This is a genomic window from Streptomyces sp. NPDC034085 (genome assembly GCF_055575555.1).
Genome location: NZ_JBVISL010000001.1, coordinates 167,158 through 395,538, shown reverse-complemented (window position 1 = coordinate 395,538; position 228,381 = coordinate 167,158). Strand labels below are relative to the sequence as shown.

The following is a 228,381-nucleotide window of genomic DNA, read 5'->3' as shown; positions in this document are numbered from 1 at the left end:
GTACGGGGTGTAGAAGTCGGCGGTGTTGTGCCGGCGCAGGTCCTGCCCGAGCGAAAGCCACACCGCGCTGAGGAAGTTCACGAAGGTGACGGCCCGCAGGTACCAGACCGCGAAGGCGGCACTGTGCCGCGACCTGGGAGTGCCCCTGCGGCTCTCCGGCTTCGCGGCCGCTTCCCCTCCCTGCTCCTTCTCCTTCTTGTTGTTGGAACCCTTGCCGGAAGCCTGATCGAGGCTCCGGTCGGTGTCTACGCTGGTCAAGCGGACCTCTCCCATGAAAAGCGATGATATGGGGCGTCGCCGGTCCGCAGCGCAGTGCGAGCACTGCGGACTGGCCAGGCCCGTAGTGCCCGTTGTCTCAGTCCGTCGGCTGTTGCGCGGCAGCCCTCTCCGGGAGTTCCGCCGCGAGCGCGGCGGCCGCCTGGACCAGGGGGAGCGCCAGCAGGGCCCCGGTTCCCTCTCCTACGGTGACGCCGTGGTCGAGCACCGGGTTGAGTGCCATCCGGTCCAGGGCCTTGGCCTGGCCCGGCTCCCCGCTGGACTGCCCGGCCAGCCACCAGTCGGGGGCGCGGAAGGCGGCCCGCTGGGCCACCAGTCCGCAGGCCGCCGAGACGACCCCGTCGAGGATGACCGGCGTACGGCGCACCGCGCTCTGGAGCAGGAAACCGGTGATCGCGGCGACGTCCGCGCCGCCCACCGCCGCCAGCAGCGCCATCTGGTCCCCGAGCACCGGGCGGGCCCGGCGCAGGGAGTCGCGGATGGCGGCGCACTTGCGCATCCAGGCCAGGTCGTCGATGGGCAGCCCGCCGCGGCCGGTGACCACGGACGCGTCCGTCCCGCAGAGCGCGGCCACCAGCGTGGCCGCCACCGTGGTGCCGCCCACGCTCAGATCGCCGAGGACGACGAGGTCCGTACCGGAGTCGGCCTCCTCGTCGGCGACCTGGATGCCGAGCCGCAGCGCGTCCTCGGCCTCCTCGGCCGTCAGCGCGTCCTCCACGTCGATCCGGCCGCTGCCCCGCCGTACGCGGGTGCGCACCACGTCCTCGGGCAGCAGCTCCGGTTCGCAGTCCAGGCCCGCGTCCACGACGCGTACGCCCGCCCCGAACCGGCCCGCCAGCACCGCCACCGGGCTGGTCCCGTCCAGTACCGCGCGCACCAGCTCGTGGGCGCTGCCCGCGGGCCGGGCGGAGACGCCCTGGGAGGCGATCCCGTGGTCGGCGGCGAACAGCACGACCCGCGGCCGCTCGATCGGCCTGACCGGTACCCGGCCCTGCGCGGCGGCCAGCCATTCGGCGAGCTCGTCGAGCCGGCCCAGGGCGCCGGGCGGCACGGCCAGCCGCTCACGGCGCTCCTCGGCGTCACGTCGCACGCCCCCGTCGGGGCGTTCGATCAGATCGGAGAAGTCGTCGAGATTCAGCGTGGTCATCTGCCAGAGATTACAGCCGTCCCGACACTCCCTCAGGGGGTGTGCCGGGTCCGCTTCACCGCGGTGGTGCCTTGAGGACGAGCGCCTGCCCCGCGACCACCAGGAGCACGTGCTCGCACTCGCCCGCCACCGCGTTGTTGAGGCGGCCCAGCTCGTCGCGGAACCGCCGCCCGGACGCGGTCGCCGGGACCACCCCGGAGCCCACCTCGTTGCTGACGAGGACCACGGTGCGGCGCGCGGCGCGGACCGCCGCGCCCAGTTCCGCGGTCCGCTCCCGCAGGGCCTTGCGGCCGGTGGCCGCCCACACCGCGTCGTCCCACGCCCCGGCCCGGTCCATGGCGTCGGTGAGCCACAGCGCGAGGCAGTCGATCAGCAGGGGCGGCCCCGACTGCTCCAGCAGCGGCACCAGTTCGCAGGTCTCCACCGTCCGCCAGGTGGCCGGGCGCCGCTCCCGGTGCAGGCCGACGCGCTGGGCCCATTCGGCGTCGCCGTCGCGGGTGCCGCCGGTGGCGACGTAGACGACCTCGGGGAAGGCGGCCAGGCGCCGTTCCGCCTCGAAGGACTTGCCGGAGCGGGCCCCGCCCAGCACCAGGGTGCGGCGCGGCACGTCCGGTGCCGCGTCGTGGTCGCCGGCCACCACGGTGGTGCCGTCCGGCACGGCCCGCGCCCCGGCCGCCGCGCACCGGCGCTCCAGCTCCGGGCCCGGCGGGGTGTCGTGGTCCAGGTGTACGGCGATCACGTCGGTGGCGGGGCCGACGGCGCCGCTCGCGCGCAGCCGGGCCAGCGCCTCGGGCCGGCCGAGGACGTCCGCGAGGACCAGGTCGTACGGGCGCTGCGCGGTGCCGCCGTTGGTTCCGGCCGGCGCCCCGCCCGGGGGCAGGTATAGCAGCCGGCTCCCGTCGGGGCCCGTGACCTCGTACCCGGTCCCCGGCGCGTCCATCGGCACCGCCCGCACCCGGTGACCGCTGATCACCGCGAGCTCCCGCCCGTCCGGGACCCGCCCGGCGGCGGGCAGCCCCGGCGGCAGCTCGACGGCCGGCCCGTCGTGGGGGTGCGTCAGCAGCACCTGCCGTACGCCGGCCAGCGAATGCCCCGCGCGGGCACCGGCCAGCACCGCCCCGGGGGTCAGGTCGAGCAGCAGCGCCCCGTCCACCAGGACGGAGGTCGCCGCGCGGGCCCGGGTGCCCACGGAGACCGCGCAGGCGGCGCAGGGACAGCCGGGGCGGGGCAGTCCTTCAGGGGTACCGGTGCCGAGCAGAGTGAGTTCCACACGGAGATCCTCCCGCGTCGCCGGTAGTGGTGCGCGCCCGGCTACTCTGCGGGCACACTCAAGGCGAGAAGCGTGAGATCGCGGACGAACAACGGAGGCGGACATGGCGTGGACGTGGCGGTTCGAAGCGGCCGACGGCAGCGAGGTGGCCCCGGCGGTGGAGCCGGAGGAGTTCCCCACGCAGGGGGACGCCGAGACCTGGCTCGGCGAGGTCTGGAAGGAGCTCCTGGACGGCGGCGCGGAGCGGGTGACCCTCTTCGAGGACGGCACGGAGATCTACCCGATGAGCCTGAGCGCGGCCACGGAGGCCTGACCCCTGGCCGGGGGGTGTGCCCTGCGGTGCCGGGCCGTGCCGGTGGGCCGGGTGCGGGTGGTGGGCCGCTGCGCGGAGCGGGGTCCCCTCCCCGCCCTTCGCCCGTTCCCCGGGCTGCGCCCGGACCCCCTGGGGGCTCCGCCCCCAGACCCCCGCGCCTCAAACGCCGGCGGGGCTGTTCAACAGCCCCGCCGGCGTTTGAGCGCAACGGGGCAGGGGCGGAGCCCCTGGGAACGGTGGAAGGGCGGGTGGGGGACACGGCCCCGCGCAGCGGTGCCCCCGGCCCGCGACGGGGTCGAGCGGTGCTCGGAACACGCCGGAGCCCCGGGGGAGTGGTCCCCCGGGGCTCTGCAATCCAGGCGGGCTATCCCCGCACTCCGCACAGGTGCAGCAGCGCCGCGACCCCCCGGTAGGGGTCGGTGCGGCCGGCCCGCTCCTCGGCGGCCAGCAGCCGCTCCAGTTCGTCGTCCGGCGGCAGCTCCGCCGCCGCCTCGGTCCCGTCCGTGAAGACCCGTACCCCGTACCAGGTGTGCAGCGGCGCGCCGATCCCCGACAGCGTCGCCGTCAGGTCGGCGAGCCGGTCGGCCCGTACGTCCAGGCCCAGCCGGTTCGTGTAGTCGACGGTGTCGAAGGCGGCCAGCGCCCCCGCCCAGTCCCCGGAGAGCCCCGGCCGCAGCGCGAGCGCGTCGCCGTTGCGCACCAGCAGGGACAGCAGCCCGCCCGGGGCGAGCATCCTGGCCAGCCCCGCGAGCATGGCGTCGGGTTCCGACACGTACATCAGCACTCCGTGGCACAGCACCACGTCGAAGCTGCCCGGTTCGAAGTGCGCGCCGGTCTCCCGGCCGTCGCCCTCCACCAGCTCGACCCGGTCGCGGATCCCGGCCGGTTCCGCGGCCAGCGCCGCGTGCGCGACCGCCAGCATGGCGGCGTCCTGCTCAAGGCCGGTGACCCGGTGTCCCGCCCGGGCCAGGCGCAGCGCCTGGGTGCCCTGGCCCATGCCGACGTCGAGGACCCGCAGCCGCTGCCCGACCGGGAAGCGGTGCGTGATCTGTTCCTCGACCTGCCGGCCCACGAGTTCCTGGCGGACGGCGTTGCGCAGTCCGCCCAGGCCCTCCAGCCACAGCCGGGCTCCTCCTGAGAAGCCCTCCCCCCGCGATGCCCCCGGTGCTCCGGGCGCCGCTCCGGTCAGGGCCGCTCTCCGCGCTTGACCTGCGGCTTGGGCAGGCGCAGGCGGCGCATCTGGAGGGTGCGCATCAGGCCGTACGCGACGGCGCCGCGGCGCGGCTCGTCCGCGAAGCGCTCGTTCAGCGCCTTGCGCAGCCGGAACCACAGGCCGACGGAGTCGAGGATGATCAGGACGATCACGCCGAGCCACAGCATCAGCGCGACGTTCTGGATCGAGGGGACCCGGATCATGCTCAGCACCAGGATGATCACGGCCAGCGGCAGGAACATCTCGGCGACCGAGAAGCGGGAGTCCACGAAGTCACGGACGAACCGGCGCACCGGGCCCTTGTCACGGGCGGGCAGATAGCGCTCGTCGCCGTTGGCCAGCGCCTCGCGCTGCCTGGCCATCTCTTCGCGGCGGCGCTCGCGGGCTCGCTTGGCGTCCTCCTTGCGGTTGCCGGTCGAGGCCACCACGGCCTTGCGCTGCGACTGGGCCACAGCACGCTTCGGCGTCGGGCGGCCCTTCGGGGCCTGCGGGTCACGGGGCTGCGAAGGGCCGGCGCTCACCTTGTCGGTGGCGGAGGCCTTCTCTTCCTTGGAGGAGCGGCTACCAAACACAAAACCCAAGCCTACGTGGTCGGGGCCACCCGCCCCACCCCGGCGGGGAACGATCCGGCAACGGCGGGCGTCTACCCAGTGCGCACCTCCCGCGTCCCGGCGTTCGCGGGCCCGTGGGGTCTCGGGGACCACCTACTCCTCACGCCTGACACGGCGGCGGGGGTACTCGTCCTCGAGGAGGAGCGCATCCGTACTCGAACAGTGCGGTAATGGAGACAGGGCCCGTACTGTGGGTCCTGTCGGTGACCTGGAACACAGTCCGTCCAGAAGGGGGCGCGCGAAGCCCATGAGCGGTGTCATGAAGCGTATGGGGATGATCTTCCGCGCGAAGGCGAACAAGGCCCTTGACCGGGCCGAGGACCCGCGCGAGACCCTCGACTACTCGTACCAGAAGCAGCTCGAGCTGCTGCAGAAGGTGCGCCGCGGCGTCGCCGACGTGGCGACCTCCCGCAAGCGCCTGGAGCTCCAGCTGAACCAGCTCCAGAGCCAGTCCGCCAAACTGGAGGACCAGGGCCGCAAGGCCCTCGCCCTGGGCCGCGAGGACCTGGCCCGCGAGGCCCTGTCCCGCCGTGCCTCCCTCCAGCAGCAGGTCAGCGACCTGGAGGTGCAGCACCAGACCCTCCAGGGCGAGGAGGAGAAGCTGACGCTGGCCTCGCAGCGCCTCCAGGCCAAGGTGGACGCCTTCCGTACGAAGAAGGAGACCATCAAGGCCACGTACACGGCCGCCCAGGCGCAGACCCGCATCGCGGAGTCCTTCTCCGGCATCTCCGAGGAGATGAGCGACGTCGGCCTGGCCATCCAGCGGGCCGAGGACAAGACGGCCCAGCTCCAGGCCCGGGCGGGCGCGATCGACGAGCTGCTGGCCTCCGGGGCCCTGGACGACCAGAGTGGTCTCGGCTCCAAGGACGACATCCAGGCCGAGCTCGACCGCCTCTCCGGCGGCAGCGACGTCGAGCTGGAGCTCCAGCGGATGAAGGCCGAGCTGGCCGGCGGCCCGTCCGCCCAGCAGCAGGCCCTCGAGGGCGGCGCCCCGGGCACCGCCCAGCCGCAGCAGACCCAGCACCGGTTCGACAAGCAGTAGGACAGGGGCCCGACATGATTGTCCGCATCATGGGGGAAGGGCAGGTCAGGCTCGGGGACGAGCACCTGGCCGAGCTCAACAAGCTGGACGACGAGCTGCTCGCGGAGATGGAGAGCGGCGAACAGGACGCCTTCCGGCGCACGCTGGGCGCGCTGCTCGACGCCGTACGGCGGCTCGGCAGCCCGCTGCCGGACGACGCGCTGGAGCCGTCCGAGCTGATCCTGCCCGGACCGGACGCCACGCTCGACGAGGTGCGGGCGATGCTCAGGGACGACGGCCTGATCCCGGGCTGACGCGGCCCCGGGTACACCGACGGCGAAGGGCCCGCCCCCGTACGCGGGGGCGGGCCCTTCGTGCCGTCCGCCCCGCCCCCGGCGTCACTCGCCCTTCCCGGCGCCGGCCCCGTGCTTCTCCGCCGAGGCCTTCTCCGGGTCGGAGAGCCCGCTGATGAAGTTCTCGAACTTGCGCCGGGGCCGCGCCCAGCGCCGGTCGTGGTGGAAGGCCCGCAGCCCCGCCTTGGCCCGGGCGCGCGGCCGCTTCGCGTAGAAGCGCCTGGCGTACGGGGAACCGGGCCGCGCCAGGCGCACCGCGCCGATCAGCGCCACGAAGGGGATCACCAGGCCGAATATCGCGGTGCGCGGCTTGCCCTTCCACAGGGCGATCAGGGCCAGGAAGAAGTTGGTGGCGGTGTTCATGACGACGAGCCCGCGGCTGTGCCGTTCCTCCGGTGACAGCTCGTTGACCCCGAGGGGCAGGAAGCCGCCCAGGACCAGCGCCACCAGCGCGGCCGTCAGCACCACGACCTCGACGCTCTTGCGTCCCTGTTCGCTCCAGTAGACGTCGTCCAGGTGCAGGATCAGCGCGAACTCGTCCAGCACCAGGCCCGCCCCCAGTCCGAAGAGGACCGCCGACAGGCACGCGCCGAAGCTGTGCCCGCCGCTGCCGATCGCGCCGAACCCGCCGACGATCACCAGCACCACGCCGGGGACGACGTGGTGGACGTGCAGCCCGCCCGGGGTGATGTTCTTGAAGGGGCCGCGGCCGGCCCGGATCAGCCGCGTGATCACGCGTGTGACCAGGAACGACAGCACGAAGGACACCAGGGCGAGCAACAGCGGGAGCTTGCCCGGCTCGACGATGTTCCGTTCCCACCAGTGACCCACGACACCCGCTCCCGATATGGCACGTATTGAGCAATTTACCGTCCACCGTAAGCGGGTAGCGTTCCCGCCGATGACAGATTCGACCGATGATCCACTGCCGCCGCCTCCCCAGGGGCGCGCCTCGCTGCCCGACGGGATCCGCTTCGCCTTCGGCACCCTGACCGTGCTGCCCGCCCGCATCACGCGCTGGGACCGCCCCGCCGCCCGCACCGGCATGGCCTGCGCCCCGCTCGCCGGCCTCGTCGTCGGACTGCTCGCCGCCGTGCCCGGAACGCTCCTGCTGCTCCTCGGCGGCGGCCCCCTGCTCGCCGCCGCCGTCACCGTCGCCGTCCCGGCGGCGCTGACCCGCGGGCTCCACCTGGACGGCCTGGCCGACACGGCCGACGGCCTGGGCAGCGCCAAGCCCGCCGAGGAGGCCCTGCGGATCATGAAGCAGTCCGACATCGGCCCCTTCGGCGTCATCTCCCTGCTGGTCGTCTTCCTGGTGCAGGTGGCGGCCCTCGCCAACGCGTACGCCGACAGCTGGATCCGGGGCGCGCTGGCCGCCGTACTCGCCGCCGTCACCGCCCGCCTCGTGATGACGCTCGCCTCCCGCGAAGGGGTCCCCGCCGCACGGCCCGAGGGGCTCGGCGCGGCGGTGGCCGGCGTGGTCCCGCGCAGCGCGGCCGCCGCGGTGGCCACCGCCGTCGCCGTGGCGGCCGCCCTGGCCGCCCTCCCGGCGGGCCCGCTCGCCGCCGCCCAGCACGCCGCGGCGGTCCTCGCCGCCGTGGCCGCCGCCGAACTCCTGCTGCGCCGCTGCACGCACCGCTTCGGCGGGGTCACCGGGGACGTCTTCGGCGCCCTGAGCGAGGTCGGCGCGACCACGGTGCTGCTGGTCCTCGCCCTCGGCTGAACCCCGGCCGAGGGGCGGGGCGGACGCCACCGCCCCGGGCCGCCCCCCCCCGCGGCCCCGCCTCGTCGGCCGGCGCGCGGGAGCGGCCGCCTACCCTGACCCGTATGACCGACCCCGCCGACGCCGGCCCCGCCCGCATCCGAGTCCTGCTCGCCGACGACCAGGCGTTGCTGCGCAGCGCGTTCAAGGTGCTCGTCGACTCCGAGCCCGACATGGAGGTCGTCGGGGAGGCCATCGACGGCGCCCAGGCCTACGCCCTCGCCCGCGAGCGGCGGGCCGACGTGGTCCTGATGGACATTCGGATGCCGGGCACCGACGGGCTCGCCGCCACCCGCATGATCAGCGCCGACCCGGAGCTGTCGGGCGTCCGCGTCGTCATGCTCACCACCTTCGAGGTGGACGAGTACGTGGCCGCGGCCCTGCGCGCCGGAGCCTCCGGCTTCCTCGGCAAGGGCGCCGAGCCGGAGGAACTCCTCACCGCCATCCGCGTCGCCGCCGCCGGCGAGGCGCTGCTCTCCCCGGCCGCCACCAAGGGGCTCATCGCCAGCTTCCTCGCCCAGGGCGGCCGCGCCGACGCCCCCGCCCCCGGTTCGGCCCACGCCGAACGGCTCGCCGCGCTGACCGGCCGCGAGCGCGAGGTCCTCGTACAGGTCGCCGGCGGCCTCTCCAACGACGGCATTGCCGCCCGGCTCGAGGTCAGCCCGCTCACCGTGAAGACCCACGTCAACCGGGCCATGGCCAAGCTCGGGGCGCGGGACAGGGCGCAATTGGTGGTCATCGCGTACCAATCGGGACTGGTCCGGCCGCGCGCCGAATGACCGGCGGCGGGCCGCAGTAGGACGGAGTACTGCGGACGCGGTATGCCGCACACGAGGACGGCACCTGGGAGCGACGCACCGGCGCCCCGGCGTGCGAAAGGCTGGGGGGCCCTCGCGAACGACACTGCAGAGAGATCCCACACCATGTCCTGGCTGTCCCGCTTCAGCCTCGCCCAGAGAGCGCTGGTCGGCCTCGTGTCGATCGTCGCGCTCGTCTTCGGGGCCATAGCCATCCCGCAGCTCAAGCAGCAGCTGCTGCCGTCCATCGAACTCCCGATGGTCTCCGTGCTCGCCCCGTACCAGGGCGCCTCGCCCGACGTGGTCGAGAAGCAGGTCGTCGAACCGATCGAGAACACCCTCAAGGGCGTTGACGGCATCACCGGCATCACCTCGACCGCCAGCGAGGGCAACGCCCTCATCCGCGCCACCTTCGACTACGGCGACGAGGGCACCAAGCAGCTCGTCGCCGACGTCCAGCAGGCCGTCAACCGGGCCCGCGTCCGGCTGCCCGCCGAGGTGGACCCGCAGGTGGTGGCCGGCTCCACCGACGACATCCCCACCGTCGTCCTCGCCGTCACCTCGGACAAGGACCAGCAGGCGCTCGCCGACCAGCTGAACCGTTCCGTCGTCCCCGTCCTGGAGGACGTCGAGGGCGTCGGCCAGGTCAGCGTGGACGGTGTGCGCGACCTCCAGGTCACCGTCACCCCCGACAACGCCAGGCTCGCCGCGGCCGGCCTGGACGGGGCCGCGCTCGCCGAAGGCCTCAAGGCGGGCGGTACGACCGTTCCCGCCGGCTCCTTCGACGAGGGGGGCAAGAACCGCACCGTCCGCGTGGGCTCCGGCTACACCTCCCTCGCCCAGCTGGAGGACCTCCGCCTGACCGCGGGCCCCGGCAAGCCCGCCGTCCGCCTCGGCGACGTGGCCGCCGTCAGGCAGGAGCCGGCCCGCGCCGACTCCCTCACCCGCACCAACGGCAAGCCCAGCCTGGCCCTGGTCCTCACCATGGACAAGGACGGCAGCGCCGTCGCCATCTCCGACGCCGTCAAGGACAAGCTCCCCGAGCTTCGTTCGGCCCTCGGCCCCGGCGCGGAGCTGACCGTCGTCAGCGACCAGGGCCCGGCCGTCGCCCGCTCCATCTCGGGCCTCACCACCGAAGGCCTGCTCGGTCTCGCCTTCGCCGTCGTCGTGATCCTGGTCTTCCTGGCCTCGATCCGCTCGACGCTGGTCACCGCGGTCTCCATCCCGCTGTCCGTGGTCCTCGCCCTGATCGTGCTGTGGACCCGCGACCTGTCCCTCAACATGCTGACGCTGGGCGCCCTCACCATCGCCATCGGCCGGGTCGTCGACGACTCGATCGTGGTCCTGGAGAACATCAAGCGCCACCTCGGCTACGGCGAGGAGCGCGAGGCCGCGATCACCACCGCCGTCAAGGAGGTGGCCGGCGCGGTCACCTCGTCCACGCTCACCACCGTCGCCGTCTTCCTGCCGATCGGCCTCGTCGGCGGCATGATCGGCGAGCTGTTCGGCTCCTTCTCGCTCACCGTCACCGCCGCCCTGCTGGCATCGCTGCTGGTGTCCCTGACGGTCGTCCCGGTCCTGTCGTTCTGGTTCCTGCGCGCCCCCAAGGGCACCTCGCAGGACCCCGGGGAGGCGCGCCGCGCGGCCGAGGAGAAGGAGGCCAACAGCCGCCTCCAGCGCTTCTACGTACGGGTCCTGGGCTTCGCCACCCGCCGCCGCCTGACCAGCGTGGCGATCGCGGTCCTCGTCCTCGTCGTCACCTTCGGGATGACCCCGCTGCTGAAGACGAACTTCTTCGACCAGGGCGACCAGGACGTCCTGACGGTCAAGCAGCAACTGCCCGCCGGTACCTCGCTGGCCGCCTCCGACGAGGCGAGCCGCAAGGTGGAGAAGGCGCTCGCCTCCATCGAGGGCGTCAAGGACCAGCAGGTCACCGTCGGCTCCTCCGGCTTCCTCGCGGCCTTCGGCGGCGGCACCGGAACCAACCAGGCCTCTTTCCAGGTCACCCTGGACGACGCCGGCCAGTCCGACGCCGTCAAGCAGCGCATCCAGGACGCCCTCGGCAAGCTCCAGGGCATCGGCGACACCTCCGTCTCGGCGGGCGGCGGCTTCGGCAGCCAGAACCTGAGCGTGGTCGTCAAGGCCGGCGACGGCGCCGTCCTCGCCAAGGCCGCCGAACAGGTCCGCGCCGAGGTGGCCACCCTCGAGGACGTCACCGACGTACAGAGCGACCTGGCCCAGTCCGTTCCCCGCATCTCGGTCACCGCCACCCCGAAGACCGCCGAGGCGGGCCTGAACCAGGCCGCCCTGGGCGCACTCGTCGCGCAGGCCGTCCGCGGCAACCCGGTGGGCAAGGCCGTCCTGGACGACACCGAGCGGGACATCGTCGTCCGCTCCGCGCAGCCGGCCACCACCCTCGCCGAACTCCAGGCCCTGCCGGTCGGCCCGGCCAGGCTCGGCGACATCGCCGAGGTGAAGGTCGTCCCCGGCCCGGTCGCCATGACCCGGATCGACGGCGCCCGCGCCGCCACCATCACCGCCAAGCCGGTCGGCGACAACACGGGCGCGGTCAGCGCCGCGCTCCAGAGCAAGCTCAAGGGCCTGGACCTGCCCGAGGGGGCCACGGCCACCATCGGCGGCGTCTCCGAGGACCAGGACGAGGCTTTCGCCTCGCTGGGCCTGGCCATGTTCGCGGCCGTCGCGATCGTGTTCATGCTGCTGGTCGCGACGTTCCGCTCGCTGGTCCAGCCGCTGATCCTGCTGGTCTCCATCCCCTTCGCCGCCACCGGCGCGCTGGGCCTGCTCATCGCCACCGACACCCCCATGGGCGTCCCGGCGATGATCGGCATGCTGATGCTCATCGGCATCGTCGTGACCAACGCGATCGTCCTCATCGACCTGGTCAACCAGTACCGGGCGCAGGGCCTCGGCGTCGTCGAGGCGGTCGTCGAGGGCGGCCGCCACCGCCTGCGGCCGATCCTGATGACCGCCCTGGCGACGATCTTCGCCCTGCTGCCGATGGCGCTGGGCGTCACCGGCGAGGGCGGCTTCATCTCACAGCCGCTCGCGGTGGTCGTCATCGGCGGCCTGGTCAGCTCCACCCTGCTGACCCTGCTCCTGGTGCCGACCCTCTACACGATGGTCGAGCTGCGCCGGGAACGCCGCCGCGCGAAGAGGCGCGCCCGCCTGACGGTGGTCCCGCCCCGCCCGACGCCCGACACCCCGGCCAAGGCCTGACCCTCCGCCCCGAGGCCCCGGCAGCCACCGCCGCCGGGGGCCTGCTGGGGCTGGGTCTGCGTCACGGTGAAGGGCGCGGGGTCGCCTGCGCCGCACGGTGACGCGGCGCCCGCCCGCATGGGCCGGCCGGAGGAGGAAACGCCGAGGGCGCCCGGCGTGAGCCGGGCGCCCTCGGTGCGCAGGGGAGGAGCCGCTACGGGAGCGCCAGCATCCGTTCCAGGGCGAGCTTGGCGAAGCTCTCCGTCTCCTTGTCGACCTCGATCCGGTTGACGAGGTTGCCCTCGGCCAGGGACTCCAGGGTCCACACCAGGTGGGGGAGGTCGATGCGGTTCATGGTCGAGCAGAAGCAGACCGTCTTGTCGAGGAAGACGACCTCCTTGTCCTCCGCGGCGAATCGATTCGCCAGGCGGCGGACCAGGTTCAGCTCGGTGCCGATGGCCCACTTGGAGCCGGCCGGGGCCGCCTCCAGCGTCTTGATGATGTACTCCGTGGAGCCGACGTAGTCCGCGGCGGCCACGACCTCGTGCTTGCACTCGGGGTGCACCAGCACGTTCACGCCGGGGATGCGCGCGCGGACGTCGTTGACCGAGTCCACCGAGAACCGGCCGTGCACCGAGCAGTGGCCGCGCCACAGGATCATCTTGGCGTCGCGCAGCTGCTCGGCGGTCAGGCCGCCGTTCGGCTTGTGCGGGTTGTAGAGCACGCAGTCGTCCAGCGACATGCCCATGTCGCGGACGGCGGTGTTGCGGCCCAGGTGCTGGTCCGGGAGGAAGAGCACCTTCTCGCCCTGCTCGAAGGCCCACTCCAGGGCCTTCTTCGCGTTGGACGAGGTGCAGATCGTGCCGCCGTGCTTGCCGGTGAAGGCCTTGATGTCGGCGGAGGAGTTCATGTACGACACGGGGACCGTCGTCCCGGCGATCCCGGCCTCGGTCAGTACGTCCCAGCACTCGGCGACCTGCTCGGCGGTGGCCATGTCGGCCATCGAGCAGCCGGCCGCGAGGTCGGGCAGGACGACCTTCTGGTCGTCCGACGTCAGGATGTCCGCGGACTCGGCCATGAAGTGCACGCCGCAGAAGACGATGTACTCGGCCTCCGGCTTGGCAGCGGCGTCCTTGGCGAGCTTGAAGGAGTCGCCGGTGACGTCCGCGAACTCGATGACCTCGTCACGCTGGTAGTGGTGGCCGAGGATGAAGACCTTGTCGCCGAGCTTCTCCTTGGCGGCGCGGGCGCGGTCCACCAGGTCCGGGTCGGACGGCGAGGGCAGGTCGCCGGGGCACTCCACCCCGCGCTCGCTCTTGGGGTCGGCCTCACGGCCGAGCAGCAGCAGGGCAAGGGGCGTCGGCTGGACGTCCAAAGGCTGGGCGGTGGTCACGACACGCACCCTTTCTGTTCTGCGACAAGGATTTCCGGGACTGCGGGGGTGTGGCCCGCCACTTCTCGTCTATTTGACGCTATCTATCATAACTGCTTCACGTCACTTTGACGATGCCGATAGTGTCGATGTGACGCATTCGCCCCGTCCGGGACGCGCCGCTCCACCGGTCCTCGTCGCGGGGTCCACCCGCCCGCCCGGGTGTGCGAGCATGAATTGAGAAACAAGGCGCCGGACCCCGGAATGAAACCGCGGTCCCGCTGGTTGCCACCGACGGCAAGAGTCCGACGTTTCCCCAGCCATCGCCGGGGAGCCGCCCACTTCGGGAGTGAATGCAGATGTCCGTACAGGACGACAAGACCACTGTGAGCGACGGCATCCTCCTGTCCGACGCCGCCGCCGAGAAGGTCAGGACCCTGCTGGAGCAGGAAGGCCGCGATGACCTCGCGCTGCGCGTCGCCGTCCAGCCCGGCGGCTGCTCCGGCCTGCGCTACCAGCTCTTCTTCGACGAGCGCTCCCTCGACGGCGACGTCGTCAAGGACTTCGACGGTGTCAAGGTCGTCACCGACCGCATGAGCGCCCCGTACCTGGGCGGCGCCTCCATCGACTTCGTCGACACCATCGAGAAGCAGGGCTTCACGATCGACAACCCGAACGCCACCGGCTCCTGCGCCTGCGGCGACTCGTTCAGCTAAGCCGTACGGCGAAGGGCCCGGGCCCCGGTCGGAAACGACCGGGGCCCGGGCCCTTCGTGTCTCTGGCCGCCGCCACCGCCTACTGGCGGGGCAGCGGCTTGCCCGAGGTCGCGTCGACGACCTTGCGGTCACCGAGCGGCTGCTGGAGCGTCGCCGTCAGGGACATCTCCTGCGCGATCATGATGCAGGCCTGGTCCGGCTTGTTCGGGGTGTCCGTGATCTTCACCAGGACCGAAGCGCCCTCCTCCCGCGCCTCCAGGGTGTAGGTGCTGCACACCCCGCCCCAGAAGTTCACGGTCAGCGTCCGGTCGGCCTGCGCGTACGAGAACCCGGGCACGGTGTGCGACTTCGGGGGCGCCGGGGTGCCCGCGTCACCGGCCGCGGCCGGCTGGACCACCGTGCGGCCCGGCTTGCCCTGCGCGCCCGCCACCTCGAACAGCCAGGCCGGTACGAGACCCCGCCCGCCGTCCACCGACCCCGCGACCAGCCCCAGCGCGGCCCCCCGCACGCTCTCGGTCCGCGGCGGCTTCATCGGGCGCGGCTCCGGGTTGCACGGCAGGGTGTCCGTCGCCCCCGTCGGGGTGTCCGGGGTCAGCGGCACCGTGGTGGCGCAGCCGCCGGGCCCCGGACCGGTGCCGTCGCCGCCGCCCTTGGCCGCCGCGTTGAGCCGCTCCAGGGCCTCGGCGGCCCCGACCACCGGCTGCTCGGCCGCGCGGACCGGCGGCTTCAGCTCGCCGCTGCCCGCCACCACCGCCGCGTCCGCCCCGACGCTGATCCTGCTGGACCAGCCCTGGGTCGGGAGCCCGCCCACCACCGGGTCGGCGCTCACCACCCGGACCGCGCCCTGGGTGAGGTGGGCGTCGGCCTTGGCGTCGCCCTGCCCGGCGGCCGCCAGCACCGGGGCCGCGGCGGCCTTGGCGGCCTGCTCGGAGACCGGCTTCGCGGTGCCGTCGCCCTCCTGGGGGAGGGTGGCCGGGCCGCAGGTGTCCTTGCCGCGCACGCAGTCGTCCCCGCTGCCGCCGGGGCCGCCCGCCTGGAAGCGGGAGAAGCTCCAGGTGCCGGGCGCCTTGAGGGCCACCGTCAGCCGGGGCCCGGAACCGTCGGCGACCTCACCGGCCTGCCAGGCGTCGCCGACCAGCCGGGGCGCGCCGGTGATGCCGAGGGCCTTCGCGAGCCGGGCCACCTCGTCGGAGGTGACCTCCCCGGCCGCGGCGAAGGAAGGGGCGGTGGCCGGGCCCTCGGGCAGCTTCACGTCGGCCCGGTAGACCACCGGCCCGCCGTGCGGGTCCGGCTCCCCGGGGGCGATCCCGGGGCCCGAGGGGGACCCGGCCGCGCGCGGCGCGACGGCCGCGCTGTCACTCGTACGGGCGCGGCCGCCCGAGGCGTCGCCGTACGCCGTCGACGCCCAGTACGCCGTACCACCGCCGGCCAGCAGGACGGCGGCCGCGATCGAGCCGATGGCCCAGGCGGGCCGCCGTCGTGTGGCGCGTGATGTGTCGGGTTGTTCGCTGGTCACCGCATCGCTCCTTAGCGTGTCCCGCCGTACGTGATGCGGGTGTGACGCAGCGGCCGCGAAACCGGTTCCCCTGCCGTCCCGGCTAGTCGCCGTACGCGGCGGTGGCGGCGATCAGCCGGGCCGAGGCGGGCGGGACGCTCACGCCGTGGATCTGCGAGGGACCCACCCGGACCGGCCGGGACTCCCGCTCCACCGCCCAGTGCGGGGCCATGCGGGCGCAGTCGCCGAGCAGCCGTGCGAAGCCGGGCCGCGCGTCCGCGGCGTGGTCCGTGTACCCGAAACCATCGGTATAGGTCATGGGGGCACCGTATGGTGGCCATCCTGGGCGAAGGAAGTCCTACTACGGGGTAGTTTCTCCGGGTCGGAGCGGGTGCGCGGACCGGGTAGTTTTGAATGTCCCCCTCGCCGTCCTCCGCAGGAGCGTCCACGCCGTGCGCATCGCAGTCACCGGCTCCATCGCCACCGACCACCTCATGACCTTCCCGGGCCGCTTCGCCGACCAGCTCGTCGCCGACCAGCTCCACACGGTCTCCCTCTCCTTCCTCGTCGACAACCTCGACGTCCGACGGGGCGGCGTCGGCCCGAACATCTGCTTCGGCATGGGACAGCTCGGCACCCGTCCGATCCTCGTCGGCGCGGCCGGCTCGGACTTCGACGAGTACCGCGCGTGGCTGGACCGGCACGGGGTCGACACCGAGTCCGTCCGGATCTCCGAGGTGCTGCACACCGCGCGCTTCGTGTGCACCACGGACGCCGACCACAACCAGATCGGCTCCTTCTACACGGGCGCGATGAGCGAGGCCCGGCAGATCGAGCTGAAGGCCGTCGCCGACCGGGTGGGCGGCCTGGACCTCGTCCTCATCGGCGCCGACGACCCCGAGGCGATGCTCCGCCACACGGAGGAGTGCCGCACGCGCGGCATCCCCTTCGCGGCGGACTTCTCGCAGCAGATCGCCCGGATGGACGGCGAGAACATCCGCACCCTGATGGAGGGCGCGACCTACCTCTTCTCGAACGAGTACGAGAAGGGCCTCATCGAGTCGAAGTCCGGCTGGACGGACGAGGAGATCCTCGCCAAGGTCGGCACCCGCGTCACCACCCTCGGCGCGCAGGGCGTGCGCATCGAGCGGGTCGGCCAGGAGCCGATCCAGGTCGGCTGCCCTGAGGAGACGGCGAAGGTCGACCCGACGGGCGTCGGCGACGCGTTCCGCGCGGGCTTCCTGACGGGTCTCGGCTGGGGCGTCGGCCTGGAGCGGGCCGCCCAGGTCGGCTGCATGCTGGCCACCCTCGTGATCGAGACGCTGGGCACCCAGGAGTACACCCTGGCCCGCGCCCACTTCATGGAGCGCTTCACCAAGGCGTACGGCGAAGAGGCCGCCGCGGAGGTCCGCGCGCACCTTTCCGCGGCCTGATCGCCGAACGGTTCCCGACGCGGCCCCCGCACCCTCCGGTGCGGGGGCCGCGCCCGTGGGTCAGGCCTCGCGCCGGACCCGGTAGGCCGTGCCGGCGGAGCGCGGGGTCTCGCCGAGGTAGGTGTGGCCGCGCATCGCGCACCACGCCGGGACGTCCAGGCGGGCCACCTCGTCGTCGGAGACGACGGTGACGGTTCCGCCGACCGGGACCGTGGTGATGGCCCGGGCCAGTTCGATCACCGGCTGCGGGCAGCGCAGCCCGAGCGCGTCGACCTCGACCGCGTCGGCCACCGGCGCCGCCGCGGCCGGCTCCGGGGCGCCGAGCTTCGCCCGGACCCCCGCGACCGTGCCCGGCAGTACCTCCAGGAAGCCGTTGACCTCGTCGGCGGAGGTCCCCCGAGGCAGGGAGACCCGTACGTTCCCCTCCGACAGCACCCCCATCGCCCGCAGCACGTGACTGGGGGTCAGCGTGGAGCTTGTGCAGGAGGAGCCCGAGGAGACGGAGTACCCCGCCCGGTCCAGCTCGTGCAGCAGGGTCTCGCCGTCGGCGTACAGGCAGGAGAAGGTGACCAGGTGCGGCAGGCGCCGGTCGGCGTCCCCCACCACCTCCACGTCCGGGACCAGCCGCACCACCCGCCGCCGCAGCCGGTCCACCAGGATCCGCAGCCGGGCCGCCTCCGCGTCCGCGTCCGCCCGCACGGCGCGCAGCGAGGCCGCCGCCGCGACGATGGCGGGCAGGTTGGCGAAGCCGGCGGAGCGGCCCGACTCCCGTTCGTCGGCGGGGCCTTGGGCGGAGAAGCGGACCCCCTTGCGGACGGCGAGCAGGCCCACCCCCGGCGGCCCGCCCCACTTGTGGGCGCTGGCCGCGAGGACGGACCACGAGCCCTCCACCCGCCCCCAGCCCAGCGACTGGGCGGCGTCCACCAGCAGCGGCACCCCGGCGGCCCGGCAGACCTCGGCCACCTCGGCCACCGGCTGGACCGTGCCCACCTCGTGGTTGGCCGACTGGAGGCAGGCCAGAGCCGTGTCGGAGCCCAGCGCGGCCTCGTAACCGGCGGGCGTCACCGCGCCGAGCCGGTCCACCGCGACCTGCGTCACGGTGCCCCCGGCCGCCGCGTGCGCGTCCGCCGCGTGGAGTACGGAACTGTGCTCCACCGCCGACACGACCAGACGGCTCCCTACGCGCCGGCGCCCCGCGAGCACCCCCGCCATGCCCGAGTGAACCGCGTGCGTCCCCGAAGGAGTGAACACGAGCTCGTCGGCGCGGCATCCCACCGCCTCGGCCGCCGCCTCGCGCGCCGCGTCCAGCAGAAGCCGGGCGCGCCGCCCCTCCCGGTACAGCCGCGCGGGGTCCGCCCACCCCTCGTCGAGGGCGGCCTGCAGTGCCTGCCGGGCCACGGGGTGGAGGGGAGCGGCGGACGCGGTGTCGAAGTAGGGCATCCGGCCACGGTAGAGGGTGCCCCCGCGAGCGGCCGGGCCCCGCCCCGCCGCAGCCGCTTCAGGGGCCGTCAGATGCCGCCCCGAGCCCGTCGTTCAGGGCCGGGCGGGCCGTCCCCCGGACGGCGGATCCATCCCTTCGGGGGCAGTAGCGGCGCGTTGGGCACCCTCCCCGCGCGACCCCAAATAGCGTCCAGTAGGGTTTGGTCCGCATAAACATCCAAACCCCTGCCTGCGTCAGGGCCGGCGACCGACCCGAACACGGCCGCGGCCGGCCGCGCGGGCCGAGACTCTCGGGAAGGCGCTACGTGAGTCCCTACGGCTCCGACCGCTCGCCGCGGCGCCCGATGCGGCGGAAGCTGCTGCAGGCGCTGACTGCGGGCGTGGTCCTGGCGACCGCCACTGGTTGCTCGTACACCTGGAAAGACTTCCCCCGCCTCGGAATGCCCACCCCGGTCACGGAGGAGGCGCCTCGCATCCTCTCCCTGTGGCAGGGATCCTGGGCGGCCGCTCTCATCACGGGCATCCTGGTGTGGGGCCTGATCATGTGGAGCGTCATCTTCCACCGGCGTAGCCGGACGAAGATCGAGGTCCCCGCGCAGACCCGGTACAACATGCCCATCGAGGCGCTGTACACCGTGGTCCCGCTGATCATCGTCTCCGTGCTCTTCTACTTCACCGCGCGTGACGAGTCGAAGCTGCTCTCCCTCTCCGCCAAGCCGGCGCACACGGTCAACGTGATCGGCTTCCAGTGGAGCTGGGGCTTCAACTACGTGGAGAACGTCGACGGCGACGGCGCGACCCCGAAGGCGGGTGCGGCTCCGAAGGAGCTCGCCTCCCTGCCGGACCGCTTCGTCAAGGACTTCCCCGCGGGCGCCGAAGGCGTCTACGACAAGGGCGTCCCCGGCGACCGGAACCCGGACAACAACAACCCGGGGCCGACCCTCTACCTGCCCAAGGGCGAGAAGGTCCGCTTCATCCTGTCGTCGAACGACGTCATCCACTCCTTCTGGGTGGTGCCCTTCCTGTTCAAGCAGGACGTGATCCCCGGCCACACCAATGTCTTCGAGGTCACCCCGACCCAGGAAGGCACCTTCAAGGGCAAGTGTGCCGAGCTCTGCGGTGTCGACCACTCCCGCATGCTCTTCAACGTGAAGGTCGTCTCCCCGGCGGAGTACAAGGCGCACCTCAAGGAGCTGGCGGAGAAGGGTCAGACCGGCTTCCTGCCGGCCGGCATCAAGCAGACTGACCCGGCCCGGAATGCGGAAGTGAACAAACTGTGAGCATCCTCAACGAATCCCAGGGTGCCGCCGCAGCCGACTCGTACGAGAACGAGCTGCCGGTACGGCGCAAGCAGCCGGGCAACGTGGTCGTGAAGTGGCTCACCACCACCGACCACAAGACCATCGGCACGATGTACCTGGTCACGTCGTTCGTGTTCTTCCTGATCGGCGGTCTCCTGGCGCTCTTCATGCGCGCCGAGCTGGCCCGTCCGGGCACGCAGATCATGTCGAACGAGCAGTTCAACCAGGCGTTCACCATGCATGGCACGATCATGCTGCTGATGTTCGCGACGCCGCTGTTCGCGGGCTTCGCGAACTGGATCATGCCGCTGCAGATCGGCGCGCCCGACGTGGCGTTCCCGCGGCTGAACATGTTCGCGTACTGGCTGTACCTCTTCGGCTCGACCATCGCGGTGGCCGGCTTCGTCACCCCCTCGGGTGCCGCCGACTTCGGCTGGTTCGCCTACTCCCCGCTGTCGGACGCCGTCCGCTCGCCGGGCATCGGCGCCGACATGTGGATCATGGGTCTGGCCTTCTCCGGCTTCGGCACGATCCTCGGCTCGGTCAACTTCATCACCACGATCATCTGCATGCGCGCTCCGGGCATGACGATGTTCCGCATGCCGATCTTCACCTGGAACGTGCTGCTGACCGGTGTCCTGGTCCTGCTCGCCTTCCCGGTCCTGGCCGCCGCGCTCTTCGCGCTGGAGGCCGACCGCAAGTTCGGTGCGCACGTCTTCGACGCGGCCAACGGCGGCGCCCTGCTGTGGCAACACCTCTTCTGGTTCTTCGGACACCCAGAGGTGTACATCATCGCGCTGCCGTTCTTCGGAATCGTCTCCGAGATCATCCCGGTCTTCTCGCGCAAGCCGATGTTCGGTTACATCGGCCTGATCGCCGCGACGATCGCGATCGCCGGCCTCTCGGTGACCGTGTGGGCCCACCACATGTACGTCACCGGCGGTGTGCTCCTGCCGTTCTTCTCCTTCATGACCTTCCTGATCGCGGTACCGACCGGTGTGAAGTTCTTCAACTGGATCGGCACCATGTGGAAGGGCTCGCTGTCCTTCGAGACCCCGATGCTCTGGACGATCGGCTTCCTGGTCACCTTCACCTTCGGTGGTCTGACCGGCGTCATCCTGGCCTCGCCCCCGATGGACTTCCACGTCTCCGACTCGTACTTCGTCGTCGCGCACTTCCACTACGTCGTCTTCGGCACCGTGGTGTTCGCGATGTTCGCCGGCTTCCACTTCTGGTGGCCGAAGTTCACGGGCAAGATGCTGGACGAGCGCCTCGGCAAGATCACCTTCTGGACGCTGTTCATCGGCTTCCACGGCACGTTCCTCGTGCAGCACTGGCTGGGTGCCGAGGGCATGCCGCGCCGTTACGCGGACTACCTCGCGGCCGACGGCTTCACCGCGCTGAACACGGTCTCCACGATCAGCTCGTTCCTGCTCGGCATGTCGATGCTGCCCTTCATGTACAACGTCTGGAAGACGGCGAAGTACGGCAAGAAGATCGAGGTCGACGACCCGTGGGGCTACGGCCGTTCGCTCGAGTGGGCGACGTCCTGCCCGCCGCCGCGGCACAACTTCCTCACCCTGCCGCGCATCCGCAGTGAATCGCCGGCGTTCGACCTGCACCACCCGGAGATCGCGGCCCTCGACCACCTCGAGGACCACACCGCCGGCGGCACCAAGGCGCTCACCGGCGACAAGGAGGCCGGCAAGTGAAGATCCAGGGCAAGATGTTCCTCTGGCTCTCCTTCTTCATCCTGATCATGACCGTCGTGTACGGCGTGTGGTCGAAGGAGCCCGTCGGAACCACCGCTCTCGCGCTGGCCTTCGGCCTGAGCGCCATGATCGGCTACTACCTGGCCTTCACGGCCAAGCGCGTGGACGAGATGGCCCAGGACAACCTGGAGGCCGACGTCGCCGACGAGGCGGGCGAGCTGGGGTTCTTCTCCCCGCACAGCTGGCAGCCGCTCTCGCTGGCGATCGGTGGCGCGCTCGCGTTCATGGGCGTCGTCTTCGGCTGGTGGCTCATGTACTTCTCCGCCCCCATCATCCTGATCGGCCTGTGGGGCTGGGTGTACGAGTACTACCGCGGTGAGAACCAGAACCAGTAGCAGTAGGCACCACACCGCGGCCCGCCGCGGTGCCTGAGGGGCCCGGACACCTTTTCGGAGGAGTCCGGGCCCCTCGTTTGCAGTCACCCCGCGCGCCGGATTTGTCATATCTTCATAGCGTTGGGCGCATGAAACAGTCACCGCGTCTTTGGACGGTACTCAGCTGCTCCCTGCTGGTCGCGTCCCTCGGGGCCGGCGCCACCGCATGCGGGTCCGGCGACAAGAACCCGCTGTCCGCCCGCCCGTACGACGCGGGCGATCAGGTCGCCTTCAACCAGGCCACCGGCGGACGCCCCGCCGACCCCGACAAGCCGCTCGAGATCACCGCCAAGGGAGCCGAGGCGCGGATCACCGACGTGGCGGCCGTGGACACCCACGGACGGCGCCTGGCGGGCGAACTCTCCGCCAAGGGCGACCGCTGGCACAGCACCGCCCCGATGGCCGCCGGCGTGCACTACACGGTCACCGTCAGCACGGAGGACCAGCGCGGGGCCCCGGGGCAGCGCACGCTGACCTTCGAGACCACCCCGGCCAAGAAGGTCCTCAAGGTCGAGTTCGGCCCGGACGAGGGCAAGTACGGCGTCGGACAGCCCCTCACGGCCGAACTCAACGAACCCGTCAAGGACAAGGCCGCCCGCGCCGTCGTCGAACGGGGCCTCGTCGTCGACGCGCCGCCCGGAGTCGAGGGCGCCTGGCACTGGGTCGACGACAAGAACCTGCACTACCGCCCGAAGGACTACTGGCCCGCCCACACCACCGTCTCCGTACGGAGCAACCTGGAGGGCATCAGGATCTCCGACGAGCTCCACGGCGCCGCGTCCAAGCCGCTGAAGCTGGAGATCGGCGACCGGGTCGAGGTCACCACCGACGCCGCCGCGCACTACCTCACGTTCGAGCGCAACGGGGAAGTGATCAACACCATCCCGGTGACCACCGGCAAGCCCGGCTTCTCCACCCGCAACGGGGTCAAGGTGGTGCTCGGCAAGCAGTACTTCGTCCAGATGCGCGGCGACACCGTCGGCATCGGCGGCAGCGAGTACTACAACCTGCCCGTCTACTACGCCACCCGGGTGACGTGGAGCGGCGAGTACGTGCACGCCGCGCCGTGGTCGGTCGGCTCCCAGGGCTACGAGAACGTCAGCCACGGCTGCACCGGCATGAGCACCGGCAACGCCGCCTGGTTCTACGAGAACATCACCGAGGGCGACATCGTCAAGGTGATCAACAGCATCGGCGACGACATGGACACCTTCGGCAACGGCTTCGGCGACTGGAACATGGAGTGGAAGGAGTGGCGCGAGGGCAGCGCCCTCCTGAAGGGCACCCAGGAGGGCCGCAGCGCCATCGACCAGGCGCGGCTGCGCCCCACCGTCTGAGAGCCCCGCAGAAGGCCGTACGGGCCCGCGGGCGGCCCCTGGGCCGGCCCGCGGGCCCCCGCGCACACCCCGGGCGCCCCGGGCGCCCCCGCGCCTCAGGCGTCCAGCGACAGCCGCGCGCGCAGCAGCCCCGCCAGGGCCCCGGGGAACTCCACCGGGTCCACCGGAAGGGTGACCGCCGCGTCCGCGCGGCTCCACGTGGCCAGCCACGCGTCCTGGGGCCGTCCCATCAGCAGCAGCACCGGCGGACACCGGAAGATCTCGTCCTTGATCTGCCGGCACACGCCCATGCCCCCGGCCGGGACCGCCTCGCCGTCCAGCACGCACACGTCGATGCCGCCCGCGTCCAGTTCCTTGAGGACCGCCGGAAGCGTGGCGCACTCCAGGAACTCCACCGGGGGCAGGTCAGCTGCGGGCCTGCGCCCGGCTGCCAGCCGCACCTGCTCCCGGGTGCCCGCGTCGTCGCTGTAGACCAGAACCCGCGCAGTCGCCCGCATTTCGTCCTCCACGTGGCCGTGAATCACGCTGATGATGCGCGGGATGCTACTCCGTCCGACCGGCTGTCAACATCGGTTCCGCCGCCCTCGCGACCGGTCCTCTGATGGGCCGTTCGGGCCTTGCACACCCCCCTGACACTCCGAACGGCACCCCCCGGGGTGAGGGCGGGATAAGCGACCGACATAATGTCGGTCGTGGCGACAGCAACGACAGTAGATACCGGGCACGCGCACCCGACGGTCAACCGGCCGAACCTCGTCAGCGTCGGAACCATCATCTGGTTGAGTTCCGAGCTGATGTTCTTCGCGGCCCTCTTCGCGATGTACTTCACCCTGCGATCCGTGACGGGCGCCGAGTTCTGGGCGGAGAAGGCCTCGGCCTTGAACCTGCCCTTCTCGGCGACGAACACCACGATCCTGGTGCTCTCCTCGCTCACCTGCCAGCTCGGCGTATTCGCCGCCGAGCGCGGTGACGTGAAGAAGCTCAGGTCGTGGTTCATCATCACGTTCGTCATGGGTGCGATCTTCATTGGCGGCCAGGTGTTCGAGTACACCGAGCTGGTCAAGCACGAGGGTCTGAGCCTCTCGTCCGACCCGTACGGCACGGTGTTCTACCTGACCACCGGCTTCCACGGTCTGCACGTGACGGGCGGTCTCATCGCCTTCCTGCTGGTCCTCGGCCGGACGTACGCGGCCAAGAGGTTCACCCACGAACAGGCCACGTCGGCCATCGTCGTGTCCTACTACTGGCACTTCGTCGATGTCGTCTGGATCGGCCTCTTCGCGACGATCTACCTGATCAAGTAGCGAACACGTCGCCGGGCCCCGCCCGGCACCATCCAGAAACACCGACGCAGAAGATCCTGACACCGGGGTAATCCGTGAAAAAGCTCTCCGCACGACGACGCCATCCGCTGGCGGCGGTCGTCGTTCTACTCTTCGCGCTGGCGGTCACGGGGGGGCTGTACGCTGCCTTCGCGCCCGCTGGCAAGGCGCAGGCCGATGAAACCGCCCAGTCCCTCGCCATCGAGGAGGGCAAGAAGCTGTACGCCGTGGGCTGCGCAAGCTGCCACGGTACCGGCGGTCAGGGTTCCACTGACGGCCCCAGCCTGGTCGGCGTCGGCTCCGCGGCCGTCGACTTCCAGGTGAGCACGGGCCGCATGCCCGCCCAGCAGCCCGGCGCCCAGGTGCCGAAGAAGCCGAGGATCTACTCGCAGGCCCAGATCGACCAGCTGGCGGCGTACATCGCGTCGCTCGGCGCCGGTCCGATCACGCCGGCCGAGAAGCAGTACGACCCGGCTGGTGCCGACATCGCCGCCGGTGGTGAGCTGTTCCGCAACAACTGCGCGCAGTGCCACAACTTCACCGGCGAGGGCGGCGCGCTGACGCTCGGCAAGTACGCCCCGAACCTCGAGGACGTCGAGCCGAAGCACATCTACGAGGCCATGCTCACCGGCCCGCAGAACATGCCCTCCTTCCCCGACAGCACCATGCCGGAGAAGCAGAAGAAGGACATCATCGCGTACCTCCAGAACGTGAACGGCGAGAAGTCGGTCAGCCCTGGCGGCCTGAAGCTCGGTGGCCTCGGCCCCGTCTCCGAGGGTCTGTTCGGCTGGATCTTCGGTCTGGGTGCGCTGATCGCTGTCGCCGTCTGGGTCGCGGCCCACACCGCTAAGGCCAAGAAGTCATGAGTAGCCAAGACATTCCCGAAGACAAGCACCTGCCGAGCGAGCAGGGCGACGCGCACCACGGTGCCGTAGCGGTCGCGGACGACCCGTTCGCCGACCCCGGCCTCCCGGTCCACAAGCCGCGCATCCAGGACATCGACGAGCGGGCCGCCAGGCGGTCCGAGCGCACGGTGGCGATGCTGTTCACGCTGTCGATGCTGGCCACGATCGGCTTCATCGCCGCGTACGTGGCCATCCCGGTGGAGAAGATCGTCTACATCTTCCCCGTCGGGAAGGTCAGCGCGCTGAACTTCTCGCTCGGCCTGACGCTCGGCCTGGCCCTGTTCTGCATCGGCGCCGGCGCGGTCCACTGGGCCCGCACGCTGATGTCGGACGTCGAGGTCGCCGATGAGCGCCACGAGATCGCCGCCTCCCCGGAGGTCAAGGCGAAGGTCATGCAGGACTTCGCCGACGGTGCGAACGAGTCCGGCATCGCCCGCCGTCCGCTGATCCGCAACACGATGCTCGGCGCGCTGGCCCTGGTGCCGCTCGCCGGAGTGGTGCTGCTGCGCGACCTGGGCCCCCTGCCCGAGGACAAGCTGCGCAAGACCCTGTGGTCCAAGGGCAAGCTGCTCATCAACCAGAACACGATGGAGCCGCTGCGTCCCGAGGACGTCCTGGTCGGTTCGCTGACCTTCGCCATGCCGGAAGGCCTGGAGGAGGACCAGCACGACTTCCAGGTCCAGATCGCCAAGGCCGCCCTGATGATCGTCCGCATCCAGCCGGAGGACATCAAGGACAAGCGGGAGCTGGAGTGGTCCCACGACGGCATCGTGGCCTTCTCCAAGATCTGCACCCACGTCGGCTGCCCGATCAGCCTGTACGAGCAGCAGACGCACCACGTGCTCTGCCCGTGCCACCAGTCCACCTTCGACCTCTCCGACGGCGCCCGTGTCATCTTCGGCCCGGCCGGTCACGCGCTTCCGCAGCTGCGGATCGGCGTGAATGACGAAGGCTTCCTCGAGGCGCACGGCGACTTCGAAGAGCCCGTCGGTCCTGCATTCTGGGAGCGCGGATGAGCACCTCCACGAACACCTCGGCCACCGGGGCGTCGCGCAACGCGTCGCGCGGTGAGCGCGTAGCCGACTGGGCGGACGGCCGCCTGGGCATCTACGGCCTCGCCAAGGCGAACATGCGCAAGATCTTCCCGGACCACTGGTCCTTCATGCTGGGCGAGATCTGCCTCTACAGCTTCATCATCATCATCCTCACGGGTGTGTACCTGACGCTGTTCTTCCACCCGAGCATGAACGAGGTCGTGTACCACGGCTCGTACGTGCCGATGCAGGGCGTCATGATGTCCGAGGCCTTCGCCTCGACCCTGGACATCAGCTTCGACGTCCGCGGCGGTCTGCTGATCCGCCAGATCCACCACTGGGCCGCGCTGATCTTCGTCGCGGCGATGGTCGTGCACATGATGCGCGTCTTCTTCACCGGCGCGTTCCGCAAGCCGCGTGAGATCAACTGGATCTTCGGCTTCCTGCTGCTGGTCCTCGGCATGTTCACCGGCTTCACCGGTTACTCGCTGCCGGACGACCTGCTCTCGGGCACCGGTGTCCGCTTCATGCAGGGCGCCATCCTCTCCGTCCCGGTCGTCGGCACCTACCTGTCGATGTTCCTCTTCGGCGGGGAGTTCCCGGGCGGCGACTTCGTCGCGCGGTTCTACTCGGTGCACATCCTGCTGCTGCCCGGCATCATGATGGGCCTGCTGGTCGCGCACCTGATCCTGGTGTTCTTCCACAAGCACACCCAGTTCGCCGGCCCCGGCAAGACGAACAACAACGTCGTCGGCATGCCGCTGCTGCCCGTCTACATGGCCAAGGCCGGAGGCTTCTTCTTCCTGGTCTTCGGCGTCATCGCGGCCGTCGCGGCGATCGCCTCGATCAACCCGATCTGGGCGCTCGGCCCGTACCGCCCGGACCACGTGTCCACCGGTGCGCAGCCCGACTGGTACATGGGTATGCCGGAAGGCCTCATCCGTGCCATGCCCGGCTGGGAGATCAACCTGTGGGGCCACACGCTCGTCCTGGGCGTGTTCATCCCGCTGCTGCTCTTCCCGCTGGTCCTCGGCGCGATCGCCGTCTGGCCGTTCATCGAGTCCTGGGTCACCGGCGACAAGCGCGAGCACCACATCCTGGACCGCCCGCGCAACGTCCCGACCCGTACGGCCTTCGGTGTCGCCTGGATCGCGGAGTACATCGTGCTCCTCATCGGCGGCGGCAACGACATGTTCGCCCAGTACTTCCACCTGTCGATCAACTCGATCACGTGGTTCGTCCGGATCGGCTTCTTCGTCGTCCCGGTCCTGGCCTTCATCGCCACCAAGCGGATCTGCCTCGGCCTCCAGCGCCGGGACCACGACAAGGTGCTGCACGGTCGCGAGACCGGCATCATCAAGCGCCTGCCGCACGGTGAGTTCGTCGAGGTCCACGAGCCGCTGTCGCAGGCCAAGCTGCACACGCTCACCGCGCACGAGCAGTACCGGCCCGTCGAGATCGGCCCCACGGTCGACGAGAACGGTGTCGAGCGCAAGGTGACGCGCGGCGAGAAGCTGCGCGCGAAGCTCAGCAAGGGCTTCTACGCGGAGAACAACCAGATTCCGAAGCCCACGGTGGAGGAGTACAAGGAGATCCAGGCCGGCCACGGCCACCACTGATCTCCGGTCCGACCGCTTGAGGGACCGGCTCCGGCCGGTCCCCGTGTCGCCACGGCAAGAGCCCCGTCCAGTGTCTGGACGGGGCTCTTTGCCGCCTCCGGGGCTGGATAGGCTGTGATCGTCCCCATGGGACGTGCGACCCCGACGAAGCAGCAGGAGCTGACCATGAACGTTGCGACCCCGGCAGGCGGCGACAGCGTGGCGGCCCGCGGCTGGCCGGGCATCCTGGAGGCCCTGCTCAACCGCCAGGACCTCGCCACCGACGACACCGCCTGGGCGATGGAGCGGATCATGCGCGGCGAGGCCACCGACGCGCAGATCGCGGGCTTCGCGGTGGCCCTCCGGGCCAAGGGCGAGACCGTGGAGGAGTACACGGGCCTGGTCCGCACGATGTACGCCCACGCCAACCTGATCGAGGTGCCCGGACGGACCCTGGACATCGTCGGCACCGGCGGTGACGGCGCCAAGACGGTCAACATCTCGACCATGTCCGCCGTCGTGGCGGCCGGCGCGGGCGCCAAGGTCGTCAAGCACGGCAACCGGGCCGCGTCCTCCGCCAGCGGCTCCTCCGACGTCCTGGAGAAGCTCGGCGTCAACCTCGGCCTGACCCCGGAGCGGGTGGCGCAGGTCGCGGAGGAGGCCGGCATCACCTTCTGCGCCGCGGTGGTCTTCCACCCGGCCCTGCGGTACGCCGCCTCCGCGCGACGGGACCTCGGGGTGCGCACCGCGTTCAACGGCCTCGGCCCGCTCACCAACCCCGCCCGGGTCACGGCCCAGGCGGTCGGGGTGGCGGACGCGCGGCTGGCCCCGATCATGGCGGGGGTGCTCGCCGAGCGGAACACCTCCGCGCTGGTCTTCCGCGGCGACGACGGCCTGGACGAGCTGACCACCACCGGGACCTCCCGGGTGTGGTGGGTGCGCGAGGGCCGGATCACGGAGCATGCCTTCGACCCGCGTGACGTGGGCATCGCGACGGTCGACATCTCGGCCCTGCGCGGCGGGGACCCGTCGTACAACGCCGACGTCGCCCGCCGCCTGCTGGCCGGCGAGACCGGCCCGGTGCGCGACGCGGTGCTGCTGAACTCCGCGGCCGCCCTGGTGGCCCTGGACCCGGGCACCGGCTCGCTGGAGGAGCAGCTGACGGCGGGCATCGCCCGCGCGGCGGACGCGATCGACTCGGGTGCGGCCCGGGCCGCGCTGGAGCGCTGGGTGGCGGCCACCAACGCCTGACCCTTCCGCACCGAGACCCCGGTCCACATCGTGGACCGGGGTCTTGCGCGCGGAGGATCATGTGGCAGGATGCTCCCCAAGGTCACGAGTGACAGCGTTTTGGCCCCGGCTTGCTGTCCGGCAACCCTCCTTCCGTGGCGGGGTGCCCCGGGTGATGACCAGGTCGTAGGCAGAAAGGCCTACGGCAAGCGCGGATCCCTCGACACCAGGGGTCCTGGTCTCTCGAGGAGCGTTTTCCGTGAGCAAGCGAATGCGATAGGGCGACTCCGCCCCTTCTTCACCCCCCGGACCAGGGCCACTTCCGTGCACCCCCGTTCGTTCCGGGGCCCTCCCGTACCCCTCCGGTCGGCCGCCGAGCCGTACCCGCGTACGGGCACACCGAAGCCATTCAGCCCTGCCTGCCGGGAGATACCGCCATGTCCGCATCCCTGAACGCCACCGCTGCCGCCACCGCCCCCGTCACCGACCCCGCCTGTGACGCCCCTCTGCCGGTCCTCGGCCGCGACGTCACCGTGCCGCTCGTCACCGGCGGCGAGGTCACCTACGCCGCCCTCGACTACGCGGCCAGCGCCCCCGCGCTCCAGCGGGTCTGGGACGACGTCGCCGCGTACGCCCCGTACTACGGCAGCGTCCACCGCGGCGCCGGCTACCTCTCGCAGCTGTCCACCGACCTCTTCGAGCAGAGCCGGACCACCGTCGCCGACTTCCTCGACTGCCGCCCCGACGACCAGGTGGTCTTCACCCGGTCCACCACCGACTCCCTCAACCTGCTCGCCGCCGCGCTCCCCGCCGACTGCCAGGTCTTCGTCTTCGAGACCGAGCACCACGCCTCGCTGCTGCCCTGGACGAACGCGCAGGTCACCTACCTCAACGCCCCCCGCACGCCCGGCGAGGCCGTCGCCACCCTGGAGCGGGCCCTGGCCGACCGCGACCCGTACGGGCCGGCGCTGGTCTGCGTCACCGGCGCCTCCAACGTCACCGGCGAGCTGTGGCCGGTCCGGGAGCTGGCCGCCGCCGCGCACGCCCACGGCGCACGTATCGTGCTGGACGCCGCCCAGCTGGCCCCCCACCACCCCGTCTCCGTACGGGAGCTGGACGTGGACTGGGTCGCCTTCTCCGGGCACAAGCTGTACGCGCCCTTCGGCTCGGGCGTGCTCGCCGGCCGCGCCGACTGGCTCCAGGAGGCGGAGCCGTACCTCGCCGGCGGCGGCGCCTCCCGCAAGGTCGCCCGCCGCGAGGACGGCGGCGTGGACGTCGAGTGGCACACCACCGCCGCCCGCCACGAGGCCGGATCCCCGAACGTCATCGGGGCCTACTCCATCGCCTCCGCCTGCCGCGCCCTGACCGAGGCCGGCTTCGACGCCCTCGTCGCCCGCGAGCGCCACCTCATCGCCAAGGTCCGCGAGGGCCTGGCCGGGGTCCCCGCCGTGCGCGTGCTGTCCCTGTTCGGGGACGACGCCCCGCGCGTCGGCGTCATCTCCTTCGTCGTCGACGGCTGGAACAGCTCGCACTTCGCGGCCGCGCTGTCCGCCGAGTACGGGATCGGCGTGCGCGACGGACTGTTCTGCGCCCACCCGCTGGTGCGGACCCTGCTCGGCAGCGAGCCGCAGGCCCAGGGGGAGTGCGGGGCGCCGGAGGCGGCGCCGGGGGAGCGGTCGCTGAACGCGATCCGGGTCAGCTTCGGGGCCGGCACCCCGGACGAGCACGTGGAGCGCTTCGTGCGCGCGGTACGGGAACTCGTCGCGGACGGCGCCAAGTGGCAGTACCGCACGGAGGAGGGCCGCTGCGTCCCGGCGGTGTAGCGCGGGCGCGGGCGCGGCGGCCGCCCCGCACCGCCGTGCGGGGCACGGGCCGGTCCCGGAGCGGGGCTACGCGTCGAGGCCGATGGCGAAGGCGGCTTCCAGGTCGTGCTGGGAGTACGTGCGGAACGCCACGTGGGTGTCCGTCGCCTCGACGCCCGGGATCTTGCTGATGCGGCCCGGGATGATGTCCGCGAGGTTCTCGTGGCGGGCGACGCGGACCAGGGCGATCAGGTCGTACGTGCCGGTGACGGAGTAGACCTCGCTGACGCTGTCCAGCTGGGCGATGGACTCGGCGATCTCGGGGATGCGGTCCACGCTGGTCTTGATGAGCACGATCGCGGTGATCACGGTTGGCTGTCTCCCTCGCCGGCAGTCACTGGTCTCCTCACTCTAGTCGCCCGGCGATAGCGCCCCCAGGCGTAGAGGAAGCCCAGCGAGAAGCCCACCACATGGGCCAGGTAGGCCACTCCGGGACCGCTTCCCGCCCGGTGCGCCGCCAGCCACTGGAGGCCGAACCAGAACACCAGCACGATCCAGGCCGGGAAGCGCAGCGGCAGGAAGAACAGGAACGGGAACAGGCTCGTCACCCGGGCGCGCGGGAAGAGGCACAAGAAGGCCCCGAGCGCCGCCGAGATCGCCCCCGACGCCCCGACCAGGGTCTGGTCCGAGGCCGCGTTGGCCGCCGCGTAGGCCGCGAGCGCCAGGTATCCCGTACAGACGTAGAAGACGAGGAAGGGCGCCCGGCCCATGCGTTCCTCCGTCATCGTGCCGAAGACGTAGAGGAACAGCATGTTCCCGAGCAGGTGCAGCCAGCTGCCGTGCACGAAGAGCGCCGTGAGCGGCGTCAGCAGCGGGCGCACCGCGCCAGAGAACAGCTCGTCCGGGACGACGCCCCAGTGCCGGAAGTACGCCGTGCCCGTCGAGACCAGCCGCTCGCCCGTCCCGTAGTCCGGGTTCAGGCCGGAAGCCGGGCCGATGACGAACACCACGCAGCAGCCGGCGATCAGCGCGTACGTCACCACGGGGCCCCGGGCGGCCTCGCACAGGGTCCGCCACTTTACGATCATGCGACAGAGCATGACGCAGACGCACCCGCCTGAGGGTGGTGCCAGGCCGTAGGGTTACGTGCTGCGGTCCGCCGACCGCGCCGTACCGCTTTAATTGAATGAGCTACGAAGGAGAGAGCGGCCTGATGACGGTTCCCCTGCCGACCGACACCACCCGGTGGCGCTGCACCCTGTGCGGCAACCTCACGCGGTTCGATGTCACCCGATCGTCGAAGGTCGTGGAGTACGTCCACCTCGATCTCGCCGGGGAGCCCAAGGTCGAGGAGCGCGAGGTGGTCAGTGAGACCATCGAGTCGGTCCGCTGCCGCTGGTGCAACGCGGTGGACCAGATCGAGCTCGTGGACAGGCCGGGCACCGACTCCTGACGGAGCCGGGCCCACAGTAGATCACGGTAGGGGTGACGGAGAGTGGAGCCAGCAAGCGGCGCGAGGCCGGCCGACGCGGCCGGTGACGCCGCGGAGGTCCTCGACCGCCCGCTGCCTGAAGGCGTGCGGCGCCGGGTCGTCGCGATCGTCTCGGACGCCTTCGGCGGTCTGACGGTCGCGGACCTCCCGGCGCAGCTGCGCCAGTACGCCCGTTTCACCCCGACCCGGCGCGCCAAGTTCGCGGGCACCGCGATGGCCGCCGCGGTGGAGACCGACGGGGTCTTCCGCAGCCGGATCGCGGAGAAGCTGCGCGAGGCGCAGCCGGAGCTGGCCGGGGCCCTGGAGGCCGGGGCCCCTCCCGCCGCCGCCGACCCGCTGGACGTCGCCGCGGCGGCGTACGTGCTGCGCCCGGCCGGCTGGGTGAAGCTGGTGGCCGCCGCCGGCGAGGAGGCGCAGCGCGCCGACGCCGAGCGGGTCGGTGACGAGACCCGGCGGGAGCTGGAACGGCTGCGCGAGGAGCTGGCGCAGCTGAAGGAGGCCCAGCGGACCGGCGGCGACCAGGTGCGCGCCGAGCTGGAGGCCGCCCGCAAGGAAGCGGAATCGCTTCAGCGCAAGCTGCGCAGCGCCTTGAGCGACGTCAAGCGGGGTGAGGCGGCGCTGCGCAAGGTGGGCGCCGAGATCGACGGGATCCGCGGTGAGGCGGCCGCACAGGTGGCCGCCGCCGAGACCGAGACCCGGCGCCTCAAGGCCCGTCTCGCGGAGGTGGAGTCGGCGCTGGAGACCTCGCGCCGGGCCGCCCGGGAGGGGCGCAGCACCGAGGACATGCGGCTGCGGCTGCTGCTGGACACCGTGCTGGACGCGGCGGCGGGGCTGCGGCGCGAGCTGGCGCTGCCGCCGGTCTCGACCCGGCCGGCCGACACGGTGGAGGCGGTGGAGCCGGGCCGGATGACCCCGAAGGACATCGCGGCGCGCGCCCTTTCGGAGACCGATCCGGCCCTGCTGGACCAGCTGTTGGCGCTTCCCCAGGCGCACCTGGTGGTCGACGGCTACAACGTGACGAAGACCGGCTATCCGACGATGCCGCTGGAGAAGCAGCGGCTGCGGCTGCTGGGCGGGCTGTCGATGCTGGCCGCGCAGACGGGCGCCGAGATGACGTGCGTCTTCGACGGCGCGGAGCTGGCGGCGCCGGTGCTGCTGGCACCGCCGCGCGGGGTGCGGGTGCTGTTCTCCAAGGCGGGCGTGACGGCCGACGAGTTGATCCGCCAGCTGGTGCGGGCCGAGCCGCCCGGCCGGCCGGTGGTCGTGGTCTCCACCGACCGCGAGGTGGCCGACGGGGTCGCGAAGGCCGGAGCCCGGCCGGTGGCGTCCGCATTGCTGCTCAAGCGGCTTTCGCGCGTTTCGTAACTACTGGGCCCGATGCCGGGATTGACGGTGCAAGCGGAAGACGCACCGTCAGCCCCTCGGCACGCAGCGTGGGCCGACGGTAAAAGAAGCGGAACGGCTGCGGATTTTTGCTGCCGGGGATTTGAAGTGATCAGAGGCGGGTCACTAGGGTCTGCTCAAACCTTCGTGCGGTAGGTCACCCATTCGGGTACGGGCGGAGGTGCCGCCGAATGCGCCCGTTCGTCTTCGGCGGCTCTAGGAAGAAGGAGCTCGCCCCCGTGGCGTCCCACCGTCGACCCAAGCAGCCGACCCGCACGCGCGTGACCGTGCTCACCGCCACCGCCGCCGCGGCGGTCGCCCTCTCCTCGCAGTCCGCCGTGGCCGCACCGGACAAGCCGAACAAGGACGAGGTCAAGGCCAAGGTCGACGCCCTCTACGAGGAGGCCGAGCAGGCCACCGAGAAGTTCAACGGGGCCCGCGAGCACCAGGAGAAGCTCGAGAAGGAGATCGCCCAGCTCCAAGACGCGGTGGCCCGTGACCAAGGCGGGCTCAACGACCTGCGCAACACCCTCGGTTCGATGGCCACCGCCCAGTACCGCGGCGGCGGCATCGACCCGTCCGTGGCGCTGCTGCTCTCCGGGGACCCGGAGACCTACCTCGACAAGGCCTCCACCCTCCAGCAGCTGAGCGGCAGGCAGCTCCAGGCGATAGCCGAGATCCAGGCCAAGCAGCGCGCCCTCGCGCAGCAGCGCCAGGAGGCCACCGGCAAGCTCGCCGACCTCGACGCCACCCGCAAGGAACTCGGCGAGAAGAAGAAGGCCGCCCAGGACAAGCTCGCCGAGGCCCAGGCACTCCTCAACACGCTGACGGCGCAGGAGCGCAGCCAGCTCAAGGACGAGGAGGCGCAGCAGAGCAAGGCCGGCCGCACCGCCGGTGAGGGCGCCGCCCCCGCCGCGAGCGCCTCCGGCCGGGCCGGGGCGGCGCTGGCCGCCGCGAAGACCAAGCTGGGCAGCGCGTACATCATGGGCGCCACCGGCCCCAGCGCCTACGACTGTTCGGGGCTGACGCAGTGGGCCTACGGGCAGGCCGGCGTCAGCATCAGCCGTACCACCTACACCCAGGCCAACGACGGCACGCGCATCGGGCGCAGCCAGCTCCAGCCCGGTGACCTGGTCTTCTTCTACGACGACCTGCACCACGTCGGCCTGTACGCCGGCAACAACATGACCCTGCACGCGTCCAACCCGCGCGGCGGGGTCAAGTACGAGTCGATGGACAACATGCCCTTCCAGTTCGGCGTCCGCGTCGGCTGACCGCCCTCCCGGCCCGCGGCAGCCCCGTACACCGCCCATCCGGGCGAATTGCACGGACCGGCTCTGACCTCCCGCCCCGCCGATGACCTGCGTCTGAGGCGGCCCGCCGCCCCGGGTGCCCGCCGACGGCCGTTGGCCGGTGCGTGGCCGCGCCGCTACTGTCTGCCAGCGCGGACCCGGCACACGACCGCCCACGGGGGGCGGACCCGGGCCCCGCGCAGCGGAAGGGAGCGGTTCCCCATGGCGTCCCACCGACGGCCCGGGCCCAGCGGCCTCGACCGGAACACCAAGGTCACCGCCTTCACCGCCGCCGCGGCCGGCGCCGCCGTGGCCATCGCGGGAGCCCCCGCGCTCGCCTCACCGGGCCTCCCCCAGGAGCCCGCCGGCTCCCGCACCCAGGTCGACCGGCTCTTCGAAGAGGCCGAGCAGGCCACCGAGCGGTTCAACGAGGCGGGCGAGAAGGCCGACGCCCTGCGGGCCGAGATCAGCCGCGCCCAGGACGCCGTCGCCCGCGGCCAGGACCGCATCAACACCATGCGCGGGATCCTCGGCACCTTCGCCGGGGCCCAGTACCGCTCCGGCGGCCTCGACCCCACCGTCGAGCTGATGCTCTCCGACGACCCCGGCGCCTACCTCGACAAGGCCGCCGTCCTGGGCCGGCTCAGCGGCCGCCAGGCCCAGCAGCTGGGCGAACTCCGCGAGGAGCAGCGGCGGATCGGCCGGCAGCGCCAGGAGGCCTCCCGCAAGCTCGCCGAACTCGAAGCGCTGCGCACGGAGGTGGCCACCCACAAGCGCGCCGTCACGGCGAAGCTCGCCGCCGCGCGCAGGCTGCTCAACGCGATGCCCTCCGAGGAGCGGGCCGACTTCGAGCGCGCCTCCCGCTCCGGCGGCCGCGGCAGCGTCGACGGCCCGTCGGAGCTGCCCGCCGGCGGCGGCCGCGCCTCGGGCCGCGCCATGGCCGCGGTCATGGCGGCCCGGGCGGCGGTCGGGCGGCCGTACGTATGGGGCTCCACGGGCCCCACGGGCTTCGACTGCTCCGGCCTGATGGTGTGGTCGTACCGCCAGGCCGGGGTCTCCCTGCCCCGCACCTCGCAGGCCCAGCGGTACGCGGGCCGGCAGGTACCGCTCTCGCAGGCGCAGCCCGGGGACCTGGTGACGTACCGCTCCGACGCGAGCCACGTCGGCATGTACGTCGGCAACGGCCAGGTGGTGCACGCCCCGTACCCGGGCGCGCGGGTGCGCTACGACCCCGTCGGGATGATGCCGGTGTCCTCGGTGACCCGGCCCTGAGGCGGGCCCTGCGTACGATCGGCGGATGACCCCGGTCCGCCGCCGCGCCGCCCTGCGCCTGCTCGTGCTCGCGCTCTGCCCGCTCCCCGCGGCCGGCTGCGCGGACCCGGCCCCGCGCGCCCCCGCCGACGACGGGGCGGTACGGCGGGCCGTGGCCGACTGGTCCGCCGCCCCGCCCGCGCGGCTCGCCGGGATCCCCCTGGAGGGCTGGTCCTACGAGGTCACCTCCGTCCGGCAGTCCGGCGTACGGGCCTTCGCGCGCGCGGAGGTGCGCTACCGGCTCGCCGGCTACGACGGAGCCCCCGCCTCCTCGGCCCGTGAGGTGGAGCTCGTCCGGGACGGAACGGCCTGGCGGGTCACCGCCGACCGGCCCGCCCCCGGCGCGGTGGCGCAGCTGTGGGACCAGGGAGAGGTGGCCGCCGTACGGGGCGCGCACTGCCTCGTCCTCGGCGCCGGCCAGACCCCGCAGGCGCTGGCCGCCCTCGCCGCCGAGGCCGACCGGGCGGTGCCGGCGGTGACCGCCGCCTGGCCCCGGCCGTGGGCGCGGCGGGTGGTGGTCCTGGCCCCCGCCACGCTGGAGGCGATGGCCGCGCTGCTGGGGCGTCCGGCCGACACCTACCGGGGGCTGGGGGCCGTCACCACCGGCAGCACCGGGGGCGGACCGGCCCCGGCCGACCGGGTGGTGGTCAACCCGGAGGGGTATCCGGGGCTGTCGGAGGCCGGGCGGCGCACCGTGCTGACCCACGAGGTCACCCACGTCGCGACCCGCGCCGCCACCTCGGCCTCCACGCCGCTGTGGCTGTCCGAGGGCTTCGCGGACTGGGCGGCGTACCGGCAGACCCCCACCGCACCGGCCGACGGCGCGCCCGAGCTGGCGCGCGCCGTGCGGCGCGGCGAACTGCCGGGCGCGCTCCCGGCCGACGGGGCGTTCACCTTCGGCGGCGACCCGCAGGCGACGGCCCGCGCGTACGGGGGCGCCTGGCTGGCCTGCCGGCTCGTCGCCGCCCGCTGGGGCCAGCCGGCGCTGGTACGCCTCTACGAGCTGGCGGCCCGCGAACCGCTGCCGGCCGCACTGGGGGAGGCCCTGGGAGTGGACCTGCCCGGACTGACGGCGGCCTGGCGGCAGACGCTGCGGGAGGAGCTCGGATAGCCGTCGGGTACGTTGGCGGGGATGCACAAGACGCTGATCGTGACCAACGACTTCCCGCCCCGCCCCGGCGGCATCCAGGCCTTCCTGCACAACATGGCGCTGCGCCTGGACCCTGAGCGGGTCGTTGTCTACGCCTCCACCTGGAAGCACGGGGCGGAGGGCCGCGAGGCCACCGCCGCCTTCGACGCGGAACAGCCGTTCCCGGTGGTGCGCGACCGTACGACGATGCTGCTGCCGACGCCCCGGGTGACCCGCCGGGCGGTGTCCCTGCTGCGCGAGCACGGCTGCGAGTCGGTGTGGTTCGGAGCGGCCGCCCCGCTCGGGCTGATGGGCCCGGCCCTGCGCCGGGCGGGCGCGCGGCGGATCGTCGCCACCACTCACGGGCACGAGGCGGGCTGGGCGCAGCTGCCGGCAGCGCGGCAGCTGCTGCGGCGGATCGGCGAGGGTACGGACACGCTGACCTACCTCGGGGAGTACACGCGCTCGCGGATCGCCTCGGCGGTGACGGAGCGGGCGGCGGCGCGGATGGTCCGACTCCCGCCCGGGGTCGACGAGAAGACCTTCCACCCCGGGTCGGGCGGCCCGGAGGTCCGCGCCCGGCTGGGGCTGACCGACCGGCCGGTGGTCGTGTGCGTCTCCCGGCTGGTCCCGCGCAAGGGGCAGGACACCCTGATCGAGGCGATGCCGCGGATCCTGGCGGCGGTGCCGGACGCGGTGCTGCTGATCGTGGGCGGCGGACCGTACGAGGCGGACCTGCGCGCGCTGGCCGCCTCGACGGGGGTCGCGGACTCGGTCGTCTTCACGGGCGCGGTCCCGTGGGCCGAACTGCCCGCCCACTACGGCGCCGGCGACGTCTTCGCGATGCCGTGCCGGACCCGGCGGGGCGGGCTGGACGTCGAAGGGCTCGGCATCGTCTACCTGGAGGCGTCGGCGACGGGCCTGCCGGTGGTCGCGGGCGACTCGGGCGGGGCGCCGGACGCGGTGCGGGACGGGGAGACCGGCTGGGTGGTCCGGGGCGGCGCTCCGGAGGACGCGGCGGACCGCATCGTGGCGCTGCTGCTCGACCCGGAGCTGCGCGCGCGGATGGGCGCGGCGGGGCGAGCGTGGGTCGAGCGCCAGTGGCGCTGGGACCACCTGGCCGAGGGCCTCCGCGAGCTACTCTGAAGTTTTTTACCCGGCGCTCGCGCGGCTCGGCCGCGGGCGGCCTTACCGGCTTCGCCCCGCTGCGCCGGACTCCGTCCGGCGGGCCGGGGGCCGGGGTCACTTGGCGGGCTGGGTCCGGTGCTCCCCTGCGGGCGGTGGGTCGCTGCGCGGGGCCGGCCCCTCCCCGCCCTTCCACCGTTCCCAGGGGCTCTGCCCCTGACCCCGGTACGGGCGCTGCGCGCCCGTCGCCTCAAACGCCGGCGGGGCTGTTCAACAGCCCCGCCGGCGTTTGAGGCGCGGGGGTCTGGGGGCGGAGCCCCCAGGAGGGGTCCGGGCGCAGCCCTGGGAACGGTGGAAGGGCGGGGAGGGGACCAGCCCCGCGCAGCGGCCCACGCACCCACGCCCCACTGGCCCCCGCCCCGGGTCCGACGGCTGGCGCGTCAAGAAGGGGCAGAAGACGGCATTGCCGGTCCGGCAAGGACAATCCCGGGCGGAATCGTGCAGACCGGAGGCCGTCCGCCGCCACCCGGCTACGGTCCGAACATGTCTGACTGTTACTCACATGCATGGCAGTGCGCGTTATGGCCGGTTGAGCGGAACCCGCTCATGATGCGCCCATGACACACAATCTGACGCGCCGTCAACTCGGCCGCAACGCCCTCCGTACCGCCGCCGCCCTCGGGCTCACCCGGATCGGCCTCGGCAGCGCCACCGCGGCCGAGCCCCCCGCCGCGCACTACGCCCCCGCCGTCGTCGTCGGCTCCGGCTACGGATCCGCCGTCGCCGCGCTGCGCCTCGGGCAGGCGGGCGTCCGTACCGTCGTCCTCGAGATGGGGCGGCTGTGGGACACCCCCGGCCCCGACGGCAAGGTCTTCCCCTCGACCTCCGCGCCCGACCACCGCTCCATGTGGTTCCGCAACCGCACCGAGGCCCCGCTCGCGCAGTTCCTCTGGCTCGACGTGGTCAACCGCGACATCAGCCCCTACCCCGGGGTCCTCGACCGCGTGCACCACGGGGACATGTCCGTCTACGTGGGGCGGGGGGTGGGCGGCGGCTCCCTCGTCAACGGCGGCATGGCGCCGACCCCCAGACGCTCGTACTTCACCGAGGTGTTCCCGGGCGTGGACGCCGAGGAGATGTACGGCACGTACTACCCCCGCGCCCGCGCCATGCTCGGCGTCAACGACATCGACCCCGCCTGGTTCGAGTCCACGGAGTGGTACCGCTTCGCCCGCACCTCCCGCAAACACGCCCACAACACCGGCCTGAAGACCACCTTCGTGCCCAACGTCTACGACTTCGACCACATGAAGCGCGAGGCCGCCGGCACCGCCCCCCGCTCCGCGCTCGCGGGCGAGGTCATCTACGGCAACAACCACGGCAAGAAGAGCGTCGACAAGACCTACCTCGCCGCCGCCCTCGGCACCGGCAACGTCACCATCGAGACCATGCAGCACGTGGTCGGCGTACGGCAGGACCCGGCCGGCGGCTACGTGCTGACCGTACGGACCAGCGACGTCGCCGGCCGCGTCACCCAGGTCCGCGAACTCGGCTGCGGGCAGCTGTTCCTGGGGGCGGGAAGTCTGGGGACCACCGAGATCCTGCTGCGCGCCCGCGAGACCGGCACGCTGCCCGCGCTCAGCGAGAAGGTCGGGCTCGGCTGGGGCCCCAACGGCAACGTCATGACCGCCCGGGCCAACCACCTCTGGGACACGGTCGGCTGCAACCAGGCCACCATGCCCGCGCTGGGCATCGACGACTGGGACAACGCGGCCAACCCCGTCTTCGCGGAGATCGCCCCGCTCCCCATGGGCATCGAGCACTGGATCTCGATGTACCTGGCCATCACCAGGAACCCCGAGCGCGGCCGCTTCACCTACGACGCCGCGAGCGACTCGGCACGGCTCGACTGGAGGCGGGAGCAGAACGCCCCGGCGGTCGCGGCGGCCAAGAACCTCTTCGACCGCATCAACCGCCGCAACGTCACGGTCTACCGCCACGACCTCTTCGGCGACAACCGGGCCTTCGCCGACGACTTCACCTACCACCCGCTCGGCGGCTGCGTCCTCGGCGAGGCCACCGACGCCTACGGGCGGGTCAAGGGGTACCAGGGGCTGTACGTGCTCGACGGCTCACTGGTGCCCGGCTCGCTCGGCGTGAACCCGTTCGTGACGATCACGGCCCTCGCCGAGCGGAACATGGACCGGATCCTCGCCCGGCCGTAGCCCGGGCCGTAGCCCCTGGTCCCAGCCGCGGGTCTCAGCCCCGGTAGAGCGCGTCGATCTCGTCCGCGAAGTCCTTCGCCACCACGTTCCGCTTGAGCTTCAGCGACGGCGTGATGTGGCCGGACTCCTCCGTGAACTGCGAGCCGAGGATGCGGAACTTCCGCACCGATTCCGCCTTGGACACCGCCGCGTTGCCGTCGTCGACGGCCTTCTGGACGGCGGCGACCAGCTCCGCGTCCTCGCGCAGCTCCGCCGCCGTCACCCCGGCCGGCTTGCCGTTCTCCGCGGCCCACCGGCCGAGGAACTCCTCGTCGATGGTGACGAGCGCGGCCACGAACGGCCGCCCGTCGCCGACCACCATGCACTCCGCGACCAGCGCGTGCGCCCGGATCCGGTCCTCGATCACCGCGGGGGCGACGTTCTTGCCGCCCGCCGTGACGATGAGCTCCTTCTTGCGCCCGGTGATCTTGAGGTAGCCGTCCTCGTCGAGGGTGCCGACGTCACCGGTGTGGAACCAGCCGTCCGTCATCGCCTCGGCGGTGGCCGCCTCGTTCTTCCAGTACTCCTTGAAGACGTGCTCGCCGTGCACCAGCACCTCGCCGTCGTCGGCGATGCGCAGCACGGAGCCGGGCAGCGGCTGGCCCACCGTACCGATCTTCTGCTTGTCCCACGGGAGGAAGGCGGTGGCCGCGCAGGTCTCCGTCAGGCCGTAGCCCTCCAGGACCGTGAAGCCGATGCCGCGGAAGAAGTGGCCGAGCCGCTCGCCCAGCGGGGCGCCGCCGGAGATCGCGTACTCGCCGCGCCCGCCGAGGACCGTGTGCAGCTTGGAGTAGACCAGCTTGGAGAACAGCTTGTGCTTGAGCTTCAGGCCGAAGGACGGGCCCGAGGGGGTGTCCAGCGCCCGGCTGTACGCGATCGCCGTCTCGGCGGCCGCGTCGAAGATCTTGCCCTTGCCGTCCGCCTGGGCCTTGGCGCGCGCCGAGTTGTAGACCTTCTCGAAGACGCGCGGCACGCCGAGGATCAGCGTGGGCCGGAAGGACTGCAGCTCGTCGGTGAGGTTCTTGATGTCCGGTACGCAGCCCAGCCGGATCGGCGCCAGCACCGCCGCCACCTCCACCAGGCGCCCGAAGACGTGCGCGGCCGGCAGGAACAGCAGCACTGAGCACTCGCCGGTGCGGAAGAGCGGCTTCAGCCGCTCCACCACGTTGCCGCACTCGGCGAAGAAGTTGCGGTGGGTCAGCACGCAGCCCTTGGGGCGGCCGGTGGTGCCCGAGGTGTAGACGATCGTGGCCGGGTCGTCGGCGACCGCGAGGGCGCTGCGCGCGTCCACCTCGGCGTCGGTGACCTTGGCACCGGCGGCCGCCAGCACGCCCTGGGCGTCCTGGTCGACCTCCCAGACCTCGCGCAGCTCCGGCAGCCGGTCGCGCAGCGAGGCCACGGTCGCGCTGTGCGCGGGGCTCTCCACGATGACCGCGACGGCCCCGGAGTCGCCCAGGATCCACTGGACCTGCTCGGGGGAGCTGGTCTCGTACACGGGGACGGTGACGCCGCCCGCGGTCCAGATCGCGAAGTCGAACAGCACCCACTCGTAGCGGGTGCGGGAGATCAAGGCGACCCGGTCGCCGGGCTCGATGCCCGCCGCGATCAGGCCCTTGGCAGCGGCCCGCACCTCGGCGAGGAACTCCGTCGCCGTCACGTCCTGCCACCGGCCGTCGACCTTGCGGGCGATGACGGCGGTGTCGGGATGCTGCGTGGCGTTGCGGCGGACGAGATCCGTCAGGTTCCCGTCCGACGGGACCTCGTACAGGGCCGGAAGGCTGAACTCGCGCAAGACTGCTGCTCCTCTGGGCGCCATCGCCACCGTGTGGACCGACCGGACGTTACCCACCGGTAGTGGGTTCCCGATAGAGGGAACCGGCCAGATGTTCCGTGCGTCACATTCTGTACATCGCGATGCGCCGCAAGACCCGCCAATACGCTGCCGACAGTAGTCGACCGTGTTCGAGACTCGGAAGTAACCGCAGGTCCGGCCGCCTGCGACCCGCCCTCTACCCGGCCGGAGCCGGGCCGCCCTAGGGTGGCAGCCATGGGTGGCAGGAAGAGTCGTACGCGGGTCCACGTCGTCAGTGACGTCCACGGCAACACCGAGGCGCTCGCGCGGGCCGGCGACGGCGCCGACGCGCTCGTCTGCCTCGGCGACCTGGTGCTCTTCCTCGACTACGCCGACCACTCGCGCGGCATCTTCCCCGACCTCTTCGGCGTCGAGAACGCCCACCGCATCGTCGAGCTGCGCACGGCGCGGCGCTTCGCGGAAGCGCGCGAATTCGGCCGCAGCCTGTGGGACGGGCTCGACAGGGAGCGGCTGATCGAGGAAGCGGTGCGCCGGCAGTACGCGCAGATGTTCGCGGCCTTCCCCAGCCCGACGTACGCCACGTACGGCAACGTGGACGTCCCCGGGCTGTGGCAGGAGTACGCCGCCCCCGGCACCACCGTGCTCGACGGGCAGCGGGTCGAGATCGGCGGCCGCGTCTTCGGCTTCGTCGGCGGCGGCCTGCCGTCGCCGATGCGCACGCCCTACGAGGTCGACGAGGAGGAGTACGCGGCCAAGGTGGAGGCCCTGGGCGAGGTGGACGTGCTCTGCTCGCACATCCCGCCGGAGGTCCCCGAGCTCTGCTACGACACCGTCGCGCGCCGGTTCGAGCGCGGGAGCGAGGCCCTGCTGGCCGCGATCCGCCGCACCCGGCCCCGGTACGCGCTCTTCGGGCACGTCCACCAGCCGCTGGCGCGGCGGGCCAGGATCGCCGGCACCGAGTGCGTGAACGTCGGGCACTTCGCCGCCACGGGAAGGCCGTGGGCCCTGGAGTGGTGACCTCCGCACGCACGGTAGCCTGCACGCGGCGGCCGCAGGCCGCACACTTCCTCGACATTCCCCCAGCTACCGCTGGGAGGTGCCCCCAACCCGGAGGAGCCACCGCGATGGCGGAACACACCAGCTCAAGCATCACGATCGACGCCTCCCCGGCGGACGTGATGGCCGTGATCGCCGACTTCGCCCGCTACCCGGAGTGGACCGGCGAGGTGAAGGAGGCCGAGGTGCTGGCCACCGACGCCGAGGGCCGCGCCGAGAAGGTCCGCCTGCTGCTGGACGCCGGAGCGATCAAGGACGACCACACGCTGGCGTACAGCTGGAAGGGCGCGGACGAGGTCAGCTGGACGCTGGACAAGTCCCAGATGCTGCGGCAGCTGGACGGCTCCTACCGGCTGGCCCCGCTGGACGGCGGCCGCACGGAGGTCACGTACCAGCTGACGGTGGACGTCAAGATCCCGATGCTGGGCATGATCAAGCGCAAGGCGGAGAAGGTCATCATCGACCGGGCGCTGGCCGGCCTGAAGAAGCGCGTGGAAGCCCGCGCCTGAGGCCCGCCCTTTTCCGGCGCGCCGCCCGCGCCTGAGGGCCGGCCTTTTCCGCCGCGCCGCCCGCACCGCCGCGCCGGACCCCGTCCGCCGGCCGGGAGCGGGGCCCGGCCCGGCCGCCGGGACGGTCCGTCGTCCGCGGGCGGCCGCCGCTGCGCGGAGCACAACGAGCGGAGCACAACGAGAGGCACAGCCATGCACACCCTGCTCGTCACCGGCCCCGGAGGGGCAGGACGGAGCACCGTCGCCGCCGCGACCGCGCTCGCCGCCGCCCGGGCCGGGCAGCGGGTGCTGCTGCTCTCCGGCGGCGACGGCGCGCCCCTCGGGGAGACGAGCCCCGACCCCCGGCTCCGGCTCGCCCCCATCGACTCCGGCGAGGAGTTCCGCACCGAACTCGCCGCCCTCCAGGACCGCGGCGCCACCCTCCTCGGCATGCTCGGCGGCCGCCCCCTCGGCGCCGAGGAGCTGACCGAGCTGCCCGGCGCCGAACAGTTCGCCCTGCTCCGCGGCCTGCGCAGGGCCGCCGCCGCGCCCGGCACCGACCTCGTCGTCGTGGACATGCCCCCGCTGCACCAGGCCGTGGCCACCCTCGCCCTGCCGGCCCAGCTGCGCCGCTACCTCGCCCGGCTGCTGCCCGCCGAGCGCCAGGCGGCCCGCGCCCTGCGGCCCGTACTGGCCCAGCTGGCCGGGGTGCCGATGCCGGCCCAGTGGCTGTACGAGACCGCCGCCCGCTGGGACGAGGAGCTGGCCGCCGTCCAGGCCGTCGTGGAGGCCGGCACCACCCGCGTCCGCCTGATCGCCGAACCCGGCCCCGCCGCCGCCGACGCCCTGCGCACCGGGATGCTCGGCCTGGCCCTGCACGAGCTGCGCGTCGAGGCCCTGGTGGCCAACCGGCTCGTGCCGCCCGGCTCCGCCGCCGCCGACCCCTGGGCGGCGGGCATCGCCGCCCAGCAGCGGCAGTTCCTGGCCGAGTGGGGCCGCGACCTCCCCGTCGTCGAGCTGGCCCACCTCGGCCGGGACCCCCGGGGCACCGACGACCTGGAGGTCCTCGGCGCCGCCCGCGGCATCGCCCCCGCCGCCGTCGCCGCCGTCCCCGCACCGGGCCCCGGCTGGAGCGTCGAGGACCGCCTCGCCGAGGACGGGGTGCTCGTCTGGGCGATCCCGCTGCCGCGCGCCCGCAAGAGCGAGCTCGACCTGATCCGGCGCGGGGACGAGCTCCTGATCGCGGTGGGCCCGCACCGCAGGATCGTTCCGCTGCCCTCGGCCCTGCGCCGCTGCACCGTCTCCGGAGCCGCCCTCGCCGACGGCTCCCTCCGCGTCCGCTTCACCCCCGACCCGCGGCTGTGGCCCCGGGAGCGCTGAGATCCGTACCGCCGTTCGGGTAACGTCGAAGGGAGACCTACCGCAGCTGCCGCCAGGAGAGTCCGCCATGAGCGAGGCCACCGACCGCCCCACCGACGACGACGCCTGGGCGCGGGCCTGCGCCGAGGACCTCGCCGCCGAGAAGGAGCGCCGCCACCGCAGGGAACAGGGCTCCGGCACGGGTACCGGGCCCGGCACCGGAACGGCCGCCGAGGAGCTGTACAAGCTCTTCGAGGCCGTCGCCGACAAGGTCTCCTCCCTGAACAACCCGCTCCTCGGCGCCGCAGCCCAGGACGCCGTACGCCAGTTCGTCAACCAGGCCAAGACCGCCGCCAAGCCCGTGGTCGAGCGCAACCCGGAGGTTTTCGGCCACCTCGCGGCGGCCGGGTCCGAGCTGCTCGCGGCCTACCGCTCGGCCGTCGAGGGCCACGAGCGCCGCTGGACCCGCGACGAGGCGCCCGCCCCCCGCACGTCCTCCGACGAGGGCGACGAGGGCCCCGGTACGGGCCCGGCCGAGCGGATCGATCTCGACTGAACCTCCGCCGGCCTCGGGTACGGTTGGCCGTGGCGGGGCTTGACCGGAAACCGAGGGACTAATGGGACTCACCATCGGCGTCGACATCGGCGGCACGAAGATCGCGGCCGGCGTGGTCGACGAAGAGGGCACCATCCTTGAGACGTACAAGGTGCCCACCCCGCCGACCGCGGACGGCGTGACGGAGGCGATCTGCACCGCCGTCTCCGAGGTCAGCAGCAACCACACCATCGACGCCGTCGGCATCGGCGCCGCCGGATACGTCGACGACAAGCGCGCCACGGTGCTCTTCGCGCCGAACATCAACTGGCGGCACGAACCCCTCAAGGACAAGGTCGAGCAGCGCATCGGCCTGCCGGTCGTCGTCGAGAACGACGCGAACTGCGCCGCCTGGGGCGAGTACCGCTTCGGCGCCGGCCAGGGCCACGAGGACGTCATCTGCATCACCCTCGGCACCGGCCTCGGCGGCGGCATCATCATCGGCAACAAGCTGCGGCGCGGCCGCTTCGGCGTGGCCGCGGAGTTCGGCCATATCCGGGTCGTCCCCGACGGCCTGCTGTGCGGCTGCGGCAGCCAGGGCTGCTGGGAGCAGTACGCCTCCGGGCGCGCCCTCGTCCGGTACGCGAAGCAGCGCGCCAACGCCACCCCCGAGAACGCGGCCGTCCTGCTGGGCCTGGGTGACGGCACCGCCGAGGGCATCGAGGGCAAGCACATCAGCGAGGCCGCCCGGGCCGGGGACCTCGTGGCCATCGACGCCTTCCGCGAGCTGGCCCGCTGGGCCGGCGCGGGCCTGGCCGACCTGGCCTCGCTCTTCGACCCGTCGGCGTTCATCGTCGGCGGCGGCGTCTCCGACGAGGGCGACCTCGTCCTCGACCCCATCCGCAAGTCCTTCAAGCGCTGGCTGGTCGGCGGCGCGTGGCGCCCGCACGCGCAGGTGCTGGCCGCGCAGCTCGGCGGCAAGGCCGGGCTCGTGGGCGCGGCGGACCTGGCCCGCCAGGGCTGACGCCCCCGCTTTTCGGCCGTGACTGCCCGCCGTGCCCCCTGGGGGAGCGGCGGGCAGCTGCGTATGTTGCCTCACATGCTGCCTCCCATGCTGCACATGCCGCCGAAGTCCGTGACCGAGCCCGACGGTTCAGCCGTGATCCGGGCGCTCAGCTATAACATCCGCTCGCTGCGCGACGACGAGGACGCGCTCGCGCGGGTCATCCGCGCCTGCGCGCCGGACCTGGTACTCGTCCAGGAGGCGCCGCGGTTCTTCCGCTGGCGCAAGCACGCGGCCAGGCTGGCCGCGAAGACCGACCTGGTGGTGCTGGGCGGGGGTGCGACGGCGGCCGGGCCGCTGCTGCTGTGCTCGCTGCGCGCCTTCGTGGAGCGGACCGAGGACGTCCTTCTGCCGCGCACCCCCGGCCTGCACCAGCGGGGCTTCGCGACCGCGGTGGTCCGCTTCGGGGCGGCCCGGGTCGGAGTGGTCAGCGCGCACCTGTCGCTGGACGCGGGGGAGCGGCGGGCGCAGGCGGACCTGCTCCTGGAGCGCGTCGCGGGGCTGGGCGCGCCGCACGTGATCGCGGCCGCGGACGTGAACGAGGCGGCGGGCGGCCCGGCCTTCGGCCGCCTGTCGGGGGCCTTGCAGGACTGCTGGACGGTGTCCCCGTGGGGCGGGGGCGACACGTTCCCGTCGGCGGCGCCGGACCGGCGGATCGACGCGGTGTTCGCCTCGCGGGGGGTGGAGGTGCTGACCTGCGGGGTTCCCGCGGGGCTGGCGGGGGTGACGCAGCGCGACCTCCGCTCGGCCACCGACCACCTCCCGGTCCTGGCGACCCTCCGGGTGCCGGCGGTGTGAGGCGGGGCGCGGGCCCGCTCCGGCTACCGGCGGTGTGATGCCGGTGCGGGCCCGCTATCTCCCCCTCGAGGCGGTGGGGGCGGGTCGGTGGCTGCCCACCGCCCCCGGGTGCAGGTGAGTGGCCGGGGAGCGGAAGCCCGTGGGGTGGTCTCACAGCCGGTTTGGGGGTTTCCCGTCAGTCCCATCGTCGTTCCGTGTCGTGTCGGCCTGTCAAGGGCGCTCGCTGCGCTCGCGTCACTGCGTGATCGCCTTCGGCGACCCTTGACAGCCCGCCCCGCCCCGGAAAGCCGAAAGACTGCCGTGAAGCCCCCAAAAGAACGGTCATGGGGCAGGAGAAGCGGAGCGGCTCCCTCAGCGATGAGGCGAGGGACCGGGCCATGGCCTGCCGGGGGCCGGGCCCGCCCACGGCCTGGCCCACCGCCGGGGGCCCGGCTACCTGCACGAAACGCCGACCACGCCCCCTGCGGTGCCCCCAAGCGCGTCAGATCGCTACGCGCTCCTCCCGGCTTGGCGTCCGGCGGCCGTCTTGGGCTGATACCCGCACCAAACGTTGATCAGGGAGAGGTGGGAAGTGGTCAGGTGCCTCGGCTGCTCAGGAGGTGATGAGACGGCTGGTGAAGCCGTCGTGGATGAGGGATTCGTATGCGGTACGTACGTCCTCTGGTACGTCCTGGAAGATGGCGAAGCCCTGCCGGGGGTACTCGATCACTCTCTGGAGGTCGCCGACGAGCATGTCGATCACGAGCTTCTCGTCGCCGATGCTCTTGACGTAGTCGTCCAGCTCCAGCGGTTCGGATGCGCAAATGATCTCGACGTCGGGCCACAGTTTGCGGGCGGTGGCGAAGGAGCGCCTCTCCATGTAGGGCTTGGCGATCAGCATCACCGTTGTGGGGACGATGCCGGCCGAGGCCAGAAGGTCGCGGGTGAGGGTGATGTTCTGGCCCGTGTTCGCGGCGTTCGGCTCGACCAGGATCGCCTCGTCCGGAACGCCGAGTTCGAGGGCGTGCTCGCGGAAGTGGACGGCCTCGCCACGAGGGAAACGGTTCCTCGTGGTGGGGCTGTTGCCGCCGGTGAAGACCACGGTCGGGAACAGTCCTCGGTGGTAGAGGTCGGCAGTGGCCTGGGCGACGCCCAGGTCATGGCTACCGAGGCCGATTGCCACGTCGACCGGACGGAGCTGGTGGCCCATGAGGTGGTAGTCCCAGACCAGCTTGGTCCTGCGCCACTGATCCTCGGTGATGGTCTGCTGCTTGTCGCCCACGCGTGCTCGCTCCTTGGTCACCGGCTGAAAGGTCTGGACGGCCCCGTGCTCATGGCCTTGATGTTCCCGATGCTGGCCAATTGGTGCGACAGCCCGAAACGAGCGGCCATGGAGCCACCGACCAGTCCTCCGGCTCGGTCAAGTCCTCAAGTCGGCCGGCCGCACCGGTGCCCTCAACGCGTCATCGCTCTCAAGCGAGGCTGTCCGTGCGTTCGGCGAGGGCGCGCAGTTCGTCGGATGCGGTGCGGCCTGCGCTGAGCATGAGGTCCCTGACGGCCGTCCGGGCTGCGAGGTGGGTGCGGATCATCTCAGGTGCCAGTTCCTCGGCGCGCAGCAGGCAGTCCAGGGAGTCCGCGTGCTGGCGGCGCTGTGCGTGGGCCCGGCCCATGTCCATCAGCAGGCGCGCCTGCCGCTCGGTGGACAAGCCGTCCGCTTGAAGTCCCTTGGACAGGTCGAGGGCCTCGCCGGCGTCTCCGAGGTCGACTGCGGTCGAAACGGCTTGGATCTCCACGTTCGTGGGGCCGAACTCGAGGTTGAAGTCGTTGCGGTCCTCACCCAGCCGTCGGGCGACGCTTCGAGCGGCCTCGATCTGCTGCCGCGCGGAAGACCTTTCACCTGCGCGGGCGTGCACGAGCGCCAGCACCAGGTGCAGCGATCCCAGGACGGAGAGGTGCTGGGGCTCGTCGGCTCGAGTGCTTTCGAGGGCGCTGATGGCCCTGGTCGCGGCGCGCTCCGCCTGGTCGAGGTGCTTAAGGCGTACGAAGGCGTGGCACAGGCGGTAGATCCCGGCGAACACGCTCAGCGGGTCGCCTGAAAGCTCGGCCGCTCGGATCGCCCGATCCGCCGCGACCCACGCTGCATCTGCCTCGTGCTGGCGCACGAAGGCTGCAGCCAGGGCTTGATAGGTCCTGGCCAGCAGATCGTGCAGTTCGGGTGTGTGATCAGGCGACGCCGTACGGCAGGCCAGCTCCAGCTTCGGGACCAACGCACTTATGTCCGCACTCAATTCTGCGAACCGAGCGCTGTGGGTGAGTGTCCAGATCCTGTCCACCGACGAACGGAGGTCCAGGAGGTCGTCCGGCTGGAAGTCCTGGCACGGATGGAGGAGGACATCGAGCGCGGGATGTCCGGACAGCACCAGACGGGCCTGATCGAGGTCGTTCGTCTCCGGTGCAGGCGAAGGAGACACCGCGGCCAGAGGCGGCGCGTCGGGCTGGAGGACCTGGAGCGGCACGCCAAGGCCGTCAGCGAGAAGCCGCAGCACGTCCAGCCGGTTGACCGGCTGGATACCCCGCTCGACCTGCGACAGCCAGCTCGCCGTGCGACCGATGGCCGCAGCGAGTTCTCCCTGCGTCATGCCTTTCTGCTTGCGTAGATCGGCCACGCGCGCCCCGAAGACGCGCCGCTCCTCTGAACTCACTGCCGTGTCGCCACCTTTCCAGCGATCGCGTCGAGGAACGTGACCTCGACACCGGCAAGGTACTGGTCCCGCTGGGCGAGGAAGTGCTTGGTGTGTGGCTGCGCCTCGTGGACGTGGAAAGCCGCACGGTCCGCGTACAGCTCGTAGAAGACGCGCACCAGAGGCTCACCCTCCGGCACGTGCACCACATAGGTCAGCGTTCCGGGCTCCGAACTCCTGATGCCCTCCAGGGTGATCGCACACAGTTCGTCGAATGCCTCCGCGGCTTCCTGATCGCGCAGTGAGAAGCGCACAACCAGACCGAACCCCTCGCTCATACGTGCTCCTTCCGAGTCGCAGACAGTCTCGCAGGCACGCACACTTCCTGCGACTAGTAATTTTTCTTGATTCACAGAAACGCTGCGAGTAGGCTCGTAGTTGCTCTGCTACTGAGCGTCAGCAAGGAGGAGCGCGCATGTCTCAGATCCCCGTGGACAGCAGCGGTGACGGCCAACCGAAGACCATGGCCGAGACCATCGCACCGAGTACTGATCTGCTCGGCCGGGCTCAGGCCGGCTGGGAGCGTTTCCTCGGCACCTTCGAGGCGGCGTGCGATGAGTGAGTGCTACGAGTACGTGCCCCACCGCCTCCTCCGCCGGCGCGTTCGCGACATCGCTTCGGGTGTCGAGGGCGTCCTCATGGCCGTGATCAACGAGAACGTCTCCGACACCGGCATCGAGCGCTGGATGGAGCTCGCCTACATCCGAGGCGCCTCAGGCCGCGAGTTCACCACTGCCATCGCCAACGTCGTACCCGCCCACGACCAGCCCCGGACGGCCAGCAGTCGCCGAGACCGGAGAGGCGTGTAGCGATCTGCTGCGCCTGGGGGCTCCGCAGGGGGGTGTGGTCAGCGTTTCGTGCAGGCAGTCGGGCCCCCGGCGGTGGGCCAGGCCATGGGCGGGTCCGGATGCCCGGGAGGCCATGCCCCCGGCCCCTCGCCTCGTCCCTGAGAGACCCGCTCCTCGGACCTCTCCCTGGTGACCGTTCTTTTGGGGGGTTCCCGGCAGTCTTTCGGCTTTCCGGGGCGGGGCGGTCGGTCAAGGGTTGAGCGCAGCGAAATCGCGAAGCGACGCGACCGAAGGGAGCGCCCTTGAGGGACCGGCCCGAACCGGAATGACGATGGGACTGACGGGAACCCCCCAAACCAGCCCTGAGACGGTCCAGGCAGGACGCCGCTCCCAGGCCCCCGGCCCGCACACAGAGAGCGGGTGGGGTTGGCGGGCCGCGCTCCCCGGCGTCCCCCTACACCACCGCGCCCCGCCCCGGGTCGTCGTCATCGTCGTCGTCGCCGCCCGACATGCGGGCGACCAGGGTGGCGAAGCCGCCCAGGAAGCCGCCGATGCCCAGGGTGGTCAGCCACCACGTCATGTCCCACTGGAGCAGCACCGCCAGCAGCAGGAGCACCGGCCCGCCGACCACCGCCAGCCACGCGAACTTCGTCGTCGTGTCCGCGTGCGGCAGCTCCGGTTCCGGCGGGACGAAGTGCTCCTCGTCCGCCGGCTCTTCGGGGGAGTGGTCGCGCGGGCCGGGGGTCGGCAGCGGCACGCTGACGCCCACGCCCGGGGCGAACGTCACCGAGCTGCCCAGTCCCGGCTTCGGCCCCGGCTTCGCCCCCGGATCCGGCTCCGGGTCAGCCGCCGCGGGCTCCGGCTTCACGTCCTCCTCCGGCAGCATCAGGTTCTCGATCGGCCGGAACGGTCTCGCCCCCGGCGGGTCCGGCGGTTCCAGCCCGTACCCGGCGACGATCGCCGCCCACGCCGCCTCCTCGTCCAGTGGGGGCACGCCCCCGGAGGACTCCTCGTGCTCAGCCACCGCTGGCCGCCCCCTCCCTGCCGACACTCTTCGCGAGCCGCCCGATGAACGCGTGGCTGTCCGCGAAGATCCGCTCCGCGTCGTGGTCCAACGTCGCCACGTGGTAGCTCTGTTCCAGCAGGGTCTCGGTGACGTCCGTCGACGACACCCGCGCCAGGATCCGGGCGGAGTCCACCGGCGGGACCACGTGGTCCTGGGGGCTGTGCAGCAGCAGCAGCGGCTGCGTCACCTGCGGCAGCTCGGTGTCCACCAGCTGGAAGAACTTCCGCAGCGAGTGCGCGGCCCGGGTCGGGACCCGGTCGTAGCCGACCTCCACCGAACCGGGCTTCGCGATGTCGCTCGCGATGCCCGCCGTGGACCGGACGAAGTGCCGGGCCACCGGAAGGGCGAAGGCCAGCGGGTCGTGCACCTTGTTCGCGGGGTTGACGAGGACGATCCCGCTGATCGCGTCCCCGTGCCGGGCCGCCAGCCGCAGCGTCAGCGCGCCGCCCATCGAGAGCCCGAAGACGAACACCTGCGTGCACCGCTCCAGCAGCTCGCGCAGCGCGCGGTCGACCTCCGCGTACCAGTCCTGCCAGCCGGTGAGCTGCATGTCCTGCCAGCGCGTCCCGTGCCCGGGCAGCAGCGGCAGGGACACCGTGAGCCCGCGCTCGGCCAGGTACTCGGCCCAGGGGCGCAGCGACTGCGGCGAACCGGTGAAGCCGTGGCAGAGAAGCACGCCCACCTCTCCGCCCTCGTGGCGGAACGGCTCTGCTCCAGGGAGGACGGGCACCAGGGTCTCCTTCGAAGGGTGGGGGGTGCGTTGCGCTGTGTGACTTCACCGTACGCGACCGGGATGACACCGACCAGGGCCGTCGGGCGCTCCCGCGCGGAGGCAGGGGATAAGGTCTGTTCGACAGACACAGGAAGGCTTTCGAGTTGATCTACGGCGCAATGAAGTTCTCCATCGGGGGGTCCCTGAAGCTCGCCTTCAGGCCGTGGGTGGAGGGCCTCGAGAACATTCCCGCCGAGGGGCCGGCGATCCTCGCGAGCAACCACCTGTCCTTCTCCGACTCCTTCTTCCTGCCGGCCGTACTGGACCGGAAGGTGACCTTCATCGCGAAGGCCGAGTACTTCACCTCCCCCGGGGTCAAGGGCAGGCTGACGGCGGCCTTCTTCAAGGGCGTCGGGCAGCTCCCCGTGGACCGTTCCGGCGCCCGCGGCGCCGGCGAGGCCGCCGTCAGGAGCGGCATCGAGGTCATCGAGCGCGGGGAGCTGTTCGGCATCTATCCCGAGGGGACGCGTTCGCCCGACGGCCGTCTCTACCGGGGCAAGCCCGGCGGCCTGGCCCGGGTGGCGCTCGCCACCGGCGCTCCGGTGATCCCGGTGGCGATGATCGACACCGAGAAGATCCAGCCCCCCGGCAAGGTGGTCCCCAAGCTGATGCGCCCGGGCATCCGCATCGGCAAGCCGCTGGACTTCAGCCGCTACCAGGGCATGGACGGGGACCGCTTCATCCTCCGCTCGGTGACCGACGAGGTCATGTACGAGATCATGAAGCTCTCCGGCCAGGAGTACGTGGACATCTACGCGACGGCCGCCAAGCGGCAGATCGCGGACGCGGAGAAGGCCGCCAAGGAGAGCGGCAGGGCGGCCGAGAAGGCGGCCAAGGCGGAGAAGGACGCCGAGGGGGATTCGGGCCCCGCATAGGGCGGGGCGCGACGGGCGCGCCCGCGGGAACGGGGTGGGGGAAATGGCGAAGCGCGAGCGCGTCGTACGGATGTCGGTCGAGCAGCCGCTGTGGCGCGCGCTGACGGCGTACCGGCTGCTCACCATGGTCTACGCGGTCCTGCTGTTCGCGGCGGCCTACCGCACCTTCGACCACCCCGGGACCGCGGCCGGCTACCTCGCCTGCCTCGCCGTCTGGACGCTGGCCACCCACCGCCGGGTGGCGAACGCGGCCAGCTGCACCAAGGGCTTCCTCGTCGCCGATCTGGCCGTCGCGCTGGCCGGCATCCTGCTCACCCCCATCGCCGACACCCACGAGCGGATCACGGGGGGCGGCCCCACCCTCCCCAGCATCTGGACCGCCGGCTCGGTCCTCGCCTTCGCCCTCAAGGGCGGCTGGCGCTGGGCGGGCTTCGCCTCGACCTTCGTGGCCGCCGCCAACCTCGTCATCCACGGCGGAGACCCCACCCGGGACACCCTGCACAACGTCCTGCTGGTCTGGGTCGCCTCCATCGCCATCGGGTACGTCGTCGAGGTGGCCCGGGCCAGTGAGGCCACCCTCGCCCGCGCGCTGGAGATCGAGGCCGCCACCCGCGAGCGCGAGCGCCTCGCCCGCGACATCCACGACGGGGTCCTCCAGGTCCTCGCCATGGTCCAGCGGCGCGGCACCGAACTGGGCGGCGAGGCCGCCGAACTCGGCCGGATGGCGGGCGAGCAGGAGGTGGCGCTGCGCACGCTGGTCTCCAGCGGGCTGGTCCGCCCCTCCCGGGTCTCGCGCGACGGGTCGCTGGGCGCGCTGGTGGACACGTACGAGGTGGACGAGCCCGGCGCCGACGAGGGCGAGCTGGACCTGCGCTCCCTGCTCGCCCCGCACGCGGGCTCCCGGGTCAGCTTCGCCGAGCCGGGCACCCCGGTGCCGCTGCCGGCGCCCGCCGCGCGGGAGCTGGCGGCGGCGGTCGGCGCGGCCCTCGACAACGTGCGCAGGCACGCCGGGGACGGGGCCAGCGCCTGGATCCTGGTCGAGGACTGGGGCGACGAGGTGATCGTGACCGTACGGGACGACGGCCCGGGCATCCCGGCCGGCCGGCTCGACCAGGCGGAGGGCGAGGGGCGCATGGGCGTGGCCCTGTCCATCCGGGGACGCCTGCGCGACCTCGGCGGCAGCGCCGAGCTGGTGTCCGTCCCCGGCCAGGGCACGGAAGTGGAACTGAAAGTACCGAGGGGGAGGACCCAGTGAACGACGACCGCAGCGAACTCCAGGACATCAAGGTGATGGTCGTGGACGACCATCCGATGTGGCGGGACGCGGTGGCCCGCGACCTGGCCGCCGCCGGGTTCGACGTCGTCGCGACGGCCGGCGACGGGCCGGAGGCGGTACGCCGGGCCCGCGCGGCCGGCCCGCAGGTCCTGGTCCTCGACCTGAACCTCCCCGGCATGCCCGGGGTCCAGGTCTGCAAGGAGCTGGTCGGCGCCGATCCCGCGCTGCGCGTGCTCGTCCTGTCGGCGAGCGGCGAGCACGCCGACGTCCTGGAAGCGGTGAAGTCCGGCGCGACCGGCTACCTGCTGAAGTCGGCCGGGGCCCAGGAGCTGATCGACGCGGTCCGCCGCACGGCGGCCGGCGACCCGGTGTTCACCCCGGGGCTGGCCGGCCTCGTCCTCGGCGAGTACCGGCGCCTGGCCACCGACCCGGCGCCGGCCGCCCCGGACGTGCCCAAGGCCCCGCAGCTGACCGACCGGGAGACCGAGGTGCTGCGGCTGGTGGCCAAGGGGCTCTCGTACAAGCAGATCGCGGAGCGGCTGGTCATCTCGCACCGCACGGTGCAGAACCACGTCCAGAACACCCTGGGCAAGCTCCAGTTGCACAACCGGGTGGAGCTCGTCCGGTACGCGATAGAGCGCGGGCTCGACGACGCGTAACCCGTCCGTACGTCGTACTTACTTCCACCCCGCTTCCCCGTACGAGTGAACGGGCGTACGCAACGCCCCGTAGTTCCACCGGGATTGTCTCTTCCAGGCCCCTCGCTGTGACCTGGGTCACCACTAGCGTGGCCGTCATGGCGAAGGGAGATTCCATGAAGGTCGGAGTGCTCACCGGCGGCGGCGACTGCCCCGGGCTCAACGCGGTGATCAGGGGCGTCGTCCGCAAGGGCACGCAGGAGTACGGATACGGGTTCGTCGGCTTCAAGGACGGCTGGCGCGGGCCGGTCGAGGGGGACACCGTCCCGCTGGACATCCCCGCCGTCCGTGGCATCCTGCCGCGCGGCGGCACCATCCTCGGCTCCTCGCGCACCAACCCGTTCAAGACAGAGAACGGCGTCCGCCGCATCAAGGAGAACCTCGCGAAGTTCGAGGTCGACGCACTCGTCGCGATCGGCGGCGAGGACACCCTCGGCGTGGCCGCCCGGCTGTACGAGGAGTACGGCGTCCCTTGCGTCGGCGTGCCGAAGACCATCGACAACGACCTCTCGGCCACCGACTACACCTTCGGCTTCGACACGGCCGTCGGCATCGCCACCGAGGCCATCGACCGGCTGCACACCACGGCCGAGTCCCACATGCGGGTCCTGGTCGTCGAGGTGATGGGCCGGCACGCCGGCTGGATCGCCCTCCACTCGGGCCTGGCCGGCGGGGCCAACGTCATCCTCATCCCCGAGCAGCGCTTCGACGTGGAGCAGGTCTGCGCGTGGGTGACCTCGCGGTTCAAGGCCAGCTACGCCCCCATCGTGGTGGTCGCGGAGGGGGCCATGCCCAAGGACGGCGACCTGGTCCTCAAGGACGCCGTCTCCCGCGACTCCTTCGGGCACGTGCGGCTGTCGGGCGTGGGCGAGTGGCTCGCCAAGGAGATCGAGGCGCGGACCGGCAAGGAGGCCCGTACGACGGTCCTCGGGCACATCCAGCGCGGCGGCACTCCGAGCGCCTTCGACCGCTGGCTGGCGACCCGCTTCGGACTGCACGCGATCGACGCGGTGCGCGACGGGGATTTCGGCAAGATGGTCGCGCTGAAGGGGACGGACATCGTCCGGGTCCCGATCGCGGAGGCCACCGCGAAGCTCAAGACGGTCGACCCCGCGCTGTACGAGGAGGTCGGGGTCTTCTTCGGCTGAACGCGCCGGGGCGGGCGACGGGTCGTATCGTGACGAACGACCCGTGGTCCGACCAGCTGTGGGAGCGAGTGTGGAGATCCTGGCCTTCGGAGTGACCGCCGACGAGAAGCCGCTCCTGGAGCGCGCCTTCGAGCGCCACTTCGAGGGCCGGCACGCGGTCCGCTGCCTCGACGTGTTCCTGAGCGAGGACACCGCGCCCATCGCCGCCGGGTACGAGGTCGTCTCCTCCAGTGTCAACGCCGACCTGCACGGCCGGGTCCTGCGCACCCTCGCGGCCGGCGGCACCCGGATGATCGCGCAGCGCTCCACCGGCTTCAACAACATCGACCTGGACGCGGCCCGGGAGCTCGGCATGACCGTCGGCCGGGTCTCGTACTACTCCCCCTACTCGGTGGCGGAGTTCGCCTGGACCCTGGCCATGGCCGTGAACCGGCGCGTCGTCCGCGCCTCCAACCGCACCCGGGACTTCGACTTCCGCCTGAACGGGCTGATGGGCCGCGACATGCGGGGCCGCACGGCGGGCGTCCTGGGCACCGGAAAGATCGGCGAGGCCTTCACCCGGATCGCCCACGGCTTCGGCATGGAGCTGCTGGGCTGGGACCTGGCGCCGAACCCGGCGTGCGAGGAGCTGGGCATGAGGTACGTGGACAGGGACGAGCTGTTCGCGGCCGCCGACCTGATCAGCCTGCACGTGCCCCTGGTGGAGTCCACGCACCACATCGTCGACGCGGCCGCGCTGAAGGCGATGCGGGACGACGCGATCCTGGTGAACTCCAGCCGCGGCGGGCTGATCGACACGGACGCCCTGGTCACGGAGCTGCGGGCGGGGCGCTTCAGGGGGGTGGGGCTGGACGTGTACGAGGCGGAGGCCGGGGTCTTCTTCACGGACCGGTCCCTGGAGGCGGTCGAGGACGACACCCTGGCCCGGCTGGTCACCTTCCCGAACGTGGTCGTCACGTCCCACCAGGCGTACTACACGCTGGACGCGGTGGAGCAGATCGTGGACGCCACTGTCCGGAACGTGGGGGACTACCTGGCGGGGCGCCGCTCCGAGAACACCCTTGTTCCTCCCGGGGGCTGATCTGTGCCGGGTGCCGGGTGCCGGGTGCCGGGTGCCGGGTGCCGGGTGCGGGGCGTCGGGGCGCCTGCGGCGGGCCGTCCCCTACCCGCCCTTCCACCGTTCCCCGGGCGCTGCCCGGACCCGCGCCTCAAACGCCGGCGGGGCTGGAATTCGCGCAGCGAATTTCCAGCCCGCGCGGCGTTTGAGCGCACCGGGCGCGCAGCGCCCGTACGGGGTCCGGGGCGGAGCCCCGGGGAACGGTGGAAGGGCGGGTAGGGGACCGGCCCCGCAGGGCTACGGGCCGCACCCGCCCCCGGCGTCGCCCCCCCCCGCACTACATCGGCTCGGCGGTGGCGCTCGCCACCGAGCGGACCAGGGCCGCCAGGACCTCCGCCCCCCGCAGGGTCAGCACCGACTCCGGGTGGAACTGCACCCCCGCGAACCCCCGCGCCGCGCAGCGGAGCGCGTGCACCTCCCCCGTGACGGCGTCCCGGGACACCTCGACCCCGTGCGCCGCGAGCTCCGCCTCCGCCTCCGCGTCACAGGCCGCCGCGTACGTGTTGTAGAAGCCCACCACCTCCGGCGTGCCGAAGAGGTCGACCGGCACCTGCGCCCCCTGGGCCGGCGCGGCCTTCCGTACCAGCGGCAGCCCGAGCTCCGCCGCGATCAGCTCGTGCCCCAGGCACACCCCCAGCAGCCCCCCGCGGTGCGAGGCGAGCAGTTCCCGCGTGAGCGCGCGCAGCATCCGCATCCTGGGGTCGGCCGCGTCCGCCGGATTGCCCGGGCCCGGCCCGAGGACGACCGGGCCGTCCCAGTCCAGGGCGAGGGCCCGCAGCCGCGGATCGTCGTAGCGGCGTACGGTCACCTCCAGCCCGGCCACCCGCAGCACGTGGGCCAGCATCGCGGTGAAGGTGTCCTCCGCGTCGATCACCAGGGCGCGGCCCTCCACCGCGGAGGGCCGCTCCTGCATGCGGAGCCAGAACGGCGCCAGGTCCGCCCGCCGGGCGGCGAGCGCCGCCCGGACCCGTGGGTCACCGGCCAGCCCGGCCCCGTCGAAGGCCGGCCGGGGCGCGGCCGCCCGTACGCCCAGCGCCGCCAGCACCCCGGCGGCCTTGGCATGGGTCTCGGCGACCTCGGTCAGCGGGTCCGAGTGCCGGACCAGGGTGGCCCCGACCGGTACCCGCAGCCTCCCGTCCGGGGCGATGTCGGCGGTGCGGATCAGGATGGGGGAGTCCAGGGTCTGGGCGCCGGCCTCGTCCCGGCCGAGCAGCGCCAGCGCGCCCGCGTAGTAGCCGCGGCCGCCGCTCTCGTACCGCTCGATCACCCGGCAGGCGTTCTGCACGGGCGATCCCGTCACCGTCGCCGCGAACATGGTCTCCCGCAGCACCTCCCGCACGTCCAGCGAGGAGCGTCCGCGCAGCTCGTACTCGGTGTGCGCGAGGTGGGACATCTCCTTCAGCCGGGGTCCGACGACCACCCCGCCCATGTCGCCGACGGTGCACATCATCTTCAGTTCCTCGTCGACGACCATCGACAGCTCCTCGGTCTCCTTCCGGTCGGCGAGGAAGGCGAGGAGGGACTCGGCGGTCGGGCCGGAGGCCGGGTAGCGGTACGTGCCGCTGATCGGGTTCATCACGACCGTCCCGCCGGACATGCGGACGTGCACCTCGGGGCTGGCCCCGACCAGGGTCCGGTCCGGAGTGTGGACGACGTACGTCCAGTACGCGCCGCGCTCGCCCTCCAGCAGGCGGCGGAACAGCGCGAGCGCGTCGGCCCGGCCGAAGCCCCCGATCCGGCCCTCGTAGGTGCGCCGGATCACGAAGTTCGCGCCCTCCCCGCGGCCGATCTCCTCGCGGATCACCTGCTCGACGGTGGCCGCGTAGTCCTCGTCGGGGACGTCGAAGCCGCCGCCGGCGACCCGTACGTCATGGGCCGGCAGCCCGGCCAGTGCCGCGGCGAGCGGGATCTCGTACGCCTCCTCGGCGGTCAGCACGGCCAGCGGCGTGCCGTCGTCGCGTACGTCGAAGCCGCGCTCGCGGATCTGCCGGAACGGTACGAGCGCGAGGGTGGGCAGCTCCCGTACGGGCAGGTCGGCGAGCCGGCGGGCCTCGTGGACCGGCCCGAGGAGCACCTCGACCGTGTCGTGGTCGCGGCCCGGGGTGCGGCGGCGCAGCAGTGCGAAGGGCGGGGCCGAGTCGTCGAGGAGCCGGCCGAGGTCGAAAACGGACTGGGGCATGGGGCGGGTGTCCTTCCGGGGAGTGCCGGAGGGAGGGACGGCCCGTGTCGCCACATGGAAAAGGCCGCCCTCCGGGGGCGGCCTTCGCTGTCAGTGGGTACGCGAGAGGGGTGGGCCGCCGGGAGCGGGCCACCACCAGTTCAGGTTGGCGTGCGCGTACATGGGGGGCACCCTAGCCCACGGCGGCGCCGTACCGCAGCATCTGGCCTTTCCGGACATATGAACCTTGCATTCCGCTCATTCGCGCGGTCCCGGACCTTCGAAGGGAGCCGTCTCATCAGGTGGGCGTCCGGCCGGACACGGCGCATGACGCCGTAATGTGTACGAGGTGACCGTGAACGCTGAAAACCATGCCCTCGCCGCCAAGGCGACCTGGCGACACCTTCCCGCGGCGCAGCAGCCTTCGTACCCCGATGCCGAGGCCCTGCGCGCTGTCGTCGCGGACCTCGAGTCGTATCCTCCCCTCGTTTTCGCGGGTGAGTGCGATCAGCTGCGCGCCCGTCTGGGAGCCGTCGCCAAGGGCGAGGCGTTCCTGCTCCAGGGCGGCGACTGTGCCGAGGCCTTCGACGCCGTGTCCGCCGACCACATCCGCGCCAAGCTGAAGACGCTGCTCCAGATGAGCGCCGTCCTGACGTACGCGGCCTCCGTGCCCGTCGTGAAGGTCGGCCGCATCGCCGGGCAGTACTCCAAGCCGCGCTCCAAGGACACCGAGACCCGCGACGGCGTCACCCTGCCGACCTACCGCGGCGACTCCGTCAACGGCTTCCCCTTCACCGAAGAGGCCCGCGTCCCGGACCCGGAGCGGCTGAAGCGCATGTACCACGCGTCGGCCTCGACGCTGAACCTGGTGCGCGCCTTCACCACGGGTGGCTACGCCGACCTGCGCCAGGTGCACGCCTGGAACCAGGACTTCGTGAAGTCCTCCCCGTCGGGGCAGCGCTACGAGCAGCTCGCGCGGGAGATCGACAACGCGCTGAACTTCATGAAGGCCTGCGGCACCGACCCGGCCGAGTTCAAGGCGGTCGAGTTCTACGCCTCGCACGAGGCACTGCTGCTCGACTACGAGGGCGCGCTGACCCGCACGGACTCGCGGACCGGCAAGCTGTACGACACCTCCGGCCACATGGTCTGGATCGGTGAGCGCACCCGCCAGCTGGACCACGCGCACATCGAGTTCTGCTCGCAGATCGCCAACCCGATCGGCATCAAGCTCGGCCCGACCACCACGGTGGACGAGGCGCTGACGTACATCGACCGCCTGGACCCCGAGCGCGAGCCGGGCCGGCTGACCTTCGTCGTCCGCATGGGCGCCGACAAGGTCCGCGACAAGCTCCCCGAGCTGGTGGAGAAGGTCACCGCGTCCGGTGCGACCGTCGCCTGGGTCACCGACCCGATGCACGGCAACACCTTCGAGGCGGCCTCCGGCCACAAGACGCGCCGTTTCGACGACGTCCTGGACGAGGTCAAGGGATTCTTCGAGGTCCACAAGGCGCTCGGCACCCACCCGGGCGGCATCCACGTCGAGCTCACCGGTGACGACGTCACCGAGTGCGTGGGCGGCGGCGACGAGATCTTCGTCGACGACCTGCACCAGCGCTACGAGACGGCCTGCGACCCGCGGCTCAACCGCAGCCAGTCCCTGGACCTGGCCTTCCTGGTCGCCGAGATGTACCGCGACCAGTAAGCGATGTCGTACGACGATGGGGCGCGGATCGATGTGATCCGCGCCCCATCGGCGTATCCGGGTCTTTCAGGCGACCCTCGCTTTGGGTACGGTTAGGTAAGCCTCACCGAACAGGGGATGGCCCGAACCGTTCCGCACCAGGGAGGTGAACCGCGTGTACGTCTGCTCTTGCTTCGGGATCACCGACCAGCAGGTCAAGGAACACGCGGCCGCCGGGGCCTGCACCCCCCGCCAGATCGCCTCGGCCACCAAGGCCGGCACCGACTGCGGCTCCTGCGTGCGCACCATCCAGGGCATCCTCGGCCGTGGGGCGTGCCCCCGCCGGGAGCTGCTGGACAAGGGCGACGCCGCGGCCGTCCTGGCCGCCGCCCCGGGGCCGGCGCCCGCGCCGGAGCTGGCGGAAGCCGCCTAGGACGTCCGGCCGAAGGGGTACTAGCTCGGCTGCTCGATGAGCTGGGCGATGTACAGCGCCTCGCCGAGGGACTCGATGAGCTCCAGCTGGGTGTCGAGGTAGTCGATGTGGTGCTCCTCGTCCTCCAGGATCTCCTCGAAGAGGCGGGCGGAGGTGACGTCGCCCTTGCCGCGCATGACCTCGATGCCGCGCTTGAGGCGGTCGATCGCCTCGACCTCGACCTGCCGGTCCGCCTGGAACATCTCCGTGATCGTCTGGCCGACCCGCACGTGGAAGAGGCGCTGGTAGTTCGGCAGACCGTCGAGCATCAGGATGCGCTCGGTGATCTTGTCCGCGTGCTTCATCTCGTCGATGGACTCTTCACGCGTGTACTTGGCGAGCTTCGTCCAGCCCTTGTTGTCCTGGATGCGGTAGTGCAGCCAGTACTGGTTGATGGCCGTGAGCTCGCCGGTCAGCTGCTCGTTGAGGAATTCGAGGACCTCGGGGTCGCCCTGCATCGCAGAGGCTCCTTCCAGGCAATGTCAGCTAGGTGACTGGGCAGTGCGCGCATCCTTGCACTGCCGCCCTGGGGCGTCCAGTAAGTGCCTCCTTAGTGGGAGTTGCCGTGACTTGCCCGAATCGGGTCGTACCTGGTCGTGACCACCCCGCCACGTCTGTCACCATGGAGGCATGGGTCAGCCGGAAAGCCGGGAATCTCCGGGAGCAGAGCAGCTCGAGCTCCCTCCGGGGCAGCGGTTGCAGAGGGGTTGGCCCGTCACCCATTACGGTCCCGTGCCCAAGTTCAAGCCGGACCGCTGGGAGTTCCGCGTCTTCGGCGCGACCGCCGACGGCGAGAAGCACTGCTGGAACCACGAGGAGTTCGCGGCGCTGCCCTTCGACTCGGTCGTGGCGGACCTGCACTGCGTCACCAAGTTCAGCATGCCGGGTGCCGAATGGGGCGGTGTGCTGGCCCGTACGGTTCTGGCCCTGGCCCCGCCTGCGCCGCAGGTCACGCACGTCATGGTGTGGGCCGAGTACGGCTTCAGCTCCAACATGAGACTGGCCGATTTCGCCTCCGAGCGGACCGTCTTCGCCACCCACATGGGAGGCGAACTGCTGACGGCCGAACACGGCTTCCCGCTGCGGCTGGTGGTCCCGCACCTGTACGCGTGGAAGGGCCCCAAGTGGGTCCGCGGCGTCGAGTACATGACCGCCGACCGCCGGGGCTTCTGGGAGGAGCGCGGCTACCACAACATCGGCGACCCCTGGCGCGAGCAGCGCTACTCGTACCAGGAGGAGCCGGGCGACGGTCCGGAGCTGTAGCCGGGCTGCCAGGGCTAGTGGTGGTACTGGTGGACGACCGCGTGTCCCTTGCCGCGGCCGATCATCCACTTGTTGACCGGCGTCGTCACGACGAAGGCGATGGCGAGCGAGAGTGCCAGCACCGTCCAGAACAGCGGCTCCGACAGGTGGGCGTCCATGGCGCCCGGCCACAGGGCGATCACCCCGTTGTCGATCAGCTCCATCACGGCGATCGACAGGGTGTCCGCGGCCAGCGCCACCCGGACGGCCGAACGGAAGTCCACGCCGGCGGCGAGGATCCCGCGCAGGGTGAGCGCGTAGCCGAAGAAGAACGCGAGGGCGATCGCCAGGATCATCGTCGGGACGTTCCCCCAGCCCAGCGCGGTACCGATGATCATGCCGAGCACCTCGCCGATGGCGCAGCCGGTGAGGCAGTGCAGGGTGGCCTTGGCGGCCATGGCCCAGCTGACCTTGCCGCCGTGGCCGTGGCCGTGGCCGTGGCCGTGGTTCCCGTGGTCGGCGTGTGCGTGCTCCATGACAACCCCCTGAAGGTCCCAGGAAACGCCTGGCAGCGGTCCCGTCGATGACCAGAACCGTATACCCCCCCTGGGTATTCCTCAACGCATGGTGAGCCCGTCAGTGGAGGTCGCGCAGCTCCTTCAGCAGCGCCACGTCCGCCGCGTGCCCCTCCTTGCCGCCCGGCGTCTCGATGACCAGCGGTACGCCGTCCGTCTCCGGGTGCGAGAACAGCTCGGCGAAGGCCTCCCGGCCGATGTGGCCCTGGCCGATGTTGGCGTGCCGGTCCTTGTGGGCGCCGACGCCCTCCTTGGAGTCGTTGGCGTGGACCAGCTTCAGCCGGCCCGGGCCGACGGTGTCCACCAGCAGGTCCAGCGTCTGCTTCGTGCCGCCGGGCTCGGCGAGGTCGTGCCCGGCCGCGAAGATGTGGCAGGTGTCCAGACAGATGCCGAGCTTCTCGTGCCGGTCGAGGGCCTCGAAGTACGGGCCGAAGTCCCAGGTGCGCGAGCACAGCGAGGAGCCCTGCCCCGCCGTGGACTCCAGCAGCAGGAAGGGGTCGTCGTCGTGCGTCAGCTCGTCCAGCAGCGGCAGCATGTGCTCCCTGACCTGCGCGTACGCGGCCTCGCGGGGGCGGCCCCCGGTGGCGGAGCCGGTGTGCACGACCACGCCGAGCGCGCCGATCTCACGGGCCCGGCGCAGCGAGTGCCGCAGGGACTCCACCGACTTCTCGACGGTCGCCTCGGTGTGCGAGCCGAAGTTGATCAGGTAGGGGGCGTGCACGTACGCCGGGATCGACTCCTCGGCGCACCGGGCGCGGAACAGCTCGTCCTGCGCCGGGTTGCCGGTCGGGGTGGCCCAGCCGCGCGGGTTGGCGACGAAGACCTGTACGGCCTCGGCGCCCAGCTCCCGGGCGTAGCCGAGGCCGACCGAAGCCAGCCCGCCGGCGACGGGGACGTGCCCGCCCACGGGATTGCGTATCACTGCTCTGTCACAGTCCCTTGGTCTTGACGGTGATCGTGCTGCCCTCGGGGGCGCTCTGCCCCGCGGGCACCGACTGCGTGTCCACCGTGCTGCTGAAGGAGAGGAAGGGGCGGTCCACCTTCACCTTGAACCCGAGGGCCTCCAGGGCCTTGCGGGCGGCGTCCACGTCCTGGCCGGTGACGTCCGGAACCGGGACCTGGCGCGGGCCCTTGGACAGGGTCAGCGTGACCGTGTCGCCCGCGGCTGCCTGGGTGCCCGCGGCGGCCGACTGGTTGGCCACCGTACCGGCCGGCGAGGGGGAGCTGACCTGGTCGGCGGCCGTCGCCACCTTCAGGCCGACGGCCTCCAGCGCGGCCCGGGCCTGCTCCACGGGCTTGCCGGTGACGCTCGGGACCGGCACGGGGCGGCCCTTGCTGACGAGGAGCGCGACCGCGGTGTCGGGGGCCCGCTTCTGGCCGCCCGCCGGGTCGGTGCCGATCACCGAGCCCTGGGCGACGTCCTGGCTGAAGGCCTGGGTGACGATGCCGGGCGCCAGCCCCGCCTTCGTCAGCTCCCCCTTGGCCTCCTCCAGCGGCCGGCCCTTCAGGTCGGGCACGCTGACCATCTCGGGGCCGCGCGAGACCGTGAGGGTGACCGCGTCGTTGCCGCGGATCCGCCTGCCGCCGCCGGGGCTGGTCTCCATCACCGTCCCGCGGTCGAAGGCCTCGCTGAACTTCCGGTCGACCTTCTTGACGCCCAGGCCGGCGGCGGAGAGCTCCGAGCGGGCCTGGGCCTCCGTCTTGCCGAGGAGGTTGGGGACCTTGGTGAACTGCCCGGAGTTGATGTACCAGACTCCGCTGCCGACGCCGAGGGCCAGCAGGATCCCCGCGATGACCAGGAACAACCCGCGCCGGGGCGGCCGCCGCCGGACGGGACCCGGCTCGTGGGCCTCGGTGACGGTGTGCGGGCGCTCCAGGCGGGAGGTGTGGTGCACCGGCGTGCCCTGGCCGACCGGCCGCGGGATCACGCTGGTGCGGTCCTCGGCGGCGGACCGCTCCGCGGCGCGCGCCTGCGGCGGTACGGCGTCCAGTTCGGCCTCGCTGAGCCGCGCACGGGCCTCCAGCACCAGGCCCAGCAGGGCGGCGGCGTCGAAGGGGCGCAGCTCGGGGCTGCGGGCGGCGGCGTGCGCGACCAGCTCGTCGAGGGCGGCGGGCAGGCCGGGCACGGCGGCCGACGGGGGCGGGACGTCCTCGTTGAGGTGCTGGTAGAGCACCTGCGCGGGGGTGCCGCCGGGGTGCGGCTTGGAGCCGGTGAGCATCTCGTACAGGACGACACCGCAGGCGTAGACGTCCACGCGGGTGTCGGTGACCCCGTCCTCGATCTGCTCGGGCGCGAGGTAGGAGACGGTGCCGAGGACGGAGTCGGTGGTGTGGGTGGCCGAGTCCACGGAGCGGACCAGGCCGAAGTCGGCGACCTTGACCCTGCCGTCGTCGCCGATCAGGACGTTCTCGGGCTTCATGTCCCGGTGCACGAACCCGGCGCGGTGGGCGGTGCCGAGGGCGGCGAGGACCGGTTCGAGGATGTCGAGCGCGGCCCGGGGCTGGAGCGCGCCGCGCTCGCGCAGGACGTCGCGCAGGGTGCAGCCGGAGACGTACTCCATGGCGAGGTAGGTGAACGGTCCGTCGGTGCCCTGGTCGAAGACGGCGACGACGTTGGGGTGGGCGAGGCGGGCAACGGACTTCGCCTCGCGGATGAAGCGGTCGACGAAGGCGGCGTCGGCGGCGAGCGCCGGGTGCATGATCTTGAGCGCGAGTACCCGGTCGAGGCGGGTGTCGACGGCCCGGTAGACCGTCGCCATGCCGCCGGCCGCGATGCGGGCTTCTACGCGGTAGCGGCCGTCGAGCACGCGCCCGACGAGGGGGTCATCCAGGGTCGTATCCACCCGGCGATTCTACGAGCCGACGCGCACGACCCGTCCGGGGCGTCCACGCTTGCAGCGCAGCCGTGACATGAGGGCTCGCGGGGCGGAGGCGGGGCGGGGGTGAGGGGGCCGGGGTTTCGGTGGGGCGGTGTCAGGAAGGGTTTGGGGGTTTCCCGTCAGTCCCATCGTCATTCCGGTTCGGGCCGGTCCCTCAAGGGCGCTCCTTCGTCGCGTCGCTTCGCGATTTCGCTGCGCTCAACCCTTGACCGACCGTCCCGCCCCGGAAAGCCGAAAGACTGCCGGGAAGCCCCCAAAAGAACGGTCACCAGGGAGAGGTCCCAGGAGCGGCCCCGTCAGGGACGAGGCGAGGGGCCAGGGGCATGCCCAACGAGTGGCTGTGGCCCCCGGCCGTCATACGGCGGGATCCACATTCCACGTCTGCGGCAGATCGCCACCGCAGAAGACGCAGACAAAGTCGTCCTCGCGCACGATGTTGTGCTCCTGGCAGTCGGGGCACCGCCGGAACACCACCTCATGGGTGAAGCCGGAGGGCCGTCCAAGTTCTACGTCGTCCAGAGCACGAGCGACTGCCGACCAGGAGGTGACATCCGGGCAGTATCCGGTGGACTGGTTACTGACCTCGTTCACGGTCCACCGGTCTGCCTCGCGCATGAAGCCGATCTCGCCGGCGCTCAGAACCATGCCCCCGCCGGCGCAGGCCACGTGCTCACTCTGGCGCGGCGCCAGCCGCAGCACACCGTCCATGCCGACCACGAAGGTGAACGGTTCAGTCAGTTCTGCCGCCGATCGCCCAGCGATCCAGCCGTCGAAGTCAGCCGCCGAACCGATCCGGCACCCGCCGCTGCCAGGCCGGACCGCAGCCTTCAGCTCAACCGGTCCGACGTATCGGTAACTCTGCTCCCGCGCACTCACGTCAGCCAACCTAAAGCACCCTAGGGGCGTGTACGCCAGGGCCTTGGAACGGGTCACTGGCCGTCCGGTCGAGGCGTTGAGGTTCGCCCTGCCGGTGCCCATGGCGCGAGTTCACGCAGACGGGAAGGGAGGACATGACATGGAGGCCGGTGCCACAACTGGTGTGTCACGCCTGCCGTTGGAGGCGCGCAGACGGGTCAGGAGACGTTCTCGGGGGTGTGGCTCAGCCGCTACGAGTTCTTCTCTTCGAGCCGGGACGCCTCGTACGAGGGGCCGCTTCCCGCGCTGCTCCCCTCACCAAGTGGTGCAGAGAGCAGCCCAAGACGGCCGTCGGACGCAAAGCCGAGAAGAGCGCGTAGCGGTCTGCTGCGTCCGGGGGGCTCCGCAGGGGGGTGTGGTCAGCATTTCGTGCCGGTAGCCGGGCCCCCGGCACTGGGCTGGGCCATGGGCGGGCCCGGATGCCCGGGAGGCCATGCCCCCGGCCCCTCGCCTCGTCCCTGAGGGACCCGCTCCTCGGACGTGTCCCTGGTGACCGTTCTTTTGGGGGGTTCCCGGCAGTCTTTCGGCTTTCCGGGGCGGGTCGGTCGGTCAAGGGTTGAGCGCAGCGAAATCGCGTAGCGACGCGACGAAGGAGCGCCCTTGACGGGCCGGCACGACACGGAATGACGATGGGACTGACGGGAAACCCCCGAACCGGCTGTGATGCCGCCCGAGGGGCTCCCGCTCCCCGGCACACCCACCCGCACCCGGGGGCGGGTGGGCAGCCACCGACCGGCCCCCACCCCCTCGAGGGGGAGAGAGCGGGCCCGCGCCGCAAGCTTCGTACCCCCGCCCCTCAGAACGCCGGACGTTCCGGGTCCAGCGCAGCCCGCCCCTCCGCCGGGGACGAGGCTTCGGCGAAGCGGCGTTGGGGGATGCGGCCCGCGCGGTGGGCCAGGCGGCCCGCCGAGACGGCGTCCCGCATCGCCGCCGCCATCAGGACCGGCTGCTGCGCGCGCGTCACCGCCGAGGCCAGCATCACCCCAGCGCAGCCCAGCTCCATCGCCAGGGCCGCGTCCGACGCCGTGCCCGCGCCCGCGTCGAGGATCACCGGGACCCCGGCGCGCTCGACGATCAGCTCGAAGTTGTGCGGGTTCCGGATGCCCATGCCCGAGCCGATCGGCGACCCCAGCGGCATGATCGCCGCGCAGCCCACGTCTTCCAGCTTCCGGGCGAGGACCGGGTCGTCGTTCGTGTACGGCAGCACCGTGAAGCCCTCGTCGACCAGGACCTCGGCGGCGTCCAGCAGCTCGACGCCGTCGGGCAGCAGGGTGCGCTCGTCCGCGACGACCTCCAGCTTGATCCAGTCCGTGCCGAGCGCCTCCCGCGCCAGCCGGGCCGTGAGCACGGCCTCGCCGGCCGTGAAGCAGCCCGCCGTGTTGGGCAGGACGGCGATGCCCAGCTTGGACAGGACGGACAGGACCGAGCCCTGCACCGTCGGGTCCAGGCGGCGCATGGCGACCGTGGTCAGCTCGGTGCCGGAGGCGACCAGGGCGCGTTCCAGGACGTCCAGGCTCGGGGCCCCGCCGGTGCCCATGATCAGCCGGGAGGAGAAGGTCCGGCCGCCCAGGGTGAAGACGTCGTCAGCCATCGCGCTCAGCCTCCCTGGACCGCGGTGAGGATCTCGATCCGGTCGCCCTCGTCCACCGGCGTCGTCGGCCACTGGCCGCGCGGGACGACGGTCTCGTTGAGCGCGGCGGCGACGCCGGAGGGCGCGGTGGTGAGGGTGGCGACCACCGCGTCGAGGGTGGTGCCGGCCGCGACCTCGCGCGGCTCGCCGTTGACGGAGATGGTCATGCGAAAGACTCCTGACGCGTGGGGGAGAACCGGCGCGGGGTGAAGGGGCGGGCGATCTCCGGCACGGCGCCGGTGGCCAGCAGCTCCGCCATCACGTCGCCGGTGAGCGGGGTCAGCAGCACCCCGTTGCGGTAGTGCCCGGTGGCCAGGTGCAGGCCGGGCAGCTCGGTCGGGCCGAGCAGCGGGGCGTTGTCGGGGGAGCCGGGGCGCAGGCCCGCCCGGGTCTCGACCAGCGGGAGCTCGGTGATGCCGGGTACCAGCTCGTGGGCGTCGCGCAGCAGCTCGTACACGCCGCCGGCGGTGACCGTGGTGTCCCAGCCGAGTTCCTCGCTGGTGGCTCCGACGACGAGTTCGCCGTTCTCGCGCGGCACGAGGTAGACGTGGCTGCCGCGCACGACGGCCCGTACCGTCCGGGACAGGAACGGAGCGTACGCGGCGGGCACCGCGAGCCGCAGCACCTGCCCCTTCACCGGCCGTACGGGCGGGCGGGCCTCGTCCGGTACGCCGGCCAGCCGGCCGCTGAGCGAGCCCGCGGCCAGCACCACCTGGTCGGCGCGCAGCCGCGTGCCGTCGTCGAGCAGCGCCCCGGCCGCCCGGTCGGCGGTGACGAGGAGCCGCTCCGCGCGCGCCCGGTGGATCGCGACGCCCGCCCGCTCGCAGGCGGCCAGCAGCGCCGCCGCGAGCCGGCGCGGATCGACCTGGTGGTCCCCGTCGACGCGCAGCCCGCCGCGTACTCCGGGGGCCAGCATCGGCTCCAGGCGGCGGCACTCGCGGCCGGTGAGCCACTGCGACTCCAGGCCGCAGCGGCGCTGGAGGGCGTGCAGTTCCCGCAGGTGGAGGCGGTCGTCGGCGTCGAGGGCGACGGCGAGGGTGCCGCAGGCCCGGTAGCCGAGGTCCATGCCGCCGCTGGCTTCGGTGAGCTCGGCGGCGAACTCGGGGTAGCGGTCGGCGGAGGCGACGTTGAGGCCGAGCAGGGTCTCCTCGCCGTAGTGCAGCTCGGTGACGGCGGCCAGCATGCCGGCCGCGACGCGGGCGGCTCCGCCGCCGGGGTCCGGGTCGGCCAGGGCGGTGCGCAGCCCGCGCCGGGCCGCCCGCCAGGCCGTGACCAGGCCGATGATGCCGCCCCCGATGACGAGGACGTCGGATCCCCCGCCGGATCCGTTACGGGATGAGTGCATGGGCGTCCAGCCCCTCCCTTCGCCGGCATGACCCGGATCAGGTTCGTACGGTCGGAGGCCGGCCAGCCTCCCTCTCAGCCCGGTCCGCCCGGGCTCCCGCGATAGGTACGGTGGCCAGACTAAACCCCGGGGCCGCAGCCGGGTAAGGCTGCCTCCCCGGCGCCGGCGCCCCGCTTCGGCGCCCCCTGTTCCTGACGGGCCGTCAGTTCACTAGGGTGGGCACGTGAGTGAGCAGACGGAACAGACGAAGCCCGGCGTCGTGATCACCGGCGCCGGAATGGCCGGCGTGCAGACCGCCGTGGCCCTGCGGGAACAGGGCTACGAAGGCCCCGTGACCCTGCTGGGCGCCGAACCCCACCAGCCCTACGACCGGCCCCCGCTGTCCAAGGCGGTGCTGCTCGGCAAGGCCGAGGACTCCGCGTTCGAGGTGGACTTCGAGGGGCTGCGCATCGACCTGCGCCTCGGTACCGAGGTCACCGGGCTGCGGGCGGCGGACCGCGAGGTCGACACCGAGTCCGGCCCGGTCCCGTACGAGGCCCTCGTGCTGGCCACCGGCGCGCGGCCGCTGACCCTGCCGGGCACCGAGGGGGTCCCGGGGGTCCACCTGCTGCGCACCCTCGACGACGCCGCCCGGCTGCGCCCCGTGCTGGCGGCGGCCCCGGCGACCGTGGTCGTCGGCGCCGGCTGGATCGGCGCCGAGTTCGCCACGGCGGCCCGCGAGGCCGGCTGCGCCGTGACGGTGGTCGAGGCCGCGGACCGGGTGCTGCCGGGCGCCCTGCCCGCCGAGGTCGCCGCCCCGATGGCCCGGTGGTACGCCGAGGCCGGCGCCGCCCTGCTCACCGGGGCCAGGGTCGCCGGGATCGAGGAGGGCCGGGTCCTGCTGGCGGACGGCCGCGAGCTGCCCGCCGGGGCCGTCGTCGTCGGCATCGGCGCCCGGCCCGCCACCGACTGGCTCGCCGGCACCGGCGTCGAGCTCGGCCCCGACGGCTCCGTCACCGCGGACGCCCACCTGCGCACCTCCCTGCCGGACGTCTACGCGGTCGGCGACTGCTCCTCCTTCCCCTCGGCCCGCTACGGGACGAGGCTGCTGGTCCACCACTGGGACAACGCCCTCCAGGGGCCCCGGACCGTCGCGGCGAACATCCTCGCCGGGGAGCCCGTCCAGGCCTACGACCCGGTGCCGTACTTCTGGTCCGAGCAGTTCGGCCGCTTCGTCCAGTACGCCGGCCACCACGGCGGGTCCGACACGCTGCTGTGGCGCGGCGACCCGGCCGGTCCCGCCTGGTCGGTGTGCTGGCTGCGCGGGGGAGCGCTGACCGCCGTCCTGGCCGTGGGCCGCCCCCGGGACCTGGCCCAGGGCCGCCGGCTGATCGAGACCGCCGCGCCCCTCGATCCGGCCAAGGTCGCGGACCCGGCCGTTCCGCTGAAATCGGCCCTGGCCTGACGGCTGCCAGGGCCCGGCCCGACGGCTGCCCGGCCCCGGACGGACGCCTCCCGGACCCGGACGGACGGGGCCGGGTACCGGCTGCCCGTCCGAAGTGGCAGGCTTGTGCCCGTGACCGAGATTGACGCAAAGATCGATGCCCTAGTCCCCTCCTGGCTGTACCTCCCCGACATCGCGGAGATGCTCGACATCGAGGTGACCCGGGTCCGCCAGATGGTCAAGGAAGGGCAGCTGATCGCCGTACGCCGGGGCGAGAACCGCGCCCTGCAGGTTCCGGCGCAGTTCATCGACGGAGACAAGGTCGTCAAGGGGCTCGTCGGACTGCTGACCGTGCTGCGCGACGACCGCTTCTCCGACGAGGAGATGCTGGAGTGGCTGTTCACCGAGGATCCGACCCTGCCCGGCACCCCCGTGCAGGCGCTGCGCGAGAATCGCGGCACGGAGGTCAAGCGCCGCGCCCAGGCGCTCGCCCTCTGACCGGCTGATCCACAGGTGTGCGGGCCGACCCCGTCGGCCCGCACACCGCCACGACCACGGGGGTACTCCCATGCAGCAGCTGTCCGACGCCCGGCTCTACCTGTGCACGGACGCGCGCAAGCGGCAGGGCGACCTCCCCGAGTTCCTCGACGCCGTCCTGGCCGGCGGGGTAGACATCGTCCAGCTCCGCGACAAGGGCATGGAGGCGGGCGAGGAACTCGAACACCTCCAGGTCTTCGCCGAGGCCGCCCGCCGCCACGGCAAGCTCCTCGCCGTCAACGACCGCGCCGACGTCGCGCACGCCATCGGCTCCGACGTCCTGCACCTCGGCCAGGGGGACATACCCGTCCCCGCGGCCCGCGCCATCCTCGGCGACCGGGTCCTGGTGGGCCGCTCCTGCCACGCCGAGTCCGAGGTCGACGCCGCCGTCGCCGAGGCCGGCGTCGACTACTTCTGCACCGGCCCCTGCTGGCCCACCCCCACCAAGCCCGGCCGGCACGCCCCCGGCCTCGACCTCGTCCGGTACGCGGCCTCCCTCGCCCAGGACCGCCCGTGGTTCGCGATCGGCGGCATCGACGGCTCCAACCTGGACGAGGTCCTGGACGCCGGCGCCACCCGCGTGGTCGTCGTCCGCGCCCTCACCGAGGCCGCCGACCCCGGCGCCGCGGCCGCCGAACTCGCCAAGCGGGTCCGCGCCCGTCTCGCCTGACGGCGGAGCGCGCCCGGGAGTCCGGGCGGGCGCGTCCGCGTCTCAGGGTGTCCAAAAATCTGTCCAAGGGATGGACATCGCTTCGGCGCCCGCCGGGGCCCGTCTAACCTGCCGGTATGGCCCTTGGTACCGCTTCCACCTGGTCGGATCGTGCGCACACGGTCCGCGACCTCCTCGCGTCCGGAGCCTCGTATTCCTTCGAGTTCTGGGCTCCCAAGACCGAGAAGGGCGAGCGCAACCTCTGGAACGCGCTCCGCCGGATCGAGGCGGTCTCCCCGAGCTTCGTCTCCGTGACGTACGGAGCCGGCGGCTCCACCCGGGGCGGCACCGTCCGCGCCACCCAGCAGATCGCCGCCGACACCACCCTGACGCCCGTCGCGCACCTGACCGCGGTGGACCACTCCGTCGCCGAGCTGCGGCACGTCATCGGCCAGTTCGCCGACGCCGGCATCCGCAACATGCTCGCGCTGCGCGGCGACCCGCCGGGCGACCCCATGGGCCCCTGGGTCAGGCACCCCGAGGGCGTGGACTACGCGGCCGACCTGGTCCGGCTGCTGAAGGAGTCCGGCGACTTCTGCGTCGGCGTCGCCGCCTTCCCCGAGATGCACCCGCGCTCGGCGGACTGGGACTCGGACATCCGGCACTTCGTGGACAAGTGCCGCGCCGGCGCGGACTACGCCATCACCCAGATGTTCTTCGACCCGGAGAATTATCTGCGGCTGCGCGACAGCGTCGCGAAGGCGGGCTGCGAGACCCCGATCATCCCCGAGGTCATGCCTGTTGTGGGCATCAAGCAGCTCGACCGGCTGCCCCAGCTGAGCACCGCGGTCTTCCCCGACGCGGTCAAAGAACGCATGCTCGCCGTCAAGGACGATCCGGCCGCTGTACGCTCCATTGGCATCGAGTTCGCCACGGAGTTCTGCGCGCGGCTGCTGTCCGAGGGTGTCCCGGGGCTGCACTTCATCACGCTGAACAATTCCACGGCGACCCTCGAGATCTACGAGAACCTGGGCCTGCACCAGCGGGCCTGACCGGCCGTCTCCTCTTCCCGCGCGGCGGCCGTACCGAGAGGGGCCTTGCATGGGAATGACGGTCCTCTACATCGCGTTCGGCATCGTCGCGCTGTGGCTGCTTGCCGAGGTCCTGATGCAGTACAAGGCCCGGCTGCGCTGGCGCCTGCTCGCCTTCACCGGCTTCGTCGGCGTGGTGGCCGGGGTGGTGCTGCCGTCGGTGCTCGTGATCGCCGTCGGCGCGACCGCGTTCGCCGTCGGCCAGACCCTGGTCACGCTCTCCTTCCGCAAGGGCTTCGTGGCCGGATGGTCGCTGCGCCGCGGGCGGCCCGCACCGCCGGAGCCGCAGGGCAGACGCCGCCGCTCCGGGGGCGCGCCGCGCCCGGAGCCCGCGCTGGAGGTCACCTCGCTGGAGTACGGCTCCGAGGCCACGGGCCCCGCCGGGGACACGGGCGCCGAGGACGCGGTGTTCACCCCGCAGCCGGTGCCCGAGGAGACCGGCTCGTACGGGATACAGAGCTTCGTCCCCCAGCAGCCCCAGCAGCCTCCGGCGCCCCAGCAGCCCGGCGCCGAGACGCCCTTCGCCTCGCCGTTCACCACGGCCGAGCAGGACGCCCACCAGTACGCGGCCTACTACGACCAGCAACAGGGCCAGGGCGGCTACGACTACTCCGGCACCTACCCCGCGGGCGGCCAGCAGGTCTACGCCGCCTACTCGGACCCGTACATCGGCACCGGCGGCGAGGTCTCCCCGGCCCCGCCCTACGACGGCGCGGCCTACCCGCCGTACGGTGACCCGGCCCAGCAGCAGTACTCCATGGACACCCCGCCCGGCGGGGTCTGGGTCCCGCAGCAGCGCGCCACCGACGCCGCCCCGCAGCCCTACCCGGAGCAGGACCCCCAGCAGCCGCAGGAGTACCCGTACCCCTACCCGGGCAACGGGGAGTACGGCCAGTACCGCAACTGACGCGGCGGCCGTTCCCGGCCCGGGCCCGGCGGGCCGGGGCTCACTGCGAGCCCCGGAACCCCGCCCCCTCCACGATCAGCCCGGCCACCAGGGCCCCCGTCATCCCGGCGTGGGCGAGCCCGCCGCCGGGGTGCGCCCAGCCGCCCGCGAGGTACAGCCCGGGCAGCGCCGTGGTGTTGGCCGGGTACAGCAGCCGGCCGCCGTCCCCCGGCAGCGCGGGCGCCGGCACCGAACCGCCGAGCGCGCCCGTGTCCGCCTCCACGTCCTGCGGGGTGCGCACCTCCTGCCACAGCAGCCGCCCCCGCAGCCCCGGGACGGCCTTCGCGGCGAGGTCCAGCAGCTTCTCCGGGTCCGGGACCGGCGCACCGCCCGCGGGCCCGCACACGGCGCTCACCGTGACCGCCTCGTGGTCCGCGTCCGGGCGCGTGGCCGGGTCGTCCGGGCGCAGCACCGTCACCAGCTGGACGCCGGCGGAGCCGGGGGAGTGCACCAGCGTGCGGTGGACGGCGTCCGCCGGGCGGGCGCCGCGCAGGGCCAGCAGCAGCGTCAGCCGCCCGGGCACCTGCGACCCCCGGGCCGGTACGCCGCCGCGCGGCACCGAGGCGCCCGGCAGCTGCCTCGGGTCGATGCCGCAGACGACCTGGTCGGCCGCGGCCTCGGTGCCGTCGGCCAGCCGTACCCCGGCCGCCCGGCCGTCGCGGGTCAGGACCGCGCGGACGGCCGCCCCGAAGACGAACTCCACCTTCCGCTCCCGGCAGCGCTCGTACACGGCGGTGGCCAGCTCGCGCATGCCGCCCCGTACGTACCAGCTCCCGAAGGTCTGCTCCATGTACGGCAGCGCGGCCGCCGCGGCGGGCACGGTGTCCGGGTCCAGCCCGTACGCCAGGACCCGGCCGGCCAGCAGCTCGCCGAGCCCGCCGCCGAGCTCGCGCCGGGCCACCTCGGCCAGCGTCGGCGTACGGCGGCGCAGCAGGCCGCTCCCGCGCAGCGCCGGGTACGGGTCGCGGCCCAGCACCTGCCAGTCGGGGCGCAGCGGCTCCTCGAGCAGGGGGCGGCGGGTTGCGTCCCAGGTGTCACGGGCGCGGCCCAGCAGGGCGTTCCAGCGTTCGCCCGCGCCCGCTCCGAAGGCCTCGTCCAGGGCGGCGGCGACCCCGCCCCGGGAGGCGCCGGGCAGGGTGACGGCGGCGCCGTCCAGGACGTGCCGGACGGCGGGGTCCAGCTGCACCATCCCGACGCAGTCCTCCAGGGGCCGCTTGCCGGTCTTGACGAACAGGTCGCGGTAGACGGCGGGCAGGTGCAGCACCCCGGGCCCCGTGTCGAAGGCGAAGCCGTCGCGTTCGAACCGGCCGAGGGAGCCGCCGTACGTGGATCCGCGTTCGTACACCGTCACCTGGTGCCCCGCCACGGCCAGCCGGGCCGCTGTCGCCATCGCGCCCATGCCGGCGCCGATCACCGCAATTCTTGCCATGCCGCTGAGCCTATCGAGCGAGGTCAGCGGGTCAGCGGGGCGGTGCCCCGGCGGCGGCGGCCAGCCGCTTCTCCTCGCGGCGCTGGGCCCGTCGCCGCCGGAAGCGCCGGATCCGGCTCCACAGGAAGACCAGCAGGGCCAGGCCGATGGCCAGCAGCACGGCGGCGATGACCGCGGCGGCCTGCGGGTTGAACATGGCGAAGGTGACGATGCCGGCCACGCCCAGGTCCTCGGCGGTGCTCAGCACGATGTTGGTGAACGGCTCGGGCGAGGTGTTGACGGCCATGCGGGTGCCGGCCTTGACGAAGTGGCTGGCCAGCGCGGTGGACCCGCCGACCGCGCCGGCGGCGAGGTCGGGGAGCGAGCCGCTCTGCCCGGCGAGGAGGGCGCCGACCACCGCGCCGGCGACGGGCCGGATCACGGTGTGGGCCGTGTCCCACAGCGAGTCCACGTACGGGATCTTGTCGGCCACCGCCTCGCACAGGAACAGCACGCCCGCGACGATCAGGACGTCGGTGCGCTGGAGCGACGCCGGAACCTCGTCGGACAGGCCGGTCGCGCCGAAGATGCCGAGCAGCAGGACCACGGCGTAGGCGTTGATCCCGCTGGCCCAGCCGCTGGTGAAGACCAGGGGGAGCACACTCATCCGGCCAGCATGCCGCAGCGCCGGCGATCAGGTGGGCAGAAACGGTGAGGGGACGGCCGCGAGCGCGGCCGTCCCCTCACCGGTACGTGTGTGCGGGGCTACTGCCCCTGCTCGTCGCGGCGGCGCTGCCACCGTTCCTCGATACGGGTCATCATCGACCGACGCTGCCGGTTGCGGCCGTGGGCCGCACCGCCTGAACTTCCGGAGACGGGCTGCTCGCCGGGCTTGGGTGCCTTGCGCCAACCGGTGACCACGAGGACCGTACAGGCCAGCATGACGAGGAATCCCACCACGCTGATCCAGAGCACTTCCTGCCAGATCACACCAGTCATGAGGAGCGCGATACCCACCACAATGCCTACGACTGCCTGGTAGACCCGTCGCCGGGTGTACGTGCGCAGTCCACTGCCCTCAAGCGCTGTCGCGAACTTGGGGTCTTCGGCGTACAGCGCTCGCTCCATCTGCTCGAGCATTCGCTGCTCGTGCTCCGAGAGCGGCACGGGAGTCCTCCTCATCCGTCGGTCGCGGGGGGTAGCGACCAGGGGTCCCCTTCAGGATAGGCGGGGAATCGCCCCCGTGATACCCGCCCTCAACGCCACATTCTGCAATCCACCGGCCTGGCGACCAGCGCGCCGGAACCGGTGCCGAACGAACGGCTGCTTCGAACGTACCGTCGCCAAGGCGGCCAATGAGGCGCTTATTCCCCAATGAGCAGTCCGCCATGCCGACCGGTGCACCCGATCATACGGGTCGGCGCGCCCGATGGGAGGGGATCCGCCGGAGCCCGTCCGAGCAAGGCCGCAGATCAGGCGGGCTTCTCGCCCAGGACGTGCAGCTGCGTGGCCACCGCGTGGAAGGCGGGCAGCTCGGCGGCGGCCTCCTCCAGACGCAGCAGCGCCTCGACCGCCCCGGGCTCGGTGTCCACGAGCACCCCGGGAACCAGGTCGGCGAAGATCCGGACGCCGTGGACGGCACCGACCTCCAGGCCGGCGTCGCGGACCAGCGCGCTCAGCTGCTCGGCGGTGAAGCGGCGCGGGACCGGGTCGCCGGAGCCCCAGCGTCCGGCCGGGTCGGTGAGGGCGGTGCGGGCCTCGGTGAAGTGCCCGGCGAGCGCCCGCGCCAGCACGGCTCCGCCGACGCCGGCGCCGAGCAGGCTGAGGACGCCGCCCGGGCGCAGGGCGGCGACCGCGTTGGCCACGCCCTCGGCCGGGTCGTCCACGTACTCCAGCACGCCGTGGCAGAGCACGACGTCGTACGAGTCCCGGCCGACCACGTCCAGCAGGCCCTGGGCATCGCCCTGGACCCCGCGCACCAGGTCGGCGACGCCCGCCTCGGCGACCCGGCGCTCCAGCCCGAACAGCGCGTTCGGGCTGGGGTCGACCACGGTCACCCGGTGGCCCAGCCGGGCCACCGGCACGGCGAACTTGCCGGTGCCGCCGCCGGTGTCCAGCACCTCGAGGACCTCCCGCCCGGACGCCTTCACCCGGCGGTCGAGGGCCTCCTTGAGTACCTCCCACACCACGGCGGTGCGGAGGGAGGCACGGGGGCGGGAAGTGTCCGACACGGCTGGTGGCTCCTCGGCGCGTAAGGGTGGGGCGGTGCGGAACCCACCCTATTGCCTCGGCCGACCGGGCAGCTCATCCGGCGTGAGGACGCTCCGGGCGCGGCAGCGGCAGGGCCTGCGCCACGGGCTGGAGCGCGAGCATCCGCTCCACCAGCCGTACGAACATCCCCGCCTCCCGTACGAGGTCGTCCGCGTCCCGGCAGGTCGCCGCATCCGGTATCCCCGCCTCGGCCCGGGCCCGGCGGGCCGCGCCGGAGGCGAACAGCGCGCTCCACTCGGTCAGTTCCGGCGCTATCTCCGGCAGTACCTCCCACGCGCTGCGGATCCGCGGCCGCCGCCGGGGATTCACCGGTTCGGGCCGTCCGCGCGCGGCGAGCACAGCCGCGGCCGCGCGCAGCGCGGCCAGGTGGGCGGTGGCGTACCGCTCGTTGGGCCGGGACAGCAGGGCCGCCTCGGCCAGGCCGCTGCGGGCCTTGGCGAGCAGGTCGAGGGCGGCCGGCGGTGCGGCCGACCGGCGCGGGACGGGGTGGACAGGGGACGGGGACGGTGTGGCCATGACGAACCTCCTGTCGTTGCGGTGGTGCTCAGCTGCCTGCTGGTTGCTTCCGTTCGTGGATCCATCGTGACGGCCCCCACTGACAATCACGCTGACCTGCAGATTCACGCCAAATGCGGGCAGGAGCGGGCGACAGGGCACCGAACCTGCTAGTTTTTGAACTGACTGGTCAGTTCAAAAGGAGGGGGAGGGCCGTGGACAGCCCGCACGGCGCGGCCGTCAAGGCCGAGGGCTTCGGACTCAAGGGCCCGCGCGGCTGGGTGTTCCGGGGCGTGGGGATCGACGCGGCGCCCGGTGCGCTCATCGCGGTCGAAGGACCCTCGGGCAGTGGCCGCACCTGCCTGCTCCTGGCACTCACCGGACGGATGAAGGCCATCGAGGGCCACGCCGAGATCGGCCGCCACCGGCTGCCGAAGAAGATGGCCGCCGTCCGCCGCATCACCGCCCTCGGTCCCGTCCCGGGGGTCAACGACCTCGACCCGGCGCTGACCGTCGCCGAGCAGCTGCGCGAGGGAGCCATGCTCCAGCGCCGCTACGACGGCCCCGTCCGCGCCCTGCTGCGCCCGCGCGGCGAGCGCCGCGCCACCGCCCGCGCCCGCGTCGACGCGGCCCTCGCCGCCGTCGGACTGGACCCGGCCGCCCTGCCCAAGGGCGAGCGGACCCCCGTCCGCGCCCTGGAGCGGCTGGAGGCCGTACGGCTCTCGCTGGCCATCGCCCTGCTGGGCAACCCCCGGCTGCTGGCCCTCGACGACCTCGACCTCAAGCTCTCGGACGCCGAACGCCGGGAGGCCTGGGCGCTGCTGCGCTCGCTCGCCGACCGCGGCACCACCGTCCTCGCGGTGTGCAGCGAAGCCCCGGACGGCGTGACGGTGGTGCGCACGGGGGCCGGAACGGAAACCCAACCCGAAGCCGAGGCCGAAACGGCAACCCGACCCGAAGCCGAGGCCGAAACGGCAGCCGAAGTCGAAACGGCAACCGAGGCCCGGGCCGAGGCCGCGACCCGCACCACGACCGGCACCGACGACGACGACACGAAGGGGGCGGACGATGCGCTCGCCGAAACTGGCCGCGCTTGAGCTGAAGCGGTTCGGGCGGGGGAAGCTGCCCCGGGCCGCCCTCGTCGCACTGCTCCTGCTGCCCCTCCTCTACGGCGCCCTGTACCTCTGGTCGTTCTGGGACCCGTACAAGCGCCTCGACAAGGTGCCCGTCGCCCTCGTCAACTCCGACCAGGGCACCACCGTGGACGGCAAGCGCCTCGACGCCGGCGGCGAGATCACCCGCAAGCTGCGCCGGAGCAAGACCTTCGACTGGCGCGAGGTCAGCCCCGCCGAGGCGGCGAAGGGGGTGGAGGACGGCACGTACTACCTCTCCCTCACCATGCCCGCCGACTTCAGCGCGAAGATCGCCTCCAGCGCCGGTGACGACCCCACCACCGGAGCCCTCCAGGTCCGTACGAACGACGCGAACAACTACATCGTCGGCTCGATCTCGCGGACCGTCTTCTCCGAGGTCCGCTCGGCCGCGTCCGCCAACGCCTCCCGCGGCTTCCTCGACAAGATCTTCGTCTCGTTCGCCGACCTGCACGACAAGACCGCCGAGGCCGCCGACGGCGCCGACCAGCTCAAGGACGGCGCGGGCAAGGCCCAGCAGGGCGCGAAGGACCTCGCCGACGGCCTCGACACGGCCAAGGAGAAGACCGGCGAGCTCACCGGCGGCCTGAACAAGCTCAACGCCGCCGCCGGCAAGCTGGAGACGGGCTCCCGGCAGGTCGCGGACGGCACCCAGCAGGTCGCCGACAAGGTCAACGGCGCCGCCGCCAAGGCCCGGCCCTTCGTCAAGGACCCCAAGAACCTGGCGGACACGGCCAAGCTGGTCGCCGACAGCGCCCACGTCGTCAACAACCACCTCGGCAAGTTCGCCGAGAAGGCACCCGCCGCGGCCTCCCTCACCAAGCGGGTGGCCACCCGCACCGACTCCCTCTACACGAAGTACTGCTCCGCCGGCGCCCCGCCGGCCCCCGCCTTCTGCGCCGACGCGAAGGTGGCCAGGGACGACGCCGCCGAGGCCGCCCTGCTCGCCGGCGACGTCAACACCCTCGTCGGGAACGCCGGCGGCGACATCACCAAGCTCCGCGGCCAGCTGACCGACCTGGAGGGCAAGGCCCGCGTCCTGGTGGACAAGGCCCCGGGCCTGGCCGGCGACCTCGACGCCGCCGTCACCCAGGTCAACGCCCTCAACAGCGGGGCGCACAAGGTCGCCGACGGCATGGTCGAGCTGCACAAGGGCATCGGCACCGCGGCCGGCGGCTCCGGCAAGCTGGGCGAGGGCGTCGGCAAGCTCGGCGACGGCGCCCACAGCCTCAACGGCGGCATGTTCAAGCTGGTCGACGGCAGCGGACAGCTCGCCGGCGGCCTGCACGACGGCGTCGGCAAGATCCCGGACTACGACCAGCAGCAGCGCGACGCCCGTACGCCGGTCATGGCCGACCCGGTCCAGCTGGCCAACCAGGCCCTGCACAAGGCGCCCAACTACGGCACCGGCTTCGCCCCCTACTTCATCCCGCTGTCCCTGTGGGTCGGCGCGATGGTCGCCTACATGCTGATCGCCCCCATGAACAAGCGGGCCCTGGCCGCCGGCGCCTCGCCCTGGCGGATCGCCGTCGCCGGCTGGCTGCCCGTGGTCGGCCTCGGCGCCGCGCAGGTGGGCGCGCTGATGTCCGTACTCCACTGGGCCCCCGGCCTCGGCCTGGAGATGGCCCACCCGGCCCTCACCATCGGCTTCCTGGTCCTGGTCACCGCCTGCTTCGCGGCGATCGTCCAGTGGCTGAACGCCAAGTTCGGCGCGGCGGGCCGCATCCTGGTCCTGGCCCTCCTGATGCTCCAGCTGACCTCCGCCGGCGGTACGTACCCCGTCCAGACCAGCCCGGACTTCTTCAACGACATCCACCCGTACCTGCCGATGTCGTACATCGTCGAGAGCCTGCGCCGCCTCATCACGGGCGGCGACCTCACCCCGGTGTGGCAGGGCGGCGCGGTCCTCCTCGCCTTCACGGCCGGGGCGCTGGCCCTCACCGCACTCGCCGCCCGCGGCAAGCAGGTGTGGACGATGGACCGGCTGCACCCGGAACTGAGCCTGTAGGGGGCTGTTGACCTGTGAGAATCAGCGCCATGGAAAGCAGCATCACCACCGTCGGCGGCGCCCGGCGGCAGGCCACGCGCCAGAAGCTGTACGAGGCGGCCGTCACGCTCATCGCCGAACAGGGCTTCTCCGCGACCACGGTCGACGAGATCGCCGAGCGGGCGGGCGTCGCCAAGGGCACCGTCTACTACAACTTCGCGAGCAAGACCGAGCTCTTCGAGGAGCTGCTGCGGCACGGCGTGGGCCTGCTCACCGCCTCGCTGCGGGCGGCAGCGGACGAGACCGAGGCGCGCGGCGGCAGCCGGATCGAGGCCCTCGACGCGATGATCCGGGCCGGCCTGGTCTTCATCGACCGCTACCCGGCCTTCACCCAGCTGTACGTCGCCGAACTCTGGCGGACCAACCGCGCCTGGCAGTCCACCCTGATGGTGGTGCGGGGCGAGGCGGTCGCGGTCGTCGAGTCCGTGCTGCGCGAGGGAGTGGAGCGCGGAGAGCTCAGCGCCGAGATCGACGTGCCGCTGACGGCGGCGGCCCTGGTGGGGATGGTGCTGGTGGCCGCGCTGGACTGGCAGGCCTTCCAGAGCGAGCGGTCCCTGGACGACGTGCACTCGGCGCTGTCGCTGCTGCTGCGGGGCCGGGTGAGCGGGAGCCGCTGACCCCCGGTCGGCGGTGCCGTTCCCGCCGGGAGGCGGCGTACAACTGAGTATCCGTACTCAGACGCACAGATGAGTACGTGTACGGATGGGCTCCCACCTGCGAAGACAGCAGACTGGAGGCCACGGACAGGGCCGCTCGGCCCGCACCGCGGACACGGGGCCGCGGAGCGGACCGGGTCCTGGCCGGAACAGGAACGCCGGAGCGGCGGGCTCGGGGGGAACGAGCCCGCCGCACCGGCGTTTCCCGCGTGCGCGGAGGCGTGCGCGGAGGCGGCCAGCGGAGGCGACCGCGGTGAGGTCAGCCGCGGTTGCGGAGGGGGAGCCGGACGCGGAGGCGCGCCGTCAGGGACGACACCCGCGCCGAGGCGGCGGAGACGCGGACCGAAGCGGCGGCGGTCACCCGCGCCGCCGAGCGCGGCAGCAGCAGCGCGCGCAGCCGGGCCCGGCGCCCCAGCGCGGCCAGCAGGGCCGCACGGGCCAGGCGCACGTCGGCGGCCAGCTCCGGGTAGGAGAGGTCCGCGCCGGGCGGGGCGTACAGCGCCCGCTCCACCGCGCCCGCGACCCGGTGCACCGCCTGCGCGGGCTTCCCGTCCAGCCGGCCCAGGACCACGACGCGGCCCGCCGCCCGGCGCGGCGACAACGCCTCGTCGGGCGGGATGCCCACGTCCCAGGCGCTGTCGCCCAGCTCCCGCCAGGCCGCCAGCACGCCCGGCGAGGACGGCCCCGGGTCACCGGCCCGGCCGTCCCGGGGCCCCGCGGCCGGCCCGTCCGGGCGGGACAGCCGCCGCTCGCGGACCCGGCGGCGCCACAACAGCGGCAGCAGCGGCAGCACCAGCACCGCCAGCGCACCGGCGCTCCAGCCGAGCACCGCGCCCACCGACACGCCGCCGGAGCCCGCGCCGGCGTCCCGCGGGGCGGCCGGCCCGCCGCACTCGCCGAGCTTCTTCAGCTCCGGCGGGCACGCCTCGGCCTGCGAGGGCATCGGCGCCGGCGCCGACGCGGCCTGCGAGGGCAGCGCGGACGGGGCGGACGGCTGCGGGGCCGGGGCCTCGGTGCGGCTGTAGTCCGGCAGCGAGATGCCCGACCGGGGCGTCGGCTCGAACCGGGTCCAGCCCACGCCCTCGAAGTACAGCTCGGGCCAGGCGTGCGCGTCCCGCATCGAGACGTTCACACTGCCGTCGGACTGCTTCTCGCCCGGGGTGAAGCCGACCGCCACGCGCGCCGGGATGCCCAGGGTCCGCGACATCGCCGCCATCGAGAAGGCGAAGTGGACGCAGAAGCCCTCCTTGTCCGCCAGGAAGCGGGCGATGGCCTGCGAGCCCGTCCCCGAGGACACCTTGGTGTCGTAGCGGAAGCCGCCGTTCACCGCGAAGAAGTCCTGGAGCCGCACGGCCCGCGCGTAGTCGTCCTGCGCCCCGTGCGTGACCCGCCGCGCCGTCTCCGCCACCACCGGCGGCAGGTTGTCCGGCAGCCTCGTGTACTCCTCCCGCACCAGCGGGTTCGGGGCCGGGGCGGCCTGGAGCTGCGCCGCCGTGGGCCGCAGCAGCAGGCTGCGCACGGTGTACTGCGCGCCCTGCACGTTCTGGAAGCGGTCCTTGGCGAGCTGGTCCCCGACCAGGGTCCGGCCGGCGGGTTCGTAGCGCCACTTGCCGGCGATGTCGATCTGCGTCGCCGGGTAGGGCATCGGCAGGTAGCGCTGGGCGTAGGTGTCCGCCGCCGAGACGGAGGTGCGGACCTCGGAGGCGTTCTCGCGGACCCGGTCGCTCAGCCCCGTCGGCGTCGGCAGCCGCTCCGGCACGTCCGTCAGCGGGCGCCCCGAGGCCTCCCACTTGACCCCGTTGAACTCGTCGAGCGCCAGGATCCGCAGGTACTGCTCGCCGAGCTGCGGGCTGTCCGTGCGGTACTTCAGCACCACCCGGTTGTCCTGCGCGTTCAGGCTGCTCTGGAGCGAGACCAGCGGGTTCACCGCCGAGATGGTGCCGCCGCCCCCGCCGCCCGCGCCCGCGTCGCCGCCCGGGGGGCCCAGCAGCCCGCCGCCGAGCGACGGCAGCGCGGCCGGCACCGCCAGGGCCACACCCAGCGCGACCACGCCGATCCGGCGCCCGGTGCGCACGGGCGCCACGGCCCGCCCGCCGCCCGCGCCGCCCCCGTAACCAGAGGCCGCCGACACGCGCGAGCTCGGGGCGCCGCCGAAGACGCGGCCCCACTGGGCCAGCCGGTCGCGGCCCTCCGACAGCAGCAACAGCAGGTAGCCCGCGCCGGCCAGCAGGAAGGCGAACCACGAGCCGGCCCGGCCCGTCGACAGCCCGGCGGCCACCGAGTACAGCGCCAGCAGCGGCAGCCCCGCGGCCGCGGCCGTCCGCAGCGTCACCGCCAGCGCGTCCACCAGCAGCCCGATCAGCAGCACCCCGGCCAGCAGCAGCAGCCGGATCCCGTCCGTCAGCGGAGCCGGTATGGCGAACTCGCTCACGTCCCGCACGCCCTGCTGGAACAGGGACCCGAAGTCGGTGACGAGGAAGGCCAGCGGCCCGCTCCCGGGGGACTCGGCCTTCCCCGCGAAGAGGAAGGCGAGCAGCAGCAGCGACACCAGCAGCTGCGCCGCCACGGTCAGCGGCCGGGCCAGCGGCACCCGCCGGGCCCCAGCACCCACCGCGGCCTGCACCCCGAGCAGCGCCGCCGCCTGGAGCAGCCAGCCCGAGGACTCCACCAGCGGGGCCAGTGACCAGGAGGTCAGCAGCGTCGCCAGCATCGCGAAGAGCGTCACCCGCGTGCGCCCGCTCATCCCCGGCCTCCTGAGGTGTCCGTGCCGAGGGGGGCGTTCCCGGCCTGCCGCCACAGCTCCGCGAAGGCCGCGCCGGGCGGGACGGCCAGCGCCGTCCAGCCCGCGTCGCGCAGCCCGCGCAGCCGCTCCTGCGCCCGCGAGGGCGCTCCGGCCCAGGCCGCGGAGTCCAGGACGAAGGCCACGGCGCCCGCGCTGCGCTGCCGCATCCGGGCCGCCATCTCGGTCTGTTCGTCGTCGAGGTCGCCGAAGAAGGCGATGAGCAGGCCGTCGCCGGCGGAGGCGGCCATGCCCGTTCCGCCGCCGCGGACCGCTTCGTACGCGCGGCCCAGCCCGCTCCCGTCGGAGTGGCCGACGACCGCGAGGGTGTCCATCATCAGCCCGGCCGCCTCGGCGGACTCGTGCCCGCCGGAGGAGAAGCCCCCGCCGCCCTCACCGGGCACCGAGTCGCCGGTGTCGGTCAGCAGCCGCACCGAGAACCCCTGTTCGAGGACGTGCAGCAGGGTGGAGGCGGCGGCCGACACCGCCCACTCGAAGGCGGAGTCGGGGCCCGCGCCCTCGTACGCCGTCTCCCGCGTGTCCAGCAGGACGGTGGCCTTGCTGCGCTGCGGCTGTTCCTCGCGGCGCACCATCAGCTCGCCGTAGCGGGCGGTGGACCGCCAGTGGACGCGGCGCAGGTCGTCGCCGCGCCGGTAGGTGCGGGGGATCACGTCGTCGTCGCCGGCCAGCGCCAGGGCGCGGCGGCTGCCGTCGCCGTAGCCGCCCGCCTCGCCGGCCATCCGGACCGGGGGCAGGGGCTGGGTGCGCGGGACGACGGTGAGGGTGTCGTAGGTGCTGAAGGAGCGGGTCAGCTCGACCAGCCCGAAGGGGTCGGTCAGGCGCAGCTGGAGGGGGCCGAGCGGGTAGCGGCCGCGCAGGTCGGAGCGGACCCGGTACGACACCTCGCGGCGCCCGCCGGGCTCGACCCGGTCCAGTACGAAGCGGGGCCGCGGCCCCAGGACGTACGGCACCCGGTCCTGGAGCATCAGCAGCCCGGTGGGCACCCGGGAGACGTTCTCCAGGCGCAGCTGCACCCGGGCCTCGCCGCCGGCCGGCACCCGGGGCGGGGCCAGGCTGCGGCTGCCGGTGACCCGGTGGCGGGTGCGGTGCAGGGCGAGGACGCAGATCAGGGGCAGGGCGACGAGCAGCAGCCCGACCCGCAGGAGCTGCCCCTGCCCCAGGACGTACGCGCAGACGGCGGCGGCGGTCCCGGCGGCCAGGAACGAGCGGCCCCGGGTGGTCAGGCCGGCGAACGAGGCGCGCAGCCCCCCGGGGTCCCTCACCTGCCCGCCGGCGCCGTGCGGGGCACCGGCGCTCATCAGAAGCTCCGCAGGCCCGCGCCGGGCGGCATCTCGCCGCCGCGGGGGTGGGCGGCGGGGACGGGGGTGCGCTGGAGGATGTCGTGGACGACCTGTTCGGCGGTGCGCCGGTTCAGCTGGGCCTGCGCGGTGGGCAGCAGCCGGTGCGCGAGCACGGGGGCGGCCAGCGCCTGGACGTCGTCGGGCAGGACGTAGTCCCGGCCGGACAGCGCGGCGGAGGCCTTGACGGCGCGCAGCAGGTGCAGGGTGGCGCGGGGCGAGGCGCCCAGGCGCAGTTCCGGGTGGCTGCGGGTGGCGGAGACCAGGTCCACCACGTAGCGGCGCACGGGCGCGGCGACGTACACCTCGCGGACGGCCTCGATCAGTTTGACCACGTCGTGCGCGTGCGCGACGGCGGTGAGGTCGTCGAGCGGGGAGAGCCCGCCGTGCACGTCGAGCATTTCGAGCTCGGCCTCGGGGCTGGGGTAGCCGACGGAGACGCGGGCCATGAAGCGGTCGCGCTGGGCCTCGGGGAGGGGGTAGGTGCCCTCCATCTCGACCGGGTTCTGGGTCGCGACGACCATGAACGGGCTGGGCAGGGCGTAGGTGGTGCCGTCGACGGTGACCTGGCGCTCCTCCATCGACTCCAGCAGCGCGGACTGGGTCTTGGGGGAGGCCCGGTTGATCTCGTCGCCGATGACGATCTGCGCGAAGATCGCGCCGGGCTTGAACTCGAACTCCCGGCGCTGCTGGTCGTAGATGCTGACGCCGGTGATGTCCGAGGGCAGCAGGTCCGGTGTGAACTGGATGCGCTGGACCGAGCAGTCGATGGACTTGGCGAGCGTCTTGGCCAGCATCGTCTTGCCGACGCCGGGGACGTCCTCGATGAGGAGGTGCCCCTCGGCCAGCAGCACGGTCAGCGCGATCCGTACGACCTCGGGCTTGCCCTCGATCACGCTCTCGACCGACCGGCGGACCCGCTCGGCCGTGCTGGTCAGATCAGCGAGGCTCGCTCGGTCGTCGTACGTGGTCACCTGGTTCTCCTCGGCCCTTTCCCAGGGCCGACGCCCTTGGCGCATGACCGGCCCACCCCGAAACACGGACACCGCCCCGGAGGGGTTCCGGGTGACGTCTCCCCGCATTCTTGACGGCGTCCGGCGGCTCTGTCACTCAGCTGGCCGGATCGATCTCCCGCAGGAGCCCGGTGTGCACGTCGAAGACGAAGCCTCGCACATCGTCCTTGAAGGGCAGGAAGGGGTTGGTCCGCACGCGCTGCATGGACTGGCGCACGTCCTGGTCCACGTCGCGGAAGGACTCCACGGCCCAGGCGGGGCGCTGGCCGACCTCGTCCTCCAGCTCGTGCCGGAAGTCCTCGGTCAGGCTTTCGAGGCCGCAGCCGGTGTGGTGGATCAGTATGACCGTGCGGGTGCCCAGGGCCCGCTGGCTGATGGTGAGCGAGCGGATGGTGTCGTCGGTCACGACCCCGCCGGCGTTGCGGATGGTGTGGCAGTCGCCGAGCTCCAGGCCGAGGGCCTTGTGGAGGTCGAGGCGGGCGTCCATACAGGCCACGACGGCCACCTGGAGGACCGGACGGGCGTCCATGCCGGGATCGGTGAACTGCGCGGCGTAGCGACGGTTCGCCGCGACCAGCCGATCGGTGACGGAGTCGCCGCTGGATGCCTGGGGGGAGGAGTGCGCGGGCAGGGATGCGGAAGTCGTCATGGCTATGACGTTAGTGGTCACGGCGCGGTGGGGCATGGGGTGAGGACGGACAAAGAAGGTCAACAAACCTTGTTGTGAGCTAACCCACAAGGGTGAGGCGGGGGCCGCCGTCCGGGTGATTCACGGCTTTTGCCCTTTCGTCGGAGGCGGGGCGCACCGGGCGCGGGGCGGTTCGTTGACCGCGGCGACCGTTGCACTAAAGTGACGCGAACCGGCCGGAGCCCGGCCCTCACCGGCCGCCCGGCCCCCTGGTAACACTCCGCGTGCGCGGCGCGGCGTATGCCTGCCGCGCCGTTATCTGAGAGGGCGCTTTGACTAGCGAGTCCCGACATGTCCCGGTGATGCTCCAGCGGTGCCTGGACCTGTTGGCCCCGGCGCTGGAGAGGCCGGGGGCCGTCGTCGTCGACTGCACCCTCGGCCTCGGCGGCCACAGCGAGGCCCTGCTGACCCGGTTCCCCGAGGCACGCCTGATCGGCCTCGACCGCGACAAGGAGGCCCTGCGGCTCTCCGGCGAGCGCCTCGCGCCCTTCGGCGACCGGGCCACCCTCGTCCACGCGATCTACGCCGACCTCGCCGAGGTGCTCGACGGGCTGGGCCTGCCGTCCGTCCAGGGCATCCTCTTCGACCTCGGCGTCTCCTCCATGCAGCTCGACGAGGCCGACCGCGGGTTCGCGTACGCGCAGGACGCGCCCCTGGACATGCGCATGGACCAGACGACCGGCATCAGCGCCGCCGAGGTCCTCAACACCTACGCCCCCGGCGAGCTGGTGCGGATCCTGCGCCAGTACGGCGAGGAGAAGCAGGCCAAGCGGATCGTGTCCGCGATCGTGCGGGAGCGGGAGAAGGAGCCCTTCTCCAACAGCGCCCGCCTGGTCGAGCTGATCCGCGACGCCCTGCCGCAGGCGGCGAAGCGCACCGGCGGCAACCCCGCCAAGCGGACCTTCCAGGCCCTGCGCATCGAGGTCAACGGCGAGCTCTCCGGGCTGGAGCGGGCCATCCCGGCGGCGGTCGACCGGATCGCGGTCGGCGGCCGGATCGCCGTGCTCTCGTACCACTCGCTGGAGGACCGGCTCGTCAAGCAGGTCTTCGCCGCCGGCGCCACCTCGACGGCCCCGCCGGGGCTGCCGGTGGTCCCCGAGAAGTACCAGCCCAAGCTGAAGCTGCTGACGCGGGGCGCCGAGCTGCCGACCGAGGAGGAGATCGCCGAGAACCGGCGGGCCGCCCCGGCCCGGTTCCGGGGCGTCGAGCGCATCCGCGAGGCGCGGCTGTGACCAAGGCCCGCGGGGGCGGCCGGACGCGGCCGCAGGGCGGCGGGGCGGCACGGATGCCGTTCGTCCTGCTGGTGGTGGCGCTGCTCGCGGGCGGGCTGATCAGCCTGCTGCTGCTGAACTCGGCGCTGAACCAGGGCTCCTTCCAGCTGAGCCGGCTGAAGAAGGAGACCACCGCGCTGACGGACGAGCAGCAGGCCCTCCAGCGGGACGTCGACGGCTACTCGGCACCCGACGCCCTCCAGCGGCGGGCCCGCGAACTGGGCCTGGTGCCGGGGGGCAGCCCCGTCTTCCTCGGCCCCGACGGCAGGACCGCGGGCACCCCCGCCCCGGCGGAGGCCCCGCCCCCGCCGCCGACGGCCGCGCCGAGCCCGGCCGGGTCCACCGCGCCCCCGGCCCCCGCGCCCGGCACCTCCCCGCAGCCCACCCCTACCCCAGGCAGGTGACGTCGTGACGCGGACCGGATACGGACCCCTCCCCGCTCCGCCCCGCGGAGTACCGCGGTGAGCCCCAAGGAGCCGCCGCGGCGGGTGCCCGGACCCGGGCGGCCCCGGATCACGGTCCGCCCGGCCCCCCGGCCCGCCGCGTCCCGGGCGCCGCACACGATCCGCCTCGGCAGCCCCAGGCCCCGGCTGCGCCTGGTCGGCGTCGGGCTCACCCTCGTCATGGTCGCCTTCGTCGTGCGGCTCCTGCAGGTGCAGGCCGTCGACGCCTCCGCGTACTCCGCCAAGGCCAGCGAGAACCGCTTCGCCAGCCACACCCTGGCCGCCGAGCGCGGGGAGATCACCGACCGCAAGGGCGTGGCGCTGGCCACCAGCGTCGACGCGTACGACATCACCGCCGACCCGAAGATGTTCACCCCGCAGGAGAGCAAGGCGCCCGACGCCCCCCAGCAGGCCGCGGCCCTCCTCGCGCCCATCCTCGGAGCGGACGCCGGGGAACTCGCCAAGCGCCTCCAGACCAGGAACAGCCGCTACGTGATCCTGGCCCGCCGCCAGACCCCCCAGGTCTGGAACCAGATCAAGGACCTCAAGAAGCTCTTCGCCGACAAGGCGGCCGCCGACAAGAAGAACAACGGCCCCGGCGCCAACGTCATCGCCGGCGTCTTCAACGAGGTCAGCAGCAAGCGCGTGTACCCGGGCGGCGACCTCGCCGCCGGGATACTGGGTTACGTCAACGCCGACGGCAAGGGCGGCGGCGGACTCGAGTCCGCCCTCGACAAGAAGCTGGCCGGCAAGGACGGCGAACTCACCTACGCCCAGTCCGGCGGCCGCCGCGTCCCCACGGCCGGTTCCAGCGAGAAGCCCGCCGTGCCCGGCGACGACATCGAGCTGACCATCGACCGCGACATCCAGTGGGCCGCGCAGAGCGCCATCGCCGAGCAGGTCGAGAAGTCCGGCGCCGACCGCGGCTACGTCATCGTCCAGGACACCCGCACCGGCGAGGTGCTGGCCATGGCCAACGCCCCCGGGTTCGACCCCAACGACCTCAGCCGCGCCCGCTCCGCCGCCATGGGCAACGCAGCGCTCCAGGACGTGTACGAGCCCGGCTCCACCGCCAAGGTGATGTCGATGGCCGCCGTCCTGGAGGAGGGCAAGGCCAGGCCCGACACCCACGTCGAGGTCCCCAACCGGCTGCACCGCGGCGACCGGCTCTTCAAGGACGACGTCGACCACCCGACCTGGTACCTGACCCTCAACGGGGTCCTCGCCAAGTCCTCCAACATCGGCACCATCCTCGCCACCGGCCAGCTCGGCGCCACCCAGAAGGAAGCCAACCAGGTCCTGTACTCGTACCTGGACAAGTTCGGCATCGGGCGCCCCACCGGCCTGAACTACCCCGGCGAATCCCGCGGCATCCTCGCCCGGCCCGAGGCCTGGTCCACCTCCCAGCAGTACACGATCCCCTTCGGCCAGGGCCTGTCCCTCAACGCCATGCAGGCGGCCTCCGTGTACTCCACCATCGCCAACGGCGGCGTCCGGATCACGCCGACCCTCGTCCGCGGCACCAAGGGCCCCGACGGCCGCTTCACCCCGGCCCCGGCACCCGAGCGCACCCGGGTGATCAGCCAGGAGACCGCCAGGACCCTTTCCGAGATGCTGGAGTCCGTGGTCGACGACCAGGAGGGCACCGGCACCAGGGCGAAGATCCCCGGCTACCGGGTCGGCGGCAAGACCGGCACCTCCAACCGGGTGGATCCGGCGACCGGCCGCTACAAGGGCTACACGGCCTCCTTCGCCGGCTTCGCCCCCGCCGACAACCCCCGCATCACCGTGTACTGCGCCATCCAGAACCCCACCAAGGGCAGTTACTTCGGCGGCCAGATCTGCGGCCCCATCTACAAGACGGTCATGGAGTTCGCCCTCAAGACCCTCCAGGTCGCACCCACCGGAACCGCCCCCGCCGGCCTGCCGGTCACCTACGAGGCGGCCCCGCCGCCCGCCCCCGCCGGCAACGCCCCGACCGGTCCGCAGCCCGGACAGTGAACCGCCCGTCCAGCCACCAGAGCGCGAGGCACCACCAGTGACAACGATCACCCCGGAACCGGGGAACCAGACGGCCGGCGGCGCCCAGGCGGGGCCCTCGCTTCGCGAGCGGCCCGCCGCGCCCGGTACGCTCACCGCCGTGCCTCACGCTGATCAGCCCAGAACCGCCCAGAAAGACGCCCCGGCAGCGCCGCCGGGAGCGCCCCGGCCCGTGACCGCCCGCCCGACCCCCCTGGGCGTGCTGGCCACCCTGCTGGGTCTGCCCGAGTCCGGCGCCGCTCAGATCACCGGCATCACGCACGACTCCCGTGCGGTGCGCCCCGGAGACCTGTACGCGGCCCTGCCCGGCGCCCGGCTGCACGGTGCGGACTTCGCCGCCCAGGCGGCCGCCCTCGGCGCCGCCGCCGTGCTGACCGACCCGGACGGCGCCGAATGCGCCGCCGCGACCGGCCTGCCGGTCCTGGTCGTCGCCGACCCGCGCGGCCGGATGGGCGAGCTGGCCGCCGAGATCTACGGACGCCCCGGCGAGGCCCTGCTCCAGCTCGGCATCACCGGCACCTCCGGCAAGACCACCACCGCGTACCTCGTCGAAGGCGGACTGCGCGCGGCGGGACGCACCACCGGACTCGTCGGCACCGTCGAGATGCGCATCGGCGACGAGCGCATCAAGTCCGAGCGGACCACGCCCGAGGCCACCGACCTCCAGGCCCTGTTCGCCGTCATGCGCGAACGCGGCGTCGAGGCCGTGGCCATGGAGGTCTCCAGCCACGCCCTGGTGCTCGGCCGGGTCGACGGATGCGTCTTCGACGTCGCCGTCTTCAACAACCTGAGCCCGGAACACATGGAGTTCCACACCGGCATGGAGGACTACTTCCAGGCCAAGGCGCAGCTCTTCAGCGAGCGCCGGGCCCGCCTCGGGGTGGTCAACATCGACGACGAGTACGGCCGGCGCCTCGCCAAGGAGGCGCCGATCCCGGTCGTCACCTTCTCCGCCGCCGGGGACCCGGCCGCGGACTGGCGTGCCGAGGACGTGGTCAGCGGCCACATGGACTCCACCCTGACCCTGATCGGGCCCGAAGGGCAGCGCGTACGGGCCAAGGCCCCGCTGCCCGGCCCCTTCAACGTCGCCAACACCGTCGCCGCGATCGTGACGCTCGCCGCGGCCGGCCTCGACCCGCAGACCGCCGCCGACGGCGTCGCCGCGGTCCCCGGGGTCCCCGGCCGCCTCGAGCGGGTCGACGCGGGCCAGCCGTACCTGGCCGTCGTCGACTACGCCCACAAGACGGACGCCGTCGAGTCGGTGCTGCGCGCCCTGCGCGAGGTCACCACCGGCCGGCTGCACATCGTCCTCGGCTGCGGCGGCGACCGCGACACCACCAAGCGCGGCCCGATGGGCGCCGCGGCGGCCCGGTACGCCGACACCGCCGTCCTGACCTCCGACAACCCGCGCTCCGAGGACCCCCTGAAGATCCTCGCCGCGATGTTCGACGGCGCCGTCTCCGTGCCCGCCGAGGAGCGCGGCACCGTCCTCGTCGACGCGGACCGGGCAGCGGCCATCGCCGCCGCCGTCGCGCGCGCCGAGGCCGGGGACACCGTGCTCGTCGCCGGCAAGGGCCACGAGCAGGGCCAGGACACCGCGGGCGTCGTACGCCCCTTCGACGACCGCGCCGTGCTGCGCGCGGCCATCGAGAACCAGCAGCGCAGCGCCCGACAGGCCGAGGTGAACCAGTGATCGCCCTCTCCCTCGCCGAGATCGCCGACATCACCGGCGGGCGGCCCCACGACATACCGGATCCGTCGGTGCGGATCGTCGGACCGGTCGTCATCGACTCCCGCCAGGTGGAGCCCGGCAGCCTCTTCGCCGCCTTCGCGGGCGAGAACGTCGACGGCCACGACTACGCCGAGCGCGCCGTCGCCGCCGGAGCCGCCGCCGTCCTGGCCGCCCGGCCCGTCGGCGTACCGGCGATCGTGGTGCCCGACGTGGAGAAGGCGCTGGGTGCCCTCGCCCGCACCGTCGTCGAACGTCTCGGCACCGACGTGGTGGCCCTGACCGGCTCGGCCGGCAAGACCTCCACCAAGGACCTCATCGCCCAGGTGCTCCAGCACCACGCGCCCACCGTGTGGACGCCCGGCTCCCTGAACAACGAGATCGGCCTGCCGCTCACGGCCCTGAAGGCCACCGCGGAAACCCGCCACCTGGTCCTGGAGATGGGCGCCCGCGGCATCGGCCACATCGCCTACCTGACCGGCCTGACCCCGCCGCGCATCGGCCTCGTCCTGAACGTCGGGACCGCCCACATCGGCGAGTTCGGCGGCCGCGAGGCCATCGCCCAGGCCAAGGGGGAGCTGGTCGAGGCCCTGCCGTCGGAGGCCGAGGGCGGGGTCGCCGTACTCAACGCCGACGACCTGCTGGTGCGCGCCATGTCCGCCCGCACCAAGGCCCGTACGGTCTTCTTCGGCGAGGCCGAGGACGCCGACGTGCGCGCCACCGAGGTGCGGATGACGGCCGCGGGACAGCCCTCCTTCACACTCCACACCCCGACCGGGTGCAGCGATGTGACCTTGCGGCTGTACGGTGAGCACCACGTGTCGAACGCGCTCGCCGCGGCCGCCGTCGCCCATGTCCTGGGCATGCCGGTCGAGGAGATCGCCACAGCGCTCTCCGGGGCGGGCACGCTGTCCCGGTGGCGGATGGAGGTCACCGAGCGCGAGGACGGCGTGACGATCGTCAACGACGCCTACAACGCGAACCCCGAGTCCATGCGGGCCGCCCTGCGCGCACTTGTCGCGATGGGCGAGGCCCGCAGGGCCGAGGGGGGACGTACGTGGGCGGTGCTCGGCCCCATGGCCGAGCTCGGCGACGATTCGCTGGCCGAACACGACGCGGTGGGGCGGCTTGCCGTCCGGCTCAACGTGAGCAGGCTCGTGGCAGTCGGGGGCAGGGAAGCGTCCTGGCTGCAACTGGGCGCATATAACGAGGGTTCGTGGGGTGAGGAGTCGGTGCTCGTGTCCGACGCGCAGGCGGCGGTCGACCTGTTGCGCAGTGAACTGCGCCCGGGGGACGTCGTGCTGGTGAAGGCTTCCAGGTCGGTCGGCCTGGAGCGGGTCGCGCTGGCGTTGCTGGAGCGCGAGGGCGGGGTCGCCGACCGATGAGGCAGATCCTGTTCGCCGGTGTCATCGGCATGTTCCTCACCGTCATCGGCACCCCGCTGCTGATCAAGCTGCTGGCCCGCAAGGGCTACGGCCAGTTCATCCGTGACGACGGCCCCCGCGGCCACGCCGGGAAGAAGGGCACGCCCACCATGGGCGGCATCTCCTTCATCCTGGCCACGCTCATCGCGTACGCCCTGACGAAGGTCATCACCGGCGAGGAGCCGAGCTTCTCGGGCCTGCTCGTGCTGTTCCTGATGGCGGGCATGGGCCTGGTCGGCTACCTCGACGACTACATCAAGATCGTCAAGCGGCGCTCGCTCGGTCTGCGGGCCAAGGCCAAGATGGCCGGCCAGCTGATCGTCGGCATCGCCTTCGCGGTGCTCGCGCTCCAGTTCAAGGACTCGCGCGGACTGACCCCGGCGTCGACCAAGCTGTCGTTCGTCACGGACTTCGGCTGGTCCATCGGTCCCGTGCTGTTCGTGGTGTGGGCCCTGTTCATGATCCTGGCGATGTCCAACGGCGTGAACCTGACCGACGGTCTGGACGGCCTGGCCACCGGCGCCGCCGTGATGGTCTTCGGCGCCTACACCTTCATCGGCGTGTGGCAGTTCCAGGAGTCCTGCGCCAACGCGATGACGCTGACCAACCCCAACGCCTGCTTCGAGGTGCGCGATCCGCTGGACCTCGCGGTCGTCGCCTCCGCCCTCATGGGAGCCTGCTTCGGCTTCCTGTGGTGGAACACCTCGCCCGCCAAGATCTTCATGGGCGACACCGGCTCGCTCGCGCTCGGCGGCGCCCTCGCGGGTCTGGCCATCTGCTCCCGCACGGAGTTCCTGATGGCGCTCCTCGGCGGCCTGTTCGTGCTCATCACGATGTCGGTCGTCATCCAGGTCGGCTCCTTCAAGATGACCGGCAAGCGCGTCTTCCGCATGGCCCCGCTCCAGCACCACTTCGAGCTCAAGGGCTGGTCCGAAGTCCTCGTCGTGGTCCGCTTCTGGATCATCCAGGGCATGTGCGTGATCGTCGGCCTCGGTCTCTTCTACGCGGGATGGGCAGCAGACAAGTGACCTCCTGGCAGGACAGGAACATCACCGTCGCCGGTCTCGGCGTGAGCGGCATCAGCGCCGCCCGCGCCCTGGCCGGCCTCGGCGCGGTCGTGACGGTGGTCGACGGCGGCGACAGCGAGGGCCACCGGGCCCGGGCCGCGGCGCTGGAAGCCGGGACCGAGGGCGTCTCCGTACGCCTCGGCGACGCCGAGACCCTCCCCGAGGGCACCGACCTCGTCGTGACCTCCCCGGGCTGGAAGCCCGACAGCCCCCTGTTCGCGGCGGCCGCCGAGGCCGGCGTGGACGTGGTGGGCGACGTCGAGATCGCCTGGCTGCTGCGCGGCGAGGACGCCGCCCCCTGGCTCGCGATCACCGGCACCAACGGCAAGACCACCACCACCCAGATGCTGGCCTCGATCCTGCGGGCGGCCGGTCTGAAGACCGCCGCCGTCGGCAACATCGGCACGCCCATCATCGACGTGGTGACCGGCGAGGAGCGGTACGACGTGCTCGCCGTCGAACTCTCCAGCTACCAGCTGCACTGGGCGCCCTCGGTGCGCGCCCACTCGGCGGCCGTGCTCAACCTGGCCCCCGACCACCTCGACTGGCACGGCTCCATGGAGGCGTACGCCGCCGACAAGGGCCGCATCTACGAGGGCAACACCGTCGCCTGCGTCTACAACGTCGCCGACCCGGCCACCGAGCGGCTGGTCGAGGAGGCCGACGTCGAGGAGGGCTGCCGGGCCATCGGCTTCACCCTCGGCGCCCCCGGCCCGTCCATGCTCGGCGTGGTCGACGGGATCCTCGTGGACCGGGCCTTCGTGGCGAACCGGCAGAAAAACGCCCAGGAGCTGGCGCACGTCGACGACGTCAACCCGCCCGCCCCGCACAACATCGCCAACGCCCTCGCGGCCGCGGCCCTGGCCCGCGCCTTCGGCGTGGAGCCGCGCGCGGTCCGTGACGGGCTGCGCGACTTCCGCCCCGACGCGCACCGCGTCGCGCACGTCGACGAGGTCGACGGGGTCCGGTACGTCGACGACTCGAAGGCCACCAACACGCACGCGGCGGAGGCCTCCCTCGCGGCCTTCGAGCCGGTCGTCTGGATCGCCGGCGGCCTCGCCAAGGGTGCGACCTTCGACGAACTCGTCCGGAAGTCCGCGAAGCGGCTGCGGGCCGTCGTGCTCATCGGCGCCGACCGGGCGCTGATCGCCGAGGCGCTGGCGCGACACGCGCCCGAGGTCCCGGTGAGCGACCTCGAACGGACCGACACTGGGGCGATGCTCGCAGCGGTCCGGGAAGCGGCCCGGCTCGCGGAGCCCGGGGACACGGTCCTGCTGGCGCCCGCGTGCGCCTCGATGGACATGTTCGCGAACTACAACGAGCGTGGGGACGCGTTCGCCGACGCGGTGCGCGAACTGGCCTCCGGGAGCGCCGCGGACCCGGCCTAGGCCGAGGGCACCGGGACAGGTTCCCTCCGGCCGGCTGCTCGCCTCGTACGAGTGGAGGGGAAGGTCACAGATGCCGGCCAAGCAGATGCTGCCGGGACGGCGGCCCGCCGCCGTCAAGGCGCAGGGCCGCAAACGTCCGGCCGCCACCGCCAAGCGGCCCGCCGGGCGCGGGCCGCTTGCGGGGCTGCGGCGTACGCAGCGGCAGTTGAACAAGGCCTGGGACCGCCCGCTCACGGCGTACTACCTGATCTTCGGCAGCTCGCTCCTCATCACCGTGCTCGGCCTGGTGATGGTCTACTCGGCCTCCATGATCAAGGCGCTCCAGCTGGGCCTGGGGGACGCCTACTTCTTCAAGAAGCAGTTCATCGCCGCCCTGATCGGCGGCGCCCTGCTCTTCGCGGCCTCCCGGATGCCGGTCAAGCTGCACCGGGCCCTGTCCTACCCGGTACTGGCCGGCACCCTGTTCCTGATGGTCCTGGTCCAGGTCCCCGGGATAGGGGTCTCCATCAACGGCAACCAGAACTGGATCTCCCTGGGCGGCCCGTTCATGCTCCAGCCCAGCGAGTTCGGCAAGCTGGCGCTGATCCTGTGGGGCTCCGACCTGCTGGCCCGCAAGGGCGACAAGGGGCTGCTGAGCCAGTGGAAGCACCTGCTGGTGCCGCTGGTCCCGGTGTCCTTCCTGCTCCTGGGGCTGATCATGCTCGGCGGGGACATGGGCACCGCGATGATCCTCGGAGCCGTCCTGTTCGGCCTGCTGTGGCTGGCCGGAGCCCCGACGAGGTTCTTCGTGGGCGTGCTCGCCTTCGCGGGTGTGATCGTCGCACTGCTGATCAAGACCAGCCCGCACCGCATGGACCGGCTCGCCTGCCTCGGCGCGACGGAACCGGGCAGGAACGACCTCTGCTGGCAGGCCGTGCACGGCATCTACGCCCTCGCGTCCGGCGGATGGTTCGGTTCCGGCCTCGGGGCGAGTGTGGAAAAATGGGGGCAACTGCCCGAAGCCCACACCGACTTCATCTTTGCCATCACCGGTGAGGAACTGGGCCTGGCGGGGACGCTGTCGGTGCTCGCCCTGTTCGCGGCCCTAGGCTATGCGGGTATCCGCGTGGCCGGACGCACGGAGGACTCCTTCGTACGGTATGCCGCGGGAGGCGTGACCACCTGGATCACGGCGCAGGCCGTGATCAACATCGGTGCGGTGCTCGGCCTGCTGCCGATCGCCGGGGTCCCCCTCCCGCTGTTCTCCTACGGAGGGTCCGCCCTGCTGCCGACCATGTTCGCGGTCGGACTGCTCATCGCCTTCGCGCGGGAGGAGCCGACGGCGAGGGCGGCGCTCGCGATGCGTCAGCCGAGAGCGGGCTGGAAGCGGAGCGGGCCGATATGGAAGTCGATGAGACGGCGCGTCAAGAGGCGTCCGTCCGGAGAGCGGTGAATTTCGGTGCATGTCGTACTCGCCGGTGGGGGGACCGCCGGCCACATCGAGCCGGCGCTCGCCCTCGCGGACGCCCTGCGCAGGCAGGACCCGACCGTGGGCATCACCGCCCTCGGCACGGAACGCGGCCTGGAGACCCGTCTGGTTCCGGAGCGCGGCTACGAGCTGGGACTGATCCCCGCCGTGCCGCTGCCCCGCAAGCCCACCCCTGAGCTGATCACCGTCCCCGGACGGCTGCGCGGCACGATCAAGGCCGCCGAGGAGATCCTCACCCGCACCAAGGCCGACGTCGTCGTCGGCTTCGGCGGCTACGTGGCCCTGCCCGGCTACCTCGCCGCCAAGCGGCTCGGGGTGCCGATCATCGTCCACGAGGCCAACGCGCGGCCCGGACTGGCCAACAAGATCGGCTCCCGGTACGCGCACGCCGTCGCGGTCTCCACCCCGGACAGCAAGCTGCGCGGCGCCCGCTACGTGGGCATCCCGCTGCGCCGCTCCATCTCCACCCTGGACCGCGCCGCCGTACGCCCCGAGGCGCGGGCCGCCTTCGGCCTGGACCCCAACCTGCCGACGCTGCTGGTCTCCGGCGGCTCCCAGGGCGCCCGCCGCCTCAACGAGACGATCCAGCAGGCCGCGCCGACCCTCCAGCGCTCCGGGATCCAGATCCTGCACGCGGTCGGCCCGAAGAACGAACTGCCGCGTGTCGACAACATGCCCGGGATGCCGCCCTATGTGCCGGTACCGTACGTGGACCGGATGGATCTCGCGTACGCCGCCGCCGACATGATGCTGTGCCGCGCGGGTGCGATGACCGTCGCCGAACTCTCCGCCGTCGGACTGCCGGCCGCCTACGTACCGCTGCCGATCGGCAACGGCGAACAGCGGCTCAACGCCCAGCCGGTGGTCAAGGCCGGCGGCGGCCTGCTCGTGGACGACGCGGAACTGACGCCCGAGTGGGTGCTCGGCCAGATCCTCCCGGTGCTGTCCGATCCGCACCGCCTGTACGAGATGTCCCGCGCCGCCGCCGAGTTCGGCCGCCGGGACGCCGACGACCTGCTCGTCGGCCTGGTCTACGAGGCGATCGCGGCCGCACGCAGGTAACCGCTGACCCAGGAGGCACAGGAGTGGCCGGAGCGACGACGGCACAGCGCGGCCCTTCCGGCCGCGCCGGCAAGGGCGGCAAGGGCGGGGGTCCGTCCGGAGCCCCCCAGCGGCCCAAGTCGCCGAAGCCGCCGAAGGGGTCCGGTCCGCGGGGGCCCGGCGGCGCGGTGGCGCGCCGGGTCCCCGTGCTGCTCGCCCTCGCCGCCGCGGCGCTCCTCGCGGGCGGCGTCACCTGGGCGCTCTACGGATCCTCCTGGCTCCGCGTCGAGAAGGTCACGGCCTCCGGCACCGACGTGCTCACCCCCGAGCAGGTCCTCGCCGCCGCGGCCGTGCCCGTCGGCGCACCCCTGGTGGGCGTCGACACCGACGAGATCGCGGCCCGGGTGCGCGGCCGGCTGCCCCGCATCGATTCGGTCGAGGTGGTGCGGTCCTGGCCGCACGGGATCGCCCTCGAGGTGACGGAGCGCAAAGCGGTCCTGCTCATCAAAAAGGGCGCGGAGTTCGTCGAAGTGGACGCTTCCGGTGTGCGATTCGACACGGTCCGGCAAGCACCCGCGCACGTTCCGGTCCTCGAACTGGCGGCGGCGGGCTCGCCCAGCGCCCGCCGCTTCGACGGCGAGCGGCTGCTGCGCGAGGCCGTCGCCATCGCCGGAAGCCTCCCGGAAGCCGTGGCCAAGGAGACGTCGCAGGTCACCGTCCGGTCGTACGATTCGGTCGTACTGCACCTGACAAAGGGCCGCACGGTGGTGTGGGGGAGCGGCGAACTGGGTGAGGCCAAAGGGAGGGCGCTGACGGCCCTGCTGAAGGCCTCGCCCAAGGCTGACCACTTCGACGTGAGCGTTCCGACGGCGCCTGCGGTGTCCGGGAGTTGACGTCAGGTCGAACACCGGAGCACCCTGGTTGGCCACCGATACGGGTGATCACATAGGGTGAAAAGAAAAACGGGAGGTTCGGCGTGTTCGTTGAACACGCGCTACTTGTCGACTTAGTGTCCTGTTCGGAAGAGTCCAGAGAACAGGTACACCCCTAACCCTAAACTTAAGGGTGAGGGTTCGGGTCGGCGCGTACGGACCGTCCCACATTTCGGCATCAGTCGTCGCTACGCAGGCCCGCGAGGCGGCGACACGTAACTCGAGGCGAGAGGCCTTCGACGTGGCAGCACCGCAGAACTACCTCGCAGTCATCAAGGTCATCGGTGTCGGCGGCGGTGGTGTCAATGCCATCAACCGAATGATCGAGGTCGGTCTCAAGGGCGTCGAGTTCATCGCCATCAACACCGACGCCCAGGCGCTGTTGATGAGCGACGCCGACGTCAAGCTCGACGTCGGCCGTGAACTCACCCGGGGCCTCGGCGCCGGAGCCAACCCGGCCGTCGGCCGCAAGGCGGCAGAGGACCACCGCGAGGAGATCGAGGAGGTCCTCAAGGGGGCCGACATGGTCTTCGTCACCGCCGGCGAGGGCGGCGGCACCGGTACCGGCGGCGCCCCCGTCGTCGCCAACATCGCGCGCTCGCTCGGCGCCCTGACGATCGGTGTGGTCACCCGCCCGTTCACCTTCGAGGGCCGGCGCCGCGCGAACCAGGCGGAGGACGGCATCGCCGAGCTCCGCGAAGAGGTCGACACCCTCATCGTCATCCCCAACGACCGGCTGCTGTCCATCTCGGACCGCCAGGTCAGCGTGCTCGACGCCTTCAAGTCGGCCGACCAGGTCCTGCTCTCCGGCGTCCAGGGCATCACCGACCTCATCACCACCCCGGGCCTGATCAACCTCGACTTCGCCGACGTCAAGTCCGTGATGTCCGAGGCCGGCTCGGCCCTCATGGGCATCGGCTCGGCCCGCGGCGACGACCGCGCCGTGGCCGCCGCCGAGATGGCCATCTCCTCCCCGCTGCTCGAGGCGTCCATCGACGGGGCCCGCGGCGTGCTGCTCTCCATCTCCGGCGGCTCGGACCTCGGCCTCTTCGAGATCAACGAAGCCGCGCAGCTGGTCAGCGAGGCCGCGCACCCCGAGGCGAACATCATCTTCGGTGCCGTCATCGACGACGCCCTCGGCGACGAGGTGCGCGTCACCGTCATCGCGGCCGGCTTCGACGGCGGACAGCCCCCGGCCCGCCGCGACAACGTCATCGGCGCCGCGTCCACCAAGCGCGAGGAGCCGGCCCCCGCGCCGGTCCGCGCCCCCGAGCCGGTCCGCCCGGCCTTCGGCGGACTCGGCACGGTCACCCCCCGCGAGGACCCGCCGGCGCCGGTGGAGATCCCGGTCGAGGCCCCGGCCCCCGCGCCGCAGGTCCCGACGGCCCGGCCGTACCAGGACAGCCCGGCCGAAGAGCTGGACGTACCGGACTTCTTGAAGTGACCCTGGGGCAGCACAGCGAGAACGGCGCCCACTTCGCCTTCACCGACCGGTGGGGCGGGGTGAGCGCCGTTCCGTACGAGGAGCTCAATCTCGGCGGCGCGGTCGGAGACGACCCGGCCGCCGTTCGCGCGAACCGGGCGATCGCGGCCAAGGACCTGGGCGTCGACCCGGACCTGGTGGTCTGGATGAACCAGGTGCACGGGCGGGACGTCGCGGTGGTGGACGGCCCCTGGGGGGCGGGGGAGCAGGTCCCCGCGGTGGACGCGGTGGTGACCGCCCGTCGGGGGCTCGCCCTCGCGGTGCTCACCGCCGACTGCACGCCCGTCCTGCTGGCCGACCCCGTCGCCGGGGTCGCCGGCGCCGCCCACGCCGGGCGGCCCGGGCTGGTCGCCGGGGTGGTGCCCGCCGCCGTCGAGGCGATGGTCGCCCTCGGCGCCGACCCCGCGCGGATGGTCGCCCGTACCGGACCGGCCGTCTGCGGCCGCTGCTACGAGGTGCCGGCCGGGATGCGGGAGGCGGTCGCCCAGGTGGTGCCGGCCGCGTGGGCCGAGACCAGCTGGGGGACACCGGCCGTGGACGTGGTCGCCGGGGTGCACGCGCAGCTGGCCGAGGCGGGGGTGGTGCACGCGCACCGCTCCCCGGTCTGCACACTGGAGTCGCGGGACCACTTCTCGTACCGCCGCGACCGGGTGACCGGGCGCCTCGCCGGATATGTCTGGTTGGACTGAGGAATGACGGATCGTAAGACGGAGCTCGCCGAGAACCTCGCGCGGGTCGAGGAGCGCATCGCGTCCGCCTGCGCGGCGGCCGGGCGCGAGCGGGAGGAGGTGACCCTCATCGTGGTCACCAAGACCTACCCGGCGAGCGACGTACGACTGCTGGCGGACCTGGGTGTCCGTCATGTTGCGGAAAATCGTGACCAGGACGCCGCCCCCAAGGCCGCCGCCTGCACGGATCTGCCGCTGAGCTGGCACTTCGTGGGCCAGTTGCAGACGAACAAAGTCCGTTCCGTTGCGGGATACGCGCACGTGGTGCAGTCGGTCGACCGGCCGAAACTCGTCACGGCGCTGTCGGCGGCCGCCGAGGGCCAGGGCCGGGAGCTCGGCTGCCTCGTGCAGATCGCGCTCGACGCCGAATCGGGGGAGCGCGGCGCCCGGGGTGGCGCCGCCCCCGAGCAGCTCGCCGAGTTGGCGGACCTCGTGGCCGGCGCGCCGGGACTGCGGATCGACGGCCTCATGACCGTCGCCCCGCTTTCGGGCCCCTACGCCGGACGCGAACGGGCGGCGTTCGAGCGGATGATGGAATTGTCATCCGGCCTGCGCGCGGCCCATCCGGCTGCCACGATGGTCTCGGCCGGAATGAGCGCCGACCTGGAACAGGCCGTGCTGGCGGGTGCGACACATGTACGCGTCGGCACTGCGGTACTCGGCGCGAGACCCCGGCTCGGGTAACGTCGCGAAGAAAGTCGGACCACAGCAGAAAATATGGTCATTCCCGCAGATGAGCGGACAGACCACGTGGATCGCGGGCAGTTGGTGACTTTGGTGACACAGCTACTTTGCTGACGGACACTCGACACCTGCGACAGGGCGATCCACCACAGAGCGGAGGACTCGGAGAATGGCCGGCGCGATGCGCAAGATGGCGGTCTACCTCGGCCTCGTGGAGGACGACCGGTACGACAACCCGGGGTACGACCCCGATGACGAGTTCGAGCCCGAACCGGAACCGGAACGGGCGCGAGACCGGGATCGTAGGCAGCAGCCGGTGCACCAAACGCCCGTAACGGACGAACCGGTACGAGTCGCACAGCCGCCTGCTCCGCGCGAACCCCTCCCAATTCCGTCAGAAAACGGACGTCCCGCGCGAATTGCCCCCGTGGCATCCATCACACCTGACCGCACCAACCTGGAGAAGAACGCCCCCGTGATCATGCCCAAGGTCGTCTCCGAGCGGGAGCCGTACCGCATCACGACGCTGCACCCCCGGACCTACAACGAGGCCCGTACCATCGGGGAACACTTCCGTGAGGGCACCCCGGTGATCATGAATCTCACGGAGATGGACGACACGGACGCGAAGCGTCTCGTGGACTTCGCCGCCGGTCTTGTCTTCGGTCTGCACGGCAGTATTGAACGCGTGACACAGAAGGTGTTCCTGCTGTCTCCTGCTAACGTCGATGTCACGGCGGAGGACAAGGCCCGCATCGCGGAGGGCGGGTTCTTCAACCAAAGCTAGACCGATCCGTCAGAAACGGGACCGGGGACAGAGCGGAAGCAGGGGAGAGGGAAGCACGGGATGGGCGTCGCACTGCAGGTGGTCTACATCGCGCTGATGTGCTTCCTCATCGTGCTGATCTTCCGACTGGTCATGGACTACGTGTTCCAGTTCGCACGTTCATGGGCACCCGGCAAGGCGATGGTGGTCGTTCTGGAGGCCACCTACACTGTCACCGATCCACCGCTCAAGCTTCTTCGGCGCTTCATCCCGCCGTTGCGTCTCGGGGGCGTGGCACTCGACCTGTCCTTCTTCGTTCTGATGATCATCGTTTACATCCTCATCAGTTTCGTGAGCACCGCTGCGAGAAGCGTGTGAACGATGAGCTCCCCCGCAGGCGCGGGGACAGTCCCGATACGGTCCTGCCGACTGCCGACGACTACGTAGAGGTGAAGAAGACATGCCGCTGACTCCCGAGGACGTGCGGAACAAGCAGTTCACGACCGTCCGCCTGCGAGAAGGCTATGACGAGGACGAGGTCGACGCCTTCCTCGACGAGGTCGAGTCCGAGCTGACCCGTCTGCTGCGCGAGAACGAGGACCTGCGCGCCAAGCTGGCCGCTGCCACGCGCGCCGCCGCGCAGAACCAGCAGCAGCAGCAGAACATGCGCAAGCCGGAGCCCCAGGACCAGCGCGGCCCGGGCGCCCCCGTGCCGGCGGCCATATCCGGCCCGCCGCAGCAGCAGCAGCCGCAGATGGGCCCGCCGCAGCTCCCGGGCGGTCAGCCGCAGCTGCCGGCCGGTCCCGGCGGACACGGACCGCAGGGTCCCGGCCCGATGGGCGGCCCCATGCAGCAGCAGTCCATGGGTGGCCAGCACCCGATGGCGCCGCAGCAGCAGATGGGCCAGCAGCAGATGCAGCAGCAGATGCAGCAGCAGTCCATGGGCGGCCAGAACCAGCTCGGCCAGCCGATGGGCCAGCAGATGCAGCCCATGGGGCAGCAGATGCAGCCGATGGGCCAGCAGATGCAGCAGATGGGCCAGCCGCAGCTCCCGCAGCAGGGCCCCGGTGGCGACAGCGCCGCCCGCGTCCTGTCGCTCGCGCAGCAGACCGCCGACCAGGCGATCGCGGAGGCCCGCTCCGAGGCCAACAAGATCGTCGGCGAGGCGCGCAGCCGCGCCGAGGGCCTGGAGCGGGACGCCCGCGCCAAGGCCGACGCGCTGGAGCGGGACGCGCAGGAGAAGCACCGCGTCGCGATGGGCTCCCTGGAGTCCGCCCGCGCCACGCTGGAGCGCAAGGTCGAGGACCTGCGGGGCTTCGAGCGCGAGTACCGTACGCGTCTGAAGTCCTACCTCGAGTCGCAGCTGCGCCAGCTGGAGACCCAGGCCGACGACTCCCTCGCGCCGCCGCGCACCCCGGCCGGCCCGGCCCTGCCGCCGTCGCCGTCCCCGTCGATGGCTCCGGCCGGTGCGATGGGGCACTCCATGGGCGGTGGCCCGTCGATGGGCGGCCCGTCCCCGATGGGCGGTCCCTCCCCGATGTCCGGCGGCCCGTCCTACGGCGGCCAGCAGCAGATGTCCCCGGCGATGACGCAGCCGATGGCTCCGGTGCGGCCGGCTGCGCCGCAGCCGATGCAGGCGCCGTCTCCCATGCGGGGCTTCCTGATCGACGAGGACGACAACTGACGTAGCCGTCGGCAGTCATAACGGGCCGGGCCCGGTTCCCCTGAGGGGGCACCGGGCCCGGCCCGTTTCTGCGCCCGACGCCGGGCGCTGCGGGTGGTGGCCGCTGCGCGGGGCCGGCCCCTCCCCGCCCTTCGCCCGTTCCGTGGGGCTCCGCCCCGGACCCCGCGCCTCAAACGCCGGCGGGGCTGGAAGATCCGGCCCCGCCGGTGTTCGAGGCGCGGGAAGGGGCCTGCAGACGGCAGTGGCCCGGCCCCCCCCCGGAGGGGAAGGGCCGGGCCACCGGTCGGGACGGGACGGTTACGCCTTGCGGAGGCGGAACGTCAGGGACAGGGACTCGTCCGTGAAGGGGTCGCCGTACGCCGCGTCGGCCTCGCCGGCCGCGAAGTCCGTCGCCAGGACCTCGTCCGCGATCAGGGCCGCGTGGTCCGTCAGGGCCGTCTCGACCTCCGGGGACGTGGAGGACCAGCGCAGGGCGATGCGGTCCGCGACGTCGAGGCCGGAGTTCTTCCGGGCCTCCTGGATCAGGCGGATCGCGTCACGCGCGAGGCCCGCCAGCCGCAGCTCCGGGGTGATCTCCAGGTCCAGGGCGACCGTCGCACCGGAGTCCGAGGCCACCGACCAGCCCTCGCGCGGGGTCTCCGTGATGATGACCTCCTCCGGGGTGAGGGCGACCGTCTCGCCGTTCACCTCCACGGCGGCCTCGCCCGAGCGCAGCGCCAGCGACAGCGCCGCCGCGTCGGCCGCGGCCACGGCCTTCGCGACGTCCTGCACGCCCTTGCCGAAGCGCTTGCCCAGCGCCCGGAAGTTGGCCTTGGCCGTGGTGTCCACCAGCGACCCGCCGACCTCGGACAGGGATGCCAGGGAGGAGACGTTCAGCTCCTCCGTGATCTGCGCCTGGAGCTCGGCGGACAGGGCGTCGAAGCCCACGGCACCGACCAGGGCCCGGGAGAGCGGCTGGCGGGTCTTCACACCCGACTCGGCACGCGTGGCGCGGCCCAGCTCCACGAGGCGGCGGACCAGCAGCATCTGCTGCGAGAGGGTCGCGTCGATCGCCGAGGTGTCGGCCACCGGCCAGGTGGAGAGGTGCACCGACTCCGGCGCGTCCGGGGTGACCGGGACGATCATGTCCTGCCAGACCCGCTCCGTGATGAAGGGGGTCAGGGGGGCCATGAGACGGGTGACCGTCTCCACCACGTCGTGCAGCGTGCGCAGGGCCGCCTTGTCGCCCTGCCAGAACCGGCGGCGCGAGCGGCGCACGTACCAGTTCGACAGGTCGTCCACGAACGCGGACAGCAGCTTGCCGGCGCGCTGGGTGTCGTACGACTCCATCGCCCCGGTGACCTCGGCCACCAGGGTGTGCAGCTCGGACAGCAGCCAGCGGTCCAGCACCGTGCGGTCCGCCGGCGCCGGGTCGGCCGCGGACGGGGCCCACTGCGACGTGCGTGCGTACAGGGCCTGGAAGGCGACCGTGTTCCAGTACGTGAGGAGCGTCTTGCGGACGACCTCCTGGATCGTGCCGTGGCCGACGCGCCGCGCCGCCCACGGGGAACCGCCCGCCGCCATGAACCAGCGGACGGCGTCGGCGCCGTGCTGGTCCATGAGCGGGATCGGCTGGAGGATGTTGCCCAGGTGCTTGGACATCTTGCGGCCGTCCTCGGCGAGGATGTGGCCGAGGCAGACCACGTTCTCGTACGAGGACTTGTCGAAGACGAGCGTGCCGACCGCCATGAGGGTGTAGAACCACCCGCGCGTCTGGTCGATGGCCTCCGAGATGAACTGCGCCGGGTAGCGCTTCTCGAAGATCTCCTTGTTCTTGTACGGGTAGCCCCACTGCGCGAACGGCATCGAGCCCGAGTCGTACCAGGCGTCGATCACCTCGGGCACGCGGACCGCTTCGAGGGAGCAGCCCTCGGCGGTGCAGGTGAAGGTCACGTCGTCGATGTACGGGCGGTGCGGGTCCAGGGCGGAGTGGTCCTGCCCGGACAGCTCGCTCAGCTCGGCGCGGGAGCCGACGCAGGTGAGGTGGTTCTCCTCGCAGCGCCAGATCGGCAGCGGGGTGCCCCAGTAGCGGTTGCGGGAGAGCGCCCAGTCGATGTTGTTGTTCAGCCAGTCGCCGAAGCGGCCCTGCTTGACCGACTCCGGGAACCAGTTGGTCTTCTCGTTCTCCCGCAGCATCGCGTCCTTGACGGCGGTGGTGCGGACGTACCAGGAGGGCTGCGCGTAGTAGAGCAGGGCGGTGTGGCAGCGCCAGCAGTGCGGGTAGCTGTGCTCGTAGGCGATGTGCTTGAAGAGCAGGCCGCGCGCGTCGAGGTCGGCGGTCAGGCGCTCGTCGGCCTTCTTGAAGAACACGCCGCCGACCAGCGGGACGTCCTCCTCGAAGGTGCCGTCGGCGCGGACCGGGTTCACGACCGGCATGCCGTACGAGCGGCAGACCGCGAGGTCGTCGGCGCCGAAGGCGGGGGCCTGGTGGACGAGGCCGGTGCCGTCCTCGGTCGTCACGTACTCGGCGTTGACGACGTAGTGGGCCGGCTCCGGGAACTCCACGAGGGCGAACGGGCGCTCGTACGTCCAGCGCTCCATGTCCTTGCCGGTGAAGGTCTGGCCGGTGGCCTCCCAGCCCTCGCCGAGCGCCTTCTCCAGCAGCGGCTGGGCGACGACCAGCTTCTCCTCGCCGTTGGTGGCGACCACGTACGTGACGTCCGGGTGCGCGGCGACCGCCGTGTTGGAGACCAGGGTCCAGGGGGTGGTGGTCCACACGACCAGCGCCGCCTCGCCGGCGAGCGGGCCGGAGGTCAGCGGGAAGCGGACGTAGACGGAGGGGTCGACGACCGTTTCGTAGCCCTGCGCCAGCTCGTGGTCCGAGAGGCCGGTGCCGCAGCGCGGGCACCAGGGGGCCACCCGGTGGTCCTGGGTGAGCAGGCCCTTGTTGAAGATCTCCTTCAGCGACCACCACACGGACTCGACGTACTCGGGGTCCATGGTCCGGTACGCGTCGTCCAGGTCGACCCAGTAGCCCATGCGGGTCGTGAGCTCGGCGAACGCGTCGGTGTGGCGGGTCACGGACTCGCGGCACTTGGCGTTGAACTCGGCGATGCCGTACGCCTCGATGTCCTGCTTGCCGCTGAAGCCGAGCTCCTTCTCGACGGCCAGCTCGACGGGCAGGCCGTGGCAGTCCCAGCCGGCCTTGCGGGCCACGTGGTAGCCGCGCATGGTGCGGAAGCGGGGGAAGACGTCCTTGAAGACGCGGGCCTCGATGTGGTGCGCGCCGGGCATGCCGTTCGCGGTGGGCGGGCCCTCGTAGAAGACCCACTCGGGGCGGCCCTCGGACTGTTCGAGCGTCTTGGCGAAGGTCTTGCTCTCGCGCCAGAAGTCGAGGACGGCGTGCTCGAGGGCGGGCAGGTCGACCTGGGCGGGTACCGGGCGGTACTGCGGCGGTGTGGTCATGAGGCTGAACTCTTCCTCCGGCGGTGTGTCACTTCCGTCCGGAGGGACGAGAGCCGTCTGCTGCTCCCGCGGTACCACCCTCCTTGGCCTCCGGACGGGTCCGGCGGCCCCCTCATTGGGGTGCGAAGCCGGTTCTACTCGCCGTACGGGGGTCCGTGCGGGCTTTCTTCCGGCGGCTCCGGGGTGATCCTTCACGTCGCGCTCGCCCCCGGGCTCTCACCGTCCCCGGGTCGCTCCTGGCTGCGTCCGACGCTACTCGTCCCCATCCATGCCTTTCGCTGCGCCCAGTGTACGGGCCGGGGGGCGGGTCGGCAGACCGGTTTTGCGGGGGTCGGGGGCGCGGCGCGGGGCGGGTGCCGGGATGACCCGGATGGGCTGACGGGCCGGTCCGGGCTCCACCGGGGCCGGTGCGGCGGATTACGGGGCCTCCCGCTGGGCACAACGGATGCAGGTTGACCTTGAGGGACGCGTGCCCCGTTGCCGTGGGGTCGGAGGCGATTTATCGTTCCGGCACGATCTGCGAACAAGATCACGGTATGTGAAAAGGGGCCGCGGGCATGGTGGCGAAGAAGACGGCGACACGGGAGGTGGCTGCTGTGCCAGGCTCCACGCCGTCGCCTCCGGCGGCCGCTCCGGCCCGTCCCGGCCGTACGAAACCGGCCCCGGCCCGAACGGCCCCGACGAAGAAGGCTCCGTCCCGCACGACCGCTGCCGATCGGGCTGCGGCCGCCAAGGCCCCGGCCAAGCGGGCGTCTCCGGCCAAGGCCGAGGCCGTGAAGGCCACGACCAGACGGGTTCCGGCCGAGGAGGTCGCGGGGAAGAAGGCTTCTGCCGCGAAAGCGGCGGGCAAGGAGCCCGCGGAGAAGAAGGCCTCCGGCACGAAGGCCGCTGCCAAGGCTCCGGCCAAGGGGGCCGGGGTGAGTGCAGCCGGCGGCAAGGAGGCTCCGGCCAAGCGGGCCTCGGCCAAGAAGCCTGCGGCCGAACGGGCTCCGGCCCGGGAAGCGGCGGCGAAGAAGGCCCCGGCCAAACGGGCTGTTGCCAAGGCTCCGGCCAAGGGGGCCGGGGTGAGTGCAGCCGGCGGCAAGGAGGCTCCGGCCAAGCGGGCCTCGGCCAAGAAGGCTGCGGCCGAACGGGCTCCGGCCCCGGAGGCGGCGGCGAAGAAGGCCCCGGCCAAGAAGGTCGTGGCCGAGAAGAAGCAAGCGCCGCCTGCCAAGGAGGCTGTGGTCAAAAAGGTCGCCGCCAAGAAGGCTTCGACCAAGACGGCTCCGGTCGACAAGGCTTCGGCCGAGTCGGCCTTGGCCGACAAGGCCGGCGCGAAGCCGGCCCGGGCCGACAAGGCCCTGACCAAGCCGGCGAAGGCCAAGCGGGCCACCGCCGTGCCGGCGAAGGCCAAACAGGCCACCGCCGAGGCGGCGCCGGACAGGCAGGTCACCGGCAAGGCGGCGCCGGCCGAGACGGCTTCGGCCGGGATCGGTGCGGCCCGTACGGCGGTAGCCGAGCGCACGAGCAAGGCCGCGGCCAAATCGGCCGGGTCCGAGGGGGCGGCCCCGGCCGCGCGGAAGACGGGAGCTCGGAAAGTGGTAGCCAAGAAGACTGCGGGTACGGCCAGGAAGACGGCCGGGACCGCCACCAGCGGGCTCCCCAAGGTGAAGGCCGCCCCGGCCGCGGCCGCTCCCGGCGAGCTCGCCGTACGGGCGGGCGAGGACCCCTGGACCCCCGAGGAGGTCGGTGAGGCGCGCGCGGAGCTGGAGACCGAGGTGCTGCGGCTGCGCGCCGAGCTGGACGCCTCCGAGGTGGCCATCTCCGGCCTGATGCGCGACTCCGGCGACGGCGCCGGCGACGACCAGGCCGACACCGGGACCAAGAACATCACCCGGGAGTCGGAGCTGGCGCTCGCCGCCAACGCCACCTCGATGCTGGAGCAGACCGAGCGGGCCCTGGAGCGGCTGGAGGCGGGCACCTACGGACTGTGCGAGAACTGCGGCCGGCCCATCGGAAAGGCGCGCATGCAGGCCTTCCCGCGGGCGACGCTGTGCGTGGACTGCAAGCAGAAGCAGGAGCGAAGGCACTAGGCAGGACCTACGCGCACTGACGTACTCTCGTGTCTCGTCGGGATCCAGTTACCCGTACCTGGTTCGAGCTAGTTCGAGGGACTCACGTGGCAGAGGCGGAGCGCACCATCGGTATGCCGGAAGTCGGGGACGACGCCGAGCCGCAGTCGGAGCCCGCCGCGCCCCGGGGGCGCCGGCGGATCGCGGCGCTGCTGGTCGTGGCGGTGCTCGCGTACCTGCTCGACCTCGGCAGCAAGATGCTGGTCGTGGCCAAACTGGAACACCAGCCGCCGATCGAGATCATCGGTGACCTGCTGAAGTTCTCCGCCATCCGCAACCCCGGCGCCGCGTTCGGCTTCGGCGAGGCGTTCACGATCATCTTCACCGGCATCGCGGCGACCGTGATCGTGGTGATCGTCCGGCTGGCCCGCAAGCTGTACAGCCTGCCGTGGGCGATCGCCCTCGGCCTGCTGCTGGGCGGTGCGCTGGGCAACCTCACCGACCGGATCTTCCGCTCGCCGGGCGTGTTCCGCGGTGCGGTCGTCGACTTCATCGCGCCGGCCCACTTCGCGGTCTTCAACCTCGCGGACTCGGCGATCGTGTGCGGCGGGATCCTGATCGTCCTGCTGTCGTTCAAGGGGCTGGACCCGGACGGCACCGTCCACAAGGACTGATCGCGGAGCTCGCGCGGGAAAGCTCCGCTGCCGAGTCCTGCATACTCGACAGGTGAGTACGATTCCCGAGATCCGCACCCTGCCCGTTCCCGATGGCCTCGAAGGCGAGCGTGTCGACGCCGCGATCGCCCGTATGTTCGGTTTTTCCCGGACGAAGGCGGCCGAGCTGGCGGCGGAGGGGAAGGTCTCGGTCGACGGCAGTGTCGTCGGCAAGTCCGAGCGCGTCCACGGCGGCGCCTGGCTCGAGGTGGAGATGCCCGCCCCGCCGCGGCCCGTCGAGCTCGTGGCCGAGCCCGTGCCCGGCATGGAGATCGTCCACGACGACGACGACATCGTGGTCGTCATGAAGCCGGTCGGCGTCGCCGCCCACCCCAGCCCCGGCTGGACCGGCACCACCGTGATCGGCGGCCTCGCCGCCGCCGGCTACCGGATCTCGACCTCCGGCGCCTCCGAGCGCCAGGGCGTCGTGCACCGCCTCGACGTCGGCACCTCCGGCCTGATGGCCGTGGCCAAGTCCGAGCGCGCGTACACCTCCCTGAAGAACCAGTTCCGCGAGCGCGTCGTGGACAAGCGCTACCACGCGCTGGTGCAGGGCCACCCGGACCCGATGAGCGGCACGATCGACGCGCCGATCGGGCGCCACCCGAACGCCGACTACAAGTGGGCGGTGACCCAGGACGGCAAGGCCTCCGTCACCCACTACGACCTCATCGAGGCCTTCCGCGCGGCCTCGCTGCTGGACATCAAGCTGGAGACGGGGCGCACGCACCAGATCCGCGTGCACATGTCCGCGCACCGCCACCCCTGCGTCGGCGACCTGACGTACGGGGCGGACCCGACCGTCGCCAAGCGGCTCGGGCTGACCCGCCAGTGGCTGCACGCGGTGCGGCTCGGCTTCGAGCACCCGGCCGACGGCCAGTGGGTGGAGTTCGAGAGCGGCTACCCGGCGGACCTCCAGCACGCCCTGGACGTGATCCGGGCCGAGAGCCAGTGACCTCGCTCCCGCCCGCTCCGGTATCGGTGAGGGTCGCGAAGTCCGAGGCCGACCGGGCGGCGTGCAACGCTGTGCGGACCGAGGTCTTCGTGGTCGAGCAGTCGGTACCGGAGTCCATCGAGTACGACGCGTACGACGCGGTCGCGGTGCACGTCCTGGCCGCCGGCCCGGACGGCGAGCCGCTGGGCACCGGCCGGCTGCTGCACGGGCCCGAGGCCCTGGGCAAGACGGGCTCCCCGGAGGTCGGCTCCCTGGGCCGGCTGGCCGTACGCAAGTCCGCGCGCGGGCTGGGCGTCGGAGTGGCGCTGGTGCGCGCGATCGAGGCGGAGGCCGGGCGGCTGGGGCTGGCCGCGGTGGACCTCGGGGCGCAGACCCACGCGCTGGGCTTCTACGAGCGGCTGGGGTACGAGGCGTACGGGCCGGAGTTCGAGGACGCCGGCATCCCGCACCGGTCGATGCGGCGCCGGCTGCCGTAGCCGGCACCTCCTCGACCGGGGACCGGTTCGCGCGGGTGCCGGTCGGTGCGCGTTGTCCCACCGCGCGGGAGATCCGGCCTCGGCGGCGCGGTTGAGGCGCGGGGGACGGTTGGGGGCGGAGTTCCGGGGAACGGGCGGGGGCAGGGCGGGGAGTGGCTCCGTCCGGCCGCCGCGCGGCGGCGACCGCGCCTGAGGGCGGAGCACCGGCGGATACGGCAGGGTGGGGGAGTGGATCAGCTCGCTCTGCTCTTCGTACTGCTGCTCGGGGCCGTCGTCACCGTACCGCTCGGGGACCGGCTCGGGCTGCCCGCGCCCGTCCTGATGACCATCGGCGGAGTCGTGCTGGCGCTGGTGCCGGCCGTCCCCAACGTCGACATCCCGCCCGAGTACATCCTCCCGCTGGTGCTGCCGCCGCTGCTGTACGCCTCCGCGCAGCGCACCTCCTGGCGGCAGTTCGCCGCGAACGTCCGGCCGATCCTGCTGCTGGCCGTGGCCCTGGTGTTCGTGACGACCGCCGCCGTGGCCGGCGTCGCCTACGCCGTCGTGCCCGGACTGCCGCTGGCCGCCGCCGTCGCGCTCGGCGCGCTGGTCGCGCCGCCGGACCCGGTCGCCGCCACCGCCGTGGCCGGGGCGCTCGGGCTGCCGCGCCGGATGGTGTCGATCCTGGAGGGCGAGGGCCTGTTCAACGACGTCACCGCCATCGTGCTCTACCACGTGGCGGTGGCCGCCGTCGTGAGCGGCACTTTCTCGTGGCCGGACGCGCTCGGGGAGTTCGTCCTGTCCGCCGTGGTGGCGGTCGCCGTCGGGCTGGCGCTGGGCTGGGCCACGAACCGGCTGATGGGCGGGCTCGGGGACGCCACCCTCAAGATCGGCCTGACGCTGCTCGTGCCGTTCGTCGCGTACGTGGTGGCGGAGGAGTTCCAGGGCTCGGGCGTGCTGGCCGTGCTGACGACGGCCCTGTTCCTCGCCGAGTACGCGGGCGACGCCGACGACGTGCTGGGCCGCCTCGCCGGGCACACGTTCTGGGAGATCGTCGACACGCTCGTCACCGGGGTGGCGTTCGGGCTGATCGGGCTGGAGCTGCACAACGTCTTCGGCGTCGCGAAGGGCCGCGAGAGGGACATGGCCGGCTGGGCGGCCGTGGTGGTCGCGGTGGTGGTCGGCGTACGGCTGCTGTGGCTGCTGCCGGCGGGCTGGCTGGCGAAGAAGCTGCACCGGCGCCGCGACTACCAGGAGGAGATCCCGCTGAGCTGGCGGGAGAGCCTGGTGATGTGGTGGGCCGGGATGCGGGGGGTGGCCTCGGTGGCGCTGGCCCTGGCCCTGCCCCTCCGTACGGATGCCGGCGACGCCTTCCCGGCGCGGGACGAGATCATCTTCATCGCGTTCGCGGTGATCATGGCCACCCTGGTGTGCCAGGGCCTGACCCTGCCGTGGTTGGTGCGGCGGCTGGGGGTGGAGCCGGACACGGACGTGGAGCGGGAGATCGAGCGGCACCTCGCGCTGCGCGCGGCGAAGGCGGCGAAGCAGCGGCTCAAGGAGATCGAGGACGTCGAGGACCTCCCGGATGACCTGGTCGAGACCCTGCACCGGCGTGCGTACGACGTCGGGGCCAGGATCAGCCCCGATCTGGTGGACGAGGAACGGCGGGAGGCCTACGCGAAGCGGGTCGAGCGGATCCGCGACATCCAGCGCATCCAGCGGGAGATGATGTCCGCCGCCCGGCACGAGGTCCTGGCGGCGCGCAGCGAACCGGGCGCCGACCCGGAGATCGTGGACCGCGTCCTGCGCCACCTGGACGTCCGGAGCCTGCGCAGTCCCTAGGGAGCGTCCCGCGGGATGACCTCGGTGGTCGTGACGCGGGGGAAGGCGTACGGGTGCCGGTCGGAGAGCCAGGTGATCAGCTGCTCGCGGACCGCGCAGCGCACGGTCCACAGGTCGTCGGCGTCCTTCGCGGTGACCACCGCGCGGACCACGATGGTGTTCGGGGTGGTGTCCGTGACGGCGAGGGTGCCGGTGCGGCCGTCCCATTCGGGGATGTCCGGGAGGATCTCCGCCAGCCGGTCGCGCATCAGGGCGACCGGCGCCGAGTGGTCCAGGTGCCAGAAGACCGTGCCGGTCATCTGGGCGCCGCCCCGCGACCAGTTCTCGTACGGCTTGCTGGTGAAGTAGGAGACCGGCATCGTGATCCGGCGCTCGTCCCAGGTGCGGACCACCAGGAACGTCAGGGTGATCTCCTCGACCTTCCCCCACTCCTCGTCCACGACCACCGTGTCCCCGATGCGCACGGTGTCCCCGAAGGCGATCTGGAGTCCGGCGAAGAGGTTGCCGAGGGAGGACTGCGCGGCGATGCCCGCGACGATCCCGAGGACCCCGGCGGAGGCCAGCACCGAGGTGCCGACCGTGCGCATCGCCGGGAAGGTCAGCAGCATCGCGGCGGCGGCGACCACCACGGCCAGGGCGGTGAGCACCCGCTGGATCAGGGTGACCTGGGTGCGCACCCGGCGCACCCGCGCCTCGTCGGGCGAGACGGCGGCGTAGCGGGCGTACGTCGCCTCGACGATCGCCGTCGCGATGCCGACGAGCAGCCAGGCGGTCGAGGCGATCTGGACCAGGGTCAGCACGTGGCCCACGGCGTCCGCGTGGGCGGGGAGGACGCCCGCCGGCCGGTACGCGGCCTGGAGCACGGCGGTGCCGAGGACGAGCCGGAAGGGCAGGCCGCAGCGGCGCAGCAGACCCCACAGCGGGGTTTCGGCGTGCCGGGCGTCGGCCTGGCGCAGCAGCAGGTCCAGCAGCCAGCCGGCGACGAGGGTGAGGACCACCGCGGCGCAGACGACGGTGAGGGGACGCAGGACGTTCTCCATCTCCATGCCGGAGACGGTATCCACGGGGCGCCCCCGGACTCCTGCTTTCCGTACGAATGGCACGATGGAGGGCATGAACATCATGCTCTTCCATTCGACGTACGGGCTGCGGCCCGCGGTGCACGCCGCGGCCGACCGGCTGCGCGCGGCCGGGCACACGGTCCAGGTGCCGGACCTCTTCGAGGGCCGTACGTTCGCGACGTTCGAGGAGGGCTCCGCCCACCAGGAGGAGGTGGGCCGCGACGAGCTGCTGAAGCGGGCGGTGCTGGCCTCGGCGCCCTTCTCCGACCAGGGCCTGGTGTACGCCGGCTTCTCCTTCGGCGGCTCCGTCGCCCAGCACCTGGCGCTGGCCGACGACAAGGCGCGCGGGCTGCTGCTCCTGCACGGCACGGCGGACCTGGAGGAGGACGCGTCGGCGGACGAGCTGCCGGTGCAGCTGCACATCGCGGACCCCGACCCCTACGAGACGCACGACTGGCTGACCGCCTGGTACCTGCGGATGCGGCGGGCCGGGGCGGACGTGGAGGTCCACAGCTACCCGGGCGCGGGGCACCTGTTCACGGACCCGGAGCTGGAGGACTACGACGCCGAGGCCGCCGAGGAGACCTGGAAGGCCGCCCTCGCGTTCCTCGACACGCTGTAGGGGGAAAAGGGCACTGCCCCCCGGCGCCGGGCGCCGGGGGGCAGTGCCTTTGGTGCGGGGAGGGCGGGTGGATCAGCCGCGGTAGGCCGTCCACATGCTCTTCATGCGCGAGACCTGACCTGCGGAGAACTGGTACATGCAGGAGTCGTACGTGTAGTCCATGAAGTTGTGGATCGGGTCGACGCCGGCCTTGCTGGCGCAGGAGTCGCGGCCGGTCGGGCACTCGAAGGCGGCGCTCTTCTCGGCCGGGGTGTCGGCGACGGAGTCGCCGCTGCCCGTGCAGCCGCCCTGGAAGGTGTGGTAGAGGCCCATCCAGTGGCCGACCTCGTGGGTGGCGGTGTCGCCCTCGTTGTAGTTGGCGGCGGAGCCGCCGGGCAGCGAGGTGTTGAGGAGGACCACGCCGTCCATCTTGGGCTGGGAGGCGTAGGAGCTCGGGAAGGTCGCCCAGCCGAGCAGGCCGCCGCCGAGGTTGGCCGTGTAGATGTTCAGCGCGTTCTTGTCGCCCTTGCGCAGGGCGTTCTTCATGTCCTTCTCGGCCTGGGTGCCGTCGGAGACGTTGTACCAGGCGGCGTTGTCCGTGTAGTCGGTTCCCGCCAGGGTGAACTGGAAGCCGGAGTCGACGTTGCCGGTGCCCTGGCCGCTGTAGGCGGCGTTGAGGACGGCGATCTGGTTGCTGATGTCCGTGGCGGTCAGCTTGCCGGCGGTGCCGGAGGTGATGACGTGGACGTACACCGGAATGTTCGTGGCGGTGGCGGCGGCGCCGACGCCGTAGACCTGCTGCGGGGACAGCCGCATCTGGCCGAGCTTCTTCTGCAGGTCGGCGTCCATGGCCTTGACCTGGGCCTCGGAGACCTCGTTGGGCTCGGCCGCGTGGTTGTCCTTGGGCTTGGCGACGCGGGCGTTGGCCGGGGCGGAGCCCTCGGCGCAGGCCTCCGCGCCGGTCTGCGGGGCGGCCGAGGCGAGGGTGGCCGGGGCGGTCAGGGGCGCGAACGCCAGGGTGGAGGCCAGGACGGCCGTACCCATGAGGCGGCGGCGGAGAAGGGGGGATATGCGGGCGACAGCGCGCACGTTGACTCCTCGGCAAGCGTGGTGGGGGGTGAGGGATTTCCTCACGCTGGCCGGAAGTTTATGTGTGCATGTCATTCAGATGGCAAGTACCCGGAGGTTAAAGATTTGTTGCCTGTGTGCCGGGCGGGGCTCCTGGTCTGCACCAGGAGCCCCTCTTCGCAGCAAATTTGACGGTGTATCAGCGAACCGGCTGGTCGGCCCGCTCCACCCGCTGGGTGCCGTTCAGCGTGCGGTACGAGCGGGCCCAGGAGGCGCCCGCGTCCTGCCGCCGCTTGTCCGAGACCACGTAGTAGTCCATCTGCGAGCGCTCGGCCGTCACGTCCAGCACCCCGTAGCCGTGGGAGTCCATGTCCAGCCACTTCACGTGCCAGTTCGCCGCCTTGACGGCCCCCTCGGCCACGACCGAGAGGGTGTGCGGCGCCACGTGCAGCATGTCGTCGATGTTGTCGGAGGTCACCGAGGTCACGACGAACTCGGTCGCCGCCGTCCCCGAGCCCGGGTACGTCGCCATGTTCACCGGGACGTCGTTCGCCCAGGCCATGTGGATGTCACCGGTCAGGAACACCGTGTTCTTGATGTTCCGCTCCGTCAAGTGGCCCAGGAGCTCCTTGCGATCGTCCGTGTAGCCGTCCCACTGGTCGACGTTGACCGCGATGCCGCCCTCCGGCAGGCCCAGCAGGTGCGCCAGCGGCTTCAGCAGGTGCGCGGGCAGCGAACCGAAGGCCACCGGCGAGATCATCACCGACGTGCCGACCAGCTTCCAGGTCGCGTTCGAGGCCGCCAGCCCCGACTTGAGCCAGTCCAGCTGGGCCCGCCCGGTGATGGTGCGCTCCGGGTCGTCCACCGAGCCGCTGCCGACCTTGGCCTGCTGCGAGCGGAAGGAGCGCAGGTCCAGCAGGTGCAGGTCGGCGAGGGTGCCGAACTGCAGCCGGCGGTAGACGGTACCCGCTATGGAGGGGCGTACGGGCATCCACTCGAAGTACGCCTGCTTGGCGGCGGCCGCGCGGGCCGCCCAGTCGCCCTCGGTGCCCGGGGTGTGGTTCCCGGCCCCGTCGGACCAGGAGTTGTCGGCGAACTCGTGGTCGTCCCAGATGGCGACGACCGGGTGGGCAGCGTGCAGGGCCTGGAGGTCGGCGTCGGTCTTGTACGTGCCGTGCCGGGTGCGGTAGTCGGAGAGCGAGACGATCTCGTTCTTCGGCTCGTGCTGGCGTACGACGTACTTCGCCTCGGGGTAACCGCCGGTCTGGTACTCGTAGATGTAGTCGCCCAGGTGCAGGACCGCGTGCAGGTCCGTGCGGGCGGCCAGGTGCCGGTACGCGGAGAAGTAGCCGGACTCCCAGTTGGCGCAGGAGACCACGCCGAAGCGGATGCCGGGCGTGGTCGTGCCGGCCGCCGGTGCGGTCAGGGTGCGCCCGGCGGGGGAGACGGTGGAGCCGGCGGTGAACCGGTACCAGTACGGGGTCTGCGGTCGCAGGCCGCGCACGTCCGCCTTGACGGTGTGGTCGGAGGCGGCGGTCGCGGTGACGGAGCCGCTCGCGACGACGCGGGAGAAGGCCCTGTCCTCGGCCACCTCCCACCCCACGGCGGTGGCCGGGCCCAGGCCGGAGCCGGGGACCGCGTCCGGGGTCGGGGTGACGCGGGTCCAGAGCAGGATCCCGTCGGGCAGCGGGTCGCCCGAGGCGACGCCGTGGAGGAAGGCGGGCGCGGCCCCCGCCGCGTGGGCCGCCGGGGCACCGAGGGTGGCGATCGGCGCGAGTGCGGCCGTGGCCGCGGCGGCCAGGACGACCGTACGGCGGCGCGGGTGCGAAGGGGTGAGATGACTGGTCACGGCCGATCATATTACTGATCGGTATGCCGCGGGGAACAGATACGGAACGACAACGGGCGGGCGAACTCCGGGAGTTCGCCCGCCCGTTTGGCGCGGTGGTCCGCCGGTATGCCCGGATCATCCGGCCCGGGCCCGGACCTGTCGGCCCGTCAGCCGGCGAGGGCCTTGTCGATGGCCGCCGTGAACGCCTCCGGCGTCGCGGGAGTCTCGATCTTCTTGCCGTCCATCTTCAGCGTCGGGGTGCCCGTCACCCCGGAGCTGTTGAACGCCTTCGACATGTCCATCGCCCACCGATCGTACGTACCGTCCTCGACGGCCTTCTTGAACTCGGCGTTCCCCTTCAGCGCCGGGACGGTGTCCGCGACCTTCAGCAGGTAGTCGTCCTTGGCGAAGCTGTCGACGCTCTCGTCGGGGTGCAGCGCCTTCGAGTAGAGCGCGCCCTTGTAGTCGAGGAAGGCCTGCGGGCTCACGTTCAGCGCCGCGCCCAGCGCGCTCAGGGCGTTCTTCGAACCCTCGCCCTTGGCGCCGTTGTCGATGAAGGTCGCGCCGAAGTACCGGAGCTTGAACTTGCCCGCCTCCACGTCCTTCTTGACCTGCTCGCCGACCGACTGCTCGAAGGCGGCGCAGGCCGGGCAGCGCGAGTCCTCGTACAGCTCCAGGGTCTTCTTCGCCTCGGGCTTGCCGATGACCACGGTGAGGCCGTCCTCGCCCTCGGTGTTCTTCGGCTTGACGAGCGCGGCCTTGGCGGCCTTGTCCCAGTAGCCGGGCTCGTTGAACTGGACGACCGCGTAGCCGACCCCGCCGGCCAGCGCCAGGGCGGCGACGACCCCGCCGGCCACGATCAGCTGGCGGCGGGCCTTGTCCTTCTTCGCCTGCCGTTCGCGCTCGACGCGCAGCCGCTCGCGGGCGGCGGCCTTGTTCTGCTGGCTGTTGCGTGCACTCATGATGATCTCCGTGGGACGGTGAAGGGCTGGGGGACTGCCGTACGTGCTCAGGCGCTCGCGAGCACCACACGTACGGGAGGCCCCCGCCGGCCCACGGAGTGCGCGGGGAAGCGGGTACGGGCCACCGCCCCGGGGAACGCCGGCCGCGACGTCCGCCCGGCCCGCGCGGGTACGGCCCCGGCCGGGGCCGCCGCCAGCCGCAGCGGCCGGAACGCGAAGGCGGCCACCGCCCGCAGCAGCCGGACCAGGGCCCGCTCGCCGTGCCGCAGCCACGCGGCGGCCGTCAGCCCGACGGCGACGTGCGCGCCCAGCAGCAGCCAGGGCGTCCACGGCCCGGGCGCGGCCAGCAGCGCCGCCGGATCCCCGGAGGGCCCGGCCACCTCGGTCAGCCGGCCGCCCAGCGGGGCCCCGCCGCACAGCTCGTCCAGGCCCATCGCGTGCAGCGGCCCGGAGACCGGCCCGCCCGCCGGGCCGTAGCAGACGCGCTGCCCGGCGGTGAAGACGGTGTCGGCCGCCAGCTCCAGCGGCACCAGCAGCCCGGCGATCGGGCCGAAGCCGCGCTCGCGGCGGCCGGCCAGCGCGAAGGCGATCAGGAAGACCCCCGCGAAGGCCCCGGCGACCAGGGCGGGCGGCAGCGGGACCCGGGACATGAGCACGTGGGAGCCGGCCGAGAGCACCACCACGAGCGCGCTGAACAGCGCGGCCCGCAGCCCCCGGATCCTCACCCCTGATATGTCCATCGTCGCGAGTTTGCCATGACTTCCTGTGGGAGAGGGGCCCGGGTGCCGGGCCCGGCACCCGCCACCCCTCCGCCCCGGGGCCTACGCCGTGATCCGGCCGTTGCGGAAGAGGTCCACGAAGATCTGGTGGTCGGCGCGGGCCCGGGCCCCGTAGGCGTGGGCGAAGTCGACCAGCAGCTCGGGGAAGCCCGCCTCGTCCGCGGCGATCACCGCGTCGATGGCCCGCTCCGTGGAGAAGGGCACCAGGGACTGCCCGCTCTCCGCCTCGTCGGCCGAGGCGTGCATGGTGGCCGTGGCGCGGCCCAGGTCCGCGACCACCGCCGCGATCTCCTGCGGGTCGTCCAGGTCCGACCAGTCCAGGTCCACCGCGTACGGGGAGACCTCCGCGACCAGCTGCCCGGTGCCGTCCAGCTCCGTCCAGCCCAGCCACGGGTCGGCGTGCGCCTGGAGGGCGCGCTGGGAGATCACCGTCCGGTGGCCCTCGTGCTGGAAGTACTCCCGTACCGCCCGGTCGGTGATGTGCCGGGACACGGCCGGGGTCTGCGCCTGCTTGAGGTAGATCACGACGTCGTTCTCCAGGGCGTCGCTGTGCCCCTCCAGCAGGATGTTGTACGAGGGCAGGCCCGCCGAGCCGATGCCCACGCCCCGGCGGCCCACCACGTCCTTGACGCGGTAGGAGTCAGGGCGGACCAGGGACTCCTCCGGCAGGGTCTCCAGGTACCCGTCGAAGGCGGCCAGCACCTTGTACCGGGTGGCCGCGTCCAGCTCGATCGCCCCGCCGTCCGAGGTGAAGCGGCGCTCGTGGTCGCGGATCTCCGTCATCGAGTCCAGCAGGGAGAAGCGGGTGCGCGAGCGGGCCGCGCGCAGGGCGCCCAGGAGGGCGCCGTCGGCGGTGTCCAGGGTGAAGGAGGGCACCTCCTCGTCCTTGGCGCCCGCCGCGAGCTGGTGGATGCGCTCCCGGTAGGCGGCCGCGTAGGTCCGTACGAGCGTGCTGATCTGCTCGTCGCTGAGCGCCTTGGTGTAGCCGATCAGGGCGACGGAGGCGGCGAAGCGCTTGAGGTCCCAGGTGAAGGGGCCGACGTAGGCCTCGTCGAAGTCGTTCACGTTGAACACGAGCCGGCCGTTGGCGTCCATGTAGGTGCCGAAGTTCTCGGCGTGCAGGTCGCCGTGGATCCACACCCGGCCGGTGCGCTCGTCCAGGTAGGGGCCGCCGTGGCGGTCGTGCTCCAGGTCGGCGTAGAAGAGGCAGGCCGTACCCCGGTAGAAGGCGAAGGCCGAAGCCGCCATCTTCCGGAACTTGACCTGGAAGGCAGCGGGGTCGGCTGCGAGCAGCCGGCCGAATGCGGTGTCGAACACATCGAGTATCTGCTCGGCGCGCTGCTCGTCGGTGGTCTCGGTGACCGCCATGGCGGATGCCTCCTGGTGCAAGGGGTGGTACGGCTACTGACCGACTGGACGCCGGACCGGTCTTCCTGGTTCTGCAACGGTCGACCGTACCGGTCGGTGCCCGCGGAGTGTCACTCGCGGGACGTAGGATTCGTAGCTGCCGCCCCTCTCTCCTCAGGAGGCCCCCACCGTGTCCAAGACGCCGTTCACGCACCTGCACGTCCACACCCAGTACTCGCTGCTGGACGGTGCCGCGCGGCTGAAGGACATGTTCGCTGCCTGCAATGAGATGGGCATGACGCATATCGCCATGTCCGACCACGGCAACCTGCACGGGGCGTACGATTTCTTCCATTCCGCCAAGAAGGCCGGGATCACCCCGATCATCGGGATCGAGGCGTACGTCGCCCCCGAGTCCCGGCGCAACAAGCGGCGCATCCAGTGGGGCCAGCCCCACCAGAAGCGGGACGACGTCTCCGGCTCCGGCGGCTACACCCACAAGACGATCTGGGCGGCGAACGCCACCGGCCTGCACAACCTCTTCCGGCTGTCCTCCGACGCGTACGCCGAGGGCTGGCTCACGAAGTGGCCGCGCATGGACAAGGAGACCATCAGCAAGTGGTCGGAGGGCCTCATCGCCTCCACCGGCTGTCCCTCCGGCGAGCTCCAGACGCGCCTGCGCCTCGGCCAGTTCGACGAGGCCCTGAAGTCGGCCTCCGAGTACCAGGACATTTTCGGCAAGGACCGCTACTTCCTGGAGCTGATGGACCACGGCATCGAGATCGAGCGCCGGGTCCGCGACGGCCTCCTGGAGATCGGCAAGAAGCTCGGCATCCCGCCGCTGGTCACGAACGACTCGCACTACACCTACGCGCACGAGGCCGGGGCCCACGACGCCCTGCTGTGCATCCAGACCGGCAAGAACCTCTCGGACCCGGACCGCTTCCGCTTCGACGGCACCGGCTACTACCTGAAGTCGACCGAGGAGATGTACGCCATCGACTCCTCGGACGCCTGGCAGGAGGGCTGCGCCAACACGAAGCTGGTCGCGGACCAGGTCGACACCGAGGGCATGTTCAAGTTCCGCAACCTCATGCCGAAGTTCGACATCCCGGACGGCTACACCGAGGTCACGTGGTTCCGCGAGGAGACCATGCGCGGCATGCACCGCCGCTTCCCCGGGGGCATCCCCGAGGACCGGATGAAGCAGGTCGAGTACGAGATGGACACGATCATCTCGATGGGCTTCCCGGGCTACTTCCTCGTCGTCGCCGACTTCATCATGTGGGCGAAGAAGCAGGGCATCGCGGTGGGCCCCGGCCGAGGCTCCGCGGCCGGCTCGATCGTCGCCTACGCCATGGGCATCACCGACCTCGACCCGATCCCGCACGGCCTGATCTTCGAGCGGTTCCTGAACCCCGAGCGCGTCTCCATGCCCGATGTCGACATCGACTTCGACGAGCGCAGGCGCGTCGAGGTGATCCGGTACGTGACCGAGAAGTACGGCGCCGACAAGGTCGCCATGATCGGTACGTACGGCACCATCAAGGCCAAGAACGCGATCAAGGACTCCGCGCGCGTCCTCGGCTACCCCTACGCCATGGGCGACCGGCTCACCAAGGCCATGCCCGCCGACGTCCTCGGCAAGGGCATCCCGCTCTCCGGCATCCTCGACCCCTCGCACCCCCGCTACAGCGAGGCCGGCGAGATCCGCTCGATGTACGAGAACGAGCCGGACGTCAAGAAGGTCATCGACACCGCCCGCGGCGTCGAGGGCCTGGTTCGCCAGATGGGCGTGCACGCCGCCGGCGTGATCATGTCCAGCGAGACGATCACCGACCACGTACCCGTCTGGGTGCGGCACACCGACGGCGTCACCATCACCCAGTGGGACTACCCGAGCTGCGAGTCGCTCGGCCTGCTGAAGATGGACTTCCTCGGCCTGCGCAACCTCACGATCATGGACGACGCCGTCAAGATGGTGAAGGCCAACAAGGGGATCGACATCGATCTCCTCAGCCTCCCGCTCGACGACCCCAAGACCTTCGAGCTGCTCGGCCGCGGCGACACCCTCGGCGTCTTCCAGTTCGACGGCGGGCCCATGCGCTCCCTGCTGCGCCTGATGAAGCCCGACAACTTCGAAGACATCTCCGCCGTGTCGGCCCTGTACCGCCCGGGCCCGATGGGCATGAACTCCCACACGAACTACGCGCTGCGCAAGAACAAGCAGCAGGAGATCACCCCGATCCACCCGGAGCTGGAAGAGCCGCTCCGGGAGGTCCTGGACGTCACCTACGGCCTGATCGTCTACCAGGAGCAGGTGCAGAAGGCCGCGCAGATCATCGCCGGCTACTCGCTCGGCGAGGCCGACATCCTGCGCCGCGTCATGGGCAAGAAGAAGCCCGAGGAGCTGGCCAAGAACTTCACGATCTTCCAGGAGGGCGCCCGGAAGAACGGCTACTCCGACGAGGCCATCCAGAAGCTCTGGGACGTCCTGGTCCCCTTCGCCGGCTACGCCTTCAACAAGGCCCACTCGGCCGCGTACGGACTCGTCTCCTACTGGACCGCCTACCTCAAGGCGAACTACCCGGCCGAGTACATGGCCGGCCTGCTCACCTCGGTCAAGGACGACAAGGACAAGTCCGCGATCTACCTCAACGAGTGCCGGCGCATGGGCATCAAGGTGCTCCCGCCGAACGTGAACGAGTCGGAGTCCAACTTCGCCGCCCAGGGTGACGACGTGATCCTCTTCGGCCTGACCGCCGTCCGCAACGTCGGCCAGAACGTCGTCGACTCGATCATCAAGACCAGGAAGGCCAAGGGGAAGTACTCCTCCTTCCCCGACTTCCTGGACAAGGTCGAGGCCGTGGTCTGCAACAAGCGCACCATCGAGTCGCTGATCAAGGCCGGCGCCTACGACGAGATGGGCCACACCCGCAAGGGCCTGGTCGCCCACCACGAGTCGATGATCGACAACGTGGTCGCGGTCAAGCGCAAGGAGGCCGAAGGACAGTTCGACCTCTTCGGCGGAATGGGTGACGAGGACGGCGGCGACGAGCCCGGCTTCGGCCTCGACGTGGAGTTCTCCGACGTCGAGTGGGAGAAGTCCTACCTGCTCGCCCAGGAGCGCGAGATGCTCGGCCTCTACGTCTCCGACCACCCCCTCTTCGGCCTGGAGCACGTCCTGTCCGACAAGACGGACGCCGGCATCTCCCAGCTGACGGGCGGCGAGCACTCCGACGGCGCCGTCGTCACCATCGGCGGCATCATCTCCGGCCTCCAGCGCAAGATGACCAAGCAGGGCAACGCCTGGGCGATCGCCACCGTCGAGGACCTCGCCGGCTCCATCGAGTGCATGTTCTTCCCCGCGACCTACCAGCTCGTCTCCACCCAGCTGGTCGAGGACACCGTCGTCTTCGTCAAGGGCCGCCTCGACAAGCGCGAGGACGTGCCCCGGCTGGTCGCGATGGAGATGATGGTCCCCGACCTCTCCTCGGCCGGCACCAACGCCCCCGTGGTCCTCACCATCCCCACCGTCAAGGTCACCCCGCCGATGGTGACCCGTCTGGGCGAGATCCTGCGCCACCACAAGGGCAACACCGAGGTGCGGATCAAGCTCCAGGGGCCGCGCACCACCACCGTGCTGCGCCTCGACCGGCACCGGGTCCAGCCCGACCCCGCCCTCTTCGGCGACCTCAAGGTGCTGCTCGGCCCCTCCTGCCTGGCCGGCTAGCAGTACGGGGCGCGCACGCGCGTACGGGAGGGCCCGTCCGGCGACGCTGCCGGACGGGCCCTCCCGTCGCCCCGCGGGGGTCAGTTGTGGCCGAAGCGCTTCTGCTTGCTCTTGTGGGCCATGTCCAGCGGGCTCGGCGACTGCGAGGAGCGCTCTTCGGGCGAGGCCTGCGTCGAACTCCGCTCCTGGGCGGAGGAACGTTCCTGCTGCTTCGACGGCTGCTTCTGGTTCTTGTTCTTGGCCATGGGATGCCTCCGTGGGGGTAGTAGGGGCCAGGGCCGCCTTCACACTCACACACCCCCTCAAACCACGCATTTTGGATCATTACTTCGGGTGGCGGCCGCTCCTTCCACCGCCCCCCGGGAGATACGCCACGCCGATGATCGAGTTCCGGCCGTCAACACCCTTGCGGTCGGGCAGACTCGGGGAAAACCTGTCGAGGACCCCCACGGAAGAGGGTGGAACGCGTGGACCGCTGCGTCGTCCTGGTGGACGCCGGATACCTGCTGGGCGCCGCCGCGAGCCTCCTCGCCGGGGAACCCTCCCGCTCCCGCATCACCGTCGACCACTCCGCCCTGATCCAGGGCCTGCGCGAGCGCGCCGAGGCCGACACGCAGCAGCCCCTGCTGCGGATCTACTGGTTCGACGGCGCCCCCGACCGGGTGCCCCAGCCCGAGCACCGGCGGCTGCGCGTCATGTCCCGCGTGACCGTCCGGCTCGGCGCCCTGACCCGCAGCGACGGACGCTGGGCGCAGAAGGGCGTGGACGCCGCCATGCACGCCGAACTCACCGAACTCGCCCGCAACCGGGCCTGCTCCGACGTGGTCCTCGTCACCGGCGACGGCGACCTGCTGCCCGGCCTCATGTCCGCGAAGGAACACGGGGTCGCCGTCCACCTGTGGGCCGTACAGGCCGCCGACGGCGACTACAACCAGTCCGAGGACCTCGTCGCCGAGGCCGACGAACGCCGCGTGCTCGACCGCGCCTGGATCACCCGGGCCGTCCGCGCCCGCGACCTCGCCGGCCTCTGCGCCCCGCCGCCCGCCCCGCGCCCCGAGATCGCCGCGATCCTCTCCGCCCCCCTGCCCGAGGCGGCCCTCGCCGAGGCCGCCCGCAACGGCACCCCGGCCACCCCCGGGACCCGCCCGAACGGAGCACCCGTACCGGCGCCCGCCAACGAAGGGGCCAAGCCCGTCCCGACCCCGAAGGACCTCGCCGCGCTGCGCGCACCCGCCCAGGCCCCCGCCGCCGCACCGGCCGGCCAGGGCGCCGCGAGCCCGGCCGGCAGCGCCCTGCGCTGGTCCTCCGACAAGGGCTGGATCGACCGCGCCGGACCGCTCGGCGAACCGGCCGAGACCGCCTCCCTGCCCACCCTCGCCCAGCTCACCAGCGCCGAGCAGCGCTGGGCCGACCGCGAGGAGGACATCACCACCGTCGGCGGCGACCCCTTCGAGGTCGGCCAGGTCTTCGCCCGGCGCTGGATGGAACGCCTCCCCGAAGCCGCCCACCTGCAGAAACTGGCCACCATGTACCCGCGCGTCCCGCACCGGATCGACGGGGAGCTGCTGCGCTACGCCGCCCGGTTCGGGCTCCTCGCCCACAAGGACGACCAGATCGACGAGCACGACCGCTACGCCATTCGCGCCGGTTTCTGGCGGGAGATCGACGTCCGTGCCGCCGCCGAGCACGTGGGCGGGCCGCCGGCCGCCCTCCCCGGGGCGCCGGTGACCCCGGCGGCCGAGTAGGGCCGGAAGCCGCGTAGGCTGCTCCCTCGTGAGTACGGGCACAGCGCAGGCAGGACCAACCCCGGCGGCGGCCGCCGCAGCCGCTTCGGACGTGGTCTGCGCGGTGCGTGACCTGGTCAAGACCTACCCGGCCGTACGCGGCCGGCGCGGGGCCCCGGCCATGCCCGAGACCCGGGCCAACGACGGGATCTCCCTGGAGGTCCGGCGCGGCGAGGTGTTCGGCCTGCTCGGCCCCAACGGCGCCGGCAAGTCCACCCTGGTCCGCCAGCTCACCGGGCTGCTGCGGCCCGACTCCGGCTCGGTGGCCCTGCTCGGCCACGACCTCGTACGCCACCCCGAGCGGGCCTCGCGGCTGCTCGCCTACCTCGGGCAGGAGTCCACCGCCCTCGACGAACTCACCGTCGCGCTGGCGGCCGAGACCACGGGCCGGCTGCGCGGGCTCGGTGTGCGCGAGGCGCGGGCCGCCCGGGACGACGTACTGGAGGAGCTCGGGCTGACGGCCATCGCGGGGCGCCCCCTGAAGAAGCTCTCCGGCGGACAGCGCCGGCTCGCCTGCTTCGCCACGGCGCTCGTGGGGGAGCGGCCGGTGCTGGTCCTCGACGAGCCGACGACCGGCATGGACCCGGTGGCGCGCCGGGCCGTCTGGGCGGCCGTGGACCGCCGGCGGCTGCGGCACGGGGCCACGGTCGTGCTCGTCACCCACAACGTCATCGAGGCCGAGACCGTCCTCGACCGGGTCGCCGTCGTCGACCAGGGCAGGATCATCGCCTGCGACACCCCGGCCGGGCTCAAGGCCGCCGTCTCCGACGAGGTCCGCCTCGAGCTGGTCTGGCGCACCGCCGCGCCGCTGGAGGTGCCCGAGGTCGCCGCGCTCGCCCCGCTGGCCGCCGAGTCCGGCCGCCGCTGGACGCTGCGGCTGGGACAGGACCAGGCCCGCGCCGCCGTCGCCGCGGTGACCGGCGGGCCGGCCTTCGCCGCCCTCGACGATTTCACGTTGGCCACGCCGAGCCTGGAGGACGTGTACCTCGCGCTCGGCGGCCGTATGAAGGGTCTGGTCAAGTCGTGACCACCGCTGTAGGCGTCCTGGCTCCCAGGGCGCGGCTGTTCCCGGCGCTCGCCGCCGTCTACCGGGCCCAGCTGTCCCGGGCGCGCGTCGCCCGGATACCGCTGCTGTTCGTGGCCACCTTCCAGTCCGTCGGGATCATGGTCCTGATGCGCGGCGTGGTGGACGGCGGCTCCGAGGCCCGGGCCGTCGTCGCCGGCTCGTCCGTCCTGGTCGTCGCCTTCGTCGCGCTGAACCTGCTCGCGCAGTACTTCGGCCAGCTGCGGGCCGGCGGCGGCCTCGACCACTACGCCACCCTGCCGGTGCCGCCGGCCTCGGTGGTGCTGGGCGCGGCCGCCGCGTACGCCTCCTTCACGCTGCCGGGGACGCTGGTCACGGCCGTCTTCGGGTGCGTGCTGTTCGGGCTGCCGATGGGCGGCCTGTGGATCCTCGCCGCCGTCGTGCCGCTGGCCGGGGCGGCCCTCGCCGGGCTGGGCGCCGCGCTGGGGCTGCTCGCGCCGCGCCAGGAGCTGGCCACCCTGGCCGGGCAGCTGGGCATGTCGGCGGCGCTGCTGCTGGGCGTGCTGCCGGCGGAGCGGATGCCGGACGTCATCGTGTGGGCGCGGGACCTGCTGCCGTCCACGTACGGGGTCGAGGCCTTCGCGGAGACCTTCGCCCCGCACCCCGACTGGGCGGCGGTCGTCCTCGACCTGGGCGTGTGCGGGGCCGTCGGAGTGCTGTCGCTGGCCGTCGCCACCTGGGCGTACCGGCGGGCGGCGGTCCGCTGACACCGCCGCCGGTCGTACCTGGCACGATGTGGGGGTGACCGAAGCCGTGACCCCGCAGCCGCCGACCGTGTCCCCGCTCCCCGAGGCGGAGGCCGCCGTCACCCCGGCGGACGTCCGCGACGCGGCCGCCGTCGCCCTGGTGGTGGGCGTGTCCGGGGTGCTGCTCGGACTGCTGTGGGCGTGGCTCGCGCCGCGCGTCCAGTACGTCTCCAACGGTGAGGCCGTCTTCCTGCGCAACACCGAGAGCGAGGGCCGGATCGGCGCCGACGGCACGTTCTTCCTGCTGGCGCTGGGGCTCGGCGCGCTCAGCGCGGCCGGGGTGTTCCTGTGGCGCCGGCGCGGGGGCGTCCCGCTGGTGATCGGGCTGGCCCTCGGGTCGTGCTTCGCCGCGCTGGTGGGCTGGCGGCTGGGGCTGTGGCTCGGGCCGGGCACCGATGTGGTGGCCGCCGCCGCGCACGCGGGCAAGGGGGTCCCCTTCGACGCGCCGCTGCAGCTGCTCGCGCACGGGGCGCTGCTGGTGTGGCCGATGGCGGCCGTCGCGGTCCACCTGGGCCTGACGGCCCTGTGGGGGCCGCGCGACCCGGAGCCGCCGCTGCCGTGGGAGGGCGCGTACCCCCCGCCCCACGTGCACTCCTCCTGACGCCCCGCCCGCACGGCTCGGCCGTGGCCGGCCTCCCCGGTGCGGCGCCGCGTGGGCGGCCTACGGGCGGGCGATCGGCGCGACGGTGGCGTGCGTGAGCGCGGTCAGGGCGGCCGGGGCCAGTTCGACCTCCAGCCCCCGGCGGCCCGCCGAGACGCAGATCGTGGTGTGCGCCGAGGCCGACGCGTCCAGGACCGTACGCAGCCGCTTGCGCTGCCCCAGCGGGGAGATCCCGCCCCGCACGTAGCCCGTGGTCCGCTCCGCCAGCGCCGGGTCGGCCATCGCCGCCCGCTTCCCGCCCACCGCGGCCGCCAGGGCCTTGAGGTCCAGTGAGCCCGAGACCGGCACGACCGCCACCGTCAGGGCCCCGTCCACGTCCGCGACCAGCGTCTTGAACACCTGGTCCGGCGACACGCCGAGGGCCTCGGCCGCCTCCTCGCCGTACGAGGGGTGCGCGGGGTCGTGTGCGTAGGAGTGGGTGGTGAAGTCGACGCCCGAGGCGGTGAGGGCGGTGATGGCGGGAGTGCCGGCCGACTGCTGCTGCTGTTGCTTCTTCTTCGCCATGGCCTCAGTTCGGGCTGGTCGGGGCGCGGGTCAGGTCCACCGCCGGCAGGGACGGCAGGTGGCGGATCACGGCCGTCTCGGCGCGCAGCAGCTTCAGCTCCTCCGCGAGCCGGGTGGCGGTGTCCGGGGCCTGCAGCAGGCGCTGCTTGGACGGGGTGTCCAGCACCGCGGCGGCCGCCACCAGGTACGAGACCACCGACGGCTCGTCCGGCAGGTCCGGCGTCGAGGTCAGGGACCGCTCCCGGGCCCCGGCCAGCCGCTTCTGGTAGCTGCGGAAGGCCCGCAGGACCCCTTCGGACAGCGCGCCCGCGCCCTCGCCCGCGTCCTCCGCGAGCTCCTCCAGCTCGGCGACGAGGAACGGCCCCGACGCGTCGACCGAGAGCAGCCGCACCCGGGTCGTGCCGGTGGCCAGCACCTCGAAGCTGCCGTCCTCGCGCTCCCGGATCGTCGCCGCGTCCGCGATGCAGCCCACCCGGTGGAACGCCTGGATAGGGTCGGCGCCGAAGCCCGCCGCCGGGCCCCGCTCGGGCAGGGCCGTCTGGTCGGGCAGTCCGGGCGCGGTCGGCGCGACCTCCCGGCCGTCGCGGATCGCGACGACCGCGAACCGGCGCGGCTCGTCCTCCCCGGTCTTCAGCAGCTCGCGCATCATGGCGCGATACCGCTCCTCGAAGACGTTCAGCGGCAGCACGAGGCCCGGGAACAGCACCGAGTTCAGCGGGAAGAGGGGAAGGCGAACGGTGGTCACGAGGCACAGGGTAGTGGCCGGACGGCCCGGCCCGTCACCCCCGCCTCAGCAGCCGTGACGCGCCCGCCGCCACCGTCGTGGCCAGGATCCAGCCCAGCAGCACCAGCACCGTCGCCCCCCACTGCCAGCCGCCCTCGGGCTTCCACTGGCCCTGCTGACCGAGATCGATCACCGGGAGCAGGAGGTCGAGCGCGTACAGGGCGGCGTCCCAGTGCGGGTGCTCGTCCGCCTTGAGGGGCGCCGGCTCGTGCCGCAGGAACAGCAGGGTCCCCGCCGCCCACAGCACCGCCATCCACAGCGCCGCCCGGCCCGGCCGGTAGCCGTAGACCACCGTCCAGTCCTGGAGGTACCCCCAGGCCTTCGCCGCCGGTGACAGCGTGTCCCGGCGGCGGCGCTGCTTGGCCACGAGCACCTCGCGCGCGCCCACGTCCTCCCCGCCGTCGCGGAGCACGGCGGCGAGCCGCTCGTACGGCTCCGGCGAGTACTCGGGGGTGGCCGCCTCCAGCCACTCCAGGCGGCGGGAGAGCGGGAAGTGGCCGCGGGGTGCGAGCTCCTGGTAGACGAAGCCCTCCATGGACACCTGGCCGCGGCCCGGCCAGCTCGTGGACCGGTCGACGAGCTTGACGACCTTCGCGCCGGAGACCACCACCCGGCCCCGCTCCGGGGCGTCGCCGACGAAGCGCAGCTCGGGCGTCTGCACCCGCCGCAGCGACACCTCCTGGTCCGGGGCCAGGTCGAAGCGGGCGCCGTAGAAGTCGACCGAGTCGCCGAAGCGGCCGTCGTCCAGCCGCAGGCCGCCCCGGCACTCGAAGTGCTGCGCCGGCCCGCCGCCGGTCGGGGTCTGGCTCCAGTCGTACGGGCGGTCCGGGTCGCCGGCCGGGAAGGGGAGGCCGGCGGAGGTCAGGTACAGGGTCCGCTCGACGGTCAGGGTCGGGGCGTTCAGGGCGCGCCGGCCGTGGCGGTTGCCCAGCCGCGCACCGCGCAGGCTCATCGAGGCGCCCACCTTCACCCCGCGCAGGCTCACCTCGCCGTGCGTCTCCAGCAGGTCGGCCTGGAGGTCCTGCGCGACGGCCATCCCGTCGGCGGCGATGGCCCGGCCCCCGCCGTCGCGCTGCACCACGGCCTGGCTGATCAGCAGATCGGTGCCGATCTGCGCGTCGGTCAGCCGGATCCCGCGCGCCACCCGGCAGCGCGCCAGGTGCAGGTCCCCCTCGGTGTGCAGCCGGGCCCCCTCCAGCCGGGGTATCGCGCAGTTGTCCAGCCGCAGCGTGCCGAAGCGGGTCTCGGACACCTGGATCTCGTCGTCGAAGCGGCACGAGCGGATCTCCACGTACGGGGCGACCGTGCCGCCGGACAGATCCAGCCGCCCGGTGATCTGCGCGCCGCGCAGCTTCAGGCAGCCGACCCGGCCGGGGACCGGTGCGGGGCCGGCCAGCAGGAGGCGGGCCACGACCTCCGCGCGGACCCGCCGCTCCGGGCCCCAGACCGGGCCGTTGTGCGGATCGTCCAGGCCGGCGGTGCGGGCGCCCAGATCGCAGACGGTGCCCGCCCGGAAGGTCTCCCACATCTGCTGCTCGGCATCGGTGAGGCCGTCCGGCCGTCCGTCGTCGCCCGCTTCGGTCATGGCAGCCCCCCGCTGTCATCCACGTGTACGAGAACGCTAAGGGGCGGCGGTGACAGCCGGGGCGTGTATCAGCCAGTGATACGGGCGGACGGCGGTGGGAGGCGGTCTGAGAGAATTGGGGCGTGATCTCTCGTATCGACCTGCGCGGTGACGCCCTCCCCGAGGGCGGCGCCCTGCGCGACCTGCTGCCCCGTGCCGAGTTCGACGTGGAAGCCGCCCTGGAGAAGGTGCGGCCCATCTGCGAGGACGTCCATCATCGTGGCACGGCGGCGCTGATCGAGTACGCGCAGAAGTTCGACGGCGTCGAGCTCACGCAGGTCCGGGTGCCCGCGGAGGCCCTGAAGGCCGCCCTCGACCAGCTGGACCCGGCCGTCCGCGCCGCCCTGGAGGAGTCCATCCGGCGCGCCCGGATCGTGCACCGCAACCAGCGCCGCAGCGAGCACACCACCCAGGTGGTCCCCGGCGGCACCGTGACCGAGAAGTGGGTTCCGGTCGGGCGCGTGGGGCTGTACGCCCCGGGCGGCCGCTCGGTGTACCCGTCCTCCGTCGTCATGAACGTCGTCCCGGCGCAGGAGGCGGGCGTCGAGTCCATCGCGCTGGCGTCCCCGCCGCAGAAGGAGTTCGGCGGGCTGCCGCACCCGACCATCCTGGCGGCGTGCGCGCTGCTCGGCGTGGACGAGGTGTACGCGGCCGGCGGCGCCGTGGCCGTCGCGATGTTCGCGTACGGGACCTCGGGACCCGACGGGTGCCCGCCGGTCAACATGGTGACCGGCCCCGGCAACATCTGGGTCGCCGCCGCCAAGCGCTACTTCACCGGCAGGATCGGCATCGACACCGAGGCCGGCCCCACCGAGATCGCGGTCCTCGCGGACGCCACGGCCGACCCGGTGCACGTCGCCGCCGACCTGATCAGCCAGGCCGAGCACGACCCGCTGGCCGCGGCCGTCCTCGTCACGGACTCCGCGGAGCTCGCGGCCGCCGTCGAGAAGGAGCTGGAGCCGCAGGTCGCCGCGACCAAGCACGTCGAGGACCGGATCAAGCCCGCCCTCGCCGGCAAGCAGTCCGCGATCGTCCTGGTCGACAGCCTGGAGGACGGCCTCAAGGTCGTCGACGCGTACGGCGCCGAGCACCTGGAGATCCAGACCGCCGACGCCGCCGCCTGGGCCGCCCGGGTCCGCAACGCCGGCGCGATCTTCGTCGGCCCCTGGGCGCCGGTCTCCCTCGGCGACTACTGCGCCGGGTCGAACCACGTCCTGCCCACCGGCGGCTGCGCCTGCCACTCCTCGGGCCTGTCCGTGCAGTCCTTCCTGCGCGGCATCCACATCGTCGACTACACGCGCGACGCCCTCGCCGAGGTCACCCACCACGTGGTGACGCTGGCCGAGGCCGAGGACCTGCCCGCGCACGGCGCCGCCCTCAAGGCGCGCTTCGGATGGAAGGTCCCCGGACAGTGAGCGCCCTCGGGATCGACGACCTGCCCATCCGCGACGAGCTGCGCGGCAAGACCCCGTACGGCGCACCGCAGCTCGACGTGCCCGTCCAGCTGAACACCAACGAGAACCCGTACGAGCTGCCCGAGCCGCTCGTCCGGCGCATCGCCGAGCGCGTCGCCGAGGCCGCCCGCACCCTCAACCGCTACCCCGACCGGGACGCGGTCGAGCTGCGCACCCAGCTGGCCGCCTACCTCACGCGGACGGGCAAGCACCCGGTCGCCATGGAGAACGTCTGGGCCGCCAACGGCTCCAACGAGGTCCTCCAGCAGCTGCTCCAGACCTTCGGCGGCCCGGGGCGCACGGCGATCGGCTTCGAGCCCTCGTACTCGATGCACGCGCTCATCGCGCGCGGCACCGGCACCGGCTGGATCTCCGGCCCCCGCCGCGAGGACTTCACCATCGACGTGGAGGCCGCCGAGCAGGCGATCGCCGAGAACGCCCCCGACGTCGTCTTCATCACCTCGCCGAACAACCCCACGGGTACGGCGGTCGGGGCGGAGACGGTCCTCGCCCTCTACGACGCCGCGCAGGCCGCCAAGCCGTCGCTGGTCGTCGTGGACGAGGCGTACGTGGAGTTCTCCCACCGCGACTCCCTCCTCCCGCTGATCGAGGGCCGCCCCCACCTGGTGGTCTCCCGGACCATGTCCAAGGCCTTCGGCGCCGCGGGCCTGCGCCTGGGCTACCTCGCCGCGCACCCGGCCGTGGTCGACGCCGTGCAGCTCGTACGCCTGCCGTACCACCTGTCCGCCGTCACCCAGGCGACCGCGCTGGCCGCCCTGGAGCACACCGACACCCTGCTCGGCTACGTCGAGCAGCTCAAGGCCGAGCGGGACCGCCTCGTCAGCGAGCTGCGGGCCCTCGGCTACGAGGTCACCGAGTCCGACGCGAACTTCATCCAGTTCGGGAAGTTCGAGGACTCCCACACCGCCTGGCAGAAGATCCTCGACCAGGGCGTCCTGGTCCGGGACAACGGCGTACCGGGCCGGCTGCGGGTCACCGCGGGCACCCCGGCCGAGAACGACGCGTTCCTGGAAGCGGTTCGCGCACTGAAGAAGGAGCAGCAGGCATGAGCCGCATCGGACGGGTCGAGCGCACCACGAAGGAGACCTCGGTCCTGGTCGAGATAAACCTCGACGGCACCGGCAAGGTCGACGTGTCGACGGGTGTGGGCTTCTACGACCACATGCTCGACCAGCTCGGCCGCCACGGCCTCTTCGACCTCACGGTCAAGACGGACGGCGACCTGCACATCGACAGCCACCACACCATCGAGGACACCGCCCTCGCGCTCGGCGCCGCCTTCAGGCAGGCCCTCGGCGACAAGGTGGGCATCTACCGCTTCGGCAACTGCACCGTCCCGCTGGACGAGTCCCTCGCCCAGGTGACCGTCGACCTCTCCGGCCGCCCCTACCTCGTGCACACCGAGCCCGAGAACATGGCGCCGATGATCGGCGAGTACGACACGACGATGACCCGGCACATCTTCGAGTCCTTCGTCGCGCAGGCCCAGATCGCCCTGCACATCCACGTCCCGTACGGCCGCAACGCCCACCACATCGTGGAGTGCCAGTTCAAGGCCCTCGCCCGGGCCCTGCGCTACGCCGCCGAGTTCGACCCGCGCGCCGCAGGGATCCTGCCCTCCACGAAGGGCGCCCTCTAGCAGTGAACGGTCTGAACACCATCCTGATCGTCGTCGGCCTGTTCCTGGCCGGCGGCGTCTACTCCTTCCAGAAGCAGAAGATGCCCCTGTCGGTGATCGTTCTGCTCGCTCTCGCCTCCGCGATGTGTCTGGCCGCGGGAGTCCTGCGAATCCAAGGGATCTGGGCATGACCGCCAAGAAGAACGTCGTGGTCTTCGACTACGGCTTCGGCAACATCCGCTCCGCCGAGCGCGCCCTCGCGCGCGTCGGCGCGGACGTCGAGATCACCCGCGACTACGACCGGGCGATGGACGCCGACGGGCTGCTCGTGCCCGGTGTGGGCGCCTTCTCCGCCTGCATGCAGGGCCTCAAGGACGCCCGCGGCGACTGGATCATCGGCCGCCGCCTCTCCGGCGGCCGCCCCGTCATGGGCATCTGCGTCGGCATGCAGATCCTCTTCGAGCGCGGCATCGAGCACGGCGTGGAGACCGAGGGCCTCGACGAGTGGCCCGGCACCGTGGGCCCGCTGAAGGCCCCCGTCGTCCCCCACATGGGCTGGAACACCGTCGAGGCCCCGGCCGGCAGCCAGGCCTTCGCCGGGCTGGACGCCGACGCCCGGTTCTACTTCGTGCACTCCTACGCGGCCCACGACTGGTCCCTGGAGGTCACCAACCCGAGGATCAGGGGCCCCAAGGTCACCTGGGCCACGCACGGCGAGCGGTTCGTCGCGGCGGTGGAGAACGGCGCCCTGTGGGCCACCCAGTTCCACCCCGAGAAGTCCGGCGACGCCGGCGCCCAGCTCCTCACCAACTGGATCGAGACCCTGTGATGACCGCACCCACGCTCGAACTCCTTCCCGCGGTCGACGTCCGCGACGGCCAGGCCGTACGCCTCGTGCACGGCGTGTCGGGCAGTGAGACCTCCTACGGCTCCCCGCTGGAGGCGGCCCTCGCCTGGCAGGCCTCCGGCGCCGAGTGGCTGCACCTGGTCGACCTGGACGCCGCCTTCGGCACCGGCGACAACCGTGCCCTGGTCGCCGAGATCACCCGTGCGATGGACATCAAGGTCGAGCTGTCCGGCGGCATCCGCGACGACGCCACGCTCGCCGCGGCCCTCGCCACCGGCTGTACCCGCGTCAACCTCGGCACCGCCGCCCTGGAGACCCCCGAGTGGGCCGCCAAGGCCATCGCCGAACACGGCGACAGGATCGCCATCGGCCTCGACGTCCGCGGCACCACCCTCAAGGGCCGCGGCTGGACCAGCGAGGGCGGTGACCTGTACGAGACCCTCGCCCGCCTGGACTCCGAGGGCTGCGCCCGCTACGTCGTCACCGACATCGGCAAGGACGGCACGCTGACCGGCCCCAACCTGGAGCTGCTGCGGAACGTCTGCGCCGCCACCGACCGGCCGGTCGTCGCCTCCGGCGGCGTCTCCTCCCTGGACGACCTGCGGGCCCTGTCCGAGCTCGTCCCCCTCGGCGTCGAGGGCGCCATCGTCGGCAAGGCCCTGTACGCCAAGGCCTTCACCCTGGAAGAAGCCCTGAAGGCGGTCCGCGCATGAGCTCCACCCCCTCCTCTCCCTCCTCCTCGGCCTCCGGCATCCGCAGGATCTCCTCCGGCGGCCCCTACGAGGACGTCATCGGCTACTCCCGTGCCGTGCAGCTGCCCAACGGGCTCGTCCTGGTCTCCGGCTGCACCGCCGCCGACGCGGGCGGCCCCTACGACCAGACCGTCAAGGCCTTCGAGGTCGCGTTCAAGGCGCTCGCCGAGGCCGGGCTGGGACCGGAGAACGTGGTCCGCACCCGGATGTACCTGACGCACGCGCGCGACGTGGACGAGGTCGGCCGCGCCCACCAGACGCTGTTCGACACCGTCCGCCCCGCCGCCACCATGCTCATCGTCTCCGGCTTCGTCGACCCGAGCATGGTCGTCGAGGTCGAGGTGGAGGCCTACGGGGAGGTGGCGCGGTGACCCTCGCCGTACGCGTGATCCCCTGCCTGGACGTGGACAACGGCCGCGTCGTCAAGGGCGTCAACTTCCAGAACCTGCGCGACGCCGGTGACCCGGTGGAGATGGCCAAGCTGTACGACGCCGAGGGCGCCGACGAGCTGACCTTCCTCGACATCACCGCCTCCTCCGGCAACCGCGAGACCACCTACGACGTGGTCCGGCGCACCGCCGAGCAGGTCTTCATCCCGCTCACGGTCGGCGGCGGCGTCCGCACGGCCGACGACGTGGACAAGCTGCTGCGGGCGGGCGCCGACAAGGTGGGCGTCAACACGGCCGCCATCGCCCGGCCCGAGCTGATCCAGGAGATCGCCGAGCGCTTCGGCCGCCAGGTGCTCGTCCTGTCGGTCGACGCCCGCCGCACCCCTGCCGGCTCCTTCGAGGTCACCACCCACGGCGGCCGCCGGGGCACCGGGATCGACGCCGTCGAGTGGGCGCACCGCGCGGCCGAACTCGGCGCCGGGGAGATCCTGCTGAACTCCATGGACGCCGACGGCACCAAGGACGGCTACGACACCGAGATGATCGCCGCCGTACGCCGGCACGTCACCGTCCCGGTGATCGCCTCGGGCGGCGCCGGCAAGCTGGAGCACTTCCCGCCCGCGATCGACGCCGGCGCCGACGCGGTCCTCGCCGCCTCGGTGTTCCACTTCGGCGACCTGCGCATCGGCCAGGTCAAGGAAGCCCTGCGCGAGGCAGGCCACCCGGTCCGCTGACCCCCGGGCATCCAGATGATCCGGCTCCGGCCGCGGACGTCACAGCCGCGGCCGGAGCCGGGACGGACGGCGGGGGTCGACGGCCCCCGCGCCGTCAGATTCCCAGCCGGGCGACCGTCAGCCGGGACACGGCCTCCTTCTCGCCGTCCAGCTCCACCGCCGCGGAGTTCTGGCGGCCGAAGCAGAACAGCGTCAGCTCACCCGGCTCCCCGGTCACCGTCACCACCGGTACGCCCTTGTGGGCGACCGCCGTGCGGCCGTCCGGGCGGCGCAGCACCAGGCCCACCGGCGAGCGGCGGCCCGTCAGCCGGGCCAGCTTCTCCAGCCGGGACCACAGCGCGTCCGAGAACACCGGGTCCAGCGTCCGCGGGGTCCAGTCCGGCTGCGCGCGCCGTACGTCCTCCGCGTGGACGTAGAACTCCACCGCGTTGGCGGCCTCGTCGATCTGCTTCAGCGCGTACACGGACAGCTTCGGCGGCCCGGTGCGGATCAGCTGGATCAACTCCTCGTACGGCTTGGCCGTGTACTCGGCCATCGCCCGGTCGAGGCGGTCCTTCAGCACGTTCAGCAGCAGCCCGCCCGCCGCGTCCGGGCGGCGCTCGCGGACCACGACGTGCGCCGCCAGGTCCCGGCAGGTCCAGCCCTCGCACAGGGTCGGCGCCTCCGGCCCGGCCGCCTCCAACAGGTCCGCCAGCAGCAGGCGTTCACGCTTCGCATGGGTCGACATACGGGCCAGCTTAGGGGTGTCCGGCCCTGATCCGCCGGACACCCGCCAGGCCGGGACCCGCCCGGAGGCTGCTCATCAGGCGGACGGTGATCCATGACCGGTCCCGCCGCGCGGCACAATGGGGCCCATGAGTACGTCCTCCCTCGACCCCGCCGTCGCCGCCCGCCTCAAGCGCTCCGCGGACGGCCTGGTTCCGGCCATCGCCCAGCAGTACGACACCGGCGAGGTGCTCATGCTCGGCTGGATGGACGACGAGGCCCTGCACCGCACCCTCACCACGGGCCGCTGCACCTACTGGTCCCGCAGCCGGCAGGAGTACTGGGTCAAGGGGGACACCTCGGGCCACTTCCAGTACGTGAAGTCCGTCGCCCTCGACTGCGACGCCGACACCGTGCTCGTGAAGGTCGACCAGGTCGGGGCCGCCTGCCACACCGGCGCCCGCACGTGCTTCGACGCGGATGTCCTTTTCACCGACGCCAGCTAGCCAGTTAGGGTCCCGCCCATGGATCTCGAGACGTTCCGCAAGCTCGCGGCCGACCGCCGCGTCATCCCCGTGAGCCGTCGGCTGCTGGCCGACGGGGACACCCCGGTCGGGCTCTACCGGAAGCTGGCCGCCGAACGCCCCGGCACCTTCCTGCTGGAATCCGCCGAGAACGGGCGCTCCTGGTCCCGCTACTCCTTCGTCGGCGTGCGCAGCGACTCCACCCTCACCGTCAAGGACGGCCAGGCGCACTGGATCGGCACCCCGCCCGTCGGCGTCCCCACGGACGGCGACCCCCTCGAAGCCCTGCGCGCCACCGTCGAGGCCCTGCACACCCCCCGCGACCTGGCGGGCGGCATGCCGCCCTTCACCGGCGGCATGGTCGGCTACCTCGGCTACGACATCGTGCGCCGGCTGGAGCGCATCGGCGACCACGCCGAGGACGACCTCGAGCTCCCCGAGCTGACCATGCTCCTCACCTCCGACCTGGCGGTCCTCGACCACTGGGACGGCACGGTCCTGCTCATCGCCAACGCCATCAACCACAACGCCCTCGACACCGGGGCGGACGAGGCCCACGCCGACGCCGTCGCCCGCCTCGACGCGATGGAGGCCGACCTCGCCCGGCCCGCGCCCTACGCGCCCGCCGCGCTCCCGGAGTCCGCGCTGCCGCCCTTCGACGCGCTCTGGGGCGGCGAGAAGTACCAGGCCGCCGTCGAGGACGTCAAGGAGCGCATCCGGGCCGGCGAGGCCTTCCAGGTGGTGCCCTCGCAGCGGTTCGAGACCCCCTGCCACGCCTCCGCGCTGGACGTCTACCGGGTGCTGCGGGCCACCAACCCGTCCCCGTACATGTACCTCTTCCGCTTCGAGAACGGCTTCGACGTGGTCGGCTCCAGCCCCGAGGCGCTGGTCAAGGTCGAGGACGGCCGGGCGATGGTCCACCCCATCGCCGGCACCCGCCACCGCGGCGCGACCCCGCAGGAGGACAACGACCTCGCCGAGGAGCTGCTGGCCGACCCCAAGGAGCGCGCCGAGCACCTCATGCTCGTCGACCTCGGCCGCAACGACCTGGGCCGGGTCTGCGAGCCGGGCTCCGTCGAGGTCGTCGACTTCATGAGCATCGAGCGCTACTCGCACGTCATGCACATCGTCTCCACCGTCACCGGCCGCGTCGCCGAGGGCAGGACCGCCTTCGACGTGCTCACCGCCTGCTTCCCCGCCGGCACCCTCTCCGGTGCGCCCAAGCCGCGCGCCATGCAGATCATCGAGGAACTGGAGCCCTCCCGCCGCGGCCTGTACGGCGGCTGCGTCGGCTACCTCGACTTCGCGGGGGACTCCGACACCGCCATCGCCATCCGCACCGCGCTGCTGCGCGACGGCACGGCGTACGTGCAGGCCGGAGCGGGCGTCGTCGCCGACTCGGTGCCCGAGCTGGAGGACCAGGAGTGCCGCAACAAGGCCGCCGCCGTCCTGCGTGCCGTGGGAGCGGCGAACCGGCTGCACCGCGCCTGAGCCCGTAGGGGATAGTGGGGTACGTGAGTGCCGTACACCCCGTCAACGAGGCCGAGGCCCCCGACAGCAGCACCGGCCGCCGCACCGTGGCCGCCGCCCTGCTGCTCGGCGCGCTCGGCGCCACCGTCGTCCTGCTCGCCTCCGGCCGCACCTGGGCCCGGGGCAGCGCCTCCGTCGGGGGCGGCACGCTGCCCCTGACCGCGGACGGGCGGGCAGTCACCGGCCTTCCGGCGGCCCTGGCCATCGTCGGCCTCGCGGCCCTGGTCGCGGTGTTCGCCGTACGGGGTCCGGGCCGGCTGCTGGTGTCCGGGCTGCTCGCCCTGAGCGGGCTGGGCGCGGCCCTGGCCGCGGTGGCCGCCGCCGGCGACCGGCGGGCCCTGGACGAACGGGCCGCCACCGCGACGGCGGACACCGCCGCCCGGGTGGTGGAGCTCAGCCACACCGCGTGGCCGTACGTCACGGCCTCCGGCGCGGCCCTGATCCTGATCGCGGGCCTGCTGGCCCTGCGCTTCGGCCGGAGCTGGCCCGCGATGGGAGGCCGCTACGAGCGCGACGGCAGCCCCCGCGGGCGCACCCCCGCCCCCGTGGACCCGGACCGGCCGGAGGACCTGTGGAAGGCCCTGGACCGCGGCGAGGACCCCACCCGCTGACGCGGCGCCCCCGGCGGGCCCCACCCGCTGGAGAAACCCGCGTTCCCGTGCGGGACAATGACAGCGAGCGTGCGACACAGGCCGCGCTCTCTACACAGCTTGAGACAGAGCAACGAGGAGCAACTCATGGCGGGCACGAGCCACGGACACACCCCGGCCGCCTGGACCGGTGTCATCATCGCCTTCATCGGTTTCTGCGTCTCCGGCGCCTTCATGGTGCTGGCGAACCCGCTCGGCTTCTGGGCGGGCCTGGTCGTCGTCGCGCTCGGCGGTGTCGTCGGCATGGCGATGCGGGCCGCGGGCATGGGCGCCCCCAAGGACGGCCACCGCGACCTCGCCGAGGTCATCGCGGCCAACCGGGTCCCCGCCAAGGTCTGAGCGCGATCCCGCGGGTCCGCCGGTCCGCTGTGCGAAAGGCGCGGCCCCGCCGGGCTGCGCCTTTTGTCATGAGCGGAGAGAATCAGCGGGTGGACGCCCCTCGCACCGCCTCCCCGGCCGCCGTGCCCCGGCCGCCGCTGCCGCACGCCCCGGCGCCCGTGCGGGCCTCCCGGGCCCGCCGGCTGGCCGCCCCGGCGCTGACCCTGGCGGGGGCGGTCGCGGCGTTCGCGTACGTGGGCGCCGTCGACCCCAACGAGCCCGGGCACTACCCGGTCTGCCCGCTCTTCCGGCTGACCGGGGTGCTGTGCCCCGGCTGCGGCGGGCTGCGCAGCGCGCACGCCTTCGCCACCGGCGACCTGCCGGCCGCCCTGGGGGCCAACGCCGTGGCGGTGGCCGGTTACCTCGTCTTCGCCGTGTTCACGGCCCTGTGGCTGCTGCGGGCCTTCCGCGGCGCCCCGGCGCCCCGGATCGCCCTGCGGCCGGTCCACTGGTGGGGGATCGGGGCCCTGGTACTGGCCTTCTCGATTGTCCGGAATCTCCCGTTCGGTTCCGCGCTGGCCCCCTGACCCCGGACGAGGCCCCGCCGGGGCCTACGGGAAGGCAATATTCCGAGTGTCCAGTCCCTGGGAAACCGAGAACTCCGTGCGGAGGCCCCGGCTGCCTGCGGATACCATTTGAGTGCTGACCTTGCAGTGATACGTGTCTGCAAGGCGGCCGACCGTCATCAACCCGGAAGGGGGCCGCTCGCGTGAGTGTGCTCGACGAGATCATCGAAGGGGTCCGCGAAGACCTTGCCGAACGGCAGGCCCGCGTCAGCCTCGACGAGCTCAAGGAGCGTGCCGCCAAGGCGCCCCAGGCCAAGGACGGTGTCGCCGCCCTGCGCGGTGACGGCGTCAAGGTGATCTGCGAGGTCAAGCGCTCCAGCCCCTCCAAGGGCGCGCTGGCCGCGATCGCGGATCCGGCCGGGCTCGCCGCCGATTACGAGGCCGGCGGGGCGGCGGTCATCTCCGTCCTCACCGAGCAGCGCCGGTTCGGCGGCTCGCTGGCCGACCTGGAGGCCGTCCGCGCCCGCGTGGACGTCCCGATCCTGCGCAAGGACTTCATCGTCACGGCGTACCAGCTGTGGGAGGCCCGCGCCTACGGCGCCGACCTCGTGCTGCTGATCGTCGCGGCCCTGGACCAGGAGGCCCTCGTCTCCCTCATCGAGCGGGCCGAGTCCATCGGCCTCACCCCGCTCGTGGAGGTGCACGACGAGGAGGAGATCGAGCGGGCCGTCAGTGCCGGCGCCAAGATCATCGGCGTCAACGCGCGCAACCTGAAGGACCTCAAGGTCGACCGCTCCACCTTCGAGCGGATCGTCGGAGAGATCCCGCCGCACATCGTGAAGGTCGCCGAGTCCGGCATCCGCGGACCGCACGACCTGATCGCCTACGCCAACGAGGGCGCCGACGCCGTCCTGGTCGGCGAGTCCCTGGTCACCGGCCGCGACCCGAAGGCGGCCGTCGCCGACCTCGTCGCCGCCGGCGCCCACCCCGCCCTGCGCCACGGGCGGAGCTGACCACTCCCATGCCTCCCGCCTCCCCCTCCGTCCGCACCCGACCGGGCCACGGCCCGGCCGGCGTGCCGACGGCGCACGCGCCGCTGGCGCGCGGCTGCCGCCCCCGCGGCTGCCGTGCCCCGGCACGCCGCGTGCACGGCAGGCGGGTGCGCTACGTGATCGGGTCCGAGCCCGGACAGGTCAACGGCATGCGATGGCGCGGGGCGACCGCGCCCTGACCACGGCCCTCCCGGCCCGGTACCCCTGAGGCACCGGCCGCGGGCGGCCGCGTACGGTCCCTGCCCCGCGCGGGCGCGGACCGTCCCGTCCGCCCACCCTCCGCGGGGTGCGCGGGCGGCGGAGCGGCGGCGCAATACGGTGCATCCAGCCGCGTCGAGCCTCGCATCCCGTACCCGTAGGAGCAGTGGCATGTCCACCACCTCGTTCTTCATCCCGGACCCGGAGGGTCACGTCCCCAACGCCGAGGGCTATTTCGGCGACTTCGGCGGCAAGTTCATCCCGGAGGCCCTCGTCGCCGCCGTGGACGAGGTCGCCGTCGAGTACGAGAAGGCCAAGAGCGACCCGGCCTTCGCCGCCGAGCTGAACGACCTCATGGTCAACTACACGGGCCGGCCCAGCGCCCTGACCGAGGTGCCCCGGTTCGCCGAGCACGCCGGCGGCGCCCGGATCTTCCTCAAGCGCGAGGACCTCAACCACACCGGCTCGCACAAGATCAACAACGTGCTGGGCCAGGCACTGCTCACCAAGCGCATGGGCAAGACCCGCGTCATCGCCGAGACCGGCGCCGGCCAGCACGGCGTGGCCACCGCCACCGCCTGTGCCCTCTTCGGCCTCGACTGCACCATCTACATGGGCGAGATCGACACCCAGCGCCAGGCCCTCAACGTGGCCCGCATGCGCATGCTCGGCGCCGAGGTCATCGCCGTGAAGTCCGGCTCCCGCACCCTCAAGGACGCCATCAACGAGGCGTTCCGCGACTGGGTCGCCAACGTGGACCAGACCCACTACCTCTTCGGCACCGTCGCCGGCCCGCACCCCTTCCCGGCCATGGTCCGCGACTTCCACCGCGTCATCGGCGTCGAGGCCCGCCGCCAGATCATCGAGCGCGCCGGCCGGCTGCCCGACGCCGTCGCCGCCTGCGTCGGCGGCGGCTCCAACGCCATCGGCCTCTTCCACGCCTTCATCCCCGACACCGAGGTGCGCCTCGTCGGCTTCGAGCCCGCCGGACACGGCGTGGAGACCGGCGAGCACGCCGCCACCCTGACCGCGGGCGAGCCCGGCATCCTGCACGGCTCCCGCAGCTACGTCCTCCAGGACGAGGAGGGCCAGATCACCGAGCCCTACTCCATCTCCGCCGGCCTGGACTACCCGGGCATCGGCCCCGAGCACTCCTACCTCAAGGACAGCGGCCGCGGCGAGTACCGCGCGGTCACCGACGACGCCGCCATGCAGGCCCTGCGCCTGCTCTCCCGCACCGAGGGCATCATCCCGGCCATCGAGTCGGCCCACGCCCTCGCCGGCGCCCTCGACCTCGGCAAGGAACTGGGCCCGGACGGCCTCATCGTGGTCAACCTGTCCGGCCGCGGGGACAAGGACATGGACACCGCCGCCCGCTACTTCGGGCTGTACGACACCGACGGCGAAGTCGCCGCCGACGAGTTCGCCGAGGGGGACGACAAGTGAGCGCCAACGGAAACATCGAGCTGCTGAGCGCGACCCTCGCCAAGGCCAGGTCCGAGGACCGCGCCGCCCTCGTCGCCTACCTCCCGGCCGGCTTCCCGACCGTCGACGGCGGCATCGAGGCCGTCAAGGCCGTCATCGCGGGCGGCGCCGACATCGTCGAGATCGGCCTGCCGCACAGCGACCCCGTCCTCGACGGCGCCGTCATCCAGACCGCCGACGACATCGCCCTGCGCGGCGGCGTGAAGATCGCCGACGTGCTGCGCACCGTGCGCGAGGCCTTCGAGGCCACCGGGGTCCCGATCCTGGTCATGACGTACTGGAACCCCATCGACCGCTACGGCGTCGAGCGGTTCACCGCCGAGCTCGCGGCCGCCGGCGGCGCCGGCTGCATCCTGCCCGACCTGCCGGTCCAGGAGTCCGCGCTGTGGCGCGAGCACGCCGCCGAGCACGGTCTGGCCACCGTCTTCGTCGTCGCCCCCAGCAGCCGCGACGAGCGCCTGGCCACCATCACCGCCGCCGGCTCCGGCTTCGTCTACGCCGCCTCCCTCATGGGGGTCACCGGCACCCGCGAGTCCGTCGGCAACGAGGCGCAGGAGCTGGTGCGCCGCACCCGCGCCACCACCGAGCTGCCGGTCTGCGTCGGCCTCGGCGTCTCCAACGCCCGGCAGGCCAAGCAGGTCGCCGGCTTCGCCGACGGTGTGATCGTCGGCTCCGCCTTCGTCAAGCTGCTCCTGGACGCCCCGGACCTGCCCGCGGGCCTGTCCGCCGTGCGGGCGCTGGCGGGCGAGCTTGCGGAAGGCGTACGCAGGTCCTGACCCCGAGCGGGCGCGGAACGAGGTTCTGTAGCCCGATCGGGTGGAATCGGCAGCGGGGAGGCACGCGAGTGCCTCCCCGCTTCGTTTGGCCGAACGTGAGCGAGAAGAACGACGGTGCGAACCGCGATGCGACGAAACGATCGGCCCGCGAACGACTCCAGCAGGAGCGCGAGCGGCAGAAGGCCCGGGACAAGCGCCGGCGCACCCTGGTGGTGGCCGGAGCGGTCGTCGGCGTGCTCGGCCTGGCCGCCGTCGTCGGCGTGATCGCGGCCAACACCGGCAAGGGCGACAAGTCCGCCAAGACCGGCCCGATGGCCGCGCCCTCCGGAGCCACCGGCAAGGACGCGCTCGCCATCCAGACCGGCAAGAACGAAGCCAAGTCCACCCTGACGGTGTGGGAGGACTTCCGCTGCCCCGCCTGCAAGTCCTTCGAGGACAACTACCGCACCACCATCCACGACCTGGAGGCCAAGGGGCTGCTCAAGGTCGAGTACCACCTGGTCACCCTCATCGACGGCAACATGCGCGGCAGCGGCTCCCTGAAGGGGGCCAACGCCGCCGCCTGCGCCCAGGACGCCGGCAAGTTCTCCGCCTACCACGACGTCCTCTTCCAGAACCAGCCGCCGGAGACCGACGACGCCTACGGCAAGAACGCGAAGCTGCTGGAGCTGGCCGGGAAGGTGGAGGGACTGGACACCCCCGCCTTCCGCTCCTGCGTGGAGGACGGCACCCACAACAGCTGGGTGGGCAAGTCGCACGAGGCCTTCATCGCCGGGAAGTTCCGGGGCACCCCCACCGTGCTCCTCGACGGCAAGAACATCTTCGCGGACGAGGCGAACCCGCTGACCCCGCAGAAGCTGAAGGAAAGGGTCGAGGGCGGCGGCAAGACGACGCCGTCGGCGTCCGCCTCCCCGTCGGCGTCCGCGTCCGCCGCGGGCTCCGGGAGCGGCGGGTCGAGGAGCGGCACCAAGAGCTCCCCCTCCTCCGCCGGCTCGGGTTCCGCTTCCGGCTCCCGGGCGGGGTCGGGAGCCGGATCGGGAGGCTGAGCGGCGGTCCTGCCGTGTGTGGTTTTGGTTTCAGCTTGCCGGGCGGGTTGCGGTGCGTACCGCCCGGCAGGGTAGCGTCAGGTCTGCCATGGACCTTGCTTACATCCCCAGCCCGTCGACCGGCGTGATCCATCTCGGACCGATCCCGCTGCGCGGCTACGCGTTCTGCATCATCATCGGCGTCTTCGTCGCCGTCTGGCTCGGCAACAAGCGGTGGGTCGCGCGCGGCGGAAAGCCGGGCACGGTCGCGGACATCGCCGTGTGGGCGGTGCCGTTCGGCCTGGTCGGCGGCCGCCTCTACCACGTGATCACCGACTACCAGCTCTACTTCGGTGAGGGCCGGGACTGGGTCGACGCCTTCAAGATCTGGGAGGGCGGCCTCGGCATCTGGGGCGCGATCGCGCTCGGCGCGGTCGGCGCCTGGATCGGCTGCCGGCTGCGCGGCATCCCGCTGCCCGCCTGGGCCGACGCGCTCGCCCCGGGCATCGCGATCGCCCAGGCCTGCGGGCGCTGGGGCAACTGGTTCAACCAGGAGCTGTACGGCCGCCCCACCGACCTGCCGTGGGCGCTGAAGATCAGTGAGGGCCCGAACCGGGTCGCCGGCACCTACCACCCGACCTTCCTCTACGAGTCCCTGTGGTGCCTGGGCGTCGCCGCACTGGTCATCTGGGCGGACCGGCGCTTCAAGCTGGGCCACGGGCGGGCGTTCGCGCTGTACGTCGCGGCGTACTGCTCCGGGCGCGTGTGGATCGAGTACATGCGCGTCGACGAGGCCCACCACATCCTGGGCCTGCGGCTGAACGTGTGGACCGCGATCGTGGTCTTCGTCCTCGCGGTGGTGTACTTCGTGCTCTCGGCGAAGCTGCGGCCGGGGCGCGAGGCGGTCGTCGAACCGGGTCCCTCCGGGGACACCGGCGCGGCCGACGCCCCTGCCGCCGACGCGGAGGCCGTTCCGGCGGGTGCGGACGCGGACGCCAAGGCCGACGCCGATGACAAGGCCGTCCCGGCCGACGCGAAGCCGACCAGTCTCACGAAGGCCGCGGAGGCCGACAAGAGCTGACCGGTCGTACCGGAGGGGGCGCCGTGCGGGTCGCGGCGCCCCCTCCGTCGTACCCGGCCGGTGCCGTGGGGCGTGCCGCTGCGCGGGGCTTGCCCCTCCCCGCCCTTCCACCGTTCCCTGGGGGCTCCGCCCCCAGACCCCCGCGCCTCAAACGCCGGCGAGGCTGGGAAATCCAGCCTCGCCGGCGTTTGAGGTGACGGGCGCGCAGCGCCCGTACGGGGTCAGGGGCAGCGCCCCTGGGAACGGTGGAAGGGCGGGTAGGGGACGGCCCCGCGCAGCGGCACACCACCCGCACACGACCCACCGGCCCCGGCCACCGGAACCCACCCCGCCCCACACCCGACGGACGGAGTCCGGCGCAGCGGCGCGAAGCCGGTGAGGCCGCCCGCGGCCGAGTCGCGCGAGCGGCGCGTGAAGAAGGTGTGCGGCGCCTCAGGAAGGAAACGTGGCGCGCTGCGACAGGGACAGGGTGCGGTGGGCGGCCGCCACCACCGCCGGGTCCACGAAGCGGCCGTCCGGGAGGGCGAGGGCCCCCGGCATGGCGCGGGCGGCGGTGACGATCTCCTCGGCGGCGGTGACCTCCTCCGGCCCGGGGAGGTAGGCCCGCTCGATCACCGGCAGCTGGCGCGGGTGGATCGCCGCCCGCCCGAGGAACCCCAGCGCCCGCCCCCGCGCGCAGGACACGGCCAGCGCCTCCAGGTCCCGGATGTCCGGGAAGACCGACTGGGCCGGCGGCACCAGCCCGGCGGCCCGGGCCGCGATGACGACCCGGGAACGCGGCCAGTCGAGCCCGCTCTCCGCGCTGACGCCGAGGTCGGCGCGCAGATCCGCCTCGCCCAGGGTCAGCCCCTGCAAGGAGGGGTGGGCGCGGGCGATCTCGTACGCCCTCTCCACGCCCAGCGCGGACTCCAGCAGCGCGTACAGCGCCACCCCTCCGGTGCGGTCCGCCACCCGGGTGATCTGCTCCGGCGCGTCGACCTTGGGCAGCCGCAGCCCGGCGAGACCGTGCAGCCCGGCCAGCGCCGTCAGGTCCGCGCCCGACCAGGGGGAGCCGAGGGCGTTGACGCGGACGTGGACGGGGACCGGGGGCCGCTCGGTGAGCAGTTCGGCGGTGGCCGCGCGGGCGTACTCCTTGCGCGAGGCCGACACCGAGTCCTCCAGGTCGACGATGACCGCGTCGGCCCCGCAGCGCAGGGCCTTGGCCACCACCTCCGGGCGGTCCCCGGGTGCGTAGAGCCAGGTCAGGATCACAGTGCTCCCTCCAGGCGGAGAGCGGCGACCTCGGCCCGGGTCAGGCCGAGCTCGGTCAGGACGGCTTCGGTGTCCGCGCCGTGCGGGCGGCCCGCCCAGCGGATCCCGCCGGGGGTCTCGGACAGCCGGAAGAGGACGTTCTGCATCCTCAGCGGGCCCAGTTCCGGGTCCTCGACCTCGGTGACCGTGTCGAGCGCCGCGAACTGCGGATCGGCCATCACGTCCCGGACGTCGTAGACCAGGGCGACGGCGGCTTCGGCCTCCTCGAAGGCCGCGACCACCTCGTCCGCCTTGTGCCGTGCGATCCAGCCGCCGACCGCCTCGTCGATGACCCCGGCATGGGCGGCCCGCCCGGAACCGGTCGGGAACCAGGGCTCGGCGACCAGCTCCGGCCGGCCGACGAGGCGCACCACCCGCTCCGCGACCGACTGCGCCGAGGCGGACACCGCCAGCCAGCGGCCGTCCGCGCTGCGGTAGGTGTTGCGGGGGGCGTTGTTGGCCGAGCGGTTGCCGGTGCGCGGCTGGACGTAGCCGAGCTGGTCGTACCAGAGCGGGTGCGGGCCGAGCACGGTGAGGATCGGCTCGATGATGGCCAGGTCCACGACCTGCCCGTGCCCGGTGCGGTCGCGCGCCGCCAGCGCCGTCATCACCGCGTACGCGGTGGTCAGCGCGGCGATGGAGTCCGCGAGCCCGAAGGGAGGGAGGGTCGGCGGGCCGTCCGGCTCGCCGGTGATCGAGGCGAACCCGCTCATCGCCTCGGCGAGGGTGCCGAAGCCCGGGCGGCGGGCGTACGGGCCCTGCTGGCCGAAGGCCGTGACGCGGGCCAGGACCAGCCGCGGGTTGGCGGCGGACAGCTCGGCCCAGCCCAGCCCCCACCGCTCCAGGGTGCCGGGGCGGAAGTTCTCGACGACCACGTCGGCGGTGGCGGCCAGCCGCAGCAGGGTGTCCCGGCCGCCGGGCGTGGACAGGTCGAGGGTCATCGTCCGCTTGTTCCGCCCGAGCAGCTTCCACCACAGCCCGACCCCGTCCTTGGCGGGGCCGTGCCCGCGGGAGGGGTCGGGCCGGTGCGGGTGCTCGACCTTGACCACCTCGGCCCCGAAGTCCCCGAGCAGGGTGGCGGCGAGGGGCCCGGCGAAGAGGGTGGCGAGGTCGAGCACGCGCAGCCCCGCGAGGGGGCCGCCGGCGGCTTCCGGGCCGGCCGCGGCGGGTGCGTGTCCGTCGGCGGGTGCGCGTCCGGCCGGGGTCACGACGCCGCTCCGGATCCGGCGCCGCTCCCGGTCCCGGGCGCCCCGGCGGCCGGCGCCCCCGGCCGCGGCCCGGCCGGCGAAGGGCCGGGGCCGGGGTTCCCGTCCGGCCCGGCCGCGGGGGAGTCCGGTGCCGGCCCGGCCGGGGCGAGGGCGTCCGTCTCCGCCCGGGTCGGCATGGAGTCCTGCGCCCCGGGCCGCTGGACCGACAGGGCCGCCGCCGCCGAGGCCCAGCGCAGCGCCTCCGGCATGGCGCGGCCCTCCCCGAGGGCCACCGCGAGCGCCCCGACGAAGGTGTCCCCGGCGGCGGTGGTGTCCACCGCCCGCACCCGGGGCGCGGCCACGGTGAGGGGCTCGCGCCCCCGGGCCGCGTACAGGCACCCGGCCGCGCCCAGGGTGACCACCACCTCCGGCACCTCGCGCAGCAGCGCCTCGGCGGCCCGCAGCGGGTCGGTGAGGCCGGTGAGGGCGGCGGCCTCGTGCTCGTTCGGGACGAGCAGGTCGGTGGCGGCGAGCAGGCCGGCCGGCAGCGGCTGCGCCGGGGCCGGGGTGAGGACCGTACGGACGCCGTGCTCGCGGGCGGCGAGGGCGCCGGCGAGGACGGCCTCCAGGGGGAGTTCCAGCTGGAGCAGCAGGCAGTCGGCGGCGCCGATCCGCGACGCGTCGCCCGCCTCCAGGCCGGTGACACGGGCGTTGGCGCCGGGAATGACGACGATGCTGTTCCCGCCCTCGTCGTCCACCGTGATGTGCGCGGTTCCGCTCGGCCCCTCGACGGTGCGCAGGGCGGCGGTCTCGACCCCGGACGCGGTGAGCCCGGCCCGCAGCCGTACGCCGAACTCGTCCGCCCCGACCGCGCCGATCATCACCACCTCCCCGCCGAGGCGGGCGGCGGCCACCGCCTGGTTGGCGCCCTTGCCGCCGGGGACCGTGCGGAACTCCCGCCCGGTGACGGTCTCCCCGAGGCGGGGGGCCTTGGGCACGTAGGCGACGAGGTCCATGTTGGTACTGCCGAGCACGGCGATGGCCGTCATGATCGGGTTGCCTCCTGGGCGGTGAGGTGGGCGAGGGTGTCGAAGCCGACGCCGTCGAAACCGGCGACGGTGGTGGCGAGGCGGTTCCCCAGCGGTGCGGTCCAGCGCTCGGGGATCCGCTCCGGGGACCCGGCCAGGAGCCCGGCGATCGACCCGGCGGTGGCGCCGTTGGAGTCGGTGTCCCAGCCGCCGGACACCGCCCGGCACACGGAGTGCGTGAAATCCCCGTCGGCGTGGGTGAGGGCGGCCGCGATCAGCGCGGTGTTGGGGACGGCGTGCACCCAGTGGTAGTGGCCGTAGCGGGCGTGCAGCCGGTCCACGACGCGCTCGAACCCGCACTCCGGACGGGTGGGACCCGACTCCTCGCGGGCGGCGCGGATCCCGAAGCGGACGGCTTCGGCGAGGCGCGAGCCGGGCGGTACCACGCCCAGGCCGGCCCGGAGCGCGCCGTGCACGTCGGCCCGGCCGCCGGCGGCCTCGGCGGTGGCGGCCGCGATGAAGAGCGCGGCGTAGACCCCGTTGGCGGTGTGGGTGAGGGTGGCGTCCCGCCAGGCCTGCTCGGCGGCCGCGGCCGGGTCCGCCGGGTTGGTCCAGCCGTGGACGTCGGCGCGGATGAGGGCGCCGATCCACTCGCGGAAGGGGTTGTGCCGGGTGGCGGTGAGCGGGGGTTCCAGCCCCTGGAGGAGGTTGCGGTAGGCGACGCGCTCGGCGGTGAAGGTGCGGCCGGCGGGGAGTTCGTCGAGCCAGAGGCGGCCCAGGTCGGCGGTGGTGAACCCCTTGCCGTGCCGCCGGAGCAGCAGCAGGCCGAGCAGGGGGTGGTCGAGGTCGTCGTCCTCGGGCGCGCCGTCGATGTTCTCGGCGAGGGAGGTGGGCGCGGAACGCCGGTTCCACGGATGGGCGGCCAGGACGTCCGCGGGGACGCCGCGTGCGGTGAACCAGTCGTCCAGCGGCCAGTTCCCGGCGGCGCGGGCGAGGGCGCGGATCCCCTCCAGGGGGAGCTTCTCCACGGGTTTGCCGAGTACGCAGCCGACGGCCCGCCCGAGCCAGGCGGCCTCCAGCCGGCGTTGCAGCCCCGGCTCCGCCTCCGCGCGGGCCGGCGGCGGCGGGGACGCGGGCCAGGTGGCGCGCAGGGCCGGCCAGGCGGTGGGCTCGGCCGCGGCCGAGGGGACGGGCAGGGCCGCGAGGCCGTCCAGCAGGCGGCCGGCGAGGGCGCGCAGCTCCGGCGCGGCCGGGACGGCGGAGGCCCCGGCCCGGGCGGGGGCCGGACGGCCGCCCGCCGCGAGCCAGGTGCGCAGGGCCGGGCCGGGGTCCCGGCCGTCCTCCGCCGCCTGGCGCAGCTCGTGCCCGATCAGGTCCTCGGGCTGCACCCAGGTGAGGCGTACGCGGTCCGGGGCGGCGGCGGGGGAGGCCGTCCCCCCGGCGGCGGCCGGGGCCGCCCCCGTACGGGAGGCCGTCACCGCGCGGACGCGATGGCGGCGAAGGCGCTCTCGTGGGCGCGCCGGCGGGACCGGTCCCGGTCGAAGACCTCCCGGGCGACCGCGGCGAGCTCCGCCGCCGGGGCGTGCAGGTCGAGGCGGCTGGCCTCCGCGACCTGCTTCGCCCAGCCGGCCGGCACCGCGGACTCCCCGCCCAGGGCCCCCGCGATCGCCCCCGCCATCGTGGCGGTGGAGTCGCAGTCGCGGCCGTAGTTGACCGCGCCGAGCACGGCGGTCTCGTACCGCCCGTCCGCGACCAGCAGCATCCCGAGCGCGATCGGCAGCTCCTCGACGGAGTGCAGGCGGGACGGGCGCCGGGCGCCCAGCGAGGGGGCGCGGTAGTCGGGGCCGACCGAGTCGTACGGGGCCACCGCCGCCCGCAGCGGGGCGAGGGCGGACTCGGCGTCCCGGTGCCGCAGCGCGACGTCGCGCACCGCCGCGATGGCCTCGCGGGTGCCGTCCTTGGCCAGGGCCAGCGCGGTGTCCACCACCGACGCGGCGCTCGCCCCCGGAATGCAGGCCGCCGCGACCGCGGCCGCGAAGACGCCCGCCGCCTCCCGCCCGTACGAGGACTGGTGCGCGCCCGCGACGTCCAGCGCCTCGGCGTACGCGGCGGCCGGGTTGCCCGCGTTGACCAGCCCGACCGGCGCCATGTACATCGCCGCGCCGCAGTTGACGATGTTGCCGTTGCCCGCCTCGCGGGGGTCCGCGTGCGCGTAGTGCAGCCGGGTCACGATCCACTTCTCGGCGAGGAACACCCGCTGGAGGGGCAGGGCCTCGGCCTCCAGCTCGGGGATCCAGCGCGGGACGCCCATCAGGTCCGGTACGAGGTGCTCGGCGACCGCGTAGGCGTCCAGGTGGTCGCGTACGGCCGCGTAGACGCGGACCAGCGCGTGCGTCATGAGGGTGTCGTCGGTGACGTGGCCGTCGCCCTTGTGGTAGGGCGCGATGGGTCTGGCGGTGCGCCAGTCCTCGTACCAGGGGCCGACGATGCCGTGGACGCGGCCGCCGTGCCGTTCGGCGATCTGTTCCGGGGACCAGCCCTCCACCGGGCCGCCGAGGGCGTCGCCGACGGCGGCTCCGACGAGGGCGCCCGTGAACCGGTCCTCCAGTGTGAGGGTCATGCCCGGATCATCCCTTCCGTGTGGTCAGTTCCGTACGCGTGAGCAGTGCGGCGAGTTCGACGAGGTCGGTTCCGGCCAGCCGGGGCAGGGCGCAGCCGGAGAGGGTGCGGCAGGCTTCGCGCCAGGCGGCGGGGAGGGAGTCGCCGCCGCCGAGGGCGCCGGTGAGGGCGCCGGCGAGGGCGGGGGCGGAGTCGGCGACGCGGGAGAGGCAGGCGGCGGCCGGGACGGCCTCGCAGACCCTGCCGCGGGCGGCGGTGGCGAGGGCGAGGGCGACGGGGACGGTTTCGGCGGCGGCGATGCCGTAGCTGTAGACGTGGTCGACGATCTGGTGCTCCAGGAGCGGGACGAGGGCGAAGGCGCCGCCGGTCTCCGCGCGGGCGAGGGTGACGGCGTGCCGGGCGTTGCGGCCGATCTCGGTGGCGGCGGGCAGCTGGGCCAGCGCGGTGTCGACGGCCGTGTCGGTGTCCGCGCCCGCGAGGGCGGTGGCGACGGCGGCGGCCATGGCGCGGGCGCCGTGGACCCCGTCGCCGTCCTGGGTGTAACGGGCGTCGAACTCGGCGAGGTCCGCGGCCGCTTCGGGGTCGCCGGGGTGCACGACGGCGAGTACGCAGGCGCGCACGCAGGCGGCGTCGTCGAAGTAGTGCGGGTTGTCGTGGCCGGTGGCGGGCGGGCGCAGGCCGGCGGCGAGGTTGCCGAGCCCGGCGCGCACCGAGATGCGGGCGCGCATCGGGAGCACGGCGGACTCCACCTCGGGGGCGCGTTCCGCGGCCGCGGCGACCTCGCTGGCCAGGGCGTTCCAGGCGAGGTCGATGGCGGCGCGCATGCGGCGGGAGCGGGAGAGGTCGCTGAGCAGTGCGCCGGCGGCGGTGAGGACGGATTCGGCGGCGAAGGCGGCCCATTCGGCGTCGTCGGAGGGGCCGAGGCGCAGCGGTTCGGGGGGCTGGTTGAGGGCGATGGGGACGGGGAGGGTGGTGGTGGCGTTCTGCTCCGCGAAGGTGTCGAGCTCGCGGGTGAGGCGGCGGGTCCACTCGGGCATCCGGCTGGCCCGGTGCCGCGCGGCTGGCCAGCCGGCGGCGTCGCCGGCGGCGAGGCCGAGGAGGAGCCCCTCGATCCGCCGGGGCGCCTGCGGCGGGCCGGGCGTACGGGGCACCGGGGCGGTGGCCTGTGCGGGGGGTTCCTGGCCGGTGGCCTCCGGCGGTGGGATGGGCGTACGGGGCTCCTGGCGCGGGGCGGCGGGCAGCGTGCCCGGGCTGCGGACCGGGGCGGAGACGTCCCCCACCCCGCCCCTTCCCGAAACCGGGGGCAGGCCCCCGGCCCCCCACGCCGTACCGGCGCGCGCCCCCGGGGCCGGTGCCTCCGGCGCCCGCAGGGCACGCGAGCCCGCGGCTGCCGTCTTCGGCGGCGTGCCGGTGCGCAATCCCGCGGCCGGTGCCTCCCGTGGCAGGCCGGCCCGGGGGCCTGCGGCCGGTGGACCGGGCGTGGGCGCGGCCGGCGCCTCTGGCGGCGGACCGGCGTGAAAACCCACGGCGCCTGCCTGCGGCGGCGTGCCGGTGTGGGGGCCGGCGGACGCCGGGGCCGGCGGCGGGCCGGTGGGGGAGTCTGCGGATGCCGGGTTCGGGGACGGGTCGGTGAGGGCGTCCGGGGTCATCGGGCGGGCTCGGTTTCCGGGGTGAGGAGGTCCGCGATGTCCAGGACGTGGTAGCCGCGCATCGACGGCAGGCAGCTGCCCCGGACCGGGCCGATGGCCGACGCCCAGGCCTCGGGGATCGCCGCCGCCCCCGACAGGGCGCCGGCAAGGGCGCCCGCCACCGCCGCGGTGGTGTCGGCGTCCCGGCCCATGTTGACCGCCGTCAGGACGGAGGCGGAGAAGTCGCCCGCGCAGGCGGCGAAGGCCCCGAAGGCCAGGCCCACCGCCTCCGGCGCGAGGTCCGTCCAGGGGTAGCCGCCGATCACGACGGCCGACCGTACCGCCCGCTCCCCGCGCGGGGCGGCGGTCACCGCGCGGCGCAGCGAGCGGGCCGTCCAGGAGTCGGACGGGATGACCGACAGCGCCGCCGAGACCGCGGAGACGGGGGAGCCGCCCGCCATGGCCGCGGCCACCCCGGCGGCGACGGCCTGGCCGCCGTAGATGCCCTCCCCGTCGTGGCTGACCGAGCCGTCGATGGCGACGAGCCGGGCCGCCTCCGCGGGGCGGCCCGCCGCGAACACCCCGAACGGGGCCGCCCGCATCGCGAGCCCGTCCGACCAGGCGTGCCGGTGCTGCGCCGAGATGGGCGCGGCCAGGCCGCGGCGGAGGTTCTCGAGGGTGCCGCGCTCCGAGAAGCCGGCACCGCGGAAGGGGCCCTCGTCCAGGTCGGCGATCCAGTGGTGCCAGGCCCGCTCGACGTGCGCGACGGTCAGGGCGGAGCCGTGGCGGGCGAGCAGCAGGCCCGAGAAGATGGCGTATTCCGTGTCGTCCGTGCCGGCCGGGTCGTCCGAGACGAAGCCTTCGATCCGGCCCCATTTCGCCCGGATCTCCGACGGCTTCATGTTCTCCGCGGGGGCGCCCAGCGCGTCACCCACCGCGAGGCCGAGAAGTGCGCCCCTGGCCCGTTCGAGGATGAGCTGCGGATTGCATGCAATCAGCTCCATGGCGCGCCTCTCCACTTGGTGGGACTCATCATGAGCCCTTGGGGGATTTGTGCCACGGCATGAGGTTTGTCTGTCGCCGCGAAACGCCCCCCGCGCACCCCCGTCACCCGGTCGCCGACCCGCGAAACCCCAGGTAAGTACGGCCTTCCTTGCTGGCGGGAGCCGTAAATCGTGCGTACTTTCGAGGTGTTCCGGGGGAGCGCCCCGCGCCGGGCACCACCGCGCGTGGCTTTCGCGTACCCGCTCGTACCCATTCGTACAAAAGGGGAGATACGCCGTGTCCATCATCGACATCGAAGCGCCGCTGCACACGGCCCACCGCGACAACCACACCCACCGCGACGTCAACGGTGGATGGCTGCGGCCGGCCGTCTTCGGTGCCATGGACGGGCTCGTCTCCAACCTCGCCCTGATGACCGGGGTGGCCGGCGGCGCCGTCGCACCGCAGACCATCGTGATCACCGGCCTGGCGGGCCTGGCCGCCGGCGCCTTCTCGATGGCGGCCGGCGAGTACACCTCCGTCGCCTCGCAGCGCGAGCTGGTCCTCGCCGAACTGGACGTGGAGCGCCAGCAGCTGCGCAAGCACCCGGTGGATGAGATGGAGGAGCTGGCCGAGCTCTACGTCTCGCGCGGGGTGGAGCCGGCGCTCGCCCGCGAGGTCGCGATGCAGCTGTCGCGCGACCCGGACCAGGCGCTGGAGATCCATGCCCGCGAGGAGCTGGGGATAGACCCCGACGACCTGCCCTCGCCGCTCGTCGCCGCCGTGTCCTCCTTCGGCTCCTTCGCGCTGGGCGCGCTGCTGCCCGTACTGCCCTACCTGCTCGGGGCCACCGCCCTGTGGCCCGCCGTGCTGCTGGCGCTGGTCGGGCTGATCGCCTGCGGAGCGGTGGTCGCGCGGGTGACGGCCCGGTCCTGGTGGTTCAGCGGTCTGCGCCAGCTCGTCCTGGGTGGCGCCGCCGCGGGTGTGACGTACATCCTGGGAACCTGGATCGGCGGCGCCATAGGCTAACGGCGGCGGGAATGAGACACTATGCAGTACGCAACATAAGTAGTCCGTTACCCGGTGGTTTCGGTTCTGTGACCGCTGGGCATCACACCAGGGCGCCGGGCAACGATGCCCGTCTCGCGCCGGGACCACGGAAGCGTCTGCGACCCCCTGAAGGTCCCTTCTTTCTGCCTCGGGCAGTGTCCGCATGCTGGAATGTGATATCCGGTTCTCGGAATTACCGTCATCATGTAGCCTGCACCAACTTTCGCAGAGGGCCAACGTCGTCCCTCGGCTATGCACATATGCCACGACGACGACGGGAGAGCCGATGCGTTCCGCATCCACGCACTCCGCGACCGGCTCCAGCACCACCGCCTGGTCGCCCATGGACGGTCGCCCCGCCCAGCAGGGCATGTACGACCCCCGCAACGAGAAGGACGCCTGCGGCGTCGGATTCGTGGCGAACCTCACCGGCGAGGCCACCCACACTCTCGTTGAGCAGGCCCTGACCGTCCTGCGGAACCTCGAGCACCGCGGCGCCACCGGCTCCGAGCCGGACTCCGGCGACGGCGCGGGCATCCTCTCCCAGGTGCCGGACGCCTTCCTGCGCGAGGTCGCGGGCTTCGAGCTTCCCGAGGCCGGCGCGTACGCCGTCGGCATCGCCTTCCTCCCCGCCGACGGCCCCGCACAGGCCGTCGCCGTGGAGCAGATCGAGGCCATCGCCGCCGAGGAGAACCTGACGGTCCTCGGCTGGCGCGAGGTCCCGGTGACGCCGGACCTGCTCGGCAACGGCGCCCGCACCACCATGCCGGCCTTCTCCCAGCTGTTCGTGAGCAACGGCAGCACCGGCATCGAGCTGGACCGCAAGGCCTTCGTCCTGCGCAAGCGCGCCGAGCGCGAGGCCGGCGTCTACTTCCCGTCGCTCTCCGCGCGCACCATCGTCTACAAGGGCATGCTGACCACCGGCCAGCTGGAGCCCTTCTTCCCGGACCTCTCCGACCGCCGCTTCGCCTCGGCGCTCGCCCTGGTCCACTCCCGGTTCTCGACGAACACCTTCCCGTCCTGGCCGCTCGCCCACCCGTACCGCTTCGTCGCGCACAACGGCGAGATCAACACGGTCAAGGGCAACCGGAACTGGATGAAGGCCCGCGAGTCCCAGCTGGCGTCCGACGTCTTCGGCGACGGCGTGCTCGACCGGATCTTCCCGATCTGCACCCCGGACGCCTCCGACTCGGCCTCCTTCGACGAGGTCCTGGAGCTGCTCCACCTCGGCGGCCGGTCGCTGCCGCACAGCGTGCTGATGATGATCCCGGAGGCGTGGGAGAACCACACCTCCATGGACCCGGCCCGCCGCGCGTTCTACCAGTACCACTCCACGCTGATGGAGCCCTGGGACGGACCCGCCTGCGTCACCTTCACCGACGGCACCCAGGTCGGCGCGGTCCTCGACCGCAACGGCCTGCGCCCCGGCCGCTACTGGGTCACCGACGACGGCCTCGTCGTCCTCGGCTCCGAGGTCGGCGTCCTCGACATCGACCCGGCCAAGGTCGTCCGCAAGGGCCGCTTGCAGCCCGGCAAGATGTTCCTCGTCGACACCGCCCAGAAGCGCATCGTCGAGGACGACGAGATCAAGGACGAGCTGGCCGGCGCCGCGCCCTACGCCGAATGGCTGGAGACCGGCGAGATCGAGCTGACGGACCTGCCCGAGCGCGAGCACATCGTGCACACCCACGCCTCGGTCACCCGCCGCCAGCAGACCTTCGGCTACACCGAGGAAGAGCTGCGCGTCATCCTCGCGCCCATGGCCCGCACCGGCGGTGAAGCCCTCGGCTCCATGGGTACGGACTCGCCCATCGCGGCCCTGTCCGAGCGCCCCCGGCTGCTCTTCGACTACTTCACCCAGCTCTTCGCGCAGGTCACCAACCCGCCGCTGGACGCCATCCGCGAGGAGCTCGTCACCTCGCTGCTGTCCTCGATCGGCCCGCAGTCCAACCTGCTCGAGCCGACCGCCGCGTCCTGCCGCAGCGTCACCCTGCCCTTCCCGGTGATCGACAACGACGAGCTCGCCAAGCTCATCCACATCAACGCCGACGGCGACATGCCGGGCATGAAGGCCGCCACCCTCTCGGGCCTCTACCGGGTCTCCGGCGGCGGCGACGCCCTCGCCGCCCGGATCGAGGAGATCCGCGCCGAGGCCGACGCCGCCATCGCGGCCGGCGCCCGCCTGATCGTCCTGTCGGACCGCCACTCGGACGCCGAGCACGCGCCGATCCCGTCGCTGCTGCTCACCTCCGCCGTGCACCACCACCTCATCGCCACCAAGCAGCGCACCCAGGTGGGCCTGCTGGTCGAGGCCGGCGACGTCCGCGAGGTCCACCACGTCGCCCTGCTCATCGGCTACGGCGCCGCGGCCGTCAACCCGTACCTGGCCATGGAGTCCGTCGAGGACCTGCTGCGCGCCGGCACCTTCCTGTCCGGCCTGGAGCCGGAGCAGGCCATCAAGAACCTGATCTACGCCCTCGGCAAGGGCGTCCTGAAGGTCATGTCGAAGATGGGCATCTCCACCGTCGCCTCCTACCGCGGCGCCCAGGTCTTCGAGGCCGTCGGCCTGAACGAGGAGTTCGTCGGCACGTACTTCAGCGGCACCGCCACCAAGATCGGCGGCGCCGGCCTGGACGTCATCGCCAAGGAGGTGGCCGCCCGCCACGCCAAGGCGTACCCGGCGACCGGCATCGCGGCCACGCACCGCGCGCTGGAGATCGGCGGCGAGTACCAGTGGCGCCGCGAGGGCGAGCCGCACCTGTTCGACCCGGAGACGGTCTTCCGCCTCCAGCACGCCACCCGCAACCGCCGGTACGACATCTTCCGCAAGTACACCGACCGCGTGAACGAGCAGTCCGAGCGCCTGATGACGCTCCGCGGCCTGTTCGGCTTCAAGACGGGTGAGTCGGGCCGTCCGTCGATCTCCATCGACGAGGTCGAGCCGGTCTCCGAGATCGTCAAGCGCTTCTCCACCGGCGCCATGTCGTACGGCTCCATCTCCAAGGAGGCGCACGAGACCCTCGCCATCGCCATGAACCAGCTGGGCGGCAAGTCCAACACCGGTGAGGGCGGCGAGGACCCGGACCGCCTGTACGACCCGGCGCGCCGCTCGTCCATCAAGCAGGTCGCCTCCGGCCGGTTCGGCGTCACCAGCGAGTACCTCGTCAACGCCGACGACATCCAGATCAAGATGGCGCAGGGCGCCAAGCCCGGCGAGGGCGGCCAGCTGCCCGGCCACAAGGTCTACCCGTGGGTCGCCAAGACCCGCCACTCCACCCCGGGCGTCGGCCTGATCTCCCCGCCGCCGCACCACGACATCTACTCCATCGAGGACCTCGCCCAGCTGATCCACGACCTCAAGAACGCCAACCCGGCCGCGCGCATCCACGTGAAGCTCGTGTCCGAGGTCGGCGTCGGCACGGTCGCGGCGGGCGTCTCCAAGGCCCACGCGGACGTCGTCCTGATCTCCGGCCACGACGGCGGTACGGGCGCGTCTCCCTTGACCTCCCTCAAGCACGCGGGCGGCCCCTGGGAGCTCGGCCTCGCCGAGACCCAGCAGACCCTGCTGCTCAACGGGCTGCGCGACCGCATCGTGGTCCAGACCGACGGCCAGCTGAAGACCGGCCGCGACGTCGTCATCGCCGCGCTGCTCGGCGCCGAGGAGTTCGGTTTCGCGACCGCACCGCTCGTCGTCTCCGGCTGCGTCATGATGCGCGTCTGCCACCTGGACACCTGCCCCGTCGGCATCGCCACCCAGAACCCGGTCCTGCGCGACCGCTTCTCCGGCAAGCCCGAGTTCGTCGTCAACTTCTTCGAGTTCATCGCGGAGGAGGTGCGCGAGCTCCTCGCCGAGCTGGGCTTCCGCACGATCGAGGAGGCCGTCGGCCACGCCGAGCTCCTCGACACCAGCAAGGCCGTCACGCACTGGAAGGCGCAGGGCCTCGACCTCGAGCCCCTCTTCTACGTGCCGGAGCTGCCCGAGGGCGCGGTCCGCCACGCCCTGATCGAGCAGGACCACGGCCTGGAGAAGGCCCTCGACAACGAGCTGATCGAGCTCGCCGCCGACGCGTTGAACGCCGACTCCGCCGAAGCCGCCCAGCCGGTCCGGGCCCAGGTCGCGATCCGCAACATCAACCGGACCGTCGGCACCATGCTCGGCCACCACGTCACCAGGAAGTTCGGTGGGGCGGGCCTGCCCGACAACACCATCGACCTGACCTTCACCGGGTCGGCCGGCCAGTCCTTCGGCGCCTTCCTGCCGAGCGGCATCACCCTGCGCCTGGAGGGCGACGCCAACGACTACGTCGGCAAGGGCCTCTCCGGCGGCCGCGTGATCGTCCGCCCGGACCGCGCCGCCGACCACCTCGCCGAGTACTCCACCATCGCCGGCAACACCATCGGCTACGGAGCCACCGGCGGCGAGATGTTCCTGCGCGGCCGCACCGGCGAACGCTTCTGCGTCCGCAACTCCGGTGCCCTGGTCGTCTCGGAGGGCGTGGGCGACCACGGCTGCGAGTACATGACCGGCGGTACGGCGGTCGTCCTCGGCGAGACGGGCCGCAACTTCGCGGCCGGCATGTCGGGCGGCGTCGCGTACGTCATCGACCTCGACCCCCGCCAGGTCAACGTCGGCAACAAGGAGGCCGTCGAGGCCCCCTCCGACGCCGACAAGCAGTGGCTGCACGATGTGGTGCGCCGCCACGAGGAGGAGACCGGCTCGACCGTGGCCGCGAAGCTCCTGGCTGACTGGGACGCCGCGGCGGCCCGCTTCAGCAAGATCATCCCGACCACGTACAAGGCAGTGCTCGCCGCCAAGGACGCCGCTGAGCTGGCCGGACTCTCCGAGTCCGAGACCACCGAGAAGATGATGGAGGCGGCGACCCATGGCTGACCCGAAGGGCTTCCTCACCACCCCGCGCGAGACCGCCTGCACCCGTCCCGTGGCCGAACGCCTCAAGGACTGGAACGAGGTCTACGTCCCGGGCTCGCTGCTCCCGATCATCAGCAAGCAGGCCGGCCGCTGCATGGACTGCGGCATCCCGTTCTGCCACAACGGCTGTCCGCTCGGGAACCTGATCCCGGAGTGGAACGACTACGCCTACCGCGAGGACTGGACGGCGGCCTCCGAGCGCCTCCACGCCACCAACAACTTCCCGGAGTTCACCGGGCGGCTGTGCCCGGCCCCGTGCGAGTCGGCGTGCGTCCTCGGCATCAACCAGCCGGCCGTCACGATCAAGAACGTCGAAGTCTCGATCATCGACCAGGCCTGGGACAACGGCGACGTCACCCCGCAGGCGCCCGAGCGCCTGTCCGGCAAGACCGTGGCCGTCATCGGCTCGGGCCCGGCCGGCCTGGCCGCCGCCCAGCAGCTGACGCGGGCCGGCCACACCGTGGTCGTGTACGAGCGCGCCGACCGCATCGGCGGCCTGCTGCGCTACGGCATCCCCGAGTTCAAGATGGAGAAGGTGCACATCAATCGCCGCATCGAGCAGATGCGCGCGGAGGGCACCAAGTTCCGTACCGGCATCGAGGTCGGCCGCGACATCACCGCCACCGACCTGCGCAAGCGGTTCGACGCGGTCGTCGTCGCGGCGGGCGCCACCGTCTCCCGCGACCTGCCGGTCCCCGGCCGCGACCTCAAGGGCATCCACTTCGCGATGGAGTACCTGCCCCTCGCGAACAAGGTCCAGGAGGGCGACTTCATGGCGCCCCCCATCACGGCCGAGGGCAAGCACGTGGTCGTCATCGGCGGCGGCGACACCGGCGCGGACTGCGTGGGCACCGCCCACCGCCAGGGCGCGCTGTCGGTGACGCAGCTGGAGATCATGCCGCGCCCGTCGGAGGACCGCCCGGCCGGCCAGCCGTGGCCGACCTTCCCGATGCTGTACAAGGTCACCTCGGCCCACGAGGAGGGCGGCGAGCGGATCTACTCCGTCTCCACCACCCACTTCGAGGGCGACGAGGACGGCAACGTCCAGGCCCTGCACCTGGTCGAGGTCTCCTTCGAGGACGGCAAGCTGGTCCAGAAGCCCGGCACCGAGCGGGTCCTCCCGGCCCAGCTGGTCACCCTGGCGATGGGCTTCACCGGCACCGACCAGTCCAACGGCCTGGTCGAGCAGTTCGGCGTCAGCCTGGACGAGCGGGGCAACATCGCCCGCGACGCCTCGTACGCCACCGACGCCGACGGCGTCTTCGTCGCCGGCGACGCGGGCCGCGGCCAGTCGCTCATCGTGTGGGCCATCGCGGAAGGCCGCTCGGCCGCCCGCGGCGTGGACCGCTACCTGACCGGCACCAGCACCCTCCCGTACCCGGTCAAGCCGACGGACCGCTCCCTGATGGTGTAGCGCCCCGCAGCGCCCCCGCCGCGCGAACGGCGGGACCCCTCATACGGTCCGTACAACGGCGTACGGAACTCCGACCCGCGCCCGCCATGTCCCCGACCAGGGATGGCGGGCGCGGTGGCGTTTGGGCGGCTACTCGGGCTGGACGACCGTGGCGGCCCAGCGGAGGGTGGGGGTCGAGGTGGTGACCACCGCGCCGAATCCGCCGTGGAGGCCCGTGCCCAGGGGGATGGTGAGGCGGGCCGGGGCGTCCGCGGGGCAGTCCAGGGTGAAGGGGGCCGGGTTGCGGTCCGGGTGTTCGTCGAGGGTGAAGGACACCACCATGCTGCCGCCGCCCTCACAGGCGAAGGTGGTGTACGTGTCCAGGTACGGGGACAGCCCGCCCGAGACGAAGCCGCTGGAGCCGGCCACTTCGGGCACCCAGATCAGGCCGTCCGGGGGATGGGGCAGGAGTTCGGTCTGGTCGGCCGCCTGGGCGGCGCCGGTGGCCAGGGCGAGGACCGCCGTAGTGGCCGCGAGCGTAAGGGCGGTGCGTCGGCGTCCCTGGAACGTGTGCTTCATGGGTCCCCCCGGAGGTGTGTTCGGCTCCCTCCACGCTAGGGGCCGGCACTGACAGCGGGGGCAAGCTCGTGTGGGGAGGGCGGCCGGGGCGGCGCGGGTGGAGAGCCCCGTCCGGCACCGCCCTGCGCCCCGGGAGCGCCGGCTTCCTCAGCCGTATTCGGCGCGGGGCCCGGCCAGTCGATCGGCCACGACGGACAGCCAACTGCTCGGCGCGTAGGGGGCCGGTGGGTCGATCTCCATGCCGAGCTCGGCGATGCCGACAGCGTAATCGACCTCCTCCAGGCCCAGGGCGAGGAGTTCGCGCCTCACCGATGACTCGCGCCACGAGGAACTGGCCGAGTTCGGGAAAGCGGGCGTGCCATTCCCTTGCGTCTCGGGCAGGCCATCGGCGGCGGGACCCGGCCCTCCTTGCTGTTCGGTGACCGAGAGGGTTCAGGGGCGGGTGTGCCAGGTGTGGCGCATGTAGGCGGTGAGGGCCCGACCGGGCCGGTCGGTGGTGTGTGTTTTGGGCGAGCCAGTGGGGGATGACCTGCTGAGTGGCCCACTGGGCGGTCTCCCGGTCGGGGTAGGTGACGGATCTGGTGGGCACGGCGGGTTCCGGTTCGGCTGAATAGGGTCAGCTGTTCTGGAAGTTCCAAAACACGGCCACTTCTTCGTCGTTCACGGCGATCAGGCCGGCGTCCCAGTCGTACTGGCTGAAGGCTGCGTGACTTCGGGGGGATTGCTTGTAGAAATCGGGATGGTCACCTTTCCAGCCCAGGTTGGTGTAGAAGCGGGTGCCCTCCGGGAAACGCGAGAGGATCACGTCACTCCGGCGTTCCTTCTCCGGCCTGTGCTCCTCCCAGCCCGGTGAAAGAGAGAGGTCCGCACGGGGTGCGGATCCGAGCAGGATGAGCAGCGACCGTACTGAGCCGCGGGGGAGTTCCGTCACCCGCTGTCGGCAGCGTTCCGCATCGGTGCGGGTGGACGGGGTTTCCAGCCAGGGGAACGTTGGGTCTTCTCGGCGTTCGTCCTCGCCCTCATAGGGGTCGATGGTCTCCCAGCCCCGTGGGTCCCGTGTTTCGAGGCGCATGATCGCGCCCACGTCGAGCCACCATTCCTGGTGCTCGCGGGGTGCCACTCCTACCCACGTGCAGAGCCACCGGTACAGCTTGAGTGCGTCGGACCAAGTCTCCGCGGTGAGGTCGGTCATCGTCGTTCGCTCCGGTTCAGAGGGACTCGAAGCTCCAGATCAGGGCCACTTCGGTGTCGTTGACGGCGATGAGGCCGGCGTCCCATGACCGGCTGCTCGTAGGAGTCGGGTCGTTCGCCCGGACCGCGGGAGCTCCCTGACCGTTGCTGTGAACCCTTCCGCGTCCGCCGGTGTGGCGGGGGGTTCGGGATTCCGAGCTGAGGTCTGTCATCGTTCGCTCCGTCATTCAGGGGCCGAGGTGATCGGGAAGGATTTCTCGGTGTGTCGAGGGTCAGTCCGCCGGGACCTCGCGGGGTGGGGTGTCGTCGTTGCCGCGGCGGACGGTGTGGAGGCCGTGGGTCGGGGTCCAGGTGGTCACCACCAGTTCGTCGGCGTCGACGCCGATGTGGACCACCTCGGTCAGGTCGGCGTGGAAGAGGTGGAAGGGGTGCGGCGGGGCGCCGGCCTCCTCCGCGTAGCGGTGGAGTTCGGGCGGGTCGACGATCTCCACCGCGCGGCCCGAGATCCGGACGTCCCCGTCCGGCATGGTGTCGTCCGCGCCGGGGTTCGTGTGCAGGGCGAAGCGGGGGTCGTGCTGGAGGTCGCGGGCCTTCATCGAGCCCGCCATCATGCCGAGCCACAGCTCCCCGCCGCGGAAGTCGACGTTGAGCCCGGCCACCCGGGGCGAGCCGTCCTTGCGCAGGGTTGCCAGGACGTGGTGCGGGTACTGCGCGAAGCGGGCCCGGACGGCCGCCGCGAATTCCGGCTCCGCCTTCTCGAACGCAGCCCAGTTGTTCGTCGTCATACGTCCATCAAAGCGCGCGCCGCCGGTGACGGCCGGTCAGGCACGCACGATGCCCGCCCGGCGCGCCGCCGCCAGCCAGGACGGGAACTCGGCGACGAGGCGGTCGTACAGTTCGGCGTCCGGTACGGCGCGCGGGTCGGCGCCGGCGTGGAAGTAGCCCGCGTTGTCGACCGCCCGCATCTGCGGTGCCGGGAGCTCGTCCAGGCGGCGAAGGAAGTCGAACTGGCTGCTGTGGGTGTTGCCGAAGCCGACGAACTGCCAGAAGAGGGGCAGGCGGGCCGCCTTGCACAGGTAGCGCTCCGCCGCGGTCTTGTCGACCGGGCCGCCGTCCGTCTGGAAGACGACCAGGGCCGGGTCGGTGGAGCCCGAGTCCAGGTAGTGGTCGATCACCGCGTCCATGGCCAGGTGGTAGGCGGTCTTTCCCATGTGGCCGAGGCCGGCGGCGATGGCGGCCACCCGTCCCTCGTGATCGGCGAGGGAGACCTCCTCGATCGCGTCGACGTCCGTGGAGAAGAAGACGACCGGTACGCGGCCGTCGGAGTCGAGGTGCGCCGACAGGCCCAGGACGCGGTCCGCGAGGGCCTGCACGCTGCCGTCCCGGTAGTAGGGGCGCATGGAGCCGGAGTAGTCCAGGACCAGGTAGACCGAGGCCCGGCCGCCCTCCAGGCCGTACTTGCGCAGGGAGGTCCCGGCGCTCTTGTACAGGTTGACGAGGGCCGGCGCGGCTTCCTCCACCTTGCGCAGGCTGATGGCGCTGCCGCCCGTCATCGGGCGGGGTCCGTGCGCGGCCGGCCGTTCAGGGCCTCGATGTCCTCCAGCATGGCCGCCGCCAGGTCGCGCTCGGAGGCGTAGTACCGCTCGGCCCACTTGAGGGTGAGGGTCGGGTACGCCCAGGCGGCGTTCTCCTGCGCGGTCGCCGCGTCCGCCTCGGCGCGGCGGCGCATGTCCTCCGCGAACTCCCGGTGTCCGTACAGCACTTCGCGCAGCTGCTCCGGCTCCAGCAGGTGGCCCAGCCACAGCCGCAGCATCGGGCCGTGCTTGAGCACCGGCGGGTCGACGGGTGCCTCGCGCGCCCACTGCCGTACGGCGGTCATGCCCGCGTCGGTGATCCGGTACACCCGCTTGTCGCGGGGGCCGGTGTCCTGGGTGACCATCCGGGAGGAGGCGTAGCCGGCCTTCTCCAGGCGCTTGAGCTCGCTGTAGATCTGGCTGAAGGAGGGGCTCCAGTAGAAGAAGCCCAGCGAGCGGTCCGACCACTTCTTCAGGTCGTAGCCGGAGAGCTCCTCGCCGAAGGAGAGCAGTCCGAGCACCGCCCAGCTGGTCGCGGGGAGCGTCCGCCGGGACGCCGTGCGGGGAGTCTCTTCTGCCGTCTCGTCTGCCACGCAGCGCAGTCTACGACCGGTTCCGGCGACGCCCTTCCCCCTGACGGGCGTGACTGCTAGAAGTGTTTCGAATAGGAAGGTCGATGGATCGCGGCTGTCCAACTCCCGCCGTTCGCATGGAGGAAGTGTGATCTCGCTGGACGGGAAGGTCGTCGTCATCACCGGAGCCGGGCGCGGTCAGGGCGCCGAGGAGGCCCGGTTGTGCGCGCGGGCCGGGGCGCGGGTCGTCGTGACGGACGTCCGGGAGGAGGAGGGCCGGGCGGTCGCCGCGGAACTGGGCGGACGGGGGCTGTTCGTACGGCACGACGTGGCCGACGCCCGCAGCTGGGCCGGGGTGGTGCGGGAGGCGGTGGCTGCCTTCGGGACGGTGTCGGCGCTGGTCAACAACGCCGCCCTGTGGCGCACCGCGCACGTCGAGGAGCAGAGCGCGCACGGCTTCGAGGAACTGCTGCGGGTCAACCTGCTGGGCCCCTTCCTCGGCATCCAGGCGCTGGCGCCGGTGCTGCGCGCCGGCGGGGGCGGCTCCGTCGTCAACATCTCCTCCACCGCCGGGCTGGTCGGCATCCCCGGCCACGCGGCGTACGGATCCACCAAGTTCGGGCTGCGCGGACTGACCCGGTCGGCGGCGCTGGACCTCGCCGGGGACGGGATCCGCGTCAACTCGGTGCACCCCGGGGCCATCGACACCCCGATGGTGGCCGGGGCCGTCGCGGGCCGGGACTGGTCGCACGTGCCGCTGGGGCGGATGGGCCGGCCCGGGGAGGTCGGGGAGCTCGTCCGCTTCCTCTGCTCGGACGCCTCCTCGTACATCACCGGCGCGGAGTTCGCCGTCGACGGCGGGATGACGGCCCGATGACCCGCGACGGGCTCTCCCCCGAGGCGCGGCGGCTGTGCGACGCCATGACGGCCGGCTTCCCCCCGCCCGGGGATCCGGCGGCCCTGCGGGCGGCCGCGTCCGCGGGGGGCCGGGCGGGGCCGGAGGTGGCCTCGGTGTACGACACCCGCGCGGAGGGGGTCCCGGTGCGGGTCTACGACCCCGCGCCCGGGGCGGTCGGGCGGCCGCTCGCGGTGTACTTCCACGGCGGGGGGTGGGTGATGTGCGGGCTGGACACGCACGACGCCCTGTGCCGGACGCTGGCCGCCGCCTCCGGGGCGGTGGTCGTCTCCGCCGACTACCGCCTCGCGCCCGAACACCCCTGGCCGGCCGCGGCCGACGACGCGCTGGCCGTACTGCTGTGGGCCCGGGCCGAGGCGGGCGCCCTGGGCTGCGACGCGGACCGGGTGGTGGTGGCGGGGGACTCCAGCGGCGGCAACCTGGCGGCGGTCACCGCGCTGCGGGCACCGGGACTCGTCGCCGGGCAGCTGCTGGCGTACCCGCCGCTGGACGCCTCGATGGGCTCCGAGTCGGTGGCGGCGTACGGGCGCGGGTACTTCCACACCGCCGCGCACATGGCCTGGTACTGGGACCAGTACGGAGGCGACCCCGGCCACCCGCACGTCTCCCCGCTGCACGCCGACGACCTCACCGGCCTCCCGCGCACCCTGCTGCTCCTGGCGGACTGCGACCTGCTGAGGGACGAGGGGCTGGCGTACGCCCGCCGGCTGGGCGAGGCGGGCGTGGACTGCGAGGTCCGGCTGCACCCGGGCGTCTTCCACGGCTTCCTGGGCCTGCCGCTGCCGGCCGCGAAGGCGGCGGTGGCAGGAGCGGCGGCCTGGCTGGCGGCGACGGGCTGAGGAGGCATGACGGCTTGAGGGGGCGGGGCGGCCGGATTCGAACCGGCGTCCTCCCCCATGTCGTGTGGGCGCACTACCTCTGTGCTACGACCCCGCCTTGCGGTGGATCCTATGCGCGGTCGGGGAGGGTGCGCACCCGCATTTCCCCGGCATGATGTGTTCATGGCTGAACTGGTCCGGCGGGTGCCGGGGGCGCTCGTGCGCAACGGGTGCCTGCTGGCGGCGGAGTTCGGGGCCGTGTTGCTGCTCCGTGGTCCCGAGGGTGCGTGGGTCCCCGTGCTGCTGGCCGTCTTCGTCGTCGGCGCGGCCGTACCGCACGGCACCGGAGCGGAGTTCGTGGCCCGGACCGCCGTCGCCCTCGTCGCGGTGGGGGTCGCGGTCGTCGGCGGGGTCGCCTTGGACCGGCACACCCTTCACGAGCGGGGCCGGGCGGAGACGGCGGTGGTCGCGTCGCGGACCATGGTGCAGGACGGCTCCACGCAGACCCCCTCGCTGCGGCTGCGCACGGAGGCGGGCCGCGAGCTGGCCGGCCCGGTGGCGCTGGACCTGCGGCCCGGCGCCCGGCTGGCGGTGACCGTCGATCCGGACGGCCCGGCCTGGGCGCTGGGCCCCCGCCCGCCCGAGCCGTTCTGGCAGGCCGCGGCGACGGCCGCCCTCCTGCTGCTCCAGACCGCCGGCGTCACCGCCCTCTCCCTGCGCCGCCCCCGCCCCTGAAACCGCGGCCGGCGCCGCCCCCGCCCCTGAAACCGCTGGCCGGCGCCGCGGCGGTCCCCGTAGGGTCGCCGGCATGTCCACCACCACCCTCTGGCGCCCCACGGGCCCCGTGGAACTCGACCTCGTGCGCGCCCTCGACTGGCGGGCCTGGCCGCCGCGCCTGCCCGAGCAGCCGATCTTCTACCCGGTGCTCAACGAGGACTACGCGGTCCGCATCGCCCGCGACTGGAACGTCAAGCACTCCGGCGCCGGCTTCGTGACCCGCTTCGAGGTGGACTCGGCCTTCCTGGAGCGGTATCCCGTCCGACAGGCCGGCGGGGAGACCATTCTGGAGCTCTGGGTCCCGGCCGAGGAACTCGCCGAGTTCAACGCGCACATCGTGGGGCGCATCGAGGTGGTGCGGGAGTTCCGGTGACCGAGCCCCGGGCCGGCCCGGGCTGAGCCGCCCAGCCGGGAAACGGCTCGTCAGGCAGCCGGAGTTCGCGAAGAATGGCGCCATGACCACCCCACGTGCCCGGTCCTTCGACGCCGCCGCCGCGCTCTACCACGCCCACCGGCCCGGATACCCCGGCGCGCTGTTCGACGCCGTCGAGGAGCTCGCCGGGCGGCCGCTGCGCGGAGCGCGGGTCGCCGACGTCGGAGCCGGGACCGGGATCGCCAGCGCGCTGCTGGACGCGCGCGGCGCCCGGGTGGTCGCCGTGGAGCCCGGGGACGGGATGGCCGCCGAGTTCCGGCGGGCGCACCCCGCGATCCCGGTCGTGCGCGGCGACGGGAACCGGCTGCCCCTTGCCTGCGGGAGCGTCGACTTCCTGACCTACGCCCAGGCCTGGCACTGGACCGACCCCGCCCGCTCCGTCCCGGAGGCCCGCCGCGTGCTGCGCCCCGGCGGGGCCCTCGCGCTGTGGTGGAACGACCTGGACACCACCGTGCCGTGGATCGCCGAACAGGACCGGCGGCTGCGGGACTTCTTCGGCGCGGTCGGGGTTCCCGCGCGCGAGTCCCTGGAGGGGCTGGAGGCCGTCACCCGCGAGGTGTCCTGGTCGCGCCGGATCCCGCTGGAGGCGCACCTCGCCAACCACGCCAGCCACTCCGCCTTCCTCGTCCTCGGCGCGTCCCGCACCCGGGAGTTCATGGACGCCGAGCGGGCCCGGCTGCTGGCCCTCTTCCCGGACGGGGTGGTCGAGGAGGCCTATGCCGTCACCCTTCACGTGGCCGCCTGCTGAGCCACCACCTCCGCCCGGCACTGCGACGGGCTGCCCCACGCGTCGCGCAGCGGGCGGGCCTTGCGCAGCCACAGCGACAGGTCCAGCTCCTGCGTGTAGCCGACCGCGCCGTGCAGCTGCAGGGCGGTGAGCGCGGCCGCGTACGCCGCCTCGCCGGCGGTCAGCTTCGCCGCCGCGACGTCCCGCCCCGACAGGGACAGCGCCGCCCCCCACAGCAGCGGCCGGGCGAACTCCAGGGCCAGCAGGGTGTCGGCCAGCCGGTGCTTGACCGCCTGGAAGCCGCCGATCGGCGTCCCGAACTGGGTGCGCTGCCCCGCGTACCGCACCGTCTGCGCCAGCAGGGCCTCGCCGACGCCCAGGCACTGGGCCGCCGTCAGCAGCCGGGCCCAGCGCAGGGCCGCCCGGGCAGCCGCCGTCACGGCCGGGCCGGCCGCCAGCAGCTCCCCGTCCCCGGCCGGCCGGAACAGCCGTCGCGCCGGGTCCGTGGACGCCAGCAGCTCCCCGTGCCCGCCGGCCAGCCGCAGCTCGCCCGCCGCCGTCACCGTGAAGCGGTGCGTGACCGCGTCCGCGTCCAGGGCGTACGGGGACCCGCCCGGCAGCGTCAGCGTCGCCAGGGCCCCGCCCGCGGCCAGGGACGGCAGGAACCGCTCGGCCGGCCCGTCGTCACCCAGCTCGGCGAAGAGCACGCAGGCGGCCGCCGTCTCCACCACCGGCCCCGGCACGCCCGCCCGCCCCAGTTCCACGAAGCCCAGGGCCAGCTCCACCGGCAGCGGGCCCACGCCGTCGTACGCCTCCGGCGCGGCCAGGGCGAACAGGCCCGTGGCGGCGAGAGCGGACCACAGGTCCCGCCCGGGGCCGTGGTCCCCGGCCGCCCAGGCCCGTACCGCCTTGGGGACGTCGGCCGCGCCGAGCAGGGAGCGCAGCGTACGGGCGTAGTCCGACTGTTCCGCAGTCGGCAGGAAGCGCATCAGCGGCGGCCCTTCGGGAGGCCGAGCAGCCGCTCGGCGATGATGTCGCGCTGGATCTCGTTCGTGCCCGCGTAGATCGGCCCGGCCAGGGAGAAGAGCCAGGGCTCGGCCCAGGGCCCCTCCGCGAGTTCCGCGTCCGGGCCCAGCAGGTCCAGGGCCGTCTCGTGCAGGGCGATGTCGTACTGCGACCAGAACACCTTGTTCAGGCTGGACTCCGCGCCGATCCGCTCGCCCGCCGCGAAGCGGGACGCGCCGGTCCAGGTGAACAGCTCGTAGGCGCGGGCCCCGACCAGGGCGTCCGCGACCCGGTCGCGCAGCGCGGTGTCGGCGGGGTCGCCCTGCGCGCGCCACAGCGCGGCGAGCCGGCCGGCGGCCGCCAGGAACCGGCCGGGGGAGCGCAGGGTCAGTCCCCGTTCGTTGCCGGTGGTGGACATGGCGATGCGCCAGCCCTGCCCCGGCTCGCCGATCACGTCCTCGTCGGGGACGAAGACCTCTTCGAGGAAGAGTTCCGCGAAGGCCGGCTTGCCGTCGAGGCGGCCGATGGGCCGCACCGTTACCCCCGGCTCCCGCAGGCCGAACATCAGGTAGGTGAGCCCCTGGTGCGGCCTGGGCGCGGCCGGGTCGGTACGGAAGATGCCGAAGGCGCGGTCGGCGAAAGCGGCCCGCGAGGACCAGGTCTTCTGCCCGGACAGCAGCCAGCCGCCGTCGGTCCGCACCGCCCGCGAGGTCAGGGAGGCCAGGTCGGAGCCCGCCTCCGGCTCCGACCAGGCCTGCGCCCAGACGACCTCCCCGCTCGCCATGGGGGGCAGCACCCGGGCGCGCTGCTCGGCCGTGGCGTGGTCGAAGAGGGTCGGCGCCAGCAGGCTGATGCCGTTCTGCGAGACCCGGCCGGGTGCGCCCGCCGCCCAGTACTCCTCCTCGAAGACCAGCCACCGCTCGATGTCCGCGCCCCGGCCCCCGTACTCCTCGGGCCAGGACACCACCGACCAGCGGTCGGCGTGCAGCTGCGCCTCCCACTCCCGGTGCGCCGCGAAGCCCTCCCCGGTCTCCAGCGAGGGCAGGGGCCGGGCGGGGACGCGGGCGCGCAGCCAGTCCCGCGCCTCGGCGCGGAAGGCCTCCACCTCGGGGTCGTGGTCGAGGTTCACGATTCCTCCGCCTCCTCGGGGCACAGGGCGATCCTTCCCTAACAAGTGTTTGGTAGGTTAACGTACGGCCATCAGCAGCGTCGAGGCCCGCGCCCTCGGCCTTCCGAGGAGGTACGGAGTTGACCGCACCCGCGTACGTGCCCGCCCACGGGCTGCTCGAAGGCCGCACCGCCGTCATCACCGCCGCCGCCGGAGCCGGCATCGGCGGCGCCACCGCCCGCCGCTTCCTCGAAGAGGGCGCCGCCGTCCTGGTCAGCGACGCCCACGCCCGCCGCCTGAAGGAGACCGAGGACGCCCTCGCCGCCGAGTTCGGCGCCGGCCGCGTCGCCTCCCTGCCCTGCGACGTCACCGACGGACAGCAGGTCGAAGCCCTCTTCGCACACGCCGAGCAGCTCCACGGCGGCCTCGACGTGGTCGTCAACAACGCCGGACTCGGCGGCACCGCCGACCTCGTCGACATGACCGACGACCAGTGGGACCGGGTCCTCGACGTCACCCTGAACGGCACCTTCCGCTGCACCCGCGCCGCCCTGCGCTCCCTGAAGGCGTCCGGACGCGGCGGCGTCGTCGTCAACAACGCCTCCGTCATCGGCTGGCGCGCCCAGACCGGCCAGGCCCACTACGCCGCCGCCAAGGCCGGGGTCATGGCCCTGACCCGGTGCGCGGCCCTGGAGGCCGCCGCCTTCGGCGTACGGATCAACGCGGTCGCCCCGAGCCTGGCCATGCACCCGCACCTGGTGAAGGTCACCAGCGAGGAGCTGCTGCGCGAGCTGACCGCCCGCGAGGCCTTCGGCCGCCCCGCCGAGCCCTGGGAGATCGCCAACGTCATCGTCTTCCTGGCTGGCGGCTACTCGTCGTACATGACGGGCGAGACCGTGTCGGTCAGCAGCCAGCACGCGTAGGCCGAGAATGGGCCCGTGCCAACGAACCAGCCGGACGCCCAGCCGGCCGCCAAGAAGAAGACGCAGGTGACCGCCTCACCCGAGCGCCGCCAGGAGCTCCTCGGCACCGCCGCCGAGGTCTTCGCCGCCCAGGGCTACAACGCCACCACCGTCCGCAAGATCGCCGACGCCGCCGGGATGCTCGCCGGCAGCCTCTACTACCACTTCGATTCCAAGGAATCGATGCTCGACGAGATCCTCTCGGCCTTCCTGAACGAGCTGTGGGCGGGGTACGACACCGTCCTCGCCGCCGGCCTCGGCCCCAGGGAGACCATCGAGGCCCTCGTCACCGAGTCCTTCCGGGAGATCGACCGGCACCGCGCCGCCGTCGCCATCTACCAGAAGGAAGCGCGCACCCTCTCCGCGCAGCCCCGCTTCCACTACCTCTCCGACTCGCAGGTCAAGTTCGAGAAGGCGTGGCTGGGAACGCTGGAGCGGGGGGTCGCCGCACGCGTCTTCCGCGCCGACCTCGACGTCCGCCTCACCTACCGCTTCGTGCGCGACACGGTGTGGGTCGCGGCGTCCTGGTACCGGCCGGGCGGCCAGCACAGCCCCGAGGAGATCGCCCGCCAGTACCTGTCGATGGTCCTGGACGGGATCGCCGTACGCCCCTGACCGTTGAGGAGCCCGTCATGCCCGAGGCCTACATAGTCGACGCCGTACGCACCCCCGTGGGCCGGCGCGGCGGCGGCCTGTCCGCCGTGCACCCCGCCGACCTGGGCGCGCACGTCCTGAAGGCGCTGGTCGAGCGGTCCGGGGTGGACCCGGCCGCGGTGGAGGACGTGGTGTTCGGCTGCCTGGACACCGTCGGCCCGCAGGCCGGCGACATCGCGCGCACCGCGTGGCTGGCTGCGGGACTGCCCGAGGAGGTCCCGGGCGTGACCGTGGACCGGCAGTGCGGCTCCTCGCAGCAGGCCGTGCACTTCGCGGCGCAGGGCGTGCTCTCCGGCACCCAGGACCTGGTGGTCGCGGGCGGCACCCAGAACATGTCGATGATCCCCATCGCCTTCGCCTCCCGGCAGGCCGCCGAGCCGCTGGGCCTCACCGAGGGGCCCTACGCGGGCTCGCGGGGCTGGCGGGCGCGGTACGGCGACGCGCCGGTCAACCAGTTCCACGGGGCGCAGCTCATCGCGCAGAAGTGGGGCATCTCGCGGCGGGACATGGAGGAGTACGCGCTGCGCTCCCACCAGCGGGCGGTCCGGGCCGTCGACGAGGGCCGCTTCGAGCGGGAGACCGTCGCCTACGGGGAGGTCCGGGTGGACGAGGGCCCGCGCCGGGACACCACCCTGGAGAAGATGGCCGGCCTCGAGCCGGTGGTCGAGGGCGGCACCATCACGGCGGCCGTCTCCTCCCAGGTCTCGGACGGCGCGGCGGCCATGCTGATCGCCTCCGAGCGGGCGGTCGCCGAGCACGGCCTCACGCCCCGGGCCCGCATCCACCACCTGTCGGTCCGCGGCGAGGACCCCGTCCGCATGCTGTCCGCCCCGATCCCGGCGACCGCCCACGCCCTGAAGAAGACCGGCCTCACCCTGGACGCCATCGACCTGGTCGAGATCAACGAGGCCTTCGCCCCGGTGGTCCTGGCCTGGCTGAAGGAGACGGGCGCCGACCCCGCACGGGTCAACGTCAACGGCGGCGCCATCGCCCTCGGACACCCGCTGGGTGCCACGGGCGTGAAGCTGATGACCACGCTGCTGCACGAGCTGGAACGCACGGGCGGCCGCTACGGCCTGCAGACGATGTGCGAGGGCGGCGGACAGGCGAACGTGACGATCATCGAGCGGCTGTAGCCGGGCCCGGACCGGGCGGTGCGAGGGGCCCGTGTGCCGTGGGTCGCAGCGCCGCCCGGCAGGGTGTGCTAGCTTAGGGGGCGTTGCAGTTGTGGTACCCATGAACTTTATGTGCGCCTGACGGGAATGCTCCGCAGGCGCTTTTATTGTTTTTCCCGGATTCTCCCGGATGGGGCCCTTGCCGCCTATTCAGGAGATTTCAAATGGCACTTGGCACCGTGAAGTGGTTCAACTCGGAAAAGGGCTTCGGCTTCATCGAGCAGGACGGCGGCGGCCCGGACGTCTTCGCCCACTACTCGAACATCGCCACCCAGGGCTTCCGTGAGCTCCAGGAGGGCCAGCGCGTGTCCTTCGACGTGACGCAGGGCCAGAAGGGCCCCCAGGCGGAGAACATCCTCCCCGCCAACTAAGTACGTCAGCTTGCCGGGGTCCGCACCGTGAGGTGCGGGCCCCGGCTTGTCTGCTGTCTCGACCTTTGTTTTACCTGCCGGTTTCAGGAGGGCTTTCTCGCATGACCAGCTCCAGCTCCGCACGACCCAGCCGCCGCCCCACCCGGGGCCGAGGTGCGGCCCAGGGACGTCCGAAGGCTGGCGCGGGACGGCAGAAGTCCGCCCCCGTGGCCCGGCCCCAGGAATTCACCATGCCCGAACCGCAGACCCCGGCCCTCCCGCCGGTGGACGCGTTCGAGGACATGGACATGCCCGAGGCGCTGCTGAAGACCCTCGCCGCCCAGGGCGTGACCGAGCCGTTCCCCATCCAGGCCGCCACCCTGCCGAACTCGCTGGCCGGCCGTGACCTGCTCGGCCGCGGCCGCACCGGCTCCGGCAAGACGCTCGCCTTCGGCCTGGCCCTGCTGGCCCGCACCGCCGGCCGCCGCGCACAGCCCACGGCGCCGCTCGCGCTGGTCCTCGTACCGACCCGCGAGCTCGCCCAGCAGGTCACCGACGCCCTGAGCCCCTACGCCACGGCCGTCAACCTGCGCATCGCGACCGTCGTCGGCGGCATGTCGATCAACCGGCAGTCCGGCGCGCTGCGCCGCGGCGCCGAAGTGCTCGTCGCCACCCCCGGCCGCCTCAAGGACCTCATCGACCGCGGTGACGCCGACCTCTCGCAGGTCGCGGTCACCGTCCTCGACGAGGCCGACCAGATGACCGACATGGGCTTCATGCCGCAGGTCACCGCCCTGCTCAAGCAGGTCCGGCCCGACGGCCAGACCATGCTCTTCTCGGCGACCCTCGACAAGAACATCGACAAGCTCGTCAAGATGTTCCTCACCGACCCGGTCGCCTTCTCCGTCGACCCGTCCGCCGGCGCGGTCAGCACGATGGAGCACCACGTCCTGTACGTCATGGACGAGACCGACAAGAAGGCCGTGGCGACGCGCATAGCGGCCCGCGAGGGCCGGGTGATCATGTTCGTGGACACCAAGCGCGGGGTCGACCGCCTGGTCAAGCGGCTCCTGGCCGACGGCGTGCGCGCCTCCGGCCTGCACGGCGGCCGCTCCCAGCCGCAGCGCAACCGGACCCTCGACTGGTTCAAGACCGGCGAGGTCACCGCGCTGATCGCCACCAACGTGGCCGCGCGCGGCATCCACATCGACGACCTCGACCTCGTCGTCAACATCGACCCGCCGACCGACCACAAGGACTACCTGCACCGCGGCGGCCGTACCGCCCGTGCCGGCGAGTCCGGCAGCGTCGTCACCCTGGTCCTGCCCGACCAGAAGCGGGAGATGTCCCGCCTGATGTCGGACGCCGGGATCACCCCGCGCACCGCGCAGATCAAGTCCTCCGACGCGGAGCTGGCCCGCCTGACCGGCGCCCGGGAGCCCTCCGGCATCCCCGTCGTGCTGGAGGTGCCGCAGCCCGCGCAGCCCAAGGCGCGCAGCGGCTCGGGCTCCGGCTCGGGCTCCTCGCGCCGCCGCTCGGGCGGCCCGCGCGGCGGCTCCGCCACCGGTTCGGCGCCCGCCTCCGGCGGCCGCGGCCGCCGCTCGGCCGGCTCCGCCTCCGGGCAGGCCCCCGCCTCCGCCTCGGGCCAGTCCCGGCGCGGCCAGGGCGGCGGCCAGGGCACCGGTTCCACCCCCGCCCAGGGCCGGCGCTCCGCGGGCTCGGGCTCCGGGGGCGGCGCGGCCGCGGCCTCCGCGCGCAGCCGCGTCGGCGCGGCGGGCCAGGGACGCCGCCGGGCGGTCTGACCCGGGACACAGCACACCGGGACGCCGGGCGGCGCGCATCGTGCGCCGCCCGGCGTCCTGCCGTTCCGGGGCGGGGCCGGGCGGGTGCGCCTAGCGCACCAGCTTGTCCTGGAGCTTCACCAGCGTCCGCAGGTCCAGGCCCAGACCCTGCGTGAGGTAGCCGTAGAAGCTGCCGTAATCGGCCTCCAGCTGCGCCGTCGCCGCGTCCAGGTAGTCCTGGCGCACCTCCTGGAGCGGGATGAGCAGGTCCGGGTTCTGCATCCGCCCCGACTGCTTGAGACCCGCGCGCACCTGGGCGTCGTACGCCGCCCGGAAGGTGTTCGACGCCAGGTAGTCGCGCTCGGCCGTCTCCTGCGGCACGGCGAGCGAGCGCAGCAGGACGTAACTCAGCCAGCCCGTCCGGTCCTTGCCGGAGGTGCAGTGGTACAGCAGTGGGCCCTGGCCGCCGTCCGCGATCTCCCGCAGGGTCGCCGCGAGCTGCGCCCGGTTCTCGGGGCTGGTCACGAACGTGCGGTAGATGTCCCGCATGTAGGCCTCGGCGCGGCCGCCGCCGAGCATCTGCTCCTGCTTCACGGGATCGCCGGTGGCTATCGCGCCGACCAGGGTGCCGTACAGGCCCAGGTCGCTGATCGGGCGGGACGTGGGGGAGAGCCCGGACGGCAGCCTGTCGGCGCCGTCGTACTGGAGCTCCATGGGGATGCGGAAGTCGACGACCTTCGTGAGGCCGAGACCCGCGACGGTGGTGATGTCCGCCGCAGTCAGCTTGCTCAGCGCGTCGGAGCGGTACACCAGGCCCTGGCGGACCTGACCGCCGGTGTAGGTGCGGTAGCCGCCGATGTCCCGGAGGTTGACGGCGCCCTGGAGGGGGATCTGACGGATCGTTTCCGCCGTGGACTGGCGGTGGTGCTGCGGCTGCCTGACGAAGGCGCCGCCCGCCGGCGCCGCGTGGGCGGAGGCGGGCAGGGTCCCGATGGCGAGGGCGGCGGCGACCGCCGCCGTCGCCAGGCGGATTCGGGCACGGCTCATCATGCGACTCCCGGAACGGAGAAGGGGGATCACCCTGGTGGTGGCAGGGTGCGGAGCGAGTGCAGTGCTTCCGTTGCCTGTCGTGCTTCGGCCATGACCCGGGAGACGAGTTCCGCACAGGACGGCAGATCCTCGATCACCCCCGCGACCTGGCCCGATGCCATGACACCGAGGTCCGTACGGCCCTCGACCATGGACGCCTTCAGGAGCATCGGCGTGTTCGCCGCCAGCAGGACCTGGCTCCACGACAGGTCCTTGCCGTGCCTCATCGCCAGGCCGTCGCGCACCATCTGCGCCCACGTCAGGCCCGACAGCTTCCGGAACCCGGCGGCGTGCCGGACCGCCCTGGCCAGCGCCCGGGCCCGGCCCGCCCGCTCCAGGGACGCGACCAGCTCGGTGCGCAGCATGCGGTGCGGCAGCCCGTCGACGGCCGTGGTGACGGTGACGTCCTGGACGCCGGCCTTCAGGTACTCGGCCTTGACGGCGTCGGGGACGGTGGAATCGGAGGTCAGCAGGAAGCGGGTGCCCATCGCGATGCCCGCCGCCCCGTACGCCAGGGCCGCGACCAGGCCGCGTCCGTCGCTGAAGCCGCCCGCCGCGACCACCGGGATGTCCACCGCGTCGACCACCTGGGGCAGCAGCACCGTGGTGGCCACGTCCCCGGTGTGCCCGCCGCCCTCCCCGCCCTGCACGATCACCGCGTCCGCGCCCCAGGCCGCGACCTTCTCGGCGTGCCGGCGCGCCCCGACCGAGGGGATCACCACCACCCCGGCGTCCTTGAGCCGGGCGATCAGCTCCCGGGTCGGGGCGAGCGCGAAGGAGGCCACCCGCACGCCCTCGTCGATGATCAGCCGCACCCGCTCGGCCGCGTCCCCGGCGTCCGCACGGAGGTTGACCCCGAACGGCGCGTCCGTCCGGGAGCGGACCTCCCGGACGGCCGCGCGCAGCTGCTCCGTGGTCATCGTCGCCGACGCCAGGATCCCCAGCGCGCCCGCCTCGGCCGCCGCCGACACCAGGCGCGCGCCGGCGACCCAGCCCATGCCCGTCTGCACGATCGGGTGGCGGACCCCGACCAGCTTGGTCAACGCCGTCTCCATCGCCGCCTCCACGGGGTCAGACCCGCACTTCCCGGTCGCGCAGGCCCCCGGGGTCGATCACCTCGCGGATCAGCCGCAGCTCCTCGGCCGTCGGCTCCCGCGTGTACGGGACCCCGTCCGGGACCGCCAGCTCGAACCCGGTCGCCGCCCGGACCTGTGCGGGGGTGACGCCCGGGTGCAGGGAGGCCGGCCGCATCGAGCGGTCCGGGCCGGTGAAGTCGAACACCCCGAGGTCGCTGACCACCCGGGGCAGCCGGTGGAAGCGGGTCACCCCCGCCGCCTCGGCACGGTCGTGGCCCACGCCGCTGACCATGTCGACCCGCTCGACGAACACCCGGGGGGAGTGCCGCGGGATCCAGTAGCTCACCGGGTTGTTCAGGGTGTTCACGGGCGCGCCGCGGACCCCGAGGAGCTGGCGGGCGGGCCGCTCCCAGTCGCCGATGCAGGAGATGTTCTGGTTGCCGTACCGGTCGATCTGGGCGGCGCCCATCATCACGTGCCGCCGCCCGCCGGTGACCATCGTGAGGTGGCGGCGGTACGGCAGCCAGCCCTCGACGGTGCCGTCCAGGCCGACCAGCATGGCCTCGCCGTCGGTGAGCAGCAGGTCGGGGGAGAAGGTCCGCTTGGCCAGCCGGGCCCCGAAGGAGGGGATCAGCCCCATCGGGCTGGCGAGCACCTCGCCGTCGCCGCGCCAGGCCTCGGCGCAGGCGATCACACAGTATTCGGCTCGGGTGGCGGTGGCGGCGGTCACTGCTGCTCCTCGTGCCAGGTCCGGACGGCGCTCTGGTAGGCGTGCTCGCTGTCGCCGGCCAGGAAGCGGGCGGCGAACTCGGGCCAGGGGGTGGACGCGTAGAGCTTCTGGAAGGGCTCGTCGCGGTCGTAGTCGGGCACGCAGGAGGTGAAGTGCGCGCCGTTCGGGGCCTCCACCACGCCGGTGACCGAGTGCCGGCTGACGAGGAGGGACTGCGGGGGCCCGGACTTGGCCAGCTCGGCGCTCTCCACGAGCTGTTCGCAGGAGACGTACGCGGTGTCGGCGGCTTCGCAGAAGAGGTCGTCGAAGTACGGGTCCGGGCCGAGGTACTGGGCGTTGCCGAGCCGGTCGGCGCGGTTGAGGTGGACCAGGGCCGCGTCCATGCGCAGGGCGGGGACGGCGACGAACTCCTCGCCGTCGGCGTAGGGGGAGGTGACGGTACGCAGTTCCGGGTTGACCCGCATCACGTCGGAGCCGAGGCCGGCCCGCACGGGCATGAAGGGGAGCCGGTTGGCGGCGGCGTGCAGCCCCCACATGAACATGGCCTCGTCGTACTCGGTGAGGGCGAGGGCCCCGCTCTCGCGGGCGGCCCGGAAGTGGGGCTCCAGCGCGATGGAGTCGAGGGTGGCGAAGGGGGCCACCAGCCTGCGGATCCGGCCGGCCGCGGCCAGCAGCCCGACGTCGGGGCCGCCGTAGGAGACGACGGTGAGATCGGTGATCCGGGAGCGGAGCAGTGCTCGCACCAGGGCCATGGGCTTGCGCCGCGAGCCCCAGCCGCCGATGCCGAGGGTCATCCCGCTGCGCAGCCGCCCCACCACGTCTTCGGGGGTCATGCTCTTGTCCGTCATGCGGATCCTCCCTGTCCCTCTTCCGAGCCCTTCCCGAAGGTGTCACGGACCCGGTCGGCGACGCCGCTGAGGTTGGCCTCGAAGGTGAAGCCCTGTTCGAAGCGGTAGCTGCGGCGGACGTCCACCGGGTCGATGCCGTTGATGGCGGCCTTGGCCAGGCGGATCAGGTAGCCGTCCTTCTTCGCGATCTCGGCGGCCAGTTCCAGGGCCGCCTCCCGCAGCCGCTCCGGTGCGACCACCCGCCAGACGGAGCCGTGGGCGTGCAGTTCGGCGGCGGTGGCGGTGCGCGAGGTGTAGTACAGCGCGCGCATCAGGTGCTGCGGGACCAGCCGGGCCAGGTGGGTGGCGGCCCCGAGGGCCCCCCGGTCGAGCTCGGGCAGGCCGAAGACGGCGTCGTCGTCCGCCACGATCGCGTCGGCGTTGCCGACGAGCCCGATGCCGCCGCCCAGGCAGAAGCCGTTCACGGCGGCGACCACCGGCACCTCGCACTCGTACACGGCGGCGAAGGCCTCGTAGCAGCCGCGGTTGGCGCCGACGAGGGCGGTGTGCCCGGTGTCGCGCTGCATCTCCTTGATGTCGACCCCCGCGTTGAAGCCGCGGCCCTCGGCCGCCAGGACCACGCAGCGGACCTCGGGGTCGCGGCCGGCGGCGCGCAGCGCGTCGGCGAGGTCGTACCAGCCCCGCACGGGGAGCGCGTTGACGGGCGGGAAGTCGGCTGTGACGAGTGTGATGCCCTTGGCAGGGCGGGAGGTGGAGACACCCATGAGCGGATCAGCTACCTTTCCACCAAACATTTGTTAGGTGCTTGCCAGGTGAGGAAGGTAGCAGCCGATGGAGCTCAAGGGGAGGGTCGTCGCCGTCACCGGCGGAACCCGGGGCGTGGGCGCCGGGATCGCGCGCTCGTTCCTCACGGCCGGGGCGCAGGTCGTCGTCTGCGCCCGCAGGCCGCCGCCGGAGCCGGTGGCGGCGGGCGGGCGGCAGGCCGCCTTCACCGCCGTGGACCTGCGCGACGCGGGCGCCGTGGGGGAGTTCTTCGCGGCGGTCGCGGACGGGTACGGGCGGCTCGACTGCCTGGTGAACAACGCGGGCGGCACCCCGTACCGGCTGCTGGGGGAGGGGGCGGCCGAGCGGCACGCGCGGGTCGTCGAGCTCAACCTGGTGGCCCCGATGACGGCCTCGCTCGCGGCGTACCCGTGGCTGCGGCAGAGCCGGGGCTCGGTCGTGATGGTCGGCAGCGTCAGCGGCACCCGGCCGTCGCCGGGGACGGCGGCCTACGGGGCGGCCAAGGCGGGCCTGGAGAACCTGGCCCGCTCCATGGCCGTGGAGTGGGCGCCCGACGTACGGGTCAACTCGCTGGTCCTCGGCATGGTGCGGACCGAGCTGGCCCACCTGCACTACGGCGACGAGGCGGGCATCGCGGCGGTCGGCGCCACCGTGCCGCTGGGCCGGCTGGCCGAGCCCGCGGACGTGGGGGAGGCGGCGGTGTTCCTGGCCTCCGCCCGGGCGGCGTACGTGAGCGGGGCGAGCCTGCTGGTGCACGGGGGCGGGGAGCGGCCCGCGTTCCTGGATGCGGCAACGGTCAACAAGGCAACGGCCGACGAGGAGAGCTGAGGCGGAGATGGGCATTGCGGACGGACGCGTGGTGATCGTGACGGGCGCGGGGCGGGGACTGGGCCGCGCCCACGCCCTGGCCTTCGCGGCGGAGGGCGCGCGGGTGGTCGTCAACGACCTCGGGGTGGGCCTCGACGGGCAGCCCGGGCCGGGCAGCCCGGCCGCACGGGTCGTGGAGGAGATCCGGGCGCTGGGCGGGGAGGCGGTGGCGCACGGCGGGGACGTCGCGACGGGGGAGGGCGCGGCCTCCCTGGTGGACTGCGCGGTCTCCGCGTTCGGGGGGCTGGACACCCTGGTCAACAATGCCGGGTTCCTGCGCGACCGGATGCTGGTCAACCTGGAGGAAGACGACTGGGACGCGGTGGTGCGGGTCCACCTCAAGGGGCACTTCCTGCCGCTGCGGTCGGCGGCCGCGTGGTGGCGGGCCGAGGCGAAGGCCGGACGGCGGCGGGCCGCGCGGGTGGTCAACACCTCCTCGGGGGCGGGGCTGCTGGGCTCCGTCGGACAGGGCAACTACAGCGCGGCCAAGGCGGGCATCCTCGGCCTGACCCTGGTGGCGGCGGCCGAGATGGGCCGGTACGGGGTCCAGGTCAACGCCGTCGCCCCGGCGGCGCGGACCCGGATGACCGAGGAGACCTTCGCCGCGTCGATGGCGGCCCCCGCCGAGGGCGCCTTCGACGCGATGGCCCCGGAGAACGTGTCACCGCTGGTGGTGTGGCTGGGCTGCGGGGCCTCGGCCGGGGTGACGGGGCGGGTCTTCGAGGCGGAGGGCGGCCGCATCACGGTGATGGAGGGCTGGCGCCCGGGCCCCACCGCGGACCGCGGCGCCCGCTGGACCCCGTCGGAGGCGGGCGAGGCCGCGGCGAAACTGGTCGCGGAGGCGCAGCCGCCGTTGGGGGTGTACGGGGCGCGGTAGCCGGCGCACCGGGCGCTACGCCGTACCCCGGGCGGGGGCGCGGTGCCGCTGCCGCCCCGCCGGTACGCCGCCACCCTGGGGCGGTGCCGCTGCGCGGGCCACTCCCCGCCCCGCCCTTCGCCCGTTCGCCGGGGCTCCGCCCCGGCCCCTGGGGGCTCCGCCCCCAGACCCCCGCGCCTCAAACGCCGGCGGGGCTGGGTTGGGCTGCGCCCGGGACCCGCGCCGCGGCGGGGCGGCTCCGGGCTGCGCCCCGGCGGGGGCGCGGTGCCGCTGCGCGGGCTGCTCCCCGCCCCGCCCTTCGCCCGTTCCCCGGGGCTCCGCCCCGGCCCCCTGGGGGCTCCGCCCCCAGACCCCCGCGCCTCAAACGCCGGCGGGGCTGGGTTGGGCTGCGGACCCCGGGCCTCCGCGCTGTACACGCCGGCGGGGCTGGGTTGGGCTGCGGACCCCGGGCCTCCGCGCTGTACACGCCGGCGGGGCCGGGTTCGGCTCCGGACCCCGGGCCTCCGCGCCTCAAACGCCGGCGGGGCCGGGTTGGGCTGCGCCCACCGGGCCCCCGCGCCGGACAGCTGGGCTCGGTTGCGGCCGGACGCGGGCGTCGCCCGTCGTCGGCGGGGCCGGGTACTTCCGGCCTGTCGGAGGGCGGAAGGGGAACGGGGGCCGGGCGGGCAGGGGATGGGGCCGGGCAGTGGTGGCAGGTGGGGAGGCCGCTTGGGGTGAACCGTGCGAGCGGCGCGGCGAGCGCACCGGCCGGCCGGGGAACCGGACAACTGCCGTCCGGTGCCGGGCGGCGCGGGCCGTCACGCCGCGGCGGGCCCGCTGATGGGCGGCGTGGGGCCGCGGCCGCGCTCGGCGGATCCGGCCAGGGGCACGGGCCGCGACGGCGTTGGCCGTATCCCGTCCTCCCCGCCCCCGCGGCAGCGTGATGGCATGTGCACGCCCAACCCCCTGCACGCCCAACCCCGTGCCCGTCCGCACGAATGGAGAACCGCAATGCCGCTCCGCAGAACGGCCGTCGGCGCCGCCGTCGCCGCAGCGACGGCCCTCGCCGTGCCCGCCCCCGCCCAGGCCGACACCCCCTCCGTCCCGCCGCCCGGCCGCATCACCGTCGACGTCGTCGGCGTCAACGGCTCCGGCTGCCCCCAGGGCACCGCGGACGTCGCCGCAGCCTCCGACAACACCGCCTTCACCGTCACCTACAGCAACTACCTCGCGCAGACGGGAGCCGGCTCCGGCGGCGCCGAGTTCCGCAAGAACTGCCAGCTGGCCCTGCGCATCCACGTCCCCCAGGGGTTCACGTACGCCATCGCCCGCGCCGACTACCGCGGCTTCGCCCACCTCCAGCGCGGCGCCTACGGCCAGGAGCGGGCGAACTACTACTTCCAGGGCGCCGCCCAGACGGCCCGTACCACCCACCAGTTCAACGGTCCCGTCACCGACAACTGGCAGGCCGCCGACCGGACCGAGTACGCCGACCTGGTCTGGGCCCCCTGCGGCGAGGAGCGCAACCTCAACGTCAACACCGAACTGCGGGTCTACGCGGGCACGTCGAGCCCGCAGGCGCTGAGCTTCATGAGCATGGACTCGACCGACGGGAGCGTCAGCACCGTCTACCACTTCGAGTGGAAGGAATGTCCCGCCGCCTGACGCCGACGCGTGCGCGCGGGAAATCGACCCCACGGTCAGGAGTGACAACGATGTCTCGTCCCCCGTTCCGCCCCCTGCTCATCGGCGCCGCGGCCGCCGCCCTCATCGGCGCCTCGACGCCTGCCGTCGCCGCCGCCCCGATCACCGTCCCACCCGACAAGATCGTGATCGAGCTCGCCACCGTCAACGGCTCCGGCTGCCGCGAAGGCACCGCCGAGGTGGCCGTCGCCCCCGACAACACCGCCTTCACCGTCACCTACAGCGACTACCTCGCCCAGGTCGGCCCCGGCGCCCCGCCGACCGCCTTCCGCAAGAACTGCCAGCTCAACCTCCGCGTCCACGTGCCGTCCGGCTTCACCTACGCCATCGTGCAGGCCGACTACCGCGGCTTCGCCTTCCTCCAGCCCGGCGCGTCCGGCCAGGAAAGGGCGAGCTACTACTTCCAGGGGATGCCGCAGACGTCCCAGCGGACCCACCAGTTCACCGGCCCGCTCAACGACAACTGGCAGACGAGCGACAAGACCGAGTACGCCGACCTGGTCTGGGCCCCCTGCGGGGAGAAGCGCAACTTCAACATCAACACCGAGCTGCGGGTGAACGCCGGCACCTCCAACCCGCAGACGTCCACGAGCTTCATGGCCATGGACTCCACCGACGCCAGCGTCAGCACCCTCTACCACCTCGCCTGGCAGGTCTGCCCCGGCGGCCCGAAGCAGGACCCGCACTCCTAGGAGGAGGGAGAGGGAGACCGAGGCGGGCCGGGGCCCCTGAGGTCCAGGCCCGCCTCCGAGAACGGCTCCGGGCCCGGCCCCCTGGCGAGGGGTCGGGCCCGGAGGCTCACTCGTGCGCTGGGATATGACTACCCGCTACATCCCCCCGCTGAACCGCAGCCGGCCCCCCATGTTCTCCCTCATGACCCCGGCACCGCCGCCGAGCCGGGAGCCACAGCCGCGGGCGGTTGACGGAGCCGTGTGTTCCACTGCCGCGCCCCGGGCACCACGCAGGGGACGACGTGACGGGGATGGAGCATGCGCCGGGAAAACTGGTCCACGATCAGTTCCGTGTTGACCTGAGGGGTGTGGGGGGTACTGGGCTGGATCCTGCTGGATCCGGACCTGCGGGGCGTCCAGGAGGGACTCGGCTGGTGGATGGCCGCCATAGCCCTGGCTCCCCTGCTGGTCACCGGCGTGCTCATAGTCCTCTGCGACGCGCCCGGGGAGGCCGGTGACGACGACGGCTCCGACGAGGTGCACTGGACTCACGGATCACAGGGCTGCGGCAGCATGCACAGAGGGTGCGGGGGCTGAGACGGCGGCCGCCGAGGGGTGCCCGGTCAGGACAGCTTGCCGCCGTAGTCGGGCAGCTTGACGGTGCGTTCGGCGTGGCCGCCGACGAGGTCGCTCTCGTTGTTCCCGATGTTCGCGATGATCGTGTAGCCGCGGGCCTCGATCTCCGCCCGCTTGGCCGTCTTGTACGCGCTGACCTGCTCGAACAGCGCCGGCAGGTCCCGTACGTACAGCCCGCTGACCGGGTAGCCGACCGACTTCAGGTTGCGCTCGGTCAGCGAGTACACGATCCCGGGGCGGGCGGTGACGAAGAAGATGGCCACCCCGCGGTCGTTCGCGTACCGGGTCAGCGCGCGGACCTTCTCGATCGCGGGCGTCGGGAACGTCCAGAACCAGTGGAAGTCCGTCTCCAGTGACGAGTTGTCGATGTCGAGGACGATCGCGGGCCTCTCGCCGGCGGGGGACGCGGCGATGCGCTGCTCGATGGCGGGACGGGCGGCGTCGATGACGGCGGCCACGTCGCGCTGCCAGGCGGTGTAGTCGATGCCGAGGATCGCCGCGTTGCCGCCGGGGGCGGAGGAGGTGGCCGGCACCGGGGCCGGTGCCGTGGCGGCCTCGGCGGCGCCGGCCGGCAGCAGGGTCACCACGGCTGCCGCGGCGGCCACTGCGGCGGCGGCGGTACGGGAGGTGCGGGTGCGGGGGGTGCGGCGCATGGGGGGCGCTCCTCGGTCACGGATTGGCATGTACGTGACCAGAGTTGGCCAGAACCGCACCCCTGTCTACTGGCCGGTAGGAAACTTTTCGCGACCGTCCGGTGAATGGCGTTTCGCCCCCTCGCCGAAAGCGCCGGAAGGTGTCCGAAAACACGTTCTTGTTGGCGCCCGTGGCGCGGATGTGTCATGGACTCGTCATTCATCCCGATGGCACGCACAGCCCAACCCCCCACGAAAGGCAGTGTGTTGACCGTGACCACCCTTGGCAGACTCATCAAGCGCACCCTCGCCGTCGGCGCCGTCACCCTCGCCGCCGTCAGCCTCCAGCCCGCCGGCGCCAACGCCGCCCCCACCCCCGTCGTCGGCGGAACCCGCGCCGCGCAGGGGGAGTTCCCCTTCATGGTCCGCCTCTCCATGGGCTGCGGCGGAGCCCTCTACACCCAGCAGATCGTGCTCACCGCCGCCCACTGCGTCAGCGGCTCCGGCAACAACACCTCCATCACCGCCACCGCCGGCGTCGTCGACCTCAACAGCTCCGCCGCCACCAAGGTCAGGTCCACCAAGGTGCTCCAGGCCCCCGGCTACAACGGCAAGGGCAAGGACTGGGCCCTGATCAAGCTCGCCAAGCCCGTCAACCTGCCCACCCTCAAGATCGCCGACACCAAGGCGTACGACAACGGCACCTTCACCGTCGCCGGCTGGGGCGCCGCCCGCGAAGGCGGCAGCCAGCAGCGCTACCTCCTCAAGGCCCAGGTCCCCTTCATCTCCGACGCCTCCTGCCAGAGCTCCTACGGCAACGAGCTCGTCCCGGCCGAGGAGATCTGCGCCGGCTACGCCCAGGGCGGGGTCGACACCTGCCAGGGCGACTCCGGCGGCCCCATGTTCCGCCGCGACAACACCAACGCCTGGATCCAGGTCGGCATCGTCAGCTGGGGCGAGGGCTGCGCCCGGGCCGGCTACCCCGGCGTGTACACCGAGGTCTCCACCTTCGCCGCCGACATCAAGGCGGCGGCGGCCACCCTGTAACCCTCCTCCTCCCCGTCCTCGCCGCCGGACCCCCACCCGCGCCGGCCGCGAGGACGGGGCACGGCGGCCCGCACCGCCCCACCGGTTGCGGGCCGCAGCCCGCGCGGGTCCCATGGGAGGGATCCAGCGGCAGCGGCGGGCGACAGTGGGGCAGGCGGCGCATGACGATCAGAGTGGTCATCGCGGACGACCAGGACATGGTCAGGGCCGGATTCCGGATGATCCTCGAAAGCCAGTCCGACATAGAGGTCGTCGCCGACGTCGCCGACGGCGAAGCGGCCCTCGCCGCGGTCGCCGAGCACCGCCCCGACGTCCTCCTCCTCGACATCCACATGCCGAAGCTCGACGGACTGGAAGTCACCCGCCGGCTCTGCGGACACGGCGGCCGGGGCCCAGACGACGGCCAGGGCGGGCCCGACGGGCACGGCGGGCCGGACGCCCCGCACATCGTCATCGTCACCACCTTCGACCTCGACGAATACGTCCACGCGGCCCTGCACGGCGGCGCGTCCGGCTTCCTCCTCAAGGACGCGAGCCCGGCCATGCTCGTCGAAGCCGTCCGGGCGGCCGCCGTCGGCGACTCCCTCGTCTCACCCGCCATCACCGTGCGGCTGCTGCGCGACATGGCCCCCCGCCTCCCCGCCGCCCACCCGGCCCGCCGCCCCGCCGAACCCCTCACCGAGCGGGAACGGGACGTCGTACGCTGCCTCGCGCGCGGGCTGACCAACGCCGAGATCGCCGGCGAGCTCTACGTGTCCCTGTCCACCGTCAAGACCCACCTGGCCAACGTCCAGGCCAAACTCGACGCCCGCAACCGCGTCGAGATCGCGGCCTGGGCCTGGGAGAGCGGCCTCGCCGCCACCCCGGCCTGAGGGGAGGACGGCGACGGGGGTCGGCCTGCGCACCCTGCCCCTCCGGGGCCCCTCTTCCGCACCACCGCGGGCCCGCGTCTCACGGACCGGCTGGCCGAGGTACCCGCGGCGCCCGCCACGTATTCTCGGGAACCATGAACAACAGCGACATCGACGAGATCGACGAGAACGTCACCGCCGAACTGTCCCGCTTGCGCGACAGCATCGACAACATCGACGCGGCCGTGGTCCACATGCTCGCCGAGCGCTTCAAGTGCACCCAGCAGGTCGGCCACCTCAAGGCCAAGCACCACCTGCCGCCGGCCGACCCGGGCCGCGAAGCCAGCCAGATCGCCCGCCTGCGCCAGCTCGCCGAGAACGCCAAGCTCGACCCGGCCTTCGCCGAGAAGCTCCTCAACTTCATCATCGCCGAAGTCATCCGCCACCACGAGACCATCGCCGCCGGCGAAGAGTAGAGCCCCGCCCGCCGTGACCCTGGGGCCCCGCGCCGCCTTCCGGCAGCATGGGCCCCATGTCCGCACTGACGCGCAACGAAGCGCAGCTCCGAGCACAGCTCCTCGACGTCCACAGCTACGTCGTCGGCCTCGACCTCACCACCGGCGACGAAACCTTCGAGTCCGCCACCGTCATCGAGTTCACCGCCCGCGCCGCCGCGGACACCTTCGTCGAACTGAAACCGGACGAGCTGCGCTCCGTCACCCTCGACGGCCACCCCCTCGACCCCGCCACCCTCACCGGCAGCCGCCTCCCCCTCACCGGCCTCACCCCCGGCCGCCACGAGCTGCGCATCGACGCCCGCATGCGCTACTCCCGCACCGGCGAGGGACTGCACCGCTTCACCGACCCCGCCGACGGGGAGACGTACGTCTACTCCCAGATGTTCATGGACGACGTCCAGCGCGTCTTCCCCGCCTTCGACCAGCCCGACCTGAAGGCCGTCTTCCGGTTCACCGTCACCGCCCCCGCGCACTGGACCGTCCTCACCAACGGCATCGCCACCCGCTCCGAAGACCGCGCCGGCGACGGTGCCGGCATCTGGCGGTCCGCCCCCACCCCCCTCATCTCCACCTACCTCGCCGCCGTCGCCGCAGGCCCCTGGCACAGCGTCACCACCGAACACGCCGGACTGCCCTTCGGCATCCACTGCCGCGCCTCCCTCGCCCCCCACCTCGACGCCGACGCCGACGAGATCCTCTCCCTCACCACCGCCTGCTTCGACCGGTACCACGAGAAGTTCACCGAGCCCTACCCCTTCGACTCCTACGACCAGGCCTTCGTCCCCGAGTTCAACGCCGGCGCCATGGAGAACCCCGGCCTGGTCACCTTCCGCGACGAATTCGTCTTCCGCTCCGCCGTCACCGACACCGAACGCCAGCGCCGCGCCATGGTCATCGCCCACGAAATGGCCCACATGTGGTTCGGCGACCTCGTCACCCTCGCCTGGTTCGACGACATCTGGCTCAACGAGTCCTTCGCCGAGTACATGGGCTACCAGACCCTCACCGAAGCCACCCGCTTCACCGGCACCTGGACCGAGTTCGGCATGGAACGCAAACCCTGGGGCTACGCCGCCGACCAGCGGCCCTCCACCCACCCCGTCGCCCCCGGCCCCGACGACGTCCCCGACACCGCCTCCGCCCTCCTCAACTTCGACGGCATCTCCTACGCCAAGGGCGCCTCCGCCCTGCGCCAGCTCGTCGCCTGGCTCGGCGAAAAGGACTTCCTCGCCGGCATCAACACCCACTTCACCCGCCACAAGTTCGCCAACGCCTCCCTCGCCGACTTCGTCGACTCCCTCGCCGCCCACACCGACCGCGACGTCCACACCTGGGCCGAGACCTGGCTGCGCACCACCGGCACCGACACCCTCATCCCCCGCCTCCACGAAAGCGCCGACGGCTGGACCCTCACCGTCGACCGCCACGGCAGCCGCCCCCACCACATCGCCGTCGGCACCTACGCGACCACCCCCGACGGCGGCCTCGAACGCACCGAACTCCTCGACCTCGACGTCCCCACCGACGAGGTCCTCTCCGCCGCCGGCCCCCGCCCCGACCTCCTCGTCCTCAACGACGGCGACCTCGGCTACGCCAAGATCCGCCTCGACGAAACCTCCCTCGAAACCGCCCTCCGCGGCCTCTCCCGCATCCCCGACCCCCTCACCCGCGCCGTCGTCTGGGGCTCCCTGCGCGACATGGTCCGCGACGGCGAACTCGACCCCTTCGACTACCTCCACACCCTCGACGCCCACATCCCCGAGGAATCCGACCTCGCCGTCGTCCAAGGCGTCCTCGGCTTCGCCCGCACCCAGATCGCCGACCGCTACGTCGCCCCCGCCGACCGCGACACCGCCCTCGGCCTCATCACCTCCGCCACCCGCGCCCTCCTGCGCCGCACCGAGGACGGCACCGACCCCGGCCTGCGGCTCGCCGCCGTACGCGCCCTCATCGACAGCGCCACCCAGCCCGACACCATCGCCGCCTGGCTCGCCGACGGCACCGTCACCGGCGGCCCCGAACTCGACCCCGAACTGCGCTGGAGCATCCTCGCCCGCCTCGCCGTACTCGGCGCCGCCGACGAAACCGCCATCGACACCGCCCTGGCCGCCGACCCCAGCGCCACCGGCCGGCAGGGCGCCGCCCGCTGCCGCGCCGCCCTGCCCACCCCGCAGGCCAAGGCCGCCGCCTGGCAGCGCCTCTTCCACGACGACACCCTCTCCAACCACCTCTTCACCGCCACCGCCCAGGGCTTCTGGCAGCCCGAGCAGAGCGACCTCGTACGGGACTACGTACCGCGCTACTACCCCGACGCCGTCGCCCTCGCCGCCCGCCGCGGCCCCGCCATCGCCGAGGCCGCCGGCCGCTGGGCCTTCCCCGCCCACGCCATCGACGAGGCCCACCTGCAGAGCGGCCACCACTGCCTGGAGGACCCCCAGATCCTCCCGATGCTGCGCCGCGCCCTCGTCGACCAGCTCGACGACCTCGCCCGCGCCCTGCGCGTCCGCGGCGCCTGACCCCGCCGTCGGGCGGCCACCGCAGCACCCCCGGCCGCCCGACGGGCCCACCCGCGTACCCTTTGTCCCGTGCCACCCTCCCGCCTGCATCGCGTCGCCGTTCTCGTGCTCGAGGGGGCCAAACCGCTCGACGTCGGCATCCCCGCCCAGGTCTTCACGACCCGCGCGAGCATGCCGTACGAAGTCCGGGTGTGCGGCGCCGCACCCGGCCTCGTCACCGGCGGCGACGGACTCTCCTACTACGTCACCCACGGCCTCGAAGCCCTCGCCTGGGCCGACATCGTCTTCGTCCCCGGCTACCGCCACCCCGACCGCGACGACCCGCCCCAGCCCGTCCTCGACGCCCTCACCGCCGCCCACCGGCGCGGCGCACGCCTCGCCGCCATCTCCACGGGCGCCTTCGCCCTCGCCGCGACCGGACTCCTCGACGGCAGACGGGCCACCACCCACTGGCACTACGCCCGCGCCCTCGCAGCCAAACACCCCCTCGTCCACGTCGACGAGAACGTCCTCTTCGTCGACGAGGGCAGCGTCCTCACCTCCGCCGGCGCCGCCTCCGGCATCGACCTGTGCCTGCACGTCCTGCGCCGCGACCTCGGCATCGCCGCCTCCAACCACGCCGCCCGCCGCCTGGTCGCGGCCCCCTACCGCAGCGGCGGCCAGGCCCAGTACGTACCGCGCAGCGTGCCCGAACCCCTCGGTGAACGCTTCGCCGCCACCCGCGAATGGGCACTGCACCGCCTGGGCGAACCCCTCACCCTCGAAACCCTCGCCCAGCACGCCGCCGTCTCGCCCCGCACGTTCTCCCGGCGCTTCGTCGAGGACACCGGATACACCCCCATGCAGTGGGTCATGCGGGCCCGGATCGACCTCGCCCGCGAACTGCTGGAACGCTCCGGACGCAGCGTCGAGCAGATCGCCGCCGACGTCGGCCTCGGCACCGGCGCCAACCTGCGCCTGCACTTCCAGCGCATTCTCGACACCACCCCCACCGAATACCGCCGCACCTTCACCCACGGCCAATGACACGGACACGGCCAACGGCACGGATGGCGAGATCCTTTTGAACAGTGGCGATCGCGCCCCTGTCACCCCCGGACGCGGCGAGCGAACCTGATGGCGCGAACAGAAGGGACACAGCACACATGACTCGCATCGCCATCAACGGATTCGGCCGCATCGGACGCAACGTGCTGCGCGCGCTCCTCGAACGCGACAGCGACCTCGAGGTCGTCGCGGTCAACGACCTCACCGAGCCCGCCACCCTCGCCCGGCTGCTCGCCTACGACACCACCTCCGGCCGGCTCGGCCGCCCGGTGACCGTCGACGGCAACACCCTCGTCGTCGACGGCCGCCGCATCGCGGTCCTCGCCGAACGCGAACCGCAGCAGCTGCCCTGGGCCGAGCTCGGCGTCGACATCGTCCTCGAAGCCACCGGCCGCTTCACCTCGGCCGAGGCCGCCCGCGGCCACATCAAGGCAGGCGCCCGCAAGGTCCTCGTCAGCGCCCCCTCCGACGGCGCCGACGTCACCCTCGCGTACGGGGTCAACAGCGACGCCTACGACCCCGACCTGCACACGATCGTCTCGAACGCCTCCTGCACCACCAACGCCCTCGCGCCGCTGGCCGCCGTACTCGACGACCTCGCCGGCATCGAACACGGCTTCATGACCACCGTGCACGCCTACACGCAGGAGCAGAACCTGCAGGACGGCCCGCACCGCGACCCCCGCCGCGCCCGCGCCGCCGCCGTCAACATCGTGCCCACCTCGACGGGCGCGGCGAAGGCCATCGGCCTCGTCCTGCCGCAGCTCGACGGGAAGCTGTCGGGCGACTCGATCCGCGTACCGGTACCGGTCGGCTCCATCGTCGAACTCAACACCACCGTCGCCCGCGACGTGACGCGCGAGGACGTCCTGGCCGCCTACCGCGCGGCGGCCGAGGGCCCGCTGGCCGGAGTGCTCGAGTACTCGGACGACCCGCTGGTGTCCTCCGACATCACCGGCAACCCCGCCTCCTCGATCTTCGACTCCGCACTCACCCGCGTCGAGGGCCGCCACATCAAGGTCGTCGCCTGGTACGACAACGAGTGGGGCTTCTCGAACCGCGTGATCGACACCCTCACCCTCCTCGCCACCCGCTGACCCCCGCCGGGACGCACCCGGCCCCCATACGAGCGCCGCAGTTGGTTCTGACCTGGCAACTGCGGCGCTCACCCATGCCCGCACGCCCCCCATCGGTGCCTCAAAGAAGGAAGGACAAACCCCGGCGGTTACCCCATTCGGGTCGGATCGTTGTACCGGACGGGTGTCACACCACCCCCGGCACCCGACGCCCGCCCCGGAGGACCCATGACCGAGTCCGCGCCCGCCCCCGCGTCCCCGCTCGCCGGCGGCCGCGACGGCGCCGACGCCCTGCGGCCCCTCCTCGCCACCGTCCTCACCGCCCTGCGCACCGGAGCCGACGAACGCCGCGGCCCGCTCCCCGCAGGCGGCCCGGTCGCCGTCACCGCCCGCGTCCACACCGCCCTCGGCGACGGCGGCGTACTCCCCGCCCGCGGAACCGGCGACCACGAAGCCCTCCGCACCCTCGTCCACACCCTCGCCGCCGGCGCCGCCGACCCCGCCCACCCCCGGTGCGCCGCCCACCTGCACTGCCCCCCGCTCGCCGTCGCGGCCGCCGCCGACCTCGCCGTCAGCGCCCTCAACCCCTCCCTCGACTCCTGGGACCAGGCCCCCGCGGCCTCCGCCATCGAGGCCCTCCTCACCCGCACCCTCGCCGCCGAGTACTACGACACCCCCCAGCCCGACGCCCTCCTCACCACCGGCGGCACCGAGGCCAACCAACTCGCCCTCCTCCTCGCCCGCGAACGCCACGGCCCCCACCTCCGCGTCCTGCACGGAGCCAACGCCCACCACTCCGTGCCCCGCGCCGCCTGGCTCCTCGGCCTGCCCCCCACCACCACCCTCCCCACCCCCACCGGCACCCTCCACCCCGACACCCTCGACGCCGCCCTCGCCCGCACCCCCGGCCCCGCGCTCGTCACCGCCACCGCCGGCACCACCGACGCCGGCCTCATCGACCCCCTCGACGCCCTCGCCGACGTCTGCGACCGCCACCGCGCCACCCTCCACGTCGACGCCGCCTACGGCGGAGCCCTCGCCTTCAGCCCCCGCCACCGCACCAAGCTGACCGGCCTCCACCGCGCCCGGTCGATCACCCTCGACCTGCACAAACTCGGCTGGCAACCCGTCGCCGCAGGCCTGCTCGCCGTCCCCGACACCACCGACCTGGCCCCCCTCGCCCACCAGGCCGACTACCTCAACGCCGCCGACGACACCGAAGCGGGCCTGCCCGACCTCCTCGGCCGCTCCCTGCGCACCACCCGCCGCCCCGACGCCTTCAAGATCGCCGCCACCCTGCGCTCACTCGGCCGCGACGGCCTCGCCCGGCTCATCGACCGCACCTGCGCCACAGCCCACCACCTCGCGGAACTCCTCGACGCCCACCCCCGCTTCGAACTCCACGCACACCCCACCCTCACCACGGTCCTCTTCCGCCCCACCCCCACGGACGACGACCGCCTCGCCGCGCTGCGCCGCACCCTCCTGCACGACGGCACCGCCGTCCTCGGCCGCGCCACCGCCGACGGCCGCCTCTGGCTCAAGGCGACCCTGCTCAACCCCCACACCACGGCGGGGGACCTGGACACCCTCGTCACCCTCCTGGAAGGCAGCACCCACCGATGACCGCCCAGCTCGATGCACCCCACGACCTCGTCGGAATCGGCATCGGACCCTTCAACCTCTCCCTCGCCGCCCTCGCCCACGGCCTCCCACGACAAGGCGCCGACCCCCTCGACACCGCCTTCTACGACCAGCGCCGCGACTTCCGCTGGCACCCCGGACTCCTCATCGACGGAGCCACCCTCCAAGTCCCCTTCCTCGCCGACCTCGTCACCCTCGCCGACCCCGCCAGCCCCTGGACCTTCCTCAGCTACCTCAAGCACAAGGAACGGCTCTACCCCTTCTACTTCGCCGAGCAGTTCCACATCCAGCGCGCCGAATACGACGCCTACTGCCGCTGGGTCGCCGGCCGCCTCCCCGGACTCCACTTCGGCCACCAGGTCGACGCCGTCCGCTGGAACCCCGAACGCGACCTCTTCGAAGTCGACTACACCCAACTCGACGCCGACGGCGAAGCCGAAGCCCTCGGCCGCACCCACACCCGCAACCTCGTCCTCGGCATCGGCACCGCCCCCCACGTGCCCGAACCCCTGCGCCCCCTCGCCGAAGCCCCCACCGTCCCCGTCATCCACTCGGCCGACTACCTCGACAACCGGCAGCGCATCGCCGGCGCCGAACACGTCACCGTCATCGGAGCCGGCCAGTCGGGAGCCGAAGTCTTCCTCGACCTGCTGCGCAGCCGCCCCGCCGGCCGCGAACGCCTCACCTGGCTGGCCCGCACCCCCTCCTTCGCCCCCATGGAGTACTCCAAGCTCGGCCTCGAACACTTCACCCCCGACTACACCCGCTACTTCCACTCCCTCCCCGAACCCGTCCGCGACCGCCTCGTCCCCGCCCAATGGCAACTCCACAAGGGCATCGACAGCGCCACCATCGCCGCCATCCACGAAGAGCTCTACCGCCGCACCCTCCACGGCGGCTGGCCCGACACCGTCCTCACACCCGGAGTCACCGTCCGCACCGCCGGCCGCGTCGCCACCACCAAGGTCGAACTCCACCTCGAACACACCCAGCAGGGCAGCCGCTCCCGCCTCACCACCGACGCCGTCGTCCTCGCCACCGGCTACCGCGAGCGGCCCCTCACCAGCCTCTTCGCCGGCCTCGACCCCTACATGCGCAAGGACTCCTCAGGCCGCCCCCGCATCGACGACCGCTACCGCATGGTCCTCGACCCCTCCGTCACCGGCAGCGTCTTCGTCCAGAACGGAGAACGCCACACCCACGGCGTCGGCACCCCCGACCTCGGCCTCGCCGCCTGGCGCAGCGCCGCCATCCTCAACACCCTCACCGGCAAAGAGCCCTACCCCCAGCCCCACCGCACCGCCTTCACCACCTTCGGCCTCGAACAACGCGAGCCCGCCCGCCCCCACGCCACCCTCAACCTGCGCCCCCTCGCCGACCTCCCCTGACGCACACGGCCGGGCCCCGCCACAGCAGGACCCGGCCGCACACACCCACAGGACGCCCGGCACGCCCCGGCCGCCTAAAACACCGGCCTAGAACACCGGCACGCCCGCCCGCGTCAGCCGCCAGTCCACCGACGCGAACACCGCCGGATCCACCGTGCCCTTCGCCTTCACCCACTGGATGATCGTGTTGCGGATCTCGTCCGAGTCCGCCCACAGCTGCTGCGCCTTCGGCACGTGCGGGAACGCGCCGCCGCCGGAAGCCCGGTAGTTGTTCACCGCGAACACGAACCGCGCCGCCGGATCCACCGGCTTCCCCCGGAACGACAACCCCGTGATCCGCGACCCCACCGGCTGCGCGATGTCGATGTCGTACGAGATCCCGTACACCGCGTCGTAGTTGTAGTCCGGGATGTTCTCCGCGTTCGTCAGCTTCGCCGGATCCACCGCACCACCCGCAGCCGTCTGCACGTAGTACCGCGCCGAATACTCCAGGTAATCCTTCAGCTGCGCACCCGTCAGCAGACGCGCCTCCAGCGTGTTCTCGAACGGGTACAACCCCGCCGCGTCCTTGATCGTCACCTGCCCCGCCGGTATCGCCGCCGTCCGCGAGAAACACGAAGCCTGCGACAGCACCGGAAGCGACGCCCACTCCGAAGACGCCAGCGCCGCCTTCACCGTCTCCGCCTGCACGTGGTTGATCAGGTCGATGATCGGCACGTCCTTCACCGGACCCTCCGCCGACGACATCGCCTGCGTCGACGTCCCGATCACCTGGTTGACGTACGCCACCACCTTGCGGTGCTCGTCCGACAGCAGCCGCGTGATCTTCGGGTCCTCCGCGACCGTGTTCGAGTTCAACACCCGCGCCGCGACCTTCGCCACCGACCAGCGGCCCCGCTCCCACACCAGCTCGAAGTCGAACAGCGTCAGCCGCTGCCCCCACTTCAACGGCTCCGACAGCACCACGTCCTTGCCGGTCGCCTTGTTCTTCACCCGGTACTCCGGGATCTCCGTGTGCGCGTGCCCCACCAGGATCGCGTCGATGCCCGGCACCTGCTCCGCCACCAGACCCGCCGCGTTCTCGACGTACGGCAGCTGGTCACCGTACGACGACGTACCGCTCGACCCCGAATGCGCCGACACGATCACCACGTCCGCGCCCATCGACCGCAGCCGCGGCACGTACTTCGCCGCCTGCTCCTCCAGCCCCGGGAACGTCATCTTCCCCTGCACGTTCGCCTTGTCCCAGATCGCGATCCCCGGGTTCGTCAGCCCCAGCACCGCCACCTTCACGTCCCGCCCGTGCGGGGTCCGCAACCGGTGCATGCTGTACGGCGCGAACGCCGGCCGCAGCGTCTTCGCATCCAGCGCGTTCGCCCCCAGCAGCGGGAAATCACACTGCTCCTCGAACTTGCGCAGCACCGGGATGCCGTAATTGAACTCGTGGTTCCCCAGCGCCGCCGCGTCGTACCCGATCGCGTTCATCGCCTGCGCCATCGGATGCACCGGACCACGGCGCGCGGTGATCGGATCCACCTTCGCGTAGTAGTACGACAGCTGCGTCCCCTGGATGGTGTCACCCGCGTCGATCAGCAGCGTGTTGCAGCGCCCCTTCTCCGCACGGACCTGCTCCACCAGCGTCGAGATCTTCGCCAGACCGACGTCGTTGTGCGCCTTGTCGTCGAACTCCTTGTCCGTGAAGTAGTCCCAGTTGAAGACGTTCCCGTGCAGATCCGTCGTACCCATCACGGTGAACGCGTACGTCCGCGACCCCGCCGACTGCGATGCCGCGGCAGCGGCCGGAGCGCCGGCAGCCCCCGTGATCGCCACAGCGGCACCCGTGGCGGCCGAAGCCCCCATGAACGTCCTACGGTCAAACGCCATGCCATTTCCCCTTCGAGGCGTGTTGTCGAGGCGTGACACAGCGCGTGCGAACAGCGCGTGTGAACAACGCGCGTAGATTCTGACCCACCAGTAACAATCAGCAACACCCCCCACAGGTTTCGATCCGATGACCACACCCGAACGGGCGACGGTGCAAGAGTGAAACCATGACCCAGGACGCCACGCCCCAGCCCTACGGAACCCCCGACGTCCCCCGCGTCGCCGTCCGCGGCGAAGCCCACCTCGAAGTCGACCCCGAAATCGCCCGCATCGGCATCACCGTCACCGCCCGCGGCACCGACCGCCGCGCCGCCCTCGAAGACCTCACCCGCCGCAACAACACCGTCCTCGACCTCGTCAAGAGCTACGGCGAACCCGTCGAAAAACTCGAAACCGGCGCCTTCTCCATCACCCCCGAACTCACCCGCCACGGCCGCGGCGAACGCGTCCGCGCCTACCACGGCCGCGTCCACATCACCGCCGAACTCAACGACTTCACCGCCCTCGGCGAACTCACCAGCCGCCTCGCCGACCTCGAACTCACCGAGATCGACGGACCTTGGTGGGCCCTGCGCCCCACCTCACCCGCCCACGGCGAAGCCCGCCGCCAAGCCGTACTCGAAGCCGTCCAGCGCGCCCGCGAATACGCCCACGCCCTCGGCGCCGACCTCGCCGCCCTCGTCGAACTCGCCGATCTCGGCGCCGAGAACGCCACCCCCGTCGCCATGGCCGCCCCCGCCGGCATGCTCCGCTCCATGGCCTACGGCGCCCAGGACGACGCGGGCGCCCCGCCCCTCGACCTCGAACCCCAGCGCCAGAGCGTCCACGCCCAGGTCAACGCCCGCTTCACCATGACCCCGCCCGTCCTCTGAACCGCCCCCGGGGGTGCTCATCAGAGCACCCCCGTGCACATTCAATAGATGTCAACAACCGTCCTCCCAAAGGAGGTTGGAGCGCCACCCGCAGCACATTTCCTACCCCCCGGTAGGGCATACCCTCGCCCCATGCGCCGAGCGAAAATCGTATGTACCCTGGGCCCCGCCACCGACTCATACGACCAGATCAAAGCCCTGGTCGAAGCCGGCATGGACATCGCCCGCCTCAACCTCAGCCACGGCACCTACGCCGAACACGAGGAGCGCTACCAACGCGTCCGCAAGGCCTCCGAAGAAACCGGCCGCAGCATCGGCATCCTCGCCGACCTTCAGGGCCCGAAGATCCGCCTCGGCCGCTTCCACGAAGGCCCCGTACTCCTTGAACGCGGCGACGAATTCACCATCACCGTCGAACACCACCCCGGCGACCGCCACGCCTGCGGCACCACCTACCCGGGCCTCGCCGACGACGTCAGCGCCGGCGAACGCATCCTCGTGGACGACGGCCGCGTCACCCTCGAAGTCACCGCCGTCGAAGGCCCCCGCGTCCACACCCGCGTCATCGAAGGCGGCATGGTCTCCGACCACAAGGGACTCAACCTCCCCGGCGTCGCCGTCTCCGTCCCCGCCCTCTCCGACAAGGACATCGAAGACCTCCGCTGGGCCCTGCGCACCGGCGCCGACGTCATCGCCCTCTCCTTCGTCCGCACCGGCCGCGACATCGAAGACGTCCACCGCATCATGGACGAAGAAGGCCGACGCCTCCCCGTCATCGCAAAGATCGAAAAGCCCCAGGCCGTGGAGAACATCGACGACATCGTCGCCGCCTTCGACGGCATCATGGTCGCCCGCGGCGACCTCGGCGTCGAAATGCCCCTCGAACACGTCCCCATCGTCCAGAAGCGCGCCATCAAACTGGCCAAGCGCAACGCCAAACCCGTCATCGTCGCCACCCAGATGCTCGACTCGATGATCGACAACTCCCGGCCCACCCGCGCCGAAGCCTCCGACGTCGCCAACGCCGTCATCGACGGAACCGACGCCGTCATGCTCTCCGGCGAAACCAGCGTCGGCAAACACCCCGTCGAAACCGTCCGCACCATGGCCCGCATCGTCGAAGCCGCCGAAGAGGACATCCTCGCCAAGGGCCTCCCCGCACTCACCGACCGCAACAAACCGCGCACCCAAGGCGGAGCCGTAGCCCGCGCAGCCGCCGAAATGGGCGACTTCCTCGGCGCCAAGTTCCTCGTCGCCTTCACCCAGAGCGGAGACACCGTCCGCCGGCTCTCCCGCTACCGCTCACCCATCCCCCTCCTCGCCTTCACCCCCGACCCCGCCACCCGCTCCCAGCTCAACCTCACCTGGGGCGTCGAAACCTTCCTCGGCCCCCACGTCGACTCCACCGACGCCATGGTCGCCCAAGTCGAAGAGGAACTCCTGCGCATCGGACGCTGCGTCCCCGGCGACATCGTCGTCATCACCGCCGGCTCACCCCCCGGCCTCAGCGGCAAGACCAACCTCGTCCGCATCCACCACATCGGCGACCCCGTCCGCTGACCCGCCCCACGAAGACGCCGCCGGAACCCCGGACGGGACTCCGGCGGCGTCCGCGCATCAAAGGGCCGTCACCAACCGAACCGACGGTCCACCTCGGCCTCGAACTCCTCCACCGACAACACCGCATCACCGTTCTTGTCCGCCGCATCGAACAACGCCGACGACGCGTCCGCGTCCCCCACGCCCCAGAACGGCAGATCCCCCCGAGCCGCCAACGTCGGCCCCTTCGCCCGCAAAGCCGAGATCACCTCGGCCCGCGTCAGCTCACCGTCATGGTTCAGATCCAGCGCATCGAACAGCTTCCGAGCCTTCTCGCTCACCGAAACGTCCCTCCACCACGAACACCGTTGACCCCCTCAACCTAGGGCACCAACCCCACCGTGCCGCCCGCCCCCCACCCCGAGGACTCCACCTGAGGACTCAAGGCCGGGTTCAGTACTTCGGCCCGACGTGGAGGTCCATGAGCGCGACGGACGCCTTCCGGGCGATGGACACGTTGTACGGCCTTCCGTGCCGCGTGCAGTTCGTCCAGGCGACGCCGAGCCGGTCGAGAGTGTCGGTGAACAGTCTCCGGATGTCATCGGACACATTCGTGAACCAGTAGCGGGGGTACTCGTAGCGCTTCCCCTTCTGCTCCGTCCAGTTCGTGATCCGGCAGCCGTCGGAATGGATCAGCCCACGGACGAAGTTCCAGGGGTGCCGATCGACGATTTCTTGCTGCCACGGGGCGAGCGCTATGAGCCGCTCGTGCTTCCTTCCCGGTCCGTGCTGGGGGAACAAGCAGGGCAGATGCTTCGAGTAGACCTTGATGTTGTGCGCGCCCTTCACCCGCACCCGGCAGGTCGCACGTTGCGGGAACACCGATCTGAGCGCTGCTTCCGCCTCGTCCTGGATTCCCGGCCAGTGGTCGTCCAGCGTGATCATGAGGGTGAGCGTCCGGTGCCCGGAGTAGTGGCTGATGTGGCCGTCGCCCAGATAGAGGCCCAGGAGATACGCGTAGGCGGCATGGTCCAGTGGCACCCCATCGCATCGGGGGCAGTCGTGCGAGCTTCGGCCCGGACACTCGCCGCGCTTGGAGCGGTCCACGTGCTTCCAGTACCCGATGGTGCCGACGGGTACGTTCAGCTGCCGGGCCACTTCGGCGTTCTTCACGCCGGAGCGGAGGAGCGAGAGTGCGGTCTGCCGCACTTCGAGGCTGTGGAAATGCATACGGCCACTCTGAGTGAGCGCGCATGTCCCGGAATGCGGAAAAGCGAACATTCACGCGAAGGTGAACGTCCGCTTTTCGGACAGTGCCGGGTGCGGGACTCGAACCCGCAAGCCCTCTCGGGCAGATGTGTTTGAGACATCCGTGTATGCCATTCCACCAACCCGGCATGGTTGCACGTCGGAGTGTACCGGGTGACCATGCGGCGCCGCTGCTAGGTAGGCTCATCCAAGCAGCACAGCCCCGCAAAGAGGAGCCTCCGTGACCGCCGAGCACGAGTCGACGCCCACGCCCGACGCCGACCAGTCGCACGTTCCGCCGCTGACGACCCGCGTCGTCATCGCCGAGGACGAGGCGCTCATCCGTCTCGACCTGAAAGAGATGCTCGAAGAGGAGGGCTACTCCGTCGTCGGCGAGGCCGGGGACGGGCAGACCGCCGTCGAGCTGGCGCGCGAGCACCGGCCCGACCTGGTGATCCTCGACGTGAAGATGCCGGTGCTCGACGGCATCTCCGCCGCCGAGAAGATCGCGGGGGAGTCCATCGCCCCCGTCCTCATGCTCACCGCCTTCTCGCAGCGCGACCTCGTCGAGCGGGCCCGGGACGCCGGGGCCATGGCGTACCTGGTGAAGCCGTTCAGCAAGAGCGACGTCGTCCCGGCGATCGAGATGGCCGTGTCCCGCTTCGCGGAGCTGAAGGCGCTGGAGAAGGAGGTCGCGGACCTGTCCGCGCGCCTGGAGACCCGCAAGCTGGTCGACCGGGCCAAGAGCATCCTGCAGACCCAGTACGGGCTGACCGAGCCGGCGGCGTTCCGCTGGATCCAGAAGACCTCCATGGACCGCCGCATGTCCATGCAGCAGGTCGCCGAGGCGGTCATCGAGGACGCCGAGGAGAAGAAGCAGAACGCCGGCAAGTAGGGCGCGGTACGCGTGAGGCCCGTCTCCCCCCGAGGGGAGACGGGCCTCACGGCTTCATGGGGCGGGCGGGGTCAGTCCTCGCCGAGGTAGGCCTTGCGGACGTCCTCGTTGACGAGGAGCTCGCGGCCGGGGCCGGACAGGACGACCTTGCCGATCTCCATGACGTGGCCCGTGTCGGCGAGCGACAGCGCGGCCTGGGCGTTCTGCTCGACCAGCAGGATCGTGGTGCCGGCGGCCTTGAGCTCGGCGATCGTCGCCATGATCTTCTGCATCATGAGCGGCGAGAGGCCCATGGACGGCTCGTCGAGCATGAGCAGCTTCGGCTGCGACATGAGCGCGCGGCCCATGGCGAGCATCTGCTGTTCGCCGCCGGAGAGGGTGCCGGCGGCCTGCTTGCGGCGCTCTCCCAGGATGGGGAAGAGGTCGTAGGCGCGCTGGACGTCCTTCTGGATGCCTTCCTTGTCGCTGCGGAGGAAGGCGCCGAGGAGGAGGTTGTCCTCGATCGTCATGCGCGGGAAGATGTGCCGCCCCTCGGGGGAGTGGGCGAGTCCGAGCGAGACGATGTGGTGGGCGGGGACCTTCTTGAGGGACTTGCCCTGGAACTTGATCTGGCCGCCCTTGGGCTTGATCAGTCCGGACAGGGTGCGCAGGGTGGTGGTCTTGCCGGCGCCGTTGGTCCCGATGAGGGTGACGATCTCGCCCTCGTTGACGGTGAAGGAGATGCCCTTGACGGCCTCGATCTTGCCGTAGGCGACGCGGAGGTCCTCGACCTCCAGGAGTGCGGTCACTTGGCCTCTCCGTCCGTGCTGGTGGTGCTGTGCGCCTCGGCGGCCTCGACTTCGGCGACTTCTTCGGCGCCGGGGGCGCCTTCGAAGGGCTCGCCGAGGTAGGCGGCGACGACGCGTTCGTCGCTCTGGACCTCGGTGGCGGTGCCTTCGATGAGCTTTTCGCCCTGGACGAGGCAGGCGACGCGGTCGCAGAGGTTGAAGATGAAGCGCATGTCGTGCTCGATGACGAGGACGGCGATGCCCTTGTCCCGGATGGCGAAGATGAGCTCTTCGGCGGCCCGGGTCTCCTGCGGGTTCATGCCGGCGGTGGGCTCGTCCAGGAGGATGAGGCCGGGGTCGCTGGCGAGGGCGCGGGCGATCTCGAGCTTGCGCTGTTCGCCGTAGGGGAGGTTGCGGGCGAGGTGTTCGGCCTTGTGGTCGAGGCCGATGAACTCGAGCAGCTCCATGGCGCGCTCGCGGCTGGCCTGCTCTTCCCGGCCGAAGCTGGGGAGGCGCAGGAGGGCGGACCAGAGACCTTCTTTGGTGCGGGTGTGGCGTCCGACGAGGACGTTTTCCAGGACCGTCATGTTGTTGAAGAGACGGATGTTCTGGAAGGTGCGGGCGATGCCGGCGGCCGTGACCTTGAAGGACTTGGGGGGCAGGACCGTGCCCTTGTACCGGACTTCGCCCTCGGTGGGGATGTAGAGGCCGGTGAGGCAGTTGAAGAAGGTGGTCTTGCCGGCGCCGTTGGGGCCGATGAGGCCGACGATCTCGCCGCTGCGGACGGTCAGGTCGACGTTCTTGACGGCGGTGAGGCCGCCGAAGCGCATGGTGACGCCTCGTGCGTCGAGGACGGTCTCGGCGGTTGCCGTTTCGGTCGTGGTGGTGGTCATGGATCAGGCCCCTGCCTTGCCGAGGACTGTGGGCGCTTCGAGGTCCTGGTGGAGTTCGAGCTGGTTGCGCCGGTTGGGGATGAGGCCTTCGGGGCGCAGGCGCATCAGGATGACGAGCGCGATGCCGAAGACGAGGAGCTGGTACTCGCCCAGGAACTGGAGCTTGTTGGGGATCATGAAGAGGAGGGCGCCGCCGACGAGGGGGCCGGAGATGGTGCCCATGCCGCCGAGTACGACTGCCGCGAGGAGGAAGGCGGAGTTCGGGGGGACGGCGTTGGCGAAGACGTACTGGTCCGGGGTGACGGTGTAGTTCACGTGGGCCTGTACGGCGCCGGCGAGGCCGGCGAGGGTGGCGCCGAGGGCGAAGGCGATGAGCTTGACGCGGAAGCCGTTGATGCCCATGGCTTCGGCGGCGGTTTCGTCTTCGCGGATGGCGACCCAGGCGCGGCCGATGCGGGATTCGGCGCTGCGGCGGAAGACCATGATCACGATGAGGGTGACCAGGAGCATCAGCAGGAAGTAGTTGGCGAAGCGGCCGACGGTGAATCCGGCGATGGTGTGGCTGGCGCCGAAGTCGAACCCGAAGAGGTCGACGTTGGGGATGCCGGCGACGCCGTTGGGGCCGTTGGTGAGGTCGGGGCCGCTGACGCCGTCGAGGTTGTTCATCGAGATGCGGAAGATCTCTCCGAAGCCGAGGGTGACGATGGCGAGGTAGTCGCCGCGCAGGCGCAGGGTGGGGGCTCCGATGAGGACGCCGAAGACCATGGAGGCGAGGGCGCCGACGAGGAGTGCGGCCCAGAAGGGCAGGTGCACGCCGAAGGGGGAGTTGGGGGAGCCGGAGACCAGGGCCGCGGTGTAGGCGCCGACGCCGAGGAAGGCGACGTAGCCGAGGTCGAGGAGGCCGGTGAGGCCGACGACGATGTTCAGGCCGAGGGCGACGGTGGCGAAGATGAGGATGTTGACGCCGAGGGTCGCGTACTGGTCGTCGGTCTGGGTGAGGGGGAAGGCTGCGGCCGCGACGAAGGCGCCGACGAGGGCGACGTTGCGGTGCTTGGTGGTGAGTGCGGTGAAGCGGGCCACCAGGCCGGCCTTGTTGAGGGCGGTGAAGCCGAAGCCGGCGGTGATCAGGAAGCCCAGGAAGAGTTCCTGGTAGGGGGTGGTGACGCCGTAGGTGAAGATGCCGAGGGCGACGGCGAGGACGGCGGTGATGAGGAGGATCTCGGCGTAGGCCGGGAGGGCGCGGGCCGGCTTGGCGGTGCCGCCGGCGTGGGCGGCCTTGGTGACGGCCCAGCTGTTGCCGATGTTGTGCTTGGTCTGCTCCCACCAGGTGTCTTCGGGGTCCGCGAGTTCGGTGGCGGGCCGTTCGAAGGGGAGGGAGCGGGCGCCGAGGTAGGCGGCGAGCGCGGTGGCGAGGGCGACGAAGCCGCCCGGCTCGAGGTTGACGAGGCCGCCGAGGGTGTTGCTGATCGCCCAGACCGTGTAGGCGACGGTGAGGAGGGTGCCGAGGGCGCAGAGCTTGATCGCGGCGTCGGTTCCGGCGGGGGCGATCCAGCGCAGGCCCTTGATGCCGTAGGAGCTGAGGCCGAAGAGCGTGGTGAGGGCGCCGCCGATGAGGACGAGCCACTGGAGGCCGCCGGGGTATCCGTAGACGGTGAGGTCGCCGGGGAAGGCGGAGGTCCAGGTCCAGGCGAGGAAGCAGGAGATGACCGTGAGGGCGCCGCCGGCGGTGGCGAGGGCGCGGGCGGTCTTCTCGGGGAAGGAGATTCCCGTCCGGCCGGTGGTCGCCGTCTGCGGCGTGGTGTCTGTGGTGGTGGTCGTCATGGTTCTCACGCCCTGTCCGCCACGCGCTCGCCCATCAGGCCCTGGGGCCGGAAGAGGAGCACGAGGATGAGGAGTACGAACGCCCAGGTGTTGCCCCAGGACTGGCCGCCGAGCTGCTGCATGCCCGGTACGTCGGCGATGTAGGCGGTGGTCAGGGTTTCGGCGAGGCCGAGGACGATGCCGCCGATCATGGCGCCGTAGATGTTGCCGATGCCGCCGAGGACGGCTGCGGTGAAGGCCTTGAGGCCGAGGATGAAGCCCATGCGGTAGTTGACTTCGCCGTACTTGAGGCCGTAGGCGACGGCTCCGACGGCGGCGAAGGTGGCGCCGAGGGCGAAGGCGACCGTGATGATGCGGTCGGTGTTGATGCCCATGAGCTTGGCGGTGTCGGGGTCCTGGGCGGTGGCCTGCATGCCGCGGCCGGTGCGGGTCTTCTTGACGAAGAAGCCGAGGAAGGCCATGGAGAGGGGGGCGGCGATCAGGAGGAAGACGTCACCGGTCTGGATGGTGATGCTGCCGAGGTGGAAGGGGCCGCCGGGGAGCTCGGGGAACTTTACGGAGGACTTCGCGTCGGGGAACCAGGCCCATACGACCTGCTGGAGGACGATGGAGAGGCCGATGGCGGTGATGAGCGGGGCGAGGCGGGGGGCGCTGCGCAGGGGCCGGTAGGCGAAGCGTTCGGCGCCGACGGCTATGAGCGTGGCGACGATGACGGCGCCGATGATCATGAGCGGCAGTGCGATCCACATGGTGGTGCCGCCGGGGAGCATCAGCCAGACCGTGAGGGCTCCGAACCCGCCGGTCATGAAGATCTCGCCGTGGGCGAAGTTGATGAGCTGGACGATGCCATAGACCATCGTGTAGCCGATGGCGACGAGCCCGTACATGGATCCCAGTAGCAGGCCGTTGACCAGCTGTTGCGGCAGTTCGTGCACCGCAGGTCCTCCGAGTCTTTCGACGGATGTGACACCGCGCGGGGCGCAATGGTGCGCGCCCCGCGCGGCAGGTGAGGGGTGAGGGGTGGGGGTTCAGCCGGTGGGAGGTCAGCCGGCGAGGGTGCCGGACTCGACGGTCTTGAAGTCGTCGCCGTCGACCTTGTAGACGGTGAGCTGCTTGTTGGTGGCGTCGCCGAACTCGTCGAAGGAGACCTTGCCGGTCACGCCTTCGAAGGAGACGCCCTGGACGGCCTCGAGGACCTTGGCGCGGGCGTCGGAGGGGAGCTTGCCGTTGTTGGCGTCGACGACCTTCTTGACGGCCTCGATGACGGCCCAGGCGGAGTCGTACGAGTAGCCGCCGTAGGCGGAGTAGTCGTCCTTGTAGCCGGCCTTCTTGTAGTTGTCGACGAAGTCCTTGGCGGAGGCCAGGCTCTCGACGGGGGCGCCGACGGAGGTGCAGAGGTCGCCCTGGGCGCTGTCGCCGGCGAGCTCGACGTACTTCTTGTCCTTCATGCCGTCGCCGCCGACGAGCGGGATGTTGGTGCCGGAGGCCTTGATCTGCTTGCTGAGCGGGCCGGCCGCCGGGTACTCGCCGCCGTAGTAGACGACGTCGGCGCCCGAGGACTTCACCTGGGTGACGATGGCGGAGAAGTCCTTGGACTCGGGGTCGATGTGGCCCTCGCCGGCGACCTGGCCGCCGAGCTTGGTGAACTCGCCCTTGAAGGTTCCGGCGAGGCCGGCGCCGTAGGTCTTCTTGTCGTCGATGATGAAGACCTTCTTCTTGCCCGCCTTGTTGAAGAGGTACTGCGCCGCGTACGGGCCCTGGATGGCGTCCGTGGTGGCGGTGCGGAAGTAGCTCTTGTAGGTGCGGGTCTTCTGGCCTTCGGCCCACTTGGGGCCCTGGGTCAGGGACGGGCTGGTGTTGGCCGGGGAGATCTGGGCCAGCTTGGCGTCGTCGAAGACCTTCTGCATGGCTTCGGAGACGGAGGAGTTCAGCGGGCCGACGACGCCGAGGACGTCCTTGTTGGCCGTGAGCTTGGTGGCGTTCTGCTGGCCGGAGGAGGCCTGGGCCTGGTCGTCGAGGGCTTCGATCTTGAAGGTGACGCCCTTGACGTACTTCTTGTCGTTGGCCTGCTTGGCGGCGAGGTCGGCGGAGTTCTTGATGCCGAGGCCGAGGGCGGAGAGGTCGCCCGTCAGCGGGGCGTCGACGCCGATGACGACCGTGGTGCCGCCGGCGTCGGCGGCTCCGCCCTTGTCGTCGCGGGATCCGCAGGCGGTGAGAGTGAGGGCGCCCGCGGCGAGGGCGGCGGTCACGGCGATGAGCTGACGAGAACGCACGATCAGTCCTTTCCTGGCGCCGCGTCCCCCGTGGGACGCGTCGAGTCGAACGCGGGGAACCGAACTGAGGAAATCCGGCGGTCGCGGTAACTGGCCGTGACTCTAGGCGGCTCTTCGGGGGATATGGAGGGCTGAGGCCAATGATGTGACTCTCTTGTTATAGCCACGGCGTAATACATAGCGGATGGGTGCGGGTGGAACGGGGGAATTCAGGCCGGTTCGTCTTGTCCGCATGGTGAGACCCGGCAGGACCGTGGTGGGGTTTGAGTCCTGTCATGCCAGGACTCTGGGGGTCTTTGGTCATGACGGTCCGGCGGAGGGCGCGTCTCGATCTACGGGACAGGCCCTGGTCAGGGCCACGGAAAGATCTCGCGCATATCGGTCACCGGGGATGTAACTGTGATCCTCTTTCTGGAATCCATTACTCAGGGTCACGTCCAAAAAGGGCAGCCCGGAATTCCGTGCTACATGCACGCAGTCTTTTGCCTGAATGAGGACGAGGAGCTCGCGGACTTCTCCCGCCCGGACCGTGGCGGGCAGCGGTGGCCGGATCGTGACGCCGAGCGCCCGCGACGGCTGCCCGATCCGCTCCACGGTGACGGCTGGCCCCCACCCGGTCCGCACACGGACAGTGAAGGCGAAGGCGGCTCCCGCGGGCGGCTCGACCGGGTCCCCGTACGTGAGCGACAGGGCCTGGGAGGGGGCGGGCGGGGGCTGCGCCACGGGCGGGGCGGGCCGCGTCGAATACACCCGGGCGGCGCCCGCGGCCAGCACCGCGGCCGCCGCCGCGCAGAGGACGGCCCTGCGGTGGCGGGCGTAGAAGCCGCGGATCCGGGCGGTTCGCCGGGCCCCGGGCATACGGGGCCCCGTGCGCGGGGCCTGGCTGTCCCGCGTGCCCTCCCCGGGCTCCACCGGGCCGATGCCGGCGCCGGTCACCGCGGGCGCGTTGCCGTGGGGGCGGCGGTGGTGTGCCGCGGCGCCGGTCCGGATCCCATGCGGGGAACGCTAGACCGGCGCCGGGGCCCGCACAACGCCTCGTGCGGGACGGGGTGTTAAGAGTCCGTGTCGCGCAGCAGGCAGGTGAGGCGGGCGGTGCAGACGCGGCGGTCGTGCTCGTCGGAGATGACGACGTCGTAGGTGGCGGTGGAGCGGCCGCGGTGGACGGGGGTGGCGACGCCGGTGACCTGGCCCTCGCGCACGCCCCGGTGGTGGGTGCAGTTGAGGTCGACGCCGACGGCGATCTTCTTGATGCCGCCGTGCATCATGGCGCCGACCGAGCCCAGGGTCTCGGCGAGGACGGCGGAGGCGCCGCCGTGCAGGAGTCCGTAGGGCTGGGTGTTGCCCTTGACGGGCATGGTGGCGACGACGCGTTCGGCCGAGGCCTCCAGGATGCGGATCTCCATGCGCTCGCCGAGGGCGCCCGCCGAGAACAGGGCGGGCAGGTCTATGCCCTGGGAGGCGTACTCGTCGAGGACTTCCTGGGGGAACTTCACGGCGTGCTGCTCGGCGCCCATGGGCCTGCTCCGTTCGTCAACGATCGTTAACCAGTGTGTGGGCTCGTTCTATCAGGCCGGTTCGAAGCGCACGACGACGGACTTGCTGGCGGGGGTGTTGCTGGTGTCGGCGGTGGAGCCGAGGGGGACCAGGACGTTGGTCTCGGGGTAGTAGGCGGCGGCGCAGCCGCGGGCGGTGGGGTAGTGGACGACGCGGAAGCCGGGGGCGCGCCGTTCGACGCCGTCCTTCCACTCGCCGACGAGGTCGGTGTACGAGCCGTCGGCGAGGCCGAGCGCGGCGGCGTCCTCGGGGTTCACCATGACGATGCGGCGGCCGCCGGTGATGCCGCGGTAGCGGTCGTCGAGGCCGTAGATGGTGGTGTTGTACTGGTCGTGGCTGCGCAGGGTCTGCAGGAGCAGCCGGCCGGGCGGCAGGTGCGGGTACTCGACGGGGGCGGCGGTGAAGTTGGCCTTGCCGGTCTTCGTGGGGAAGCGGCGTTCGTCGCGGGGGGCGTGGGGCAGCCGGAAGCCGCCGGGACGGGCCGCGCGGGCGTTGAAGTCCTCGAAGCCGGGCACGACGCGGGCGATGCGGTCGCGGATGGCCCCGTAGTCCTTCTCGAACTCCTCCCAGGGGGTCGCCGAGGCCGTGCCGAGGACGGCGCGGGCGAGCCGGGCGACGATGGCGGGTTCCGAGAGCAGGTGGGGGGAGGCGGGGGCGAGGTTGCCGCGGGAGGCGTGGACCATGCCCATGGAGTCCTCGACGGTGACGAACTGGCGGCCGGCCGCCTGGACGTCCTTGTCGGTGCGGCCGAGGGTGGGCAGGATCAGCGCGCGCCGGCCGGTGACCGCGTGGGAGCGGTTGAGCTTGGTGGAGACGTGGACGGTGAGGGAGGCGCGGCGGATCGCGGCTTCGGTGACGTCGGTGTCGGGGGTGGCGGCGACGAAGTTGCCGCCCATGGCGAAGAGGACCTTGGCCTTGCCGTCGCGCAGTGCCTCGATGGAGCGGACCACGTCGTAGCCGTGCTCGCGGGGCGAGGTGATGCCGAATTCCGCGTCGAGGGCGTCGAGGAAGGCGGGGGCGGGGCGTTCGAAGATCCCCATGGTGCGGTCGCCCTGGACGTTGGAGTGGCCGCGGACGGGGCAGACGCCGGCGCCGGGGCGGCCGATGTCGCCGCGCAGCAGGAGGAGGTTGACGACCTCGCGGATGGTGGCGACGGAGTGCTTGTGCTGGGTGAGGCCCATGGCCCAGCAGACGATGGTGCGCTTCGAGGCCAGGACCATGGCCAGGGCGCGTTCGATCTCGGGGCGGGTCAGGCCGGTGGCGGTGAGGGTCTCGTCCCAGTCCGTGTCCCGGGCGGCGGCCGCGAGGGCTTCGAAGCCGTGGGTGTGCTCGCGGATGAAGGCCTCGTCGAGGGCGCCCTCCGTCTCGATCACGAGCTTGTTGAGGAGGCGGAAGAGGGCCTGGTCGCCGCCGATGCGGATCTGGAGGAAGAGGTCGTTGAGGGCGGTGCCCTTGAGCATGCCGAGGGGGGTCTGGGGGTTCTTGAACCGTTCCATGCCGGCCTCGGGCAGCGGGTTCACCGAGATGATCTTCGCGCCGGCCTGCTTGGCCTTCTCCAGGGCGGAGAGCATGCGGGGGTGGTTCGTGCCCGGGTTCTGCCCGGCGACGATGATCAGGTCGGCCTGGTGGAGGTCTTCGAGGGAGACGCTGCCCTTGCCGATGCCGATGGTCTCGTTCAGCGCGGAGCCGGAGGACTCGTGGCACATGTTGGAGCAGTCCGGCAGGTTGTTGGTGCCGAACTCGCGGGCGAAGAGCTGGAAGAGGAACGCGGCCTCGTTGCTGGTGCGGCCGGAGGTGTAGAAGAGGGCCTCGTCGGGGGAGGAGAGGGCCTTCAGCTCCTCCGCGATGATCGTGAAGGCCTGGTTCCAGCTGACCGGCTCGTACCGGTCGGCGCCCTCGGGCAGGTACACGGGCTGGGTGATGCGGCCCTGCTGGCCGAGCCAGTAGCCGCTGCGGGCGGCGAGCTCGGACACCGGGTGGGCGGCGAAGAAGTCCGGGGTGACCCGGCGCAGCGTCGCCTCCTCGGCGACGGCCTTGGCGCCGTTCTCGCAGAACTCCGCGGTGTGCCGGTCGTCGCCCTCGGGCCAGGCGCAGCCGGGGCAGTCGAAGCCGTCCTTCTGGTTGACCTTGAGGAGGGTCTGCGCGGTGCGGCGCAGGCCCATCTGCTCCCGGGCGGCCTTCAGGGTGTGCGCGATGGCGGGCAGGCCCGCGGCGGCGTGCTGAGGGGGTCCGATGCGCGGCGCGTCCTGGACCGGATCACCTGCGGGCGGCTTGGTGGCCATGGAGCTCCCCTTCGAGCGGTTTCGCGTACGCATCCGATCCTGTCACGCCCGGCGGACATCGCCTCCGTCGCCCGCGTCGGGTTTGTCGGTGGGGGCGCCTAGGATCGGGGGCGTGGCAGAGACAGCATCGAAGAAGACCGACCAGCCGACCGCAGCGGACCGCCCCCGCCTGATGCTCATGGACGGGCACTCCCTGGCCTACCGGGCGTTCTTCGCGCTGCCCGCGGAGAACTTCACGACGGCGACGGGGCAGCCCACCAACGCCATCTACGGCTTCGCGTCGATGCTGGCGAACACGCTGCGCGACGAGGCGCCCACGCACTTCGCGGTGGCGTTCGACGTGTCCCGCAAGACGTGGCGCACGACGGAGTTTCCCGAGTACAAGGCGAACCGTTCGAAGACGCCCGACGAGTTCAAGGGGCAGGTCGAGCTGATCGGCGAGCTGCTCGACGCGATGAAGGTGCCGCGGTTCGCGGTCGACGGCTTCGAGGCCGACGACGTGATCGCGACGCTGGCGACGCAGGCGGAGGCCGCCGGCTTCGAGGTGCTGATCGTCACCGGTGACCGGGACTCCTTCCAGCTGGTCTCCGAGCACACCACGGTGCTGTACCCGACGAAGGGCGTGTCCGAGCTGACCCGCTTCACGCCGCAGAAGGTCGAGGAGAAGTACGGGCTCACCCCGCAGCAGTACCCGGACTTCGCGGCGCTGCGCGGCGACCCGTCGGACAACCTGCCCGGCATCCCGGGGGTCGGGGAGAAGACCGCCGCGAAGTGGATCACCCAGTTCGGGTCGTTCGCGCAGCTGGTGGAGCGGGCCGAGGAGGTCAAGGGCAAGGCCGGGCAGAACTTCCGCGACCACCTGGAGTCCGTGAAGCTCAATCGGGTCCTGACCGAGATGGTCAAGGACGTGGAGCTGCCGCTCGCGCCCTCAGACCTGGCGCGCGCCCCCTACGACCGGAGCGCCGTCACCGGGGTGCTGGACGTGCTGGAGATCCGCAACGCCTCGCTGCGCGAGCGGCTGCTGGCCGTGGACCCGGGTGCGGCCGAGGCCGTGCAGGCCCCGGCACCGGCGGCCGGTGTGGAGCTGGACGGGTCGGTGCTGGGCGCGGGCGGGCTCGTACCGTGGCTGGAGGCGCACGCGGGCGGCCCGCTCGGTGTGTCCACCGTCGACAGCTGGATGCTGGGCGCGGGCAGCGTCAGCGAGATCGCGCTGGCCTCGGCGGACGGCGCGGCCGCCTGGTTCGAGCCGGCCGAGCTGGACGAGGCCGACGAGCGGGCCTTCGCCGCCTGGGCCGCCGACGCCTCGCGCCCCAAGGTCGTGCACAACGCCAAGGGCCTGATGCGGGTCTTCCCCGAGCACGGCTGGACGCTGGCGGGCGTCACCATGGACACCGCGCTCGCCGCCTACCTCGTCAAGCCGGGCCGGCGCTCCTTCGCGCTGGACGTGCTGTCCGTGGAGTACCTGGGCCGAGAGCTCCAGCCCCCGGCCGCCGACGGCCAGCTGGCCTTCGGCGCCGACGAGAGCGCCGAGGCGGACGCGCTGATGGCGCAGGCCCGCGCCGTCCTGGACCTCGGCGACGCCTTCGCGGCGAAGCTGCCCGAGGTCGGCGCGGTGGAGCTGCTCCACGAGATGGAGCTGCCCACCTCCGAGCTGCTGGCCCGGCTGGAGCGGGCGGGCATCGCCGCCGACCGGGACCACCTGGAGGGCATGGAGCAGCAGTTCGCGGGCGCCGTGCAGCAGGCGGTGAAGGAGGCGCACGCGGCCGTCGGCCACGAGTTCAACCTCGGCTCGCCCAAGCAGCTCCAGGAGGTGTTCTTCGGCGAGCTGGACCTGCCGAAGACGAAGAAGACGAAGACCGGCTACACCACGGACGCGGACGCGCTGGCCTGGCTGGCCACGCAGACCGACCACGAACTGCCGGTGATCATGCTGCGGCACCGGGAGCAGGCCAAGCTGCGGGTGACCGTCGAGGGGCTGGTCAAGGCGATCGCCGCCGACGGCCGGGTGCACACCAGCTTCAGCCAGACCGTCGCCGCGACCGGCCGGCTGTCCTCCACCGATCCCAACCTGCAGAACGTGCCGGTGCGCACCGACGAGGGCCGCGCCATCCGCCGCGGTTTCGTCGTCGGCGAGGGCTACGAGTCCCTGATGACGGCCGACTACAGCCAGATCGAGCTGCGCGTCATGGCCCACCTCTCCGAGGACGAGGGCCTGATCGAGGCGTTCGCGTCCGGTGAGGACCTGCACACCACCGTCGCCTCCCAGGTGTTCGGCGTGGAGCGCGACCAGGTCGACGCCGAGATGCGCCGCAAGATCAAGGCGATGTCGTACGGGCTGGCGTACGGGCTGTCCGCGTTCGGCCTCTCCCAGCAGCTGAACATCGAGCCGGCGGAGGCGCGCGGGCTGATGGAGACGTACTTCGAGCGGTTCGGCGGCGTGCGCGACTACCTGCGCCGCGTCGTCGACGAGGCCCGCGCCACCGGCTACACGGCGACGGTCTTCGGCCGCCGCCGCTACCTGCCCGACCTGAACAGCGACAACCGCCAGCGCCGCGAGGCCGCCGAGCGGATGGCGCTGAACGCCCCGATCCAGGGCACCGCCGCCGACATCGTCAAGGTCGCCATGCTGCGCGTGGACAAGGCCCTCGCCGAGGCCGGGCTGTCGTCGCGGATGCTGCTCCAGCTCCACGACGAGATCGTGCTGGAGATCGCCCCCGGCGAGCGGGAGCGGGTCGAGGAGCTGGTGCGCCGGGAAATGGGCGCGGCCGTCGAGCTGCGGGCCCCGCTGGACGTCTCCGTGGGCGTCGGCGGCGACTGGGAGTCCGCCGCGCACTGACGCCGTACGCGGTGTGCCCGGGCGCCCGCGCGTGCGCGCCGCCCTAGGCGGCGGGCCCCGGTGTGCGCGCCGGGCTAGGCGGCGGGCACCCGCGGGCGCGCGTCCCGGTCCGGGCGGGGGCGGTCCCGGTCCTGGCGGTGGCGCAGCCGCACGAGGGCCCCGTACAGCAGCAGTCCGACGGTGACGCCGCCGCCCGCGCCGAAGCAGACGGTCGGGATGATGTCGAGCGGGGTGCGGATCCGGTCGTAGAAGGTGAAGAAGCGCAGCACGCGCACGGTGGCCCCGACCGCCGCGCACCCGCCGATCAGGGCCGCGGCGCCCCACCGCTCCGCGCGGCCCAGCACCGGCACCGCGGCGGGCGCGGGCGCGGCCGGCCGCCGCCGCAGGGCGCTCACCGTGAACCAAAGCAGCGCGCAGGCGGCCACCGCCGAGGAGCCGTACTGGACGTAGGAGTAGAGGGGCAGGCCGAAGGCGAGGGGATCACCGAGCCACGGCAGCGCGTTCGTCCCCCAGCGGTCCAGGTGCGTGAAGCTGTCCCACACCACGTGCGTGAGCGAGCCGGCGACCGCCGACAGGTAGAACCAGAGCGCCAGCCGCCACGGCCGCCGCGTCCGCCAGTGCTCGCCCCGGACGAAGGCGTACACCGCGCCCTGCCGGCGGCGGGGCAGCAGCGCGACCAGCGGCTCGCGCAGCAGCAGCCAGCACGCTGCGAGGAGCGCCGTCAGGGCGGCGTCCGCGGTGGCCACGCCCGGCAGGGAGTGCGTGAAGGAGCCGTAGCCCATGACGCCCTGCACGACCGCGTCGGCGAAGTAGAAGGTGTCCGGTGCGAACGAACCCAGCACGAGCGCCGAGGCGACCAGCGGCCCGCGGGCCCGCCCCGTCCGCCGTATGGCCGGAAGTACGGCGGCCGCGTGGCTGAGAGTGAACGGCACGGCGTCTCCTTGTGCTGTCGGCGTCCGGACAGTATGCGTGAGCTGCGCAGGGACGTGGGGATGTGGTGAATACCGGGCCGCAGTGCGTGCCGTGTGCAGTGAGTTGACGTAGGGTCACGCGGACGTCTAGGGGAGGGGTCCGCTCATGTCGGCACGAATATTCGGGCGCGGGCTGCGCAGGGGAGCGGCCGCGGCCCTGGTCTCGGCACTGGTGGCCGCCGCCATGACGGCCTCTCAGGCTCCGGCGGGCGCCGGTCCGCAGCGGATGGAGGCGGCCGGTGAGGGGGCCGCGCAGCCGCAGGCCGCGACCCCGGGCGGGGACTCCGCCTACTTCACCGAACTGCCGCCGCTGGTGAGCCCCGAACCGCCGGCCGCCGTCCTGCCGGAAGGGCAGCCCGCCGGAGCGGAGCCAGCGGCCGTGCCGTCGCCTTCGCCGGCCGTGGTGCCCGCGGCGGTCCCGCCCGTGGTGGAGGGCGCGCAGGGCATACCGGCGAGCGTCCTCGCGGCGTACCGGGCGGCCGAGCAGCGGCTGAGGGAGAACGACCCGGGGTGCGGGCTGCGCTGGCAGCTGCTCGCGGCGATCGGCAAGGTCGAGTCGGGCCAGGCGCGCAGCGGGCAGGTGGACGCGGCCGGGACGACCCTCCGGCCCATCCTGGGGCCCGTGCTCGACGGCAACGGCTTCGCGAACATCTCCGACACGGACGGCGGCGCCTTCGACGGCGACGCCCGCTACGACCGGGCCGTCGGGCCGATGCAGTTCATCCCGTCCACCTGGGCGGCGTGGGGCCAGGACGCGAACGGCGACGGCCGGCGCGACCCGAACAACATCCACGACGCGGCCCTGGCGGCCGGACGCTACCTGTGCGCGGGCGGCCGGGACCTGCGGGCGGGGGCGGACCTGGACCGGGCCGTGTTGTCGTACAACCAGTCCGCGGAGTACCTGCGGACGGTGCGGTCCTGGTTCGCGTACTACCTCCAGGGGGCGCACGAGGTCCCGGACGCGGGTGGCAGCGGCGCCGGTACGGGCCCGGCGGCCCCGGCGGGCCGCCCGTCGGACCCGAAGCCCACTCCGAAGCCGACGCCGACATCCACACCGTCGCCGACGCCGACGCCGACACCCACGCCGTCGCCGAAGCCGACACCCACGCCGACGCCCACCCCGAAGCCGACGCCCACACCCACGCCGACGCCGACTCCCACGCCGACGCCGACGCCGACTCCCACGCCGAAGCCGACTCCCACGCCCACGCCCACCCCGAAACCCACGCCGACCGCCACCCCCACGCCGAAGGCCACCCCGTCGTCGGCCCCGGCCCTGCCCGTGCCGAGCCCCACCCCGGCCCCCTGACGCCCGCTGCCGGCCGGGCCCAGACGGTTCTCATCTCACCGGCGCGTTGCTACGGTACGCCTCCCTGACGACCCATCAGATCCGGGAGGCGCCGCCATGCGCGCACTCGTCGCCGCCGCCATCGGGCTGGCCGCCGCGCTGGCCCTCGTCCTCACCGTGACGGCCGCCGGGGTGCCGGAGGGCAGGACCTCGCCGAGGCCGCTGCTCACCACCGCGCCCGCCGCGCCCGGACAGCAGTAAGGAGGCCGGCCGTGCGACGCAGAGCGAGCCTCGTGCTGCTTGCCCTGGCCGTGTTCTGCGCAGCCCTCGCACCGCTGCTGCGCTGGTACGCGTACCCCAGGCTCGCCAAGGTCCCGCCGGGCCAGTACCAGGAGATGGTCCTGGAGGCCCGGGACGCGACCCTCCTCGACTACGCCGGTGGCATGCAGCCCAAGAAGGTCGACAAGGTGACCATCGTCCAGACCCTCAAGGGCAACGTCGAGGCGTCGAGGGAGATCGAGGCCGACGCCGGCAAGGACGTCGTCGTCTGGGACACGCTCTCCTACATCATCGGGCCGGACGGCAAGATGGTCTCCCGGATCCCCGAGCGCTACATCTTCGACGCCCACACCCAGGACCCGGTGCACGCCACCGGCGAGATGGTCGACGGGGACCCGGTCAGGCGCGAGGGCATCGAGTTCAAGTGGCCCTTCTTCACCGAGCCGCGCGACTACCTCTACTTCGACGCGCAGACCCGCACCGCCTCGCCGATCCACTACGTCGGACCGCGCACCTACCGGGGCATGGACGTCTACTACTTCGAGCAGACCGTCCCCTGGACCAAGGTCCCCATGCCGAAGAAGATGCCGATCGAGGGCATCGACCCGGCCACCATCGAGCAGAGCACCGGCACCACCCTCTGGTACACGGTCACGGCCCGGTTCTGGGTCGACCCCGTGACCGGCGCCCCCGTCAATGCCGAGCAGGACATCCGCCAGGAGATGCGCGGCGGCATCGCGGCGGCGGCCCCGGAGGGGCGGCTCACCGCCTTCGCCGGGCACGTCACGATGCGCGAGGACTACGCGCGGCACACCCTCGCGCTGGTCTCCGCCAACCGTACGAAGGTCCTCGCACTGCACACGTACGCTCCGGCCGGCCTCGCGCTGGGCGGTACGGCGCTGCTCGCGGCCGCCCTCTGGCTGGAGGCCCGGGCGCGCCGGGCCCGCGACGGGGGCGTCAGCGCCTGAGCCGGGCGTTGGTGTGCCGGGTCGGCTCCGCGGTGGCCGGGTCCTCGGGCCACGGGTGCTTCGGGTAGCGGCCGCGCAGCTCCGCGCGGACGGCGCGGTAGCCGCCGCGCCAGAAGGAGGCGAGGTCGGCGGTGACGGCGGCGGGCCGGCCCGCCGGCGACAGCAGGTGGACCAGCACCGGCACCCCCGCCACGCGCGGGGTCTCGGCCAGCCCGAACAGCTCCTGGAGCTTCACCGCGAGCACCGGCTGCTCGGCCGTGTAGTCGACGCGGACGCGGGAACCGCTGGGGACCTCGATCCGTTCGGGGGCCAGCTCGTCGAGCCGGGCGCCCTCGCCGGTGGCCCAGGGCAGCAGCCGGTTCAGCGCCTGCCCGGCGTCGATCCGGCCCAGGTCGGCCCGGCGGCGGGCCCGCGACAGCTCGGGCTCCAGCCAGTCGTCGGCCCGCTCCAGCAGCGCCGCGTCGTCCGCCACGTCGGGCCAGGCGCCGCCGAGCGTACGGTGCAGGAAGCCCAGCCGGGCCCGGAGCGCCCGCGCGTCCGCGGACCAGCGCAGCAGGCCGAGCCCCTCGGCGCGCAGCCCGTCCAGCAGGGCGGCCCGTACGAGCGCCGGAGCGGGGTCGCGCAGGGGGCGCGCCACCAGCTCGATGGCCCCGAGCCGCTCGGCCGCGCGGGCCACCAGGTCCCCGTCCTCCCAGCGGACCTCCTCCCCGGAGGCCAGCAGGTGCGCGCCGGCGCTGCGGGCGGTGTCCCCGTCGAGGACGGCGGCCAGCCGGACCCGTGCCGACGCCGCGTGCGGGGCCCGGTCGGCGACGGCCACGGCCAGCCACTCGGCCTGCCGCAGCGAGGACCCTTCGGCCGGCTCGGCCGCCGTCCCGGAGGCCATGAGGAAGGCCCCCGAGCCCTTGGCCCGGGCCACCCGCTCGGGGAACGCGAGGGCCGCGACCAGCCCGGCGGCGGCGTCATCGGCCATGGCGGCGTCGGCCGCCGGGGTGCCGGGGGCGCGGCCGCCGGCCGTAAGGTCCCGCGCAGCGGCCCCGCCACCGGCGGAGCCCAGCGCGCGCTCCAGGCGGGACGCCTCCGCGCGCCAGCGCCCGGCGTACGGGTCGCCCCCGCGGCGCGCCCGGCGCCACGCGGCGGCCAGGTCGTCCCCGTACTCCCGCGGCGGCTCCTCGCTCAGCAGCGCCACCACCTCCGCGGCCCGCCGCGCGCCCAGCGCCCCGGCGCCGTCCAGCAGGGCCCGCGCCAGCCGCGGGTGCAGCCCCAGCCGGGCCATCCGCAGCCCGCGCGGGGTCGCCCGCCCGGCGCCGTCCACCGCGCCGACGGCCACCAGCACCTCCCGGGCGGCGGCCATCGCCCCGGCGGGCGGCGCGTCCAGCAGCGCCAGCCCGGCGGCGTCCGGGTCGCCCCAGCAGGCGGCCTGGAGCGCGAACTGCGCCAGGTCCGCGATCCGGATCTCGGGGGAGGGGAAGGCGGGCAGCCGCCCGTCCTCCGCCTCGGACCAGCAGCGGTACACCGCCCCCGGCGCCTCACGTCCCGCCCGGCCCGCCCGCTGTCGGCCGGCCGCGCGGGAGGCCCGTACGGTCGCCAGCGCGCCCAGGCCCCGGGCGTGGTCCACCCGGGGCTCGCGGGCCAGCCCGGAGTCCACGACCACGCGGACCCCCGGCACGGTCAGGCTCGACTCCGCGACGGCGGTGGACAGGATCACCCGGCGGTGCGCCGAGGCGGTCAGCGCCGCGTCCTGCACCGCCGCCGGAGCCCGGCCGTGGACCTGGAGCACCTCCGCGTCCACCCCGGCCAGCTGCCCCGCGACCCGGGCGATCTCGCCCACGCCGGGCAGGAAGCACAGCACGTCGCCGGAACGTTCCGCCAGGGCCCGGCGCACCACCGAGGCCACGTGCGCGAGCTGCGCCGGATCCACCCGCATCCCGTGCGGCGGCCGCACCGGCCGGGCCGGCGGCGCCCACACCGTCTCCACCGGGTGCGCCACCCCGGCGGCCTCCACCACCGGCGCGTCCCCCAGCAGCCGGGCCCAGCCGGCCGCGTCGGTCGTCGCCGAAGCCGCCACCAGGCGCAGCTCCGGGCGCAGGGTCTCCCGTACGTCCAGCAGGAAGGCGGCGACGGTGTCGGCGTCCAGGTGCCGCTCGTGGCACTCGTCCAGGACCACCACGTCGACGCCGGCCAGCTCCTGGTCGCGCTGGAGGCGCTGGAGCAGCACCCCGGTGGTCACCACCTCCACGACCGTGTCCCGGCCCACGGCCCGCTCGCCGCGCACGGTGAAGCCCACCGCCCCGCCGATGGCCCCGCCCAGCAGCCACGCCATCCGCCGCGCCGCCGCCCGGGCGGCGATCCGCCGCGGCTCGGCGACCACGACCCGGCGCCGCGGCCCGCCGCCCACCAGCCCGGCCAGCACCAGCGGCACCAGCGTGGTCTTGCCGGTGCCGGGCGGCGCGCAGAGCACCGCGGTGCCGTGGGCGTCCAGCGCGGAAACGAGCGGGGGCACCGCCTCCCGTACGGGAAGGGCGTCGAGGGAGGCCTGGCGGATCAAGGGATCAGTCCCTCTCGCACACGAAGATCGCGGTGCCGGGGATCAGGTTGCCGCGCAGCGGGGACCAGCCGCCCCACTCCTGGGCGTTCCAGGCGGGCCACTCCGGCTCGACCAGGTCCACCAGGCGGAACCCGCCCGCGACCACGTCCCGGACCCGGTCGCCGAGGGTGCGGTGGTGCTCCACGTACACCGCGCGGCCCTGCTCGTCCTGCTCGACGTACGGCGTCCGGTCGAAGTAGGAGGCGGAGACCGAGAGCCCCTCGGGGCCCGGCTCGTCGGGGAACGCCCAGCGGAGCGGATGGGTGACGGAGAAGACCCAGCGGCCGCCGGGCCGCAGGACGCGGTGCACCTCCCGCATCACGTTCACCGGGTCGGCGACGAAGGGGACGGCCCCGTACGCGGAGCAGGCGAGGTCGAAGGAGCCGTCGCGGAAGGGCAGCCTCCCCGCGTCGGCCTCCACGAGCGGGACGTCGCCGCCGATACGCAGGGCGTGCTGGAGCTGGCGGTGGGAGAGGTCCAGGGCGACCGGGCGGGCGCCCCGGGCGGCGAGCCAGCGCGAGCACTGCGCGGCGCCGGCGCCGATCTCCAGGACGTCCTTGCCCTTGAGGGAGGCGGCCGGGCCCAGCAGCGCGGCGTCCGCCTCGTCGAGGCCCTCGGGCCCCCAGACGAAGCGGTCGTCGCCCAGGAACGCGCCGTGCTCGCTCTGGTACTCGTCGGCGTTGCGGTCCCACCAGCCGCGGCTCGCGCGGCTGCTCTCCGCCTCG

Annotated in this window: 211 protein-coding genes, 2 tRNA genes, 2 pseudogenes and 2 riboswitches (2 of these 217 cut by a window edge); of the genes and pseudogenes, 129 read left to right on the top strand and 86 right to left on the bottom strand. The window is 72.6% G+C overall.

Annotated features, from left to right (window positions below):
- The 3 genes from ACZ501_RS01875 to ACZ501_RS01865 all read right to left on the bottom strand — a co-directional run.
- Nucleotides 1–273: the 5' portion of a phosphatidylglycerol lysyltransferase domain-containing protein gene (locus ACZ501_RS01875; RefSeq protein ID WP_361599934.1), read on the bottom strand. The gene continues 1,617 nt to the left of window position 1, outside the view; 273 of the gene's 1,890 nt are visible here — the first part of the coding sequence; its start codon is at nt 271–273; its stop codon lies beyond the left edge, outside the window.
- Between the two features lie 82 nt (nt 274–355).
- Nucleotides 356–1,423 (bottom strand): nicotinate-nucleotide--dimethylbenzimidazole phosphoribosyltransferase, encoded by a 1,068-nt coding sequence (gene cobT / locus ACZ501_RS01870; RefSeq protein WP_361599937.1) that lies wholly within the window; start codon nt 1,421–1,423, stop codon nt 356–358.
- A 55-nt stretch (nt 1,424–1,478) separates the two neighbouring features.
- A complete protein-coding gene (locus tag ACZ501_RS01865) occupies nt 1,479–2,693 on the bottom strand; it encodes a bifunctional adenosylcobinamide kinase/adenosylcobinamide-phosphate guanylyltransferase (protein ID WP_468791733.1) in 1,215 nt (404 codons plus the stop codon).
- A 103-nt stretch (nt 2,694–2,796) separates the two neighbouring features.
- Between ACZ501_RS01865 and ACZ501_RS01860 the strand changes: the two genes are divergently transcribed.
- A complete protein-coding gene (locus ACZ501_RS01860) occupies nt 2,797–3,006 on the top strand; it encodes a hypothetical protein (RefSeq protein WP_468791730.1) in 210 nt (69 codons plus the stop codon).
- Between the two features lie 364 nt (nt 3,007–3,370).
- On the opposite strand, the gene ACZ501_RS01855 is transcribed toward ACZ501_RS01860, so the two are convergent.
- On the bottom strand, nt 3,371–4,078 hold the full coding sequence (locus ACZ501_RS01855; protein WP_468791727.1) for a class I SAM-dependent methyltransferase: 708 nt from the start codon (nt 4,076–4,078) through the stop codon (nt 3,371–3,373).
- Nucleotides 4,079–4,191: 113 nt separating this feature from the next.
- Complete coding sequence (locus tag ACZ501_RS01850; RefSeq protein ID WP_468791724.1) at nt 4,192–4,800, bottom strand: DUF3043 domain-containing protein; 609 nt, start codon at nt 4,798–4,800, stop codon at nt 4,192–4,194.
- A gap of 277 nt (nt 4,801–5,077) precedes the next feature.
- On the opposite strand from ACZ501_RS01850, the gene ACZ501_RS01845 reads away from it, so the two are divergent.
- A complete protein-coding gene (locus ACZ501_RS01845) occupies nt 5,078–5,872 on the top strand; it encodes a PspA/IM30 family protein (RefSeq protein WP_361605397.1) in 795 nt (264 codons plus the stop codon).
- Between the two features lie 14 nt (nt 5,873–5,886).
- Nucleotides 5,887–6,165 (top strand): PspA-associated protein PspAA, encoded by a 279-nt coding sequence (gene pspAA / locus ACZ501_RS01840; protein WP_361605394.1) that lies wholly within the window; start codon nt 5,887–5,889, stop codon nt 6,163–6,165.
- Between the two features lie 84 nt (nt 6,166–6,249).
- On the opposite strand, the gene ACZ501_RS01835 is transcribed toward pspAA, so the two are convergent.
- Nucleotides 6,250–7,035 (bottom strand): hypothetical protein, encoded by a 786-nt coding sequence (locus ACZ501_RS01835; RefSeq protein WP_361605391.1) that lies wholly within the window; start codon nt 7,033–7,035, stop codon nt 6,250–6,252.
- Nucleotides 7,036–7,105: 70 nt separating this feature from the next.
- On the opposite strand from ACZ501_RS01835, the gene cobS reads away from it, so the two are divergent.
- The 3 genes from cobS (at nt 7,106) to ACZ501_RS01820 (ending at nt 12,000) form a co-directional block, all read left to right on the top strand.
- Nucleotides 7,106–7,927: an adenosylcobinamide-GDP ribazoletransferase gene (gene cobS / locus ACZ501_RS01830; RefSeq protein WP_468791721.1), complete on the top strand. Its 822-nt coding sequence runs from the start codon at nt 7,106–7,108 to the stop codon at nt 7,925–7,927.
- Nucleotides 7,928–8,031: 104 nt separating this feature from the next.
- Nucleotides 8,032–8,745 carry a response regulator gene (locus ACZ501_RS01825; protein WP_468791718.1) on the top strand — a complete coding sequence of 238 codons (714 nt, stop codon included), beginning with the start codon at nt 8,032–8,034 and terminating at the stop codon, nt 8,743–8,745.
- Between the two features lie 144 nt (nt 8,746–8,889).
- Nucleotides 8,890–12,000: an efflux RND transporter permease subunit gene (locus ACZ501_RS01820; protein WP_468791715.1), complete on the top strand. Its 3,111-nt coding sequence runs from the start codon at nt 8,890–8,892 to the stop codon at nt 11,998–12,000.
- Between the two features lie 193 nt (nt 12,001–12,193).
- Here ACZ501_RS01820 and nadA read toward each other — a convergent pair whose 3' ends face one another.
- Nucleotides 12,194–13,381: a quinolinate synthase NadA gene (nadA, locus tag ACZ501_RS01815; RefSeq protein WP_361605376.1), complete on the bottom strand. Its 1,188-nt coding sequence runs from the start codon at nt 13,379–13,381 to the stop codon at nt 12,194–12,196.
- Between the two features lie 329 nt (nt 13,382–13,710).
- Between nadA and ACZ501_RS01810 the strand changes: the two genes are divergently transcribed.
- On the top strand, nt 13,711–14,067 hold the full coding sequence (locus ACZ501_RS01810; protein WP_030029080.1) for a HesB/IscA family protein: 357 nt from the start codon (nt 13,711–13,713) through the stop codon (nt 14,065–14,067).
- A 79-nt stretch (nt 14,068–14,146) separates the two neighbouring features.
- On the opposite strand, the gene ACZ501_RS01805 is transcribed toward ACZ501_RS01810, so the two are convergent.
- The gene (locus ACZ501_RS01805) at nt 14,147–15,583 is read right to left on the bottom strand and encodes a hypothetical protein (protein ID WP_468791713.1); all 1,437 of its coding nucleotides are present in this window, start codon (nt 15,581–15,583) and stop codon (nt 14,147–14,149) included.
- A gap of 82 nt (nt 15,584–15,665) precedes the next feature.
- The gene (locus tag ACZ501_RS01800; protein WP_361605368.1) at nt 15,666–15,881 is read right to left on the bottom strand and encodes a hypothetical protein; all 216 of its coding nucleotides are present in this window, start codon (nt 15,879–15,881) and stop codon (nt 15,666–15,668) included.
- Nucleotides 15,882–16,014: 133 nt separating this feature from the next.
- Here ACZ501_RS01800 and ACZ501_RS01795 point away from each other — a divergent pair, with 133 nt between their 5' ends.
- A complete protein-coding gene (locus tag ACZ501_RS01795) occupies nt 16,015–16,995 on the top strand; it encodes a carbohydrate kinase family protein (RefSeq protein ID WP_361605365.1) in 981 nt (326 codons plus the stop codon).
- Between the two features lie 60 nt (nt 16,996–17,055).
- Here ACZ501_RS01795 and ACZ501_RS01790 read toward each other — a convergent pair whose 3' ends face one another.
- Nucleotides 17,056–18,435 (bottom strand): aminotransferase class V-fold PLP-dependent enzyme, encoded by a 1,380-nt coding sequence (locus ACZ501_RS01790; protein WP_468791710.1) that lies wholly within the window; start codon nt 18,433–18,435, stop codon nt 17,056–17,058.
- 305 nt (nt 18,436–18,740) lie between these two features.
- On the opposite strand from ACZ501_RS01790, the gene ctaC reads away from it, so the two are divergent.
- From ctaC to ACZ501_RS01770, 4 genes are all read left to right on the top strand, one after another.
- On the top strand, nt 18,741–19,715 hold the full coding sequence (gene ctaC, locus ACZ501_RS01785; RefSeq protein WP_361605359.1) for an aa3-type cytochrome oxidase subunit II: 975 nt from the start codon (nt 18,741–18,743) through the stop codon (nt 19,713–19,715).
- Complete coding sequence (gene ctaD, locus ACZ501_RS01780) at nt 19,712–21,448, top strand: aa3-type cytochrome oxidase subunit I (protein WP_361605356.1); 1,737 nt, start codon at nt 19,712–19,714, stop codon at nt 21,446–21,448. The genes ctaC and ctaD overlap by 4 nt, the downstream gene beginning before the upstream one ends.
- A complete protein-coding gene (locus tag ACZ501_RS01775; protein WP_361605353.1) occupies nt 21,445–21,843 on the top strand; it encodes a cytochrome c oxidase subunit 4 in 399 nt (132 codons plus the stop codon). Before ctaD ends, ACZ501_RS01775 begins: the two co-directional genes overlap by 4 nt.
- Nucleotides 21,844–21,971: 128 nt before the next feature.
- Complete coding sequence (locus ACZ501_RS01770; protein WP_361605350.1) at nt 21,972–23,219, top strand: L,D-transpeptidase; 1,248 nt, start codon at nt 21,972–21,974, stop codon at nt 23,217–23,219.
- A 95-nt stretch (nt 23,220–23,314) separates the two neighbouring features.
- On the opposite strand, the gene ACZ501_RS01765 is transcribed toward ACZ501_RS01770, so the two are convergent.
- Complete coding sequence (locus tag ACZ501_RS01765; protein WP_361609863.1) at nt 23,315–23,716, bottom strand: DNA-binding transcriptional response regulator; 402 nt, start codon at nt 23,714–23,716, stop codon at nt 23,315–23,317.
- Nucleotides 23,717–23,902: 186 nt separating this feature from the next.
- Here ACZ501_RS01765 and ctaE point away from each other — a divergent pair, with 186 nt between their 5' ends.
- The 6 genes from ctaE to ACZ501_RS01735 all read left to right on the top strand — a co-directional run bounded on the left by ctaE (nt 23,903) and on the right by ACZ501_RS01735 (nt 31,131).
- Nucleotides 23,903–24,523 (top strand): aa3-type cytochrome oxidase subunit III, encoded by a 621-nt coding sequence (ctaE, locus tag ACZ501_RS01760; RefSeq protein ID WP_361609862.1) that lies wholly within the window; start codon nt 23,903–23,905, stop codon nt 24,521–24,523.
- Between the two features lie 74 nt (nt 24,524–24,597).
- Nucleotides 24,598–25,407 (top strand): cytochrome bc1 complex diheme cytochrome c subunit, encoded by an 810-nt coding sequence (qcrC, locus tag ACZ501_RS01755; protein WP_361609861.1) that lies wholly within the window; start codon nt 24,598–24,600, stop codon nt 25,405–25,407.
- Nucleotides 25,404–26,462 carry a cytochrome bc1 complex Rieske iron-sulfur subunit gene (gene qcrA, locus ACZ501_RS01750; protein WP_361609860.1) on the top strand — a complete coding sequence of 353 codons (1,059 nt, stop codon included), beginning with the start codon at nt 25,404–25,406 and terminating at the stop codon, nt 26,460–26,462. The genes qcrC and qcrA overlap by 4 nt, the downstream gene beginning before the upstream one ends.
- Nucleotides 26,459–28,099 (top strand): cytochrome bc1 complex cytochrome b subunit, encoded by a 1,641-nt coding sequence (gene qcrB, locus ACZ501_RS01745; protein WP_361609859.1) that lies wholly within the window; start codon nt 26,459–26,461, stop codon nt 28,097–28,099. Before qcrA ends, qcrB begins: the two co-directional genes overlap by 4 nt.
- Nucleotides 28,100–28,264: 165 nt before the next feature.
- Nucleotides 28,265–29,329, top strand: coding sequence for an anthranilate phosphoribosyltransferase (gene trpD / locus ACZ501_RS01740; RefSeq protein WP_361609864.1), 1,065 nt, complete (start codon nt 28,265–28,267; stop codon nt 29,327–29,329).
- 80 nt (nt 29,330–29,409) lie between these two features.
- Nucleotides 29,410–29,526, top strand: a riboswitch (SAM riboswitch).
- Nucleotides 29,527–29,745: 219 nt separating this feature from the next.
- Nucleotides 29,746–31,131, top strand: coding sequence for an aminotransferase class V-fold PLP-dependent enzyme (locus tag ACZ501_RS01735; RefSeq protein ID WP_468791707.1), 1,386 nt, complete (start codon nt 29,746–29,748; stop codon nt 31,129–31,131).
- Nucleotides 31,132–31,197: 66 nt separating this feature from the next.
- Here ACZ501_RS01735 and ACZ501_RS01730 read toward each other — a convergent pair whose 3' ends face one another.
- Together ACZ501_RS01730 and ACZ501_RS01725 are read right to left on the bottom strand one after the other, a co-directional pair.
- Nucleotides 31,198–31,479: an Lrp/AsnC family transcriptional regulator gene (locus ACZ501_RS01730; protein ID WP_007263678.1), complete on the bottom strand. Its 282-nt coding sequence runs from the start codon at nt 31,477–31,479 to the stop codon at nt 31,198–31,200.
- Nucleotides 31,476–32,210, bottom strand: a complete 735-nt coding sequence (locus ACZ501_RS01725) for a rhomboid family intramembrane serine protease (RefSeq protein ID WP_362465240.1) — start codon at nt 32,208–32,210, stop codon at nt 31,476–31,478. The genes ACZ501_RS01730 and ACZ501_RS01725 overlap by 4 nt, the downstream gene beginning before the upstream one ends.
- Nucleotides 32,211–32,323: 113 nt before the next feature.
- On the opposite strand from ACZ501_RS01725, the gene ACZ501_RS01720 reads away from it, so the two are divergent.
- The 7 genes from ACZ501_RS01720 to ACZ501_RS01690 all read left to right on the top strand — a co-directional run bounded on the left by ACZ501_RS01720 (nt 32,324) and on the right by ACZ501_RS01690 (nt 41,067).
- Nucleotides 32,324–32,563 carry a hypothetical protein gene (locus ACZ501_RS01720; protein WP_007263676.1) on the top strand — a complete coding sequence of 80 codons (240 nt, stop codon included), beginning with the start codon at nt 32,324–32,326 and terminating at the stop codon, nt 32,561–32,563.
- A 42-nt stretch (nt 32,564–32,605) separates the two neighbouring features.
- Entirely contained in the window at nt 32,606–33,967 is a 1,362-nt protein-coding gene (locus ACZ501_RS01715; RefSeq protein ID WP_361610427.1) for an NYN domain-containing protein, read from the top strand.
- A 257-nt stretch (nt 33,968–34,224) separates the two neighbouring features.
- Complete coding sequence (locus ACZ501_RS01710; protein WP_361610429.1) at nt 34,225–35,259, top strand: C40 family peptidase; 1,035 nt, start codon at nt 34,225–34,227, stop codon at nt 35,257–35,259.
- A 240-nt stretch (nt 35,260–35,499) separates the two neighbouring features.
- The gene (locus ACZ501_RS01705; protein ID WP_468791705.1) at nt 35,500–36,549 is read left to right on the top strand and encodes a C40 family peptidase; all 1,050 of its coding nucleotides are present in this window, start codon (nt 35,500–35,502) and stop codon (nt 36,547–36,549) included.
- 25 nt (nt 36,550–36,574) lie between these two features.
- A complete protein-coding gene (locus ACZ501_RS01700) occupies nt 36,575–37,699 on the top strand; it encodes a hypothetical protein (RefSeq protein WP_468791703.1) in 1,125 nt (374 codons plus the stop codon).
- Nucleotides 37,700–37,720: 21 nt separating this feature from the next.
- A complete protein-coding gene (locus tag ACZ501_RS01695) occupies nt 37,721–38,863 on the top strand; it encodes a glycosyltransferase family 4 protein (protein WP_468791701.1) in 1,143 nt (380 codons plus the stop codon).
- A 596-nt stretch (nt 38,864–39,459) separates the two neighbouring features.
- Nucleotides 39,460–41,067: a GMC oxidoreductase gene (locus ACZ501_RS01690; protein WP_468791699.1), complete on the top strand. Its 1,608-nt coding sequence runs from the start codon at nt 39,460–39,462 to the stop codon at nt 41,065–41,067.
- A 34-nt stretch (nt 41,068–41,101) separates the two neighbouring features.
- On the opposite strand, the gene ACZ501_RS01685 is transcribed toward ACZ501_RS01690, so the two are convergent.
- A complete protein-coding gene (locus ACZ501_RS01685) occupies nt 41,102–42,898 on the bottom strand; it encodes an AMP-dependent synthetase/ligase (RefSeq protein ID WP_361610676.1) in 1,797 nt (598 codons plus the stop codon).
- A 255-nt stretch (nt 42,899–43,153) separates the two neighbouring features.
- On the opposite strand from ACZ501_RS01685, the gene ACZ501_RS01680 reads away from it, so the two are divergent.
- From ACZ501_RS01680 to ACZ501_RS01655, 6 genes are all read left to right on the top strand, one after another.
- On the top strand, nt 43,154–43,936 hold the full coding sequence (locus ACZ501_RS01680; protein ID WP_361610678.1) for a metallophosphoesterase family protein: 783 nt from the start codon (nt 43,154–43,156) through the stop codon (nt 43,934–43,936).
- 107 nt (nt 43,937–44,043) lie between these two features.
- Complete coding sequence (locus tag ACZ501_RS01675; protein WP_361610680.1) at nt 44,044–44,484, top strand: SRPBCC family protein; 441 nt, start codon at nt 44,044–44,046, stop codon at nt 44,482–44,484.
- Between the two features lie 192 nt (nt 44,485–44,676).
- Complete coding sequence (locus tag ACZ501_RS01670) at nt 44,677–45,843, top strand: ArsA family ATPase (protein ID WP_468791697.1); 1,167 nt, start codon at nt 44,677–44,679, stop codon at nt 45,841–45,843.
- Between the two features lie 67 nt (nt 45,844–45,910).
- Nucleotides 45,911–46,378 (top strand): DUF5304 domain-containing protein, encoded by a 468-nt coding sequence (locus ACZ501_RS01665; RefSeq protein WP_361606610.1) that lies wholly within the window; start codon nt 45,911–45,913, stop codon nt 46,376–46,378.
- A gap of 61 nt (nt 46,379–46,439) precedes the next feature.
- On the top strand, nt 46,440–47,381 hold the full coding sequence (locus ACZ501_RS01660) for an ROK family glucokinase (RefSeq protein ID WP_361606607.1): 942 nt from the start codon (nt 46,440–46,442) through the stop codon (nt 47,379–47,381).
- A gap of 75 nt (nt 47,382–47,456) precedes the next feature.
- Nucleotides 47,457–48,218 (top strand): endonuclease/exonuclease/phosphatase family protein, encoded by a 762-nt coding sequence (locus ACZ501_RS01655; protein WP_362466400.1) that lies wholly within the window; start codon nt 47,457–47,459, stop codon nt 48,216–48,218.
- Nucleotides 48,219–48,810: 592 nt separating this feature from the next.
- On the opposite strand, the gene ACZ501_RS01650 is transcribed toward ACZ501_RS01655, so the two are convergent.
- From ACZ501_RS01650 to ACZ501_RS01640, 3 genes are all read right to left on the bottom strand, one after another.
- Nucleotides 48,811–49,479: a YdcF family protein gene (locus ACZ501_RS01650; RefSeq protein ID WP_468791695.1), complete on the bottom strand. Its 669-nt coding sequence runs from the start codon at nt 49,477–49,479 to the stop codon at nt 48,811–48,813.
- A 190-nt stretch (nt 49,480–49,669) separates the two neighbouring features.
- On the bottom strand, nt 49,670–50,899 hold the full coding sequence (locus ACZ501_RS01645) for a helix-turn-helix domain-containing protein (RefSeq protein WP_468791693.1): 1,230 nt from the start codon (nt 50,897–50,899) through the stop codon (nt 49,670–49,672).
- Complete coding sequence (locus tag ACZ501_RS01640; protein WP_468791691.1) at nt 50,896–51,216, bottom strand: putative quinol monooxygenase; 321 nt, start codon at nt 51,214–51,216, stop codon at nt 50,896–50,898. The genes ACZ501_RS01645 and ACZ501_RS01640 overlap by 4 nt, the downstream gene beginning before the upstream one ends.
- A gap of 137 nt (nt 51,217–51,353) precedes the next feature.
- Here ACZ501_RS01640 and ACZ501_RS01635 point away from each other — a divergent pair, with 137 nt between their 5' ends.
- Together ACZ501_RS01635 and ACZ501_RS01630 are read left to right on the top strand one after the other, a co-directional pair.
- The gene (locus ACZ501_RS01635; protein ID WP_468791689.1) at nt 51,354–51,500 is read left to right on the top strand and encodes a hypothetical protein; all 147 of its coding nucleotides are present in this window, start codon (nt 51,354–51,356) and stop codon (nt 51,498–51,500) included.
- Nucleotides 51,493–51,747 carry a hypothetical protein gene (locus ACZ501_RS01630; protein ID WP_468791688.1) on the top strand — a complete coding sequence of 85 codons (255 nt, stop codon included), beginning with the start codon at nt 51,493–51,495 and terminating at the stop codon, nt 51,745–51,747. The genes ACZ501_RS01635 and ACZ501_RS01630 overlap by 8 nt, the downstream gene beginning before the upstream one ends.
- 433 nt (nt 51,748–52,180) lie before the next feature.
- On the opposite strand, the gene ACZ501_RS01625 is transcribed toward ACZ501_RS01630, so the two are convergent.
- Complete coding sequence (locus ACZ501_RS01625; protein WP_361606583.1) at nt 52,181–52,750, bottom strand: hypothetical protein; 570 nt, start codon at nt 52,748–52,750, stop codon at nt 52,181–52,183.
- Nucleotides 52,743–53,522, bottom strand: coding sequence for an alpha/beta hydrolase (locus tag ACZ501_RS01620; RefSeq protein ID WP_361606580.1), 780 nt, complete (start codon nt 53,520–53,522; stop codon nt 52,743–52,745). Before ACZ501_RS01620 ends, ACZ501_RS01625 begins: the two co-directional genes overlap by 8 nt.
- Nucleotides 53,523–53,683: 161 nt before the next feature.
- Between ACZ501_RS01620 and ACZ501_RS01615 the strand changes: the two genes are divergently transcribed.
- The 5 genes from ACZ501_RS01615 to ACZ501_RS01595 all read left to right on the top strand — a co-directional run bounded on the left by ACZ501_RS01615 (nt 53,684) and on the right by ACZ501_RS01595 (nt 58,642).
- Entirely contained in the window at nt 53,684–54,439 is a 756-nt protein-coding gene (locus ACZ501_RS01615) for a lysophospholipid acyltransferase family protein (protein WP_468792647.1), read from the top strand.
- A gap of 43 nt (nt 54,440–54,482) precedes the next feature.
- Nucleotides 54,483–55,694, top strand: coding sequence for a MacS family sensor histidine kinase (gene macS, locus ACZ501_RS01610; protein WP_468791686.1), 1,212 nt, complete (start codon nt 54,483–54,485; stop codon nt 55,692–55,694).
- Nucleotides 55,695–55,729: 35 nt separating this feature from the next.
- A complete protein-coding gene (locus ACZ501_RS01605; protein WP_362466368.1) occupies nt 55,730–56,374 on the top strand; it encodes a response regulator transcription factor in 645 nt (214 codons plus the stop codon).
- A 155-nt stretch (nt 56,375–56,529) separates the two neighbouring features.
- Complete coding sequence (locus ACZ501_RS01600) at nt 56,530–57,561, top strand: 6-phosphofructokinase (RefSeq protein ID WP_362466371.1); 1,032 nt, start codon at nt 56,530–56,532, stop codon at nt 57,559–57,561.
- A 70-nt stretch (nt 57,562–57,631) separates the two neighbouring features.
- On the top strand, nt 57,632–58,642 hold the full coding sequence (locus ACZ501_RS01595) for a 2-hydroxyacid dehydrogenase (protein ID WP_468791684.1): 1,011 nt from the start codon (nt 57,632–57,634) through the stop codon (nt 58,640–58,642).
- A 313-nt stretch (nt 58,643–58,955) separates the two neighbouring features.
- On the opposite strand, the gene ACZ501_RS01590 is transcribed toward ACZ501_RS01595, so the two are convergent.
- A complete protein-coding gene (locus ACZ501_RS01590) occupies nt 58,956–60,857 on the bottom strand; it encodes an anthranilate synthase family protein (RefSeq protein ID WP_468791683.1) in 1,902 nt (633 codons plus the stop codon).
- Nucleotides 60,858–61,176: 319 nt separating this feature from the next.
- On the opposite strand from ACZ501_RS01590, the gene ACZ501_RS01585 reads away from it, so the two are divergent.
- Both ACZ501_RS01585 and ACZ501_RS01580 read left to right on the top strand, forming a co-directional pair.
- Nucleotides 61,177–62,541 (top strand): class II 3-deoxy-7-phosphoheptulonate synthase, encoded by a 1,365-nt coding sequence (locus tag ACZ501_RS01585; protein WP_468791681.1) that lies wholly within the window; start codon nt 61,177–61,179, stop codon nt 62,539–62,541.
- Between the two features lie 145 nt (nt 62,542–62,686).
- Nucleotides 62,687–62,953, top strand: coding sequence for a (2Fe-2S)-binding protein (locus ACZ501_RS01580; protein WP_361608652.1), 267 nt, complete (start codon nt 62,687–62,689; stop codon nt 62,951–62,953).
- Between the two features lie 20 nt (nt 62,954–62,973).
- Here ACZ501_RS01580 and bfr read toward each other — a convergent pair whose 3' ends face one another.
- A complete protein-coding gene (gene bfr, locus ACZ501_RS01575; RefSeq protein ID WP_468791679.1) occupies nt 62,974–63,450 on the bottom strand; it encodes a bacterioferritin in 477 nt (158 codons plus the stop codon).
- Nucleotides 63,451–63,622: 172 nt separating this feature from the next.
- On the opposite strand from bfr, the gene ACZ501_RS01570 reads away from it, so the two are divergent.
- Nucleotides 63,623–64,255: a sulfite oxidase-like oxidoreductase gene (locus tag ACZ501_RS01570; protein WP_361608654.1), complete on the top strand. Its 633-nt coding sequence runs from the start codon at nt 63,623–63,625 to the stop codon at nt 64,253–64,255.
- 14 nt (nt 64,256–64,269) lie between these two features.
- Here ACZ501_RS01570 and ACZ501_RS01565 read toward each other — a convergent pair whose 3' ends face one another.
- From ACZ501_RS01565 to ACZ501_RS01550, 4 genes are all read right to left on the bottom strand, one after another.
- Complete coding sequence (locus ACZ501_RS01565; protein WP_468791677.1) at nt 64,270–64,770, bottom strand: DUF4396 domain-containing protein; 501 nt, start codon at nt 64,768–64,770, stop codon at nt 64,270–64,272.
- A gap of 100 nt (nt 64,771–64,870) precedes the next feature.
- Nucleotides 64,871–65,728, bottom strand: a complete 858-nt coding sequence (locus ACZ501_RS01560; RefSeq protein ID WP_361608665.1) for a deoxyribonuclease IV — start codon at nt 65,726–65,728, stop codon at nt 64,871–64,873.
- Between the two features lie 10 nt (nt 65,729–65,738).
- The gene (pknB, locus tag ACZ501_RS01555) at nt 65,739–67,652 is read right to left on the bottom strand and encodes a Stk1 family PASTA domain-containing Ser/Thr kinase (RefSeq protein WP_468791675.1); all 1,914 of its coding nucleotides are present in this window, start codon (nt 67,650–67,652) and stop codon (nt 65,739–65,741) included.
- Nucleotides 67,653–68,042: 390 nt separating this feature from the next.
- Nucleotides 68,043–68,564, bottom strand: coding sequence for a hypothetical protein (locus tag ACZ501_RS01550; RefSeq protein WP_468791674.1), 522 nt, complete (start codon nt 68,562–68,564; stop codon nt 68,043–68,045).
- 1 nt (nt 68,565) lies between these two features.
- On the opposite strand from ACZ501_RS01550, the pseudogene ACZ501_RS01545 reads away from it, so the two are divergent.
- A pseudogene (locus tag ACZ501_RS01545) lies at nt 68,566–68,837 on the top strand (XRE family transcriptional regulator); the annotation flags it as partial.
- 562 nt (nt 68,838–69,399) lie between these two features.
- On the opposite strand, the gene ACZ501_RS01540 reads toward ACZ501_RS01545, so the two are convergent.
- The 3 genes from ACZ501_RS01540 to thiO all read right to left on the bottom strand — a co-directional run bounded on the left by ACZ501_RS01540 (nt 69,400) and on the right by thiO (nt 71,578).
- Nucleotides 69,400–70,194: a thiazole synthase gene (locus ACZ501_RS01540; protein ID WP_362465919.1), complete on the bottom strand. Its 795-nt coding sequence runs from the start codon at nt 70,192–70,194 to the stop codon at nt 69,400–69,402.
- A gap of 5 nt (nt 70,195–70,199) precedes the next feature.
- On the bottom strand, nt 70,200–70,400 hold the full coding sequence (thiS, locus tag ACZ501_RS01535) for a sulfur carrier protein ThiS (protein WP_468791671.1): 201 nt from the start codon (nt 70,398–70,400) through the stop codon (nt 70,200–70,202).
- The gene (gene thiO / locus ACZ501_RS01530) at nt 70,397–71,578 is read right to left on the bottom strand and encodes a glycine oxidase ThiO (protein WP_361611022.1); all 1,182 of its coding nucleotides are present in this window, start codon (nt 71,576–71,578) and stop codon (nt 70,397–70,399) included. The genes thiS and thiO overlap by 4 nt, the downstream gene beginning before the upstream one ends.
- Nucleotides 71,576–71,688: riboswitch (TPP riboswitch) on the bottom strand. (Overlaps the previous gene by 3 nt.)
- Before the next feature lie 113 nt (nt 71,689–71,801).
- On the opposite strand from thiO, the gene ACZ501_RS01525 reads away from it, so the two are divergent.
- The 5 genes from ACZ501_RS01525 (at nt 71,802) to ACZ501_RS01505 (ending at nt 76,185) form a co-directional block, all read left to right on the top strand.
- Nucleotides 71,802–73,022 (top strand): NAD(P)/FAD-dependent oxidoreductase, encoded by a 1,221-nt coding sequence (locus ACZ501_RS01525; protein ID WP_468791668.1) that lies wholly within the window; start codon nt 71,802–71,804, stop codon nt 73,020–73,022.
- Nucleotides 73,023–73,133: 111 nt separating this feature from the next.
- Nucleotides 73,134–73,499, top strand: coding sequence for an Rv2175c family DNA-binding protein (locus ACZ501_RS01520; protein WP_267035306.1), 366 nt, complete (start codon nt 73,134–73,136; stop codon nt 73,497–73,499).
- A 70-nt stretch (nt 73,500–73,569) separates the two neighbouring features.
- Complete coding sequence (gene thiE, locus ACZ501_RS01515) at nt 73,570–74,208, top strand: thiamine phosphate synthase (RefSeq protein ID WP_468791665.1); 639 nt, start codon at nt 73,570–73,572, stop codon at nt 74,206–74,208.
- Between the two features lie 116 nt (nt 74,209–74,324).
- Nucleotides 74,325–75,239 (top strand): methylenetetrahydrofolate reductase [NAD(P)H], encoded by a 915-nt coding sequence (metF, locus tag ACZ501_RS01510; protein ID WP_361611294.1) that lies wholly within the window; start codon nt 74,325–74,327, stop codon nt 75,237–75,239.
- A 49-nt stretch (nt 75,240–75,288) separates the two neighbouring features.
- Nucleotides 75,289–76,185 (top strand): hypothetical protein, encoded by an 897-nt coding sequence (locus ACZ501_RS01505; protein ID WP_361611292.1) that lies wholly within the window; start codon nt 75,289–75,291, stop codon nt 76,183–76,185.
- Nucleotides 76,186–76,225: 40 nt separating this feature from the next.
- Here the strand turns inward: ACZ501_RS01505 and ACZ501_RS01500 are convergent, their stop codons facing one another.
- The 5 genes from ACZ501_RS01500 to ACZ501_RS01480 form a co-directional block, all read right to left on the bottom strand.
- Nucleotides 76,226–77,653 (bottom strand): phytoene desaturase family protein, encoded by a 1,428-nt coding sequence (locus ACZ501_RS01500; RefSeq protein WP_362464420.1) that lies wholly within the window; start codon nt 77,651–77,653, stop codon nt 76,226–76,228.
- A gap of 31 nt (nt 77,654–77,684) precedes the next feature.
- Nucleotides 77,685–78,299 (bottom strand): DUF4126 domain-containing protein, encoded by a 615-nt coding sequence (locus tag ACZ501_RS01495; RefSeq protein ID WP_468791662.1) that lies wholly within the window; start codon nt 78,297–78,299, stop codon nt 77,685–77,687.
- A gap of 98 nt (nt 78,300–78,397) precedes the next feature.
- Entirely contained in the window at nt 78,398–78,799 is a 402-nt protein-coding gene (locus ACZ501_RS01490) for a DUF3040 domain-containing protein (RefSeq protein ID WP_361610496.1), read from the bottom strand.
- Between the two features lie 305 nt (nt 78,800–79,104).
- A complete protein-coding gene (locus tag ACZ501_RS01485) occupies nt 79,105–79,863 on the bottom strand; it encodes a methyltransferase (RefSeq protein ID WP_361610494.1) in 759 nt (252 codons plus the stop codon).
- A gap of 73 nt (nt 79,864–79,936) precedes the next feature.
- Nucleotides 79,937–80,419 carry an SAV_6107 family HEPN domain-containing protein gene (locus ACZ501_RS01480; protein WP_361610492.1) on the bottom strand — a complete coding sequence of 161 codons (483 nt, stop codon included), beginning with the start codon at nt 80,417–80,419 and terminating at the stop codon, nt 79,937–79,939.
- Nucleotides 80,420–80,613: 194 nt separating this feature from the next.
- Here ACZ501_RS01480 and ACZ501_RS01475 point away from each other — a divergent pair, with 194 nt between their 5' ends.
- Genes ACZ501_RS01475 through ACZ501_RS01465 form a run of 3 tightly spaced genes read left to right on the top strand, consistent with a single transcriptional unit; the run spans nt 80,614 to nt 84,213 of the window.
- The gene (locus ACZ501_RS01475; protein WP_468791659.1) at nt 80,614–81,495 is read left to right on the top strand and encodes an ATP-binding cassette domain-containing protein; all 882 of its coding nucleotides are present in this window, start codon (nt 80,614–80,616) and stop codon (nt 81,493–81,495) included.
- The gene (locus ACZ501_RS01470) at nt 81,467–83,557 is read left to right on the top strand and encodes a YhgE/Pip family protein (protein ID WP_468791656.1); all 2,091 of its coding nucleotides are present in this window, start codon (nt 81,467–81,469) and stop codon (nt 83,555–83,557) included. The genes ACZ501_RS01475 and ACZ501_RS01470 overlap by 29 nt, the downstream gene beginning before the upstream one ends.
- A 29-nt stretch (nt 83,558–83,586) precedes the next feature.
- On the top strand, nt 83,587–84,213 hold the full coding sequence (locus tag ACZ501_RS01465) for a TetR/AcrR family transcriptional regulator (RefSeq protein ID WP_362464437.1): 627 nt from the start codon (nt 83,587–83,589) through the stop codon (nt 84,211–84,213).
- Between the two features lie 298 nt (nt 84,214–84,511).
- On the opposite strand, the gene ACZ501_RS01460 is transcribed toward ACZ501_RS01465, so the two are convergent.
- The 4 genes from ACZ501_RS01460 to ACZ501_RS01445 all read right to left on the bottom strand — a co-directional run bounded on the left by ACZ501_RS01460 (nt 84,512) and on the right by ACZ501_RS01445 (nt 90,114).
- Nucleotides 84,512–86,995, bottom strand: a complete 2,484-nt coding sequence (locus ACZ501_RS01460) for a transglutaminase TgpA family protein (protein ID WP_468791653.1) — start codon at nt 86,993–86,995, stop codon at nt 84,512–84,514.
- Nucleotides 86,992–88,350, bottom strand: a complete 1,359-nt coding sequence (locus ACZ501_RS01455) for a DUF58 domain-containing protein (protein ID WP_468791650.1) — start codon at nt 88,348–88,350, stop codon at nt 86,992–86,994. The genes ACZ501_RS01460 and ACZ501_RS01455 overlap by 4 nt, the downstream gene beginning before the upstream one ends.
- A complete protein-coding gene (locus ACZ501_RS01450; RefSeq protein WP_361604871.1) occupies nt 88,350–89,363 on the bottom strand; it encodes an AAA family ATPase in 1,014 nt (337 codons plus the stop codon). The genes ACZ501_RS01455 and ACZ501_RS01450 overlap by 1 nt, the downstream gene beginning before the upstream one ends.
- Before the next feature lie 136 nt (nt 89,364–89,499).
- Complete coding sequence (locus ACZ501_RS01445) at nt 89,500–90,114, bottom strand: beta-class carbonic anhydrase (protein ID WP_468791647.1); 615 nt, start codon at nt 90,112–90,114, stop codon at nt 89,500–89,502.
- Nucleotides 90,115–90,362: 248 nt separating this feature from the next.
- Between ACZ501_RS01445 and rsmH the strand changes: the two genes are divergently transcribed.
- The 16 genes from rsmH to ACZ501_RS01365 all read left to right on the top strand — a co-directional run bounded on the left by rsmH (nt 90,363) and on the right by ACZ501_RS01365 (nt 108,238).
- Nucleotides 90,363–91,322, top strand: a complete 960-nt coding sequence (rsmH, locus tag ACZ501_RS01440; protein ID WP_361604877.1) for a 16S rRNA (cytosine(1402)-N(4))-methyltransferase RsmH — start codon at nt 90,363–90,365, stop codon at nt 91,320–91,322.
- Entirely contained in the window at nt 91,319–91,765 is a 447-nt protein-coding gene (ftsL, locus tag ACZ501_RS01435) for a cell division protein FtsL (RefSeq protein WP_361604880.1), read from the top strand. The genes rsmH and ftsL overlap by 4 nt, the downstream gene beginning before the upstream one ends.
- A gap of 57 nt (nt 91,766–91,822) precedes the next feature.
- Nucleotides 91,823–93,805, top strand: coding sequence for a peptidoglycan D,D-transpeptidase FtsI family protein (locus ACZ501_RS01430; protein WP_468791644.1), 1,983 nt, complete (start codon nt 91,823–91,825; stop codon nt 93,803–93,805).
- Nucleotides 93,806–93,842: 37 nt separating this feature from the next.
- A complete protein-coding gene (locus tag ACZ501_RS01425; protein WP_468791641.1) occupies nt 93,843–95,537 on the top strand; it encodes a UDP-N-acetylmuramoyl-L-alanyl-D-glutamate--2,6-diaminopimelate ligase in 1,695 nt (564 codons plus the stop codon).
- Entirely contained in the window at nt 95,534–96,958 is a 1,425-nt protein-coding gene (locus tag ACZ501_RS01420) for a UDP-N-acetylmuramoyl-tripeptide--D-alanyl-D-alanine ligase (protein WP_361604889.1), read from the top strand. The genes ACZ501_RS01425 and ACZ501_RS01420 overlap by 4 nt, the downstream gene beginning before the upstream one ends.
- Complete coding sequence (gene mraY, locus ACZ501_RS01415) at nt 96,955–98,025, top strand: phospho-N-acetylmuramoyl-pentapeptide-transferase (protein ID WP_361604892.1); 1,071 nt, start codon at nt 96,955–96,957, stop codon at nt 98,023–98,025. The genes ACZ501_RS01420 and mraY overlap by 4 nt, the downstream gene beginning before the upstream one ends.
- A complete protein-coding gene (gene murD / locus ACZ501_RS01410) occupies nt 98,007–99,452 on the top strand; it encodes a UDP-N-acetylmuramoyl-L-alanine--D-glutamate ligase (protein WP_361604895.1) in 1,446 nt (481 codons plus the stop codon). The genes mraY and murD overlap by 19 nt, the downstream gene beginning before the upstream one ends.
- Nucleotides 99,453–99,522: 70 nt before the next feature.
- Nucleotides 99,523–100,884, top strand: a complete 1,362-nt coding sequence (gene ftsW / locus ACZ501_RS01405) for a putative lipid II flippase FtsW (RefSeq protein WP_361604898.1) — start codon at nt 99,523–99,525, stop codon at nt 100,882–100,884.
- A 6-nt stretch (nt 100,885–100,890) separates the two neighbouring features.
- A complete protein-coding gene (murG, locus tag ACZ501_RS01400; RefSeq protein ID WP_361604901.1) occupies nt 100,891–101,982 on the top strand; it encodes an undecaprenyldiphospho-muramoylpentapeptide beta-N-acetylglucosaminyltransferase in 1,092 nt (363 codons plus the stop codon).
- A 23-nt stretch (nt 101,983–102,005) separates the two neighbouring features.
- Nucleotides 102,006–102,854, top strand: a complete 849-nt coding sequence (locus ACZ501_RS01395; protein WP_362464460.1) for a cell division protein FtsQ/DivIB — start codon at nt 102,006–102,008, stop codon at nt 102,852–102,854.
- Between the two features lie 280 nt (nt 102,855–103,134).
- A complete protein-coding gene (gene ftsZ / locus ACZ501_RS01390; protein WP_361604907.1) occupies nt 103,135–104,337 on the top strand; it encodes a cell division protein FtsZ in 1,203 nt (400 codons plus the stop codon).
- On the top strand, nt 104,334–105,065 hold the full coding sequence (gene pgeF / locus ACZ501_RS01385) for a peptidoglycan editing factor PgeF (RefSeq protein WP_361604910.1): 732 nt from the start codon (nt 104,334–104,336) through the stop codon (nt 105,063–105,065). The genes ftsZ and pgeF overlap by 4 nt, the downstream gene beginning before the upstream one ends.
- A gap of 3 nt (nt 105,066–105,068) precedes the next feature.
- A complete protein-coding gene (locus ACZ501_RS01380) occupies nt 105,069–105,788 on the top strand; it encodes a YggS family pyridoxal phosphate-dependent enzyme (protein ID WP_468791638.1) in 720 nt (239 codons plus the stop codon).
- 169 nt (nt 105,789–105,957) lie between these two features.
- Nucleotides 105,958–106,575: a cell division protein SepF gene (locus tag ACZ501_RS01375; protein WP_361604916.1), complete on the top strand. Its 618-nt coding sequence runs from the start codon at nt 105,958–105,960 to the stop codon at nt 106,573–106,575.
- Between the two features lie 60 nt (nt 106,576–106,635).
- The gene (locus ACZ501_RS01370; protein WP_007263603.1) at nt 106,636–106,932 is read left to right on the top strand and encodes a YggT family protein; all 297 of its coding nucleotides are present in this window, start codon (nt 106,636–106,638) and stop codon (nt 106,930–106,932) included.
- An 82-nt stretch (nt 106,933–107,014) separates the two neighbouring features.
- Nucleotides 107,015–108,238 (top strand): DivIVA domain-containing protein, encoded by a 1,224-nt coding sequence (locus ACZ501_RS01365; protein ID WP_362464467.1) that lies wholly within the window; start codon nt 107,015–107,017, stop codon nt 108,236–108,238.
- Nucleotides 108,239–108,535: 297 nt separating this feature from the next.
- Here ACZ501_RS01365 and ileS read toward each other — a convergent pair whose 3' ends face one another.
- Complete coding sequence (gene ileS, locus ACZ501_RS01360) at nt 108,536–111,682, bottom strand: isoleucine--tRNA ligase (RefSeq protein ID WP_468791635.1); 3,147 nt, start codon at nt 111,680–111,682, stop codon at nt 108,536–108,538.
- Nucleotides 111,683–112,455: 773 nt separating this feature from the next.
- On the opposite strand from ileS, the gene ACZ501_RS01355 reads away from it, so the two are divergent.
- The 5 genes from ACZ501_RS01355 (at nt 112,456) to ACZ501_RS01335 (ending at nt 117,698) form a co-directional block, all read left to right on the top strand.
- Nucleotides 112,456–113,754 (top strand): TraR/DksA family transcriptional regulator, encoded by a 1,299-nt coding sequence (locus ACZ501_RS01355; protein WP_468791632.1) that lies wholly within the window; start codon nt 112,456–112,458, stop codon nt 113,752–113,754.
- Between the two features lie 86 nt (nt 113,755–113,840).
- On the top strand, nt 113,841–114,407 hold the full coding sequence (gene lspA, locus ACZ501_RS01350; RefSeq protein ID WP_362463524.1) for a signal peptidase II: 567 nt from the start codon (nt 113,841–113,843) through the stop codon (nt 114,405–114,407).
- A 52-nt stretch (nt 114,408–114,459) separates the two neighbouring features.
- Nucleotides 114,460–115,401 carry an RluA family pseudouridine synthase gene (locus tag ACZ501_RS01345; protein ID WP_362463527.1) on the top strand — a complete coding sequence of 314 codons (942 nt, stop codon included), beginning with the start codon at nt 114,460–114,462 and terminating at the stop codon, nt 115,399–115,401.
- A complete protein-coding gene (locus ACZ501_RS01340) occupies nt 115,398–115,877 on the top strand; it encodes a GNAT family N-acetyltransferase (protein ID WP_468791629.1) in 480 nt (159 codons plus the stop codon). Before ACZ501_RS01345 ends, ACZ501_RS01340 begins: the two co-directional genes overlap by 4 nt.
- 228 nt (nt 115,878–116,105) lie before the next feature.
- Nucleotides 116,106–117,698: a Na+/H+ antiporter gene (locus ACZ501_RS01335; protein WP_468791626.1), complete on the top strand. Its 1,593-nt coding sequence runs from the start codon at nt 116,106–116,108 to the stop codon at nt 117,696–117,698.
- Here ACZ501_RS01335 and ACZ501_RS01330 read toward each other — a convergent pair.
- Nucleotides 117,695–118,738: a mechanosensitive ion channel family protein gene (locus ACZ501_RS01330; protein ID WP_468792644.1), complete on the bottom strand. Its 1,044-nt coding sequence runs from the start codon at nt 118,736–118,738 to the stop codon at nt 117,695–117,697. The genes ACZ501_RS01335 and ACZ501_RS01330 overlap by 4 nt on opposite strands.
- Before the next feature lie 73 nt (nt 118,739–118,811).
- Between ACZ501_RS01330 and ACZ501_RS01325 the strand changes: the two genes are divergently transcribed.
- Nucleotides 118,812–119,381, top strand: a complete 570-nt coding sequence (locus ACZ501_RS01325) for a dienelactone hydrolase family protein (RefSeq protein WP_468791623.1) — start codon at nt 118,812–118,814, stop codon at nt 119,379–119,381.
- A 72-nt stretch (nt 119,382–119,453) separates the two neighbouring features.
- On the opposite strand, the gene ACZ501_RS01320 is transcribed toward ACZ501_RS01325, so the two are convergent.
- The 5 genes from ACZ501_RS01320 to ACZ501_RS01300 all read right to left on the bottom strand — a co-directional run bounded on the left by ACZ501_RS01320 (nt 119,454) and on the right by ACZ501_RS01300 (nt 125,368).
- The gene (locus ACZ501_RS01320) at nt 119,454–120,404 is read right to left on the bottom strand and encodes a zinc metalloprotease (protein ID WP_361600186.1); all 951 of its coding nucleotides are present in this window, start codon (nt 120,402–120,404) and stop codon (nt 119,454–119,456) included.
- 223 nt (nt 120,405–120,627) lie between these two features.
- On the bottom strand, nt 120,628–122,277 hold the full coding sequence (locus ACZ501_RS01315) for an alkaline phosphatase D family protein (RefSeq protein ID WP_468791620.1): 1,650 nt from the start codon (nt 122,275–122,277) through the stop codon (nt 120,628–120,630).
- A gap of 149 nt (nt 122,278–122,426) precedes the next feature.
- Nucleotides 122,427–123,221: a DsbA family protein gene (locus ACZ501_RS01310; RefSeq protein ID WP_361600153.1), complete on the bottom strand. Its 795-nt coding sequence runs from the start codon at nt 123,219–123,221 to the stop codon at nt 122,427–122,429.
- A gap of 47 nt (nt 123,222–123,268) precedes the next feature.
- Nucleotides 123,269–123,961 carry a hypothetical protein gene (locus ACZ501_RS01305; RefSeq protein ID WP_468791617.1) on the bottom strand — a complete coding sequence of 231 codons (693 nt, stop codon included), beginning with the start codon at nt 123,959–123,961 and terminating at the stop codon, nt 123,269–123,271.
- An 81-nt stretch (nt 123,962–124,042) separates the two neighbouring features.
- Nucleotides 124,043–125,368, bottom strand: a complete 1,326-nt coding sequence (locus ACZ501_RS01300) for a DUF2252 domain-containing protein (protein ID WP_361600147.1) — start codon at nt 125,366–125,368, stop codon at nt 124,043–124,045.
- Nucleotides 125,369–125,537: 169 nt separating this feature from the next.
- Here ACZ501_RS01300 and dnaE point away from each other — a divergent pair, with 169 nt between their 5' ends.
- Complete coding sequence (dnaE, locus tag ACZ501_RS01295) at nt 125,538–129,080, top strand: DNA polymerase III subunit alpha (protein ID WP_468791614.1); 3,543 nt, start codon at nt 125,538–125,540, stop codon at nt 129,078–129,080.
- A gap of 80 nt (nt 129,081–129,160) precedes the next feature.
- On the opposite strand, the gene ACZ501_RS01290 is transcribed toward dnaE, so the two are convergent.
- Nucleotides 129,161–129,325, bottom strand: coding sequence for a hypothetical protein (locus tag ACZ501_RS01290; protein ID WP_361600141.1), 165 nt, complete (start codon nt 129,323–129,325; stop codon nt 129,161–129,163).
- A gap of 213 nt (nt 129,326–129,538) precedes the next feature.
- On the opposite strand from ACZ501_RS01290, the gene ACZ501_RS01285 reads away from it, so the two are divergent.
- Genes ACZ501_RS01285 through ACZ501_RS01270 form a run of 4 tightly spaced genes read left to right on the top strand, consistent with a single transcriptional unit; the run spans nt 129,539 to nt 133,295 of the window.
- Nucleotides 129,539–130,825 carry an NYN domain-containing protein gene (locus ACZ501_RS01285; protein ID WP_361600138.1) on the top strand — a complete coding sequence of 429 codons (1,287 nt, stop codon included), beginning with the start codon at nt 129,539–129,541 and terminating at the stop codon, nt 130,823–130,825.
- A 28-nt stretch (nt 130,826–130,853) separates the two neighbouring features.
- Complete coding sequence (locus ACZ501_RS01280; RefSeq protein ID WP_468791611.1) at nt 130,854–131,891, top strand: ABC transporter ATP-binding protein; 1,038 nt, start codon at nt 130,854–130,856, stop codon at nt 131,889–131,891.
- Nucleotides 131,888–132,655, top strand: coding sequence for an ABC transporter permease (locus tag ACZ501_RS01275; RefSeq protein WP_361600134.1), 768 nt, complete (start codon nt 131,888–131,890; stop codon nt 132,653–132,655). The genes ACZ501_RS01280 and ACZ501_RS01275 overlap by 4 nt, the downstream gene beginning before the upstream one ends.
- Before the next feature lie 34 nt (nt 132,656–132,689).
- Entirely contained in the window at nt 132,690–133,295 is a 606-nt protein-coding gene (locus tag ACZ501_RS01270) for a hypothetical protein (RefSeq protein ID WP_468791609.1), read from the top strand.
- Nucleotides 133,296–133,355: 60 nt separating this feature from the next.
- Here ACZ501_RS01270 and ybaK read toward each other — a convergent pair whose 3' ends face one another.
- The 3 genes from ybaK to ACZ501_RS01255 are packed head-to-tail and all read right to left on the bottom strand — an operon-like array spanning nt 133,356 to nt 136,228.
- On the bottom strand, nt 133,356–133,859 hold the full coding sequence (gene ybaK / locus ACZ501_RS01265) for a Cys-tRNA(Pro) deacylase (protein ID WP_468791606.1): 504 nt from the start codon (nt 133,857–133,859) through the stop codon (nt 133,356–133,358).
- A gap of 4 nt (nt 133,860–133,863) precedes the next feature.
- Nucleotides 133,864–134,604: an LON peptidase substrate-binding domain-containing protein gene (locus ACZ501_RS01260; protein WP_361600128.1), complete on the bottom strand. Its 741-nt coding sequence runs from the start codon at nt 134,602–134,604 to the stop codon at nt 133,864–133,866.
- A 34-nt stretch (nt 134,605–134,638) separates the two neighbouring features.
- Complete coding sequence (locus ACZ501_RS01255; RefSeq protein WP_468791603.1) at nt 134,639–136,228, bottom strand: oxidoreductase; 1,590 nt, start codon at nt 136,226–136,228, stop codon at nt 134,639–134,641.
- Between the two features lie 122 nt (nt 136,229–136,350).
- Here ACZ501_RS01255 and hisD point away from each other — a divergent pair, with 122 nt between their 5' ends.
- From hisD to hisF, 8 genes are read left to right on the top strand one after another with little or no spacing between them, the layout of a single operon-like run.
- Nucleotides 136,351–137,682 carry a histidinol dehydrogenase gene (gene hisD, locus ACZ501_RS01250; protein ID WP_361600122.1) on the top strand — a complete coding sequence of 444 codons (1,332 nt, stop codon included), beginning with the start codon at nt 136,351–136,353 and terminating at the stop codon, nt 137,680–137,682.
- Nucleotides 137,679–138,791 (top strand): histidinol-phosphate transaminase, encoded by a 1,113-nt coding sequence (locus ACZ501_RS01245; RefSeq protein ID WP_362463562.1) that lies wholly within the window; start codon nt 137,679–137,681, stop codon nt 138,789–138,791. Before hisD ends, ACZ501_RS01245 begins: the two co-directional genes overlap by 4 nt.
- On the top strand, nt 138,788–139,381 hold the full coding sequence (hisB, locus tag ACZ501_RS01240) for an imidazoleglycerol-phosphate dehydratase HisB (protein WP_048480319.1): 594 nt from the start codon (nt 138,788–138,790) through the stop codon (nt 139,379–139,381). Before ACZ501_RS01245 ends, hisB begins: the two co-directional genes overlap by 4 nt.
- 2 nt (nt 139,382–139,383) lie before the next feature.
- A complete protein-coding gene (locus ACZ501_RS01235; RefSeq protein ID WP_361600116.1) occupies nt 139,384–139,551 on the top strand; it encodes a hypothetical protein in 168 nt (55 codons plus the stop codon).
- Nucleotides 139,548–140,189 carry an imidazole glycerol phosphate synthase subunit HisH gene (hisH, locus tag ACZ501_RS01230; RefSeq protein ID WP_361600113.1) on the top strand — a complete coding sequence of 214 codons (642 nt, stop codon included), beginning with the start codon at nt 139,548–139,550 and terminating at the stop codon, nt 140,187–140,189. The genes ACZ501_RS01235 and hisH overlap by 4 nt, the downstream gene beginning before the upstream one ends.
- Nucleotides 140,189–140,920, top strand: coding sequence for a bifunctional 1-(5-phosphoribosyl)-5-((5-phosphoribosylamino)methylideneamino)imidazole-4-carboxamide isomerase/phosphoribosylanthranilate isomerase PriA (priA, locus tag ACZ501_RS01225; RefSeq protein WP_361600110.1), 732 nt, complete (start codon nt 140,189–140,191; stop codon nt 140,918–140,920). Before hisH ends, priA begins: the two co-directional genes overlap by 1 nt.
- Nucleotides 140,917–141,330: a RidA family protein gene (locus ACZ501_RS01220; RefSeq protein ID WP_361600107.1), complete on the top strand. Its 414-nt coding sequence runs from the start codon at nt 140,917–140,919 to the stop codon at nt 141,328–141,330. The genes priA and ACZ501_RS01220 overlap by 4 nt, the downstream gene beginning before the upstream one ends.
- On the top strand, nt 141,327–142,082 hold the full coding sequence (gene hisF, locus ACZ501_RS01215) for an imidazole glycerol phosphate synthase subunit HisF (protein ID WP_361600104.1): 756 nt from the start codon (nt 141,327–141,329) through the stop codon (nt 142,080–142,082). The genes ACZ501_RS01220 and hisF overlap by 4 nt, the downstream gene beginning before the upstream one ends.
- A gap of 94 nt (nt 142,083–142,176) precedes the next feature.
- Here hisF and ACZ501_RS01210 read toward each other — a convergent pair whose 3' ends face one another.
- A complete protein-coding gene (locus ACZ501_RS01210; RefSeq protein ID WP_361600101.1) occupies nt 142,177–142,809 on the bottom strand; it encodes a TIGR03085 family metal-binding protein in 633 nt (210 codons plus the stop codon).
- A gap of 118 nt (nt 142,810–142,927) precedes the next feature.
- Here ACZ501_RS01210 and hisI point away from each other — a divergent pair, with 118 nt between their 5' ends.
- The 11 genes from hisI (at nt 142,928) to lgt (ending at nt 151,992) form a co-directional block, all read left to right on the top strand.
- On the top strand, nt 142,928–143,293 hold the full coding sequence (gene hisI / locus ACZ501_RS01205; RefSeq protein ID WP_361600098.1) for a phosphoribosyl-AMP cyclohydrolase: 366 nt from the start codon (nt 142,928–142,930) through the stop codon (nt 143,291–143,293).
- 18 nt (nt 143,294–143,311) lie between these two features.
- Entirely contained in the window at nt 143,312–144,802 is a 1,491-nt protein-coding gene (locus ACZ501_RS01200; protein WP_361600095.1) for an anthranilate synthase component I, read from the top strand.
- A gap of 14 nt (nt 144,803–144,816) precedes the next feature.
- Nucleotides 144,817–145,452, top strand: coding sequence for a TIGR02234 family membrane protein (locus ACZ501_RS01195; RefSeq protein WP_468791600.1), 636 nt, complete (start codon nt 144,817–144,819; stop codon nt 145,450–145,452).
- Nucleotides 145,453–145,578: 126 nt separating this feature from the next.
- Nucleotides 145,579–145,830 (top strand): HGxxPAAW family protein, encoded by a 252-nt coding sequence (locus ACZ501_RS01190; protein ID WP_361600090.1) that lies wholly within the window; start codon nt 145,579–145,581, stop codon nt 145,828–145,830.
- Between the two features lie 68 nt (nt 145,831–145,898).
- The gene (locus ACZ501_RS01185; protein ID WP_468791598.1) at nt 145,899–146,396 is read left to right on the top strand and encodes a DUF2752 domain-containing protein; all 498 of its coding nucleotides are present in this window, start codon (nt 145,899–145,901) and stop codon (nt 146,394–146,396) included.
- Between the two features lie 182 nt (nt 146,397–146,578).
- Entirely contained in the window at nt 146,579–147,388 is an 810-nt protein-coding gene (gene trpC / locus ACZ501_RS01180; protein WP_361600084.1) for an indole-3-glycerol phosphate synthase TrpC, read from the top strand.
- Between the two features lie 8 nt (nt 147,389–147,396).
- A complete protein-coding gene (trpM, locus tag ACZ501_RS01175) occupies nt 147,397–147,606 on the top strand; it encodes a tryptophan biosynthesis modulator TrpM (RefSeq protein ID WP_361600081.1) in 210 nt (69 codons plus the stop codon).
- Nucleotides 147,607–147,796: 190 nt separating this feature from the next.
- A complete protein-coding gene (gene trpB, locus ACZ501_RS01170; protein WP_361600078.1) occupies nt 147,797–149,071 on the top strand; it encodes a tryptophan synthase subunit beta in 1,275 nt (424 codons plus the stop codon).
- A complete protein-coding gene (gene trpA / locus ACZ501_RS01165) occupies nt 149,068–149,886 on the top strand; it encodes a tryptophan synthase subunit alpha (protein WP_361600075.1) in 819 nt (272 codons plus the stop codon). The genes trpB and trpA overlap by 4 nt, the downstream gene beginning before the upstream one ends.
- A 95-nt stretch (nt 149,887–149,981) precedes the next feature.
- Complete coding sequence (locus ACZ501_RS01160) at nt 149,982–150,932, top strand: DsbA family protein (protein ID WP_361611536.1); 951 nt, start codon at nt 149,982–149,984, stop codon at nt 150,930–150,932.
- Nucleotides 150,933–151,020: 88 nt separating this feature from the next.
- On the top strand, nt 151,021–151,992 hold the full coding sequence (gene lgt, locus ACZ501_RS01155; RefSeq protein WP_468791595.1) for a prolipoprotein diacylglyceryl transferase: 972 nt from the start codon (nt 151,021–151,023) through the stop codon (nt 151,990–151,992).
- A 432-nt stretch (nt 151,993–152,424) separates the two neighbouring features.
- Here lgt and ACZ501_RS01150 read toward each other — a convergent pair whose 3' ends face one another.
- The 7 genes from ACZ501_RS01150 to ACZ501_RS01120 form a co-directional block, all read right to left on the bottom strand.
- Nucleotides 152,425–153,243: an HpcH/HpaI aldolase/citrate lyase family protein gene (locus tag ACZ501_RS01150; RefSeq protein WP_468791592.1), complete on the bottom strand. Its 819-nt coding sequence runs from the start codon at nt 153,241–153,243 to the stop codon at nt 152,425–152,427.
- On the bottom strand, nt 153,240–154,490 hold the full coding sequence (locus tag ACZ501_RS01145) for a CaiB/BaiF CoA transferase family protein (RefSeq protein ID WP_468791589.1): 1,251 nt from the start codon (nt 154,488–154,490) through the stop codon (nt 153,240–153,242). The genes ACZ501_RS01150 and ACZ501_RS01145 overlap by 4 nt, the downstream gene beginning before the upstream one ends.
- On the bottom strand, nt 154,487–155,518 hold the full coding sequence (gene rbsK, locus ACZ501_RS01140; RefSeq protein ID WP_468791586.1) for a ribokinase: 1,032 nt from the start codon (nt 155,516–155,518) through the stop codon (nt 154,487–154,489). Before rbsK ends, ACZ501_RS01145 begins: the two co-directional genes overlap by 4 nt.
- A complete protein-coding gene (locus ACZ501_RS01135) occupies nt 155,515–156,885 on the bottom strand; it encodes an ADP-ribosylglycohydrolase family protein (protein ID WP_468792641.1) in 1,371 nt (456 codons plus the stop codon). The genes rbsK and ACZ501_RS01135 overlap by 4 nt, the downstream gene beginning before the upstream one ends.
- 86 nt (nt 156,886–156,971) lie before the next feature.
- Nucleotides 156,972–158,117: an ADP-ribosylglycohydrolase family protein gene (locus tag ACZ501_RS01130; protein ID WP_361610860.1), complete on the bottom strand. Its 1,146-nt coding sequence runs from the start codon at nt 158,115–158,117 to the stop codon at nt 156,972–156,974.
- 7 nt (nt 158,118–158,124) lie between these two features.
- Nucleotides 158,125–159,396, bottom strand: a complete 1,272-nt coding sequence (locus ACZ501_RS01125) for an ADP-ribosylglycohydrolase family protein (RefSeq protein WP_468791583.1) — start codon at nt 159,394–159,396, stop codon at nt 158,125–158,127.
- A gap of 365 nt (nt 159,397–159,761) precedes the next feature.
- Complete coding sequence (locus ACZ501_RS01120; RefSeq protein ID WP_361602194.1) at nt 159,762–160,748, bottom strand: ADP-ribosylglycohydrolase family protein; 987 nt, start codon at nt 160,746–160,748, stop codon at nt 159,762–159,764.
- Between the two features lie 277 nt (nt 160,749–161,025).
- Here ACZ501_RS01120 and ACZ501_RS01115 point away from each other — a divergent pair, with 277 nt between their 5' ends.
- The 3 genes from ACZ501_RS01115 (at nt 161,026) to ACZ501_RS01105 (ending at nt 168,122) form a co-directional block, all read left to right on the top strand.
- A complete protein-coding gene (locus tag ACZ501_RS01115; RefSeq protein ID WP_468791580.1) occupies nt 161,026–161,757 on the top strand; it encodes a VIT1/CCC1 transporter family protein in 732 nt (243 codons plus the stop codon).
- A 364-nt stretch (nt 161,758–162,121) separates the two neighbouring features.
- Nucleotides 162,122–166,669 carry a glutamate synthase large subunit gene (gltB, locus tag ACZ501_RS01110; RefSeq protein WP_362464110.1) on the top strand — a complete coding sequence of 1,516 codons (4,548 nt, stop codon included), beginning with the start codon at nt 162,122–162,124 and terminating at the stop codon, nt 166,667–166,669.
- Nucleotides 166,662–168,122, top strand: a complete 1,461-nt coding sequence (locus tag ACZ501_RS01105) for a glutamate synthase subunit beta (protein WP_361602200.1) — start codon at nt 166,662–166,664, stop codon at nt 168,120–168,122. The genes gltB and ACZ501_RS01105 overlap by 8 nt, the downstream gene beginning before the upstream one ends.
- A 129-nt stretch (nt 168,123–168,251) precedes the next feature.
- Here ACZ501_RS01105 and ACZ501_RS01100 read toward each other — a convergent pair whose 3' ends face one another.
- The 7 genes and pseudogenes from ACZ501_RS01100 to ACZ501_RS01070 form a co-directional block, all read right to left on the bottom strand.
- Nucleotides 168,252–168,680, bottom strand: coding sequence for a hypothetical protein (locus tag ACZ501_RS01100; protein ID WP_468791577.1), 429 nt, complete (start codon nt 168,678–168,680; stop codon nt 168,252–168,254).
- 147 nt (nt 168,681–168,827) lie between these two features.
- A complete protein-coding gene (locus tag ACZ501_RS01095) occupies nt 168,828–168,989 on the bottom strand; it encodes a hypothetical protein (RefSeq protein ID WP_468791574.1) in 162 nt (53 codons plus the stop codon).
- Between the two features lie 175 nt (nt 168,990–169,164).
- Nucleotides 169,165–169,269: pseudogene (locus ACZ501_RS01090) on the bottom strand (RNase A-like domain-containing protein); the annotation flags it as partial.
- A 27-nt stretch (nt 169,270–169,296) separates the two neighbouring features.
- The gene (locus tag ACZ501_RS01085) at nt 169,297–169,872 is read right to left on the bottom strand and encodes a hypothetical protein (protein WP_468791572.1); all 576 of its coding nucleotides are present in this window, start codon (nt 169,870–169,872) and stop codon (nt 169,297–169,299) included.
- 271 nt (nt 169,873–170,143) lie between these two features.
- Nucleotides 170,144–170,656, bottom strand: coding sequence for a pyridoxamine 5'-phosphate oxidase family protein (locus tag ACZ501_RS01080; protein ID WP_361602223.1), 513 nt, complete (start codon nt 170,654–170,656; stop codon nt 170,144–170,146).
- Nucleotides 170,657–170,692: 36 nt separating this feature from the next.
- Nucleotides 170,693–171,424, bottom strand: coding sequence for a vWA domain-containing protein (locus ACZ501_RS01075; RefSeq protein ID WP_468791570.1), 732 nt, complete (start codon nt 171,422–171,424; stop codon nt 170,693–170,695).
- Nucleotides 171,421–172,047, bottom strand: coding sequence for a PadR family transcriptional regulator (locus ACZ501_RS01070; RefSeq protein ID WP_361602286.1), 627 nt, complete (start codon nt 172,045–172,047; stop codon nt 171,421–171,423). The genes ACZ501_RS01075 and ACZ501_RS01070 overlap by 4 nt, the downstream gene beginning before the upstream one ends.
- Nucleotides 172,048–172,165: 118 nt before the next feature.
- On the opposite strand from ACZ501_RS01070, the gene ACZ501_RS01065 reads away from it, so the two are divergent.
- Nucleotides 172,166–172,894 (top strand): SDR family NAD(P)-dependent oxidoreductase, encoded by a 729-nt coding sequence (locus ACZ501_RS01065; protein WP_361602229.1) that lies wholly within the window; start codon nt 172,166–172,168, stop codon nt 172,892–172,894.
- Nucleotides 172,891–173,772 (top strand): alpha/beta hydrolase, encoded by an 882-nt coding sequence (locus ACZ501_RS01060; protein WP_468791567.1) that lies wholly within the window; start codon nt 172,891–172,893, stop codon nt 173,770–173,772. The genes ACZ501_RS01065 and ACZ501_RS01060 overlap by 4 nt, the downstream gene beginning before the upstream one ends.
- Nucleotides 173,773–173,793: 21 nt before the next feature.
- Here the strand turns inward: ACZ501_RS01060 and ACZ501_RS01055 are convergent.
- Nucleotides 173,794–173,868 (bottom strand) — tRNA-Ser (locus tag ACZ501_RS01055).
- 66 nt (nt 173,869–173,934) lie between these two features.
- Between ACZ501_RS01055 and ACZ501_RS01050 the strand changes: the two genes are divergently transcribed.
- The 3 genes from ACZ501_RS01050 (at nt 173,935) to ACZ501_RS01040 (ending at nt 175,709) form a co-directional block, all read left to right on the top strand.
- Complete coding sequence (locus tag ACZ501_RS01050) at nt 173,935–174,486, top strand: hypothetical protein (RefSeq protein ID WP_468791564.1); 552 nt, start codon at nt 173,935–173,937, stop codon at nt 174,484–174,486.
- A gap of 73 nt (nt 174,487–174,559) precedes the next feature.
- The gene (locus ACZ501_RS01045) at nt 174,560–174,901 is read left to right on the top strand and encodes a hypothetical protein (RefSeq protein ID WP_361602238.1); all 342 of its coding nucleotides are present in this window, start codon (nt 174,560–174,562) and stop codon (nt 174,899–174,901) included.
- A gap of 82 nt (nt 174,902–174,983) precedes the next feature.
- The gene (locus ACZ501_RS01040; protein ID WP_468791561.1) at nt 174,984–175,709 is read left to right on the top strand and encodes a class I SAM-dependent methyltransferase; all 726 of its coding nucleotides are present in this window, start codon (nt 174,984–174,986) and stop codon (nt 175,707–175,709) included.
- Here the strand turns inward: ACZ501_RS01040 and ACZ501_RS01035 are convergent.
- Together ACZ501_RS01035 and ACZ501_RS01030 are read right to left on the bottom strand one after the other, a co-directional pair.
- Entirely contained in the window at nt 175,691–176,677 is a 987-nt protein-coding gene (locus ACZ501_RS01035) for an acyl-CoA dehydrogenase family protein (RefSeq protein WP_361602244.1), read from the bottom strand. The two genes, ACZ501_RS01040 and ACZ501_RS01035, sit on opposite strands and share 19 nt — an antisense overlap.
- The gene (locus ACZ501_RS01030) at nt 176,677–177,822 is read right to left on the bottom strand and encodes an acyl-CoA dehydrogenase family protein (RefSeq protein WP_468791558.1); all 1,146 of its coding nucleotides are present in this window, start codon (nt 177,820–177,822) and stop codon (nt 176,677–176,679) included. Before ACZ501_RS01030 ends, ACZ501_RS01035 begins: the two co-directional genes overlap by 1 nt.
- Before the next feature lie 119 nt (nt 177,823–177,941).
- Between ACZ501_RS01030 and ACZ501_RS01025 the strand changes: the two genes are divergently transcribed.
- From ACZ501_RS01025 to ACZ501_RS01005, 5 genes are all read left to right on the top strand, one after another.
- Entirely contained in the window at nt 177,942–178,724 is a 783-nt protein-coding gene (locus ACZ501_RS01025; RefSeq protein WP_468791555.1) for an SDR family oxidoreductase, read from the top strand.
- Nucleotides 178,725–178,739: 15 nt separating this feature from the next.
- Nucleotides 178,740–179,378 (top strand): TetR/AcrR family transcriptional regulator, encoded by a 639-nt coding sequence (locus ACZ501_RS01020; RefSeq protein WP_361602253.1) that lies wholly within the window; start codon nt 178,740–178,742, stop codon nt 179,376–179,378.
- Between the two features lie 17 nt (nt 179,379–179,395).
- Complete coding sequence (locus ACZ501_RS01015; protein WP_361602256.1) at nt 179,396–180,553, top strand: acetyl-CoA C-acetyltransferase; 1,158 nt, start codon at nt 179,396–179,398, stop codon at nt 180,551–180,553.
- 203 nt (nt 180,554–180,756) lie between these two features.
- On the top strand, nt 180,757–180,963 hold the full coding sequence (locus tag ACZ501_RS01010; RefSeq protein WP_030707191.1) for a cold-shock protein: 207 nt from the start codon (nt 180,757–180,759) through the stop codon (nt 180,961–180,963).
- 101 nt (nt 180,964–181,064) lie between these two features.
- Entirely contained in the window at nt 181,065–182,744 is a 1,680-nt protein-coding gene (locus ACZ501_RS01005) for a DEAD/DEAH box helicase (RefSeq protein ID WP_362464064.1), read from the top strand.
- A 90-nt stretch (nt 182,745–182,834) separates the two neighbouring features.
- On the opposite strand, the gene ACZ501_RS01000 is transcribed toward ACZ501_RS01005, so the two are convergent.
- Genes ACZ501_RS01000 through ACZ501_RS00980 form a run of 5 tightly spaced genes read right to left on the bottom strand, consistent with a single transcriptional unit; the run spans nt 182,835 to nt 187,230 of the window.
- On the bottom strand, nt 182,835–183,770 hold the full coding sequence (locus ACZ501_RS01000; RefSeq protein WP_468791552.1) for a tyrosine-protein phosphatase: 936 nt from the start codon (nt 183,768–183,770) through the stop codon (nt 182,835–182,837).
- A gap of 29 nt (nt 183,771–183,799) precedes the next feature.
- Nucleotides 183,800–184,879, bottom strand: a complete 1,080-nt coding sequence (locus ACZ501_RS00995; RefSeq protein ID WP_468791550.1) for an NAD(P)H-dependent flavin oxidoreductase — start codon at nt 184,877–184,879, stop codon at nt 183,800–183,802.
- Between the two features lie 4 nt (nt 184,880–184,883).
- Nucleotides 184,884–185,618, bottom strand: coding sequence for a CoA-transferase subunit beta (locus tag ACZ501_RS00990; RefSeq protein ID WP_468791547.1), 735 nt, complete (start codon nt 185,616–185,618; stop codon nt 184,884–184,886).
- Nucleotides 185,615–186,466, bottom strand: coding sequence for a CoA transferase subunit A (locus tag ACZ501_RS00985; protein WP_362464054.1), 852 nt, complete (start codon nt 186,464–186,466; stop codon nt 185,615–185,617). Before ACZ501_RS00985 ends, ACZ501_RS00990 begins: the two co-directional genes overlap by 4 nt.
- Nucleotides 186,463–187,230: an enoyl-CoA hydratase family protein gene (locus ACZ501_RS00980; RefSeq protein ID WP_468791544.1), complete on the bottom strand. Its 768-nt coding sequence runs from the start codon at nt 187,228–187,230 to the stop codon at nt 186,463–186,465. The genes ACZ501_RS00985 and ACZ501_RS00980 overlap by 4 nt, the downstream gene beginning before the upstream one ends.
- Before the next feature lie 67 nt (nt 187,231–187,297).
- On the opposite strand from ACZ501_RS00980, the gene ACZ501_RS00975 reads away from it, so the two are divergent.
- The 5 genes from ACZ501_RS00975 (at nt 187,298) to ACZ501_RS00955 (ending at nt 191,944) form a co-directional block, all read left to right on the top strand.
- Nucleotides 187,298–188,077 (top strand): SDR family oxidoreductase, encoded by a 780-nt coding sequence (locus tag ACZ501_RS00975; protein WP_468791541.1) that lies wholly within the window; start codon nt 187,298–187,300, stop codon nt 188,075–188,077.
- A 7-nt stretch (nt 188,078–188,084) separates the two neighbouring features.
- Nucleotides 188,085–188,993: an SDR family oxidoreductase gene (locus ACZ501_RS00970; RefSeq protein WP_468791538.1), complete on the top strand. Its 909-nt coding sequence runs from the start codon at nt 188,085–188,087 to the stop codon at nt 188,991–188,993.
- Between the two features lie 990 nt (nt 188,994–189,983).
- A complete protein-coding gene (locus ACZ501_RS00965; protein WP_468791535.1) occupies nt 189,984–190,637 on the top strand; it encodes a DUF4360 domain-containing protein in 654 nt (217 codons plus the stop codon).
- A 50-nt stretch (nt 190,638–190,687) separates the two neighbouring features.
- A complete protein-coding gene (locus ACZ501_RS00960) occupies nt 190,688–191,368 on the top strand; it encodes a DUF4360 domain-containing protein (protein ID WP_361609037.1) in 681 nt (226 codons plus the stop codon).
- A gap of 345 nt (nt 191,369–191,713) precedes the next feature.
- Nucleotides 191,714–191,944: a hypothetical protein gene (locus ACZ501_RS00955; protein ID WP_361609035.1), complete on the top strand. Its 231-nt coding sequence runs from the start codon at nt 191,714–191,716 to the stop codon at nt 191,942–191,944.
- A 26-nt stretch (nt 191,945–191,970) separates the two neighbouring features.
- On the opposite strand, the gene ACZ501_RS00950 is transcribed toward ACZ501_RS00955, so the two are convergent.
- Nucleotides 191,971–192,636, bottom strand: coding sequence for an HAD family acid phosphatase (locus ACZ501_RS00950; RefSeq protein WP_468791533.1), 666 nt, complete (start codon nt 192,634–192,636; stop codon nt 191,971–191,973).
- 207 nt (nt 192,637–192,843) lie between these two features.
- Between ACZ501_RS00950 and ACZ501_RS00945 the strand changes: the two genes are divergently transcribed.
- The 8 genes from ACZ501_RS00945 (at nt 192,844) to ACZ501_RS00910 (ending at nt 202,702) form a co-directional block, all read left to right on the top strand.
- On the top strand, nt 192,844–193,662 hold the full coding sequence (locus ACZ501_RS00945) for a serine protease (RefSeq protein ID WP_468791530.1): 819 nt from the start codon (nt 192,844–192,846) through the stop codon (nt 193,660–193,662).
- A gap of 161 nt (nt 193,663–193,823) precedes the next feature.
- Entirely contained in the window at nt 193,824–194,534 is a 711-nt protein-coding gene (locus ACZ501_RS00940; protein ID WP_468791527.1) for a response regulator, read from the top strand.
- 134 nt (nt 194,535–194,668) lie between these two features.
- Complete coding sequence (locus ACZ501_RS00935; RefSeq protein WP_361609029.1) at nt 194,669–194,989, top strand: chorismate mutase; 321 nt, start codon at nt 194,669–194,671, stop codon at nt 194,987–194,989.
- A 56-nt stretch (nt 194,990–195,045) separates the two neighbouring features.
- The gene (gene pepN / locus ACZ501_RS00930; RefSeq protein ID WP_468791524.1) at nt 195,046–197,547 is read left to right on the top strand and encodes an aminopeptidase N; all 2,502 of its coding nucleotides are present in this window, start codon (nt 195,046–195,048) and stop codon (nt 197,545–197,547) included.
- Between the two features lie 69 nt (nt 197,548–197,616).
- Nucleotides 197,617–198,573 (top strand): GlxA family transcriptional regulator, encoded by a 957-nt coding sequence (locus tag ACZ501_RS00925; RefSeq protein ID WP_361609025.1) that lies wholly within the window; start codon nt 197,617–197,619, stop codon nt 198,571–198,573.
- A gap of 119 nt (nt 198,574–198,692) precedes the next feature.
- Complete coding sequence (gene gap, locus ACZ501_RS00920) at nt 198,693–199,691, top strand: type I glyceraldehyde-3-phosphate dehydrogenase (protein WP_361609023.1); 999 nt, start codon at nt 198,693–198,695, stop codon at nt 199,689–199,691.
- A 207-nt stretch (nt 199,692–199,898) separates the two neighbouring features.
- On the top strand, nt 199,899–201,296 hold the full coding sequence (locus ACZ501_RS00915; protein WP_468791521.1) for a pyridoxal phosphate-dependent decarboxylase family protein: 1,398 nt from the start codon (nt 199,899–199,901) through the stop codon (nt 201,294–201,296).
- On the top strand, nt 201,293–202,702 hold the full coding sequence (locus ACZ501_RS00910) for a lysine N(6)-hydroxylase/L-ornithine N(5)-oxygenase family protein (RefSeq protein WP_362464165.1): 1,410 nt from the start codon (nt 201,293–201,295) through the stop codon (nt 202,700–202,702). Before ACZ501_RS00915 ends, ACZ501_RS00910 begins: the two co-directional genes overlap by 4 nt.
- A gap of 87 nt (nt 202,703–202,789) precedes the next feature.
- Here the strand turns inward: ACZ501_RS00910 and ACZ501_RS00905 are convergent, their stop codons facing one another.
- Nucleotides 202,790–204,586, bottom strand: a complete 1,797-nt coding sequence (locus ACZ501_RS00905) for a bifunctional metallophosphatase/5'-nucleotidase (RefSeq protein WP_468792639.1) — start codon at nt 204,584–204,586, stop codon at nt 202,790–202,792.
- Between the two features lie 167 nt (nt 204,587–204,753).
- On the opposite strand from ACZ501_RS00905, the gene ACZ501_RS00900 reads away from it, so the two are divergent.
- On the top strand, nt 204,754–205,458 hold the full coding sequence (locus tag ACZ501_RS00900; RefSeq protein ID WP_361608066.1) for an SIMPL domain-containing protein: 705 nt from the start codon (nt 204,754–204,756) through the stop codon (nt 205,456–205,458).
- 132 nt (nt 205,459–205,590) lie between these two features.
- Nucleotides 205,591–207,018, top strand: a complete 1,428-nt coding sequence (pyk, locus tag ACZ501_RS00895; RefSeq protein WP_468791518.1) for a pyruvate kinase — start codon at nt 205,591–205,593, stop codon at nt 207,016–207,018.
- Nucleotides 207,019–207,086: 68 nt separating this feature from the next.
- Here pyk and ACZ501_RS00890 read toward each other — a convergent pair whose 3' ends face one another.
- From ACZ501_RS00890 to ACZ501_RS00880, 3 genes are all read right to left on the bottom strand, one after another.
- Nucleotides 207,087–207,338 carry an EF-hand domain-containing protein gene (locus ACZ501_RS00890; protein WP_468791515.1) on the bottom strand — a complete coding sequence of 84 codons (252 nt, stop codon included), beginning with the start codon at nt 207,336–207,338 and terminating at the stop codon, nt 207,087–207,089.
- A gap of 112 nt (nt 207,339–207,450) precedes the next feature.
- Nucleotides 207,451–208,227: a helix-turn-helix domain-containing protein gene (locus ACZ501_RS00885; protein WP_468791512.1), complete on the bottom strand. Its 777-nt coding sequence runs from the start codon at nt 208,225–208,227 to the stop codon at nt 207,451–207,453.
- Between the two features lie 84 nt (nt 208,228–208,311).
- A tRNA-Leu gene (locus ACZ501_RS00880) sits at nt 208,312–208,394 on the bottom strand.
- Nucleotides 208,395–208,486: 92 nt separating this feature from the next.
- Here ACZ501_RS00880 and ACZ501_RS00875 point away from each other — a divergent pair.
- The gene (locus ACZ501_RS00875; protein WP_361608078.1) at nt 208,487–209,140 is read left to right on the top strand and encodes an ANTAR domain-containing response regulator; all 654 of its coding nucleotides are present in this window, start codon (nt 208,487–208,489) and stop codon (nt 209,138–209,140) included.
- Nucleotides 209,141–209,211: 71 nt separating this feature from the next.
- Here the strand turns inward: ACZ501_RS00875 and ACZ501_RS00870 are convergent, their stop codons facing one another.
- From ACZ501_RS00870 to ACZ501_RS00840, 7 genes are all read right to left on the bottom strand, one after another.
- The gene (locus tag ACZ501_RS00870; RefSeq protein WP_468791510.1) at nt 209,212–209,928 is read right to left on the bottom strand and encodes an ABC transporter ATP-binding protein; all 717 of its coding nucleotides are present in this window, start codon (nt 209,926–209,928) and stop codon (nt 209,212–209,214) included.
- Nucleotides 209,925–210,800: an ABC transporter ATP-binding protein gene (locus tag ACZ501_RS00865; protein ID WP_361608083.1), complete on the bottom strand. Its 876-nt coding sequence runs from the start codon at nt 210,798–210,800 to the stop codon at nt 209,925–209,927. Before ACZ501_RS00865 ends, ACZ501_RS00870 begins: the two co-directional genes overlap by 4 nt.
- 3 nt (nt 210,801–210,803) lie before the next feature.
- Nucleotides 210,804–212,621, bottom strand: coding sequence for a branched-chain amino acid ABC transporter permease (locus ACZ501_RS00860; RefSeq protein WP_361608086.1), 1,818 nt, complete (start codon nt 212,619–212,621; stop codon nt 210,804–210,806).
- A gap of 5 nt (nt 212,622–212,626) precedes the next feature.
- Complete coding sequence (locus ACZ501_RS00855; protein WP_362464145.1) at nt 212,627–213,556, bottom strand: branched-chain amino acid ABC transporter permease; 930 nt, start codon at nt 213,554–213,556, stop codon at nt 212,627–212,629.
- 108 nt (nt 213,557–213,664) lie between these two features.
- Entirely contained in the window at nt 213,665–214,894 is a 1,230-nt protein-coding gene (locus ACZ501_RS00850; protein WP_361611585.1) for a branched-chain amino acid ABC transporter substrate-binding protein, read from the bottom strand.
- Between the two features lie 1,052 nt (nt 214,895–215,946).
- A complete protein-coding gene (locus tag ACZ501_RS00845) occupies nt 215,947–216,408 on the bottom strand; it encodes a PaaI family thioesterase (RefSeq protein WP_362464143.1) in 462 nt (153 codons plus the stop codon).
- Between the two features lie 51 nt (nt 216,409–216,459).
- Complete coding sequence (locus ACZ501_RS00840; protein ID WP_361605853.1) at nt 216,460–218,730, bottom strand: FdhF/YdeP family oxidoreductase; 2,271 nt, start codon at nt 218,728–218,730, stop codon at nt 216,460–216,462.
- 112 nt (nt 218,731–218,842) lie between these two features.
- On the opposite strand from ACZ501_RS00840, the gene polA reads away from it, so the two are divergent.
- A complete protein-coding gene (gene polA, locus ACZ501_RS00835) occupies nt 218,843–221,566 on the top strand; it encodes a DNA polymerase I (RefSeq protein ID WP_468791507.1) in 2,724 nt (907 codons plus the stop codon).
- A 74-nt stretch (nt 221,567–221,640) separates the two neighbouring features.
- On the opposite strand, the gene ACZ501_RS00830 is transcribed toward polA, so the two are convergent.
- On the bottom strand, nt 221,641–222,498 hold the full coding sequence (locus ACZ501_RS00830; protein WP_468791504.1) for a DUF4184 family protein: 858 nt from the start codon (nt 222,496–222,498) through the stop codon (nt 221,641–221,643).
- Nucleotides 222,499–222,643: 145 nt separating this feature from the next.
- On the opposite strand from ACZ501_RS00830, the gene ACZ501_RS00825 reads away from it, so the two are divergent.
- The 3 genes from ACZ501_RS00825 to pgfA all read left to right on the top strand — a co-directional run bounded on the left by ACZ501_RS00825 (nt 222,644) and on the right by pgfA (nt 225,072).
- Nucleotides 222,644–223,846, top strand: coding sequence for a lytic transglycosylase domain-containing protein (locus tag ACZ501_RS00825; RefSeq protein WP_468791501.1), 1,203 nt, complete (start codon nt 222,644–222,646; stop codon nt 223,844–223,846).
- Nucleotides 223,847–223,942: 96 nt separating this feature from the next.
- Nucleotides 223,943–224,086 carry an SPW_0924 family protein gene (locus ACZ501_RS00820; protein WP_468791498.1) on the top strand — a complete coding sequence of 48 codons (144 nt, stop codon included), beginning with the start codon at nt 223,943–223,945 and terminating at the stop codon, nt 224,084–224,086.
- Between the two features lie 11 nt (nt 224,087–224,097).
- Complete coding sequence (pgfA, locus tag ACZ501_RS00815) at nt 224,098–225,072, top strand: cell envelope lipid trafficking protein PgfA (protein WP_362464125.1); 975 nt, start codon at nt 224,098–224,100, stop codon at nt 225,070–225,072.
- Here pgfA and hrpB read toward each other — a convergent pair.
- Complete coding sequence (gene hrpB / locus ACZ501_RS00810) at nt 225,062–227,617, bottom strand: ATP-dependent helicase HrpB (protein WP_468791495.1); 2,556 nt, start codon at nt 227,615–227,617, stop codon at nt 225,062–225,064. The genes pgfA and hrpB overlap by 11 nt on opposite strands.
- 4 nt (nt 227,618–227,621) lie before the next feature.
- Nucleotides 227,622–228,381: the 3' portion of a class I SAM-dependent methyltransferase gene (locus ACZ501_RS00805; RefSeq protein ID WP_361603132.1), read on the bottom strand. 89 nt of this gene lie beyond the right edge of the window; the window shows 760 of its 849 coding nt (coding positions 90–849); the start codon falls outside the window, past its right edge; its stop codon occupies nt 227,622–227,624.

Coding starts and splice junctions, on each gene's coding strand:
- cobT (WP_361599937.1), bottom strand. CDS start 1,423: ATGACCACGCTGAATCTCGACGACTTCTCCGATCTGATCGAACGCCCC.
- ACZ501_RS01860 (WP_468791730.1), top strand. CDS start 2,797: ATGGCGTGGACGTGGCGGTTCGAAGCGGCCGACGGCAGCGAGGTGGCC.
- ACZ501_RS01845 (WP_361605397.1), top strand. CDS start 5,078: ATGAGCGGTGTCATGAAGCGTATGGGGATGATCTTCCGCGCGAAGGCG.
- pspAA (WP_361605394.1), top strand. CDS start 5,887: ATGATTGTCCGCATCATGGGGGAAGGGCAGGTCAGGCTCGGGGACGAG.
- cobS (WP_468791721.1), top strand. CDS start 7,106: ATGACAGATTCGACCGATGATCCACTGCCGCCGCCTCCCCAGGGGCGC.
- ACZ501_RS01825 (WP_468791718.1), top strand. CDS start 8,032: ATGACCGACCCCGCCGACGCCGGCCCCGCCCGCATCCGAGTCCTGCTC.
- ACZ501_RS01820 (WP_468791715.1), top strand. CDS start 8,890: ATGTCCTGGCTGTCCCGCTTCAGCCTCGCCCAGAGAGCGCTGGTCGGC.
- ACZ501_RS01810 (WP_030029080.1), top strand. CDS start 13,711: ATGTCCGTACAGGACGACAAGACCACTGTGAGCGACGGCATCCTCCTG.
- ACZ501_RS01800 (WP_361605368.1), bottom strand. CDS start 15,881: ATGACCTATACCGATGGTTTCGGGTACACGGACCACGCCGCGGACGCG.
- ACZ501_RS01790 (WP_468791710.1), bottom strand. CDS start 18,435: ATGCCCTACTTCGACACCGCGTCCGCCGCTCCCCTCCACCCCGTGGCC.
- ACZ501_RS01770 (WP_361605350.1), top strand. CDS start 21,972: ATGAAACAGTCACCGCGTCTTTGGACGGTACTCAGCTGCTCCCTGCTG.
- ACZ501_RS01765 (WP_361609863.1), bottom strand. CDS start 23,716: ATGCGGGCGACTGCGCGGGTTCTGGTCTACAGCGACGACGCGGGCACC.
- ctaE (WP_361609862.1), top strand. CDS start 23,903: ATGTCGGTCGTGGCGACAGCAACGACAGTAGATACCGGGCACGCGCAC.
- qcrA (WP_361609860.1), top strand. CDS start 25,404: ATGAGTAGCCAAGACATTCCCGAAGACAAGCACCTGCCGAGCGAGCAG.
- qcrB (WP_361609859.1), top strand. CDS start 26,459: ATGAGCACCTCCACGAACACCTCGGCCACCGGGGCGTCGCGCAACGCG.
- trpD (WP_361609864.1), top strand. CDS start 28,265: ATGAACGTTGCGACCCCGGCAGGCGGCGACAGCGTGGCGGCCCGCGGC.
- ACZ501_RS01735 (WP_468791707.1), top strand. CDS start 29,746: ATGTCCGCATCCCTGAACGCCACCGCTGCCGCCACCGCCCCCGTCACC.
- ACZ501_RS01725 (WP_362465240.1), bottom strand. CDS start 32,210: ATGCTCTGTCGCATGATCGTAAAGTGGCGGACCCTGTGCGAGGCCGCC.
- ACZ501_RS01720 (WP_007263676.1), top strand. CDS start 32,324: ATGACGGTTCCCCTGCCGACCGACACCACCCGGTGGCGCTGCACCCTG.
- ACZ501_RS01705 (WP_468791705.1), top strand. CDS start 35,500: ATGGCGTCCCACCGACGGCCCGGGCCCAGCGGCCTCGACCGGAACACC.
- ACZ501_RS01700 (WP_468791703.1), top strand. CDS start 36,575: ATGACCCCGGTCCGCCGCCGCGCCGCCCTGCGCCTGCTCGTGCTCGCG.
- ACZ501_RS01695 (WP_468791701.1), top strand. CDS start 37,721: ATGCACAAGACGCTGATCGTGACCAACGACTTCCCGCCCCGCCCCGGC.
- ACZ501_RS01690 (WP_468791699.1), top strand. CDS start 39,460: ATGACACACAATCTGACGCGCCGTCAACTCGGCCGCAACGCCCTCCGT.
- ACZ501_RS01680 (WP_361610678.1), top strand. CDS start 43,154: ATGGGTGGCAGGAAGAGTCGTACGCGGGTCCACGTCGTCAGTGACGTC.
- ACZ501_RS01675 (WP_361610680.1), top strand. CDS start 44,044: ATGGCGGAACACACCAGCTCAAGCATCACGATCGACGCCTCCCCGGCG.
- ACZ501_RS01670 (WP_468791697.1), top strand. CDS start 44,677: ATGCACACCCTGCTCGTCACCGGCCCCGGAGGGGCAGGACGGAGCACC.
- ACZ501_RS01665 (WP_361606610.1), top strand. CDS start 45,911: ATGAGCGAGGCCACCGACCGCCCCACCGACGACGACGCCTGGGCGCGG.
- ACZ501_RS01660 (WP_361606607.1), top strand. CDS start 46,440: ATGGGACTCACCATCGGCGTCGACATCGGCGGCACGAAGATCGCGGCC.
- ACZ501_RS01655 (WP_362466400.1), top strand. CDS start 47,457: ATGCTGCCTCCCATGCTGCACATGCCGCCGAAGTCCGTGACCGAGCCC.
- ACZ501_RS01640 (WP_468791691.1), bottom strand. CDS start 51,216: ATGAGCGAGGGGTTCGGTCTGGTTGTGCGCTTCTCACTGCGCGATCAG.
- ACZ501_RS01635 (WP_468791689.1), top strand. CDS start 51,354: ATGTCTCAGATCCCCGTGGACAGCAGCGGTGACGGCCAACCGAAGACC.
- ACZ501_RS01630 (WP_468791688.1), top strand. CDS start 51,493: ATGAGTGAGTGCTACGAGTACGTGCCCCACCGCCTCCTCCGCCGGCGC.
- ACZ501_RS01615 (WP_468792647.1), top strand. CDS start 53,684: ATGAAGTTCTCCATCGGGGGGTCCCTGAAGCTCGCCTTCAGGCCGTGG.
- macS (WP_468791686.1), top strand. CDS start 54,483: ATGGCGAAGCGCGAGCGCGTCGTACGGATGTCGGTCGAGCAGCCGCTG.
- ACZ501_RS01605 (WP_362466368.1), top strand. CDS start 55,730: ATGGTCGTGGACGACCATCCGATGTGGCGGGACGCGGTGGCCCGCGAC.
- ACZ501_RS01600 (WP_362466371.1), top strand. CDS start 56,530: ATGAAGGTCGGAGTGCTCACCGGCGGCGGCGACTGCCCCGGGCTCAAC.
- ACZ501_RS01590 (WP_468791683.1), bottom strand. CDS start 60,857: ATGCCCCAGTCCGTTTTCGACCTCGGCCGGCTCCTCGACGACTCGGCC.
- bfr (WP_468791679.1), bottom strand. CDS start 63,450: ATGCAGGGCGACCCCGAGGTCCTCGAATTCCTCAACGAGCAGCTGACC.
- ACZ501_RS01570 (WP_361608654.1), top strand. CDS start 63,623: ATGGGTCAGCCGGAAAGCCGGGAATCTCCGGGAGCAGAGCAGCTCGAG.
- ACZ501_RS01565 (WP_468791677.1), bottom strand. CDS start 64,770: ATGGAGCACGCACACGCCGACCACGGGAACCACGGCCACGGCCACGGC.
- ACZ501_RS01540 (WP_362465919.1), bottom strand. CDS start 70,194: ATGGCTGACGACGTCTTCACCCTGGGCGGCCGGACCTTCTCCTCCCGG.
- thiS (WP_468791671.1), bottom strand. CDS start 70,400: ATGACCATCTCCGTCAACGGCGAGCCGCGCGAGGTCGCGGCCGGCACC.
- thiO (WP_361611022.1), bottom strand. CDS start 71,578: ATGCACTCATCCCGTAACGGATCCGGCGGGGGATCCGACGTCCTCGTC.
- thiE (WP_468791665.1), top strand. CDS start 73,570: ATGCAGCAGCTGTCCGACGCCCGGCTCTACCTGTGCACGGACGCGCGC.
- metF (WP_361611294.1), top strand. CDS start 74,325: ATGGCCCTTGGTACCGCTTCCACCTGGTCGGATCGTGCGCACACGGTC.
- ACZ501_RS01505 (WP_361611292.1), top strand. CDS start 75,289: ATGGGAATGACGGTCCTCTACATCGCGTTCGGCATCGTCGCGCTGTGG.
- ACZ501_RS01500 (WP_362464420.1), bottom strand. CDS start 77,653: ATGGCAAGAATTGCGGTGATCGGCGCCGGCATGGGCGCGATGGCGACA.
- ACZ501_RS01495 (WP_468791662.1), bottom strand. CDS start 78,299: ATGAGTGTGCTCCCCCTGGTCTTCACCAGCGGCTGGGCCAGCGGGATC.
- ACZ501_RS01480 (WP_361610492.1), bottom strand. CDS start 80,419: ATGGCCACACCGTCCCCGTCCCCTGTCCACCCCGTCCCGCGCCGGTCG.
- ACZ501_RS01470 (WP_468791656.1), top strand. CDS start 81,467: ATGCGCTCGCCGAAACTGGCCGCGCTTGAGCTGAAGCGGTTCGGGCGG.
- ACZ501_RS01465 (WP_362464437.1), top strand. CDS start 83,587: ATGGAAAGCAGCATCACCACCGTCGGCGGCGCCCGGCGGCAGGCCACG.
- ACZ501_RS01460 (WP_468791653.1), bottom strand. CDS start 86,995: ATGAGCGGGCGCACGCGGGTGACGCTCTTCGCGATGCTGGCGACGCTG.
- ACZ501_RS01455 (WP_468791650.1), bottom strand. CDS start 88,350: ATGAGCGCCGGTGCCCCGCACGGCGCCGGCGGGCAGGTGAGGGACCCC.
- mraY (WP_361604892.1), top strand. CDS start 96,955: ATGAGGCAGATCCTGTTCGCCGGTGTCATCGGCATGTTCCTCACCGTC.
- murD (WP_361604895.1), top strand. CDS start 98,007: ATGGGCAGCAGACAAGTGACCTCCTGGCAGGACAGGAACATCACCGTC.
- ftsW (WP_361604898.1), top strand. CDS start 99,523: ATGCCGGCCAAGCAGATGCTGCCGGGACGGCGGCCCGCCGCCGTCAAG.
- ACZ501_RS01380 (WP_468791638.1), top strand. CDS start 105,069: ATGACGGATCGTAAGACGGAGCTCGCCGAGAACCTCGCGCGGGTCGAG.
- ACZ501_RS01375 (WP_361604916.1), top strand. CDS start 105,958: ATGGCCGGCGCGATGCGCAAGATGGCGGTCTACCTCGGCCTCGTGGAG.
- ACZ501_RS01370 (WP_007263603.1), top strand. CDS start 106,636: ATGGGCGTCGCACTGCAGGTGGTCTACATCGCGCTGATGTGCTTCCTC.
- ACZ501_RS01365 (WP_362464467.1), top strand. CDS start 107,015: ATGCCGCTGACTCCCGAGGACGTGCGGAACAAGCAGTTCACGACCGTC.
- ileS (WP_468791635.1), bottom strand. CDS start 111,682: ATGACCACACCGCCGCAGTACCGCCCGGTACCCGCCCAGGTCGACCTG.
- ACZ501_RS01330 (WP_468792644.1), bottom strand. CDS start 118,738: ATGGAGAACGTCCTGCGTCCCCTCACCGTCGTCTGCGCCGCGGTGGTC.
- ACZ501_RS01325 (WP_468791623.1), top strand. CDS start 118,812: ATGAACATCATGCTCTTCCATTCGACGTACGGGCTGCGGCCCGCGGTG.
- ACZ501_RS01320 (WP_361600186.1), bottom strand. CDS start 120,404: ATGGGTACGGCCGTCCTGGCCTCCACCCTGGCGTTCGCGCCCCTGACC.
- ACZ501_RS01310 (WP_361600153.1), bottom strand. CDS start 123,221: ATGAGTGCACGCAACAGCCAGCAGAACAAGGCCGCCGCCCGCGAGCGG.
- ACZ501_RS01305 (WP_468791617.1), bottom strand. CDS start 123,961: ATGGACATATCAGGGGTGAGGATCCGGGGGCTGCGGGCCGCGCTGTTC.
- ACZ501_RS01300 (WP_361600147.1), bottom strand. CDS start 125,368: ATGGCGGTCACCGAGACCACCGACGAGCAGCGCGCCGAGCAGATACTC.
- ACZ501_RS01290 (WP_361600141.1), bottom strand. CDS start 129,325: ATGGCCAAGAACAAGAACCAGAAGCAGCCGTCGAAGCAGCAGGAACGT.
- ybaK (WP_468791606.1), bottom strand. CDS start 133,859: ATGGCGAAGAAGAAGCAACAGCAGCAGCAGTCGGCCGGCACTCCCGCC.
- ACZ501_RS01255 (WP_468791603.1), bottom strand. CDS start 136,228: ATGACCGAAGCGGGCGACGACGGACGGCCGGACGGCCTCACCGATGCC.
- hisB (WP_048480319.1), top strand. CDS start 138,788: ATGAGCCGCATCGGACGGGTCGAGCGCACCACGAAGGAGACCTCGGTC.
- hisH (WP_361600113.1), top strand. CDS start 139,548: ATGACCGCCAAGAAGAACGTCGTGGTCTTCGACTACGGCTTCGGCAAC.
- priA (WP_361600110.1), top strand. CDS start 140,189: ATGACCGCACCCACGCTCGAACTCCTTCCCGCGGTCGACGTCCGCGAC.
- ACZ501_RS01220 (WP_361600107.1), top strand. CDS start 140,917: ATGAGCTCCACCCCCTCCTCTCCCTCCTCCTCGGCCTCCGGCATCCGC.
- ACZ501_RS01210 (WP_361600101.1), bottom strand. CDS start 142,809: ATGTCGACCCATGCGAAGCGTGAACGCCTGCTGCTGGCGGACCTGTTG.
- hisI (WP_361600098.1), top strand. CDS start 142,928: ATGGGGCCCATGAGTACGTCCTCCCTCGACCCCGCCGTCGCCGCCCGC.
- ACZ501_RS01200 (WP_361600095.1), top strand. CDS start 143,312: ATGGATCTCGAGACGTTCCGCAAGCTCGCGGCCGACCGCCGCGTCATC.
- ACZ501_RS01190 (WP_361600090.1), top strand. CDS start 145,579: ATGGCGGGCACGAGCCACGGACACACCCCGGCCGCCTGGACCGGTGTC.
- ACZ501_RS01185 (WP_468791598.1), top strand. CDS start 145,899: ATGAGCGGAGAGAATCAGCGGGTGGACGCCCCTCGCACCGCCTCCCCG.
- trpM (WP_361600081.1), top strand. CDS start 147,397: ATGCCTCCCGCCTCCCCCTCCGTCCGCACCCGACCGGGCCACGGCCCG.
- trpB (WP_361600078.1), top strand. CDS start 147,797: ATGTCCACCACCTCGTTCTTCATCCCGGACCCGGAGGGTCACGTCCCC.
- lgt (WP_468791595.1), top strand. CDS start 151,021: ATGGACCTTGCTTACATCCCCAGCCCGTCGACCGGCGTGATCCATCTC.
- rbsK (WP_468791586.1), bottom strand. CDS start 155,518: ATGACGGCCATCGCCGTGCTCGGCAGTACCAACATGGACCTCGTCGCC.
- ACZ501_RS01130 (WP_361610860.1), bottom strand. CDS start 158,117: ATGACCCTCACACTGGAGGACCGGTTCACGGGCGCCCTCGTCGGAGCC.
- ACZ501_RS01120 (WP_361602194.1), bottom strand. CDS start 160,748: ATGGAGCTGATTGCATGCAATCCGCAGCTCATCCTCGAACGGGCCAGG.
- gltB (WP_362464110.1), top strand. CDS start 162,122: ATGGACGGTCGCCCCGCCCAGCAGGGCATGTACGACCCCCGCAACGAG.
- ACZ501_RS01105 (WP_361602200.1), top strand. CDS start 166,662: ATGGCTGACCCGAAGGGCTTCCTCACCACCCCGCGCGAGACCGCCTGC.
- ACZ501_RS01100 (WP_468791577.1), bottom strand. CDS start 168,680: ATGAAGCACACGTTCCAGGGACGCCGACGCACCGCCCTTACGCTCGCG.
- ACZ501_RS01085 (WP_468791572.1), bottom strand. CDS start 169,872: ATGACCGACCTCACCGCGGAGACTTGGTCCGACGCACTCAAGCTGTAC.
- ACZ501_RS01080 (WP_361602223.1), bottom strand. CDS start 170,656: ATGACGACGAACAACTGGGCTGCGTTCGAGAAGGCGGAGCCGGAATTC.
- ACZ501_RS01075 (WP_468791570.1), bottom strand. CDS start 171,424: ATGACGGGCGGCAGCGCCATCAGCCTGCGCAAGGTGGAGGAAGCCGCG.
- ACZ501_RS01060 (WP_468791567.1), top strand. CDS start 172,891: ATGACCCGCGACGGGCTCTCCCCCGAGGCGCGGCGGCTGTGCGACGCC.
- ACZ501_RS01050 (WP_468791564.1), top strand. CDS start 173,935: ATGGCTGAACTGGTCCGGCGGGTGCCGGGGGCGCTCGTGCGCAACGGG.
- ACZ501_RS01045 (WP_361602238.1), top strand. CDS start 174,560: ATGTCCACCACCACCCTCTGGCGCCCCACGGGCCCCGTGGAACTCGAC.
- ACZ501_RS01040 (WP_468791561.1), top strand. CDS start 174,984: ATGACCACCCCACGTGCCCGGTCCTTCGACGCCGCCGCCGCGCTCTAC.
- ACZ501_RS01035 (WP_361602244.1), bottom strand. CDS start 176,677: ATGCGCTTCCTGCCGACTGCGGAACAGTCGGACTACGCCCGTACGCTG.
- ACZ501_RS01015 (WP_361602256.1), top strand. CDS start 179,396: ATGCCCGAGGCCTACATAGTCGACGCCGTACGCACCCCCGTGGGCCGG.
- ACZ501_RS01010 (WP_030707191.1), top strand. CDS start 180,757: ATGGCACTTGGCACCGTGAAGTGGTTCAACTCGGAAAAGGGCTTCGGC.
- ACZ501_RS01005 (WP_362464064.1), top strand. CDS start 181,065: ATGACCAGCTCCAGCTCCGCACGACCCAGCCGCCGCCCCACCCGGGGC.
- ACZ501_RS01000 (WP_468791552.1), bottom strand. CDS start 183,770: ATGAGCCGTGCCCGAATCCGCCTGGCGACGGCGGCGGTCGCCGCCGCC.
- ACZ501_RS00985 (WP_362464054.1), bottom strand. CDS start 186,466: ATGACGGACAAGAGCATGACCCCCGAAGACGTGGTGGGGCGGCTGCGC.
- ACZ501_RS00980 (WP_468791544.1), bottom strand. CDS start 187,230: ATGGGTGTCTCCACCTCCCGCCCTGCCAAGGGCATCACACTCGTCACA.
- ACZ501_RS00975 (WP_468791541.1), top strand. CDS start 187,298: ATGGAGCTCAAGGGGAGGGTCGTCGCCGTCACCGGCGGAACCCGGGGC.
- ACZ501_RS00970 (WP_468791538.1), top strand. CDS start 188,085: ATGGGCATTGCGGACGGACGCGTGGTGATCGTGACGGGCGCGGGGCGG.
- ACZ501_RS00965 (WP_468791535.1), top strand. CDS start 189,984: ATGCCGCTCCGCAGAACGGCCGTCGGCGCCGCCGTCGCCGCAGCGACG.
- ACZ501_RS00960 (WP_361609037.1), top strand. CDS start 190,688: ATGTCTCGTCCCCCGTTCCGCCCCCTGCTCATCGGCGCCGCGGCCGCC.
- ACZ501_RS00950 (WP_468791533.1), bottom strand. CDS start 192,636: ATGCGCCGCACCCCCCGCACCCGCACCTCCCGTACCGCCGCCGCCGCA.
- ACZ501_RS00945 (WP_468791530.1), top strand. CDS start 192,844: ATGGCACGCACAGCCCAACCCCCCACGAAAGGCAGTGTGTTGACCGTG.
- ACZ501_RS00940 (WP_468791527.1), top strand. CDS start 193,824: ATGACGATCAGAGTGGTCATCGCGGACGACCAGGACATGGTCAGGGCC.
- ACZ501_RS00935 (WP_361609029.1), top strand. CDS start 194,669: ATGAACAACAGCGACATCGACGAGATCGACGAGAACGTCACCGCCGAA.
- pepN (WP_468791524.1), top strand. CDS start 195,046: ATGTCCGCACTGACGCGCAACGAAGCGCAGCTCCGAGCACAGCTCCTC.
- gap (WP_361609023.1), top strand. CDS start 198,693: ATGACTCGCATCGCCATCAACGGATTCGGCCGCATCGGACGCAACGTG.
- ACZ501_RS00915 (WP_468791521.1), top strand. CDS start 199,899: ATGACCGAGTCCGCGCCCGCCCCCGCGTCCCCGCTCGCCGGCGGCCGC.
- ACZ501_RS00910 (WP_362464165.1), top strand. CDS start 201,293: ATGACCGCCCAGCTCGATGCACCCCACGACCTCGTCGGAATCGGCATC.
- ACZ501_RS00905 (WP_468792639.1), bottom strand. CDS start 204,586: ATGGCGTTTGACCGTAGGACGTTCATGGGGGCTTCGGCCGCCACGGGT.
- ACZ501_RS00900 (WP_361608066.1), top strand. CDS start 204,754: ATGACCCAGGACGCCACGCCCCAGCCCTACGGAACCCCCGACGTCCCC.
- pyk (WP_468791518.1), top strand. CDS start 205,591: ATGCGCCGAGCGAAAATCGTATGTACCCTGGGCCCCGCCACCGACTCA.
- ACZ501_RS00885 (WP_468791512.1), bottom strand. CDS start 208,227: ATGCATTTCCACAGCCTCGAAGTGCGGCAGACCGCACTCTCGCTCCTC.
- ACZ501_RS00865 (WP_361608083.1), bottom strand. CDS start 210,800: ATGACCACCACCACGACCGAAACGGCAACCGCCGAGACCGTCCTCGAC.
- ACZ501_RS00860 (WP_361608086.1), bottom strand. CDS start 212,621: ATGACGACCACCACCACAGACACCACGCCGCAGACGGCGACCACCGGC.
- ACZ501_RS00845 (WP_362464143.1), bottom strand. CDS start 216,408: ATGGGCGCCGAGCAGCACGCCGTGAAGTTCCCCCAGGAAGTCCTCGAC.
- ACZ501_RS00840 (WP_361605853.1), bottom strand. CDS start 218,730: ATGGCCACCAAGCCGCCCGCAGGTGATCCGGTCCAGGACGCGCCGCGC.
- ACZ501_RS00825 (WP_468791501.1), top strand. CDS start 222,644: ATGTCGGCACGAATATTCGGGCGCGGGCTGCGCAGGGGAGCGGCCGCG.
- ACZ501_RS00820 (WP_468791498.1), top strand. CDS start 223,943: ATGCGCGCACTCGTCGCCGCCGCCATCGGGCTGGCCGCCGCGCTGGCC.